Source organism: Shewanella sp. cp20, assembly GCF_000832025.1.
Taxonomy (GTDB): domain Bacteria; phylum Pseudomonadota; class Gammaproteobacteria; order Enterobacterales; family Shewanellaceae; genus Shewanella.
In genome coordinates, this window is record NZ_JPII01000016.1 from 1 (window position 1) to 198485 (window position 198485).

The 198485-nt window shown below is 53.2% G+C and carries 163 protein-coding genes, 11 tRNA genes, 1 rRNA gene and 6 pseudogenes; 114 read left to right on the forward strand and 67 right to left on the reverse strand.

All coding sequences use genetic code 11. The features are described 5' to 3' along the window. The 4 genes from rrf to rimI all read left to right on the forward strand — a co-directional run. Positions 1-90 (forward strand): 5S ribosomal RNA (gene rrf / locus DB48_RS19635); the annotation flags it as partial. 1124 nt (positions 91-1214) lie between these two features. Beyond that, positions 1215-1291: transfer RNA gene (locus DB48_RS03865), tRNA-Trp, on the forward strand. Positions 1292-1452: 161 nt separating this feature from the next. After that, positions 1453-1803: a hypothetical protein gene (locus tag DB48_RS03870; RefSeq protein ID WP_152619088.1), complete on the forward strand. Its 351-nt coding sequence runs from the start codon at positions 1453-1455 to the stop codon at positions 1801-1803. Further along, a complete protein-coding gene (gene rimI / locus DB48_RS03875; protein ID WP_041509019.1) occupies positions 1781-2230 on the forward strand; it encodes a ribosomal protein S18-alanine N-acetyltransferase in 450 nt (149 codons plus the stop codon). The genes DB48_RS03870 and rimI overlap by 23 nt, the downstream gene beginning before the upstream one ends. Before the next feature lie 346 nt (positions 2231-2576). Here rimI and lipA read toward each other — a convergent pair whose 3' ends face one another. From lipA to leuS, 14 genes are all read right to left on the reverse strand, one after another. Beyond that, positions 2577-3542, reverse strand: a complete 966-nt coding sequence (lipA, locus tag DB48_RS03880; RefSeq protein WP_041509020.1) for a lipoyl synthase — start codon at positions 3540-3542, stop codon at positions 2577-2579. 1 nt (position 3543) lies between these two features. Beyond that, on the reverse strand, positions 3544-4194 hold the full coding sequence (lipB, locus tag DB48_RS03885; RefSeq protein ID WP_041509021.1) for a lipoyl(octanoyl) transferase LipB: 651 nt from the start codon (positions 4192-4194) through the stop codon (positions 3544-3546). Between the two features lie 95 nt (positions 4195-4289). Further along, positions 4290-4556: a DUF493 family protein YbeD gene (ybeD, locus tag DB48_RS03890; RefSeq protein WP_041509022.1), complete on the reverse strand. Its 267-nt coding sequence runs from the start codon at positions 4554-4556 to the stop codon at positions 4290-4292. A gap of 134 nt (positions 4557-4690) precedes the next feature. After that, positions 4691-5863 (reverse strand): serine hydrolase, encoded by a 1173-nt coding sequence (locus tag DB48_RS03895; RefSeq protein ID WP_041509023.1) that lies wholly within the window; start codon positions 5861-5863, stop codon positions 4691-4693. A 135-nt stretch (positions 5864-5998) separates the two neighbouring features. Beyond that, a complete protein-coding gene (locus DB48_RS03900) occupies positions 5999-6796 on the reverse strand; it encodes a septal ring lytic transglycosylase RlpA family protein (protein WP_200890537.1) in 798 nt (265 codons plus the stop codon). After that, positions 6777-7733: a lytic murein transglycosylase B gene (gene mltB, locus DB48_RS03905; protein WP_235375337.1), complete on the reverse strand. Its 957-nt coding sequence runs from the start codon at positions 7731-7733 to the stop codon at positions 6777-6779. Before mltB ends, DB48_RS03900 begins: the two co-directional genes overlap by 20 nt. Positions 7734-7795: 62 nt before the next feature. Further along, positions 7796-8902, reverse strand: coding sequence for a rod shape-determining protein RodA (gene rodA / locus DB48_RS03910; RefSeq protein ID WP_041509026.1), 1107 nt, complete (start codon positions 8900-8902; stop codon positions 7796-7798). Then, positions 8889-10772 carry a penicillin-binding protein 2 gene (mrdA, locus tag DB48_RS03915; protein WP_041509027.1) on the reverse strand — a complete coding sequence of 628 codons (1884 nt, stop codon included), beginning with the start codon at positions 10770-10772 and terminating at the stop codon, positions 8889-8891. Before mrdA ends, rodA begins: the two co-directional genes overlap by 14 nt. A gap of 77 nt (positions 10773-10849) precedes the next feature. After that, complete coding sequence (rlmH, locus tag DB48_RS03920; protein WP_041509028.1) at positions 10850-11320, reverse strand: 23S rRNA (pseudouridine(1915)-N(3))-methyltransferase RlmH; 471 nt, start codon at positions 11318-11320, stop codon at positions 10850-10852. Beyond that, on the reverse strand, positions 11320-11649 hold the full coding sequence (rsfS, locus tag DB48_RS03925; protein ID WP_041509155.1) for a ribosome silencing factor: 330 nt from the start codon (positions 11647-11649) through the stop codon (positions 11320-11322). The genes rlmH and rsfS overlap by 1 nt, the downstream gene beginning before the upstream one ends. 145 nt (positions 11650-11794) lie before the next feature. After that, complete coding sequence (nadD, locus tag DB48_RS03930) at positions 11795-12436, reverse strand: nicotinate-nucleotide adenylyltransferase (protein WP_041509029.1); 642 nt, start codon at positions 12434-12436, stop codon at positions 11795-11797. Between the two features lie 10 nt (positions 12437-12446). Further along, on the reverse strand, positions 12447-13478 hold the full coding sequence (gene holA / locus DB48_RS03935; protein ID WP_041509030.1) for a DNA polymerase III subunit delta: 1032 nt from the start codon (positions 13476-13478) through the stop codon (positions 12447-12449). Then, positions 13478-13972: an LPS-assembly lipoprotein LptE gene (locus DB48_RS03940; RefSeq protein ID WP_041509031.1), complete on the reverse strand. Its 495-nt coding sequence runs from the start codon at positions 13970-13972 to the stop codon at positions 13478-13480. The genes holA and DB48_RS03940 overlap by 1 nt, the downstream gene beginning before the upstream one ends. Positions 13973-14040: 68 nt before the next feature. Next, complete coding sequence (gene leuS, locus DB48_RS03945; RefSeq protein ID WP_041509032.1) at positions 14041-16632, reverse strand: leucine--tRNA ligase; 2592 nt, start codon at positions 16630-16632, stop codon at positions 14041-14043. 121 nt (positions 16633-16753) lie between these two features. On the opposite strand from leuS, the gene DB48_RS03950 reads away from it, so the two are divergent. Continuing rightward, on the forward strand, positions 16754-17254 hold the full coding sequence (locus DB48_RS03950) for a zinc ribbon-containing protein (RefSeq protein ID WP_041509033.1): 501 nt from the start codon (positions 16754-16756) through the stop codon (positions 17252-17254). Positions 17255-17516: 262 nt separating this feature from the next. Here DB48_RS03950 and lnt read toward each other — a convergent pair whose 3' ends face one another. The 6 genes from lnt to DB48_RS03980 all read right to left on the reverse strand — a co-directional run bounded on the left by lnt (position 17517) and on the right by DB48_RS03980 (position 23577). Next, on the reverse strand, positions 17517-19085 hold the full coding sequence (gene lnt, locus DB48_RS03955; protein ID WP_041509034.1) for an apolipoprotein N-acyltransferase: 1569 nt from the start codon (positions 19083-19085) through the stop codon (positions 17517-17519). 26 nt (positions 19086-19111) lie between these two features. Continuing rightward, entirely contained in the window at positions 19112-19987 is an 876-nt protein-coding gene (gene corC / locus DB48_RS03960; RefSeq protein ID WP_041509035.1) for a CNNM family magnesium/cobalt transport protein CorC, read from the reverse strand. Between the two features lie 27 nt (positions 19988-20014). After that, positions 20015-20488, reverse strand: a complete 474-nt coding sequence (ybeY, locus tag DB48_RS03965) for an rRNA maturation RNase YbeY (RefSeq protein WP_041509036.1) — start codon at positions 20486-20488, stop codon at positions 20015-20017. Beyond that, a complete protein-coding gene (locus DB48_RS03970) occupies positions 20478-21521 on the reverse strand; it encodes a PhoH family protein (RefSeq protein ID WP_041509037.1) in 1044 nt (347 codons plus the stop codon). The genes ybeY and DB48_RS03970 overlap by 11 nt, the downstream gene beginning before the upstream one ends. A 230-nt stretch (positions 21522-21751) precedes the next feature. Then, the gene (gene miaB, locus DB48_RS03975; protein WP_041509038.1) at positions 21752-23176 is read right to left on the reverse strand and encodes a tRNA (N6-isopentenyl adenosine(37)-C2)-methylthiotransferase MiaB; all 1425 of its coding nucleotides are present in this window, start codon (positions 23174-23176) and stop codon (positions 21752-21754) included. Between the two features lie 98 nt (positions 23177-23274). Further along, on the reverse strand, positions 23275-23577 hold the full coding sequence (locus DB48_RS03980; RefSeq protein WP_052813650.1) for a hypothetical protein: 303 nt from the start codon (positions 23575-23577) through the stop codon (positions 23275-23277). Positions 23578-23851: 274 nt separating this feature from the next. Between DB48_RS03980 and DB48_RS03985 the strand changes: the two genes are divergently transcribed. The 13 genes from DB48_RS03985 (at position 23852) to DB48_RS04045 (ending at position 29380) form a co-directional block, all read left to right on the forward strand. After that, the gene (locus DB48_RS03985) at positions 23852-24988 is read left to right on the forward strand and encodes an FAD-dependent monooxygenase (protein ID WP_235375338.1); all 1137 of its coding nucleotides are present in this window, start codon (positions 23852-23854) and stop codon (positions 24986-24988) included. A 104-nt stretch (positions 24989-25092) separates the two neighbouring features. Continuing rightward, positions 25093-25680, forward strand: a complete 588-nt coding sequence (pth, locus tag DB48_RS03990) for an aminoacyl-tRNA hydrolase (RefSeq protein ID WP_041509040.1) — start codon at positions 25093-25095, stop codon at positions 25678-25680. A gap of 70 nt (positions 25681-25750) precedes the next feature. Beyond that, positions 25751-26842, forward strand: a complete 1092-nt coding sequence (gene ychF / locus DB48_RS03995; RefSeq protein WP_041509041.1) for a redox-regulated ATPase YchF — start codon at positions 25751-25753, stop codon at positions 26840-26842. A gap of 266 nt (positions 26843-27108) precedes the next feature. Further along, positions 27109-27185: transfer RNA gene (locus DB48_RS04000), tRNA-Met, on the forward strand. A gap of 91 nt (positions 27186-27276) precedes the next feature. Beyond that, positions 27277-27361 (forward strand) — tRNA-Leu (locus DB48_RS04005). A 48-nt stretch (positions 27362-27409) separates the two neighbouring features. Next, a tRNA-Gln gene (locus tag DB48_RS04010) sits at positions 27410-27484 on the forward strand. Between the two features lie 24 nt (positions 27485-27508). Further along, positions 27509-27583: transfer RNA gene (locus DB48_RS04015), tRNA-Gln, on the forward strand. A gap of 20 nt (positions 27584-27603) precedes the next feature. Continuing rightward, positions 27604-27680, forward strand: a tRNA-Met gene (locus DB48_RS04020). 233 nt (positions 27681-27913) lie between these two features. After that, positions 27914-27998 (forward strand) — tRNA-Leu (locus DB48_RS04025). A gap of 44 nt (positions 27999-28042) precedes the next feature. Next, positions 28043-28117 (forward strand) — tRNA-Gln (locus tag DB48_RS04030). A gap of 54 nt (positions 28118-28171) precedes the next feature. Beyond that, positions 28172-28256, forward strand: a tRNA-Leu gene (locus DB48_RS04035). Positions 28257-28492: 236 nt separating this feature from the next. Then, positions 28493-28960: a hypothetical protein gene (locus tag DB48_RS04040; protein ID WP_235375339.1), complete on the forward strand. Its 468-nt coding sequence runs from the start codon at positions 28493-28495 to the stop codon at positions 28958-28960. 12 nt (positions 28961-28972) lie between these two features. Continuing rightward, positions 28973-29380, forward strand: a complete 408-nt coding sequence (locus tag DB48_RS04045) for a hypothetical protein (RefSeq protein WP_041509043.1) — start codon at positions 28973-28975, stop codon at positions 29378-29380. 99 nt (positions 29381-29479) lie between these two features. Here DB48_RS04045 and DB48_RS04050 read toward each other — a convergent pair whose 3' ends face one another. The 3 genes from DB48_RS04050 to lolB all read right to left on the reverse strand — a co-directional run bounded on the left by DB48_RS04050 (position 29480) and on the right by lolB (position 31991). Then, entirely contained in the window at positions 29480-30427 is a 948-nt protein-coding gene (locus DB48_RS04050) for a ribose-phosphate pyrophosphokinase (RefSeq protein ID WP_041509157.1), read from the reverse strand. 66 nt (positions 30428-30493) lie between these two features. After that, the gene (ispE, locus tag DB48_RS04055) at positions 30494-31348 is read right to left on the reverse strand and encodes a 4-(cytidine 5'-diphospho)-2-C-methyl-D-erythritol kinase (RefSeq protein ID WP_041509044.1); all 855 of its coding nucleotides are present in this window, start codon (positions 31346-31348) and stop codon (positions 30494-30496) included. A 4-nt stretch (positions 31349-31352) separates the two neighbouring features. Then, a complete protein-coding gene (lolB, locus tag DB48_RS04060; RefSeq protein ID WP_041509045.1) occupies positions 31353-31991 on the reverse strand; it encodes a lipoprotein insertase outer membrane protein LolB in 639 nt (212 codons plus the stop codon). 320 nt (positions 31992-32311) lie between these two features. Here lolB and hemA point away from each other — a divergent pair. The 3 genes and pseudogenes from hemA (at position 32312) to prmC (ending at position 35541) form a co-directional block, all read left to right on the forward strand. Beyond that, positions 32312-33561: pseudogene (hemA, locus tag DB48_RS04065) on the forward strand (glutamyl-tRNA reductase). Between the two features lie 13 nt (positions 33562-33574). Further along, entirely contained in the window at positions 33575-34660 is a 1086-nt protein-coding gene (prfA, locus tag DB48_RS04070) for a peptide chain release factor 1 (RefSeq protein ID WP_041509046.1), read from the forward strand. A 38-nt stretch (positions 34661-34698) separates the two neighbouring features. Beyond that, positions 34699-35541 (forward strand): peptide chain release factor N(5)-glutamine methyltransferase, encoded by an 843-nt coding sequence (gene prmC / locus DB48_RS04075; RefSeq protein WP_041509047.1) that lies wholly within the window; start codon positions 34699-34701, stop codon positions 35539-35541. A 187-nt stretch (positions 35542-35728) separates the two neighbouring features. Here prmC and DB48_RS20490 read toward each other — a convergent pair whose 3' ends face one another. After that, the gene (locus DB48_RS20490) at positions 35729-35863 is read right to left on the reverse strand and encodes a hypothetical protein (protein ID WP_268747950.1); all 135 of its coding nucleotides are present in this window, start codon (positions 35861-35863) and stop codon (positions 35729-35731) included. 383 nt (positions 35864-36246) lie between these two features. Here DB48_RS20490 and DB48_RS04080 point away from each other — a divergent pair, with 383 nt between their 5' ends. Then, a complete protein-coding gene (locus DB48_RS04080; protein ID WP_041509158.1) occupies positions 36247-39078 on the forward strand; it encodes a TonB-dependent receptor domain-containing protein in 2832 nt (943 codons plus the stop codon). Positions 39079-39212: 134 nt separating this feature from the next. Here DB48_RS04080 and DB48_RS04085 read toward each other — a convergent pair whose 3' ends face one another. Beyond that, positions 39213-39644 carry a GNAT family N-acetyltransferase gene (locus DB48_RS04085; RefSeq protein ID WP_041509048.1) on the reverse strand — a complete coding sequence of 144 codons (432 nt, stop codon included), beginning with the start codon at positions 39642-39644 and terminating at the stop codon, positions 39213-39215. 122 nt (positions 39645-39766) lie between these two features. Here DB48_RS04085 and DB48_RS04090 point away from each other — a divergent pair, with 122 nt between their 5' ends. The 5 genes from DB48_RS04090 to DB48_RS04110 all read left to right on the forward strand — a co-directional run bounded on the left by DB48_RS04090 (position 39767) and on the right by DB48_RS04110 (position 44319). Then, entirely contained in the window at positions 39767-40153 is a 387-nt protein-coding gene (locus DB48_RS04090; RefSeq protein ID WP_041509049.1) for a SirB2 family protein, read from the forward strand. Next, positions 40153-40941 carry a transglutaminase family protein gene (locus DB48_RS04095; RefSeq protein ID WP_041509050.1) on the forward strand — a complete coding sequence of 263 codons (789 nt, stop codon included), beginning with the start codon at positions 40153-40155 and terminating at the stop codon, positions 40939-40941. Before DB48_RS04090 ends, DB48_RS04095 begins: the two co-directional genes overlap by 1 nt. A gap of 126 nt (positions 40942-41067) precedes the next feature. Beyond that, positions 41068-42345, forward strand: coding sequence for a DUF819 family protein (locus DB48_RS04100; RefSeq protein ID WP_041509051.1), 1278 nt, complete (start codon positions 41068-41070; stop codon positions 42343-42345). Positions 42346-42416: 71 nt separating this feature from the next. After that, a complete protein-coding gene (gene kdsA, locus DB48_RS04105) occupies positions 42417-43265 on the forward strand; it encodes a 3-deoxy-8-phosphooctulonate synthase (RefSeq protein WP_041509052.1) in 849 nt (282 codons plus the stop codon). Positions 43266-43434: 169 nt separating this feature from the next. Further along, positions 43435-44319 carry a DMT family transporter gene (locus tag DB48_RS04110; RefSeq protein ID WP_041509053.1) on the forward strand — a complete coding sequence of 295 codons (885 nt, stop codon included), beginning with the start codon at positions 43435-43437 and terminating at the stop codon, positions 44317-44319. A 6-nt stretch (positions 44320-44325) separates the two neighbouring features. Here the strand turns inward: DB48_RS04110 and DB48_RS04115 are convergent, their stop codons facing one another. From DB48_RS04115 to DB48_RS04135, 5 genes are all read right to left on the reverse strand, one after another. Next, positions 44326-45765, reverse strand: coding sequence for a methyl-accepting chemotaxis protein (locus DB48_RS04115; RefSeq protein ID WP_041509054.1), 1440 nt, complete (start codon positions 45763-45765; stop codon positions 44326-44328). 132 nt (positions 45766-45897) lie between these two features. Next, entirely contained in the window at positions 45898-46560 is a 663-nt protein-coding gene (locus tag DB48_RS04120; protein ID WP_041509055.1) for a phosphatase PAP2 family protein, read from the reverse strand. A gap of 271 nt (positions 46561-46831) precedes the next feature. After that, a complete protein-coding gene (locus tag DB48_RS04125) occupies positions 46832-48823 on the reverse strand; it encodes a flavohemoglobin expression-modulating QEGLA motif protein (RefSeq protein ID WP_041509056.1) in 1992 nt (663 codons plus the stop codon). Beyond that, positions 48810-49844, reverse strand: a complete 1035-nt coding sequence (gene gshB / locus DB48_RS04130; protein ID WP_041509057.1) for a glutathione synthase — start codon at positions 49842-49844, stop codon at positions 48810-48812. Before gshB ends, DB48_RS04125 begins: the two co-directional genes overlap by 14 nt. Positions 49845-49847: 3 nt before the next feature. After that, positions 49848-50207 (reverse strand): DUF413 domain-containing protein, encoded by a 360-nt coding sequence (locus tag DB48_RS04135; protein WP_041509058.1) that lies wholly within the window; start codon positions 50205-50207, stop codon positions 49848-49850. A 152-nt stretch (positions 50208-50359) separates the two neighbouring features. Between DB48_RS04135 and DB48_RS04140 the strand changes: the two genes are divergently transcribed. Next, entirely contained in the window at positions 50360-51244 is an 885-nt protein-coding gene (locus tag DB48_RS04140) for a LysR family transcriptional regulator (RefSeq protein WP_041509059.1), read from the forward strand. Between the two features lie 21 nt (positions 51245-51265). Here DB48_RS04140 and DB48_RS20050 read toward each other — a convergent pair whose 3' ends face one another. The 4 genes from DB48_RS20050 to DB48_RS04155 all read right to left on the reverse strand — a co-directional run bounded on the left by DB48_RS20050 (position 51266) and on the right by DB48_RS04155 (position 54431). Then, on the reverse strand, positions 51266-51382 hold the full coding sequence (locus DB48_RS20050; RefSeq protein ID WP_152619090.1) for a MetS family NSS transporter small subunit: 117 nt from the start codon (positions 51380-51382) through the stop codon (positions 51266-51268). Next, positions 51379-52890, reverse strand: a complete 1512-nt coding sequence (locus DB48_RS04145; RefSeq protein ID WP_041509060.1) for a sodium-dependent transporter — start codon at positions 52888-52890, stop codon at positions 51379-51381. The genes DB48_RS20050 and DB48_RS04145 overlap by 4 nt, the downstream gene beginning before the upstream one ends. A gap of 117 nt (positions 52891-53007) precedes the next feature. Then, the gene (locus DB48_RS04150; RefSeq protein ID WP_235375333.1) at positions 53008-54009 is read right to left on the reverse strand and encodes a ketopantoate reductase family protein; all 1002 of its coding nucleotides are present in this window, start codon (positions 54007-54009) and stop codon (positions 53008-53010) included. Further along, on the reverse strand, positions 54006-54431 hold the full coding sequence (locus DB48_RS04155; protein ID WP_052813651.1) for a VanZ family protein: 426 nt from the start codon (positions 54429-54431) through the stop codon (positions 54006-54008). The genes DB48_RS04150 and DB48_RS04155 overlap by 4 nt, the downstream gene beginning before the upstream one ends. Positions 54432-54780: 349 nt before the next feature. Between DB48_RS04155 and DB48_RS04160 the strand changes: the two genes are divergently transcribed. Continuing rightward, positions 54781-55266, forward strand: a complete 486-nt coding sequence (locus tag DB48_RS04160; protein WP_041509061.1) for a YajQ family cyclic di-GMP-binding protein — start codon at positions 54781-54783, stop codon at positions 55264-55266. Positions 55267-55350: 84 nt separating this feature from the next. Here DB48_RS04160 and DB48_RS04165 read toward each other — a convergent pair whose 3' ends face one another. The 4 genes from DB48_RS04165 to DB48_RS04180 all read right to left on the reverse strand — a co-directional run bounded on the left by DB48_RS04165 (position 55351) and on the right by DB48_RS04180 (position 58576). Next, positions 55351-56769 carry an AmpG family muropeptide MFS transporter gene (locus DB48_RS04165; RefSeq protein ID WP_041509062.1) on the reverse strand — a complete coding sequence of 473 codons (1419 nt, stop codon included), beginning with the start codon at positions 56767-56769 and terminating at the stop codon, positions 55351-55353. A gap of 138 nt (positions 56770-56907) precedes the next feature. Continuing rightward, positions 56908-57240, reverse strand: a complete 333-nt coding sequence (locus DB48_RS04170; protein ID WP_041509063.1) for a hypothetical protein — start codon at positions 57238-57240, stop codon at positions 56908-56910. A 165-nt stretch (positions 57241-57405) separates the two neighbouring features. Continuing rightward, entirely contained in the window at positions 57406-57990 is a 585-nt protein-coding gene (locus tag DB48_RS04175; protein WP_041509064.1) for a peptidylprolyl isomerase, read from the reverse strand. 19 nt (positions 57991-58009) lie between these two features. Next, the gene (locus tag DB48_RS04180; RefSeq protein WP_041509065.1) at positions 58010-58576 is read right to left on the reverse strand and encodes a YajG family lipoprotein; all 567 of its coding nucleotides are present in this window, start codon (positions 58574-58576) and stop codon (positions 58010-58012) included. A gap of 209 nt (positions 58577-58785) precedes the next feature. On the opposite strand from DB48_RS04180, the gene DB48_RS04185 reads away from it, so the two are divergent. Beyond that, positions 58786-59838, forward strand: a complete 1053-nt coding sequence (locus DB48_RS04185) for a DUF2804 domain-containing protein (RefSeq protein WP_041509066.1) — start codon at positions 58786-58788, stop codon at positions 59836-59838. A 41-nt stretch (positions 59839-59879) separates the two neighbouring features. Next, positions 59880-60782 (forward strand): sterol desaturase family protein, encoded by a 903-nt coding sequence (locus tag DB48_RS04190; RefSeq protein WP_041509067.1) that lies wholly within the window; start codon positions 59880-59882, stop codon positions 60780-60782. Positions 60783-60983: 201 nt separating this feature from the next. On the opposite strand, the gene DB48_RS04195 is transcribed toward DB48_RS04190, so the two are convergent. After that, positions 60984-62153 (reverse strand): methyltransferase, encoded by a 1170-nt coding sequence (locus DB48_RS04195; RefSeq protein WP_041509068.1) that lies wholly within the window; start codon positions 62151-62153, stop codon positions 60984-60986. 131 nt (positions 62154-62284) lie between these two features. Here DB48_RS04195 and DB48_RS04200 point away from each other — a divergent pair, with 131 nt between their 5' ends. From DB48_RS04200 to DB48_RS04300, 20 genes and pseudogenes are all read left to right on the forward strand, one after another. Then, positions 62285-62938: an alpha-ketoglutarate-dependent dioxygenase AlkB family protein gene (locus DB48_RS04200; RefSeq protein WP_041509069.1), complete on the forward strand. Its 654-nt coding sequence runs from the start codon at positions 62285-62287 to the stop codon at positions 62936-62938. 129 nt (positions 62939-63067) lie between these two features. Continuing rightward, positions 63068-63571, forward strand: coding sequence for an ACT domain-containing protein (locus DB48_RS04205; RefSeq protein ID WP_041509070.1), 504 nt, complete (start codon positions 63068-63070; stop codon positions 63569-63571). Positions 63572-63695: 124 nt separating this feature from the next. Next, the gene (locus DB48_RS04210; protein WP_041509071.1) at positions 63696-63995 is read left to right on the forward strand and encodes a BolA family protein; all 300 of its coding nucleotides are present in this window, start codon (positions 63696-63698) and stop codon (positions 63993-63995) included. 221 nt (positions 63996-64216) lie between these two features. Next, entirely contained in the window at positions 64217-64726 is a 510-nt protein-coding gene (luxS, locus tag DB48_RS04215; RefSeq protein WP_041509072.1) for an S-ribosylhomocysteine lyase, read from the forward strand. Between the two features lie 567 nt (positions 64727-65293). Then, a pseudogene (locus DB48_RS04220) lies at positions 65294-66627 on the forward strand (Na(+)-translocating NADH-quinone reductase subunit A). Continuing rightward, positions 66627-67826, forward strand: a complete 1200-nt coding sequence (locus DB48_RS04225; protein ID WP_041509073.1) for an NADH:ubiquinone reductase (Na(+)-transporting) subunit B — start codon at positions 66627-66629, stop codon at positions 67824-67826. Before DB48_RS04220 ends, DB48_RS04225 begins: the two are co-directional and overlap by 1 nt. Next, positions 67819-68613, forward strand: coding sequence for a Na(+)-translocating NADH-quinone reductase subunit C (locus DB48_RS04230; RefSeq protein WP_041509161.1), 795 nt, complete (start codon positions 67819-67821; stop codon positions 68611-68613). Before DB48_RS04225 ends, DB48_RS04230 begins: the two co-directional genes overlap by 8 nt. After that, complete coding sequence (locus tag DB48_RS04235) at positions 68613-69245, forward strand: NADH:ubiquinone reductase (Na(+)-transporting) subunit D (RefSeq protein WP_041509074.1); 633 nt, start codon at positions 68613-68615, stop codon at positions 69243-69245. Before DB48_RS04230 ends, DB48_RS04235 begins: the two co-directional genes overlap by 1 nt. Before the next feature lie 5 nt (positions 69246-69250). Next, on the forward strand, positions 69251-69859 hold the full coding sequence (gene nqrE, locus DB48_RS04240; RefSeq protein WP_011866674.1) for an NADH:ubiquinone reductase (Na(+)-transporting) subunit E: 609 nt from the start codon (positions 69251-69253) through the stop codon (positions 69857-69859). Between the two features lie 48 nt (positions 69860-69907). Beyond that, on the forward strand, positions 69908-71155 hold the full coding sequence (gene nqrF, locus DB48_RS04245; RefSeq protein WP_041509075.1) for an NADH:ubiquinone reductase (Na(+)-transporting) subunit F: 1248 nt from the start codon (positions 69908-69910) through the stop codon (positions 71153-71155). A gap of 104 nt (positions 71156-71259) precedes the next feature. Next, the gene (locus DB48_RS04250; protein ID WP_041509076.1) at positions 71260-72276 is read left to right on the forward strand and encodes an FAD:protein FMN transferase; all 1017 of its coding nucleotides are present in this window, start codon (positions 71260-71262) and stop codon (positions 72274-72276) included. Positions 72277-72410: 134 nt separating this feature from the next. Continuing rightward, positions 72411-72635 (forward strand): (Na+)-NQR maturation NqrM, encoded by a 225-nt coding sequence (gene nqrM, locus DB48_RS04255; RefSeq protein ID WP_011866671.1) that lies wholly within the window; start codon positions 72411-72413, stop codon positions 72633-72635. A gap of 270 nt (positions 72636-72905) precedes the next feature. Beyond that, positions 72906-73379: a bacterioferritin gene (gene bfr, locus DB48_RS04260; RefSeq protein ID WP_041509077.1), complete on the forward strand. Its 474-nt coding sequence runs from the start codon at positions 72906-72908 to the stop codon at positions 73377-73379. 10 nt (positions 73380-73389) lie between these two features. After that, on the forward strand, positions 73390-73857 hold the full coding sequence (gene bfr, locus DB48_RS04265; RefSeq protein WP_041509078.1) for a bacterioferritin: 468 nt from the start codon (positions 73390-73392) through the stop codon (positions 73855-73857). A gap of 190 nt (positions 73858-74047) precedes the next feature. After that, a complete protein-coding gene (dinB, locus tag DB48_RS04270; RefSeq protein WP_041509162.1) occupies positions 74048-75127 on the forward strand; it encodes a DNA polymerase IV in 1080 nt (359 codons plus the stop codon). A gap of 699 nt (positions 75128-75826) precedes the next feature. Then, on the forward strand, positions 75827-76771 hold the full coding sequence (locus DB48_RS04275) for a carbon-nitrogen hydrolase family protein (protein ID WP_041509079.1): 945 nt from the start codon (positions 75827-75829) through the stop codon (positions 76769-76771). Positions 76772-77847: 1076 nt separating this feature from the next. Continuing rightward, positions 77848-78177 carry a hypothetical protein gene (locus DB48_RS04280; protein WP_041509080.1) on the forward strand — a complete coding sequence of 110 codons (330 nt, stop codon included), beginning with the start codon at positions 77848-77850 and terminating at the stop codon, positions 78175-78177. Positions 78178-78438: 261 nt separating this feature from the next. After that, on the forward strand, positions 78439-79191 hold the full coding sequence (locus tag DB48_RS04290) for a hypothetical protein (RefSeq protein ID WP_041509081.1): 753 nt from the start codon (positions 78439-78441) through the stop codon (positions 79189-79191). Between the two features lie 434 nt (positions 79192-79625). Then, on the forward strand, positions 79626-80204 hold the full coding sequence (locus DB48_RS04295; protein ID WP_152619092.1) for a hypothetical protein: 579 nt from the start codon (positions 79626-79628) through the stop codon (positions 80202-80204). A 118-nt stretch (positions 80205-80322) separates the two neighbouring features. Then, positions 80323-80730, forward strand: a complete 408-nt coding sequence (locus tag DB48_RS04300) for a GFA family protein (RefSeq protein WP_041509083.1) — start codon at positions 80323-80325, stop codon at positions 80728-80730. 208 nt (positions 80731-80938) lie between these two features. Here the strand turns inward: DB48_RS04300 and DB48_RS04305 are convergent, their stop codons facing one another. Beyond that, positions 80939-82399, reverse strand: a complete 1461-nt coding sequence (locus DB48_RS04305) for an aminoacyl-histidine dipeptidase (RefSeq protein WP_041509084.1) — start codon at positions 82397-82399, stop codon at positions 80939-80941. A gap of 426 nt (positions 82400-82825) precedes the next feature. Between DB48_RS04305 and DB48_RS04310 the strand changes: the two genes are divergently transcribed. The 5 genes from DB48_RS04310 (at position 82826) to DB48_RS04330 (ending at position 90162) form a co-directional block, all read left to right on the forward strand. Further along, positions 82826-84358, forward strand: a complete 1533-nt coding sequence (locus DB48_RS04310; RefSeq protein ID WP_041509085.1) for a M17 family metallopeptidase — start codon at positions 82826-82828, stop codon at positions 84356-84358. 874 nt (positions 84359-85232) lie between these two features. Next, complete coding sequence (locus tag DB48_RS04315; RefSeq protein WP_041509086.1) at positions 85233-86522, forward strand: NCS2 family permease; 1290 nt, start codon at positions 85233-85235, stop codon at positions 86520-86522. Between the two features lie 214 nt (positions 86523-86736). Continuing rightward, positions 86737-87855, forward strand: coding sequence for a glutamate 5-kinase (gene proB, locus DB48_RS04320; RefSeq protein WP_041509087.1), 1119 nt, complete (start codon positions 86737-86739; stop codon positions 87853-87855). Positions 87856-87897: 42 nt separating this feature from the next. Then, positions 87898-89169 (forward strand): glutamate-5-semialdehyde dehydrogenase, encoded by a 1272-nt coding sequence (locus DB48_RS04325; protein ID WP_041509088.1) that lies wholly within the window; start codon positions 87898-87900, stop codon positions 89167-89169. A gap of 351 nt (positions 89170-89520) precedes the next feature. Continuing rightward, entirely contained in the window at positions 89521-90162 is a 642-nt protein-coding gene (locus tag DB48_RS04330; RefSeq protein WP_041509089.1) for a hypothetical protein, read from the forward strand. Positions 90163-90326: 164 nt separating this feature from the next. Here DB48_RS04330 and DB48_RS04335 read toward each other — a convergent pair whose 3' ends face one another. Continuing rightward, entirely contained in the window at positions 90327-91253 is a 927-nt protein-coding gene (locus DB48_RS04335) for a DMT family transporter (protein ID WP_041509090.1), read from the reverse strand. A gap of 305 nt (positions 91254-91558) precedes the next feature. Between DB48_RS04335 and dnaK the strand changes: the two genes are divergently transcribed. The 8 genes and pseudogenes from dnaK to greA all read left to right on the forward strand — a co-directional run bounded on the left by dnaK (position 91559) and on the right by greA (position 102809). Then, on the forward strand, positions 91559-93472 hold the full coding sequence (dnaK, locus tag DB48_RS04340; RefSeq protein WP_041509091.1) for a molecular chaperone DnaK: 1914 nt from the start codon (positions 91559-91561) through the stop codon (positions 93470-93472). Between the two features lie 355 nt (positions 93473-93827). Continuing rightward, positions 93828-94958, forward strand: a complete 1131-nt coding sequence (dnaJ, locus tag DB48_RS04345) for a molecular chaperone DnaJ (protein ID WP_041509092.1) — start codon at positions 93828-93830, stop codon at positions 94956-94958. Between the two features lie 106 nt (positions 94959-95064). Continuing rightward, the gene (locus tag DB48_RS04350; RefSeq protein ID WP_041509093.1) at positions 95065-95853 is read left to right on the forward strand and encodes a M48 family metallopeptidase; all 789 of its coding nucleotides are present in this window, start codon (positions 95065-95067) and stop codon (positions 95851-95853) included. Between the two features lie 80 nt (positions 95854-95933). Then, complete coding sequence (locus DB48_RS04355; protein WP_041509094.1) at positions 95934-96551, forward strand: FKBP-type peptidyl-prolyl cis-trans isomerase; 618 nt, start codon at positions 95934-95936, stop codon at positions 96549-96551. Positions 96552-96647: 96 nt separating this feature from the next. After that, positions 96648-97463, forward strand: coding sequence for a 4-hydroxy-tetrahydrodipicolinate reductase (gene dapB / locus DB48_RS04360; protein ID WP_011866637.1), 816 nt, complete (start codon positions 96648-96650; stop codon positions 97461-97463). A 160-nt stretch (positions 97464-97623) separates the two neighbouring features. Continuing rightward, positions 97624-98795, forward strand: a pseudogene (gene carA, locus DB48_RS04365) (glutamine-hydrolyzing carbamoyl-phosphate synthase small subunit). Positions 98796-98815: 20 nt separating this feature from the next. Then, positions 98816-102037: a carbamoyl-phosphate synthase large subunit gene (carB, locus tag DB48_RS04370; RefSeq protein ID WP_041509095.1), complete on the forward strand. Its 3222-nt coding sequence runs from the start codon at positions 98816-98818 to the stop codon at positions 102035-102037. 295 nt (positions 102038-102332) lie between these two features. Continuing rightward, on the forward strand, positions 102333-102809 hold the full coding sequence (gene greA / locus DB48_RS04375) for a transcription elongation factor GreA (protein WP_041509096.1): 477 nt from the start codon (positions 102333-102335) through the stop codon (positions 102807-102809). A 363-nt stretch (positions 102810-103172) separates the two neighbouring features. Here greA and yhbY read toward each other — a convergent pair whose 3' ends face one another. Further along, on the reverse strand, positions 103173-103472 hold the full coding sequence (gene yhbY, locus DB48_RS04380) for a ribosome assembly RNA-binding protein YhbY (RefSeq protein WP_033537396.1): 300 nt from the start codon (positions 103470-103472) through the stop codon (positions 103173-103175). A 91-nt stretch (positions 103473-103563) separates the two neighbouring features. On the opposite strand from yhbY, the gene rlmE reads away from it, so the two are divergent. The 14 genes from rlmE (at position 103564) to rpsO (ending at position 117087) form a co-directional block, all read left to right on the forward strand. Next, a complete protein-coding gene (rlmE, locus tag DB48_RS04385; protein ID WP_041509097.1) occupies positions 103564-104193 on the forward strand; it encodes a 23S rRNA (uridine(2552)-2'-O)-methyltransferase RlmE in 630 nt (209 codons plus the stop codon). A 45-nt stretch (positions 104194-104238) separates the two neighbouring features. After that, complete coding sequence (gene ftsH, locus DB48_RS04390) at positions 104239-106203, forward strand: ATP-dependent zinc metalloprotease FtsH (protein ID WP_152619093.1); 1965 nt, start codon at positions 104239-104241, stop codon at positions 106201-106203. A 156-nt stretch (positions 106204-106359) separates the two neighbouring features. Next, a complete protein-coding gene (folP, locus tag DB48_RS04395; RefSeq protein ID WP_052813658.1) occupies positions 106360-107145 on the forward strand; it encodes a dihydropteroate synthase in 786 nt (261 codons plus the stop codon). Between the two features lie 77 nt (positions 107146-107222). After that, positions 107223-108554, forward strand: coding sequence for a phosphoglucosamine mutase (gene glmM / locus DB48_RS04400; RefSeq protein WP_041509100.1), 1332 nt, complete (start codon positions 107223-107225; stop codon positions 108552-108554). Positions 108555-108722: 168 nt separating this feature from the next. After that, the gene (gene tpiA / locus DB48_RS04405) at positions 108723-109505 is read left to right on the forward strand and encodes a triose-phosphate isomerase (protein WP_011866628.1); all 783 of its coding nucleotides are present in this window, start codon (positions 108723-108725) and stop codon (positions 109503-109505) included. Between the two features lies 1 nt (position 109506). Beyond that, positions 109507-109851, forward strand: coding sequence for a preprotein translocase subunit SecG (secG, locus tag DB48_RS04410; RefSeq protein WP_041509101.1), 345 nt, complete (start codon positions 109507-109509; stop codon positions 109849-109851). A 123-nt stretch (positions 109852-109974) separates the two neighbouring features. Beyond that, positions 109975-110060: transfer RNA gene (locus tag DB48_RS04415), tRNA-Leu, on the forward strand. Positions 110061-110163: 103 nt separating this feature from the next. Further along, positions 110164-110240: transfer RNA gene (locus DB48_RS04420), tRNA-Met, on the forward strand. Between the two features lie 159 nt (positions 110241-110399). Beyond that, on the forward strand, positions 110400-110855 hold the full coding sequence (rimP, locus tag DB48_RS04425; protein WP_041407366.1) for a ribosome maturation factor RimP: 456 nt from the start codon (positions 110400-110402) through the stop codon (positions 110853-110855). Positions 110856-110882: 27 nt separating this feature from the next. Further along, positions 110883-112382, forward strand: a complete 1500-nt coding sequence (gene nusA, locus DB48_RS04430; protein WP_041509102.1) for a transcription termination factor NusA — start codon at positions 110883-110885, stop codon at positions 112380-112382. A 26-nt stretch (positions 112383-112408) separates the two neighbouring features. Next, complete coding sequence (infB, locus tag DB48_RS04435; protein ID WP_041509103.1) at positions 112409-115066, forward strand: translation initiation factor IF-2; 2658 nt, start codon at positions 112409-112411, stop codon at positions 115064-115066. Positions 115067-115352: 286 nt separating this feature from the next. Beyond that, positions 115353-115775 carry a 30S ribosome-binding factor RbfA gene (gene rbfA / locus DB48_RS04440; RefSeq protein ID WP_041509104.1) on the forward strand — a complete coding sequence of 141 codons (423 nt, stop codon included), beginning with the start codon at positions 115353-115355 and terminating at the stop codon, positions 115773-115775. Next, on the forward strand, positions 115775-116722 hold the full coding sequence (gene truB / locus DB48_RS04445) for a tRNA pseudouridine(55) synthase TruB (protein WP_041509105.1): 948 nt from the start codon (positions 115775-115777) through the stop codon (positions 116720-116722). The genes rbfA and truB overlap by 1 nt, the downstream gene beginning before the upstream one ends. A gap of 95 nt (positions 116723-116817) precedes the next feature. Further along, positions 116818-117087, forward strand: coding sequence for a 30S ribosomal protein S15 (rpsO, locus tag DB48_RS04450; RefSeq protein ID WP_033537407.1), 270 nt, complete (start codon positions 116818-116820; stop codon positions 117085-117087). A gap of 120 nt (positions 117088-117207) precedes the next feature. Here rpsO and DB48_RS04455 read toward each other — a convergent pair whose 3' ends face one another. Continuing rightward, positions 117208-119241: a putative bifunctional diguanylate cyclase/phosphodiesterase gene (locus DB48_RS04455; RefSeq protein WP_041509106.1), complete on the reverse strand. Its 2034-nt coding sequence runs from the start codon at positions 119239-119241 to the stop codon at positions 117208-117210. A gap of 196 nt (positions 119242-119437) precedes the next feature. Between DB48_RS04455 and pnp the strand changes: the two genes are divergently transcribed. The 11 genes and pseudogenes from pnp (at position 119438) to deoD (ending at position 132905) form a co-directional block, all read left to right on the forward strand. Then, complete coding sequence (gene pnp, locus DB48_RS04460; protein WP_041509107.1) at positions 119438-121540, forward strand: polyribonucleotide nucleotidyltransferase; 2103 nt, start codon at positions 119438-119440, stop codon at positions 121538-121540. A 137-nt stretch (positions 121541-121677) separates the two neighbouring features. After that, positions 121678-122568 carry a lipoprotein NlpI gene (nlpI, locus tag DB48_RS04465; RefSeq protein WP_041509108.1) on the forward strand — a complete coding sequence of 297 codons (891 nt, stop codon included), beginning with the start codon at positions 121678-121680 and terminating at the stop codon, positions 122566-122568. Positions 122569-122742: 174 nt separating this feature from the next. Further along, positions 122743-124323 carry a peptide chain release factor 3 gene (prfC, locus tag DB48_RS04470; RefSeq protein ID WP_041509109.1) on the forward strand — a complete coding sequence of 527 codons (1581 nt, stop codon included), beginning with the start codon at positions 122743-122745 and terminating at the stop codon, positions 124321-124323. 138 nt (positions 124324-124461) lie between these two features. Next, complete coding sequence (locus tag DB48_RS20360) at positions 124462-124716, forward strand: hypothetical protein (RefSeq protein ID WP_041509110.1); 255 nt, start codon at positions 124462-124464, stop codon at positions 124714-124716. After that, positions 124703-125530, forward strand: a complete 828-nt coding sequence (locus DB48_RS04480; RefSeq protein ID WP_052813652.1) for a TatD family hydrolase — start codon at positions 124703-124705, stop codon at positions 125528-125530. The genes DB48_RS20360 and DB48_RS04480 overlap by 14 nt, the downstream gene beginning before the upstream one ends. Positions 125531-125707: 177 nt before the next feature. Then, positions 125708-126967, forward strand: coding sequence for a NupC/NupG family nucleoside CNT transporter (locus tag DB48_RS04485; protein ID WP_041509111.1), 1260 nt, complete (start codon positions 125708-125710; stop codon positions 126965-126967). A gap of 341 nt (positions 126968-127308) precedes the next feature. Further along, on the forward strand, positions 127309-128142 hold the full coding sequence (locus tag DB48_RS04490) for a nucleoside-specific channel-forming Tsx family protein (protein WP_041509164.1): 834 nt from the start codon (positions 127309-127311) through the stop codon (positions 128140-128142). Between the two features lie 451 nt (positions 128143-128593). Beyond that, positions 128594-129367, forward strand: a complete 774-nt coding sequence (deoC, locus tag DB48_RS04495) for a deoxyribose-phosphate aldolase (RefSeq protein ID WP_041509112.1) — start codon at positions 128594-128596, stop codon at positions 129365-129367. A 157-nt stretch (positions 129368-129524) separates the two neighbouring features. After that, on the forward strand, positions 129525-130856 hold the full coding sequence (gene deoA / locus DB48_RS04500; RefSeq protein ID WP_041509113.1) for a thymidine phosphorylase: 1332 nt from the start codon (positions 129525-129527) through the stop codon (positions 130854-130856). A gap of 11 nt (positions 130857-130867) precedes the next feature. After that, positions 130868-132084 (forward strand): annotated as a pseudogene (locus DB48_RS04505) (phosphopentomutase). Between the two features lie 110 nt (positions 132085-132194). After that, a complete protein-coding gene (gene deoD, locus DB48_RS04510; RefSeq protein ID WP_041509114.1) occupies positions 132195-132905 on the forward strand; it encodes a purine-nucleoside phosphorylase in 711 nt (236 codons plus the stop codon). A 144-nt stretch (positions 132906-133049) separates the two neighbouring features. Here deoD and DB48_RS04515 read toward each other — a convergent pair whose 3' ends face one another. After that, positions 133050-133841: a YtjB family periplasmic protein gene (locus DB48_RS04515; RefSeq protein ID WP_235375334.1), complete on the reverse strand. Its 792-nt coding sequence runs from the start codon at positions 133839-133841 to the stop codon at positions 133050-133052. A gap of 42 nt (positions 133842-133883) precedes the next feature. Here DB48_RS04515 and serB point away from each other — a divergent pair, with 42 nt between their 5' ends. Beyond that, entirely contained in the window at positions 133884-134867 is a 984-nt protein-coding gene (serB, locus tag DB48_RS04520) for a phosphoserine phosphatase SerB (RefSeq protein ID WP_041509115.1), read from the forward strand. Between the two features lie 248 nt (positions 134868-135115). Continuing rightward, positions 135116-136042 carry an alpha/beta fold hydrolase gene (locus tag DB48_RS04525; RefSeq protein ID WP_052813653.1) on the forward strand — a complete coding sequence of 309 codons (927 nt, stop codon included), beginning with the start codon at positions 135116-135118 and terminating at the stop codon, positions 136040-136042. A 6-nt stretch (positions 136043-136048) separates the two neighbouring features. On the opposite strand, the gene DB48_RS04530 is transcribed toward DB48_RS04525, so the two are convergent. Beyond that, positions 136049-138442, reverse strand: a complete 2394-nt coding sequence (locus DB48_RS04530; protein WP_041509117.1) for a PilZ domain-containing protein — start codon at positions 138440-138442, stop codon at positions 136049-136051. Positions 138443-138787: 345 nt separating this feature from the next. On the opposite strand from DB48_RS04530, the gene radA reads away from it, so the two are divergent. Together radA and DB48_RS04540 are read left to right on the forward strand one after the other, a co-directional pair. Continuing rightward, on the forward strand, positions 138788-140161 hold the full coding sequence (gene radA / locus DB48_RS04535; RefSeq protein ID WP_041509118.1) for a DNA repair protein RadA: 1374 nt from the start codon (positions 138788-138790) through the stop codon (positions 140159-140161). Between the two features lie 288 nt (positions 140162-140449). Continuing rightward, complete coding sequence (locus tag DB48_RS04540) at positions 140450-140959, forward strand: GNAT family N-acetyltransferase (protein ID WP_041509119.1); 510 nt, start codon at positions 140450-140452, stop codon at positions 140957-140959. A 157-nt stretch (positions 140960-141116) separates the two neighbouring features. Here DB48_RS04540 and DB48_RS04545 read toward each other — a convergent pair whose 3' ends face one another. Continuing rightward, positions 141117-141485 carry a PilZ domain-containing protein gene (locus DB48_RS04545; RefSeq protein WP_041509120.1) on the reverse strand — a complete coding sequence of 123 codons (369 nt, stop codon included), beginning with the start codon at positions 141483-141485 and terminating at the stop codon, positions 141117-141119. Between the two features lie 550 nt (positions 141486-142035). Here DB48_RS04545 and torR point away from each other — a divergent pair. Beyond that, positions 142036-142761: a two-component system response regulator TorR gene (gene torR, locus DB48_RS04550; protein WP_041509121.1), complete on the forward strand. Its 726-nt coding sequence runs from the start codon at positions 142036-142038 to the stop codon at positions 142759-142761. Here the strand turns inward: torR and torT are convergent. Further along, positions 142745-143848, reverse strand: coding sequence for a TMAO reductase system periplasmic protein TorT (gene torT, locus DB48_RS04555; RefSeq protein WP_082035578.1), 1104 nt, complete (start codon positions 143846-143848; stop codon positions 142745-142747). The genes torR and torT overlap by 17 nt on opposite strands. Positions 143849-143915: 67 nt before the next feature. Here torT and torS point away from each other — a divergent pair, with 67 nt between their 5' ends. Further along, positions 143916-146996 (forward strand): TMAO reductase system sensor histidine kinase/response regulator TorS, encoded by a 3081-nt coding sequence (gene torS / locus DB48_RS04560; RefSeq protein WP_041509122.1) that lies wholly within the window; start codon positions 143916-143918, stop codon positions 146994-146996. 144 nt (positions 146997-147140) lie between these two features. Next, positions 147141-148367 carry a DEAD/DEAH box helicase gene (locus DB48_RS04565; RefSeq protein ID WP_041509123.1) on the forward strand — a complete coding sequence of 409 codons (1227 nt, stop codon included), beginning with the start codon at positions 147141-147143 and terminating at the stop codon, positions 148365-148367. Positions 148368-148396: 29 nt separating this feature from the next. Here the strand turns inward: DB48_RS04565 and torD are convergent, their stop codons facing one another. From torD to torE, 4 genes are read right to left on the reverse strand one after another with little or no spacing between them, the layout of a single operon-like run. Then, a complete protein-coding gene (gene torD / locus DB48_RS04570; RefSeq protein WP_041509124.1) occupies positions 148397-149032 on the reverse strand; it encodes a molecular chaperone TorD in 636 nt (211 codons plus the stop codon). 26 nt (positions 149033-149058) lie between these two features. Next, on the reverse strand, positions 149059-151545 hold the full coding sequence (gene torA, locus DB48_RS04575) for a trimethylamine-N-oxide reductase TorA (protein ID WP_041509125.1): 2487 nt from the start codon (positions 151543-151545) through the stop codon (positions 149059-149061). Between the two features lie 12 nt (positions 151546-151557). Next, a complete protein-coding gene (gene torC / locus DB48_RS04580) occupies positions 151558-152736 on the reverse strand; it encodes a pentaheme c-type cytochrome TorC (protein WP_041509126.1) in 1179 nt (392 codons plus the stop codon). A gap of 31 nt (positions 152737-152767) precedes the next feature. Next, positions 152768-152938 carry a trimethylamine N-oxide reductase system protein TorE gene (gene torE / locus DB48_RS19815; protein ID WP_082035579.1) on the reverse strand — a complete coding sequence of 57 codons (171 nt, stop codon included), beginning with the start codon at positions 152936-152938 and terminating at the stop codon, positions 152768-152770. Between the two features lie 509 nt (positions 152939-153447). Here torE and DB48_RS04585 point away from each other — a divergent pair. Then, positions 153448-154806 carry an NCS2 family permease gene (locus tag DB48_RS04585; RefSeq protein WP_041509127.1) on the forward strand — a complete coding sequence of 453 codons (1359 nt, stop codon included), beginning with the start codon at positions 153448-153450 and terminating at the stop codon, positions 154804-154806. Between the two features lie 129 nt (positions 154807-154935). On the opposite strand, the gene DB48_RS04590 is transcribed toward DB48_RS04585, so the two are convergent. Continuing rightward, a complete protein-coding gene (locus DB48_RS04590; RefSeq protein WP_041509128.1) occupies positions 154936-155364 on the reverse strand; it encodes a CBS domain-containing protein in 429 nt (142 codons plus the stop codon). Between the two features lie 184 nt (positions 155365-155548). Between DB48_RS04590 and dapE the strand changes: the two genes are divergently transcribed. Beyond that, positions 155549-156823, forward strand: coding sequence for a succinyl-diaminopimelate desuccinylase (gene dapE / locus DB48_RS04595; protein WP_082035580.1), 1275 nt, complete (start codon positions 155549-155551; stop codon positions 156821-156823). 101 nt (positions 156824-156924) lie between these two features. Here dapE and DB48_RS04600 read toward each other — a convergent pair whose 3' ends face one another. The 3 genes and pseudogenes from DB48_RS04600 to DB48_RS04610 form a co-directional block, all read right to left on the reverse strand. Continuing rightward, a complete protein-coding gene (locus DB48_RS04600; RefSeq protein ID WP_235375335.1) occupies positions 156925-158688 on the reverse strand; it encodes a GNAT family N-acyltransferase in 1764 nt (587 codons plus the stop codon). Between the two features lie 116 nt (positions 158689-158804). Then, positions 158805-162476, reverse strand: a complete 3672-nt coding sequence (locus DB48_RS04605; RefSeq protein ID WP_041509129.1) for a two-component regulator propeller domain-containing protein — start codon at positions 162474-162476, stop codon at positions 158805-158807. Positions 162477-162727: 251 nt separating this feature from the next. Then, positions 162728-164082: pseudogene (locus DB48_RS04610) on the reverse strand (YjiH family protein). A gap of 470 nt (positions 164083-164552) precedes the next feature. Here DB48_RS04610 and DB48_RS04615 point away from each other — a divergent pair. Continuing rightward, positions 164553-165251 carry a DUF998 domain-containing protein gene (locus DB48_RS04615; protein WP_041509130.1) on the forward strand — a complete coding sequence of 233 codons (699 nt, stop codon included), beginning with the start codon at positions 164553-164555 and terminating at the stop codon, positions 165249-165251. 87 nt (positions 165252-165338) lie between these two features. On the opposite strand, the gene DB48_RS04620 is transcribed toward DB48_RS04615, so the two are convergent. Then, positions 165339-166184, reverse strand: a complete 846-nt coding sequence (locus DB48_RS04620; protein WP_041509131.1) for a U32 family peptidase — start codon at positions 166182-166184, stop codon at positions 165339-165341. A gap of 43 nt (positions 166185-166227) precedes the next feature. Continuing rightward, the gene (gene ubiU, locus DB48_RS04625; RefSeq protein ID WP_041509132.1) at positions 166228-167229 is read right to left on the reverse strand and encodes a ubiquinone anaerobic biosynthesis protein UbiU; all 1002 of its coding nucleotides are present in this window, start codon (positions 167227-167229) and stop codon (positions 166228-166230) included. A gap of 196 nt (positions 167230-167425) precedes the next feature. On the opposite strand from ubiU, the gene ubiT reads away from it, so the two are divergent. After that, a complete protein-coding gene (gene ubiT / locus DB48_RS04630) occupies positions 167426-167938 on the forward strand; it encodes a ubiquinone anaerobic biosynthesis accessory factor UbiT (RefSeq protein WP_041509133.1) in 513 nt (170 codons plus the stop codon). A gap of 103 nt (positions 167939-168041) precedes the next feature. Here the strand turns inward: ubiT and DB48_RS04635 are convergent, their stop codons facing one another. Beyond that, on the reverse strand, positions 168042-168299 hold the full coding sequence (locus DB48_RS04635; protein ID WP_011866582.1) for a YfhL family 4Fe-4S dicluster ferredoxin: 258 nt from the start codon (positions 168297-168299) through the stop codon (positions 168042-168044). 683 nt (positions 168300-168982) lie between these two features. Continuing rightward, entirely contained in the window at positions 168983-169822 is an 840-nt protein-coding gene (locus DB48_RS04640; protein ID WP_041509134.1) for an AraC family transcriptional regulator, read from the reverse strand. A gap of 241 nt (positions 169823-170063) precedes the next feature. On the opposite strand from DB48_RS04640, the gene DB48_RS04645 reads away from it, so the two are divergent. Further along, the gene (locus tag DB48_RS04645) at positions 170064-171137 is read left to right on the forward strand and encodes a redoxin domain-containing protein (RefSeq protein WP_041509135.1); all 1074 of its coding nucleotides are present in this window, start codon (positions 170064-170066) and stop codon (positions 171135-171137) included. Positions 171138-171188: 51 nt separating this feature from the next. Next, positions 171189-173276 carry a protein-disulfide reductase DsbD family protein gene (locus tag DB48_RS04650; protein WP_235375336.1) on the forward strand — a complete coding sequence of 696 codons (2088 nt, stop codon included), beginning with the start codon at positions 171189-171191 and terminating at the stop codon, positions 173274-173276. Positions 173277-173390: 114 nt separating this feature from the next. Here DB48_RS04650 and trhP read toward each other — a convergent pair whose 3' ends face one another. After that, on the reverse strand, positions 173391-174749 hold the full coding sequence (gene trhP, locus DB48_RS04655; RefSeq protein WP_041509137.1) for a prephenate-dependent tRNA uridine(34) hydroxylase TrhP: 1359 nt from the start codon (positions 174747-174749) through the stop codon (positions 173391-173393). A 291-nt stretch (positions 174750-175040) separates the two neighbouring features. On the opposite strand from trhP, the gene DB48_RS04660 reads away from it, so the two are divergent. Together DB48_RS04660 and DB48_RS04665 are read left to right on the forward strand one after the other, a co-directional pair. Beyond that, on the forward strand, positions 175041-175883 hold the full coding sequence (locus DB48_RS04660) for an HDOD domain-containing protein (RefSeq protein ID WP_041509138.1): 843 nt from the start codon (positions 175041-175043) through the stop codon (positions 175881-175883). A 71-nt stretch (positions 175884-175954) separates the two neighbouring features. Further along, the gene (locus tag DB48_RS04665) at positions 175955-177451 is read left to right on the forward strand and encodes a putative bifunctional diguanylate cyclase/phosphodiesterase (protein WP_041509139.1); all 1497 of its coding nucleotides are present in this window, start codon (positions 175955-175957) and stop codon (positions 177449-177451) included. A 93-nt stretch (positions 177452-177544) separates the two neighbouring features. Here DB48_RS04665 and DB48_RS04670 read toward each other — a convergent pair whose 3' ends face one another. Continuing rightward, a complete protein-coding gene (locus tag DB48_RS04670) occupies positions 177545-177985 on the reverse strand; it encodes a thioesterase family protein (protein ID WP_041509140.1) in 441 nt (146 codons plus the stop codon). A 101-nt stretch (positions 177986-178086) separates the two neighbouring features. Next, positions 178087-178896 carry a substrate-binding periplasmic protein gene (locus tag DB48_RS04675; protein ID WP_052813656.1) on the reverse strand — a complete coding sequence of 270 codons (810 nt, stop codon included), beginning with the start codon at positions 178894-178896 and terminating at the stop codon, positions 178087-178089. 325 nt (positions 178897-179221) lie between these two features. Between DB48_RS04675 and DB48_RS04680 the strand changes: the two genes are divergently transcribed. From DB48_RS04680 to DB48_RS04700, 5 genes are all read left to right on the forward strand, one after another. Next, complete coding sequence (locus tag DB48_RS04680) at positions 179222-182254, forward strand: EAL domain-containing protein (protein WP_041509141.1); 3033 nt, start codon at positions 179222-179224, stop codon at positions 182252-182254. An 84-nt stretch (positions 182255-182338) separates the two neighbouring features. Beyond that, positions 182339-183634 carry a DEAD/DEAH box helicase gene (locus tag DB48_RS04685; RefSeq protein WP_041509142.1) on the forward strand — a complete coding sequence of 432 codons (1296 nt, stop codon included), beginning with the start codon at positions 182339-182341 and terminating at the stop codon, positions 183632-183634. A gap of 437 nt (positions 183635-184071) precedes the next feature. Beyond that, a complete protein-coding gene (locus DB48_RS04690) occupies positions 184072-185139 on the forward strand; it encodes a CobW family GTP-binding protein (protein ID WP_041509143.1) in 1068 nt (355 codons plus the stop codon). Positions 185140-185198: 59 nt separating this feature from the next. After that, positions 185199-186557, forward strand: coding sequence for an MATE family efflux transporter (locus DB48_RS04695; RefSeq protein ID WP_041509144.1), 1359 nt, complete (start codon positions 185199-185201; stop codon positions 186555-186557). 220 nt (positions 186558-186777) lie between these two features. Beyond that, complete coding sequence (locus tag DB48_RS04700; RefSeq protein ID WP_041509145.1) at positions 186778-187842, forward strand: TonB family protein; 1065 nt, start codon at positions 186778-186780, stop codon at positions 187840-187842. Positions 187843-188050: 208 nt separating this feature from the next. On the opposite strand, the gene nadK is transcribed toward DB48_RS04700, so the two are convergent. Continuing rightward, positions 188051-188929, reverse strand: a complete 879-nt coding sequence (gene nadK / locus DB48_RS04705) for an NAD(+) kinase (protein WP_041509146.1) — start codon at positions 188927-188929, stop codon at positions 188051-188053. Between the two features lie 100 nt (positions 188930-189029). On the opposite strand from nadK, the gene grpE reads away from it, so the two are divergent. Beyond that, complete coding sequence (grpE, locus tag DB48_RS04710) at positions 189030-189647, forward strand: nucleotide exchange factor GrpE (protein WP_041509147.1); 618 nt, start codon at positions 189030-189032, stop codon at positions 189645-189647. 109 nt (positions 189648-189756) lie between these two features. Here the strand turns inward: grpE and dxs are convergent, their stop codons facing one another. From dxs to xseB, 3 genes are read right to left on the reverse strand one after another with little or no spacing between them, the layout of a single operon-like run. Next, complete coding sequence (gene dxs, locus DB48_RS04715) at positions 189757-191625, reverse strand: 1-deoxy-D-xylulose-5-phosphate synthase (RefSeq protein ID WP_041509148.1); 1869 nt, start codon at positions 191623-191625, stop codon at positions 189757-189759. 22 nt (positions 191626-191647) lie between these two features. After that, the gene (ispA, locus tag DB48_RS04720) at positions 191648-192529 is read right to left on the reverse strand and encodes a (2E,6E)-farnesyl diphosphate synthase (RefSeq protein ID WP_041509149.1); all 882 of its coding nucleotides are present in this window, start codon (positions 192527-192529) and stop codon (positions 191648-191650) included. Beyond that, positions 192530-192769: an exodeoxyribonuclease VII small subunit gene (gene xseB, locus DB48_RS04725; protein ID WP_011866566.1), complete on the reverse strand. Its 240-nt coding sequence runs from the start codon at positions 192767-192769 to the stop codon at positions 192530-192532. Between the two features lie 395 nt (positions 192770-193164). Here xseB and pomA point away from each other — a divergent pair, with 395 nt between their 5' ends. The 3 genes and pseudogenes from pomA (at position 193165) to thiI (ending at position 196577) form a co-directional block, all read left to right on the forward strand. Further along, positions 193165-193932: a flagellar motor protein PomA gene (gene pomA, locus DB48_RS04730; protein ID WP_041509150.1), complete on the forward strand. Its 768-nt coding sequence runs from the start codon at positions 193165-193167 to the stop codon at positions 193930-193932. A gap of 4 nt (positions 193933-193936) precedes the next feature. Beyond that, positions 193937-194881, forward strand: a complete 945-nt coding sequence (locus tag DB48_RS04735) for a flagellar motor protein MotB (RefSeq protein WP_041509151.1) — start codon at positions 193937-193939, stop codon at positions 194879-194881. Between the two features lie 239 nt (positions 194882-195120). After that, positions 195121-196577 (forward strand): annotated as a pseudogene (thiI, locus tag DB48_RS04740) (tRNA uracil 4-sulfurtransferase ThiI). Between the two features lie 391 nt (positions 196578-196968). Here thiI and DB48_RS04745 read toward each other — a convergent pair. Continuing rightward, positions 196969-197199, reverse strand: a complete 231-nt coding sequence (locus tag DB48_RS04745) for a hypothetical protein (RefSeq protein WP_041509153.1) — start codon at positions 197197-197199, stop codon at positions 196969-196971. Between the two features lie 182 nt (positions 197200-197381). Here DB48_RS04745 and DB48_RS04750 point away from each other — a divergent pair, with 182 nt between their 5' ends. Next, entirely contained in the window at positions 197382-198293 is a 912-nt protein-coding gene (locus DB48_RS04750; protein WP_011866561.1) for a transcriptional regulator GcvA, read from the forward strand. Positions 198294-198485: the final 192 nt, after the last annotated feature.

Sequence of the window (198485 nt, forward strand, 5' to 3'; positions counted from 1 at the left end):
ACCTGATCCCATCCCGAACTCAGAAGTGAAACGCAATCGCGCCGATGGTAGTGTGGGGTCTCCCCATGTGAGAGTAGGTCATTTCCAGGCGCCTAATTAACGAGAAATCCCCAGCACTACGTGCTGGGGATTTTTTCGTTTAACGGCTTTTGAAAAATCGACTCGAACATGGGGAATATAAAGAGCCCGAACGCAGTGAGGTGCATTTCTATGTGGAGTAGGGCGAATATCGCGATAGCGATGTGCTTATGGCTAAAAGATATTCCCGACACTTTCAGCATTCCCTACATCCATGTAGGTCAGCGCGAAGCTTTAGCGTAGCTGGCCATGACAGTCGCCTAATTAAGTGAAGAAGCCACCTGAATAAGGTGGCTTTTTTGCGTTTAGGCTTTATGAAATTATCGACGCTTTCTCTCAAAAGTGCCTTAATTTAAGTCAGCTGGCTTATTCACTTATGTAGGCATGAATGCCTACTCCCGACGTCGGTCGATAAATGCTCCTTCAATATCGACACTTCCGCCATCCTTGGTGCTCCCACTGAGCAGATCCTGAACTCGTAGTTTAGCTGCTTCGTACTGGGGCTATCATTCAGATGGTCAGCGATTGTTATTACTCGATAATCCCAGCTCTTCCTTTTCCTTCGACATTCACTTCTTCTTTCTATACCGATACCTTTACGGTCTAAGGGTAGCGCTTATCATTGAAGCGCCTAGCTTTAAAGTTTCGCCTGTTAGATGGGCTATGCTCATCAGTGGTCTTATCGAGCTATTATGGCCCTATTGGAGTGCAGGAGAGGTTTCTTCAAGCAGTCAGACGTGGCTTAGCAAGGGATTATGGGCTTTGTAAGTGAGTCTTAGGTAAGAGAGTCTTAGATAAGAGAAGGGATTTCGAGATGCAAATGTTGAGATGGCGCTTTGCTGTATTGAGCGACTTACGCTAGCAGGGCTGCAATCATTAGGTTGTTATTAGCCTCTGAAGGCAATTATTAATCTCGTTTCCTTGTGTAGCCCTGGGGCTAACCTTGCGATAATCGTGGTTGTTTAGAGCAGGTTGCTGTTGGCTGAACGTCGGCGTTGATGGCCTTACTTTTGTTAGAAATGCGGGGATATGACTGAATATTCGCTATCTTGCATGAAAAAGCCGCAATTGAGCGAGTTAGCCTTAAAAAGTCCTTTACCTTTGGGAGGGGTTTTAGCATAATGCCCCACGTCAACAGGGGTGTAGTTCCAATTGGTAGAACAGCGGTCTCCAAAACCGATGGTTGCGGGTTCGAGTCCTGCCACCCCTGCCACATACTAGAGAAGCCGTTCAGAAATGAACGGCTTTTTGCTTTTCTGAATTTCAGTATTTCTCTCACCTTCATATCTGTGAGCATGGTGTGGTCTCTGGTCGTCGTGACACTCGCGTGGGCAGAGGTTATCCTTAATGGGTTAGCATTTGTCTGGAGGCGATTTGGAACCGAGTGCATATTTAGATGCTATGGGCATTACCCGCTGGGTAGAGAAGGGAGCCGAGCTTCCCTTGTATCATATTCTGGTGGATAAGGGGGCGAGCGTATCGGCCGAACATCCGCTTATTCGTCAGGTGTTGGCGCTGTTTCCACAGCAGGACAAGCAGATCGTCGTCAGCGATTCGTTAAGCAGTAGTACACAAGTGTTCTGGGATATGCGCCGCGTCAGGCTGCCTAAGATGAATTGTATCATTAGCTCTGCTCCTATCGCGGTGCTTGAGCAGGAATCTACGGCCAAGCGCGAGCTGTGGCAGCATATTTGGGAGAGCGATGCTTATGACATTGGCGCTTAAGAAGCTCACTAAAGAGGATGCGCCTGGCTTGCATGAGCTTGAATCAGCCTGTCATCGTTTCCCCATGTCATTGAGTAATCTCGAGACCTGTTTCGGACGTTTTTACCATGTTATCGGGCTCTTTGATGATGAGGAGCTGTTAGGTTTTGGTATTTTGCATCAACTCTTCGAAGATGCCACCCTGATGGATATTTGTGTCAGGCCCGCTATGCAAGGCCAGGGGCTGGGTAAGCGTCTTACCGAAGCGTTAATCGAGCTGGCAGCGACTCAGGGCGCCGAACGTATGATGTTAGAGGTGAGGGCCTCTAATGAAAGGGCTATCGCCTTATATCGCCAAATGGGCTTTGAACAGACGGGGATGCGGGCCAATTACTATCAGCTAGAGCAGGGGAAAGAGGACGCTATCCTGATGGAGCGTTTGTTTTAGCGGATGGAGAATATAAAAATAGCGCACAAGGGGCGCTATTTTTGTTTCTGAGCGTTTAAAGTTAACGCTTAATGTCCTAGGGCCTGTTGAACTTACAAGTTTAATTTTTGTTCAATCTAAACGCGTTTTGCGCGAGGCGAGAGCCATGAAGCATAGTTACTCTATGTGAATGGCGAACAACAAAGTGCAGCGCGCGTTTAGATGAACCCGTTGGGCAGCGTTTGTAGGCCATTTCTACGGCGTTATCGCCAGTTTGTGTAGAAGACTACACGACACAGGCTCTGCCTTGCATAAATCACCTTCAAACTGCTGCAAAAACAAACGGCAAAGATCAACAGCCCCTAGCCTATTTAACCTCTTTACCTTGAGCTTGCAGATCCGCATGGTAGCTTGAACGCACCATAGGGCCACAGGCTGCATGGGTAAAGCCTATCTCTTCGGCATAGTCTTTAAGCTCGTCAAACTCTGCGGGCGGTACGTAACGCTCTACCGGTAGGTGGAATTTAGACGGCTGTAGATATTGGCCAAGTGTCAGCATCTCTACGTTGTGCGCGCGCAGATCGCGCAGTACTTCGGCGATCTCTTCGTTGGTCTCACCTAGGCCCATCATCAAACCCGACTTAGTCGGAATGTTTGGGTGTTGCTCTTTGAATTTCTTCAATAGATCCAGTGACCACTGGTAGTTTGCCCCTGGACGCGCCTTACGATAGTGCTTAGGTGCCGTCTCCAGGTTATGGTTGAAGACATCGGGTGGCTCGGTGGCTAGGATCTCCAGGGCGGCGTCGATACGGCCTCTGAAATCGGGCACTAAGATCTCAATCTTGATCTCAGGATTGAACTTACGGATCTCACGGATACAGTCGGCAAAGTGTTGCGCGCCACCATCACGTAGATCGTCACGATCCACAGAGGTGATCACCACATATTTCAGCTTCATGTCTTTGATCGTCTGGGCCAGTTTTACCGGCTCTTCGGCGTCAGGCTTAAGGGGACGGCCATGGGCCACATCGCAGAAGGGACAGCGACGGGTACAGATGGCACCCAAGATCATGAAGGTGGCGGTACCATGGTTAAAACACTCGGCAAGGTTAGGGCACGAAGCCTCTTCACATACAGAGTGCAGACCGTTTTTACGCAGCGCCTGCTTGATGTCGACGATACGCTGGTTCGACGCCGGGAGCTTGACTCTCAACCAATCGGGTTTGCGTAGCATGGTTTCGCGCTCGGAAGGCACGACCTTGACCGGAATACGGGAGACCTTGTCGGCATCGCGTAACTTGACTCCGGGTTGTAATCTTTCAGGCCTACTCATATCAGTCTGTTAACCCTTGATGATGTTCTAGATGTTGATAGCCCAATTCTTGGCTAAAGGTTTGTATCAGTTTCTCGCCGGCTTCTTCGACGCTTTGCGGTCCCTTGAGTGGCTTACATTGCGCCATCTCTAATCCGGCATAACCGCAGGGGTTGATGCGTTGAAAGGGGGACATATCCATATCGACGTTTAGGGCCAGGCCGTGGAAGGAGCAGCCCTTGCGGATCCTCAGACCCAGCGAGGCTATCTTTCGTTCGTCGACATAGACTCCCGGGGCATCGGCCTTGGGATAGGCCTCGATATCGTAGAGGGCGAGCATCTTGACGATACTCTGCTCGATATCGGTGACCAGTTGGCGAACGCCGATTTTGAGGCGTTTGATGTCCAGCAGCGGATAGGCGACTAGCTGGCCTGGGCCGTGATAGGTGACTTGGCCACCGCGGTCGACCTGAATGACGGGGATATCGCCGGGGTTGAGAATATGTTCACTCTTGCCTGCCTGGCCCTGAGTGAAAACTGGAGGGTGCTCGACGATCCATAGCTCATCTTGGCTATTTTCATCGCGATTATCGGTATATTCCTGCATGGCGTGCCATACCGACTCGTAATCCTGGCGTCCAAGATGACGAACATGTAAAACCGTATCTTTCAAGGGCAACCTCTCCCCTCTGCATTTAAGTGCGCCTATTATACGCGCGAAATCAGGAAATGTAAGGTAGATCACATTTCCTAGTTTGCGGGCGCGCTTTAGAGGACGCGCTTAACCCCTTCGATGGCCGCTAACTCTATGTAAAGCAACTCAATTTGTTCTTTACTGTTTACCGTCACCTTGATGGTGATTGAGTGGTAGCTGCCTTTGCTCGAGGCTTTAGAGGTTGGCATATAGTCGCCTGGCACATGACGCTGTACGACGGAAACGACGTCATCGGCGAGTGTGTCTCTGGCATCACCCACGACTTTAAAAGGGAAGGCCGCGGGGAAGTCTAGGAGTTCATGAAACTTGGTGTCTAACATAGCTGTCTATCTCTTGCCTAACTTAATGGCTTTAAAATGGGGGTTATTATACCTAATTCAAGCCTGAGAGGCTAAAAACAAAAAAGTCACCCTTAGGTGACTTTTTACTATGCGATGCATAAAGGCCGGTCGAATTAGCTAAACCAGCTGGCAAACATCTGCTTAAAGTAGTCCATTAGCTTGCTGAACCAGCTGCCTTCGTTCACTTCTTGCAGGGTGACCAATGGGAACTGGGCAATGTCTTTGCCGTTTAGCTGGAAGTAGATGCGTCCCACGGTTTCGCCTTTGGCGATAGGGGCGGTCAGCTCTTTGTTCAGCTCGTAGTTGGCTTCAAGGTTCTTGGCCTGGCCACGGCTGATGGTGATAGGGGTATCTGTCATTACGCCCAGATCGACAGACTCTCTGTCACCGTACCAGATCTTCTGGGTAACGAAGCTATCGCCTGCCTTGTAGGGCGTGATGGATTCGAAGAAGCGGAATCCATAGTTAAGTAGCTTTTTGCTTTCAGCCTTACGGGCCGATTCGCTGGCGGTGCCCATGACAACGGATACCAGGCGCATGCCATCTTTCGTCGCAGAAGTCACCAGGTTGTAACCGGCGCCCGAGGTGTGGCCTGTCTTGATGCCGTCGACGTTTAGGCTCTTGTCCCACAAGAGGCCGTTGCGGTTGTACTGCTTGATGCCGTTATAGGTGAAAGATTTTTCTGAGTAGACGCGGTACTCCTCCGGCACATCGCGGATCAGCGCGGCACCCAGCAGTGCCATGTCGTAGGCTGTGGTCTTGTGGTTTTCTGAATCCAGGCCGTGAGAGTTTTCGAAATAACTGTCGCGCATGCCCAGCTGTTTAGCCCAGGAGTTCATCAGATCCACGAAGCCATCTTCGGTGCCGGCAATGTGCTCGGCCATGGCGACACAGGCATCGTTACCCGACTGAATGATGATGCCGCGGTTAAGATCTTCGACCGATACCTGCTTACCCACCTCGATAAACATTTTCGAAGAGTCGGGGAAATTCTTCGACCAGGCATTCTTACTGATGGTTACCTTGTCTTGTGGCGAGATGTTGCCCACCTTGATCTCATGGCCTATCACATAGCTGGTCATCATCTTGGTAAGACTGGCTGGGTTCAGGCTCTCATAGGCGTTCTCTTCGGCGATGATCTGACCCGAGTTGTAATCCATCAGGATAAAGGCTTTGGCTGCAACCTTAGGTGCATCAGGCGTAACAACGGGTGCCGCGTTGGCTGCCGTGAAGGAGAGAGAGGAAGCAAGGAGAAGTGTTTTAAAGCTGTGATTCAGTAATTTCATATTATCAAGGCACGTCTTTTGGTTGAATGCAAAAATTTGGGCGCTATGTCGGGCGAGTATAACATTAGTCGACCATCGAAATCAGTGAAGGTTCCTTAATCTTAAGGAAAAGCACACCGATTTCTGGCGCTTAAGTTATTCGGTCACCAGATAGCTCTGCGGGTAGCCGTTTTGCTGCAGAGTCTGATTGAGTTGGGCGGCGATCTGCTGGCGACCTATGGGACCGAGCTGCAGACGATAGAGGTTGCCGCTCTGCTGGATACGGGTCTTCACCTGGTACTGATTGGCCAGAGTTTGTGCCAGATGATCGATGCGTCCCTTATCGGAGGAGGCGACCACCTGCACATAATGAAGCTTGGTTTCCTGTAGCGCTGCCAGGGCCGCCGACTCTGGGTTCTCTATGTAGATCACCTCGAGTTTCACCTTGGCCGTGCCCGTCTTGAGCATATCCAAGCGGTGCGCCGCGGCGTAGGAGAGATCTATGATGCGGTTATCGTGAAAGGGGCCGCGATCATTGACTCTCACCACGACCGTCTTGTCGTTGGCTAGGTTAGTGACCTTCACATAGCTGGGCAGTGGCAGCGTCTTGTGGGCCGCCGACATGGAATACATGTCATAGGTTTCCCCATTGGAGGTGAGGTGACCGTGAAACTTGGCGCCGTACCAGGAGGCGATGCCAGTCTTCTGATAGCCCTTGCCTGTGTCGAGCACCCGATAGTTCTTGCCCAGCACGGTATATTCCTTGCTGTTACCGCCGCGGCTGTAGGGTTCAAACTTGGGATGAGCGTCTTCTACCTTGGAGACATCGGGCGCGTCTGTGGGCGCCAGATCGTCGGCAATCTTATAGCGACCGCTCTGCGACGAGCAGCCCGCTATAGCCAATAGCAGGATGAAAGTGAGCAGTGACAGGGCGTTACTGTTTCGCATAAGCATCTTTAAGTTGTTGGCTAAATTGATAAACCGCCATGGCGTACAGCGGACTACGGTTATAGCGGGTGATCACGTAAAAGTTGTTGAGTCCCAGCCAGTAATCTTTACTGTCTGGCTGTTCAAGCTCGACCAATAGCGCGGGTTGCTGCACATCCAGGTCGACATTGCGCGCCAGGGATATCGTTGGCGAGAGGATGTCGGCGACCTTGTAGGAGAGCTTCTCACCGGACCAGGTCTTGAGATGCGCGGGCAGATGATGAGTGGTTAAAGGTAGTGTGACCAGGGCGCCTTTCTGCCAGCCATGCTGATGGAAATAGTTAGCGACGCTGCCGATGGCATCGACAGGATTACCCACCAGATCCCGGCGGCCATCGCCGCTAAAATCTACCGCGAAATGACGATAGCTAGAGGGGATGAATTGACCATAACCCATGGCGCCGGCGTAGGAGCCCTTGAGTGAATCTAGATCCAGTCCTTCCTCTTTGGCCAGGGTCTGTAACTGTGCCAGCTCTTTGCGAAAGAAGTCGGCCCGCGGCGTGTAGTGAAAGCCTAAGGTATAGAGGGCATCGATCACCGGATAGGTGCCCATATAGCCACCGTAGAAGGTCTCGATACCGATAATGGCCACGATGATCTCTGGGTCGACCTGGTAGGTTTTTGCCGCCTTGGCGATGGTCTCATCGTGCTTGTTCCAGAAAGCCAGCCCCTTTTCCAGACGCTTATCGGTCAGGAAGATAGGGTGATACTGATACCAGGGCTTGGCCTCCCAAGGCGTGGTGATGGCGTCGATCACCTTCTGGTTGTAATGGGCACTGGCCAGAAAGCTGTCTATCTCTGTTTGGGTGAAGCCGGCGCTTAGCTGACGCTCGGTGAAGTCTGTTTTCAACTCACTGATGTCACCCTCTTGGGGGATCACTGCATCATCGGCTTGGGCTAGCATGCTGGTACCGCCCAGCAGCAGGGCGAAAATTAGCTGCGAAACTGGTTTCAAATTGTCTTCCTTTAACGGTCAATGAATCGTCTATGGGTATGTATGCTCATCAGGATACCGAAGCCCGTCATCAGGGTCAGCATTGAGGTGCCGCCGTAACTGATGAGAGGCAGAGGTACGCCGACTACGGGGAGTAGTCCCGATACCATGCCAATATTCACAAAGACATATACAAAGAAGGTTAAAGTAATACTGCCAGCGAGTAAACGGGCAAAGCTGGTTTGCGCCCGCGAGGCGATCACTAGGCCGCGGCCGATCACATACAGATAGAGACAGAGCAAGATAAGGCTGCCGATCAGGCCAAATTCCTCGCCGATAACGGCGAAGATGAAGTCCGTGTGGCGCTCGGGCAGGAATTCCAGCTGAGACTGGGTACCATCGAGCCAGCCCTTGCCCCAGATGCCGCCGGAGCCAATGGCTATCTTGGATTGAATAATATGGTAGCCGGCGCCCAGGGGATCCTTTTCAGGGTCCAGCAGGGTCAATACCCGGGTGCGTTGGTAGTCATGCATCAGGAAGAACCAGAGTACGGGCAGCATGGCCAGCACACCGCCGATGAAACTGCCGACGATGGCCCAGCTCATGCCGGAGAGAAACAGCACGAAGATCCCCGAGGCGGCCACCAAGATGGAGGTGCCCAGATCCGGCTGTTTGGCGATGAGCAGTGTGGGGACCAGCAGAATCACCCCGGCGCCCGCCAGGTAACGCTTCTTCGGCGGCAGGGGAAACTTACTGATATACCAGGCCATGGTGATAGGGAAGGCCAGCTTAATCAGCTCAGAAGGCTGAAACTCCATGAAGCCCAGGTTGAGCCAGCGTTGGGCGCCCTTGTTGATCTCACCAAAGAAATGCACCCCGAGCAGTAAAATCACCCCGGCGATATAGATGGGGAAGGCCCAGCGTCTGAGCACCTCGGGATTGATCTGGGCGACAAACAGCATGATCCCCAGCGACAGCCCCATACGGATCAGCTGACGCTCCATCAGCGCCATATCTTCGCCGCCGGCAGAATAGATGACGAACAGGCCATAGCACATGAGTGCCAGCAGCCCAAGAAGCAGTGGCAGATCGATATGCATACGCTGCCAGATGTTGGGTCTATGGCTATGGGCGTTCATTGTGAGGGCTCCCGGCGGTTTCTAAGGGCAGGTTGTCGCGTAGCATATACTCATCGAGCAGGGCGCGGGCCACAGGGCCGGCGTTGGCGCCACCCCAGCCGGCGTTTTCCAGTACCACGGCCAGCACGATGCGCGGCGCCTCATAGGGGGCGTAGGCGACGATTAAGGCGTTATCCCTCAGGTGTTCATCGATATTCTCGGCGTCATACTTTTCATCCTCGGCCACACTGAAGACCTGCGCCGTACCCGTCTTCATCGCCGCGGTATAGCCGGCGTCGACAAAGCGCGACTTGTGGGCGGTATCTCGCATCGCCTCGTTGATAATCTGCCAGTTGTGGGGATTCTTCAGCACTACTGGCGCCATCTTGTCCACCGGCGTGTCTACCTTGACGGTGTCATTCTTGATCGACTTCAGCAAATGAGGCACGAAACGCTCGCCCTTGTTGGCCATGATGGCGGTGGCGTTGGCCAGCTGCAGCGGTGTGGTGGTCCAGTAACCCTGGCCGATACCGACCGAGATGGTATCGCCCACATACCAGGGCTGATTGTATTTGAGGCGCTTCCAGTCCTTGGATGGCATGTTACCGGCCGATTCCTCGAAGATATCGACGCCGGTACGCTCGCCAAAGCCGAACTGCTGCATGAAGTTGCTGATCTTATCTATGCCTGTCTTGTAGGCCATGTCATAGAAATAGGTGTCGCAGGAGTGCACCAGGGCGCCGTTGACATCGACCCAGCCGTGGCCCCAACGTTTCCAGTCGCGGTATTTACGCTCGACGCCGGGGATCTGCCAAAAGCCAGGATCCCATACTCGGGTCTTTGGCGTAACAGTTTTCTCTTCCAGACCCAGTAGCGCCATATGGGGTTTAACCGTCGATGCCGGGGCGTACTGGCCTTGGGTCGCGCGGTTAATCAAGGGGCGAGAGCGGGCGTTGAGCAGCTCGCTGTAGGCCTTAGAGCTGATGCCGTGAACGAACTGGTTGGGGTCGTAGCTGGGGCTGGAGACCATGGCGAGAATGCCACCATCGCGAGGATCGATGGCGACGATGGAGCCGCGGCGTCCGGCGAGGAGTTTCATCGCCTTCTTCTGCAGCTGAAGATCCAGTGTCAGGTAGATATCCTGACCCGGCTCTGGCGCGACAGATTTAAGGGTGCGAATGGTGCGGCCGCGGTTGTTGACCTCTTCCTCAAGGTGCCCCGGCATGCCATGTAACAAGGATTCATAAAACTTTTCGATCCCCTGCTTACCTATGTCCTTGGTGGCGGCGTAGTTTTGCCACTGATCGTTACGCTGCAGCGCCGCCTGATCGCGGTTGTTGATACGGCCCACATAGCCCAGCACATGGGTCAGCAGCCCATTGTAGGGGTAGTGACGTTTCAGGCCCGCGTCGATGGAGAAGCCGGGAAACCTGTGTTGGTTGACGCTAAAGATGGCCACTTCCTCTTCCGACAGGCGGTTTTTGACCGTTATCGGCTTGAAGCGGCGATGGTATTTTAGAGAGGCGAGAAGATTTTCTCTGTCGTCCTTGCTTAGGGCGACAACCTTGGCAAGTTCGTCCAGGGTCGCGGGGATGTCTTTCACCTTCTCCGGGATCAACTCCAGCGAGTAGAAGGGCTGGTTTTCCGCCAGCAGCTGACCGTGTCGGTCGTAGATCAGGCCGCGGCTAGGCGCCACTGGTACTACGCGAATGCGGTTATCGTTGGAGCGGGTCTCGTAGTCTTTGTAAGACAAGACTTGCAGATGATAGAGGTTGCCCAGCAGTATGCTCAGCAAGACCACCACGCAAGCGAAAGTAAAGATGGCGCGGCGTTTGAACAGCGAGGCTTCGGCGGCATGATCATGCATGGCCATCCGTTTACGTGGCGCCAATTATACTCTCTCCGGTAGTATGTTGGTTGTCACTATCATCGTCTATCCCTCGATTGACTCGAGTGCCGTGGGGCGCACTACTCTCTGTGATACGGGTGGTTGTTGTTGATGCTCCAGGCACGGTAAAGGCTCTCGGCGACCAAGACGCGTACCAAGGGGTGGGGCAGGGTCAAGGCCGATAGGCACCAGCTCTGATTCGCCGCCTGTTTACAGGCGGGGGCCAGTCCCTCGGGGCCGCCGATAAGCAGGCTAACATCGCGGCCGTCGAGTTGCCAGCGGTTGAGCTGGGTGGCAAGCTCGGGCGTGGTCCAGTTCTTGCCGGGCAGATCCAGGCTGACGATATGGTTTCCCTTAGGGATAGCCGCCAGCATCTGTTCGCCTTCTTTGTGCAAGATGCGGGCGATGTCGGCATTCTTACCGCGCTTTCCGGCAGGGATCTCGATTAATTCGAAGGCCATGTCCCGGGGGAAACGGCGCTGATATTCTTCGAAACCTGTGGTGACCCAGGCGGGCATACGAGTGCCCACGGCAACGAGTTGTAACTTCATTAAGCTGGCTTTTCAGACCACAGCTTTTCAAGCTGATAGAAGTCGCGAGTCTTGTCTTGCATTACGTGAACAATCACGTCGCCCAGGTCAACCAGCACCCATTCGCTGCTGTCACGGCCTTCGACGCCATGGATATGTAGGTTGGCACGTTTGGCTTCGAGTACCACGTTCTCGGCGATAGCCTTGACGTGGGTCTTAGAAGTACCCGAACAGACGACCATATAGTCGGTGACATTTGACTTGTCGGTGACTTCGAGTACGACAACATCTTTTGCTTTTAAATCTTCGACTTTGTCGATGACAAACTGTTTAAGCTCGGCGCTTTGCACGCTAAATTCCTCATTCATTTTTAACAGCGAGGCAGTATAACAGGTTATGCCCCTAAAGTAATTGCTAATAGCGGTGAGCTGCGTGCCTGTCTGCGCCCGAAATGGCGCGAGTTTGGCTAAAGGTTGAAGCCTTGTTATCTCGCTGTTAGCGGTAGAGGTGATGGTCGGCGATATAGTCGGCGATTGCCTGCGGCATCGCGTCTGGCGCCAGCTGGTTTTGGGCGAGCTGCCGACGAATTTCGGTAGAGGAGTAGGGCTGCGGCGTGATGGTGATCGGGAAGATGAGGCCAGCGGTACGGCCCGTGTCGACGGCCTTATCCAGCTCAGCCTTGCCTGCGCGGCGCGCACTCAGTAGCGCCGCCATCTCGCTGTCGCCACAAAGCGTCCAGCCAGGGCGTTGACAGACGGCGATATGACACAGGTCAAACAGCTCTTGCCAGCGATACCAGGTCGGCAGACCGACGAAGGAGTCCATCCCCATGATAAACACCAGCTGATCCTGGCCATGGGTCTGACGTAGTTGCTTGAGGGTCTCTACCGAATAGGAGGGCTGGTCGCGCTTGGCCTCGATATCGCACAGCTTGAGCTGCGGGTATTGCCGACAGACCCGTTGGGCCATGGCCAGGCGATGTACGGTTGAGGTGTTGGTGCCCGCCTTATGGGGCGGAATATGGTTGGGCATCAGCCAGACTTCATCGAGACCAAGGGCGGCTTGCACCTCGAGCAGTGGCTTGATATGACCATAATGAATGGGATCGAAGGTGCCGCCCAGTATGCCAATTTTCATCTAAACCTGCCTAGCCCAGTTCGATATGGCTAAGGTGAGCGTGGGCCTTGGGATCGTACAGCAGGCAGAGGTGGCTCATGGCAGTCCAATCTTCGGCCCCTTGCTGTTTGAGTTTAAGCTCGATCTTGGAGGCGCTGGCGAGGGCCGTCTCAATCTGATTTAGGCTCAGGCGAGACAGTGCCCCCTGATAGAGCCCCTTGCGCTTGTCCCAGATCCTGAACTGACTCCACAGGCTCTGCAATGGCGTGCCTGCTTCCTGGGCCTGCTTGAGTTGCAACAGGGTCGTCAGCTCCTTAAATTGCCCCCACAGCAAGATAGGAAGCGCCGTGCCTTCGGCCTGTAGCTGCGCCAGGATGTGCTGCGCCTTTTCCTGCTGATTGGCCAGCAGGCAATCGGCCAGCTGGAACACGCTGAAACGGGACTGATCTTCGAAGTAGCTTTGCAGTTGCTCGCTGGTGATCTGGCTGCCGGGACTGAGGAGCTGTAATAGCTGTATCGCCTGATCGGCCGCCAGCAGGTTGCCTTCGTATAGGCTTAGCAAGAGTTGCTGGGCATCTTGGGTGAGGTTTAATTTCGCCTCGCGAATGCGGGTCTGCAACCAGCGCTGAAACTGCGGCCCTTCGGGCGTGGCACAGGGGATGTAAATCCCCCTTTCATCGAGCTGCTTAAACCATTTCGACTTGGTCTGTTCGCTGGCAAGCTTAGGCCCAGTGATGATCAGCAGGATATCTGGATTATCCTGCTGCATCAGGCTCTGTAGCTGGCTGCTGCCTTCGCTGCCAGGTTTGGCCTGGGGCAGGTGAAGCTCTATGATGCGGCGACTGGCGAACAGGCTCATGGTGTTCCATTCATCCTGCAGTTCGCGCCAGTTAAAGCCCGTCTCTTGAGTGAGTTGAATGCGCTCCTCGAAGCCTTCTCGTCTTGCCTGCTCCAATATCGCTTGCTTGCTGGTTTCGCATAGCCAGGGATCGTCGCCAAAGATGAGGTAACAGGGCTTTAGCGGCGAGCGCTGCTTGGTGAGCTGGTCCGGGTAGACGCGCATCAGTTGGTCTCGATAGAGGCCAAGATCTGGATGATCTGGTCGGCGGCCTGGATACGCATCTCTTTCACCAAGAGTTCCATCTCGCGGCTCTTTGCCAGTGCGGTACGGGGATCGTCCAGGTAGTCACGATGTATGTCGACATCGAAGGCCTTGGCTTCACGCTCGGGATATTGCACCGCGAAGCGGACATGATAGTTGAGCTCATATTCGGCCACATTGCCGGTGGGGTAAAGGGAGAGGGTACTTCTGTCGAGAGAATCGTTGAGGATCCGCACCCTTGGCACGCTGGCGTCATCTTCCACTACAGTGATGCTGTTGAGGCGCAGGCGCTCGCGCACCAGGCGGGTCAGCTCGCTGTATTCGTCCTGACTGCTCAGGGTGAGCGTCTTAAGAGAATCAGGGATCGAGTAGCTGCGCTGAAGTTTAAAACCACAACCGGCGCTAAGCAGCACCGAGAGGGTTAAGATTGCAAAACATAAGCGTTTAATAAGCATAGGCTAAGCCATCTATTTCCATGTTTGATAAGACTCGGCCACCAGAGGTGGCCGAGTAGAGCGGGCAATTAGTTAGCTACGATATTGAGTAGCTTACCTGGTACATAAATGACCTTACGTACCGTCTTGCCTTCGGTGTGCTTGATAACACCTTCTTCTGCCATACCGGCGGCTTCCACCGTCTCTTTGTCGGCATCGGCGGCCACAGTTATCTTGGCGCGCAGCTTACCGTTTACCTGAACGATGATCAGCTTGCTGTCTTCTACCAGTGCGGACTCATCGACTTCAGGCCAAAGCACGTTTTCGATAGTCTCTTCGTGACCCAGTGCCTGCCACAGCTCGAAGCTGGTGTGCGGGATGATAGGGTAGAGTAGACGTACCACGGCGCACAGCGCTTCCTGCATCAGGGCTCTGTCTTGCTCGCTGTCCATCGGTGCCTTTTGCAGACGGTTCATCAGCTCCATTACAGAGGCGATGGCGGTGTTGAACATCTGACGACGCTCGATATCGTCACCTACCTTGGCGATGGTCTTGTGCAGCTCGCGGCGCAGTTCCTTCTGGGCACCATTGAGTGAGGCGACATCCAGTGCAACCGTTGGGCCTTGTGACACATGGTCGTGAGCCAGTTTCCACAGACGCTTGATGAAGCGGTGAGCCCCTTCTACGCTCGACTCTTGCCACTCTAGGGTGAGCTCTGGTGGCGAGGCAAACATCATGAACAGACGTACGGTATCGGCGCCGTACTTGTCTACCATCTCTTGTGGATCGATACCATTGTTTTTCGACTTAGACATCTTGCTCATGCCAGTGTAAACCAGTTCATGACCTTGGCTGTCGACGGCCTTAACGATACGGCCCTTGTCGTCTGTCTCGGTGACCTTGGCATCGTTTGGCGATACCCAGACGCGGGCACCCTTCTCATCTGTGTAGTAGAAGGCATCGGCCAGTACCATGCCCTGAGTCAGCAGGCGCTTGGCCGGCTCGTCGCTGTTGACCAGGCCGATGTCGCGCAGCAGCTTGTGGAAGAAGCGGAAGTAGAGCAGGTGCATACAGGCGTGCTCGATGCCGCCGATATATTGGTCGACCGGTAGCCAGTAGTTGGCCTTGGCTGGGTCCAGCATCTGGTCGGCCTTAGGGCTACAGTAGCGAGCGTAGTACCAAGAAGACTCCATGAAGGTGTCGAAGGTATCAGTTTCCCTGAAGGCTTCCTGACCGTTAACCTGGGTCTTGGCCCACTCTTTGTCGGCCTTGATTGGGCTCTGGATACCATCCATGACCACATCTTCCGGCAGGATCACCGGCAGTTGATCTTCTGGGGTTGGCATCACAGTGCCGTCGGCCAGGGTCACCATAGGGATAGGTGCGCCCCAGTAGCGCTGACGGGAAACACCCCAGTCGCGCAGACGATAGTTGACCTGACGCTTACCCTTGCCTTCGGCAGAGAGTCTTGCGTCGATGGCATCGAACGCCGCCTGGAAGTCCAAACCATCCAGCTCTGGGAATGAGTCGCCAGAGTTAAACAGTATGCCCTTCTCTGTGTAGGCTTCTTCGCTGATATCCAGCTCGCCGTCTACAGGTTTGATCACGCCTTCGATAGGTAGACCATACTTGGTGGCAAATTCGTAGTCGCGCTGGTCGTGGCCTGGTACTGACATCACGGCGCCCGTACCATAGTTCATCAGCACGAAGTTAGCGGCCCACACTGGCACTAGCTTGCCTGTCAGTGGGTGAATAGCCTTGAGGCCCGTGTCGACACCCTTCTTCTCCATGACGGCCATGGCGGCTTCCGAGGTATCGGCGTTCTTGCACTCCTCGATAAACTCGGCCAGCACTGGGTTGTTCTCGGCGGCCTGCAACGCCAGAGGATGACCCGCGGCGATCGCCACATAGGTCACGCCCATCACAGTGTCGGGACGAGTGGTGTAGATGTCGAAGCTCTGCTCGCCACCCTCGACCTGGAAGGTCATCTCGATACCTTCGCTGCGACCTATCCAGTTGCGCTGCATGGTCTTCACCTGCTCCGGCCATTCGTCCAGCTGGTCGATGTCGTTTAGCAGCTCTTCGGCGTACTCGGTGATCTTGATAAACCACTGGGGGATCTCTTTCTGCACCACAGGGGTGTCACAGCGCCAGCAGCAACCGTCTTGTACCTGCTCGTTGGCCAGTACGGTCTCATCGTTTGGACACCAGTTGACCGAGGCTGTCTTCTTGTAGACTAACCCTTTGTCATATAGCTTGGTGAAGAACCACTGTTCCCAACGGTAGTATTCCGGGGTACAGGTGGCGATCTCACGGCTCCAGTCGTAGCCGAAACCCAGCATCTTCAGCTGGTTCTTCATGTAGTCGATATTTTCATAGGTCCAAGGGGCCGGCGCCGTCTTGTTGTTGATGGCGGCATTTTCAGCAGGCAGACCAAAAGAGTCCCAACCTATGGGTTGTAATACGTTTTTTCCTTGCAGACGCTGGTAACGCGCAACGACATCGCCTATGGTGTAGTTGCGGACATGGCCCATATGCAGTCGGCCTGAAGGGTATGGAAACATAGAGAGGCAGTAAAACTTCTCTTTGCTTTCGTCCTCGGTTACTTCAAATGTTTTAGTGTCTTGCCAGTGCTGCTGCACCTTAGCTTCAATCTCTGAAGGTAGATATTGCTCTTGCATTGATGATTCCCGGCCATGCCGCCTATTTATTTGATCTTGCGCATCTTGCGCGCGAGTTAGATCTGCATAGAATAAACTAGAAGTGAGTCATTAAAAAGGTTCGCATGAAGGAGTATTGAACATGAGTGAAAGAAGTACCGAGTTGCTATCGCTTTACCAGGCCCTATTCGAGCAGGTGAAATCGGATTTCTCTGAAGATAACTCAATGACTGCAAAGGAATTATATAAGACTGTCACGGCGAGTAAGGAGTTCTTGTTGCTTAAGGAGCAGGCCAAGGAGGAGGAGCTTGCCCTAGTGGAAGATTTTTTAAAGCGTGATATCGGCAGCTACCTGGCCGAAAAGAACGCCACGGATCTCAGCCATAGTCCCACAGTCATCGCCGCCGAGAATACCCTGTGGCACTGGCTGAGTGAGATAACCGACAGAAGCCAGATTGAGTGGCATGAGGTGACCCAGGACTTCAAGCATCACGGCTATTATCAGAGTGGTGAGATAGTGGGTCAGGGAGTCATGGTCTGTACCGGCTGTGGTCACGAGATGCGTATCGAATTCCCCGGCGTGATCCCAGATTGCCCAGAGTGCGACGGCGATCAGTTTACCCGCGAGGCTCTTGCACCTTAAGCCGTTGAGCATTTTCCGCCGATACCAGGTGGGTTAACGAAAAAATCCCCGCATCATGCGGGGATTTTTGTATGTGCTCTAAACGCCTAGAGAAAAAGGTTATACCAATCACAGTAAATATGTGATCAGAAATAGCGCAGGAAAAACGCTTGAGAACAAAGCAGGATTTTTAGATAAGTAGTTATTCTACAATTAAAAATACTAATACAGTTATCGAGCGTTTTAACAAGCTAGAATGATCAATTATTTATTACGATTGGTATTAGAGGCGCAGGCGGCGGGTCACTGCGCCTATCAAGACTATGGTGCACAGCAGCAAGAGCGGCGTCTGGCCCCAGCGGGCAAACCCCGTACTGCCAGTAACCAGAGGAACCTCGGCCTTGAGCACGCCAGTCTCAAATTGCGGCAGGCTATGGGTTATCTTGCCGCTTGGGTTAACCACGGCTGTGACCCCATTGTTGGTGGCCCTCAGTAGCGGGCGACCCAACTCGATGGCGCGCATCTGGGCTATTTCCATGTGTTGTAATGGCCCGTTTGAGCGGCCGAACCAGGCGTCGTTGGAGACGGTGAGCAGCAGCTCTGTGCCCCCATTGACGTTGGCCCTTAACTGTTCGGGGAAGGCAATTTCATAACAGATGGCCGGTGCCACCTGATGACCGACGACATCTAAATTGGGCTGCTTAAAATCGCCCCTGGCGAAGGAGGACATGGGCAGGTTAAAGAAGGGCGCCAGCGGCCTGAGGAGATCTTCCAGGGGCACAAACTCACCTATGGGCAGCAGATGATGCTTACGAAACTCGTTGCTGCCATCGCCGCGATAATCAGGGCTCTCTTGCTGTAACTGCTGGTGGTTACCCAGGACAATCAGCGAGTTATAGAAGCGATTCTGTTGCTTGCTGATGATGCCTGTGATGATGGCGCTGTTATTCAGGCTGGCGACCTTGTTGGCGTTATCGAGAAACTCTTCCACCATATACTCGGGCGCGGGGATCGCCGCCTCCGGCCAGATAAACAGGTCGGTATCGGCCAGCGATGGTCTGGAGAGATCCATGTACTTGAGCATGGTGGGCCAGAGCGCCTCGGGCTGCCACTTCATGCTCTGGGCGATATTGCCCTGCACCAGTGCCACCCTGACGGACTTACCTGTTGGCGAAATGGGCGACAGCTGTGCGCTGGCGAATGCCCCCAGGCCCGCAAGGCTAGTGATAAGTAGTATTGGCACGGCTCTTAACCCTATTTCCCTCCCTCCCTTGCCGCTATGTGTGACGGCAAAGGCCAAGGCGCCGGCGATTATAGTCAGGACAAGGCTGAGCCCCAGGGCGCCAATGTTGCTGGCTAAAGGTGCCAGAGGCCCATTGGTCTGGCTGTAGCCGGCCCAGAGCCAGGGAAATCCTGTCAATACCCAGCCTCTGGCCCACTCGGTGAGCACCCAGGCGGCAGGGAAGACGGCGAGATAGCGCAGCATTAGCGACTTTGGCACCAGTCTGATACTGAGGTAGGCCGCCAGTGCCGGGTAGAGCGCCAGGTAGAGAGCCAGGATGGCCATGAGTCCCAGTGAGGCGATAAGCGGCAGGCCACCGAAGGTGTCCATGCTGACGTGCACCCAGCTGATCCCTACCGAGAAACAGCCGAAGCCGAAGCTTAGCCAGTAGAGAAAGGTCTGTCTCGGGGGCAGCGCGCGGCTGTGACCCAGGGCGAATGCCATGGCAAGCGGGTAGATGGGCCAGAGGCCATAGGGGGCGAAAGCCAGTGCGGTACTGGCACCCGCCAGATAGGCGAGTACCAGCCGTATTACAGCATGATGGGCAATTGCCCTAAGTCGTAGCAGCATTATAGCCTCATCAGGGGACCAAAGGTTTAGGCGCTTTCTTCTTCGGTCTGGGGATCGGGAAGTTTAACCCTAAGCTGAACCAGCCTGCGGGTATCGGCGCTAATCACCTTAAATTCAATCTCATCTATGGTGATCTTCTCGTTGCGCTCGGGCAGATGGCCGAAGGCGTGGGAGACCAGGCCGCCGACGGTATCGAACTCTTCGTCACTAAATTGGGTGCCGAAGGTCTCGTTAAAGTCGTCGATGGGGGTCAGTGCCTTGACCATGTAGATCTGTTTACCCACCTTGCGGATCTCTGTCTCTTCGGCGGAGTCGTGATCGAACTCGTCTTCGATCTCGCCGACGATCTCTTCGAGGATGTCCTCGATGGTCACCAGGCCAGATACCCCGCCATATTCATCGACGACGATCGCCATGTGGTAGCGCTGAGAACGGAATTCCTTCAGTAGCACGTCGACACGTTTGCTCTCTGGTACCACCACGGCCGGGCGGATCACCTGATCGAGAGAAAAGGGTTCTTCATTGTTCTTAAAGCCGTACTGCAGCAGATCTTTGGCCAGCAGTATGCCTTCGATATGATCTTTATCTTCGTTGACCACGGGGAAGCGGGAATGGGCCGAGCCGATGACGGTCGACAGTAGCTCCTCTACCGTGTTGTCGATTTTTAGCGCCACAATTTGTGCCCGTGGGATCATGATGTCACGCACGCGCAGATCGGAGACTTCTAAAACACCTTTAATCATTTCGCGCGTGTCTTCGCTGATCACTTCTCTCTGTTCAGCGTCGTGGATCACCTCCACTAACTCGTCGCGACTCTGTGGTTCGCCCTGGAATAACTGACTTACTTTTTCAAACCAGCCCTTCTTATGGGCGTTGCTACTCGGTGGGTTATCGTCACTCATAGTAATTTCCTGACCAGAATTGGTCGGCTATTGCTCCTTGTAAGGATTGGGAAATCCCAAACTTTCAATAAGTTGAGTCTCTAAAGACTCCATCTCTTCTGCTTCGCTATCGATAATATGATCATACCCTAGCAGATGCAGACAACCATGTACAACCATGTGGGCCCAGTGGGCTTCGAGGCTTTTTCCTTGGATTTCAGCCTCCTGTTCGACCACAGGCACACAGATCACTAAGTCGCCCAGCAGCGGCAGTTCTACCTCCGGGGGCGACTCGAACGGGAATGATAGCACATTTGTCGGCTTGTCTTTGCCTCTATAGGTATGATTTAACTGCTGGCTTTCCGCTTCATCGACCAGGCGTATGGTCATCTCCGCCTCGGGCATGACGTTGCCCAGGGCCAGACGCACCCAAGACTCAAACTGTGCCTGGCTCGGCACCTGGTCGGCCTGGGTCGCGAGTTGCAGATCCAGGTGCAGTGCGATTGGGTTATCAGGCGTCATGATGCTTAGGCTCCTCTGCCTTAAACTGGCTCTCGCGCTTGGCCTTCTCGCTGGCCACCTTCTGATCGTGTGCCTCATAGGCCTCGACGATACGGGCAACCACGGGGTGGCGCACCACATCCTTGGCCTGGAAGAAGTTAAAGCTCACCTCGTCGACTTCGCTCAGTACCTCGATAGCATGGCGCAGGCCAGACTTCTGATGCTTGGGTAGGTCGATCTGGGTGATATCGCCGGTGATCACCGCGCGGGAGTTGAAGCCGATACGAGTGAGGAACATCTTCATCTGCTCCACCGTGGTATTTTGGCTCTCATCCAAGATGATAAAGGCATCATTTAGGGTGCGACCACGCATATATGCCAGCGGCGCGACTTCGATGACGCTGCGCTCAATCAGGCGCTCGACCTTCTCGAAACCCATCATCTCAAACAGGGCGTCATACAGGGGACGCAAATAGGGGTCGACCTTCTGGCTGAGATCGCCCGGGAGGAAGCCGAGCTTCTCACCGGCCTCGACCGCTGGACGGGTCAACAGGATGCGTCTGACTTCCTGGCGTTCCAGGGCGTCGACCGCCGCGGCAACCGCCAGATAAGTTTTCCCCGTACCGGCAGGGCCGATACCAAAGCTGATGTCGTGACGCACGATATTGGCCACATAATCGCTCTGGTTGGGATTGCGGGGCTTGACCACGCCACGCTTGGTTTTGATATAGAGCTCTTTGTCGTCGCGAGGGGCCTCGGCTTCCAGGGCGATCGCCTCTTGAATCGCCATGTGCACCTTATCGGGCTCCAGGTCTGGCGTGCTGCCACGTACCGGTTGGGTCTCGACATAGAGTTCTTTGAGCAGATTATTGACCGTCAGGCAGTTACGGGCCTGACCGACAATTTGGAAATGGTTGTTGCGATAGTTGATCTCGACGCCGATGCGACGCTCGAGTTGTTTGATATTGTCATCAAAGGGCCCGCAGAGTGATGCTAGTCGACGGGTATCAGACGGCTCGAGATACAGATTGAGCGTTGTGAGTTTGTTTGACAAAAATAGCTCCAGTTGCGTTTGTCGTTAAAGCGTGTCCTGTAGGGGATAATTCCCAACAGACTATAGTGACAGTTTACGAGGCATTAAGTTTAATTGCTAATGCTATTTGATTGCACTATTTGATTGAAAATCCGCCGCCGCTAATAGGGTTTACCGATTCGACGTCCAATAAAAAAGCGACCCCTAGGGTCGCTCTTCAATTAGGCCTTAAGTGAGGCCTTAAGTGAGACCTAAGGGATAAACTGAGTCACCCCAAGATCGTCATCTTTCTTATGCTTGGCCAGGATGTCAGACGGGCGCAGGTCGCGGCGCAGGTCCATCTCATCTTCGCCGCGGATAAACTTACCGCGCAGCGAGTTGGTGAACACGTCGACGATCTCGACGTCGACGAAGCTACCTATATGCTTAGGAGCGGCTTCGAAGTTCACGACACGGTTGTTTTCGGTGCGACCGCGCAGCTCCATCGGGTTCTTGACCGAAGGCCCCTCAACCAGAATACGCTGCACTGTGCCTAGCATCTGACGGCTGTAGCGCATTGCCTGCTGGGTGATCCTGTCTTGCAGAATCGCCAGGCGTTCCTTCTTCTCATCGAGAGACACATCGTCAGGCAGATCCGAGGCGGGCGTGCCTGGGCGCGCGCTGTAGATAAAGCTGAAGCTGTGGTCGAACTGCACATCTTCAATCAGCTTCATGGTGTCGGCGAAATCCTGCTTAGACTCGCCAGGGAAGCCAACGATGAAGTCAGAGCTGATCTGGATATCGGGTCTTGCCTTACGCAGGCGGCGGATGATCGACTTATATTCGATGGCCATGTGACCACGCTTCATCTGGGTGAGGATCAGATCCGAACCAGACTGTACCGGCAAATGCAGGAAGCTCACCAACTCTGGAGTGTCTTCATACACATCTATGATGTCCTGAGTAAACTCGATCGGGTGGCTGGTGGTGAAACGAATACGATCGATACCGTCTATGGCGGCCACATAACGCAGCAGCTCGGCGAAGGTACAGATATCGTCATCGTGGGTCGCACCGCGATAGGCGTTCACGTTCTGGCCTAGCAGGTTAACCTCACGCACGCCTTGCTCGGCGAGCTGAGCGATTTCCAGGATCACATCGTCCAGCGGACGGCTGACTTCTTCACCACGGGTGTATGGCACCACGCAGAAAGAGCAATACTTGCTGCAGCCTTCCATGATGGAGACGAAGGCGCTTGGGCCTTCCGCGCGCGGCTCTGGCAGGCGATCGAACTTTTCGATTTCAGGGAAGCTGACGTCGATGACGGCCTTGCCGCCCTGCTGGATCTGGTCGATCATCTCTGGCAGACGATGCAGTGTCTGTGGGCCGAAGATCAGGTCGACACACTGGGCTCTGTCTTTGATCGCCTTACCTTCTTGAGACGCCACGCAGCCACCTACACCTATGATTAGGTTAGGGTTCTTGTCTTTTAGCGTCTTCCAGCGACCCAGCTGGTGGAATACTTTTTCCTGTGCTTTTTCGCGAATCGAGCAGGTGTTGAGTAGCAGTACATCTGCTTCTTCTGCCTCTTCGGTCAAGGTATAGCCTTGATATTCGTCGAGTAGGTCGGCCATCTTTGATGAGTCATACTCATTCATCTGACAGCCCCAGGTTTTAATGTGGAGTTTCTTACTCATCAGTTTTGCGCCGTTGTTGCAACTACTGGGAAAAATAGCGCGACATTTTACCCTCTGAGTGCTCCGCTGGCTAGCTTTTGCACGTCATAAGCGCGAATTTACTCGGTGCGGGCGGTTGCTTTGGCCGGGAAATCCACCAGGGCGACCTGCCGTTGAGCAGTCTGGGTAAAGAAGGCATCGGCCATCGCCTGACTATTGTTTTTGGCCTGGCGCTGTATGCTAGTTCGGATCTCCGCCCTATAATGGCTCATTAATTCAATCGTATATTGATATAGGGCATAATCTAGCGGGTTGCGATAAGTTACAGTCATCTTCTCCATCAGAGGAGCACTCGTCGCAGGGGCCGAGGCCGACATTAGACTGGCGGCGGTGAATAGGCTGGCTATCAGTAACTTTTTCATAGGACACTCCATGACACTCAGCATTGTTGGTTTAGCTGTTTTGCAAGTTAGCTGTGAATTGAGAGTTAGCTGTGAATTGAGAGTGTAAAGGCCGCATTTGAGTTACGCGCCGTGCCTTTGTAACTGAGTGTGAGCAGTTGCCAGCCTGGTAACATTTATATACGCAATCCGCCGATGTGACATATTTGGTAATAAGAAGTAGGGAGTCGAACTCAAGGTGAGTCAGAACCAGCGCAAGACCTTAGTAAAAGATGTTGTCGTGTTAGGCGGCGGTATGGTGGGGGCGGCGACCGTCCTCGGGTTAGCGCAGCTTGGCCTGTCGGTGGCGGTGGTTGAGGCCTATACGCCTAAAGCCTACGACGGTGAGCAGGCATTGGATCTTAGGGTGTCGGCCATCAGCGTGGCCTCGGAGCAGTTGCTCGAGCGCCTGGGTGCCTTGTCGGCCCTCGGTGAGATGCGCCAGGTGGCCTACAAGGGGCTGGAAACCTGGGAAATCGATGGCTGTATCACCCAGTTTCACAGCGACCAGATAGGTGCCACTCACCTTGGGCATATCGTCGAGAACCGCCTGGTGCAGCTAGCGCTATGGCAGCAATTTGAGCACCATGACAACCTTAGCTTGCTCTGTCCGGCCAAGGTGAGTCAGTTTACCCGTATCGACGATGGCATTCGCCTAACCCTGGACGATGGCAGCGAGATAGAGACACGTCTGTTGGTCGGCGCCGATGGCGCTAATTCTCAGGTGCGCCAGTGGGCAGGCATCGGGGTGACGGGCTGGGACTACGCCCAGTCGGCCATGCTGATCAATATTGCCACCGAGCAGGAAGAGCAGGATGTCACCTGGCAGCAGTTTACCCCTAAGGGGCCGCGGTCCCTGTTGCCCCTACCGGGTAAGCACGCCTCCCTGGTGTGGTATGACGATGCCAGCCGTATCGCCCAGCTACAAAGCCTGAGTCCTCAGGCCCTGTATGAACAGATAGATGCGCATTTCCCCAAGCGCCTGGCCCGTGAGTTTAAGGTGCTCTCTAAGGGAAGTTTTAAGCTGACCCGCCGCCACGCGCAGCGCTATTTTGACGATCACCTGGTGATCCTGGGCGATGCCGCTCATACCATCAACCCGCTGGCCGGCCAGGGCGTTAACCTGGGCTTTAAGGATGTCAGCGCCCTGATAGACACCTTTGCCGATGCCATCGCTAACCATAAATGCTGGTGGGACAATGATGTGCTCAAGCAATACCAGAGCAAGCGTTATGCCGACAATCAGTTGATGATGACCACCATGGATCTCTTCTACGCCGGCTTTAGTAACGATCTCCTGCCGCTGAAGCTACTACGAAACGGCGCCCTCAAGCTGGCTAATATCGATGGGCCCATCAAGCAGAAGGTACTCAAATACGCCATGGGGCTCTAAGCATCATGGCGTAAACCTCCCGCCCCGGATAAATTTGTTGCCGACTCGATTGAGTGCTAAAATGCCGCGTTTTTTATTGGCACTTGCGAACGGACAAGGGTGAAATGAGCAATATAAAGCTTATCGTAGGCTTGGCTAATCCAGGCGACAAATATGAGCGGACTCGGCACAACGCAGGTGCATGGTATGTCAACGAGCTGGCACGGGTTTGTGGTGTCAGCCTGGTGGCCGATAGCAAATACTTTGGCCTGACCGCCAGGGCGACCCTGTATGGTAAAGATGTACGCCTGTTGATCCCAACGACCTTTATGAACCTCAGTGGTAAGTCGGTGGGAGCCTTGGCAAACTTCTTTCGTATCGCCCCCGATGAGATCTTAGTGGCTCACGACGAGCTGGATATGCCGCCAGGCGTGGCTAAGTTTAAGTTGGGCGGGGGGCATGGTGGCCATAATGGCCTGAAAGATATCATCGCCAAGCTCGGTAACGACAAAGGTTTCTATCGCCTGCGTATCGGCATAGGGCATCCTGGCGACAAGAGCATGGTCAGCAACTATGTGCTGGGCAAGGCGCCGCAGACAGAGCAAGGCCTCATCGAAGAGGTGATTGACGAGGCGGTGCGTGCCACCGAGGTGCTTTTTAAGGAAGATATGAGTAAGGCGATGCACAGGTTGCACTCTTACAAGGCCGGCTAAGCCGATAACTCGGCAGTGAACAGCTTCATTATCGCTTAGGCGATAAGATTAATTGAATAAAGGTAATAATATGGGTTTTAAATGTGGCATCGTCGGCCTACCAAACGTAGGTAAATCGACTCTGTTCAACGCCTTGACCAAGGCGGGTATCGAAGCGTCAAACTTCCCGTTTTGTACGATCGAGCCTAACACGGGTGTAGTACCTGTGCCGGATCCACGTTTGGAGGCCCTGGCGGAAATCGTTAAGCCTGAACGTGTACTGCCAACCACCATGGAGTTCGTCGACATCGCCGGTCTAGTGGCGGGCGCCTCGAAAGGTGAAGGCCTGGGCAACAAGTTCCTGGCAAACATCCGTGAAACCGATGCTATCGGTCATGTGGTGCGCTGCTTCGAAGATGACAATATCGTACACGTGGCCAACAAGGTATCGCCTGCAAGCGACATCGAGGTGATCAACACAGAACTCGCGCTGGCCGACCTGGACTCTTGTGAGCGCGCCATCGTGCGTCAGCAAAAGCGTGCCAAGGGTGGCGATAAGGACGCTAAGTTCGAGGTGAGCGTACTTGAGAAGATGCGCCCCGTGCTGGATGAAGGTCACATGCTGCGTTCTATGGATCTCAGCAAAGAGGAGCTGGCGGCGGTTAACTACCTTAACTTCCTGACCCTCAAGCCGACCATGTATATCGCTAATGTTGCCGAAGATGGTTTCGAGAATAACCCGCATCTGGACGCGGTACGTGAGATCGCCACCAGAGAAAATGCGGTTGTGGTTGCTGTTTGTGCGGCGATCGAATCTGAGCTGGCCGAGATGGATGCCGAAGATCGTGACGAGTTCATGGCCGACCTGGGTCTGGAAGAGCCTGGCCTCGACCGCGTGATCCGCGCCGGTTACCAGCTGCTGGATCTACACACCTACTTTACCGCTGGCGTGAAAGAGGTTCGTGCCTGGACTGTACCTGTGGGAGCCTGTGCGCCGCAAGCCGCTGGCGTGATCCACACCGACTTCGAACGTGGCTTCATTCGTGCCCAGGTGATGTCTTATGATGACTTCATCGCCTATAAGGGTGAGGCGGGTGCCAAAGAAGCGGGTAAACTGCGCGTCGAAGGTAAGACCTATGTGGTTAAAGATGGCGATGTGATGCATTTCCTCTTCAACGTATAGGGTTAGCGCCGCGCTTAGCGGCGAAAACCGACAAGCGTTAAGCGGCTCGATACTCATTATCGGGCCGTTTTGCTTTCTCCGGCGGCTGAAAAAAGGCGTTAATTGCGGCTTTTTAGGGGCGAATTGCATAAGGCCTGTTCACTTTGGTGAGTTTATAGGCGAACGGCTAAGATAGTTTAAATTAGCGAAAAAAAGCTGTTGACCTGCCTACGCTGAATAAGCATAATACGCCCCGTTCCTCAGCAAGAGGGGCGCAAAATTACGATGGCTATGTAGCTCAGCTGGTTAGAGCACAGCACTCATAATGCTGGGGTCGCAGGTTCAAGTCCCGCCATAGCTACCATCTTTTCAAGATGCAAAACTGAACGAGTAGCAGGGCAGTGTCCCGACTTTAAAGGCTACCATCTCTTCAAGATGTAAAAATAGAAGCAAGTGCGGGAGTGGTGGAATTGGTAGACACGCCAGATTTAGGTTCTGGTGCCGCAAGGTGTGAGAGTTCAAGTCTCTCCTCCCGTACCATTTATTTTTGATTAGAGGTTGTCTACCTTTAGTCTTAAGCAAGAAAATTGGGGTATCGCCAAGCGGTAAGGCACCGGGTTTTGATCTCGGCATTCCTAGGTTCGAATCCTAGTACCCCAGCCATTTTCTCTTGCTTACTTTGATTCTTGGGGTATCGCCAAGCGGTAAGGCACCGGGTTTTGATCTCGGCATTCCTAGGTTCGAATCCTAGTACCCCAGCCATTTATCAGTAAGATAAATGTGGCTATGTAGCTCAGCTGGTTAGAGCACAGCACTCATAATGCTGGGGTCGCAGGTTCAAGTCCCGCCATAGCTACCATCTTATTCAAGGTAAATCCGCCGTTATCGGCGCCATCTGCTCGAGATGTTAAATTAGAGATTTGCTAGTTAGTTGAATGCTGAGTTGTTAAGACTTAACGTTCAGACATATGACTAGAACTATCCTTGTCAGGATATAAAACATAGATGCAGTGGATAAGTGGTGGCGTTGCCGATAGACACGCCAGATTTAACGCTGATTATCCTTGTCAGGATATAAAACATAGATGCAGTGCGGGAGTGGTGGAATTGGTAGACACGCCAGATTTAGGTTCTGGTGCCGCAAGGTGTGAGAGTTCAAGTCTCTCCTCCCGTACCATTATTTAGGCTTGCAGGTATCGCCTGTAACCCGAAAAAGCTTGTTGGGGTATCGCCAAGCGGTAAGGCACCGGGTTTTGATCTCGGCATTCCTAGGTTCGAATCCTAGTACCCCAGCCATTTTTATCTAGCTTAAGATTTAAAACTAAGCCATCTGATCAGATGTAAAGCGATGCGGGAGTGGTGGAATTGGTAGACACGCCAGATTTAGGTTCTGGTGCCGCAAGGTGTGAGAGTTCAAGTCTCTCCTCCCGTACCATTATTAAATACGAAGAGCCTGTCCAAGTGACAGGCTTTTTTGTATCTAGGATTTGAGCAATACTCTCTCTAAGCTTTTATCTAGCAAGCCTCTATGTAGTAATCCTCTGCCTAATCGACCTCTGCCTAGTTAGCCTTTACAAAGTTTCATATCTCATCAGGCCCTTTTAACGCTGTGAACCAGGTGGCTAGTCGCTGCTATGGCACTGTGATAGCATGAGTTTTTTATCACAGGGAGTGACTACCTTGAGCATTAAAACATTACTCAGCGGCCTGAGCCTGCTGGCGCTGAGCCCTCTGGTGCTGGCACAGCCCAGTACCTTAACCATAAAGCAAAATACCCAGCCTAAGTCTTCAGACCGCTATATTAGTGCGGTACACAAAGAGATAGAGACAAACAACATAGGGCTAGAAAAGACGCGCTATGCGATCCTGATGGGCATGTTGAACACTAAGGGATTTGCCTGGGTGTATGATGGCGAGGGAGAAGGCTATATCCTGGCGCGCTTCGATTATCGCGGTGATACCAATGTGATGCGCATCGAATACGATGAGTCGCTGGTACAGCTCAAGTATCAGGACGCCCTGGGTGATTATCAGTGTGCAAATCTCATCGAGGGGATCTGCTACAAGAATGGTCGGGGCTATTACAACTATATCAAGAACCTCAGAGCCAGCATCGCCAGACAGCTGAAGATGCGTTAAGGAAGGGTGAAGATGAATAAGATTATGCTAGGAATGCTCATTGGTCTGAGCCTTGCGGGCCCATTACAGGCCGAGGGGCTGCACATCTATCAAGATCCCATTCCGTTGGGGAGCTATGTGGCCGATTATGATGACATGCTAGATAAAGCCGTGTCGCGTAATCATTGGCGCTTCGAGCGCGAGGGCGATAAACGCTTCGCCAGGCTGAGTTATAAGACCTATGAGATCAATGTCGAGTTGGTCGAGAGTGATAGAGGGATCGCCATTATCCTGATCGATGCCAAGCGAGAAGGCTGCACTAAGAACTGTGACGTCGATATGAGGAAGGTGACAGGCTGGTTGGTTAAACTGCGCCGCGCCATCGCCTATGATCTCACCCTAGCGGTGCGTGATGACGCCTTGAGGCGCACGGTCAGATAAGAGTAGGCATAGATAAGCATTCGCTGAAACTAAGTCATGCTAGATACAAAAAAGCCACTCGATTGAGTGGCTTTTTTCTTTACCCTTGAAAGCGGGTGATTAGTGCTTAAACATCGCAGAGATAGACTCTTCGTTGCTTACGCGGCGAATAGCTTCTGCCATTACGCTAGACATGGTCAGCTGAGTCACCTTGTCCAGTGCCGCCATCTCTTCGCTTAGCGGGATGGTGTCGGTCACGATTACTTCATCGATCACTGACTCGGCGATGTTCTTAGGCGCATTGCCAGAGAATACAGGGTGAGTCGCATAGGCGAATACGCGGTTAGCACCGTGCTCTTTCAGGGCTTCGGCAGCCTTACACAGAGTACCACCGGTATCGATCATGTCGTCGACTATGATGCAGTCACGGCCTTGAACGTCACCAATGATGTGCATGACCTGGGCAACGTTTGCCTGTGGGCGACGCTTGTCGATGATAGCCAGATCTGAGTCGTCCAGTAGCTTGGCTACGGCGCGGGCACGTACAACACCACCGATATCGGGTGAAACCACGACAGGGTTGTCCAGTTCCTTACCCAGCATGTCTTCCAGCAGCACTGGGCTACCGAATACGTTGTCTACAGGTACATCGAAGAAGCCCTGGATCTGCTCGGCGTGCAGGTCACAGGTAAGTACGCGGTCAACACCTACGCTTGACAGGAAGTCGGCGACAACCTTAGCGGTAATAGGCACACGGGCACTGCGTACACGACGGTCTTGGCGAGCGTAACCGAAGTAAGGAATAACCGCAGTAATACGGCCAGCAGATGCGCGACGCAACGCGTCTACCATAACGATAAGTTCCATCAGGTTATCGTTAGTAGGTGCACAAGTAGATTGAATGATAAATACATCCGCCCCACGTACATTTTCGTTAATCTGGACACTGATTTCACCGTCACTGAAAACGCCAACCTCAGCGTCTCCGAGTTTACAAAATAGGCGATCTGCTATCTTCTTGGCGAGACTGGGGGTTGCGTTACCAGCAAATAGTTTAATGTCAGGCACTGTATGGACCTCAGGCGTATGCTTCATTGTAATGGTCGGGATAATAACCGCTTATCCCGCATGAACTTAGCGCTGCGCTAACCGCAACGCCAATGGTGATTTATTTGTCCCCTTGGCGATGAAACCGCACAAATCTGCCGGCAATTGGGCAAAAACTTGTTCTGCCTGCTGGCGCGTGTCGAAGATACCGAATACACATGCTCCGGTTCCCGTCATTCTGGACGGCGCATATTCTATCAGCCACGCCAATGCTTTGGCAACTTGGGGGTATTGCTGGGCGACACGAGCCTGGCAGTCGTTATGCCAGTCACTGCTCATTAAATCATCCATCGACAGCTTAGGAGTGTCCCGTGGCAGGAGAGGATCGTTAAACACCTCTGCGGTGGAAACGTGTACATCTGGTGTCAGGATGAGGTACCAGTCTTCCGGTGCCTCGACCGGAATCAACTTCTCGCCGACCCCTTCGGCAAATGCCGATAAACCATTAATAAAAACAGGGACATCAGCGCCGAGAGCTAGACCAATTTTAGCCAGTTCATCCTGCGACAGTTGAGTATTCCAAAGATGATTCAATGCGACCAGTGTGGTCGCCGCATCGGATGAGCCGCCGCCTATGCCGCCGCCCATTGGTAGTTTTTTATCCAACCAGATCTCGGCGCCCTGGTGGGTGCCGGTATAGTCCTGCAAGGATTTTGCAGCTTTTAGAATTAAGTTATCGCTATTTGCAACAACAGCTTCCATCTCTGAGTGCAGGGTTAGGGTGCCGCTGTTATTGATGGCAAAATCCAGGTGATCACAGTAGTCGATGAACTGGAACAGGGTCTGCAGCTCATGGTAGCCATCGGCGCGGCGGCCGTTGACGTGGAGAAACAGGTTGAGCTTAGCCGGTGCCGGCCAGGCGGTGGATCTATTGCTTGTCATTTCTCTATTCCGGTTGTGATGCTTTGATGGGCGTCGGTGTCAGCGCCTGCCATTGGCTTACCTGCAACTTTAAGCGTATCTCATTACGTTGCAGCTGTAGCTGTCTCGGTAGCTCGGCGCCGCTTTGGGTTTGCCAACTGCTGAAGCTAACGTGCCAGGGACTCTTGCCTGTGTGATTGAGTACTTCCATGGGACGCCCTAGCTGATCGACCGCGACCACTTCATCCTGGGGGGAGATTTGCCCTGTGATCCACAGGGGCAGGGTGTCGACCGGAATCGACCAGCCGGTGAGGCGCCTAAGCAGCTCTTCGGCATCTGTGTCCCGATACACCTTGTCTTCGATCTCCAGGCTTGCCTGGCTGGGGGTCTTGTTGAGGCTCATCACTGTGGTGCCCAGCATAGTGGTTAGGGTCAGCTCGTCATTGGTTTGGGTGTGGAACCAGTAGAGGTTAGTGCTGAATTTGTCGTCGGGGGTGCGCACCGCCAACTTGCCCTGGAGTTCCCAAGCCTTTGCCTGGCTAGCGCTTTTTACCTGCATGGGGGCATAGTCGATCGGTTTATGGGAGGCACAGCCGGTGAGGGTTATTAGGAGTAAGGCTGTAATGCTTGCCGATATTTTTGTGAAGTAGTTCAAATTATTCATCTATGACTAAAAGACCTGCGCATATCATACGAGGGCTGCCTACAAATACCAATGGCTAAGGGGCAAAATTCCTGCCAGCCTAGGCTAGGGTTAGCAATGGCTAATTTTATCCCGGGAGTAAGGGCTTGATTTTAAGCCTTAGGTTTAATAGAAAAAAGTTGTGACAAGCCAGATTATTATTCGGTTTTGTTAAGCGTATTCTGTTTTTAGTCGACTCAATTGCGTAGAATGACTGCCATTAAGTGAGATGATTCGGGCCAGCGTGCCGGTAGTCAATGAACTCGCAAGATTAACAGACCCTAGAGACCAGAAAGAGTCAGATGAGCCTTGTAGCAATCGGTATTAATCATAAAACAGCCACTGTAGACCTACGAGAAAAGGTAGCGTTTGCGCCTGATAAAATTCATGAAGCGATGAAGAGTCTTGCCAGTCGGACCAAGACGGGGGAGGCGGTGATCGTCTCAACCTGTAACCGCACCGAGCTCTATTGCAACACGGGTGACGAGGCGGATGTGATCAGCTGGCTGGAGTCTTATCATCAGTTATCCCACGAAGATGTATTGCCTTGCCTGTACAAGTATCAGGGACAGCAGGTAGTACAGCATCTGATGCGTGTCTCATCGGGACTCGACTCGCTAATTCTGGGTGAGCCGCAGATCTTAGGTCAGGTGAAGCAATCTTTTGTGAAGGCCAAAGAGGCTGGTACGGTTGCGGTGACCATGGACAGGCTGTTCCAAAATACCTTCTCGGTGGCCAAGAAGGTGCGCACGAGACAGAGATCGGCGCCGCCGCCGTGTCGGTTGCCTTCGCCGCCGTGAGCATGGCCAAACATATTTTCTCGGCGCTGAGCGCCACTAAGGTGCTGCTGATCGGCGCCGGTGAGACCATTGAGCTAGTGGCCCGCCACCTGAAAGACAATGGTGTCGACTCCATGATAGTCGCCAACCGTACCATTTCTCGCGCCGAAGCCATGTGCGAAGAGTTCGGTGCCACAGCAATTACGCTCGAACAGATACCAGATTTTCTCCCTAAGGCCGATATCGTGATATCCTCTACCGCCAGCCCATTACCTATACTGGGTAAAGGCATGGTAGAAAAAGCGCTTAAGCAGCGTCGTCATCAACCTATGTTATTGGTTGATATAGCAGTTCCTAGAGATATCGAGGCCGAGGTTGCCGATCTGGACGATGCCTTCTTATACACGGTTGACGATCTGCAAAGCATTATTGAACAGAATATGGCCTCCCGACGTGAGGCGGCCGAGAAAGCTGAATTAATTGTTGAAGAGGAATCTCATCAATTCATGGAATGGATTCGATCGTTAGAGTCGGTCGATAGCATTCGTGAATACCGAAGCCAGAGTATGGCGATCAAAGATGAGTTGGTGGAGCGAGCCATCAATAAGTTGGCCCAGGGGGGGGATAGCGAGCAGCTAATACTGGAACTGGCGAACAAGTTGACCAATAAGTTGATCCACGCCCCGACCCAGGCACTCACCCAGGCGAGCCGCCGCGGTGACCTCAACAGCCTAGGACAATTAAGATCAGCGCTCGGACTAGATAAAGACTAAGGTTAGCGTTGTAATGAAGGACAGTGTTATTCGCAAGCTCGAAGGCTTGCTGGAGCGTAATGAAGAGGTTTTGGCGCTGCTGAGTGATGCGGAAATCATCGCCGATCAGGAGCGTTTTCGCGCTCTGTCCAAAGAGTATTCCCAGCTCGAAGAGGTGGTAAAGAGCTTCAAGGCCTACCGCCAGGCGGAAGACGACCTTGCCTCGGCGCAAGAGATGCTGAGTGAGGATGACGCCGATCTGAAAGAGATGGCGCAAGAAGAGATTAAGGAAGCCAAGGCTACCCTCGAAGCCTTAGAAGGTGAGCTGCAGATCCTGCTGCTGCCTAAAGATCCAAAAGATGACAACAACGCCTTCATCGAGATCCGTGCCGGTGCCGGTGGCGACGAGGCGGCTATCTTTGCCGGTGACTTGTTCCGCATGTACAGCCGCTACTGCGAGGCTAACCGCTGGCAGATGGAGATCATGAACGCCAACGAAGGCGAACACGGTGGCTTCAAAGAGATCATCGTTAAAGTCTCTGGTGATGGCGTCTATGGCAAGCTCAAGTTTGAGTCTGGCGGCCACCGCGTGCAGCGTGTGCCTGAAACCGAGTCTCAAGGGCGAGTGCACACCTCGGCCTGTACCGTGGTGGTGATGCCTGAGATCCCAGAAGCCGAAGCGATTGAGATCAATCCTGCCGACCTTAAGGTCGATACCTTCCGCGCCTCGGGCGCCGGTGGTCAGCACGTTAACAAGACAGATTCTGCTATCCGTATTACCCATATTCCTTCAGGCATAGTGGTGGAGTGTCAGGATCAACGCTCGCAGCATAAAAACCGCGCCCAGGCCATGAGCGTCTTGGCCGCCCGTATTCAGGCGGTGGAAGATGAGAAGCGTCGCAGCGAAGAGGAATCGACACGTCGCAACCTGGTGGCCAGTGGTGATCGCTCGGAGCGTGTGCGTACCTATAACTTCCCGCAGGGACGTGTGAGCGAGCACAGAATCAACCTGACCCTCTATCGTCTCAACGAGGTGATGGAAGGTGATCTCGATGCCATCCTCGGCCCCTTGATGCAGGAAAACCAAGCCGACATGTTAGCAGCCCTTTCCGAAGGTTAATCTTGCTATCATTGCCGCTAGGTGATTAAGGATAAGCTTTGTTTCAGACGTTAGCACAGGCCCTCGATTGGGCAACTACTCAACTTTTTGAGGTTTCCGACAGCGCTAAGCTCGATGCCGAGGTGATGCTGCTGCATATCATTCATAAGCAGCGCAGTTACCTCTACACCTGGCCTGATGAGCGTTTGACCAGTGAGCAGGTGACCGAATACAAACAGATGGTGTCTCGGCGTAAGATAGGCACACCCATCGCCCATATTGTGGGCGAGCGGGAGTTCTGGTCGCTGCCCTTCATGGTCAATCCCACCACCTTGATTCCGCGTCCTGATACCGAGATATTGGTTGAAACCGCGCTCAACCTACCTCTGGCAGATAATGCCAAGGTGTTGGACTTAGGTACGGGCACAGGTGCTATCGCCTTGTCGCTGGCCTTCGAGCGTAACACCTGGCAGATCACCGCGGTCGATAAGGTCTCTGAAGCGGTAGCTCTGGCTAAGGCTAACCGGGACAATCTCAAGCTACCCCAGGTAGAAGTGTTGCAGAGCGACTGGTTCGATGCCATCAACCGCTATGACTTTAACCTGATCGTCTCCAATCCGCCTTATATCGATGAGGAAGATGAGCATCTGTCTCAGGGCGATGTGCGCTTCGAGCCCCACAGCGCCCTCACCGCGGGTGAACACGGCTATGCGGATCTCTTCCATATTGCCGAGGCCGCCCGCGATTATCTGGCGCCCGGTGGCTACCTGCTGCTGGAGCATGGCTTCGGCCAGGCACTCACTGTGCGCGACAAGATGATCGAGCTGGGTTATGAGGCCGTGGCGACGGTACGTGACTTTGGCAGCAACGACAGATGTACCTTAGGCCGCTGGCCAAGATAGCCGCCTTAGTTTCTATCTGATAAAAACAAAAAACGCCATGGGCCCGAGCCTGTGGCGTTTTTTTTAACTGCTGAATGAACATTACTCAATAAGTTAATACTTAATCAACAAGCTAATCCTTAATCAACAAGCTAGTAGGAGAGGTGCAAGGAGCACAGCGTGAAAATGATGGCAATGTGACTGACATTTACAGACGCTTGGTCATGAAGTATTTACAGCCCGTCGCGGGATACTGCTCCTGGGTCCACTCCAGTCGATAGCCTCTGGCCTCATAGAAGGAGAAGTGTGAATATACTTTCAGCCAAAGGGTCGTGTTAATCACTATAGGTATTACTAATGTCTAGGCCATCTAATGACTGCTTACGGTATCGAAGCTGCTCCTATCTATACGAAAATCACATTGTGACCAAATAATCGACAGCTGTAGGGGGCGTTGAACGTGGTATATACCCCTATTTTGATTGTCTTGAATCTAGACCGATTAACCGTCCATTATCGGCTTTATGATTTGAGCACAATTTAAGAAGTAAAGTGAGGAGGGCTGTGTTTTTGGAAGAACAATGTTTTTTATTTGTGTTTATTGTTGACTATTTGTTTTAACTGGGTAGTTTTGTTGTTGTCAGGTTAACTCCTTGATGTATTTAAGTTTGAGAACTCGATGTGATTAAGGAAATCGAGTGATAATAATCTAATGGAATGAAGAATATGACAGCAATAAGTAATATATCAAACGCGGTAAGAGTGGCTTTATTTGCTACTACTGGCGTGGCTTTGTTGGCAAGTTCCAGTGTTTATGCTGAAGAAGAACAACAAATAGAACGTATCGAAGTTACTGGTTCAAAAATTAAGCGTATTGGTGAGCTATCTCCAACGCCAATTACAGTGATTACGGGTGCACAAATGATGGAGATGGGTATCACTAACGTTGCTGATATCTTAAATAAGCTTCCGTCTTCAACTGTTGGCATTTCGCCAGAAACTTCTAATAATACTATTTTTGCCAGCGGGTTAAATAAGACTAACCTGCGTGGTCTAGGTAGTGACCGTACACTTGTTTTGGTTAATGGCCGTCGCTTTGTGGCAGGCTCAAGTGGTGACTCAGCGGTGGATTTGAATACCATTCCTACCGCGATGGTTGCTCGTATGGAGGTCATTACTGGAGGTGCTTCTGCGGTTTACGGTTCTGATGCAATCGCAGGTGTGATTAATATTATTACTCGTGACGATGTTCAAGGTGTGGAGCTTGATGCTTCTTATACGCAACCAGAACAGAGTGGTGGGGAAGAGAGCCAATTTTCTGTAACCGCTGGCGGCGAATTTCTTGATGACAAACTTTCAACAGTTTTCAACTTTACCTATGCAAAGCAGAAAGAGTTACGTCCTACCGACAGAGACTTTTTAAACAACCCTGTTAATAGTATTTATAATCCTGATATGTCGGAAGGTGCTCCTGCACGAATTCCATACTATGGACGTAAACCGCTTTCTTGGATTAATGAAGCTGGTACATTCTTTGCCAATGATGGTGAGCAGTATACTTTTGATAAAGACGGAAACATGAAAATCTTCGATTATGGAGAAGGTTTGATTGAGGGGCCGGGTAACAATGGTAACTACTGTGGACCAAGCTGTGAAGGCTATGATCCTGTCGATTATGGACAAATCCGTACGCCGCTGGAGCGTAAGGTGTTCACATTAAATACCGATTATGAGATTAATGATAATCATAAGTTATTTTCTGAAATTACTTATGTAGATTATCAGTCCAATGGTGAGAGTACACCTGTTTTCCATACAAGCAATAGATTATACGCGGATAACGCTTTCCTTACTGATGAAGCTCGTCAGTTGATGACAGATACAGGTATGTCAAGCCTAAACCTTTATCGTATAGATAGAGAATTTGGCAATCGTACTTATAATCAAGATCGTGAAACACTGCGTGTCCTTGTTGGTATCGAAGGTGTTATCAGTGAAAATTGGGATTACTCTTTCCACGCTCAACGAGGTCAGCTAGATGAGACGACTGTTTGGGAAGGTGAAATTTGGGCTGATCGTTACAATCAAGCTAAAGATGCTGTTTTTGCTGCAGACGGCAGCATAGTTTGTCGTGATGCTGATGCTCAAGCTGCTGGATGTGTTCCGCTAAATCTATTTGGTGAGAACCAGGCAAGCCAAGAAGCAATTGATTGGGTTAGCACGAGCGCTGGTCGTACAGCGAAGACAACACAAACTACAGCAGGTTTAGTGATTAATGGTACAATGTTTGAGCTGCCTGCAGGATATGTCAGTGCTGCATTTAGTGCCGATTATCGTAAAGAAGAGTCGGAAACTACACCAGATCAGGCTCTTATCGATGGTACTATTTTTGGCAACACAGCTAACCCAATGAAAGGTGAGTATGATGTCACTGAGCTTGCCGTTGAATTTAGTATTCCATTATTGTCAGATACCTTCCTTGCGTATGATTTAGGTCTAGATCTAGCTTATCGCTGGATGGATTACAGCACTGCTGGTCAAGATGATGCGTGGAAAGTCGGCTTAAACTGGGCACCTATCGAAGATCTTCGTATTCGTGCTACTAAGTCAAAATCGGTTCGAGCTCCTAACATTAGTGAACTGTTTGACCCAGCAGGGCAAACATTCTCTAGCTTCACAGACGTGTGTGACAAAATTAACGTCGAGTTAGGACCCAATGAGAATCGTAAGAAAAACTGTCAAGCCGCTGGTTTACCTGCAGGCTGGAACCCAAGTGATGAGTGGTATTTAAGTAATCACCCGGGTAGCAATGCTGGTAACCCAGATCTAAAAGCTGAAACTTCTAACGATTACACAATTGGTGCTATCTATACCCCAAGCTATGTTGAAGGTTTGTCTTTAACCGTCGATTACTGGGCTTTTGAGATCACTGATGCGATTGAGTATATTGACGTAGCTACTGCAGTTCGTTATTGCTACGACTCTGAATCATTGGATAATGTTTACTGTAGCCGCTTTACCCGTGACGCCTCCACTGGTGACATCATCGACTTTGTACAATCGCCAGTTAACTCAGCGTCATTTGACGTTAAGGGTGTAGATATTGAAGCCGTATACGATATTCCAACGGATAATTTTGGTGACTTCAAGGTTCATGTTATCGCAACATATCTAGAGAAGTGGGAAACGAATCCAACAGGATTTGATGCAGATCTTCAGGTCGATGTTGGTGAGTATACTGATCCACGTTGGAAGGCGATGTTTAGTCTTGGATGGGAATATGATGCGCTAAGCCTAGAGGCTAGAAGCAACTACCGTCATTCAGCAGTCGCCTCTAATGATTGGAAGCCTGAGAACAACAACTATAACGACATTCCGTCGCATACAGTTTGGGACTTCACAGGCGCATATGATTTCACCGAATCGTTTTCTCTTCGTTTCGGTGTGAAGAATGTGTTCGATATCGCGCCGCCACGTAATCCATATGTTTATGATGGAGACGGTTATTATGACACTAACGGGCGTGCATTCTTCCTAGGTGCAAACTATAAGCTATAACCTAATTTTTAGGATGTAAGTTATAGAAACAGAAAAACCAGTTGTTCAAAGCAACTGGTTTTTTTATTGCAAATCAGAAAGTAAATACTATCGATGCGCCTTAGTTTTTAGCTGTAGTCAGAAATTAAAAAGCACTACTTTGATAAAAGCTTGGTCATGAAGTATTTACAGCCCGTCGCAGGGTACTGCTCTTGGGTCCACTCCAGTCGATAGCCTCTGGCCTCGTAGAAGGGCCGCGCCTGAAAGTTTAAGGTATCCAGGATGGCATAGATACAGCCTCGCTCCCTGGCAATACGTTCGGCTGCTGCCAGCATCTTGCTGCCGATATGCTGGCCTCTGAGAGACTCGCTCACCCAGAAGTTATCTATCATCAGCCAGTTGCCGAAGGTGCGAGCCGACAGGCCGGCGATCAGCTCGCCCGCCTCATTCTCAAGCTTTAGGCCCAGGGGTAAGCGCTCGCTCACTTCCCAACGTTGCCAGTTAAATTCGGCGATTTTCTGTTTGACGGTATCGGCAAATTCGCTGGAATCGTCATGGGTAAAGTTGATTTTGCTATCTGTGTTCAAGTGACATTTCCTTTATGAAAAATATCTAGAGGCATTATCGCTAAGAATCAAGAGTATGATATTGGTGCCCCGGCCTTTGATCGGGTACACTAGCGCCTTTGTGAGCCACGAAAGAAGATATAATGGACAGTTTATACCCAGCTATTAAGCATATACACCTCACCCTGATTAGCGTGAGTGTGCTGTTTTTTATCGTACGATTTGTGCTGCATCTTAAACAATCTGCCATCATGGACAAGAAGTTTGTTAAGATTGCGCCCCATGTGATCGATACCTTCCTGCTGCTCTCCGGTCTAACCCTGTGCTTCATCATCAAGCAGTATCCGTTGCAGGATGCCTGGCTGACCGAGAAGATAGGCGCAGTGATCGCTTACATCTTCCTGGCGGCTATCTCGCTCAAGGCTAACCGTAACAAACTATTCAAGACTTTCGCGGCTTTGGGCGCGCTGGCTTGGGTGATGTACGCCGCTAAGTTAGCCATGTTCAAACAAGCAATATTAATGAGCTAATGACAAACCTGATCTTAAATGAGGCGCTCTCTCTGCCAGAGAGCGCCTTTGATATTTCCGAGCACCTGGGATTTTCCGATAAGGAAGCGGCAAAGTGGGCCTGGTATGAGCTGGCCGGCTCGGTACTTAGCCACTATCTGGTGGACCGAGAGGCCCGTCTGGACGCCTTGCTCAAATGGTTTTACCAGGATCTTGGTTTCTGCGCACGCGAGTCCTATTTCAGCACCGAGGCGGCAGATCTGGCCAGCTGTATCACCACGCGTCAGGGTAACAGTACCACGCTGGCGACTGTGCTTATGCTGCTGGGTAAGCAGTTGGATCTGGTGTTGCAGCCTCTGCTGTTGCCGGGGACCACAGTGCTCAGTTGCCGCATCGACGACAATGTGCGCTATATCGACCCGCTGACCGGGCAACCTCTGACTCGTCACCAGCTACACGTGTTGGTGCGCGGCGAGTTAGGTAACGGCGCCCCATTTAAGCCGCGTTACCTTAAGCCCGCTAGCCTCAAGCGTCTATTGTCACGCATGCTACACGAACTCAAGGCCGGCGCCATCTTGGCGAGCCAGTTTGAGAGCGCCATGGAGTGTTGTAACTTACTGCTGCAGTGGCATGAAGATGACCTGAATCTCAACCGAGAACGGGCCTTTATCGCCCAACAGCTTGGCTGTATCAGTGTCGCGGCGGCGGATCTGAGACACTTTGTCGATAACAGCCCCCATGACCCAGTGACCGAGCTGGTGAAATTACAGCTAAAAGAGCTCAACGACGAGGTTGAGGTCTATCATTAACCCTCAGGGGCCAGGCCGGGAAGGCCTGACCCGGGGCAAAATTTACCATGGGCGCCACAAGGTGCCTGCGGCCATCGCTATAACTACAACAATAAATAACGAATAGAAAAATAAAAGGGAGATGAGATGAGCAGTACCGCATTAGTCAGTAATGACGCCACAGCCTTAGTCACCAATGACGCCACTGGCCTGGGCCTGCTGGCGGTGATCTTAGGATTCGTGTTTTACACCAACAGCAGCCAACACCCATTCTGGGTGAAGTTCTACCGTTTTATTCCTGCGCTGCTGCTCTGCTACTTCTTGCCTTCACTGCTTAACTCTTTCCATATTCTGGATGGCGATACGTCAAACCTCTACTTTGTCGCCTCCCGCTATCTATTGCCTGCCTGTCTGGTGCTGCTGATCTTAAGTGTCGACCTCAAGGCGATCCTTAGCCTGGGCCCCAAGGCGATTGTGATGTTTTTAACCGGCACAGTCGGCATAGTGATAGGTGGCCCCATCGCCTTACTTATTGTATCGACCCTCAACCCAGAGATTCTCGGGGTGAGCGGCCCGGACGCGGTCTGGCGCGGCATGACCACTCTGGCCGGTAGCTGGATCGGCGGCGGCGCCAACCAGGCGGCGATGAAGGAGATCTACGAGGCCGGTGGCAACATCTTCTCTATCATGGTGACGGTCGATGTGATCGTGGCCAACATCTGGATGGCCGTGCTGCTGTTTATGGCCTCTAAGGCCAAGGAGATAGATGCTAAGACTGGCGCCGATACCCGCGCCATCGAGACGCTTAAGTTGAAGGTGGAGAAGTATCATGCCGAAAATGCCCGTATCGCCAGCCTACGAGATCTGATGATGATCGTCGCCGTGGGCTTTGGTATAACGGGTCTTGCCCATGTGATCGCCGATTTCCTGGGGCCCTTCTTCGAGGCGAACTATCCCTGGACCCGCGACTACAGCCTAACCTCTAAGTTCTTCTGGCTGATCGTGACAGTGACCACCATAGGTCTGGCCATGTCGTTCACCCCAGTGCGCCATCTCGAGGCGGCTGGCGCCTCTAAGGTCGCCTCGGCCTTCCTCTATATTCTGGTGGCGACTATCGGCCTGCATATGGATGTGTTGAAACTGTTCGACCCGGCCAACCTCTGGTATTTCGCCATCGGCATCATTTGGATGGTCGTCCATGCCGGTTTCATGTTGCTGGTGGCCAAGCTGATTCGTGCACCGCTGTTTTATATGGCGGTGGGCAGTCAGGCTAACGTGGGCGGCGCCGCCTCTGCGCCCGTGGTGGCCGCAGCTTTCCATCCGGCCCTGGCACCTGTCGGTGTACTCCTGGCCGTATTAGGCTATGCTGTAGGCACCTATATGGCCTGGGTGTGTGGTCAGATTTTGCAGGTCGTAGCCCAGTAATAGGGCTCGAAATGCACTAACGTATTTGATTCCTGCCGGGGTTGCCCCGGCTTCTTAAGAGAGAAGTAGCGATGAGTAATAAAACCATAAAGTTAGGTAGCATTGAAATTGCAAACGACAAGCCTTTTGTCCTGTTTGGTGGCATGAATGTGCTCGAGTCGCGAGACCTGGCCATGCAGATCGCCGAGACCTATGCGGAAGTTACTCAGAAGCTGGGGATCCCTTATGTGTTTAAGGCGTCATTTGACAAGGCGAACCGCTCATCGGTTAACTCATATCGCGGCCCAGGCATGGAAGAGGGACTGAAGATCTTCCAGGAGATCAAAGACACCTTTAATCTGCCACTGATCACCGATGTGCACGAGCCGTACCAGTGTCAGCCCGTAGCAGAGGTGGTGGATATCATTCAGCTACCGGCCTTCCTGGCGCGTCAGACAGATCTTGTGGTGGCCATGGCCAAGACAGGTGCCATCATCAACGTGAAGAAGCCACAGTTCCTGGCGCCCCATGAGATGCGCCACATCATCACCAAGTTTAACGAGGCGGGTAACGACGAGATCATCCTGTGTGAGCGCGGCTCTTGCTTCGGCTACAACAACCTAGTGGTCGACATGCTGGGCATGGATGAGATGAAGCAGTCAGGCTACCCTGTGATCTTCGATGCTACCCACGCCCTGCAGCGCCCAGGTGGACGCAGTGACAGCGCGGGCGGTCGTCGTGCTCAGGCCACAGAGCTGGCTCGTAGCGGCATGGCGTTGGGCTTAGCGGGTCTGTTTATCGAGGCTCATCCTGATCCAGACAATGCCAAGTGCGACGGTCCATGTGCCTTGCCACTGCATCAGCTGGAAAACTACTTGACCCAGATGAAGGCCATAGACGATCTGGTGAAGTCTTTCGACCCAATCGACACCAGCAAGTAAGTCTCTTTACGCTGCCCTTAGTTATTAAAGCCCCGCCTGTGCGGGGCTTTTTGTTGGCCGGTCAAATAGTTGTAGATTGGGTTCTGCGCCTACCTTTCATGAGCCATTTTCACTCGCGCCAAGGCAGCTTAAGCGCTAGGCTAATACCCCCTTTATCAGAGTAGCGCCTATGTGGATCGTCTTTACCTTTCTCGCCGCCTTCATGCAGTCCTGGCGTAACGCCTTGCAGAGCCAGCTTAGCCGTGACGTGAAGGTCGCGGGGGTGACACTGGCGCGCTTTATTTGGGCGGGGCCCATCGCCGCCTGTTATCTCATGGCCCTCTATCTCTGGCTGCCGCCTGAACAGGCCATTGGCGCCTCGCCGTTTCCCGCCCCATTCTGGGGCTTTGTGAGCGGCGCAGCCCTGATGCAGATTGTGGCCACCGGCCTGATGGTCAAGCTGTTTCAGCTAAGAGACTTCGCCATAGGGGCGGGTCTGGCCAAGAGTGAGGCGATTGTCGCCGCGGTGTTTGGCGCGCTGTTTTTTGGTACTCAGTTGAGCCTGCTTGGCTGGCTCGGTGTGGTGATTGGCGCAGTGGCCGTACTTTTGATGAGCAAGGGGGCGGGCGTCGCCAGATTATCCCCTCAGGTGTTACTGCTGGGGCTTGCCTGTGGCAGCGCCTTCGCGCTCACCTCACTCTGGGTCAGAGAGGCGAGCCTGGTGCTGGGTTTGCCCTTTCCTCACAGCGCCGCCTGGGTGCTGTTTTGGGTGATAAGCCTGCAGACCGCCATCTTGTTGCTATTTCTCTGGTGGCGGGACCGGCAGACCCTGGCCGCCCTGTGGCGCAGGCCTAAGTTGACCCTGGCCATCAGCGTCACCAGCTGCCTGGGGTCTATCGGTTGGTTCAGTGCCATGGCCTTAGAGGACGTGCCTTATGTGAAGACCTTAGGGCAAGTTGAGGTGTTCTTCACCCTACTAGTGGCGGGGGGCTATCTTAAGCAGAGGGTCAAGCCGAAGGAGATGACCGCCTTGCTGCTGATTGCAGTGGCGGCCATCTTGGTGATCTGGGGATGATTTAGCTTAGGCGGTCTGGTAGCGGGCCAGGATGGTGCCCAGGCTCTCAGAGGCCTGCGATAGCTGACTGACACCGATTGAAGACTGGTTGGCCAGCTCCTTGATCACGTTAGCCTGCTGCCTAATCTCACTCAGTTCCGAGGCGATATCGTTGGCCACGGCGCTCTGCTCCTCCGAGGACGCCGCTATCTGGAAGCTCATGTCGATCACCGATTGTGACGATTCGTTGATGGCGCTGACGTCTGTGCCTATCTCGGTGATCAACGACTGGCTGGATTGGGCCTGCTTAACCGTGCGCTGGGTGATGTGGTCGATATTGTTGGTTTCCTGCTGCAGGTTCTCGATCATCGCCTGGATCTCTACCGTGGCCGACTGAGTACGGCTGGCCAGGGTTCTTACCTCATCGGCAACCACGGCGAAGCCGCGGCCCATCTCACCGGCGCGGGCGGCCTCGATGGCGGCGTTGAGCGCCAGCAGGTTGGTCTGCTCCGAGATGGCGTTGATGGTGGTGATCACCTCGTTGATCTTGGTGGCGTTGACCTTGAGGGTGCTGACCGAGTCCGAGGTCTGCTCGATGAAGCCCGAGAGCTGCTGAATATCCTTGATCGCCTTCTGCACCCGCTCGTAACTCTGACGCACAGATTGCGAGTTTTGCTCTACCTTTTCCACCGAGCTATTGGAGATGTTAGAGACCTCTCCGGCGGAAGCCGTCATCTCTTCCATGGCGGTGGCCACAGAGTCGAGAGAAAGATACTGCTGCTCTATCTGGCGCTCACTCTCCTGGTTTTCTGAGGCAAATGAACTGGCGGTGCTATGCAAGGTCTCGGCGCTATCCTTGACCGTCACCACGAGTTCGGTGAGTGTGTCCATGGCGTTATCCAGGGCGCAGCCTATGGTACCAAACTCATCGCGGCCCGGGTGGAAGCCCAGGCGTGAGGTGAGGTCGCCCTTGGCGATATTCTTGGTGGTGGTCCACAGCACCCAGAGGGCGCCGCCGATGAAGGTGGCGTTCCAGTAGAGCAGGACGGAGAAGGGCAGCAACCAGAGATAGGTCAGCAGCAGGCTGTAGAGGGCCGATTGTCTGGCGTCTCGCTCACGGCTGGCGACATTCTGCGTCAGGGATAGATTCTGCCCCGAGGCGCTGCGTACCACGGCGGTAATGCTGTCTTGGGTGCGGCTGGAGCTGGCCTGACCGCTGTGCTGGATATTAAGGCTGGCAAACTTGTCGGTTTGGCCGCTGGCCTCCAAGGCGCGAACCATGCCCGATAGTTCGCCCTCCAGTGCCATCATGGAGCCTTGCTCTATGGTGTCTATGCTCTCCTGGTAGCGGCTGACGCCGAGACAGGTGATGGCGATGAAAAATAGCACCCCGATGACCCAGAATTTATCGTTAATAGACATCTTGATGAAGAGTTTGTCTATGGTGCGAAAATTAACTTCTCTCATAGTTTTTTCCGTCTCAATTTAAGGCTGAGGCCTTAGACAATAGTAGAATAAAATGCGGCGACACCCTTAAAATTACGCCTTTTTTACTAATAAATACAGGATGGTTTAACGTTTTTTTTACATAGATCTAGGCTAGGTCGAGATTCCCATGCGTCCCTTGAACCAAGGGGGCAGCGTCAGCGCCAATTGGCTGGCGAGCAGGCCAAAGCTGGCCCCGGCGAGCAGATCCCCAAGATAGTGATAGTTCAGGCTCAATTGCCCGGCGACGACGGCCAGCATACAGCCTATCCAGAGGAGCATCAGCTTGGGCATATGGCGCCAGAAGGTGAAGGCGAGGGCGAAGGTCAGCAGGGCATGACCCGAGGGGAAGGAGTCGTAGGCAAGTCCCTGGGCAAAGGGATGAAAGGCCTCGATGCGATCGGCGACCCAGGAGGGATTATGGCCATCGCTCAGGGTTATCCAGCTCTCAGGCCAGGTGCGACCGAAACTCCATTTGGCGACCCAGCGAATGGAGAAGGCAAATATTAGGGTGAGCACCAGTTCCAGTGCCAGGGCCTGAAACCTGGTGCGAAATCGCTCGCTAATGCAGGCGAAGATAGTCAGCCCCGCGAGAAACTCCAGCAGCAGCGGCATTTTACTCAAGAGTTTTAACCCTGGGTGAGAGAGCTCTTGTGCATGCATCAGGTCGGCCAGCTGGCGGTCGATAAAATGAACCGAGATCAGCACCAGGGTAAGTAGCAGGCCGTAGAGTAGCAGGGCGCCTTTGGGGCTACTGGGAAAGAGGTGTTTTAGCATGGATTTGGGTATCTATGGGAGAAGAAAGCTCTAGCCTAAGGGAAATCTGAGGGCTTGCAAAGCTTGTTGCCTCACACTCTGCATAACTCTTGGCTTAACCCTCAGCTTAAGTTTCTGCTGAGCCGAGCTGGGCAAGGCCATAGCTAAGCGAGTGGTGATTTTCAGGGTATTGGCTTGGTAAAACCTGCTTGCAGGCTAGCGAGGTGAGCAGAGGATGTGAGAAGGTGAGCGTCATGGTGGCTGGGCGATGCCTAGCCACCATGACGAAGGGTCAAGTGCGCAGGCTCTCGATCAGGTAGTTGAGGCTAGGGCTCTCTTCTAAGTTACTGGTTGGGAAGACGTTGTACTTAGGTGGAATCAGCCAGTCACGCTGCACTAGCTCATCGAGCAGATCCAGGTATTGCACGCTGGTCTTACCCACAAGCAGGTTGTCCAGGCTGCGGGTTTTAGACAGGTGCAACATGTCGAGGAAGCCACTCAGGTAGAGGTGATCCTTGGTGAAGCCACCACCGCGATAGACACGGGCCGTGGTCGAGAAGGCATCGTCCTTGTCCATCTCAAGCTCATCGATCAGATAGCTGTAGGTGAGGTAGAAGTCCTGCTCCTTGAGCATGGAATCAACCGCCAGCACACGCGCGGCCAGGGTATTGAGACGAGAATGTGCCATGAAACCTGCCTTCAACTCGGCCAGAATTGCCAGGCCTTCCTGGGTATAGGTCGAGCCGGGCAGTCCCAGACGCAACACCTTGAGCGATTGCTGCTTGGCGTTGAGCGTGGTGGCCATATGCACCCCCAGCTCATGCTGGATCAGGCGCTGTACCTCGCTCTCGTGAAACTGGGCATGGCTGCTGATTGCCAGCTGCGCCGGGTTTGAGCTGACCATGGCGCGGGCGACGATGGCGCCGCTGAGGCCTATCTTACAGCGCATCTGCCACTGCTCGGCACTCTGCTTCATCAGCTCACATACCTGTTGGGCGTTAAGGCTTTCCCCTCTATCTTCTGGGATCTCCTTGGCGTACAGCAGGAACTTGGCGTTGGCAATCGCGCTCTTATCCGGGCGGCCATGGTAACGCAGCGAGTTGTAAACGAAGCCTTCCTGGCCGACACTGGTCAAGAGGTCTATCTGTTCGCCCAGCTTGTTGACGATATCCTTGTAGAGCTGCTTGAGCGCGGGATCGGCAATATTGTCTATGGGCAGACGATAGAGGCGATATTTAAACTCGTTGGCATCTATGGGGAGCTGGCGATAGGCGAAGTTTGGCTTGAAGCGGCTCGGCGCCTTCATGAAGCGTCGACGCTCTGCCGTCAAATTGGTCGGGTTGACATATTTTAGGGTGTCGACCTTCTGCGCCAGGCGGAACAGCGCGGCGTCAATCTCCAGTACCTCGGGCTCGATGGCGCTGCTGAGCATGTCGGCGCGGCGGGTCTTGCTTTGACGATTGAGCTTACGCTGGAAATAGGCGCTGGTGGCACTAAAGGCGTTTTTCAGCCCCAGCTTAAGATCGTCCAGCACTATGGGGTAGACCTCTCCGGTTAGCTCGTCCATAAACACCTTCTTGATCTCCGTCGGCAACACTAAGGTGCGGTCGAAGCGGGCGTTGGTGTGGGCGATCAGGTAGCCGCGGCCCTCGAAGGCCACGTCCAGTTCGGCATCCAGCTCTATGTTGGGCAGTGTGATGGTCTTAAGCTCTCGCTTGAACTTGTGGACCACGCTGCCCCAGCGCTCCATATCGATCTGCGAGGTGCCTATGTTAAACACGGGCGTGGGCTTCTCGATGCGCTTGTAGTTGTAGGAATGCAGGTCGAAGACGATCACCATGCCAAACATGCTCTCAAGCTTGGCGATCAGCGCCTCGTACAGGCGATAGAAATCCTGGTGCTTGGCATGGCTGATGGCGCGCTGCTTGGCGCTGAGGGGCTTGCGCCAGACCTGTTTCATCCAGGCGGACTTGTAATAGGTACTCAGGCTCTTGGGGCGGTTGAGATCGTACTCGAAGCGCGAATCGCTGCCCGCCAGGGTGATCGGCTGCGAGGCGATCACCTCGTCGGTGAAGGGATCTTCTTCGAAGTAACGCTCCTCGGCGCTGAGCTGGCACTGCTTGACCAGCTCTGGGCGCAGGTTGTGCCCCGCATGGATAGCGGTACACACGACGGGCAGATACTCTTGGATGGTGATCACACAGCCGGAGGAGGCCAGCTGGCCTGAGAATGTCTCCCCGCGTTTAATCAGGGAGAGCATCTGGTCGAGACTATAGGTTTGCATTTTCTACCGCTTGACGATATGCACTCTTACGTTGCATCAATAGCTCTTTGGAGTTGATGATGTTCTCGGCGAAATCGATCACCTGTTTTTGCAGACGTACGCGGTTGAGTTTGTTGATACGCGTGATGCCGCCCGGACTGAGGACGTTTACCTCGACCAGCTTATTGCCGATCACATCCAGACCGGTGAAGTAGAGGCCGTCGCGCACCAGTTTTGGGCCGATTGCGGCGCACAGCTCGCGCTCTTCACGTGTAATAGTGTGTCTGACCACGCTGCCGCCGGCATGGACGTTAGATCTAAACTCGCCCGAGGCCGGTACGCGGCGCATGGCGCCAATGGGCTCACCGTTGAGCATCAATATACGCTTATCGCCTTCCTCGGCACCTTCGATGTAATCTTGCAGGATCACATAGTTGCTCTGTTCATCCGTGCCGATGTAGAAGTCCAGCAGTGAGCTGAAGTTTTGGCGTGCGCTCTTTTCGATCACGATAACGCCATGACCGCCGAAGCCGTTCAGCGGCTTGAGGATCATCTTATCGCTGTCGCTCTCTTCCAGTACCCTTTGTAGGTAGTCGCGGTTCTTCGACACGTGAGTGGTAGGAATATACTGGCTCGCCGCACCGCTCATGCTGGCGGTGTAGAGTTTGTTGTTGGCGACCCTGAGTCCCTCGAGATCGTTGATGATCAGTGTGTCGCCTTTGACCGAATCCAAGAAGTTAAGCGCCAGGTTATCCAGTGGTGGATTAGCGCGCATAAAGATGCAGTCGAAGCCGGCCATGGGCAGGCGCGCCTTATGAAATTCGGCGGTGCGATAAAAGCGGGGAATGTTGTCCGATATCTTCATCCCTTTCTTGATGATTTGACAAAACCCGTAGACGCTACTGTCACGAATGGTCAGCCCACTGGTAGTGGTGATGGCAACGGTATGACCACGCTGCGCGCACTCATGAACTAATCTCAGGGTGGTATCTGATTCAGGATCGATACGCTCCCACGGGTACATCAAAAAACAGATGTGCATTCTTTAAGCAACCTCATCTTCTGGGGGAGATTCCACATATTCATACTGCTCAACACGCTTATTACTCGTGCTGTTTAGGGTGTGGAACTTTTTGGGTTCGCGGGTAAGCTTGATGTACTTCAGCCATACATGCTCAAGCTTGGTATTTGCCTTGTTGGGGTGTTTCAGTACCTTAACAAAGTGTTTTTCCTCTGCAGTTTCAGGCTCAAGATCGCCTGCCTCAAAGGCTTGCATAGTGTCGCCATATAGGCTTAACAATTCAGCTTCAGACAAGGTAAACTCTCCGGACTTACTGAAGCCGCGGGGAAAGTTTTTGTCATCAAAAAAACGCTTTTGACCAAAACGAAATGACTCTTCTGACATAACAACCTCTCACTGTGATAGCAACGCTGTAACTACAGGGTTTTTCGATCGCGAAATTATGATTTTTGTCGTTAAAAGAGAAACAAAACTTTTTTATCGTCACCATTAGGATTAGTTGTTATTCTCTCGGTGAAATTGACCGAGAGACCAAAATGGACGTCAAAGTATTTAAGACCTTTCTAGAGGTGGCCAGAACAAGGCATTTCGGCCGTGCGGCAGAGAATCTCTATATTACTCAGGCGGCGGTGAGCGCCCGGATTAAGCAGCTGGAGTCCTTCTTCGATTCCGCCCTGTTTGTGCGTAATCGCAACAGCATTCAACTCACCACCTCGGGCGAGCGCCTGGTGCCCTATGCCGAGGTGATGGTGAGTACCCTGGAGCAGGCGAAGAACGAGCTGGCGTTGACCAGTCACAAGGCGTTGCAACTGACCATGGCGGGCACGCCCAATATTTGGGATGCCTATTTGCAGCACTGCCTGAGCAAGGTGACTGACGCCTTCGGCGGCTATGGCTTCCTGGCCGAGGCGCTCAGTCGCGAGCAGCTAAACCGTAACTTGCTTGAGCGCACCTTGGACATGGCCTTTGCCTTTGACCCGCTTAAGTCGGAGGAGTTGGTGTGCAAACAGGTCGCGGATCTTATCTTGGTGTTGGTCTCGACCCGTCCCTGCGATCAGTCAGAAGCTCTGAGCGAAAAGTATGTCTATGTGGATTGGGGGACACGATTCGCCTCGGAGCATGCGGAGAGACACTATCGTATGCCACCACCTTATCTGCGTACCTCTACCGGACGTATCGCTCTGGACTTTATTCTCGACAAGGCGGGGTCGGCTTATCTGCCGCTGTCGATCGTGGAGCCATTTCTACAGTCCGGTCAGCTTTATCGCGTCGAAGGGGTAGAACCCTGGAATCGTCCCATCTATCTCTCCTACCGTAAAGACAGCGGCTCGCTGGAGGCGATTATCAAGATTGAGGAGCTGGTTAAGGAGATCGATCCCCTGACCGCCTTCAGTCTGCAACAGATTGGCCAGCTTGGCTGACAATCGAATAGAGGAGGCAGACTAATCGTCGGCCTCGTCCCTCTGCTTGCGCCTGATGGCGATGCCGATACAGAAGGCGGCGCCGCCCCAGGTCAGGCTTAAGGCAAGCAGCATCATGATAAGGGCACTTTGACTCATGACTTGTCTCCCGGGTGTTTATCTGGATAGCCTGGCGATTTGCTGGTGAAGTTAATCAGTACGGCGAAGAAGAGCATGGTGCCCACTAAGCCCCAACCTAAGAAAAGTTGATCGGCAATGGGATAATCGCCATAGCCGTTGACTAGGGTGTTGTAGAGATTCTTTATCAGTATGGTGGCTAAGATAGCCGGGCTGATGAAGCGCAGGCAGACGACAAACCAAGCGCCTACCCTGAACTCGGAGTTTTCATTGGCATGCTCATGAATCACTGTTACCTTCAGTAGCCAGGTGATGATCAGCAGCTCCAGCAGGCAGCTTAGTAGCAGGGCGATGTTGTTGATAAAGTAGTCCACCAGATCCAGCAGCAGTAGGCCACCATTGGTGGCAAAGGCCATGGAAACCAGATAGCCAATGCTGCACACCAGTACCGCGGCGGGCCTGCGACGCGCATGGAACTTGTCGATGACCGCGCTGGTGACCGCTTCTATGATGGAGATGTGCGAGCTTAATCCGGCGATCACCAGGGCGATGAAGAAGAGTGGCCCCAGAATGTAGGGGGCCGGCATCAGGTTGATCGCCGTGGGTATGGTGACAAACGCTAGGCCTATACCCGAGCTGACCACCTCGGTCAGGGGCTTCATCTGTTCCTCGGCCATGTAGCCCAGCACACCGAAGATCAGTATGCCCGCCAGAATCGAGAAGCCACAGTTGATCAACACCGTCATGAAGGCGTTGTTATTGATGTCGGCCTTGCTGGGCAGGTAGCTGGAATAGGCGAGCATGATGGCGAAGCCGACGCTGAGGGTGAAGAAGATCTGTCCATAGGCGGCGGACCATACCTGGGTGTCCAGCAGCCGGCTAAAGTCTGGCTCAAACAGATAGTTGAGCCCAGATAGCGCCCCAGGCAGAAACAGGATGCGACCTATCAGCACCAATACCATGATAAACAACACGGGCATCATGATCTTGTTGGCGCGCTCAATTCCCCCCTTCACCCCGGTAAAGACTGCCATGAAGGTCATCAGCCAGGCGATGCTCATGGCGATGGCTATGCCGACTTGAAATTCACCCAGATGGGAAGGTGAGTTGTTTCCTAGTTTAAGATATTGATTAAAAAAGAAGTCATTGGGATTGTCTCCCCAGGCCAGGCTGAAGGAGAAGCCGAGATAGGAGAGGGTCCAGCCGATGACGGCTACATAGTAGACGGCGATCACCGCGGCGATGAACACCTGGAACCAGCCGAGCCATTCGAGCCTGAAACCGAGGGTATGACCGAGCTGGGCGAAGATGCGTGGCGAGGTCTTCTTTAGCTTATGGCCCAGGCTAAATTCCATGATCATAAAGGGGATACCGGCGGTGAGCATGGCGAACAGATAGGGAATAAAGAAGGCGCCGCCGCCGTTGTCATAGGCCATATAGGGGAAGCGCCAGATGTTACCCAGTCCTATGGCCGAACCGACCGCCGCCAATATAAAACCTACCCTAGAGTTCCACTGCTCTCGTTTCATCTATCACCTCGAGCCTCGCGCCTTTTAAGAATAATTCTAGACGCTTATGTCGAGGTCAGAGCAGAAAATCTCCTGCCTTATATATGACTTATGTGTGGCTTCATGTGCAGACGTATTTCAGGCCTTGTCGTCGCACTCGAGAGACTTAAGCTGCCGGTAGATGGCCTCATTGGTTGGTGTGGCGAGGCCGTGGACGGCGGCGCGGCTCAGCAAGTAGCCGGTGATCGCCTCAATCTCGGTCTGGCGGCCGTGGTGGATATCCTGATGCATGGAGGAGTAGTTGCCGGCGGTCAGCTCGATCACCCGATAGACGCGCTCGGTCAGCTGCTGTCGCTCCAGCGCAATCCCCTCGGCGTTTGCCACGGCGATCACCTCCCCAATCAGAGCCAGTATGGTCGGCCTGAACTGCTCATCGGCCAGTTTACCGTTAGGACAGTCATTGATGGCGGTTAGCGGGTTGATGGCGATATTGATGGCGAGTTTCTGCCACAGCATGGGCAGGATGGGCTCGCACCACTCGCTGTTGCTGATAGCCGCGAGCAGAGCCTGGCGTAGATTCGCCGCAAGGGGGGCACCCTGGGCATGGCCAAGCTGTGTCAGGCCGGCACCCGTCTGTTTAATCTGCCACCTGCCGAGTTTCAGGGCGCCCTGGGAGGTGGTGCCCAGGCTAAGACCGCGGCCTGCCAGATGTGGTGCCACACTCAGGTGGGGCCCCAGACCGTTGTGCAGCAACAATATGTGTGTGTCGGTAGAGAGAGTCTTTAACAGGGGCAGTAGCGCCGCCTCGACCTGATAGGCCTTGACGCAGACGATTAGTAGCTCACAGCTTGCCAGCCCTGTTTGGTCGATGAACTGCGCTTGACGCTTTAGCGTCTTGCCATCGAGGTCGGTCAGTGCCAGCTCCTGGCTGCCGGCCTGTGCGTCTCTGGCCATGAGCACAGGCGCGAGCCCGTGAATGGATAGCTGGTGGAAAATAAGTTGACCTATGGCGCCGGCGCCGAGGATTACTATTTTTCCTAGCTGAGTTTCACCGGAGTGAGCTTCACCGGGCTGGGTTTCAATGGGTTGAGTCTTGCCTGGTCGCATCTCGTTTTGCTTAGCCTTATCTAAAGTGGTCATGGTTGGGTCTTGGCTCTGGTTTTATTGACCTCGGCTTTATTGGTCCCGGCTTTATTGGCCCCGGCTTTATTGAACATGCTGGCCTTGATATAGCGGCGGTAGAGCCAGAGGCCGAAGTAAAACAAGAGCACGCCCACCATGTCGGCGATGAAGTCGGCGGTGGAGGCGCTGCGATAGGGCAGGCGAGACTGTACCAGTTCGATAAAGAGGGCATAGCCGGCCAGGATGCCCGCCAGGCTGTACCACTTAGGTTCGAAGGCGAGATGGGTCAATAGCGCCAGAGCGAAGAAGCTGCCTAGATGACCAAGCTTATCCATGTGTGGGATCACTTGTGGGTAGTTAGGGCGGGAGAATACCAGGTAACTGATCACTATGATGGAAAGAAGAAGCGCTATCTTAAAAAAGGTTTTTCGAGAATTCACGGGTCGCTTAGGTTAAGTGGCTTTGCCCAATCATAGGAAAATGTCATCTTAAAGTCATTAAGAAACGCCTGTTAGAACATTAAGAAATTTTGGCGCTCTCTGGCCCGAGCGGGTAAACTAGCGGGCAGATAAAGTGGTTCGGGCCTGTTGAACTTTTAAGTTTCATTTTTGTTCAATCTAAACGCGTTTAGATGAACCCCTTGGGCAGCGTTTGTAGGCAATTTCTACGGCGTTATCGCCAGTTTGTGTAGAATGCTACACGACACAGGCCCTACCTTATATAAATCACCTGCAGCTGCTGTAAAACCAACAGCAAAGATCTACAGGCCCTAAACAGAGGATGATAAATATGCCTTCGATGGATATCGTATCGGAAGTAAACGAAGTTGAACTTCGCAACGCCGTAGACAATACGCGCCGTGAACTGGATAGCCGTTTCGATTTTCGTGGTGTCGAGTGCGAAGTCACCTATAAAGATCATCAGGTGACCCTGTCATCTGAGTCCGATTTCCAGTGCCAGCAGATGGTGGATATGCTGCGTAACCAACTGAGTAAGCGTAACGTCGACCCGGCTTCCATGGACGTTGCAGAGAAGGCGATTCACAGCGGTAAGACCTTCTCGCTTAAGGTGACCTTTAAAGAGGGGATCGACAGCCTGGTAGCCAAGAAGCTGGTGAAGCTGATCAAAGACAGCAAACTTAAGGTGCAGGCAGCCATTCAGGGCGACTCGATTCGAGTGACCGGTAAGAAGCGTGATGATCTGCAGGCGGTGATGGCCATTGCCCGCGAATCGGATCTGGGTCAGCCGTTCCAGTTCAACAACTTCAGAGACTAATCATAGTCAATGATGTCAAAAGCCCCGCCGATTGAGCGGGGCTTTTTATTGCCTGTTTTTAGCGGCCTACTCGGTAAATGATGGCTAGTCGCTTGCCTGTCGCTCCTCGGACGGATTTAAGGGGGCGGCTTGCTCGTCACCGTTGGGATGCGGCGCATGTTTCTGCACCAGCAAGATGAGTCCCAGCACAGGGAAACCTATGATGCTGGCGGCGACGAAGAAGTTCACATAGCCGAAGGCATCGATATATTGGCCCGAGAAGCCCGCCACAAACTTGGGGAACAGCAGCATGATGGAGGAGAGCAGGGCATACTGGGTGGCGCTATAACCACTGCTGGTCAGGCTGGAGAGATAGGCGATGAAGGCCGCGGTGGCGATGCCGGCGCTGAAGTTATCGATGGAGATCACCGCAGTCAACAGCTCGAGGTTATAGCCCACCATGGCCTGATAGGCGAAGAGTAGGTTGGTGACCGCCACCATGAAGGCGCCGAGGAAGAGGATCTTCATGGTGCCGTAACGGGCCAGTAGCATGCCGCCGGCACCGGCGCCCACCAGGGTCATGATCAGGCCATAGACCTTACTCAGGGTGGCGATCTCCGTCTTAGAGAAGCCCATGTCGACATAGAAGACATTGGCCATGATCCCCATGACGATATCCGAGATACGGTAGCAGGAGATCAGCAGCAGGATCAGCAGGGCGCTGCGGCCGTAACGCTTAAAGAAATCGACGAAGGGCAATATGCTGGCGGTATAGAGCCAGGAGGCGGCGGCCGCCACAGGTTTGGGGTAGCGGGCGGACAGACTCTGCTGCATGGCCGATTCAATCGCGTCAGCCTCCTTGGCCTCTACCTTAGGCTCGCTGCTCATCAGTGTGGTGAAGATGCCGATGAACATGAGTCCGGCCATCACCAGGTAGGCGGTCTGCCAAGAGGCCAGATCATAGGCCTCGCTGTTGGGGTCGACCCAGGCGGCTATGGTCAGAGCCCCTGCCGTAGCGACAATCATGGCGCTACGATAGCCCACCTGATAGGCGGCGGCGAGGGCCGCCTGCATCTTCTGCGGCGCGGACTCGATACGAAAGGCGTCGATAACAATATCCTGGGTGGCCGAGGCAAAGGCGACCATGAGGGCGAACAGCGCCAGGCGCTCCAGGTCGGCCAAGGGGTCACTCTGGCTCATGCCTAAGATGGCGAGCACCAGCAGGGTCTGGGCAAATAGCATCCAGCCGCGGCGCCGTCCCAATATTTGGGTGAAGAAGGGCAGCGACATGCGATCGACCAGAGGTGACCAGGCCCACTTGAAGCCATAGGCCAGGGCTATCCAGCTGAAGTAGCCGATGGCGGTGCGATCTATGCCGGCCTCTCTGAGCCAGAAGGAGAGGGTCGAAAATACCAGCATCAAGGGCAGGCCGGCGGAAAAGCCGAGAAACAGCAGGATCAATACCCGCTTGTGGAAATAGATGGTGAGGGCGTCTCGCAATCGGGAAACTCGGGATGCAATCAAAATAGCAGTCGGCTTTGTCAGGCTAGGTGGGGTTAGCTTAAACGCTGACGCGGCAAATAAAAAGTGAAAATTCGGTCATGAAAAAAGCCCAGTCCCGAGAGACTGAGCTTGGCTTTTTTACGACTAGTAAAGCATTGGTTATGACATTGAGCTTGGCCTGGTACCGACACAACAACTTGGGCAGGTGCCGCCGAGACTGAGAAAATCGCAGCAATCGTCGATCTGCTTTCGCAAGAACTGATTGCCCCGTATGGTCCAGTCGGGCCACCTGTCAAAGGCGTGTATCAAGTGCCAAAACACTCGCTCTATATCGGTTTGCGCGTCACCCTGATGATTGAACTGAGCCCACTCTTCTAGGGTGTCCCATAAGTAAAGCTGGATCTCATTGGAATCGAGTTGATTATTTAAAAACGCTTTTCCATATTGAGCCAGCTGGGGCGCTTTATTATCGATGAACTCATTTGCTGTCATCGTTCGCCTCCTTGCTACTACAGGCCTAAGTATAGCCAGTGGATTTGTCGCCAGTTGTCTGAGATAAAAAACTGTGCGTTCTGTTTTTATGGCACTTAGATGAAAGTGCCATTAATTTTGAATGAATGCAAAGCCTTATGTTTATCTTAGGCCACTAACCTTTACTTACTGTCTAGGTAGCAGGGTTGCCTTCTTGAGGATGATCGGCTGCACCGGGAAGTCGGGCCAGCCAAGCTTGGTATTAATCTGCGTCTCTACCTCGGCCATGGCCTCGAGTACTTCCATGCCTTCCATCACTTCACCGAAGACGGCGTAACCCCAGCGGCGTTTAGAGGGATCCAGGCGCTTGTTGTCGCCCACGTTAAAGTAGAACTGTGCGGTGGCCGAGTGGGGATCGTCTTCGCGGGCCATGGCGATGGTGCCTAGGCTATTGCTAAGGCCGTTGCCTGACTCGTTGACGATGGGCTTGCCATAGGGCTTCTCTTCCAGCTTAGGATTGAGGCCGCCGCCCTGTACTACGAAACCTGGGATGATGCGATGGAACAGGGTGTTGTCGTAGTGACCCTTGACCACATAGGTGAGAAAGTTATCGACCGTGATGGGGGCGCGTTTACGATCCAGCTCGATCACTATGTTGCCCATGGTGGTTTCCAGTTTGACCTTGGGATAGATGGTATCGCTTTGAATGTCCAATGCCTGCGCCAGGCCGGAAAATGCGAGTAACAGTAGGGCGCCAAGCCAGATTCTCATGTGAACTTCCTTATCTTAGTTATTGTTGGATGAACTGGTTGAGTTCGGGGTCGTTGATGATCTTCGCCGTCAGGTCGCTGAGCAGATCGTTGACCGACAGCTCCAAGGTGGCGAAGTCGGCGCTAAAGGGACCGGAAACTAGGTTACGGGCCGTGTAGCGCTTGGTAAAGGTCTTGCTGGTATTACTGGCGATGACATTGATGATGATGTCGTTGGTCGCCTGATAACCAAAGGTGGTGTCGCTGACGTCGGTCAGCAGTTTTTCCAGCTGCAGCTGCATATGATTGACTGAGCTTGGATCGATACGATATCCCGCCTTGGTAAATCCTTCACGAAACACCTGTTCCAGCTGACGACGAGGTGACTCTGACGGGCTGACCAGCCTGGCGGCATCCCCTTCATTATTAAAGCGGGCAACAAAGTTTGCCGAGCGGGTATCTATCATCTCGATGGCGATGGGCTTAGTCGGGATCCCCTGAGATTCCACCACAGGCAGCTGTGGATTGAGCGCCATATGGGTCGGGGTATGGGTGGCGCAGCCAAAGAGCAGGCCGGCACAGGCGATGATGGGAATAATTCGTTTCATAGCGGAAAATCATGCTGTAAAAAGGTGGCATCAGCATACCAGAATCCTCATTGGATGCCAGCGTGAGGCGAGTTTGTTAAGGCTTTGTTGTTCGCTGGGGTTTTAACTTAAACCAGAAAGCGTTAGAGTAAAAATTCCACTAAAAAGGCGCGGCCAACAGGCTGTCAGCCCGATAAGAAAGATAACAAAGAGAAGAAAGATAACAAGCAATGAAGATGGATATTCAACCCGGCGCGGTGCAGACCTTGGGGGCGCCGGATAGCCTGATCTTAAGTTCGGGCCAGGTACAGTATGGTCACTTCGACGGCCCGGTCAAATCCTTTGGCCTGGAGCACTTTCGCTATACCAATGTAATGGACAAGCCTGCCAGTCATCTCGCCCGGCATTTTCATTTTAAGCAGTTTCAGTTTGTCGCCATCAATACCCCGAGATACGTGATCGGGGTGGCCATCGCCGATATCCGCTACGCCGGCACAGGTTTTTGCTACCTCTATGACATCAAGGCCAATCGGCTGGTGGAGACCACCTGGCTCAAGCCGCTCGCCATCGGCTGTCAACTGGCAGACTCGCCCTGGTCCGGTCGGGCACAGCTTGCCAGCGGCAAGGGTAAGGTGACCATAGAGATAGTCGAGGGAATTTGGCAGCTCAATATCGACACGGCGCAGATAAAGGCCGACTTGCAGCTCACGCCTATGCCGCTGAGTCTGCCGATGGCCATGTGCAACCCGACCGGTTATAGCGGCTGGACCTATACCCAGAAACACAATGGCCTCAAGGTGGGCGGCAAACTAACGATTCACCACGAGCCCCAGCCGCTCAATCGCGCCCTGGCGGGCTATGACTTTTCGGCTGGCTATATGCGCCGGGAGACCAGTTGGCGCTGGGCCAGTATCAATGGCTATCAGGGGGATGCGCTGGTAGGCCTCAATCTGGCGGCCGGGGTGAACGAGACCGGCTGTAACGAGAACGTGTTTTGGATCAACGGCGAGCGTCATCTACTGGGGCCTGTGCATTTTGCGTTTCGTCGCACGCCCAAGGGGGACGACGATGCCAGCTGGCAGATCAGTTCGCAGGACGGCCGAGTCGCGCTGAACTTCCGACCGCTCAATCGTCGCCAGGAGAAGCTCAATCTCTGGTTACTCAAGAGTAACTTCAGGCAGTATCTGGGCTACTTCGACGGTGAGATCCGCGACGGCCGGGGACGTACTCACCACATCGATAATCTGCTTGGCTTAACCGAAGATCATTTTGCCCGCTGGTAGGCCGGTAGCGTCACACTCAGGGAATATAAAGGAATAACTAGATGGATTTTAATTCACTCATCGCGCACCCCGAGGTGCTCTTACTGGTGCTCGCGCCGCTGTTTTTTGTCTGTATCCTGGCCGAATGGTATCTGGGGGACCGTCGCGGCCGCCTGCCGGATAATGCCCGTTATCATCTGCCCGAGGTGCTGTGTAACTTCACCCTGGCGGGCCTGCATCAGGGGGCGGATATTCTCACCGGGTTGCTGATCGCCAAGCTCTATCTGTGGGCATTCGGCTGGCGCCTCTTCGATATTCAGATGGGGCTGGGCAGCTTTATCGCACTGATTATTGCCCAGGACTTCTGTTATTACTGGTTCCACCGCGCCAGCCACAGGGTGCGCTGGATGTGGGCGGCGCACGTGGCGCACCACAGCTCAGAGCGAATGAACTTCAGCACCGCCTTCAGGCAGAGTCTGATGTATCCCCTTGCCGGCATGTGGATCTTCTGGCTGCCGCTGGTCGTGGTCGGCTTCGATCCTAACTGGGTGGTGTTTGCCGTGCTGCTTAACTTGGGACTGCAGTTTTTTGTCCATACCCAGGCGGTTAAGACGCTGGGGCCGCTGGAGTGGGTGTTTAACACGCCATCTCATCACAGGGTGCACCATGGGCGCAACCCGCAATATATAGATAGGAACTACGCCGGGGTGTTGATCATCTGGGATCGCCTGTTTGGCACCTATGTTAAGGAAGAAGAGACGGTGGAGTACGGCATCACCAAGCCGGTAAATAGTTTTAACCCGCTGGTGGTGACCTTCAGTGAGTGGCGCGACATGTTTCGTGAGGCCTTTGCGCCCGGACTCAGTATGAAGCAGAGGTTAGCGCTGCTGTTTGCACCGCCTGCGGCCGCCGAGGCGGGTGAAGAGGTGGACGATGCCGGGCCTGAGCACAAGCTGGTCTCTTAGTATGTTTGCTTAGTATGTTGGTTTAGGATGTTGGTTTAGGCTGTTGGTTTAAGAGGAGAGGGATTTAGCGAAAACTATCGCTAGGTCGAGGTCGTCAGTCTAAGCGTCACTCAGCTTTATCCAGCAAATAAAAAACAGGGCTAAGGCCCTGTTTTTTTTGTGTTCGCTTCGATGGCTAGAGACTCGGGCGTGTTCGCCGCGTTACTTGTCTGCCCCCTGAGGAGACTTGATGGCTCTTAAAATGACAAACTTGCCGTTAGCTGCCGCGGTTGTGCAGTTCTTAAAGATCCGCTTGAGCTTGACGTGGTACCCCAGATGGCGATTGCCGACCACCTGCAACATGCCGCCCGGCCTGAGCCTATGGTAGGCGTCTAAAAACATCTGCCAGGCGATATGGTCTGTGATCGCTTCCCCCTGATGAAAAGGCGGGTTACAGAGTACCAGATCCGGTTTCACCTCATCGCCCAGGTGCGTCAGGCAGTCGTCCCAGTGAAAGTGTCCCTGAGGTTGCGGCAGCTCAGGGTTGTCGAGCTTATTGGCCTGCCAGTTTTGTTTCGCCGAGGTGATGGCCATCTCAGAGTCATCGACAAAATGCACCTGTGCATTTGGGTAGCACTGCTTGGCCCTCAGCCCCAGGATGCCGTTGCCGCAGCCAAGATCCACTATGGTGTCGAACTGTCCCTCAGGCAGGTTGTCCAGCATGATGCGGGCGCCGATATCCAGCTTGTTGGCGGCGAAGACATTGCTGAGATTGCTGATGTTGAGGTTAAACTCCTGCACCGGCCAGCTGACCTCTTTCGCTAGCGCTCTGGGCTTGCCGTCGGCGATACAGGTGATCACCCGGGTCTTCTTCCAGGCCAGGCTGGCGGTGGCGGGGCCCAGGTGCTTGGTGATGGTCTCCAGCAGCGCCTTGTTGATCGCCTTGGCCTTGGCACCGATATAGACAGGCGTATCGGGTGCCAGGCTTTGTGACAGGCGTTGTAGCTGGTGGACAAAGTAGTTGAGGTTTTTAGGCAGCTTCATCAGCACCAGGGCTATGCCTTTAGGCGGCAGTTCACGACTGTTGAGCCAGTTGAGATTGGTATCGCTTAATCCATTGGCGCTGAAGTTTTGCAGCGTACCTAGCTGGCTCGTCTTGGCATCTGTCTCGACCCAGATGGGCCAGTCGGCCTCTATGGAAGTAAGGGCGGTGCACAGGGCGCCAAAGCTGTCGTTGACAACGGCCGTGTTGGCTTTGGGCTGCTCAATCTCCTTTAGGTGTTTTATCAAGTGCTCGTCGGCCGCATCCCAGGCTTGCAGGTTAGAGACCTGATTGGCGGGATAACGGGAGAGACTCAGCTCGATATCGGCAACGGAGAATTGAGTTGTCATGGCTAGGCTGCTACTTTGAAAATTGGGGCCGCGATTATCGCAGATTTGCCCCGACAGGTATATGCCTGGCGAGATGTGATTGAGTGAGAAGTGATTGGGCGAGGTATGAGCGCGTAAGCAGGAAAAGACAGATGCAACAGCGACAGAAAGGGTTTGAGTTTGGCGATATGGAGAACCAAGCCACAGACGAAGGCGGCGAGGCGGAGCCAGCCCCTAAGCCGCCTATTAGCGTGATCCAAGGCTATCTCAATCCGGCGCAGCAGCAGGCGCTGATCCATGAGGCTGAACACTACCCCTTCACTCGCCCCGAGATCAGGATTTTCGGCCGCACTCATCCTATCCCCAGACGCCAGGTTTGGTTTGGCGATAATGGCTGCGACTATCTTTATTCAGGCCTCTTTATTCGCGCCGAGCCCTGGCCCAAGTATGCCCTGCGGTTGAGGGAGAAACTGGCGCGAGACTTTGGGCTGATAAGCAACGGCGTCTTGGTCAATCACTATCGTGACGGCAGCGATACCATGGGCTGGCACAGCGACGATGAGGCAGAGATAGTGCCAGGTTCGGATATCGCCTCTGTGACCCTGGGGGCCAGCCGCCCTTTCTTTTTGCGCCACAAGGAGAGCAAGACTAAGGTTGAGTTGATGCTCAATAGCGGCGATCTGTTGATCATGCATTGGCCCATGCAATCGAGCTGGCAGCATGCGCTACCCAAACGAGCCAAGGTGACTCGGCCTAGGCTAAACTTGACCTATCGGCATTTAATTCCACACTTTCATCAGGGGTAAAGTGAATAATGCCGAGACGGAAGTGTAAGCTAGCTCTCACCTTTGAGTCGGTGAAAGTTTTATTCTCATCGTGAGCAGGTGTGTCGCACAACGTTTGTGTGACGCGATAACCACCAGAAGGAGTTGCTTATGAATAAGATGTTCGTGACCACGGTAACGGGTGTCGTCACCCCTGGGGTGGTGAAGGCGATGGCTAATCTAACCCGAGAAGCGGGAGGGGAGTGGTTAAGCAGCAAGGTGATTAAGATGGATGCCTGGTTTGCGGCCATGATGAAGGTGGCGATCGTTCAGGATAAAGTCGCTGCCCTGCAGGCGGATTTTGTGCAGCAATTTCCCGAGCTGACTTTTAGCTTTAGCGACATGGCCGAGGTACATAGCGACCACACCCGTAGCCTGAGATTCAATGTCGACTGCTTGGACAGGCCAGGCCTGACCCGAGAGATCGTCGATATTCTCTCTAACTTGGATCTCGAGGTTGAGCAGATGGAGTGCAATAGGATGCATGTGTCTACCCTGGGGCAGACGGTGTTCTCCGCCAAGCTGGCCGTGTCAGTGCCCGAAGAGATCAGTGGTGATAGCATCATCGAGCTGTTGGAAAATGTCTCGCAAGATGCCAGAGTCAGCCTGACCTGAGGTAATGGGTCACTCTTGGGGTTAAGTGATCGCCCACTGAGTGTGGCGACAGAGAGTTGATCTTTGCCGCCACTCAAAGTACTCTGCGGCCACTTAAGTTTTCTACTCGATAGAGACGATAGCCATGTCAGTAAAACAGCAGATTATCGATACGCTCACCCAAGTATTGACCCCGGTTCATCTTGAGGTGATCAACGAGAGCGACAACCACCATGTGCCGCCAAACTCGGAGACCCATTTTAAGGTGATCGTCGCCAGCGCCGCATTTGAAGGCCAGCGCCTTATCGGACGTCACCGAGCGGTTAACGAGGCGCTGAAGGCGCAGTTTGACGCCGGGCTGCACGCCCTGTCGATGCATACCTTTACGCCCGAAGAGTGGGACCAAGAAGTACAGGTACCCAACTCACCTAAATGCAAAGGCTAATGCCTAAATCTGGGCGATAATTGAAGACCACAAGGGCTATCACTCTTGTGGTTTTTGTCTTTATGGCCTTGAGCTAAGTTCACTTTACTTTCCCCGGCACCTACCGCATATTGTGTAGGTCTATCGTGGCGCAAGGGAGCACCTTGCCGCCACACGCCATACTGGTGCTCGGCATGTCAGCCAATCGATAGTTTGAGCATCACTATTTTGGGAGAATAATAATGCCGTTACTCGACAGCTTCACCGTAGATCATACCCGCATGAACGCACCTGCCGTGCGCGTTGCCAAGACGATGACTACGCCTAAGGGCGATACCATTACCGTCTTCGATCTGCGTTTTTGTGTACCCAATAAAGAGATCCTGAGCGAGCGCGGCATTCATACTCTGGAGCATCTCTTTGCCGGTTTTATGCGTGACCATCTCAACAGCGATCGCGTCGAGATCATCGACATCTCACCCATGGGATGTCGTACCGGCTTCTATATGAGCCTCATCGGCACGCCAAAAGAGGCTGAGGTGGCCGAGTGTTGGCTGGCGGCCATGGAAGATGTGCTCAAGGTAAAACAGCAGTCGGAGATCCCTGAACTAAACGAATACCAGTGTGGTACCTATCAGATGCACTCGTTAGAGCAGGCCAAGGAGATAGCCAGAAACATCATCGCCGCCGGGGTGAATGTGAATCTCAACGATGACCTTAAGCTCAGCGATGAGATCCTAAAAGGCTTGTAATTCCGTTTGGGGAATTGGCTTCATCTGGATGGTTAAACGTCATAAAAAGCAGCTTAGGCTGCTTTTTATCTCTCAGTATCTTCTTTTGGGTGGTTAGAGGTCGCTGCGCCAAGCGGCATTATTGCTCAAGTTAACACCGACTTCTGGATGAATTTGGCTTGTGGGGTGGTTAAACTTTAGTCGAACAGTCCGGCTTTTTGTCGGTTTTTTATGCGGTAAAAATGGGCGGAAAAAGATGTCCTCGGCGGCGCCATTTTGCTTCGTAAATCCATATAACCCTGCTAGGACAGGGGGCTAAATTAATTTCCGTTTACCTAAATCATAAAAATCTCTGTAACTGTGATCTATTCCTCACTGTAAAAATCCCCGCATCCCTTTTAAAACACCCGTATTTTTCATGGCGATAAGCATTTATTTACGGTAAAATGCGCCCGACCAGCGTGATTGCGATCGCATTTCTGTAATAAATCTGCGCTAGCTCAATGCGATAGCTGATGTTTGAAATCTATCTCATTTAGCAGGAACGCGACGCATTATCTTTCCTTCATAAACGTAGTGCTTGTGGATATGATTACAATAAAGAAAGGATTGGACCTGCCTATAACAGGCGGACCAGAGCAAGTTATCCATAATGGCCCAGCCATTAAACACGTAGCTACTTTGGGTGAAGAGTATATTGGCCTGCGCCCCACGATGAAGATCAAAGTGGGTGATAAAGTGCAGAAGGGTCAGGTGATTTTTGAAGACAAAAAGAATCCTGGCGTTAAATATACTGCTTTAGCCAGTGGCACCTCTCAGAAATTAACCGGGGCGCCCAGCGTGTTCTTCAGTCTGTCGTGATCGACGTAGAGGGAGACGACAGCGTTTCCTTCGCTAAGTACGATGCCGCAGCGTTAGACACCCTAGAGCCGCAACTTGTACGCGACAACCTGATCGAGTCAGGTATGTGGCCTGCATTGCGTACGCGTCCTTTCAGCAAAGCACCAGCAGTTGACTCAACGCCTGCCGGTATTTTTGTGACCGCTATCGATACCCAACCGCTTGCTGCCGATCCTGCCGTTATCATTAACGAGCACAAGGAAGACTTTGCCAATGGCTTAAGAGTCCTTGCACGATTGACAGAAGGTAAGGTGTATCTGTGTAAGGCACCAGGAGCCGATATTCCTGCGGCCAACGCACAAGTCGAAGAGTTTGCCGGTCCGCACCCTGCGGGTCTAGCTGGCACTCATATCCATTTTGTTCTGCCTGCATCGGCTAAGCGTACCGTTTGGCATGTTGGCTACCAAGATGTGATCGCAATCGGTCAACTATTTACTACTGGTGAGCTAAACACTCAGCGCGTGGTAGCGGTTGCGGGTCCTAAGGCGCTTAAGCCTAGACTCGTTCGTACTCAGAGCGGTGCTTCTATTACCGAGCTTACTGCCGGTGAGGCTGCCGACGGTGATGTACGCGTTATCGCAGGTTCTGTGCTTTCTGGTAAGACAGCGACCGGCCCACACGCCTACTTGGGACGTTTCTTTAACCAGGTTTCTCTGCTTGAAGAAGGCCGCGATCAAGAATTTATTGGCTGGGCAATGCCTGGTGCTAACAAGTTCTCTATCACGCGCGCTTTCCTGGGGCACCTGTCACCGTCTCGTCTGTTTAACATGACGACCAGTACAGGGGGCTCTGATCGTGCCATGGTGCCTATCGGCAACTATGAGCGCGTTATGCCTCTCGACATTCTTCCTACCATGCTATTGCGTGACCTAGTGTCAGGCGATACCGACGGCGCAGCTGCCTTAGGCGCGTTAGAGTTAGACGAAGAAGATTTGGCACTATGTACTTTCGTATGTCCTGGTAAGTATGACTACGCGTCGTACCTACGCGACTGCCTAGATACGATTGTGAGGGAAGGCTAATGGGCTTGAAACAGTTTTTCAAAAGTATTGAACCCCAGTTTGAAAAGGGCGGGAAATACGAGAAATGGTATGCGCTGTTCGAAGCGGCATACACGGTATTTTATACCCCAGGTCACGTAAACAAGGGTCGTACCCATGTGCGTGATAACTTAGACCTGAAGCGTATGATGATTACGGTTTGGGCCTGTGCATTCCCTGCGATGTTCGTGGGTATGTACAACGTAGGTCTTCAGGCACAAGAAGCCCTGATGGCTGGCTTTGCCACGCCTGATACCTGGCAGGTGGCTCTGTTTGGCCTGTTCGGTACCGAACTGACGGCTGACTCTGGTGTGGCTGCCCTGATGTGGTATGGCGCCTGTTGGTTCCTGCCTATCTACGCGGTGACCTTCGCCGTGGGTGGTATCTGGGAAGTCCTGTTCGCCACAGTGCGTGGTCACGAAGTTAACGAAGGTTTCTTCGTTACCTCTATCTTGTTTGCCCTGACGCTACCGGCAACCATTCCGCTATGGATGGTCGCACTAGGTATCACCTTCGGTGTGGTCGTGGCGAAAGAGATCTTCGGTGGTACCGGACGTAACTTCCTTAACCCAGCATTGGCCGGTCGTGCCTTCCTGTTCTTCGCTTACCCGCTGAACATGTCTGGCGACACCACTTGGGTAGTTGCAGACGGTTTCTCTGGTGCGACGGCGCTGAGCCAAGCGGCACAGGGCACACTGGAATATGGCTTTAACCAAGCTTGGTGGGATGCCTTCCTAGGCTTCATTCCTGGTTCTGTTGGTGAAGTTTCTACTCTGGCGATTCTGCTGGGTGGTCTGGTGATCATCTACACCCGTATCGCATCATGGCGCATCGTTGGTGGTGTGATGGTCGGTATGATTGCCGTATCACTGCTGCTTAACGCGATCGGTAGCGACACTAACCCAATGTTTGCAATGCCTTGGTATTGGCACATGGTGCTGGGTGGCTTTGCCTTCGGTATGATGTTTATGGCGACTGACCCAGTTTCTGCGTCTTTCACCAACCAAGCGAAGTGGGCGTACGGTATTTTGATTGGTGCTATGGCCGTATTCATCCGTGTCATTAACCCTGCTTTCCCAGAAGGTATGATGTTGGCCATCCTGTTTGCCAACCTATTTGCGCCGCTATTCGACCACTTCGTGGTTCAAGCGAATATCAAGCGGAGGATTGCTCGTGGCTAGTAATAAAGATTCGTTCGGTAGAACGCTGTTTGTTGTTGTTGGATTATGTTTTATCTGTTCGGTATTCGTTTCTACTGCGGCCGTACTGCTTAAGCCAACTCAGCAAGAAAACAAATTGCTTGATAAGCAAAAGTACATTCTTGAAGCCGCTGGCCTGGTAGACACTAAGTCTGGTGAAGTCAGCAAGGCTGAGATCCTCAAGACTTATGACAAGTATGTAGAAGCTAAGCTGGTTGACCTTAAGTCTGGCGACTGGGTTGAAGGCGATGCCAACACATTCGACACCGAAAAGGCGGCTCGTACTGTAGAGACCTCTTTCAAGCCTGAGAACGATATCGCTTCTGTTAAGCGTGTGGCGAACAAGGGCGTGATTTACCTGGTACGCGATGACGCTGGCGCACTGCAGACGGTGATCATTCCTGTTAAGGGTTATGGTCTGTGGTCAACCATGTATGCCTTCCTGGCGGTTGAGTCTGATCTGAACACGGTTCGCAGCTTGGTTTACTACGACTTTACCGGTTCGGGTGAAACACCTGGTCTGGGTGGTGAAGTACAGAATCCTAAGTGGATAGCCAAGTGGAAGGGTAAGAAGCTTTATGATGACCAAGGCAACCTGGCTATCAAAGTCACTAAGAACCCTGCCGTTGCAGAGACAGTTCACGGTGTTGACGCACTATCTGGTGCAACACTGACCAGTAACGGTGTACAGCACTCACTGGATTTCTGGTTGGGTAAAGAAGGTTTTGCACGTTTTCTTGAAAAGGCGCGCAACGGAGGGCTTAGCTAATGGCTGACGCAAAAGAACTTAAACAGGTTCTGACTGGACCTATCATTAGTAACAACCCGATTGCGTTGCAGATCCTGGGTGTATGTAGTGCCCTGGCGGTAACCAGTAAGATGGAAACCGCGTTGGTAATGACCATCGCTCTGACTGCCGTAACGGCCTTGTCTAACTTGTTCATCTCAATGATACGTAACCACATTCCAAGCAGTGTGCGTATTATCGTTCAGATGACCATTATCGCTTCACTGGTGATCGTGGTTGACCAGGTACTGCAAGCTTACGCCTATGACGTGGCTAAGCAGCTGTCGGTATTCGTGGGTCTGATCATCACCAACTGTATCGTAATGGGTCGCGCCGAAGCTTACGCTATGAAGACGCCACCTATGATGAGCTTCATGGACGGTATCGGTAACGGTCTGGGTTATGGTGCCATCTTGTTGTCAGTTGGCTTCGTGCGTGAATTGTTTGGTAACGGTTCGCTATTTGGTGTCGAGATCCTAAGCAAGATCTCTGACGGTGGCTGGTATCAGCCAAACGGTCTGCTCCTGCTGCCACCAAGTGCGTTCTTCCTGATTGCATCGTTGATCTGGATTATCCGTACCATCAAGCCAGAGCAAGTTGAAGCAAAAGGATAAGCGTAATGGAACATTATATTAGTCTATTAATCCGTTCTGTTTTCATTGAAAACATGGCGTTATCCTTCTTCCTTGGTATGTGTACCTTCTTGGCTGTGTCTAAGAAAGTCACCACGGCCATGGGCTTAGGTGTTGCCGTAATCGTGGTATTGGCAATTTCAGTACCTGTTAACCAAATCATCTATCAGGGTATTTTGGCACCGGGCGCCTTGGCCTGGGCTGGCGTACCCGATGCAGACCTGAGCTTCCTTAAGTTCATCACCTTCATCGGTGTGATCGCGGCGCTGGTTCAAATCCTTGAGATGGCATTGGATAAGTATTTCCCACCGCTATACAACGCGCTGGGGATCTTCCTACCGCTGATCACAGTAAACTGTGCGATTTTCGGTGCGGTTTCTTTCATGGTTGAGCGTGACTACAACCTGGGTGAAAGTTTAGTGTTCGGCATAGGTTCAGGTATCGGTTGGGCACTTGCGATTGTGCTGCTGGCCGGTATCCGTGAGAAGTTAAAATATGCTGATGTCCCTAATGGTCTGCGTGGTCTAGGTATTACCTTCGTGACTGCGGGTTTGATGGCGCTAGGTTTCATGTCGTTCTCAGGTGTGTCTCTGTAATAGAGACACCTTAACGGCTTCTGATTTTGAACCTTTAAGGATAAGTTAATGGGTATTATTGAATCTACTCCAATCGATGTATACCTCGGTGTGAGTATGTTTACAGCCATCGTACTGGTCTTGGTATTGGTGATTCTGTTCGCCAAATCAAAACTGGTTCCGAGTGGCGATATTACTATCGGCATCAACGAAGATGCAGATAAAGCAATTAAAACACCTGCGGGCGGCAAATTACTGGGCGCACTGGCTGATAACGGTATCTTCGTATCGTCGGCTTGTGGTGGCGGTGGTTCTTGTGGCCAGTGTAAGGTAATCGTTAAGTCTGGTGGCGGTGATATTCTGCCAACAGAACTCGACCATATCTCTAAGGGCGATGCCCGTAACGGTTGTCGTCTGTCTTGTCAGGTCAACGTTAAGTCAGATATGGAGATCGAACTGGAAGAAGAGATCTTCGGTATCAAGAAGTGGGAATGTGAAGTTATCTCTAACGATAACAAGGCAACCTTCATTAAAGAGCTTAAGCTGGCTATCCCTGATGGCGAGTCTGTGCCTTTCCGTGCCGGTGGTTACATTCAGATCGAGGCGCCTGCGCACCATGTTAAGTACGCCGATTTCGACGTACCAGCAGAATACCGTGGTGACTGGGAGCACTTTGGCTTCTTCAAGCTGGAGTCTAAGGTAGACGAAGAGACAATCCGTGCGTACTCAATGGCGAACTATCCTGAAGAGGAAGGTATCATCATGCTGAACGTACGTATCGCGACACCGCCTCCACGTAACCTGTCTCTGCCTTGCGGTAAGATGTCTTCATACATCTGGAGCCTGAAGGCTGGTGACAAGGTGACTATCTCTGGTCCATTCGGTGAGTTCTTCGCGAAAGACACCGATGCCGAGATGGTATTCATCGGTGGTGGTGCAGGTATGGCACCAATGCGTTCACACATCTTCGACCAGCTCAAGCGTCTTAAGTCTAAGCGTAAGATGAGCTTCTGGTACGGTGCGCGTTCTAAGCGTGAGATGTTCTACGTTGAAGATTTCGATGGCCTGGCGGCCGAGAATGATAACTTCGTATGGCACGTGGCCCTGTCTGACCCACAACCTGAAGATAACTGGGATGGTTACACAGGCTTCATCCATAATGTACTGTATGAAAACTACCTACGTGACCACGAAGCGCCAGAAGATTGTGAGTTCTACATGTGTGGACCTCCAATGATGAACGCGGCGGTTATCGGCATGCTTAAAGATCTTGGCGTTGAAGATGAAAACATCCTGCTGGATGACTTCGGCGGCTAAGCAATCATTCTTGTGATATTATTGCCGTGATTATCGTGCTCCCTAAGGCGCCAATGGCCCTTAGGGAGTGTGTTACCGGGTTATCATTAAGGACAATGGTCAATATGTATAAGACCTTTATCAAGGGGTTAGTCCTGGCGGGACTAGCCTTTTTTATTTCGGCCTGTAGCCAACCTGTCAAGATGATTGCTATGTCTGGACAGACCATGGGCACCACCTATCACATCAAATTTGTCGGCGATAAACAGATGCCCGACGAGCAGCTCCTCCAGGCGGAGATCGACCTGGCGCTGGAGCAGGTGAACGATCAGATGTCTACCTACCGTAAAGACTCTGAGCTATCGCGCTTCAATCAGATGACCCTCGAATCTAGCCTGGTGGTATCCCCCGATACGGCCAAGGTGGTGCAGGCGGGTATCAACCTCTATCGTAAGACAGATGGCGCGCTGGACATCACCCTAGGCCCGCTGGTGAACCTCTGGGGCTTCGGACCCGATAAGCGCCCGACTCGCGTGCCGAGCGCCGAGCTGATTGCCGCGACCAAGGCCAAGACGGGTATCCAATACCTAGAGGTCGATGGCCTCAAGCTGAGCAAGACTAATCCGGCACTTTACGTTGACCTTTCCTCCATCGCCAAGGGCTTTGGGGTCGACAAGGTGGCCAGCCTGCTTAGCAAGTATCACCCCAAAGGCTATCTGGTGGAGATAGGCGGCGAGATCAGCCTCTATGGCGTCAAGGCCGATGACAGCCCCTGGGTGATCGCCGTCGAGCAGCCAGATGAAGATGAGCGCGTGGTGCAGCAGGTGATTGAGCCGGGCAATATGGCCATGGCAACCTCTGGCGACTATCGCAACTATTACGAGGAAGAGGGGCAGCGCTTTACCCATATTATCGATCCCCGTAATGGCTATCCTATCGACCATAAGCTGGCCTCAGTTACCGTGCTGGCCAAGGAGAGCATGATAGCCGACGGTTATGCCACCGCCATGATGGTGCTGGGTACCCAGGCTTCGCTGACTCTGGCCGAGCGTGAGCATCTGGCCGTCATGTTGATCGAGAAGCAAGCGCAAGGCTTCAAGGTCTACTATAGCGATGCCTTTAAGCCCTACGTGGGTTTGTGATAGAATAGGCGCCACTGGTGCGCGGGCCCGTTTAAACATGGTGGCCGGGCGCATTCTAAAATGTTAGTTGAATAGCTAGTCAAATAGTTAGACACATAAGCGCAGCAGTGACTTATGTGTATCTGGAGTCAGTGATGAGCACTTTTTTAGCGGCTTTTGTGGTATTGCTACTGTTTTTTGTTCTTATGTCTATCGGCTACTTGGTGAAGCAGAAGGCGGTCGCCGGCAGCTGTGGTGGTCTGGGTGCCCTCGGTATCGAGAAGGCCTGTGACTGTGACGACCCATGCGATAAGCGTAAGGCGAAGATGGCCGAAGAAGAGGCTCGTCGCGAGAAGCTGGCCAAAGATCGTATTATCTAGCGAACGCCAGTGAGCGTCTGAACTAAAGGTCCCATTTGGGGCCTTTTTTGTTACCCCGTTTTTCTGCTCACGCCTACCTCAAGCCCCATCTTTTTCGGCTATCGTCCTTAACACTCTGGATTCATTGTCTTTAATCATCTTGCTAATCAAAGCGCGAATGAGAATGATTTTCTTTGGTAACTGATTGAAACTTAATGTTTATTTGTAATTGGGTGAAAATTGCTCTAGGCTTAAATATTGATTTAGATCAAATCTTACTAAGGAGATCAAATGAAGGGTCATCCGAACGTCATTCGTCAGTTAAACAAGATACTGACCTTCGAATTGACGGCCATTAACCAGTACTTTTTGCACGCACGCATGTACAAGAATTGGGGTCTGGAAGAGCTCAACGAGAAGTGCTACAAGAAGTCGATCAAAGATATGAAGCATGCCGACAAGTTGATCGAGCGGGTGCTGTTTCTCGAGGGGCTCCCTAACCTGCAACAACTTGAGAAGTTGCGTATAGGCGAGAATCCCGAGGAGATGTTGCAGTGTGACAAGACCATGCTCGAAGAGCAGCTGGTTGAGCTGCGCAGTGTGATCGCCCTGTGTGAGCAGGAGCGGGATTATGTGAGCCGTGAGATCCTCGAAGACCTGCTCGAAGATGAGGAGGAGTATCTGGACTGGATCGAGGCCCAGCAAGATCTCATTAAGATGACAGGAATTCAGAATTACCTGCAGTCGCAGATAGAGTCGGAATAGGGAGAGAAGAATGAAAGGCAATCAGGAAGTGATCGACACCCTCAATAAGCTGCTCACCGGTGAGTTGTCGGCGATGGATCAATATTTCGTCCACGGCTTGATGTATGAAGACTGGGGCCTTGACGAGCTGCACGAGCGTATCTCCCATGAGTCTGACGACGAACGTGAACACGCCAAGAAGCTGGTACAGCGCATCCTGTTCCTCGAGGGCAAGCCGGATGTCGCCAGTCGCGAGGCGCTGAACATAGGTAAAGATCCCCAGGAGATGTTGCAGAACGACCTCAACTACGAGTATCAGGTGGCGGCTAACCTGCGTGAAGCCATCGCCCTGTGCGAGGAGAAACAAGATTACGTCTCACGTGAGCTGCTAGAGGTGTTACTGGAAGAGACCGAATCTGACCATATGTACTGGCTAGAGAAACAGCTAGGCCTCATCGACAAGATTGGCCTGCAGAATTACCTTCAGTCTAAGATGTAAGCGGCCCAAGGCGCGCCGCGTCATCTTAGCCATCCAAGATGAAATCGAGACAAAGCCACCTTAGGGTGGCTTTTTGCTGTCTGTCATTCAATGCCTTATTGGCTGCTATTCGAGCTTAGGCTATCAACCGCTCGGGAAGTGATTGAATACTGTTTAAATGTACAGTATTCTTGGCGATGGAGGTATTAAGGTGAAAAAGATTATTCATGTAGACATGGACTGCTTCTTTGCGGCGGTCGAGATGCGTGATTTTCCCGAGCTTAGGGGCAAGCCCATCGCCGTGGGCGGACGCAGCGATCGCCGCGGCGTCATCAGCACCTGTAACTACGAGGCGCGCAAGTTTGGTGTGCGCTCGGCCATGGCCTCCGCCTATGCCCTCAAGCTTTGCCCGGATCTCATTCTGGTACCCGGGCGCATGTCAGTCTACAAGGAGGTATCGGCGCAGATCCGTGAGGTGTTTGCCCGCTACACAGAATTAATCGAGCCGCTGTCGCTGGATGAAGCCTATCTGGATGTCAGCGATTGTACCCGGCATCAGGGCTCGGCCACATTAATTGCCGAGGCGATTCGTCGGGAGATCTTCGAGGCTACCGGACTCACCGCCTCCGCCGGTATCGCACCGGTGAAGTTTCTGGCCAAGATCGCCTCGGATCTCAACAAGCCTAACGGCCAGTATGTGATCACTCCACAGATGATCCCCGAATTTGTGAAGACCCTGCTGCTGATTAAGATACCCGGCGTCGGCAAGGTGACGGCCGCTAAGCTGGAAGCCATGGGGCTCAACACCTGCGCCGACGTGCAGGCCTGCAGCCGTCAGAGTCTGGCGGAGCGCTTCGGCAAGTTTGGTGGCGTACTTTACGACAGGGCGCAGGGAATAGACCCCCGCGGCATCTCCCCGCATAGGGAGCGCAAATCGGTAGGGGTAGAGACCACGCTCGCCAAAGATATCTATACCTATGAGCAGTGCCAGGCGGTGATGCCCCAGCTTATCCAAGAGCTGTCTGGGCGCATCGGTCGCAGCGCCAAGTCGCGGCGCATTCATAAGCAGGTGGTTAAGCTTAAGTTTGATGATTTCAAACAGACCACCATAGAGCAGCGTAGCGACGAGGTATCGGTGAAGCTGTTTTACGACCTGCTCAGCCAGGCACTGGAGCGCCGTGCCGGCCGCGGTATTCGCCTGCTGGGGGTCTCCGTCGGGCTCGAGAGTGAGCTTGCTCATGCCGGGCTGGATGAGGCCGAGCATGGTGCGCAGATGGATCTCGGGTTTTAGCGCACCTTGAAATGAAGGCTAGACATTTCTTTTTTGAAGTAGCCGCTGGCTGCATTGTAACTTTTTGGCGAATTTAAAGGGTTAACCTTAATGGTTATCTATCACCTGCGGTGGGCTTATGTGCAAACACTATTTTGGCTAGCCACGAGCACTTCCATGTGGGCTCTGCGAAATCTAACTGATTTTTGTCCCAAAGTGGGTTGGCCTTGGAATGAAGGTTTGACATTCCCTTAGTTTGCTTGATTGTCATTTGGCGATATCCTCATCTGTTAAATGAGTTGAGGGTCATGCCTTCACTCCTATCTAACGCCTGCCCGGCGAGGGTTGTGCAGATACGCCTGTGAGACGGTGAGTGAAGCGCAGCTTCGTGCTCACGAACGAGAGGCATGGATGCCGAACTGGCATTTAAATACGGATGTTATTTGAATAAGTCCCTTTAGACTCTGCCGAAACATCTGATGTTAATGGACTCACGAATGCCGCGGTGACATGGATGTCAAAGAGTGGTCCTGTTTCGGAAGCTCACCGACGTATCTACACCGGGTTATCTATCTCTTCGATTAGACCTTTTTTATTTCCAACAGTTTGGCATAGATTGCTTTTGGGGCTTGGGTCATCTGAGGGGGGGATTTTACGAAACTTGGGGGTGGGCAAACTATACTGAGGGTTACCTCCATTCCTGATGAAAAGGATTGATCTATGAAGAAGGTAGCTATCATTCAAGAGGCGCCTTGTGTGCTGGACAAGCAGGGCACTATTGCCAAGGCGGTGGCCCTGATAGACTCGGCATCGGCTCAGGGATCTGAGTTGATTGTTTTTCCCGAAGCCTTCATTCCCGGCTACCCGGCATGGATCTGGCGCCTCAGGCCGGGCGGCGACTGGGGGATCTGTGAAGAGTTACATGCCAGGTTACTGCAAAATGCCGTCGACCTATCGTCGGATGATCTTGAGTCGCTGCAAGCGGCGGCTAAACGAAACGCCGTCACCCTCGTCTGCGGCATTAACGAGAGAGACAATGCCAACAGCCGTGCCACCCTCTACAACTCCCTCGTCACCATAGATCCCCAAGGTCAGATTGTTAATCATCACCGTAAACTCATGCCGACCAATCCCGAGCGTATGGTCTGGGGGATGGGGGACGGCCATGGATTGAATGTGGTCGATACCCCTGTGGGCAGAATCGGCAGCCTAATCTGTTGGGAGAACTATATGCCCCTTGCCAGGTACGCGCTCTACTCCCAAGGCGTAGAGATCTATATCGCGCCGACCTACGATAGCGGCGCGGCTTGGATAGGCACAATGCAGCACATCGCCAGAGAGGGTAAGTGCTGGGTGATATCCTGTGGCGTCGCCCTAGAACGGCAGGACCTCCCGGATGATTTTCCCGACGTCGACCGGCTCTATCCGGCCGATGAAGCCTGGATCAATCCTGGGGACTCTGCGCTGATTTCGCCAAGCGGTGAGATAGTCTCCGGGCCGCTGTCGAAAGAGAAAGGCTGCTTGATAGTGGAGATCGATGCGCAGCAGGCGGTGGCCGCCAAACGCGCTCTGGATGTGGCCGGGCACTATTCACGGCCTGATGTGTTTGAGCTGAGTGTAGATAGGACCCGGCGCGCCCCGACGGTTTTTAAGGAAAAGAACTAGCCGTTTCTTGTGGGTTTAGTTTTGTGAGGTCTAGCTTTTAAAGGGATTAGCTTTTATGGCGATTAGGTTTTAGCGTCGCACTAACGCTTAATTGTAATCCTAGTGGGCTTGAATGCGTTTATCTGGTGGATTGCACGACTTTCCTCATTGCTGCTAGGTTGAGGGCTTATCTTACTCATCACCTTTGGTGGACGTCGTTTGCCAGTTGAAGCTTGTATCGCAATGCTTGTTGGAAAGATGCTTGAACCCCACCGCTTCATTGCAACCTAACGCCTGCCCGGCGGGTGCTGTATATGGAAGTAAGAATGTCGTGATCACAGGGTCAGTGATGCTCCCGATATCAGGCCGACATTTCCCATATCCCTATGGGTCTGATGTGAAAGAACGACGTATGTACAGATACGCCCGTGACACGCTGCGCGTCTTTTGATCTGCAGGGATGTTGGAGAGGTAATTGAAAGTTGTACCTTCATGGTTATCTATCACCTGCGGTGGGCTTATGTGCAAACACGTTTTTGGCACGCTGTGAATATATCCCTATACGCTTCATGGCGGCGTCCATGCCGCCGAGAGCCAAAAACGTGTTTACACTGGATATCCAACGTCTCTTCGATTTAGCGGTATTTTGGTACGAGTAGCAAACCTAAAGGCTGGGTTATTTGTGCCCAAAATGAGTTAACAAGTTGTCGGTGGGCCAGTAACAAATCGAATTTCTGGCTTAGAAGTTTTCATCGCTAAACCCGCGTGATGCAATCCACTCCTCCCTATCAAAAAACTGGATCAGTATACAGTCATATTAAAATCATTCGGATTTTGAACGATTTTCGTTCTATGCTCGTGCGCATTTTCTCATTTAAGGTAAAATTTATATCTTTAAAATCAATTGCTTAGGCTATTTATTGAATAGATAATAGGTTTGGAAAACGCGCATGCGCGTTTTCCCAGATGGATTACTTATATGAAAAGCGGCAATATGCTGATAAGTTCATTACATACAGATAGTTAACTGTGCTCGTTTTCACTGGCCCAACGAGGTAAACGCGCATGCGCACTAATAAAATGTTATGTAGCTAGATATGAATCGAACAGAAGCATTAGAACAAATAGTAACTTTCGGGACCGATAGAGAAAATGCATATTCTGCATTAGCAAAGTATGGCTTCGACTCAGAAGTCGAATATTTTGTTGTATCTAAATCCGTTTTAGAGAGCGTACTTACTATGTATCTCACGGACCAAATTACTGCTGATGAACTAGAGCAATGGGCAAATTTTGTGGAGTGCAGAGCTGACTTAAACTACGAAGCAATTGAGGATTATATTTATGCCATTGCTAACCCGTACTTAGTTGGTGAAATTAATAAAGACAAAATGCGTAAAATGGTTCAAGTATTAAACGCTACATAACAAGCGCATCAAGTGATGGGACTGCTAACGCTTGGCTTAGTTCCGCTTCGCTTCACAAGTATAGCCAAGCATTATCAGCCCCTTATTGCGGGCGTTATGCCTCAATCATGAGTTGACACATTTGGCGGAACAATTGAAAATGCAAGTGGACCTGTCGTCTAATTTGGAAAGGCACCACTCTTTGAGTGGGATCCCGGTTCGATTCCGGGTAGGTAAAGAGCATTTTCAGCAAGTGTTTTTTACCTACCTTGGATTGGATGAATGCTAGAACAAGATAGACTTGATGTCTTTGCTGCCCAAACAGAGAACGTTAGAGCTTTGGAGCAGGCATGGAAGCACATTAACAAAACCATCAATGCTGCTTACTCTAGCGGCGATAATTCTACAGCTGAAATTCACACCAAATTGCTAGCTCAAGTCTACTGTGCATTCGCTGAAGCTGTATTCTCGAAAGTAATCCACACACCTGATGGACTGACCCTCGATGAGATTTCACAAGTAAAATATCGAGGAAAGAAAAATATCGTGGATGCTTGGAAAAAGTGTGTCGAGCTATCTCTTCAAAAAGTTCAAGGTAAAAGTAGTGGTCATGTCGCTAACACGCGTCAAAAAATCGAGTCATTGATAGACCATTATATTTATGATCCTAGCCTTCTGAGAAACAAGATCGCCCACGGTCAGTGGAAGGTCGCACTTAATTCAAATAACACTAAGGTCAACTCAGCTTTAACCACAAAGGTTCAGGCAATTTCTGTTGTTGACCTTTACCGACATAAAGAAGCTTTTCAAAGCCTATTTCGCATCGTTGAAGACATTATCGAATCTCCTAATAAAGCACACCATAGGGATTATTGGTCTCATATAACTGAGTTTGAAGAATCTCAGCGCAAGATGGCTAGTTGGACTATCGAAAAAAAGATTGCCTCATTAAAAGCAAAGAAGGAACATTTTAAACACGCCAAAGGCATAACAAGTCAAAGTAGCCAGACGCAGCAGAGCTGCGCCGCTGTTTGAAGCGTTATACATTTACAAGGAGGTAGCACATGAAGTGTCCACATTGTTTCGAATCAGTAAGCGTATTTTCAAAAGAAATGAACAAATTTGGCAAATCTAAAGTTTGCCCAAAATGCACTAAACCCATCCAGTTATATGTAAGCCTAAAATGGGTGGCAATATTATTCATTCCGGCTGTAGTCAGTGCTCTTTTGATCAAACCGCTTTTCATAAATGTAGGCCTAAGCGGTTCTTTAGCTACTGGTTTAATGTGCGGTTTAATGGTTCTATTGTGTATGCGACTTAAGGTGCCAAAGGTTAAAGTAAATGCATAACAAGTTGCTTAGTTTCGTTTCGGCCACAAAACGCGTGGCCTCCACTGGACAGCCTACATTGCGTTTCGGCTGCCCATTAGCAAAGCGTTAGCTGCCATGTTTAACAGCAAGGATGTTTTTATGAAAAAGCTTATTTTAATTTTTTGTTTGATTGCCCACACAGCGAGTGCTCAAACTCTTTTTCCAAGCGAACATGACACACCTGCCGGTAAAGCTGAATTAAACTCATTTTTAGTGCACTGTGGTGATGATTGTTATTTCACTATGTTCTTAAAAGTCCAAAGACTAGATTTTGAATCGTCAAATGAATCAGGGGCTATGTATCGGGTTTGGAACGAGAATAGAGACCAATATATTCTATTTGGTATTGACGCAAATAAAGATAAAAAAGAACCTCAAATTACCATCGTATCTTCTAAGGATGGTAAAAAGCACATTCTAGGAACATCAGAATTGGGGGCATTCGAGGGATTTAGGTTTGAATGGAAAGATGGATTTTACGAGTTAAAAAACCTAAGAAGTGTTCCTTATGAAGGCTATTCAAAAATAGAAGAGAGTGGATTAGGATTCAAAGGGGATTTGGACTTTAAACCACATTCTATCGAATATCTATTTTTAGGGGCTAAGCTTACCCAGTTTGTGGATGCTACTTCGCAAAATATTAATCCTGAATGGAAAAAGGCTGGTAGTGGCAGCTAACAAGTGACTGTGGTGTTTAGTCAAGATAATCTGCCTTTGCGCAGCATGGCTCCTTGTTTTTAAATGCGCTATTGAGGAGTAGAATGGCGCTAGCGTTTTACAACCAATGGAGATGGAAATGGAGTATCCGGTGAAAGGGGCGTGTCAGTGTGGCGGTGTAACTTATGAGCTGCATTCGGCGCCTTTGATGGTGGTGGCATGTCATTGTAAGGAGTGTCAGAAGCTCTCAACCAGCGCCTTTAGCATCACGGCGATGGTGAATAGCGATAGCATAGTGTTTCAGGGAGAGATGGCCGAGTGGAGCCGTGTGGCCGATAGCGGCAACATCAGTGGCGCTAAGTTTTGTCCCACCTGCGGCAACCGCATCTATCATTTCGACCCTAAAGATCCCAGTAAGATTAAACTCAAGCCGTCGAATCTGTCTGATACCAGCCTTATTGCGCCTACCGCTCATGTCTGGGTCAGCGAGAAGCAAAGCTGGTTTACCATCCCCGAAGGCGTTGCCGTTTACGATAAGCAGCCTTAACCCAATTTAACCAATAGGATTTCTCGGCATTTGCTGCTCCCACGCACTGTACCTGCCGTAGACTATTCATAACATTGTGAGTTAATGCTGGCGTTCGTTACGTAAGGCCTTGATCGTCTAATGCGGCATCGACGCAATATTCATTTGCCAACAAAAAAGGCGTCTCGTTAGACGCCTTTCTCATCGATAACCTAGTTACGCTATCTATTTATGCTTTTTCTGGAATGCGTTCCAGCACGGCGAGGAGCAGCTTCCAGTATTGCTCGACGGTCTCGATTAACACCATCTCGTCTGGGCTGTGTGGGAAGCGGATGGTGGGGCCAATAGAGACCATATCCATCTCTGGGTAGGGCTTCTTGAACAGGCCACACTCCAGACCCGCGTGGATAACCATGATAACCGGTTCCTTGTTGTAGATAGACTCGTAGGTGTCTTTCACAATCGCCATCACAGGAGAGCTGCTGTCTGGCTTCCAGCCTGGGTATGCGCCGCTGAACTCCACCTCGGCACCGGCCAGGTTACTCAGGGCGGTCAGGTAGCCTTCAACTTCTTCGCGGCCCGAGTCGATCAACGAGCGGATGAGGCAGAGAATACTTACCGATTCGCCTTCAGTGGTGATCACGCCAACGTTAAGCGAGGTCTCGGTTACGCCTTGGATCTCATCACTCATACGCATCACGCCGTTAGGGCAGGCGTGTAGCAGGTCGATAAGGGTCTGCTGAGTGGCTTCGCTCATCACCTGAGTGGCGGCCGGGATCTCGCTAAGGGTCAGCAGCATGTCAGGGTCGGCGATGGCCAGTTCCTGACGAATCAGCGCCGTGTACTCCTGCATCAGGGCCTCGAGGCGTGGCAGGTTTTCGCTTGGCAGCATGAAGCTGACGCTCGCCTCACGTGGGATGGCGTTACGCAGTGAACCGCCGCTGAAGTTGGTGAGCTCCAGGGCCAACTCGTCGGCATGGTTAAACAGGAAGCGCGCTAACAGCTTGTTGGCATTACCACGGCCCAGGTGAATGTTCACCCCTGAGTGACCGCCCTTAAGCCCCGATAGGGTGAGGGTGTAGGTCGATAGGCTCGGCTCGGCCGCCTGCCATACCATAGGCACAGTGATCTGAGCATCGACGCCACCGGCGCAGCCCATGTAGATCTCGCCTTCCTGCTCTGAGTCTGTGTTGATCAGGATCTCGGCATCTAGGTAACCGGCTTCCAGGCCAAAGGCGCCTGTCATGCCTGCTTCTTCATCTATGGTCAGTAAGACTTCCAGTGGACCGTGAGGGATGTCGTCGCTGCCGAGAATCGCCAGGGCCGACGCCATGCCGATGCCGTTGTCAGAGCCGAGCGTGGTGCCCTTGGCCTTGACCCAGTCGCCGTCTACATAGGCTTCAATGGGATCTTTCTCAAAGTCGTGCACCTTGTCGGCGTTTTTCTGCGGCACCATGTCGATATGGGCCTGCAGGGCGACGACCTTACGGTTTTCCATGCCAGGAGTCGCCGGCTTCTTGATGATCAGGTTACCGACCTTGTCTTCGACAACGCTGAGTTGTTTGTCTTTGGCCCAGTTTTGGATGTATTGGCTTAGCGCCTGCTCATGCTTAGAAGGGTGGGGAATGGCGCAGATCTGTTCAAACCACTGCCAAAGTGCCTGAGGTTGCAATTGACTTAATGTGCTCACGGACAACTCCTCTGTAATAAAGGTCTTTGAGGTCTAATTTGGCGATAGTCTATCATAGACTCTAGGCAGGCGGGGGCATTTGCCGTGAGGAGTGACAACCAGGAGACAAGGCATCCTGATGCTTGAGTGTCATATTTAGTTGCCACCTTGAGGCTCGGCATCAATATTTTCATTTGGCATTGGCGTCAGATAGGAGAATAATGCCAACTCTCACGACGATTAAGCCTTGCCTGACATGGCCTTAGCCCAGCCCTCAACATATGGGTGACCGGCCACAGAATTTGCAACCGGCTATCGTATTCGTGGGTAAGGTTGATCATTACGATAGACAGGCAAAGATCTGTCATAGGTAGGGGCACTACATGATTTATGGGTGCCAATCGATTCGGCTAAGACCGAAAAACTGCTAGATGAAAAGGATGAGGCATGACTGGGGTTCAATTTATAGATGTAACAGATTCAGAAGCCATTTTTGACGATAACGCGTGGGATGCCGTGGTCTTGGTGACCCATGGCATAGAGGCCATTGCCCAGGAGGAGCTGGCCATGCTGGCCAGCCATGGTGCCCAGGTGGATGCCAGGGTAGGGCGCTCGACCACATTATTATTTGCTCCCGGGCTGGCCGGTGGCCGCCTGATTGTGGCGCCAGTCGCCGACAGCGACAGTGATATACAGGATGTTCGCGGATATAGTGATGCCGCCCGTCAGGGGATAAAGGTGGCCTTCGATGCAGGCGCCAGACGTCCACTGCTGATCGTCACGCCATCGACTCAGGCAAGGTATCAGCAATCTATGGGCGTCGCCGCGCTGGGCTGTGCCCAGGCGTTGTGGCAGTCGCTGGAGCGCCGTGAGGCCCTTGGCGAGATGGACAACATCTCACAGATCGGTCTGCTGGTAGACGAGAAGGCGGCCGAGCTGCTTAGTGCCATCGAGGCGGGCAAGCATTTGGCGCGTGACCTTTGCGGCACCGAGCCCGAGCGTATGTCGGCCCCTGCCTTCGCCCAATACTGTGTCGATGGGCTGCAAGGGCTTGGCCTAACTATGTCAGTGGTGGAAGACAGAGACGTGCTCGAGCGCGACTATCCGCTGCTGAGCGCCGTGGGGCGCGCCTCCTTTGCCGTCTCAAGACATCAGCCTAGAGTGGTTAAGCTAGAGTACAAAGCCGAGGGGCCTATCGAGCGCAGCTACTTCTTTGCCGGTAAGGGCGTGGTATATGACACGGGAGGAGCCGACCTTAAGGTGGGCGGTGCCATGGCCGGAATGAGCCGGGACAAGGGCGGTGCGGCCGCAGTTGCCGGTCTGATGAAGACGCTGGCGATGCTAAAACCCAAGGGGGTGCGTGTGGTCGCCGAGCTCGGGCTGGTGCGCAACAGCATAGGCAGCGAGGCCTTCGTGACCGATGAGATCATCACCAGCCACGCCGGTGTGCGGGTGCGTATAGGCAACACTGACGCCGAGGGGCGCCTGGTGCTGGCCGATCTCCTGTCGCACCTCAGGCTCAAGGCCCAGGAGGCGGTGGCGCCTCAGTTGTTCTCGGTGGCTACCCTCACCGGCCATGTGGTGCGCGCCTACGGTGGTTATACCGCCGTGGTCGAAAATGCCGTGGCGCGGCAGCAGCAGGTAGGCGACAGCCTGCAAGGGATCAGTGAGGCCTGGGGCGAGCCGATAGAGGTGTCACGCCTGCGCCGCGACGACTATCAGAAGATTGTCGATCCCTCTGGCGCGGCGGATCTGTTGTCATCTAATAACGCGCCTTCGTCGGTGACGGCAAGGGGACACCAGTATCCGGCGGCCTTCCTGTTGAAGGCTTCTGGCCTAGAGGCCCACGGCCTGTCGAGTGACAAGCCGATGGCCTATACCCATGTGGATATTGCCGGTAGCGCCACCGAGGGCGATCCGCTTTATGGCACGCCGACGGCGGCGCCACTTGTCAGTTTGTGTCAGATGATCCGCGGCTGATCAGCCACTCGCAGGGTTAAAATTTGACGAGGGCAACCATGGGGTTGCCCTTTTTTTGTTGCAGGATCACAATAGGGTTTAAAAGCGTGATCTTGACCGGGTCGGGAATCGGTGTTTGATGTAGTAAAATTACATTTTGAAGGGTTTTTTAAAAAATATAGAAAAAAAGCTTGTAATAAAACTACATTTATCTATAATGGCTCTCGTTGGTTAGACACAGTGTCTTCCACCTCAAAGTCTATCCAGGATGGATAACTCTCCAAGGAACCGAGCGACAAGTTGACTGCGGCACCAGCCTGAAGATGAAGGCCTGCCAAGTTTCACTAGAGATTAATTTTTCAACTTTGTTAGGAGTTATTGACTATGTCTTATACAGGAATTCAGCACGTTTATTGGCAGAATACTTGGTTTTGTACCGATTCACTACGCGGTGGTCTGTACGCTATGACTTTCAAGGGCTAACTACCCCTAAAGTCGTTTGAACCTGGTTCACTCGATTAAAGTAGTTGCATCATCCATCAACCTTACCCCATTTGGGGATTTTTAGACTCAAGTTGTCTATTGCTCTTTGAGTGGTAGGCCAGTGTAACCCGCTAGCGCGGTAACTCTTTCCTTTCGGAACACTTGAAACATGTCTCGCCTGCTCCTTGAGCAGGCTTTTTTTTACCTGAAATTTGCCATTGGCGCCTCGTCATTCGGGCGATAAATCTGGCGTAGATCACCTTTATGCCATCCTCTCGAGTCATGGCTCTAAACTGGCTCGCGTTTGCGCGATTATTGCGTATATAATCGTCGCTTGTTATCAAGTCGTTAACTTGGTTTCAACCCTTACCCTACCTAAATAAACCATAATTAAATCAAGGAACCTCGTTCCATGTTAGAAAAAGTATTTAAGTTAACCGAGCACCAGACAACGCTAAAACAAGAAGTGGTGGCCGGGATGACCACCTTTTTAACCATGGCCTATATCATCTTCGTCAACCCCATGATGTTGGCCGATGCCGGCATGGACCATGGCGCCGTTTTTGTCGCGACCTGCCTGGCCGCCGCCGTGGGCTGCCTGGTGATGGGCATAGTGGCGAATTACCCTATCGCCCTGGCGCCGGGCATGGGGCTTAATGCCTTCTTCACCTATACGGTGGTTGGCGAGATGGGCTATAGCTGGGAGACGGCCCTGGGCGCGGTATTCCTTTCCGGGATCTGCTTTTTGATATTGTCGCTGGTGAAGATCCGTGAATGGATTGTCAACAGCATTCCTATGTCGCTGCGCCTGGGGATCGCCGCCGGTATCGGCTTGTTTCTGGCGCTGATCGGCCTCAAGAGCGCCGGCATAGTGGTGGCCAGCCCCGCGACCCTGGTGACCATGGGCGATGTGACCGCCTTGCCGGCCGTGATGTCTGTGTTGGGCTTCTTTATCATTATCGCCCTGGTACACAGAGGCTATCAGTCGGCGGTGATCATCAGCATTTTGGGGATCACCGCGTTGGGGCTTTTGTTGGGGGATGTGCAGTATAACGGCATGATCTCGACGCCACCTTCGATTGCGCCCACCTTCATGAAGATGGATCTCGCCAACGTGCTCGAGATCAGCATGCTTTCGGTGGTGTTTGCCTTTCTGTTTGTGGATCTGTTCGATACCTCGGGTACCCTGGTGGCCGTGGCGCAGCGAGGCGGTTTCCTCGATGACAGAGGCAGGTTGCCGCGTCTCGGCCGCGCCCTGACTGCCGACAGCACAGCAACCATAGCCGGTGCCATGTTGGGCACCTCAACCACCACGAGTTATATCGAGAGCACCGCCGGGGTAAGCGCCGGTGGCCGCACCGGACTGACCGCCGTGGTGGTGGGAGTCATGTTCCTGCTGTCGCTGTTTATCTCGCCACTGGCGGGCATGGTGCCGGCCTACGCTACCGCGGGAACCCTCTTCTATGTCGCCATCTTGATGATGTCTGGCCTGGTGCATGTGGACTGGGAAGATCTGACCGAGGCCGCGCCCGTGGTGGTGGTCTGTATCCTGATGCCATTGACCTTTTCTATTGCCACGGGGATCGCCATGGGCTTTATCGCCTATGCGGCCATAAAACTGTTCAGCGGCCGCTATAAAGATCTCTCTGTCGGCGTGGTGGTACTGGCGGCACTCTTTCTGGCCAAGTTCATCTATGGCTAAGTGCTTTAAGGTTTCATGGGAGCTGGGCTTGACGTAAGTTGAGTTTCGCTCGGCTGTGATTAAAGGTCATACAATGTATGGCCTTTTTTGTGGGCTTTTTTTAAAGGAAATTTGAAGGAAGGTAGACTGGCTCTAATCTTTTATCTTCCCCGCTACCATTTGCCCTGGGGATTGGGTATAACTTGGGGTTCGGTTTTTTTCTGTCAATATGTCAATGAACTTAAGTGAGATAGGCTACCGCCGCGTGGTGGTAAAGTTGGGCACCAGTGTGCTCACCTCAGGCTCGCGCCAGCTGGATAAGGCGCATATGGTTGAGCTGGCCAGACAAATGGCTAAGCTGATGAAGTCGGGTGTCGAAGTGGTGCTGTGCACCTCGGGCGCCATTGCCGCGGGGCGCGAACACTTAGGTTATCCCACACTGCCGGACACGGTCGCCAACAAGCAGCTGCTTGCTGCAGTGGGCCAGAGCCAGCTGATCCTCGCCTGGTCACAGCTGTTTAGCATCTATGGGCTGCATGTAGGCCAGCTGCTGCTGACCCGCGCCGACTTGCACGACAGGGAGCGTTATCTCAATGCCAGAGACTCGCTCAATGCCCTGCTGGCCAATGGCATCATTCCTATTATCAACGAGAACGATGCGGTGGCGACCAATGAGATCAAGGTTGGCGACAACGACAACCTGTCGGCAAGGGCGGCGCTGCTGTGTGATGCCGACCTCCTGATCCTGCTGACGGATCAGAAGGGGCTGTTCGATGCCGATCCTAGGGCCAACCCAGACGCCAAGCTGATCAAGCAGGTGGTGAATATCGATGATAGCCTGCGTAGCCTGGCGGGCGGCGCAGTTTCCGGCCTGGGCACGGGCGGTATGGCGACTAAGCTGCAGGCGGCGGACATTGCCAGGCGCGCCGGGGTCGAGGTGGTGATCGCCTCGGGTCATCATCCTAAGGTGATCTTAGATGCCGTGGTTAAGCTGCCGGTGGGGACCCATTTTACCGCGCTGGAGAATCCGCTGGAGAGTCGTAAACAGTGGATCTTGGCGGGCCCGGCGACGAAAGGGCGCCTGGTGTTGGATAGCGGCGCCATCAATGCCGTGACCCTTAAGGGGCGCAGCCTGTTATCTAAGGGAATCTTGTCGGTGAGCGGCGTCTTTGATCGCGGTGCCACCCTGCAGCTGGTGGACGAGCTGGGGCGTGAACATGCCAGAGGCATGAGCCGTTACAGCGCCAAAGATCTACAAAAGATCGCCGGTAAACATTCCGATGAAATTGAGTCGCTGCTGGGCTACGACTACGGCGATGCCATAGTGCATCGTAACGACATGGTGGTCTTGTAAGGCTAGGGGATTTGCAGATTAAAGATGAGTGGAACAGAAACGATGGACGATAAACAGCAGTATTTAAACACTCTCGGAGAGCAGGCCAAGGCCGCCAGTTACGCCATGGCGAGCCTCTCGGGACAACAGAAGCGCGACCTGCTTAGGGCGATTGCCCAGAAGCTTAGCGATAAGAGTGCGCAGATTGTCGCGGCTAACCAGCAGGATGTGGCCAAGGCGCGAGAAAATGGCCTGAATGACGCCATGATCGACAGGTTATTGCTGGACGATGTGCGTCTCTCTGGGGTTATCGCCGATATCGAAAATGTGGTGGCGCTGGCCGACCCTATCGGTAGCGAGCTTGAGAGCCAGCTGCTGGACAATGGCCTGCGTCTGTCCCGCCGCCGGGTGCCACTGGGTGTGCTGGGGGTTATTTATGAGGCGCGCCCCAACGTGACCGTGGATATCGCCGTGCTGGCGCTGAAGACGGGCAATGCCGTGATATTACGCGGTGGCAAGGAGACCCTGGCGTCTAACCTGGCATTAAGTGAGGCCATCCGGGAGGCCATTGGCGAACAGGGACTACCTTGTGATGCGGTGCAGCTGATCCAAGACCCTGACCGCGCCCTGGTCTCGGGTCTGTTGAAGCTCGATAAGTATGTGGACATGATAGTGCCTCGCGGCGGTCAAAATCTGCAGCGTCTGTGCGCCGAACAGGCGACCATTCCGGTGATCTTAGGCGGCATAGGGATCTGCCATCTGTATGTCGACAGTGAGGTGGAGCAGCTAAAAGCCATTGAGGTGATCGCCAATGCCAAGGTGCAGCGTCCTACCGTGTGTAACGCCCTGGATACTGTGCTTATCCATAGAGACCTTGCCAAGGCCTTCTTGCCGCAACTCTACGCCCGCCTAAGTGCCCTGGGCGTCAGTTTCTATGCCTGTGAGCAGGCCAAGGCGATAGGTGAGGATGCCGGTGTAGCCACACACGAGGCGAGCGATGAGACCTTTGGTAACGAGTGGCTGTCTCTTAATCTTGGGGTTAAGGTGGTCGAGAATATCGATGAGGCGATCGCCCATATCCGTCGTTTCTCCAGTGGTCACTCCGAGGGGATCTTGAGCGATAACATACATGCCACGGCACACTTTATTAATGAGGTGGATGCGGCGGCCGTTTATGTCAACGCCAGTACCCGTTTTACCGACGGTGGCCAGTTTGGTTTGGGCGCCGAGGTAGCGGTATCGACCCAGAAGCTGCACGCGAGGGGACCTATGGGGCTTGAGGCGCTCACCACCTATAAGTGGATCGGTGTCGGCGACTATACCGCCCGCGGCTAAGTTAAGAGCCATACATTTCGTAAAAAGGAGCCATCAGGCTCCTTTCTTATTTTTAAACCTTCTTCCAGTTAAACTGCCTTTGCGCTAATGAATCGGCACCTTCATTCGACGTCCTTATGTGGAACATATCAGGCTCTCTTACCAGGCATTTTTATCTAGCTCTCTTGTCTTGCTTAGCCAGTGAGCAAATTAACTAATCCCCTTGGTGAATTTCACAACTTGTTTGGGAAAGCCATCAAGGTTGAAAAGTGAATCTTAGTTAAAATCCTTTAACTACAATATCTTATGGTTTTGGCATCTTGTTTGCTTTGTCTTAATCAATCTCACAGGGAATCGGTTACGGAGCATAAGATGAAAAACAACATGGTTAACAAGACATTGGTCGGTTTAAGTCTGGTCGTAGGTTTGATGAGTGCGGGAGCCCAGGCGGCCTCGAGCATCACGCTAAATGATGAATTTGATTATCACGGCCAGAAGGTGACTCTGGACATGGACGTGGGTCAGGCGGAGTTGATTGCTGGCGATCAAGACAAGGTGCGGGTCGAGGTGTTGGTGAAGGCCAACGACTCTAAGTGGTTTGGTTTCTGGCAGAACAGTGATGTGAGTTCGGCCAAGTTCGATATCCTCGACGATGGTAACAAGCTGGTATTAAGACTGGCGGATCAGGATGATGTGAACCAGAAGTGGCGTGTCTATCTGCCCAGTAATGCGGCGTTAAAGGTCGATGCCGGTGTCGGTGAGGTATCTGTCGAAGGGCTCAGTGCCAGCATAGAGGTAGAGCTGGGTGTGGGACGCGCCGAAATTAATCATCAGGCGACCTTTGGAGAGGTGTCACTCAAGTCTGGTGTGGGCGAGGTGAGCATTCGTGAGGGCGGTCAGCGCCTGGAGGTGAATCAAAACCTAGTGAGCCAGAGCTATCATCAGCAAGGCGCGGCAAGCGATGATCACCTGTATGTCTCCGTGGGCGTCGGTGAAATCGACGTGCGCAACTAATCATTGCACTAGAATTCAGATAAAAAAACCGACCTCAGGTCGGTTTTTTTATGTCTGCTTTTTTATGTCTGCTTTTTTATGTCTGCTTTTTTATGTCTGCTTTTTTATGTCTGCTTTTTTATGTCGGTTTATCTATCTCTGGCGGCTTAGGTTAGCCTTTGGCATCAGTTTTCCGGCGTCACCGCGGGATAGGCCTTGGCGCGCAGGCGCTTAAGGTGAGGCAATAGCTGTTGCAGCGCCAGCGCGGTGAGGATCAGTCCCAGGCCGATGAAGGTCGATGGGGTGATGGTCTCTTGCAAGATCCAGGCGATGAAGCCTACCGATAGCACAGGTGTGATGAACACCAGAGTGCTCATGCTGGCGGTGCGATCCGCCTTCTTGAGGGCGACCAGCCAGAGCACGAAGGTGACCCCCATCTCAAACAGGCCGACATAGATGCCGGCGCCCAGGGCCTTGAGATCCCAGCTCGGCAGCGATTGGGTCAGCAGCAGGGTGACCACGATAAAAGGCAGTCCCACCATGAAGCTCAGCAGTAGGCTCACCACTGGGTCACCCTCATCCTTAGTGTTCACTATCCAGTAGAGCGACCACAGCAGGGTGCTGGTCAGTGCCAATAGCACGCCGGTGGCACTCTCGAAGCGCACGCTGGCTACCTCACCATTGGTGGCGATGACAAAGACCCCCAGATAGGCGATAAGTGCCGCGGTGAGATCGCTCTTGCGCAGCTTTTGCTTGAGTAGCGGCACCGCTAACAATGGCAGCAATATGGCCCAGGTGTAGTTGAGCGATAGCGCCTGCTGGGCGGGCAGCAGGGCATAGGCCTTAAACAACACCAGATAATAGAGAAACGGGTTCAGCAGCCCGGTCTGTAGGTAAAACCAGGGGCGATTGACGAATTGGCGCTTAATGAGATGCAGCTTACCCGTGGCGGCCAGGATAACCCCTAAGGCGACGATAGAGGTCGAGACGGCGACAAACACCAGCTGCAGCGGCGTGAAATGGCTCAGCGCCAGCTTGAAGGCGGTGGCAACGGTCGACCAGAGTAAGATGGCCGCTAAGGCATAGAGATAAGCTTGGTTGGATGATTTCACTGAACCTTCTCACTAAACGAGACAACTAAAAAATCCCACTAGCCAGGGGCTCAGAGGGATATCTTCTTCGATTGCATGCATTATACGCTTCTTGTTTGCGGTTCGGCAGCTTTTAAGATCAAAAAAATACTCAATTAAGTTAATTTTTATCTTTGTTGCCCTTGTATTCCCATTTGGAGGCCCAATATAGGGTGTTAAGGAAAGATATTGGCTTGGAAAATTAGGCTTGAAAACGATTTCGCCTATCCCCATATCTGAATCAGATAACAAAGTTAGCGTTAGTTAAAAGTTTTTTGGAGGACTCCATGGGTAAAATTATTGGTATCGATTTAGGTACAACTAACTCTTGTGTAGCTGTACTTGATGGCGATAAAGCACGCGTAATTGAGAACGCGGAAGGCGATCGCACTACCCCGTCGATCATCGCATATACAGGCGAAGAAGTATTAGTTGGTCAGCCTGCGAAACGCCAAGCTGTAACAAACCCAAAGAATACCTTCTTTGCTATTAAGCGTCTTATCGGTCGTCGTTTCAAAGATGACGAAGTACAGCGTGACGTAGACATCATGCCATTTAAGATCATCGGTGCAGACAACGGTGATGCATGGGTTGAAGCGCACGATAAGAAGATGGCACCGCCACAAGTTTCTGCAGAGATTCTGAAGAAGATGAAGAAGACTGCCGAAGACTACCTGGGCGAGCCAGTAACCGAAGCGGTAATTACCGTACCGGCTTACTTTAACGATTCACAACGTCAGGCGACAAAAGACGCCGGTCGTATCGCTGGCCTTGAAGTTAAGCGTATCATCAACGAGCCTACTGCTGCGGCACTGGCTTATGGTATCGACAAGAAGCAAGGCGACAACATCGTTGCGGTATATGACTTAGGTGGTGGTACCTTCGATATCTCTATCATCGAGATCGATAGTGTCGATGGCGAGCAGACCTTCGAAGTATTGGCTACCAACGGTGACACTCACCTAGGTGGTGAAGACTTCGATAACCGTCTGATCAACTACCTGGCCGACGAGTTCAAGAAAGAGCAATCTTTAGACCTGCGTAACGACCCATTGGCGATGCAGCGTCTGAAGGAAGCTGCCGAGAAGGCGAAGATCGAGCTGTCTAGCACCACTCAGACTGAAGTTAACCTGCCATACATCACGGCAGATGCGACAGGTCCTAAGCACTTAGTGGTTAAGATCACTCGCGCCAAGCTTGAGTCTCTGGTTGAAGACCTGATCCAACGTTCACTCGAGCCGCTAAAAGTGGCACTGGCTGACGCAGACCTGTCTGTATCAGACATCAACGAAGTGATTCTGGTGGGTGGTCAAACCCGTATGCCTAAAGTACGTGAAGAAGTTTCTAGCTTCTTCGGTAAAGAGCTGCGTCAAGACGTTAACCCAGACGAAGCGGTTGCTATCGGTGCTGCGGTTCAGGCGGGTGTACTTGCAGGTGACGTGAAAGACGTTCTGCTACTAGACGTAACGCCTCTGTCTCTGGGTATCGAAACCATGGGCAGCGTGATGACCAAGCTTATCGAGAAGAACACTACTATCCCGACTAAGGCTAGCCAGATCTTCTCAACAGCCGATGACAACCAAAGCGCGGTAACCATCCACGTGTTACAGGGTGAGCGTAAGCAATCTAGCGCCAACAAGTCGCTAGGTCAGTTCAACCTGGAAGGTATCGAGCCAGCTCCACGCGGCATGCCACAAATTGAAGTGGCCTTCGATATCGACGCCGATGGTATTCTGCACGTGTCTGCGACTGACAAGAAGACAGGCAAGGCACAAAACATCACCATCAAGGCCTCTTCTGGTCTGAGCGATGAAGAAGTTGAAGCTATGGTACGTGACGCCGAGGCGCACGCCGATGAAGACGCTAAGTTCGAAGAGCTAGTGACTGCACGCAACCAGGCTGACGGCATGGTTCACGCGACCAAGAAGCAGATCGAAGAAGCGGGCGATGAACTGCCAGGCGAAGACAAAGAGAAGATCGAAGCGGCGATGGCTGAAGTTGAAACTGCCACTAAGGGTAAGGACAAAGAAGCTATCGAGAAAGCGACGCAAGCCCTGATGGAAGCGTCTGCCAAGCTGATGGAGATCGCTCAGGCTAAGGCGCAAGCAGGCCAAGGCGAGCAGGCTCAGCAGTCTAACGAAGCTCCTGCTGACGATGTTGTCGATGCCGAGTTTGAAGAAGTTAAAGACGACAAAAAATAATTCAGGCCCAGCCTAAATTATTTCCAGCGGGCGTTATGGGGTAACTCTAACGCCCGTTCGTACAACTTAAGGGTCAGTTGACCTTTGCTGTTTGTTTTTGCAGTTATTTGTTGGTCAGTTATACAAGGCAGAGCCTGTGCGGTGTAGTTATTCTACATAAGCAGGCGATAATGCCGTAGAAATGGCCAACAAACACTGTCCAAAGGATTCATCTAAACGCGCCTTGCCCTGCGTTACGTGCGACTTACATAGAATAACTATGCTGCGCAGCGCGAGCCTTGGGCACAACGCGTTTAGATTGAACAAAAAGTAAACCTAAAAGGTCAACAGACCCTAGCGCAGAAAGTATGAGACTATGTCAAAGCGAGATTATTACGAAGTATTAGGCGTAGGTCGCGACGCCAGCGAGCGTGAGATTAAGAAGGCCTATAAGCGCCTCGCCATGAAATTTCACCCGGATCGCAACCCAGGTGACAAGGCGGCCGAAGCCAGCTTCAAAGAGGTAAAAGAAGCCTACGAGATCCTCACCGACAGCGACAAGAAGGCGGCCTATGATCAGTTTGGTCATGCGGGTGTCGATCCTAACCGCGGCGGTGGTGGATTTGGCGGCGGTGCCGACTTCGGTGATGTATTCGGTGACGTATTTGGTGACATCTTCGGCGGTGGACGCCGTGGTGGCCAGCGCCAGGCGGCGCGTGGCTCAGATTTGCGTTACAACCTGGAACTGTCGCTGGAAGAAGCGGTACGTGGACTGACCAAAGAGCTACGTATTCCAACCTTAGCCACCTGTGATCTGTGTGACGGTAGCGGCGCCAAGAAAGGCACTTCGCCAACCACATGTGGTACCTGTCACGGCCAGGGCCAGGTGCAGATGCGCCAAGGTTTCTTCGCGGTGCAGCAAGCCTGTCCTACCTGTCATGGCCGCGGTAAGATCATCAAAGATCCTTGCAGCAAGTGTCATGGCGAAGGCCGCGTAGAGAAGAGCAAGACGCTGTCGGTGAAAATTCCTGCGGGTGTGGATACCGGCGATCGCATTCGTCTGTCGGGCGAAGGGGAAGCGGGCGAGTTTGGTGCGCCTCCAGGGGATCTCTACGTACAGGTGACGGTACGCGAGCACGCCATCTTCGTGCGTGACGGTAACAACCTCTACTGTGAAGTGCCTATCTCTTTCAGCACGGCAGCACTGGGCGGCGAGATCGAAGTCCCGACACTCGATGGCAAGGTGAACCTGAAGATCCCATCGGAAACTCAGACGGGTCGTATGTTCCGTCTGCGTGGCAAGGGCGTCAAGTCGGTGCGCAGTCATGCGGTCGGCGACCTGCTGTGTAAGGTGGTGATGGAAACGCCGGTGAATCTGAGCGATAAGCAGAAAGAGCTGTTACGTGAATTTGATAACACCCTGACGGGGTCATCAAAAAAGCACAGCCCTAAGGCCGAAGGCTTCTTCGACGGTGTGAAGAAGTTCTTTCAGGACTTGAACAGCTAAGGTGTGCTGATACACAATAAAAACCTCGCGATGCGAGGTTTTTTTATTGCTATTTTTTACCGCTATTCTTAATAGTCTAAGTTTCATGGTAGATAAGGGATGAGAGATGAAACAGTTAACCGCGGCGCTGGTAATACTTTTATTAGCCGGCTGCGCCACCACACAATCGCCCACCGGGCGTAAACAGACCCTGCTGTTTTCTTCGCAGCAGATGGATCAGATGGGGGCCGAATCTTTTGCCGAGATGAAGAAACAGCAGAAGGTGAGTCAGGATAAGCAGGTCAACCAGTATGTGACCTGTGTGGCCAACCGCATCACCTCGGTGCTGCCCGGCCGTCAGCCCAGCTGGGAGGTGGTGGTGTTTGAATCGGATCAGGTTAACGCCTTTGCCCTACCTGGCGGACATATAGGTGTCTATACCGGCCTATTGAAGGTAGCGAAAAATCAGGATCAGCTGGCGACGGTTATCGGTCATGAGGTGGCTCATGTGCTGGCCAACCACAGCAACGAGCAGGTATCTCGGGCGCAGATGACGGGGGTGGGGATGCAGATTGCCGGCGCCGCCATCGACGTCAGCGGCCTGAGCAACAAAGATCTTTATATGTCGGCGCTGGGGCTAGGTGCCCAGTATGGCTTTATTCTTCCCTATGGCCGCGCCCAGGAGAGCGAAGCCGATGTTATGGGCGTCGAGCTGATGGCCAGAGCCGGGTTCGACCCTAGCCAGAGCATCAGCCTGTGGCAGAACATGGCCAAGGCGGGCGGTAGTCAGGGCCCCGAGCTGTTATCGACCCATCCATCACACGACCATCGCATCGCCGATCTGCAGCAGATGCTGCCGCAGGTGACGCCTCTGTATCGCACCGCAAGCGCCAGTGGAAAAAATCGCTGCAACTAGGGGCAATTTTTGGGTTTTTTATCACAGTTTGTGATAAAATCCGCCGCGAAATTAATTGAATAAATGAGAGTACAATCATTATGTCTGATAAGTTCACCACAATTGAACAGCACGCCAGCTATGGTGTTGGCCGCCAATTAGGCGAGCAACTCGCAGCTAACTCATTCGAAGGTATCGATATTTCAGCTGTTCAAGTTGGTCTGTCAGATGCGTTTGAAGGTAAAGAGAGCGCCGTCTCTATGCAAGATCTTCAAACTGCATTCACTGAGATTAGTCAGCGTATTCAAAAGGTTCAGGAAGAAGCTGCCGCGGCTGCATCGGCCGAAGGCGAAGCTTTCCTTGCTGAAAACCAACAGCGTGACGGTGTTGTGACCCTGGAATCAGGTCTGCAATACGAGATCATCACCGAAGGTTCAGGCGACAAGCCAAGCTATGATTCAACTGTACGTACTCACTACCATGGTACTTTCATCAGCGGTGACGTATTCGACAGTTCAGTACTGCGCGACCAGCCTGCCGAGTTCCCAGTATCTGGCGTTATCGCCGGTTGGACCGAGGCACTGCAGCTGATGCCTGTAGGTTCTAAGTGGAAGCTATATGTACCGCATCACCTGGCCTATGGCGAGCGTGGCGCAGGTGCCTCAATTCCTCCGTATTCGGCCCTAGTGTTCGAAGTGGAATTGCTCGACATTCTCTAATCGAAAAAGCCTAAGCGTTTGCTTAGGCTTTTTTTTGAAATGATTTGGCGTTAGCCTTGTGCTCAATTAACAGTAGCAAATGTGTAGGAGAGTTAGATGACAGAGCAAGTAAGAGTGGCGATAACCGGTGGCAGTGGTCGCATGGGCCGAACTCTTATTGAATCGGCAAAACTCAGCAGCAATATCTATCTAGGTGCGGCGGTTGAGCGTGCGGGTTCGACTTTGATTGGTGTCGATGCGGGCGAACTCGCCGGTGTGGGTGCCATGAATGTTGCCATCACTGATTCACTGGACAATGCCGTAGACGATTTCGATATCCTGATCGACTTTACCTCGCCCGAGGCCAGTGTGGTGCATACCGACTGGTGTTCGCGTAACGGTAAGGCGATTGTCATCGGCACAACCGGCTTCAATCATGCCCAGAAAGAGCAGATTGCCGCCTACGCTGAGAACACGCCGATTGTGATGGCGCCTAATATGTCTGTGGGCGTTAACCTGATGTGGCGCCTGCTGGAGCTGGCCGCCGAGGTGATGGGTGACTATACCGATATCGAGATTATCGAAGGTCACCACAGACACAAGAAGGATGCGCCTTCGGGCACCGCACTTAAGATGGGCGAGGTGATCGCCGAGGTCTTGGGTCGCGATCTGGAAAAATGTGCCGTCTATGGCCGTGAGGGGATCACCGAAGAGCGTAGCCGTGAGACCATAGGTTTCTCTACCATTCGCGCCGGTGATCTGGTGGGCGAGCATACCGCCATGTTTGCCGACATTGGCGAGCGCCTGGAGATCACCCATAAGGCATCGAGTCGTATGACCTTTGCCAACGGTGCCATGCGCGCCGCATTTTGGCTGGGCGATCAGGGCCCGGGATTATACGACATGCAACAGGTCTTAGGCCTGAAGGATTAGTATTTAAAAAAAACGCCTATTTGGCGTTTTTTTTTGAAAGAAAGTACCGCTTATCTATAGACGAGTTGCACTATTACCTATAAAATAGTCGGAATTTGTCAAAATTTCGTATTTAAGCGGAAGTTGGTATTTTAAACACAAAATAAAACCTTATTATTCAATGGCTTGGCTCTTTTCGGAGGTCGCGTTGACAAAGTCTGCCTTACTCGTACTCGAAGATGGAACCGTATTCTCTGGCACTGCAATTGGTGCTGATGGACTCGCAGTTGGTGAAGTGGTATTTAACACTTCCATGACGGGTTACCAAGAGATCCTCACGGATCCTTCCTATTCTCGTCAAATTGTTACTCTAACCTACCCGCACATTGGTAACACTGGTACCAATAGTGAAGATACCGAATCTGATGCCGTACATGCTTGTGGTTTGATCATCCGTGATCTACCGCTACTGGCGAGCAACTTCAGAAATCAGCAATCTCTCAGCGATTACCTAAAAAGCAACAATGTTGTAGGCATTGCCGATATCGACACGCGTAAACTGACACGTATCCTCAGGGAAAAAGGGGCACAAGCGGGTGCCATCTTAGTGGGTGACATGGATGAAGCTAAGGCGCTGGCGGCTGCCAAAGCCTTCCCTGGCTTGAAAGGCATGGACTTGGCCAAAGAGGTGACCACACAGCAGCAATACCAATGGCGCAGCGGTAGCTGGCGTCTGGTGGGCGGCTTGCCGAGCGACACCCCTGAGTCAGAACTGAAATACAAGGTCGTGGCCTATGACTACGGCGTTAAGCGCAACATTCTGCGTATGCTGGTTACCGCGGCTGTGATGTGACCGTGGTACCGGCGCAAACCCCAGCCTCAGAAGTGCTGGCGATGAATCCCGATGGTATCTTCCTGTCAAACGGCCCTGGTGACCCAGAGCCATGTGACTACGCCATCGAAGCGATTCAGACTTTCCTTGAGACAGACATTCCACTCTTCGGTATCTGCCTTGGCCATCAGCTGTTGGCACTGGCCTCAGGCGCGAAGACACTGAAGATGAAGTTTGGTCACCATGGTGCCAACCACCCGGTCAGCAACCTGGAGAAGGGCAACGTGATGATCACCAGCCAGAACCATGGTTTTGCCGCCGATGAAGCCAGCCTGCCGGCCAACGTCAAGGTGACTCACAAGTCGCTGTTCGACGGTTCGCTACAGGGTATCCACCTGACCGACAAGCCAGCGTTTAGCTTCCAGGGTCACCCTGAGGCAAGCCCGGGTCCTCACGACGCCGCGCCGCTGTTCGATCACTTTATCGAGTTGATCGAAGAATATCGTCATAACGCTAAGTAGTCCGGGAGAAAGTTTCAGCAATGCCAAAACGTACAGACATAAAAAGTATTCTTATCCTGGGTGCTGGCCCGATTGTTATCGGTCAGGCATGTGAGTTTGACTACTCGGGTGCCCAGGCGTGTAAGGCGCTTCGTGAAGAGGGCTACCGGGTTATTCTGGTGAACTCTAACCCTGCGACCATCATGACAGACCCAGAGATGGCCGATGCCACCTATATCGAGCCGATTCATTGGGAAGTGGTACGCAACATCATCGCCAAGGAACGTCCCGATGCGATTCTGCCGACCATGGGTGGACAGACGGCACTGAACTGTGCCCTGCGCCTCGAGGCCGAAGGGGTATTGGCCGAGTTTAACGTCGACATGATTGGTGCAACCGCCGATGCCATCGACAAGGCCGAAGACCGTAGCCGTTTCGATGCGGCGATGAAGAAGATTGGTCTTGAGTGTCCACGCGCCGGTATCGCCCGCAGCATGGAAGATGCCTACGAGGTGCTCGAGCAGGTTGGTTTCCCTTGTATTATCCGTCCCTCTTTCACCATGGGTGGCTCGGGCGGTGGTATCGCCTACAACAAGGAGGAGTTCGAGGAGATCTGTTCTCAGGGTCTCGAGCTTTCACCAACCAACGAACTGCTGATCGATGAGTCGCTTATCGGTTGGAAAGAATATGAGATGGAAGTGGTTCGTGACCGCAACGATAACAGCATTATCGTCTGCTCTATCGAAAACTTCGATCCTATGGGCGTGCACACCGGCGACTCTATCACAGTTGCCCCGGCGCAGACCCTGACAGACAAAGAATATCAGCTGATGCGTAACGCCTCTCTGGCGGTACTGCGCGAGATCGGCGTCGAAACCGGTGGTTCAAACGTTCAGTTTGGTATCAACCCGAAAGATGGTCGCATGGTGATCATCGAGATGAACCCACGTGTATCACGTTCATCGGCACTGGCCTCTAAGGCGACAGGTTTCCCTATCGCCAAGATCGCCGCTAAGCTGGCTGTGGGCTTTACCCTGGATGAGCTGAGCAACGACATCACTGGCGGTGCGACACCAGCCTCATTCGAGCCTGCTATCGACTATGTGGTCACTAAGGTTCCACGCTTCAACTTCGAGAAGTTTGCCGGTTCAAATGACCGTCTGACCACTCAGATGAAGTCAGTGGGCGAGGTGATGGCTATCGGTCGTACCTTCCAGGAGTCGCTGCAAAAGGCACTGCGCGGTCTTGAGGTTGGCGTTAATGGCTTAGATCCTATCGTCGATGTCGAAGATAACGATGCCCTGTCACGCATTCGCCACGAGCTGAAAGAGCCGGGCGCCGAGCGTATCTGGTATATCGCCGATGCCTTCCGCGCCGGTCTGAGCATGGATGCCATCTTCAAGCTGACCAATATCGACCCTTGGTTCCTGGTTCAGATTGAAGAGCTGCTATCACTTGAAAACCAGGTGAAAGAAGCTGGCATGGCTAGCATGGACAAGGACTTCCTTTACAAGCTTAAGCGTAAAGGTTTCTCCGATGCGCGTCTGGCGGCCCTGATGGGGGTCAGCGAGTCTGAGATGCGTAAGCTGCGTTACCGTCACGAAGTGTACCCAGTGTACAAGCGTGTCGATACCTGCGCCGCCGAGTTCTCGACCGATACCGCCTATATGTACTCTACCTATGAGGAAGAGTGTGAGGCTAACCCATCTAATCGCGACAAGATCATGGTATTGGGTGGTGGTCCTAACCGTATCGGCCAAGGCATCGAATTCGATTACTGCTGTGTGCACGCGGCGCTTGCCTTGCGTGAAGATGGTTACGAGACCATCATGGTCAACTGTAACCCAGAGACTGTATCTACCGACTACGATACCTCAGACAGACTCTATTTCGAATCTGTAACCCTGGAAGATGTGCTGGAGATTGTTCGCATCGAGCAGCCTAAAGGGGTTATCGTGCAGTACGGTGGCCAGACGCCACTGAAACTGGCCCGTGATCTGGAAGCCGCCGGCGTGCCTATCATCGGCACCAGCCCGGATGCGATCGACCGCGCCGAAGACCGTGAGCGTTTCCAGCAGGCGATTCAACGCCTAGAGATGAAGCAGCCAGAAAATGATACCGTCACCACGGTAGAAGGTGCCGTGATCGCCGCCGAGCGTATCGGTTACCCTCTGGTGGTGCGTCCATCTTACGTACTGGGTGGCCGCGCGATGGAGATTGTTTACGACGAACAAGACCTGCGCCGTTACTTCAACGAAGCGGTTAGCGTCTCTAACGCCTCGCCAGTATTGCTGGACCGCTTCCTCGACAACGCCACCGAGGTGGATATCGATGCGGTATGTGACGGCACAACCGTAGTGGTTGGCGCCATCATGGAGCATATCGAGCAGGCGGGTGTTCACTCGGGTGACTCAGGATGTTCTCTGCCTCCTTACACCTTGAGCCAGGAGATCCAGGATCAGATGCGCGAACAGGTGCGCAAGCTGGCGATGGAACTTGGGGTTGTAGGTCTGATGAACGTGCAGTTCGCTGTGCAGGACAACACCATCTACATGATCGAGGTTAACCCGCGTGCGGCCCGTACCGTACCATTCGTCTCTAAGGCGACGGGTGTACCGCTGGCTAAGATAGCGGCGCGCGTCATGGCTGGTCAGACACTTGAGCAGCAGGGCTTTACCAAAGAGGTTATTCCACCTTTCTACTCGGTGAAGGAAGTGGTGCTGCCATTTAACAAGTTCCCGGGTGTTGACCCGTTACTTGGCCCTGAAATGCGCTCGACCGGTGAGGTGATGGGCGTAGGTGCTACCTTCGCCGAGGCTTATGCCAAGGCAGAGCTGGGGGCAACCTCTGAGGTGCCTAAGTCTGGCCGCGCGCTACTCTCTGTGCGTAACAGCGATAAGAAGCGTGTTGCCGACCTGGCCGCCAAGCTGATTGAGCTAGGCTATGAGATCGATGCGACTCACGGTACGGCTGTGGTGCTTGGTGAAGCGGGTATCAATCCGCGTCTGGTAAACAAGGTACACGAAGGTCGTCCGCACATTCTTGACCGTATCAAGAACGATGAGTACACCTATATCGTGAACACTACCGAGGGCCGCCAGGCGATCGAAGACTCGCGTCAGCTGCGTCGTGGGGCCCTGCGTTACAAGGTGAACTACACCACGACTCTGAATGCCGCCTTTGCGACCTGTATGGCACACTCTGCCGACAGCCGCACCAATGTGACGTCTGTGCAGGAACTGCATCAGCGCATTAAAGGCTAAGGGTTAACCCTTGATAAAAGGCCGCGCAAGCGGCCTTTTTTATGGGCGCTTTATGGTGTGAGAGAAACAATGGGGCAATCAACAAGCCGGTTATATGGTGCGAGTTTGTTTTGCCTCGGGCGCGCTAAGGAACACACAGTTCTGTGGGCGTACTAACAAACTCTTGGGGAACCGATAGCTTATCCCGTCATCAGGGTATAGAATAGATGGATTCCAAGCGTTCTTTATTCCTAGTCGGTGGCCCAAGTGGTCAGGCTGACTAGGTTGCTTTTGTTTTGAGGAGACGAGTGTTCCTATGAATAAGGTTCCAATGACAGTTGTTGGTGCAAATCAACTGCGTGAAGAGTTAGATTTTTTGAAGTTTGAGAAGCGTCCAAAAATTGCCGAAGCCATTGGGGTGGCGCGTGAGCTGGGCGATCTGAAAGAGAACGCCGAATACCACGCCGCCCGCGAAGAGCAGGGACTGTGCGAGGCTCGTGTACGTGATATCGAAGGTAAGCTGTCTAACGCACAGATCATCGATGTGACTAAGATGGAAAATACGGGCCGAGTGATCTTCGGTACCACAGTTACTATTTTGAACCTGGATACCGAAGAGGAATTTACCTATCGTATCGTGGGTGAAGACGAGGCCGACATCAAGGCTAACCTGCTCTCTGTTTCTTCACCAATTGCTCGCGGTCTGGTGGGGAAATCGGAAGGGGATGAAGTCTCTATTCAGACTCCAGGTGGCTTGACAGATTATGAGATCACTGCGGTCGAATATATCTAACTTGCGCTAGGGCCTGTTGACCTTTTGAGAACAAATTTTGTTCTAATTGAGCTCGTTCAAATCGCGGCATGAGGCTTGAAGTATAGTTATTCTATATAAAAGCCGAGTAACAAAGCGTTGAACGTGCTCAAGACGAACCCTGCGGGCAGCTTCTGTATCATTTTTCTATTGCGTTATCGCTCATTGATGTAGCACACCACATTACAATCGCTCTGCCTTGTATAATAGCGATACAGAATGCTGCAAAAATGAACGCGAAAGATAAACAGGCCCTAGGGTCGGTCGACGACCGCTTCATACTTAGTATGAAAGTAGCAACAAAAAAGCCGCTATCGATAGCGGCTTTTTTGTTGAGTCCAGGAGCTATTTGGCTCTTGGTACGGCAATCTTCATCTCTGGAGATTGACGGAATAGGACCAATACGTGACCGATAAGCTGAACCTTTTCAGCTTGAGTTTCGCGTACGATGGCGTCAACGACTGCATTTTTTAGCTCTCTGTCTCCAGAGGCAACTTTCACTTTGATTAATTCATGATGAGAGAGTGCATTATCAATTTCAGCCAGTACACCTTCAGTCAGGCCATTGGCACCAAGCTGCACAACAGGCTTGAGGTTATGTGCTAAGCCTTTTAGATGCTGTTTTTGTTTGGTTGTTAAGTTCATTTCTACCAACTTTATGCTGAGTTACTGTTGAAAAACCGCTATTCTACCCTCATATAGCCTTTGTGTAACTCATATTTGTTGCGGATTTTAAATGTCAGGTAAAAAACGAACGGCCAGTTCCGCCCGATGGATGCAGGAACATTTCGATGATCATTATGTTAAGTTGTCGCAGAAACGGGGGTTGCGTTCGCGCGCTGCGTTTAAAATAGAAGAGATACAACAAAAGGATAAGCTGATTCGCCCAGGCATGACAGTGGTGGATCTCGGTGCAGCCCCGGGTGGCTGGTCACAGATCGCCGTTAAGCTGGCGGGAGAGACTGGCAAGGTTATCGCCTGCGATATTCTACCCATGGATCCCATCGTCGGTGTCGATTTTCTGCAAGGCGATTTTCGTGAAGAAAAGGTACTCGATGCCTTACTCGAACGAGTTGGCGATGCTAAAGTCGATGTTGTGTTGTCGGACATGGCACCTAACATGAGCGGCACAGGTGGTGTGGATCAGCCTCGCGCCATGTATTTGGTGGAGCTGGCACTGGATATGTGTCACCAGGTGTTGGCACCAAATGGTAGTTTTGCTGTCAAAGTCTTTCAGGGGGAGGGCTTTGATGAGTATATGAAGGCGGTGAGACAGGCATTTACCACCGTTAAAACACGTAAGCCAGACTCGTCGCGACCGCGTTCGCGCGAAGTCTATCTTGTGGCGACGGGTTACAAGTTGTAGTAACCTAACGTCAGTAACCGCAAGACTGTATGAGGTCTAGTAATTTTGAGTGATATGGCAAAAAATTTAATTCTCTGGGTTGTCATCGCCGTCGTGCTGATGTCAGTGTTTCAGGGCTACTCCCCCTCTTCATCGAACTCCATGAAGATGGATTATTCTACTTTCTTGGACGACGTACGCTCCGGGCAGATTAATACTGTCGAGGTGAAGAGCGACCAGCGCACCATCGAGGGTACCAAAAGAACCGGGGAAAAATTTATCACTATCATGCCTATGTATGATCAGGATCTGATCAACGATCTTGACCGCAAGGGTGTGACCATGAAAGGTCAGGAAGCCGAAGAGTCAGGTTTCCTCACGCAGATTTTCATCTCTTGGTTCCCTATGCTGTTACTCATCGGGGTGTGGATCTTCTTCATGCGCCAGATGCAGGGCGGTGGCGGTAAAGGCGCCATGTCTTTCGGTAAGAGTAAAGCCAAGCTGATGAGTGAAGATCAGATCAAGACCACCTTCGGTGACGTTGCCGGTTGCGACGAGGCCAAGGAAGATGTCAAAGAGCTGGTCGATTACCTCAAAGAGCCGACTAAGTTCCAAAAACTGGGTGGTCGTATTCCGACAGGCGTACTGCTTGTTGGCCCTCCAGGTACAGGTAAAACCCTGCTTGCTAAGGCGATAGCCGGTGAAGCTAAGGTACCTTTCTTCACGATTTCAGGTTCTGACTTCGTCGAGATGTTTGTCGGTGTTGGTGCCTCCCGTGTGCGTGACATGTTTGAGCAGGCGAAGAAGTCAGCCCCTTGTATCATCTTTATCGATGAGATCGACGCCGTTGGTCGCCAGCGTGGTGCCGGTGTCGGTGGCGGTCACGACGAGCGTGAACAGACCCTTAACCAGATGCTGGTTGAGATGGATGGTTTCGAGGGTAACGAAGGTATTATCGTTATCGCCGCGACCAACCGTCCTGACGTACTGGATGCCGCCTTGCTGCGTCCGGGTCGTTTCGACCGTCAAGTGGTAGTAGGCCTGCCAGACGTGCGTGGTCGTGAGCAGATCCTTAAGGTGCACATGCGCAAGGTACCTCTGGCCGATGACGTTAAGGCGAGCGTGATTGCTCGTGGTACGCCTGGCTTCTCGGGTGCCGACCTGGCTAACCTGGTGAACGAGGCGGCGTTGTTTGCTGCCCGTGGTAATCGCCGTGTGGTGGGCATGGAAGAGTTTGAGAGTGCCAAAGACAAGATCATGATGGGCGCCGAGCGTCGCACCATGGTGATGTCTGAAGAAGAGAAAGAGATGACCGCTTATCACGAAGCGGGTCACGCCATCGTCGGTTGTCTGGTGCCTGAGCACGACCCTGTGCATAAGGTCACCATCATTCCCCGTGGCCGTGCCTTAGGGGTAACCTTCTTCTTGCCTGAGGCAGATGCCATCAGTCAGAGCCGTCGTAAGCTGGAGAGTCAGATCTCTGTGGCCTATGGCGGACGTATCGCCGAGGAGCTGATCTACGGCAGCGAGCGCGTCTCTACCGGTGCCTCTCAGGATATTAAGTATGCGACTACCATTGCGCGTAACATGGTCACCCAATGGGGCTTCTCGGAAAAACTCGGCCCGGTATTGTATGCCGAAGATGAAGGCGAAGTATTCCTAGGTCGTAGCATGGCTAAGGCGCAGCATATGTCGGATGAGACGGCTGCCATTATCGATGTCGAAGTGAAACAGCTAATCGACAACAACTATGGCCGTGCCCATCAGTTCCTGACAGATAACATGGATATTCTTCATGCGATGAAAGATGCGCTGATGAAATACGAGACTATCGATGCGACTCAGATTGACGATCTGATGGCCCGTCGTGAGGTACGTGCGCCGGCCGATTGGAACATGGATGAAAATGGTTCTAATGGTAACGGTCAGGGCGGTCGTGGCGAGGCAGTGAAATCGCCTGAGCCGAGCGAGACCGAAGCCGAGCCTGCGAGTGAGCCAAAAGAAGGTGATGAATCACCTGTAGTTAAGTAATCATCTTTGCGATAGATTAAGTGCATTGTCTAAGAAAACCCCTTAACGGGGTTTTCTTGTTTACGTCTTTAGCGTGTGATCGAGGAGCCTCTCTTGCAGCAAGGGTTTCAACTTGTCTGTGGCGATAAACGCCTGGACCTTTCTCAGCCCAGAGTGATGGGCATTCTTAACGTGACACCGGACTCCTTCTCCGATGGGGGGCGTTTCGCAAATATTGAGCCTGCCTGTCGCCATGCCGATAGTTTGGTTAGCGAAGGCGCCAGCATTATCGATATCGGTGGCGAGTCGACTCGCCCCGGCGCAGCCGAGGTCAGTGTGCAGCATGAGCTGGACAGGGTGATTCCCCTGGTGGAATATGTCAGTAAGCATCACGATGTGTGGATCTCGGTCGACACCAGCAAGCCTGAGGTGATGAGTGAGGCGGTTGCCGCCGGCGCGCATCTGATCAACGACGTGCGAGCGCTTCAGGAGCCTGGCGCGTTAGCCGTCGCTGCTAAACTGAATGTGCCCGTCTGCCTGATGCATATGCAGGGACAGCCGAGAACCATGCAGGATGCGCCCGAGTATCAAGATATCATATCGGACATCAGCGACTTCTTTGAGAAGCGCATCCAGGCTTGTCTGGCGGCGGGCATCGACAGAGACAACTTGCTGCTTGACCCGGGTTACGGCTTTGGAAAGACACTGTCACACAACTATGAATTATTAAATCGTCAGGCCGAACTCAACGCATTCGGCTTGCCGCTGCTTATCGGGTTGTCGCGTAAGAGTATGATAGGTAACCTGCTTAACGTACCGACCAGCGATCGCCTCGCGGGCAGCCTGAGCGCGGCGCTATTGAGTATTCAGCAGGGCGCACATATTATTCGTGTCCATGACGTAAAACCGACCATGGATATGATCAAGGTCATGCAGGCTTGCGCCAACTATCAGGCATTATAGGCCTAATGCGCCACTTGTTGGCGATTGCAAACGGATCAAATAGGAAAGACCCCTGGATGGGGCAGAGGTAATCACAAGTGAGAAAATTCTTCGGAACCGATGGTATTAGAGGCAAGGTGGGCGCGGGTAAGATGACCCCGGAATTGGCGCTCAAACTAGGCTGGGCGGCTGGGCGAGTATTGTCCCGCGCCGGCACCAAGAAGGTGATCATAGGCAAGGACACGCGGATTTCAGGTTATCTGTTCGAATCGGCGATGGAAGCTGGTCTGTCGGCGGCAGGTTTAAATGTGATGCTGATGGGACCAATGCCGACACCGGCGGTGGCCTACCTGACCCGTACCTTCAGGGCGGAGGCCGGTGTGGTGATTAGCGCCTCTCATAACCCATACTATGATAACGGCATCAAGTTCTTCTCGACCGACGGAAGCAAGCTCGATGACGAGGTTGAACTTGAGATCGAGCGTGAGCTGGAAAAGCCGCTGGTGTGCGTCGAGTCTCATCTGCTGGGTAAGGTATCGCGCATCGACGATGCAGCTGGTCGTTATATTGAATACTGTAAGGGCAATTTCCCCGCCGAACACACCCTCAACGGGCTCAAGATAGTGGTGGACTGTGCCCATGGGGCAACCTATCACATCGCGCCGAGCGTGTTTCGCGAGCTAGGCGCCGAGGTGATCACTATCGGCGACAAGCCTGATGGCATCAATATCAACCATGAGGTAGGCGCTACCTCAATGGGTAAGATCCGCGAGACCGTCATTGCCGAGCAGGCAGATCTGGGTATCGCGCTGGATGGCGACGGTGATCGCATCATGATGGTGAATCGTCACGGTAAGGTGATCGACGGTGATGAGATCCTCTATATCCTGGCCTGTGACGCGCAAGATCGCGGCGTATTAAAGGGTGGTGTCGTTGGTACCCTGATGTCGAACTTAGGCCTAGACCTGGCACTTAAGGCTCGTGATATCCCGTTCGCTCGCTCGAAAGTGGGTGACCGCTATGTGATGGAGCTGCTGAAAGAGAAAGATTGGCGCATCGGCGGCGAGAACTCGGGCCATATCCTGAATTTGGATCACGGCACCACGGGCGACGGTATCGTAGCCGGTATTCTGGTGCTGGCGGCCATGTGTCGTAAGCAGGCGACCCTGGAGGAGCTGACCGAAAGCATTAAGATGTTGCCACAGGTGCTGGTTAACGTGCGATTCGAAGGCAGCCATAATCCGTTAGAGGCCGACAGCGTGTTAAGCGCCCAGGCGGAAGTGGAAGCCAAGCTTGGCGAACGTGGCCGCGTGTTGCTGCGTAAATCGGGTACCGAGCCGCTGATCCGTGTCATGGTAGAGGGCGATGTGGCCAGCGATGTAAAAGCGCATGCTAACTATATTGCCGAGGCCATCAAGGCGCTGGTTTAAGGCCGCTGAACAGGATTTAGCCTTGCTAGGTTAAATCCTGTGCTATTTATCCCGCGCGAGGATAAAAAGTAATCGCTTCGACACTTTATCGCAAAAATTCGAGATTTAGGTATTGTAACTTAACAAGTGGTTCGCTATTATTCAGCCCGCTTTCAGAAGGAGACAGTGATGGCACTAAGACGCCCAATGGTCGCTGGTAACTGGAAAATGAACGGTACTGCGCAGTTAGCGCAAGAGTTGTTTACCAAGTTTGCTACCAAGCTTCAAAATGATTCTGCGGAAGTGGTCTTGTGTCCACCGAGTATTTTTCTTGAAAGTGTTCGTCAGCAGCTCGATGCTAACAAAGAAGCCCTGAATGGCTGCTTGGTTAGAATGGGGGCCCAAAACCTGAGTCAACACGACTTCGGTGCCTACACCGGCGAAGTATCTGGGCAGATGCTGAAAGATTCTGGATGTCGCTATGTGATTATCGGTCACTCCGAACGCCGTAGAATGTATGGCGAGACAAGCGACATCGTGGCGGAAAAATTTGCCGCCGCACAGAAGCATGGTTTGACCCCTATCTTATGTGTAGGTGAGTCGGGTCCCGCTCGTGAAGCAAGACGCACCTTTGAGGTGATTGCCGAAGAGCTGGATGTGGTCATCGAGAAGAATGGCACCATGGCTTTTGATAATGCGATTATCGCCTATGAGCCACTTTGGGCAGTAGGGACAGGTAAGAGCGCTACGCCAGAGCAGGCGCAGGAAGTACACGCGTTTATTCGCAAGCGTCTCTCTGAAGTGTCTCCGTATATCGGAGAGAATATCAGGATTTTGTACGGTGGTAGCGTAACGCCGAGTAATGCAGCAGATCTATTTGCTCAGCCTGATGTAGATGGTGGACTGATAGGCGGTGCTAGCTTAAACTCTACCGAGTTTTTAAGTTTATGTTCGATAGCGATGAGCGCATAATATGTACGAAGTTCTAATGGTTATTTACTTGTTGGTTGCATTGGGTCTGATTGGCTTGATCCTTATCCAGCAAGGTAAGGGAGCTGACATGGGGGCCTCTTTTGGCGCCGGTGCATCAGCAACTCTGTTCGGTTCTTCTGGTTCGGGTAACTTTCTGACTCGTTCCACTGCGATACTGGCGATTGCCTTCTTTGCCCTGAGTCTGACGATTGGCAACTTGAGCGCAAACCATGCCAAGAGCGAAGAATCTTGGAAAGATTTAGGTGCCGATGCCGCCGCAGTAACTGAACAAGTCACTGACGCTGCAAAAGACGCACAAAAGTCAGAAGATAAGATCCCTGACTAATCGCTCGAAAGAGCAAGGCGCAGTTTAAATTTGACCCTGGTTTGATTTAAACGGCGCGACTGGAAAAGATGAGTCTCCTCAATACTCATAAAAAGTCTTAGCTAGTCGAAGTAACGATCACATGCGGATGTGGTGGAATTGGTAGACACGCCATCTTGAGGGGGTGGTGAGCCTAGCTCGTGAGGGTTCAAGTCCCTCCATCCGCACCAAATTTAGATTGAGCCTAGCTTAATCTGAATCGATAAAGTGGCAGAGGTTTCTGCCTTTATCATTGCAAATATTGTTCTCAATCAATATAATTGCAGCAGTTGACGCGGGGTGGAGCAGTTTGGTAGCTCGTCGGGCTCATAACCCGAAGGTCGTCGGTTCAAATCCGGCCCCCGCAACCAGCTTCCCAGTGATGAAGCAAGGCTTCATTTCTGTTACAGGTTCTGAATGATATGACCTCGTGATTACGGGGTTTTTTGTTATCTGGACTTTTGAAATATCGTCATTTGATGATGTCGTACTGGGGCTTTATGCCCTTTTTTGTTTTTCGGGGGGTAACCTTGGCAACTCTAGAAAGTAAGCTGGAACAGATGCTTATCGCACCAGTTGAAGCATTGGGCCATAGTCTGTGGGGATTGGAATATGTACAGGCAGGCAAGCATTCAGTGCTGCGTGTATATATAGATAATGAAAACGGCATTTTTATCGATGATTGTGCCGATGTCAGTCGCCAGATCAGTGCCGTGCTCGATGTCGAGGACCCGATTTCGACCGAATATACGCTAGAAGTTTCCTCACCGGGTGTCGATAGACCATTATTTACTGCAGAGCAGTATGCACGATACCTAGGTGAAACCGTAAAGGTACAACTGACTATGCCTGTCGCTGGTAGTCGTAATTTAAAAGGGACCGTCGCGGGCGTTGAGGGGCAGATGCTGACCCTTACCGTAGATGGCAACGAACTGATTATTGCCTTGGATAACATCCGCAAGGGCAACTTAATCGCTAAGTTTTGATGGATTCGAGCTGAACGAGGCAAGAGAATGAACAAAGAGATTCTGCTAGTCGCTGAGGCGGTTTCAAATGAGAAGGCCGTGCCACGCGAAAAGATTTTTGAAGCGTTGGAAATAGCGTTAGCGACGGCTACCAAGAAAAAATATGAAGGCGATATCGAAGTTCGTGTCGCTATCGACCGTAAGACAGGCGAATACGAAACCTTCCGTCGTTGGATGGTGGTTGAGGATGACGGTCAGGCGCTGGAAAATCCTTTCCGCGAGATCACCCTGGAAGCGGCCCGTTACGAAAACCCAGAGATTCAAGTGGGCGAGTATATCGAAGATGAGATCGAGTCTGTCGTCTTCGACCGTATCACTACTCAGACAGCTAAGCAGGTAATCGTACAAAAAGTACGTGAAGCCGAGCGCGCTCAGATTGTCGACCAGTTCCTGGAGAAAGAAGGCGAGCTGATCACGGGTGTGGTGAAGAAGAGTAACCGCGAGAGCGTAGTTGTCGACTTGGGTAACAATGCCGACGCCGTGCTGTTCAAAGAAGATCTTATCTCACGTGAAAGCTTCCGTCCTGGTGACCGTGTTCGTGCGCTGCTCTACGCCGTGCGTCCAGAGGCCCGCGGTGCACAGCTGTTCCTGACCCGTACTAAGCCAGACATGCTGATCGAGCTGTTCCGTGTGGAAGTACCGGAGATTGCCGACGAGATGATTGAGATCATGGGCGCGGCACGTGACCCAGGTTCTCGCGCTAAGATTGCGGTCAAGTCAAATGACCGTCGCATCGATCCTATCGGTGCTTGTGTGGGCATGCGCGGCGCGCGTGTTCAGGCCGTGTCTAATGAGTTAGGCGGTGAGCGTGTTGATATCGTGCTTTGGGATGATAACCCGGCGCAATTTGTGATCAACGCCATGGCGCCGGCCGATGTGGCTTCTATCATAGTCGACGAAGATAACCATTCTATGGATATCGCCGTTGAAGCCGACTCATTGGCACAAGCTATTGGCCGTAACGGTCAAAACGTACGTTTGGCGACTCAGTTATCGGGCTGGGAACTAAACGTGATGACAGTGGAAGATATGCAGGCTAAGCATCAGGCGGAAAGTGCCAAGATCGTTAACCTGTTTGTGACGTCACTGGATGTCGATGAAGAGTTTGCTCAGGTTCTGGCAGATGAAGGTTTTACCTCACTTGAAGAAGTTGCCTATGTGCCTGAGTCAGAACTGCTAGAAATCGACGGCTTCGACGAGGAGATCGTTGAGGCACTCAGAGAACGCGCCAAGGCGGCGATCTCTACACGGGCTTTGGCATCCGAGGAAGCACTTGACGGTGCTGAGCCAAGCGAAGATTTACTTGCCCTAGAAGGTTTAGAGCGTCACTTGGCGTATGTGTTGGCAAGTAAAGGCGTGATTACGCTTGAAGATTTAGCCGAACAAGGCATTGATGATTTGATCGAGATTGAAGAATTAACAGAAGAAAAAGCTGGTGAGCTCATCATGGCGGCCCGCAACATCTGTTGGTTTGGCGAAGAAGCTTAAGTCGATCAACAGAGGGGAGTTTACAGATGGCAGATACCACAGTAGCAAAACTGGCCGAGGAAGTAGGGAAGAGTGCTGATCGATTAGTTGAGCAGTTTTCTGAGGCCGGCATTAAGAAGAGTAAAACCGACACTGTTTCAGAAGAAGAAAAGCAGAAGTTGCTTGAGTTTTTGAAGAAGCAACACGGCGGCGATGCCGCGCCAACCAAGATGACACTGCAACGCAAGTCTATCTCGACGCTGAGTGTGTCGGGAAGCGGCGGACAGTCGAAAGACATCAAGGTTGAAGTACGTAAGAAGCGTACTTTCGTTAAGCGTGACCCAGCGGCAGAAGCAGAGGCGGAAGCTAAGGCCAAGGCAGAAGCCGAAGCTAAAGCAGCGGCAGAAGCAGAAGCCAAGGCTAAGGCTAAGGCCGAAGCAGAAGCTAAGGCAAAGGCCGAGGCAGAAGCCAAGGCGAAGGCGAAAGCCGATGCAGAAGCTAAGGCCAAGAAGGCTGCTGAGAGCAAGCCTGCTGTTGAGGAGACAGCCGAAGAAAAAGCGGCTCGTGCCGAAGAGGCCCGTCTGTTGGCGGCTAAAGAGGCTGCTGCTAAGGCTAAGGCCGACGAAGAAGCTAAAGCTGCGGCCGAAGAAGCTCGTCGTCTTGCCGAAGAGAACGAGAAGCGTTGGGCGGAAGAAGAGCGTCTGCGTAAAGAATCTGAAAACAGTGCCGATCACCATGTGACCACATCGAGTGAAGCGCGCGCCGCAGAAGATACGGCCGACAGAGATGCCGAGCGTCGTGGTCGTCGTGCGCGTAAGCCTGCCGGTGGCAAGAAAGAAGCTGCGAATAAGAAGCGTGGCGGAAGAGATGCCCGCGGCGGTCGTAACAACCGTAATCAGCGCAACGCGCCTGAGGCGATGGACCATGGCTTCAACAAGCCTGCTGCGGCCGTTACCCGTGACGTGACCATTGGCGAAACCGTAACGGTTGCCGAGCTGGCACAGAAGATGGCGGTTAAGGCGACCGAGATCATCAAGCAGATGATGAAGATGGGCTCTATGGTTACCATCAACCAGGTACTCGATCAGGAAACTGCTCAGCTGGTTGCCGAGGAGATGGGCCACAAGGTGGTACTGACTCGCGAAAACGAGCTAGAGCATCAAGTCCTTGCTGACCGTGACGGTAACGTTAAGGTTGAGCCACGTGCGCCGGTTGTGACCATCATGGGTCACGTTGACCATGGTAAGACATCGCTACTTGACTATATTCGTCGCGCTAAAGTGGCTTCTGGCGAAGCGGGTGGTATTACCCAGCATATCGGTGCATACCATGTCGAAACCGGCAATGGCATGATTACCTTCTTAGATACCCCTGGTCACGCCGCGTTTACCGCTATGCGTGCTCGTGGTGCTAAGGCGACCGATATCGTTGTGCTAGTGGTTGCGGCCGATGACGGCGTGATGCCACAGACCATCGAGGCTATCCAGCACGCGAAGGCGGGCGGTGTACCGCTTATCGTTGCGGTGAACAAGATAGATAAGCCTGAGGCCGATCCTGATCGCGTTAAGTCTGAGCTTTCTCAGCACGGCGTGATGTCAGAAGATTGGGGCGGCAGCAACATGTTCGTCCATGTATCGGCTAAGTCTGGTGAAGGTATCGACGAGTTGCTGGAAGGCATCTTGCTTGAGGCAGAGGTACTGGAACTTAAGGCGGTACGCGAAGGTATGGCGGCCGGTGTCGTGGTCGAGTCTAAGCTAGATAAGGGCCGTGGTCCTGTTGCGACCGTTCTGGTACAAGAAGGTACCCTGAAGCAGGGTGATATCGTTCTGTGTGGTCTAGAGTACGGTAAAGTTCGTGCGATGAAAGATGAGAATGGTAAGTCGATCACCGAAGCCGGTCCATCGATTCCAGTTGAGATCTTAGGTCTTTCTGGCGTGCCATCTGCCGGTGACGAAGCGACCGTTGTTCGTGACGAGCGTAAGGCGCGCGAAGTGGCACTCTACCGTCAAGGTAAGTTCCGTGACGTTAAGCTGGCACGTCAGCAGAAGTCTAAGCTTGAGAACATGTTCGCTAACATGACCGAAGGCGAAGTCCAAGAGCTGAACATCGTACTGAAGGCAGACGTACAAGGCTCGCTGGAAGCGATCTCTGACTCGCTCAACAAGCTGTCTACCGACGAAGTTAAGGTGAACATCATCGCTAGCGGTGTAGGTGGATTAACCGAGACCGATGCGACCCTGGCGGCTGCGTCAAACGCTATCATGGTTGGTTTCAACGTTCGTGCCGATGCTCAGGCCCGTAAGACGATTGAAAGCGAAAGCGTTGACCTGCGCTACTACAGCGTTATCTATCATCTGATCGATGAAGTTAAGGCTGCTATGGGCGGCATGTTGGCACCAGAATTCAAGCAAGAGATCATCGGTCTTGCCGAGGTGCGTGACGTGTTCAAGTCACCTAAGATTGGTGCTATCGCTGGTTGTATGGTTACCGAGGGCACCATCAAGCGTAGCGCGCCTATCCGCGTACTGCGTGACAACGTGGTGATCTTCGAAGGTGAGCTGGAATCTCTGCGCCGCTTTAAGGATGACGTTAACGAAGTCCGTAACGGTATGGAGTGTGGTATCGGCGTGAAGAACTATAATGACGTTAAAGTTGGCGATCAGATTGAGGTCTTCGAAACGGTCGAAATCGCTCGAACCTTATAATACCAATCACAGTAAGTTAGTGATTAGGAGTAGCGTAAGAAAAACGTTTGAGAACAAGGCAGGATTTTTCGATAAGTAGTTAGTCTACAATCAAAAATGCTAATGCAGTTATCGAACGTTTTAACAAGCTAGGATGATCAGCTATTTACTACGATTGGTATCAGTATCCAAGGGGCGGCGTAAGCCGCCCTTTTTGTTCAGGCATGACCCAAGGCAAGGCTTACCGACATAGCGTTGGTTGCAGCTTTACCAAAACGGTCACCTGTTTTTGAGATGGCAAAATATTATGGCAAGAGAATTTAGTCGTACTCGTCGCATCGCCCAGCAGCTACAGCAAGAGCTGGCTCAGGTGTTGCAACGTGACATCAAAGATCCGCGTATCGGTATGGTGACGGTTAACGACGTCGATGTATCTCGCGATCTTAACTACGCCAAGGTCTATGTCACCTTCTTCGAGGAAGACAAGGCGGTGGTAGAAGAGAAGCTGGCGGCACTAGAGGCGGCAGCGGGTTATGTACGCTCACTGGTAGCGGGTCGCATGAAGCTTAGGGTTATGCCTGAGATTCGCTTTATCTACGACGCCTCACTGATCGAAGGTATGCGTATGTCTAACCTGGTGAGTCAAGTGATCACCAAGGATAAGGCCAAGGCGCGCGAACACGGTCGTGAAGACGAAGAGCAGGACAGCACCGAGCAGGATGATAACTAATGGCGCGTAAACCTAGAGGTCGCTTGGTCGACGGCATAGTGCTGCTGGACAAAGACACGGGAATGAGCTCCAATTTCGCCTTGCAGAGAGTCAAGCGTATCTATAACGCCGCCAAGGCGGGCCATACCGGCGCGCTGGACCCCTTAGCGACCGGCATGCTGCCGATCTGCCTGGGGGAGGCTACCAAGTTTTCTCAGCATCTGCTCGATGCCGACAAGCGTTACCTGGTGACCGCCAAGCTAGGTGTGCGCACCGATACCAGTGATTCAGACGGTGAAGTGGTGCAGACGCGCCCGATTAACTTTACCGAGCAGCAGCTCGAAGAGGCACTGGAACATTTTCGTGGCGAGACCATGCAGGTGCCCTCTATGTACTCGGCGCTCAAGTATCAGGGCCAGCCCCTATACAAGTACGCCAGAGAAGGCAAAGAGGTGCCTCGTGAGGCGCGCCCTATCAATGTCTTCGAGCTCAATTTTATCAAGCTCGAGGGTGATGAGCTGACCCTGGACATTCACTGCTCTAAGGGCACCTATATTCGCACCATCACCGACGATCTCGGTGAGATGCTGGGATGTGGCGCCCACGTCATCATGCTGCGCCGCACAGGCGTCGCCGGTTATCCTTACGATAAGATGGTGACCCTGGAACAGCTCGAGGCATTACTCGCCCAGGCACAGGCCGAGGAGCGCCCTCCCAAGGAGCTGCTGGATCCTTTGTTGTTGCCTATGGACACAGCGGTAGGCGGCCTCAAGGAGATCAATGTTTCCGATGAGCTGGCCCACTATCTGATGAACGGTAATCCGGTTCAGGTGGCGAATCTGCCGGTCGATGAGCTGGTACGCATTACGCTCGGTGAGGCGAAACAATTTGTCGGCATCGGCCAGATGAACGACGATGGGTTGTTGGCGCCTAAGCGCCTGGTGGTATTGCACGACGAGCAGGCCTGAGGCTTGCTTAATGGCGCTAAAATCGGTACTATAGCGCGCTCTCTTTGGCTGAGTTAGTGATCGGCTGAAGTTTCTATCTATTTTTGGAGAAAAAAATGTCACTAAGTAAAGAAGTAAAAGCACAAATCCTGGCTGATTTCGGCCGTGGTGAAAATGATTCAGGTTCTACTGAAGTTCAGGTTGCCCTGCTAACTGCACAGATCAACCACCTACAAGGTCACTTCAAAGAGCACATCCATGATCATCACTCACGTCGTGGTTTGCTTCGCATGGTTAACTCTCGTCGTAAGCTTCTAGCTTACCTGAAGCGCACTGAAAACGAGCGCTATCAAGAGCTTATCAAGAAGTTAGGTCTACGTCGCTAATCTATCGATTAGTACTGTAGTGAAAAAAGGAGGCTTAGCCTCCTTTTTTTATGCCTGATTTTCGGTGATGGCTTTAGTTAATCGCACTGGCTAATCGCTTTGGTGACATTAAAGCGGCGATTAAATCTGGCTGATGCTGGCGTTGTTGGGGGCGATATAGCGTTCCTCAAACTCGCTAATATCCAGCGGCTGACTGTAATAGAAGCCCTGACCTATCTGGCAGTCCATCTGCTTGAGCCAGTTCAGCTGCTGCTCATTCTCAATGCCTTCAGCCACGATATGCAGGTTTAACTGTTTGCCGAGCATCAAGATGGTCGAGGCGATGGCGCTCTCATTGGGGAGGTCCGTCACGAAGCAACGGTCGATCTTCATGGTGGTGATCGGCAGGTGACGCAGGTAAGAGAGCGAGGAGTAGCCGGTGCCGAAGTCATCGACCGCGATACCAAATCCGGCGCCCTTGAGCTGTTCCAGTTTATGGATGGCGAGCTCGATATCATTCATCAGCGAGGTCTCGGTGATCTCTATCTCAAGCAGGTTGGGATCTATCTGGTAGCGCAGTGCCAGTTGCTTGATATCCGGCACCAGGCTGGCATCGGCAAACTGCTGTGAGGCGACGTTGACCGCGATGGGGATGGCGTAGTTATAGCGTTTACGCCAATGCTTCAGGGTGCGGCAGGCCTCTTCAATAACCCAGCGCCCGAGCGGGATGATGATGCCTGTCTCCTCGGCCACGGGGATGAAAGACATAGGGCTGATGAGCCGACCATCTTTCTTCCAGCGTATCAGCGCCTCACAGGCGATCACCTTACCCGTCTTAATATTAAACTTGGGCTGAAAGTGCAGCAGAAATTCGTTGTTCTTCAATGCGTCATGCAGGGAGGCCTCGGTTCTGAGGCGCACGGCGGCACGCTCAGTCATCTGCTGCTTGAAGAAGGCCCATTGATTGGAGCCTGCCGCCTTGGCGCTGTACATGGCGATGTCTGCATGGCGGATCAGATCTTCGGCGCTCAGGCCATCATCGGGATAGATGGAGATCCCCACGGACGCCGCCGGGTGTATGGTGTGTTCGTTAAGCTGCAGCGGCACGTTGAGTTGCATCAGTAGCTTGTCGACAAAATCCGCCGCTTGATCCGGCGTTCTGGCATCTTCGGCCAAGATGACAAATTCATCGCCGCCCAGGCGGGCCACTGTGCCGCGATCGCCGACGACACGCTCCAGCACCCTTGCGATACGGGCGAGGAATTGATCCCCTAGCGCATGCCCCAGGGAGTCGTTGACGTTCTTGAAACGGTCGAGATCGATAAACAGCATGGTAAATTGATGCTTATGCACCCTGGCGCGCTGAATCGATACGGCGATGGTTTCCAATAGCAGGGTGCGGTTGGGCAGGCCGGTGAGGGGATCGCGGGTGGCCATGCGGCGCAGTTTGCTCTGGGTCTGGCCAAATTGAATTAAGATTTGATTAAATTTCGATGTCACCAGGCCCAATTCGTCGTCCTGATGGGCAGGAGACATGGGCAGCAGATTCTCGTCCGGTAGCTCTGGGTCTATCTTATCTATCGCCTCGCTGATCTGGGCGATAGGTTTGGTCAGGAAGCGGTGGAAGATGATGGACAGCGCCATGGTGACCAAGAGTGCCCGGGCCAGGGTGGCCAGGAAGCTGAAACGTAACTGGGAAAACAGGGAGTCGGTCAGCTCCTGGGTGTTATAGAAGATGGTCAGGGTGCCGATGATCTGTTGTTTCTCCGTACCTTCGAAGAAGGAGGGACGGTAGAGGGTGCGGCTGATTTGTTTCAGGTCGCCAAACAGTTTTTCACTGAGCTTACGCACCAGTGGGTTGTCGGTGAAGGGGTTGTTCATGGAGACAAACATGCTGCCGTCATCGAGTTCGATCACCGCCTCGCCCACATGTTCGACCTTAAGCACCCCTTCGAGGGTCTGAGTGGCCAGGTTGTCGTCTAAGGCCCAGACGGCATTGGCGGCGGGCTGCTCGATAGAGTTGAGGAGCTCTTCCTGGGCGACCATGAGCTGTTGGCGGGCCGAGACCCCGACCAGGGCAACCTCGACAATAAAGATGGCAACGGCAAAAAATAACGCTGAAAAAACGACCAGAGTCGTTTGTTTCCATGTTAAGGATTTAAACCGAGCGCTCATTTGCCACCCCTTGTTACCAGTGACCAATCACATTCTAAATTTCAGAAAAAGCAGCGATAGACAGAAATTTATCTTTATCTAACCACTTTAGAGAAAAGATTCAGCTTTGTCATCTACATGTGCTCTTTATCTATTGATTAGACTTGCAGTATACTTAGCCGCGAAATTAAGGTTATTAAATTAAGGAAAGGTTCACGTGAATCCAATCGTAAAGAGTTTTGAATATGGTCAGCACACAGTCACGCTAGAGACTGGGGTTATTGCACGTCAAGCAGACGCAGCTGTTTTGGCAAGTATGGGCGATACAACGGTATTGGTTACTGTTGTAGGCAAGAAAGCTGAAGAGCCAGGTCGTGACTTTTTCCCGTTAACCGTTAATTACCAGGAAAAAACTTACGCTGCGGGTAAAATCCCTGGTGGATTCTTCAAGCGCGAAGGCCGTCCATCTGAAGGCGAGACCCTCACTGCGCGTCTGATTGACCGTCCTATTCGTCCTCTATTCCCTAATGGTTTTAAGAACGAAGTTCAGGTGATCATCACTGTGGTTTCTGTTGACCCAGAAATCAGCCCTGAAGTGATCTCTATGATAGGTACTTCTGCGGCACTGTCTATTTCAGGCATCCCATTCAACGGTCCACTGGGTTCTGCTCGCGTGGGTTATGTCGATGGCGAATATATCCTCAACCCAACGGTTTCTCAGCTTGCAGACAGCCAGCTAGAACTTTCTGTGGCCGGTACTGAAAATGCAGTACTTATGGTTGAGTCTGAAGCCGATGCACTGCCAGAAGAAGTGATGCTTGGTGCCGTGGTTTACGGTCATGAGCAGCAACAAGTCGTTATCCAGGCGATTAAAGAGCTTAAAGCAGAAGTTAACAAGCCTGAATGGGACTGGACCGCACCAGTACAAAATGAAGAGCTGGTTGCCAAGATCAAAGAATTGGCTGAAGCGGGTCTAACCGAAGCTTACCAAATTCAAGTTAAGCAAGATCGTTACGCTCAAGTGGGTGTAGTGAAGACTGCAGCCATCGAAGCATTGCTGGCAGAAAACCCAGATGCAGATGTACGTGAAATCGAAGGCCTACTAGGTAGTCTGGAGAAGAAGGTGGTTCGTAGCCGCATCATCGCAGGCAACCCACGTATCGACGGTCGTGAACCAGATATGATCCGTGCCCTGAACGTCATGGCGGGTGTACTGCCACGTACTCACGGTAGTGCACTGTTCACCCGTGGTGAGACTCAGGCGCTGGTTACCTGTACCCTAGGTACCGAGCGTGACGCACAGAAGATCGACAGCATCATGGGCGAGCAGACCAGCCGCTTTATGCTGCACTACAACTTCCCTCCATACTCTGTGGGTGAAACCGGTATGGTTGGTTCGCCTAAGCGTCGTGAAATTGGTCACGGTAAGCTGGCATGGCGTGGTATCAACGCGGTAATGCCATCTGCAGAAGAGTTCCCATACAGCATCCGTGTGGTATCTGAGATCACCGAATCTAACGGTTCAAGCTCTATGGCGTCAGTTTGTGGTACTTCACTGGCACTGATGGACGCAGGTGTACCGATCAAGACGTCGGTTGCTGGTATCGCCATGGGTCTAGTGAAAGAAGGCGACGACTTCGTCGTACTGTCTGACATTCTGGGTGACGAAGACCACCTGGGTGACATGGACTTCAAAGTGGCCGGTACCCGTGACGGTGTGACTGCGCTGCAGATGGATATCAAGATCGAAGGTATCACCAAAGAGATCATGCAGATCGCACTGCAACAAGCCTATGGTGCTCGTGTACATATCTTGAACGTCATGGACCAGGCTATTTCTGGCCACCGTGCTGATATTTCTGATCACGCTCCACGTATCACTACTCTGAAGATCAACCCAGAGAAGATCCGTGACGTGATCGGTAAAGGTGGCGCGACTATCCGTGCATTGACCGAAGAGACTGGCACCACCATCGAGCTGGAAGATGACGGTACCGTGAAGATTGCTTCTGCCAACGGCGAAGCGACCAAGGAAGCTATCCGTCGTATCCAGGAGATCACTGCCGAGGTTGAAGTGGGTAGTGTCTACAACGGTAAGGTTGTTCGTATCGTCGATTTCGGCGCCTTCGTGACTATCCTACCGGGTAAAGACGGTCTGGTGCATATCTCGCAAATTGCCGAGGAGCGTGTAGCCAACGTCTCTGATTACCTAGAAGTGGGTCAGGAAGTGAAGGTTAAGGTGATGGAAGTCGATCGCCAAGGCCGCGTACGTCTGTCGATGAAAGAAGCTCAGCCAAAAGAAGAAGCGGCAAGCGAATAATCGATAGCGAAAACGAGTGAAATTTGAAAGGAGACCATTAGGTCTCCTTTTTTATTGGTTTTTTCTCATAGAAGATAGCCGTCACAATTTGGTATTGCTATGATTGAGGCTATTGCAGCGCTGAAAAGGTTAAATGGATGACTCATAAATTACGCTCGGTCTCTTTGGCTGTGATGACCGGCCTAAGTTTGTTACTGACAGGATGTGTATCGACTCAATCGGCGGCGACGGCAGAGCAGGGTAAGCTGATGGTGGCTCCCGTGATGCCTGACTATAAGCTCGAGGTTACCTTAGCCAGATTAAACGATATCCTGGCCTCGGCTGAACTGACCCCAGAGCAGCGTGCGCGTTTTCATTATGACCGTGGGGTGATCTACGACAGTGTCGGTCTACGCATCCTGAGTCGCATCGATTTTCACCAGTCGTTGAAATTGCAGCCTAATCTGGCCGATGCCTATAACTTTATCGGCATCTATTACACCCAGGAAGGGGAATATGAGAGTGCCTATGAGGCTTTCGATGCCGTGCTCGAGCTCTCCCCCGATTATGACTATGCCTATCTCAATCGCGGCATCGCCCTCTATTATGGTCAGCGAGACGAGCTGGCCGTGGCCGACATGCAATCTTTCTATCGGGCCAACGAGCAGGACGGTTACCGCGCCCTCTGGCTCTATATCACAGAGTCGAAACTGGGCGCCGAGCAGGCTAAGCAGCATTTAGCCGAGAATAGAGCTAAGCTGGACGACTCGCAATGGTCTACCACATTAGTGGATTTTTATCTTGGCAAGGTGAGTCGTGAGCAGGTCTTTGAGGTGGCTAAGCAGGGGCTGAGTCACCCCAATGAGTATGCCGAGCGCCTGTGCGAGGCCTATTTCTATATCGCTAAGATAGCCGAGAGGCAGGGCAACTATAGCGATGCCGCCAATTACTTCCGCCTGGCCTTGGCGACCAACATCTATGATTTCGTCGAACATAGGTATGCCAGGGTCGAGCTAGCCAAGATAGATGAACTCATCGCTCAGCCTTAATGCCGAACGTAAGTTATATTATCGTTTGTTGAGGCTCGCCCCATTGGCGGGCCTTTTCGTTTTTATCTGTCGGCGCCACACAAGCGCCCAGTTCCGGGTCGCCAAACTAGCCATAGGATAAGCTTGGCGCTATAATTGCCCGCTTTTAACACTCCATCAAATTCGCAGGTAATCATGTCAGGCTATACAGTTGAAGTCGACAAGCGTCGTACTTTCGCCATCATCTCGCACCCGGATGCGGGTAAAACCACTATCACCGAGAAGGTCTTGTTGTTCGGACAGGCGCTGCAGAAGGCGGGCACGGTAAAGGGCAAGAAGTCGGGACAACATGCCAAGTCTGACTGGATGGAGATGGAGAAGGATCGTGGTATCTCTATTACCACCTCTGTGATGCAGTTTCCCTACCGTGAGGCGCTGGTAAACCTGCTGGATACTCCGGGTCACGAAGACTTCTCGGAAGATACCTATCGTACGCTGACAGCGGTTGACTCCTGCCTCATGGTGATCGACTCGGCTAAGGGTGTTGAGCAGCGCACCATCAAGTTGATGGAAGTTACCCGTCTACGTGATACGCCGATCGTGACCTTCATGAACAAACTTGATCGTGACATTCGTGATCCTATCGAGCTGATGGACGAGGTAGAGAACGTACTTAATATCGCCTGTGCCCCAATTACCTGGCCTATCGGCGCCGGTAAAGAGTTCAAGGGTGTCTATCATCTGCTCCGCGATGAGGTGATCCTGTATCAAAACGGTATGGGTCACACCATCCAAGACTCGCGTATCATCAAGGGGCTGGATAATCCCGAGCTGGATGAGGCGATTGGCAGCTATGCACAGGATCTGCGTGACGAGATGGAGCTGGTGCTGGGCGCCTCCCATGAATTCGATCTAGACGCCTTCCTCAAGGGCGAGCTGACCCCTGTGTTCTTTGGTACCGCATTGGGTAACTTTGGTGTCGACCATATTCTCGATGGCATAGTCGAGTGGGCGCCGCGTCCCCAGGCCCGTGAATCGGATCTGCGTAATGTCGAGCCCGACGAGCCTAAGTTCAGCGGCTTCGTGTTTAAGATCCAGGCGAACATGGATCCTAAGCACAGGGACCGTGTCGCCTTCATGCGTATCTGCTCAGGTCGTTATGAGCAAGGCATGAAGATGCACCATGTGCGTATCGGTAAAGATGTGAACGTCAGTGACGCCCTAACTTTTATGGCCGGCGATCGTAACCGTGCCGAGGCGGCTTATCCTGGCGATATTATCGGCTTGCATAACCATGGCACCATACGTATCGGCGATACCTTTACTCAAGGTGAGAAGCTTCGCTTTACCGGTGTACCAAACTTCGCACCCGAGATGTTTCGCCGTATCAGGCTCAAGGACCCGCTGAAGCAGAAACAGCTGCTCAAAGGTCTGGTACAGCTGTCTGAAGAAGGTGCGGTGCAGGTGTTCCGTCCGCTGGACTCCAACGATCTCATCGTGGGCGCCGTGGGTGTGCTGCAGTTTGAAGTGGTTGTGCAGCGTCTTAAGAGCGAATACAAGGTCGAGGCTATCTACGAGGCGATCAGCGTGGCGACGGCGCGCTGGGTCTACTGCGAAGATGCCAAGAAGCTTGAAGAGTTTAAGCGCAAGTGCAGCAACAACCTGGCGCTTGATGGCGGCGACAACCTCACCTATGTGGCGCCGACCATGGTGAACCTCAATCTGTCGATAGAACGTTATCCCGACATAGAGTTCGCCAAGACTCGCGAGAACTAATCGATTGAAAAAGCAGCCTAGGCTGCTTTTTTTATGCACATTTTTTGAGCCCTTCAGTATAGTGAAACTAAGCGATTGAAGTAGGAGCCATTGAAGTGGGGCCAGAGAAGTGAAGAGCCATAGAATTGAGGAGCCAAGATGATAGTGAAATGGTGGCGCGCCTACATCGCCTGGTGTGATCGTATGGGCCTAACGCCGGAGAATCAGCGCTGCTGCGCGCCCAAATTAAGTGATCCTGAATTGAGAGGCTCTGAATTAAGTGAGCCTGAATTAAATGAGCATGAGTTGAATGAGCATGAGTTGAATGAGCCAGCATTAACCGCTCACCAGGCAGAAATACCTCAGCAAGCACCACAAGGTGCCAAGGCGAGAGTTGAAGATGCGCGCCGCTGATTCCCAGGATAGCAAGGCATTCGATAGCAGGCTTGCGGTTATAGACAGCCATGTGCATCTGGATTTTGACGAATTCGACGCAGAGCGTGAGCAGCTAGTCCTCAGGCTCAGGGCCGCGGGCCTTCGAGATGCGGTGATCCCAGGAGTCAGTGCCAGTCAATGGCCTAAGCTTCAGGCGATCGCGGCGCGCCATGGCTTTCATTATGGACTCGGGATACATCCCTGGTATTGCACTGAAGATTGGCAGCAAGATATTGAAAACTTGTCTAAACTTCTTGAGGAGCGAGGCGACGACCCCAAGCTGGTTGCCATCGGTGAGTGTGGGTTAGATGCCTTACATAAAGCTTCCTGGGAGGCTCAGCTTCCCTGTTTCGAGGCGCAATTGCAGTTGGCCCAGCAACACGAATTGCCGGTGATTCTGCATAGCGTCAAGGCCCACAACGAGGTGCTGGCGTTACTCAAACGCTACCCTTTGGCAAGAGGAGGTGTGATACATGGCTTTTATGGCTCGATGCAGTTGGCTCAGCGCTATGTGGATGCGGGGTGTTACCTAGGAATTGGTCATCTGTTGCTGGAGGAAAAGGCGAAAAAATTGCAAGAAACGCTTGTCAAGTTACCGTTAGAACATCTGGTGATCGAGACTGATTTGGCCCTGGTTTACCAGCTGAAAAAGTCGCAATTTGCCGATAAAACCGGCGGATCTGGCTTAATTTTGCATTTGCTAATTGAGAAAATCGCAAATTTGCAAAAAAAATCTAACGTTCTGGTATCAGAACAAGTGTTTCGAAATACGCTGCAACTCTTTGACCTCTAGTTTATTTTTGAAAAAACAGATGTAAATCGCACCAAGTTTTTTTTGTAACACCTTGAAATAAAACTTCAAAAACTTGATCAAAACGACGATTTTAACCATCCGGTCGGGTATAATCTGTCGGTGAAAAAGGTTGGTTAACAACATAATTAAAAAGTATTAACAATAGGGTGATGGTTAATGGATATTTTAATGAGTTTAGTAGGGGTGGTCGTCCTACTCGCGATAGGTTTTTTGCTTTCTAACAACAGAAAAGCTATCAACATGCGTACCGTATTTGGTGCACTTGCGATTCAGGCATTCTTTGCTGGTTTCGTATTGTACGTACCTATCGGTAAAGACATTCTAAAAAGTGTTTCAGATGGCGTATCTAGCGTTATCGGTTACGCACAAAACGGTATTGGCTTCTTGTTCGGCGATTTGGCTAACTTCAAAGTTGGTTTCATCTTCGCCATCAACGTACTGCCTGTAATCGTCTTCTTCTCATCGCTGATCGCGGTACTGTACTACCTAGGCATCATGCAGTGGATCATCCGTATCATCGGTGGTGGCCTGCAGAAAGCACTGGGTACTAGCCGTACTGAGTCTATGTCAGCTACTGCTAACATCTTCGTTGGTCAAACTGAAGCACCACTGGTTGTTCGTCCATTTATCGCGACTATGACTCAATCTGAGCTGTTCGCTATCATGGTGGGTGGTCTAGCCTCTATCGCTGGTTCAGTATTGGCTGGTTACGCGCAGATGGGTGTACCTATTGAGTACCTAGTTGCTGCATCATTCATGGCTGCACCAGGTGGTCTATTGATGGCTAAGCTAATGCATCCTGAAACAGAGAAAACTGTTAATGAAATGGATGAGCTGCCAGAAGATCCTGACAAGCCAGCTAACGTACTTGACGCTGCGGCTGCCGGTGCTTCATCTGGTATGCACCTAGCCCTAAACGTTGGTGCTATGCTACTAGCCTTCGTTGGTCTGATTGCGATGATCAACGGTATTATCGGTGGTGTAACTGGCCTGTTCGGCGCTGAAGGTATCACGCTTGAGCTGATCCTTGGTTACATCTTCATGCCTCTAGCATTCCTAATCGGTGTGCCTTGGAACGAAGCCCTTATCGCAGGTTCTTTCATCGGTCAGAAGATCGTTGTTAACGAATTCGTTGCTTACCTGAACTTCGCTCCATACCTGAAAGATGTTGCTGATGGTGGTCTGCTGGTTGAAGCGACTAACGCTGTAATGTCTGACAGAACTAAGGCAATCATTTCATTCGCTCTGTGTGGTTTCGCGAACTTGTCTTCTATCGCGATTCTACTGGGTGGTCTAGGTGCAATGGCTCCTACCCGTCGTCACGACCTAGCTAAGCTTGGTATCCGTGCGGTAGTAGCTGGTTCTCTAGCTAACCTAATGAGTGCAACGCTAGCGGGTCTGTTCCTAGCGTTATAAGTCTCAGGAAATTCCTTGGGGGGATGCCCCTGAACGACGACTCTGCCCAGCAGGGCAGAGTCAGCGTTAACTCAACCATTTTTCAACGTATTAGTAACAAGATGGCTATTTATCACTGCTGTTGATGGGTAGCTGTGTGTAAACAAACTTCAGCCTGTTAGGTGATTAGACGCCAATATCAGTGATAAATCAGAAGTTTGTTTTAGTGTTAGAATATTGTGTTCGCATTTTTACATTAATTATATTGTGATTTAATACAATTTGAGTAAAATGCGGCGCCAACAAAGAAAGAAACGCTGACTCGTAAAGAGCAGTAAAACCATAAAATAATGGGGTTGATGATGAAAAACGTTAAAACTTTAGCTTTAGCCGCTACTACCGTAGCAGCAATGTCTACCAGCGCTTTCGCAGCAGATCGTTCAGATCTATACGCTACCGACTACAAGTGGATGCAGTTCAACGCTATGTACTCTGTAGACGAGCTACCAAGTGCTGGTGAGAGCGGACACAACTACCTAGAGATGGAATTCGGTGGCCGTAAGGGTATCGTTGATCTATACGGTTATGTTGACGTGTTCAACCTGGGCAACGAAAGCTCTGGCGACAAAGCTTCTGGCTCTGGCTCTAGCAAAATGTTCATGAAGTTTAACCCACGCTTCTCTCTAGATGCGATCACTGGTAAAGACCTGTCTTTCGGCCCAGTTCAAGAAGTTTACTTCTCAACTCTGTTCAACTGGGGTGGCGGAGCTATCGGTGAAGACGTAAACGCGACTTTCTGGGGTATCGGTGCTGACGTAAACGTGCCTTGGTTAGGTAAGACTGGCATGAACCTATATGCTCACTACGACCTGAACGCTAAAGAGTGGAACGGTTACCAGTTCTCTGCTAACTGGTTCAAGCCTTTCTACTTCTTCGAGAACAAGAGCTTCCTATCTTTCCAAGGTTATGTTGATTGGCAGTTCGGTGGTGACGAAGATATGGGTAACGAGTTCGTTCCTATGTCTGACAACGGTGGTGCAGCCTTCTTCGGTCTGTACTGGCACTCTGACAAGTATGCACTTGGCTATGGTCTGAAAGGCTACAAAGACGTTTACCTGCTAAAAGATGGCGCTGGTATCGTTGGCCTAGAAACCACTGGTTGGGGTCACTACTTCACCGCTACTTACAAGTTCTAATTTAGAAATTGTAGGTTTGGGAGCCGCTATCCGGCGGCTCCTAATCTCTCGCTCAGGTTTGTCATCATTGTTTAACCTAAGTGAGTAATCTTTATCTAAGCATGAACTATATTGAATAGAGCTTGTTTACATAAAGGTTAGTAGTTTTACGCGCTAAAAAGGATTTTTCGCGGAAAGGCTGGAACACTACTCTACAAAGTATAATTACTTAGTTCCCCCTTCCCGGTCTTCAAGGATTCAAGTCGTGACCCTTGTGTCAGGATCGCCGCTGGTTATCACCAGGGCATTGAATACCTGAATTAGTAAACTTGTTGTGTCGTACCGATAAAACAATTTTACGGCAACGCCTGAAGGCCCGGCCATAAATATAATCAAAAGATGCCAACTCTAGGTGCTGTCATACGTCAATTTCTTATTTCTGAATTAATAATTTACGTTTCGGAGAGCTAATATGAGTGATTTAAAAAAAGCAGCACAGAAAGCCATTGAGTTGATGGATCTGACGACCCTGAACGATGACGATACCGATCAAAAAGTGATTGAGTTATGTCATAAGGCTAAGACTCCTGCAGGTAACACTGCTGCCATCTGTATCTATCCTCGTTTTATTCCTATCGCTCGTAAGACCCTGAATGAGATGGGTTGTGAAGAGATCAAAATCGCTACAGTCACTAACTTCCCCCATGGTAACGATGACATCGCGATCGCCGTGCTAGAGACGCGTGCCGCCGTTGCCTATGGCGCCGATGAGGTTGACGTAGTATTCCCATACCGTGCCCTGATGGCTGGTAACGAAACCGTAGGTTATGAGCTGGTTAAGGCCTGTAAAGAAGCCTGTGGTGACGATGTATTGCTGAAGGTGATCATCGAGTCTGGCGTACTGCAAGACCCTGCGCTTATCCGTAAGGCCTCTGAACTGTCTATCGACGCCGGCGCCGACTTTATCAAGACCTCTACCGGTAAAGTGGAAGTTAACGCTACCTTAGAAGCTGCCGAGATCATGATGACTGTCATCGCCGAGAAGAATCCTAAGGTTGGTTTTAAGCCAGCCGGCGGTGTGCGTGATGCAGCGGCCGCAGAAGAGTTCTTAGGCGTCGCCGAGCGTCTGCTTGGTAAGGGCTGGGCAACACCACGTACCTTCCGTTTCGGTGCGTCTAGCCTGCTAAACAACCTGTTACATACCCTGGGATTGGCCGAAGCGCCTAAGGGTCCTCAAGGTTACTAAGCGACGCGGTTAGCTTTATTAGTTAAGTGTGATCTAAATCTATTTGATAACGCCAAAACTTGTATATATTGTTCGTAATTAAATTACGGTTTTGGCGTTAAACAAGAGAATTTGTCACTCGAATACGAATTTTTGTGACAAATTTGGAGGCAGTACCATGTTTCTAGCACAAGAGATTATTCGTAAAAAACGTAATGGCGAAGTGTTGTCGACTCAAGAGATCCAGTTTTTCGTTCAAGGGATCACTAACAACACAGTTTCTGAAGGCCAAATCGCTGCATTGGGTATGGCGGTCTATTTCAAAGACATGAACATGGATGAACGTATTGCGCTGACGACAGCCATGCGTGACTCTGGTACCGTTCTTAACTGGAAAAACCTTGGCTTAGATGGCCCTATCATCGACAAGCACAGCACGGGCGGTGTGGGCGATGTGATCAGCCTGATGCTTGGCCCCATGGCTGCCGCCTGTGGCGGATATGTGCCCATGATCTCCGGCCGTGGCCTTGGCCATACCGGTGGCACCCTGGATAAGTTTGATGCGATTCCAGGCTACCAGACAGAGCCAGACAGCGAACTGTTCAGAAAAGTCGTTAAAGAAGCCGGTGTCGCCATCATAGGTCAAACTGGTGACCTGGTCCCCGCCGATAAGCGCTTCTATTCAATTCGCGATAATACCGCAACCGTCGAATCCATCTCTCTCATTACAGCTTCTATTCTTTCTAAGAAACTTGCCGCCGGTCTCGATGCATTAGCCATGGACGTTAAGGTGGGTAGCGGTGCCTTTATGCCGACCTATGAAGCCTCTGAAGAGCTGGCTCGCAGTATCACCGCCGTGGCAAATGGTGCAGGTACCAAGACAACTGCGCTGCTGACCGACATGAACCAGGTGCTGGCCTCATGTGCGGGTAACGCGGTGGAAGTGAAGGAAGCGGTTGATTTCCTCACGGGTGCCTACCGTAACCCACGTCTGTATGAAGTGACCATGGGTCTGTGTGCCGAGATGCTACAGTTAGGTGGCTTGGCCGCTAACGAAGCCGAGGCGCGTGACAAGCTCAATCGTGTGCTGGATAACGGTAAGGCTGCCGATATCTTTGGCCGCATGATTTCTGGCCTAGGTGGCCCAGCAGACTTTATCGAAAACTATGCTAAGTATCTGCCACAGTCGCAGATCATTCGTCCTGTCTACGCCGACCGTAGTGGTTTTGCAACCTCTATGGATACCCGTGAGCTTGGTCTTGCGGTGGTGACCCTAGGCGGTGGACGTCGTAAGCCAGGTGATGCCCTAGACTACAGCGTGGGTCTGACCCAGGTCTGTGCACTGGGCGATGAGATCACCTCAGATAAGCCGATTGCCATGGTACATGCGCAATCTGAAAGCGCCTTCGAAGAAGCGGCGGCAGCCGTGAAGAAAGCGATTCACATTGGCGATGAAGCGCCAGAGAAAACACCAGAGATCTATCGTTACATTCGTCAGTCAGATCTCTAGGAGAGTAAAAGATGAAAAGAACTGTCATTATGATGCTCGACTCCTTCGGGGTCGGTGCAGCAAAAGATGCTGAAGCCTTTGGCGACACAGGTTCAAACACCTTCGGTCATATTGCTAAGGCGTGTGCCGAAGGCAAGGCAAACGAAGGTCGCGAAGGCCCGCTTAAGCTACCTAACCTGGCAAACTCGGCCTGGCAATGGCTGCTAAAGAGAGCACAGGCAGCTTTGCTGAAGGCTTCGGTGACGATGTCGAAGTGATCGGTGCCTACGGTCATGCCGATGAGCTCAGCTCGGGTAAAGATACGCCGAGTGGTCACTGGGAAATGGCGGGCGTGCCCGTACTGTACGAGTGGGGTTACTTTAGCGACCTGAAGAACTCTTTCCCTAAAGAGTTGACAGATAAGATCCTCGATCGCGCTGGTTTGTCTGGCTTCCTGGGTAACTGCCATGCCTCAGGCACGGCGATTCTCGAAGAGCTGGGTGAAGAGCATATGCGTTCTGGTCTGCCTATCTTCTATACCTCGGCCGACTCTGTATTCCAGATCGCCTGTCATGAAGAGACATTTGGTTTGGATAACCTCTACACCTTGTGTCAGATCGCCCGTGAAGAGCTTGAGCCTTACAACATCGGCCGGGTTATCGCCCGTCCATTCGTTGGCACAGGCCCAAGCGATTTCGCCCGTACCGGTAACCGCAAAGACTACGCGGTCGAGCCACCATCAAAGACAGTGCTGGACAAGCTGAAAGAAGCCGGCGGTGAAGTGGTGAGTGTGGGTAAGATTGCCGACATCTATGCTCACTGCGGTATCACCAAGAAGGTGAAGGCCACAGGTTTGGAAGCCCTGTTCGATGCTACGCTTGAGCAGGTGAAACAGGCTGGCGACCGTACGATAGTCTTCACTAACTTCGTTGATTTCGACTCTCACTATGGCCATCGCCGTGACATCGCTGGTTATGCCCGTGCACTGGAGTATTTCGACAGCCGCTTGCCAGAGATGTTGGCACTGCTAGGTGAAGACGATCTTCTGCTGCTGACCGCAGACCATGGTTGTGACCCAACCTGGCAGGGTACAGACCATACCCGTGAGCGCGTGCCCGTATTGGCCTATGGCGCAGGTTTAGCACCTGGTTCACTGGGTCGTCGCAATAGCTTCGCCGATATCGGTCAGAGCATTGCCAGCTACTTCGGCCTTGAGCCTATGGAGTACGGCGAGTCATTCGTCGCCTAGGCAAATAAGGATGACTTAAGGTCATCCTGCTACAATATTATGATTTGGTGGCTTAAATTGGGCCACCGCTACTAGAAAAAGACTTAAGTCTAAAAATAGGGGTTATATAGATGGCTACACCACACATTAATGCTGTTGACGGTGCATTCGCTGATACAGTGCTTTTCCCAGGCGATCCACTGCGTGCTAAGTACATTGCTGAAACTTTCCTAGAGAACGTTGAGCAGGTCACTGACGTACGTAACATGCTAGGCTTCACAGGTACTTACAAAGGCGTTCGTATCTCTGTAATGGGCTCTGGTATGGGTATCCCTTCTTGCTCTATCTATGCGACTGAACTGATCAAAGACTACGGCGTGAAAAACCTGATCCGCGTAGGTACTTGTGGTGCGATCAGCACAGACGTTAAAGTACGTGACGTGATCATCGGTATGGGTGCTTGCACCGATTCACAAGTTAACCGTCTACGTTTCAAGGGCCAAGACTTCGCTGCTATCTGTGACTACGGTCTGCTGAGCGCGGTAGTTAAGGCTGCCGAAGAGAAGGGCACTAAGTACCGCGTAGGTAACGTGTTCTCTGCCGACCTGTTCTACACGCCAGATCCAGAAATGTTCGACGTGATGGAAAAGATGGACGTGCTAGGCGTCGAGATGGAAGCCGCCGGTCTATACGGCGTTGCTAAAGAGTTCGGTGCTAAGGCGCTATGTGTGGTAACAGTATCTGACCATATCCGTACCGGTGAAAAGACCTCTTCTGACGAGCGTCAAACCACCTTCAACGAGATGATCGAAATGACACTGGAAGCGGCAATTACTCTGTAATTATCACGCTAGTGTTGAATAAAAACGGGCCAATCGGCCCGTTTTTTTATATCTGTGTTCTACTTGCCTAATGACGCTTGTACCTCGCTGGAGTTTGCTCAGGCTCGCCTTCTTCTTCTCTTTTATTGGTTTTCGGGCATTCGTTTATCTGGCATTTGCTTCGCCGTCATCTTTCTCGCCGTTTTGAGATGCGCCTTTTTTGGCGTGGTCGGTATCATCGGCTGTGTCTGAGGAGCGCTCGGCATCATCGTATTCCTGTTCCTTATCTGTGCCTAGGGTGGCGGCTATCTTCTTACCGAGTCTGCTCTTGGTCTTGCGACGCTCGAAGTCGGCTCGCTTAAAGGAGAGGGCACGGGAGAGCAGCATGCCAATGAGCCCGGCGATGATCAACATCATCTGCTGCTGTTCCATGTTGAGCTGGTGCGCCTCCTTGATCTCGTTGAAGAAGCGCTGCGGCACTAACCTGACCTCGATATAGCCAAGGTTTTTATCATCCTGGAGCACGGCCTCGACATAGGGGGGGTAAGGTGCCAGTAGGGCCCTTAGCTCTTCCGATTCAGGCTCGAGCGGCTCGTCGGTGACGCTCTGGGCGAAGGCTAGGCGTTGCCCCTTCTCGCTGAAGATGGTGGCCGACATCACCTTGGGGTCCAGTACCAATGCACTGGTGAGCCACTGCAGTTGTTCATCATTTTGCAACTGCAAGGCCGGCGCGGCGCCATAGGCGGTCTGCTGCACCAATAAACGAGCCATCTTTTGGGTTTGGGACTTTAGAAGCTGTTGACCTTGTAGTAGGCTAGTTTCCCATAATTGGAACAAGCCCACCATGAGGGCGACAGCGACACTGATCTGCAGCAGTCGTGTCAGCCTTTGGGTCTTTTTGAGTCCTTTAAGAAAAAACACTTTGTACCTGAAGATGATAAGGGTTTTATTAATCATAATGGATTATCTTCTAACCCGATACCCGGAGACGCACGACTAATGGCAAATCAGCAACAAAATCCTCTGTTTTCATGGCTCTATGATGAGGTTAGCGCGAGTATTACCCTGAATGGCTGTCTCTTTTCGCGCCATGAGGAAGCAAGCGCCCCCGAAGCTGATTTGCGCCTGCGTCTGGTCTATCAGGATGCTCAGTGCCAGGGTGACATCGCCGAGGCGGTTTTGTCCTGTGCAAAGCCGATGAGCCTTGCGGTGATCACACGCCAAAACGACCTATCTTGTATCGAGCTCTGTCTCGATAAACAGGCAGGGCAGAAGCTGGCCGACGCCCTGGCGGCGAGGGACGATATTGAGCTCTTGTATATTGGTGGCCAGCAGCCAAGGCTGGACCAACCGGGACTGCTGGTAATGGACATGGACTCGACGGCGATTCAGATTGAGTGTATCGACGAGTTGGCGGCCATGGCCGGGGTTGGCGAGGCGGTGGCCGAGGTCACCGAGCGTGCCATGCAGGGCGAGCTTGATTTCGAGCAGAGCCTGCGACAGCGAGTGGCTAAGCTGGCGGGCGCCGATGCCGGCATCATAGATACCCTGTGCGGCCAACTACCGCTAATGCCGGGCCTCGAGGTGATGGTGGCAGAGCTGCAGGCCCATGGTTGGCGTATGGTGCTGGCGTCGGGAGGCTTCACCCCCTTTGTGGGCCATCTAAAGCAGCAACTTAACTTAGATGCGGCCTATGCCAACGAACTTGTGATCGTCGAGGGCAAGCTAAAAGGCGAGGTGATAGGCACAGTGGTGGATGCTCAGTTTAAGGCCGATACCGTGCTACGCAGCGCCGAGACCTGGCAGATCCCCGTGGGCCAACGCTTAGCCATAGGCGATGGCGCCAACGATATCCCCATGGTGCAGGCGGCCGATTTTGGCATCGCCTACCATGCCAAGCCTAAGTTGCAGGCGGCCGCCGATGCGGCGATTGCCAAGCTGGATCTGCGGGTGCTGCCCTTTATGTTAGTTAACCTGGCTTAGACAGATTTTTGTTTCCAGCCAAGGATGAATCGATAGGCTCGCATGATGCGGGCCTTTTATTTTGGCTATTTATGAATAAGCCTCAATAAGACTCGCGTTTAAAATCAATCTTTTATCTTTGATCTACAAGTCATTATTTTTAAACGCATGTTTAAGACAGTTTTGCGCTTGTTTTTTGCTTGCTTTTTGCTTGTTTTGTACTTGAGTTACCCCTTTAAAGTCAGTACCTTAAATCAAATTTTATTCGGATATCTTCTGTGTCGACTCTGATCCAAGAATCACGTTTTATTCCCTATCATCAGGGGCAACTACACCTGCGTCTGCTTAAGCGGCCCGATGCAGATATGAGCCAACCGCCTATTTTGATGCTCCACGGCGCCATGTCTAACGGCCGGGTCTTCTATAGCGACAAAGGCAGGGGACTGGGTTGTTACCTGGCCGAGGCGGGGTTTGTGGTTTACGTGCTCGACACCCTGGGACGGGGGCTGAGTACCCCTAAGCTGAGCACAGGCGCCAGTCATGGGCAGGGCGAGGTGATCCGCGAGCAGCTTCCACTGGTGCAGCACTATATCCTGTCGCAACATCCACAGGCACACAGGGTGCACTGGTGTGCCCACTCCTGGGGAGGCGTGCTGATGGCCAGCGCCATCGCGCGTTTCGAATTCTTTCAGACCAGTGTCGCCTCGCTGTTGACCTTCGGCAGCAAGCGGGCGATCAAGGTACGCTCATTCAAGAAGTGGCTGATGGTGGATCTGGTCTGGAACAGGCTGGCTCCTGCGATTGCTGCTGGCCATGGGTACCTGGCCGCCGATCGCTGGCGCATGGGAATGGACAATGAGAGTAAGGCCTCTCTGTCCCAGAGTATCGACTGGGTCAGAGGAGACTGGATAGATCACGACGACGGGTTTGATTATGCGAAGGCGGCTAGTGAGTTGGGGGCGAAACAGGGCTGGCCTAAGGCCTGGTTTATAGCCGGCAAGGGGGACCAAGTGCTGGGCAATCCTGCCGATGTGCAGCGCATGATAAAGGAGTGCCATCTTAAGCAGGTGACCTATAGTCTACTCAGTAAGGCAAACGGCAACTTGCATGACTATGGTCATGCCGAGATGCTCACCCATAAAGATGCCATACGGGACCATTTTCCCCAGGTGCTGAGCTGGTACCGCGCGCTCTAGTGCTGATTAAGCCCCTAGATTTTCATTGTGTAACTGGGGATAGCGCAGCATCACCTCGTCGGTAATATCCAGCAGTTCACCCACGCCTATGATGTGCCACATCAAGTGTTCCAGCTTCTTGGCCTTGTGCTGGGCGTGCAGGCCTATGTATTCAAGCTCGCGCCTGATGTAGTTGATATCCGGCTTGCCGGCGGCGCCGCGGTAGATGCGAAGCGCCATGAAGCGGCCCAGATTTTGACTCTGTCTGATGAAGTGCAGCTGGGCCTGTTCATCGCCTATCTCCTTAGGCGGCAAGCACTTTATCTTGATTCGTCCCTGAGACTGACGGGAGATCTGCACATAGGTCTCGAAAAACTCTAATCCATGTTGCGGCTTCATCTGGCGGATAGGCGTGATGAAGTCCTCTTTGAGGCGTCCCTTGTCCAGCAGGGCGCTGAGGTCGTATTTCAGTGTCTCCTGGGTCGTCGCCGCAAATAGGTCGGCGATGGCGTTGGAGTGCTTGCTCACGCCCAATACGCTCAGCTTGGCCGATTTTGCCGTCTTCTCGATGAAGTAGGGCACAGAGGCCAACTCCCTCATCAGCAGGTTTTTCAGCCCGTCTGAGAGCTCCTTCATGTCGCTATTGGCCTCGGTCAGCTTCCTGAGCTTGTCACGGTTAGCCTCGATGAGACGGCTGAGGAAGGCCACGCCGACATGGGGCGTATGACCAACCATTGCGGCCAGGTGTATGGTGACGCCATTCTTGCGGGTGCGGATAAGCCTATAGGGCAGCTGCGCCAGACGAGTCTTACCCGCCAGATGTTGCAGCTTGGGAAAGGCGACCATGACCGGAGCCGTGGTATCAAAGTCGGCTGGTTCATCCAAGGTGACCTGCAGTCCCTTGCCCGAGATATCTAAGGTAAAGCCGTGGTGACTCTGCTTGCCCTGGCTGACGGTGACCAGGGTCTTGAAGGAGAAGCGCGCCTCATTACGCCGCTCGGTAAATTGCAGCGACAGCAGCTTGATCTGATCTTCCTGCAGCTTCTCCTGTCCGAAACGCTTCAGCTCATTGGCCTGATGGCCTTTGGCATCCCAGGCCTCATACTGAGGCAGAATATCTTCGTTGGTGAGATCGATAAGCTGCAGCACATGGGTGAAGCACTTGAGCTGGGCCTCTGTCAGCGAGGCGTAATAGCTCGAATCACCGGGCAAGACGCTGGATTTATAGGAGATCTCATGGTCTATCTCATGACAGGCCAGCTTGAAGATGCGCCAACTGGCCTTGGTCGCGCCAAAGCGCAGGAAGAGGCCAAGCAGATCGCTCTGTTTTAGCTCGGCGAGACTGGCAGAATAGAAGAAGATCGCCCCCTGGGCCTGAAAGGTAAAGCAGAAAAACAGGTTGTGGTCAGGGTCTTGCGGCGCATTGAATAGTGCCTGTAGCCGCTCGTGGGTCAACATGCCGCCGAGCTGACTGACCGACTTCTCATCGACAAAATATTGCTGTAGCTTCTGGTTGTCGCGGCTCAGTAACTTATGGGTCACACGGGACTGACCATCAATCTGCTCTACATATAGGGGCAGATGAGGCAGATGGGGCAGATAGTGGCGCTCGAAGCCCAGCCCCGTGGCGGTCACCAGTATGTCGTTGATATCCACCTTGTAGCGAAACTTATAGCCTTGGATCAGGTTGGCCAACATATCGGCAAGGGCATCGCTGCCACCCGTGCGTTTCAGGCGCATCCAACAGTATTCATGGTTGCTCTCGACGTCGACCACCTGATACTCGACCCCTTTCTGCAGATCATCGAAATAGTACTCGGCGCTCAGCTCCAGCAGTTTGACGATGAGCGGCTGCTCTGGGTTGAGGCCATGGTCGACAGGTAAGCGAATACGGGCGCCGCCGACCGAGAGATCGACTGTGATTCCCTTAATCTCGCTGCGACCCGGCTGCAACACGCCGATGCGGATCGCATAGTTCATCCGCTCTTCGGCGCGATTAAAATAGCTGCCTAAGATGGCGCCGCTGGCCACATAGGGAGTGAGGGCGCTATCGCCCTGAGCTTCGCCTTCACGCGTGCGTTGTCGCCGCAGTTTATGTCCCTCGATGACCTGCTCATACACCCCTAGCGTGTATTGCCCCTGATACAGTGCCAGTGCCTGCATAAAGTTCTCTTTAGCCGGGGCGTCGATAAAGTGGGTCTGGGCGCCGCTGTTAAAGGGCGCGCAGGGCAGTTCGGATCTGTCCCTGAGGTCGATCACCCGGGTACAGGGAGAGGAGAGACGGTTGAGTTCCATCTTGAGCAGAAAACGGGTCGAATTGGACTCGCTGGCGGTTAGATGATCAAACAGCTCCTGGAAATTGGTTTCCATCAGGAGGGGTTTTAGCTGTTCGATCAATGCCTTATGTTGCTCTAGACTCATGGATTATATCTTTTCGACTCAAAGTTGACGGCGCGGCTTATCTGTTAGTGTCGGCGGCTCGGGAAAAAACTTGATAGCCTTTTGTTTATTCAACACAATTTGCCCTCTCTGTGAGAGACAAATTCCGGGGTAAGTCCTAGGAGCAGTGTAAGGCATTTTGACTTCCTTGTGGGAATCATTTTCCTCCCCAGAGGGATGGGAGATAGGGGCAAGTAGACTACAGCCCCTTAAGATACTCATGTAGAATGCCCCCATGGAAGCGTGCGACCCTTAGATTCGTGAGTCGAGAAGGCAGATGTAGATGAGGGCGCGGCGAGATTAATGAGAAGACAAAACAGTTAAGCTATGGCGAAGAATAAAACAGCATATGTGTGCAGCGAATGTGGTCAGGACTTTCCCCGCTGGCAGGGACAGTGTAACGCCTGCGGCGAGTGGAACACCATCTCAGAGGTGAGGCTGGCGCCGGCCAAGTCGAGCGCTGGCGCCGTGGCTGGCTATGCAGGCGCCGTCGGTGGAGGCTCGAAGAAACTCAGCGAGGTGGAGGAGTTCGAGGCCAAGAAGCTGCTTACCGGCATAGGTGAGCTGGATCGCGTGTTATGTGGCGGTCTCACCACAGGTTCGGTCAACATCATCTCGGGGGATCCTGGTGCGGGTAAGACGACCATATTGTCGGATCTGGTGTCACGCATGTCACAGCTGATGCCCTCGCTCTACTGTACCGCCGAGGAGTCGCTGTCACAGTTTAAGAACCGAGTTAACCGCCTCAGGCTCGATTGCAATGAGGAAAACCTCTACCTGATGGCAGAGACCAATGTGGAGGCGATTATCGCCGAGCTTGAGGCTAAACAGGTCAAGTTTGCGGTGATCGACTCGATTCAGGCGGTGGTGACAGATTTGGCCAACGGCAGCCCTGGCTCGCCTTCTCAGGTCAAGGGCAGTGCCCAGGCGCTGACCCAATATTGTAAGCAAAACAATGTCACCATGTTCCTGGTGGCCCATGTGAACAAGAATAACGAGACCGCGGGGCCGCAGACGCTGATACATATCGTCGACTGCCTGACCCACCTGGAATGTAATGACGGACAGGTACGCACCCTGAGGGCCAACAAGAACCGTTTCGGCGACGTGGATACCGTCGGTATCTTCAGGATGACAGAGCGGGGCATGATAAGTGTCGATAACCCCAGCGAGATCTTCCTCTCGGGTTCCAGCACCGAATCGCCCGGTGCGGCCATCACCTGTATCCGTAAGGGCAATCGTAACCTGCTGCTGGAGATCCAATGTTTAACGACTGAGGCGGAGGGGGAGTTTCCCCAGCGGGTCTGTGTCGGGCTCAACATGAACCGTATCAAGATGCTAACGGGGATTTTGCGCAAGCACACCCGTACCAAGATTTACCACGATACCTATTTCAACCTGGTGGGCGGGCTTAAGATAGACGAGTCTGAGACCTGCATCGACCTGGCTCTGGTCACCGCACTGCTGAGCAGCCTCAACGAGTTTGTGGTACCGCGCACCACCTGCATCATGGGGGAGCTGAGCCTCAACGGCGACGTGCGCCCCATCGACAGCGGCGTGCCCAGGGTGAAAGAGGCGGTGCAGCACGGTTTTACCGAGATCTTTATTCCCTATCGCAACTATCATAAATCGATGGAAGGCCTGGGGGCCAAGATCAATCCGATCAAGACGATTCACGAGCTGCTAGAGCTGATTAGCTAGGGCCTGTTTATCTTTCGCGTTCATTTTTGCAGCATTCTGTATCGCTTTTATACAAGGCAGAGCGATTGTAATGTGGTGTGCTACATCAATGAGCGAAAACGCAGTAGAAAAATGATACAGAGGCTGCCCGCAGGGTTCGTCTTGAGCACGTTCAACTCTTTGTTACTCGGCTTTTATATAGAGTAACTATACTTCAAGCCTCATGCCGCGATTTGAACGTGCTCAATTAGAACAAAAATTGTTCTCAAAAGGTCAACAGGCCCTAGCACACATTTAATGAGGGTAGAGATGCAGATCAAAATACGTAGCGAAGCACCGGGCGATATTGCCGAAATTTACGCGCTGACTGAGGCGGCCTTTCTCGATGCGCCTCACACAGAGCATACCGAGCAGTATATAGTGAATGCCTTGCGTGAAGCCGGTGCGCTGGCAATATCCTTGGTGGCCGAATATGAGGGACGCTTGGTGGGGCATCTGGCGCTATCAAAGGTGACCATCTCGGAGAACAGCCCTAACTGGTATGGACTCGGCCCCATCTCGGTGTTGCCCGAGATGCAGGGAAAAGGGATTGGCAGCCAGTTGATGCAAGCCGGCATCGAAGCGCTAAAAAAGGCGCAGGCCAACGGATGCGTCCTGCTGGGTGAGCCTAAGTTTTACCAGCGTTTTGGCTTTGCGCCTATTGCGGGACTGGTGTTGCCGGGCGTTCCCGAGGAGTATTTTCTTGCCCTTAAGCTTGCCGGTAAGACGCCACAGGGAGAGGTGAGCTATCACCTTGCCTTTCTGGCGAAAGGAGAATAGCCGCAAGGCTCTAGCTAGGACTTTGCGCTTGGGGTTAATCTTCTTTGTTTGGCTATCCCACTGCCGTTGCCAAAGGGTTGATACTGCGCAGAGACTAAAAAGGGGACGCTATGTCCCCTGTTATTGATATTGACCGCAAAGCCGCTAGATGCTGGATTTACCCTTGGTCGTGGACCTCGATAAACATCTTGAGTTCGCGGTCAAGCAGGGACGCGTCGCCTATGTTGAGTTCGAGCATGCGTCTCAGGTGGCTGATGCTGTCGATATCGATATGCAGGCATTCGAGTCCAAGCTGGCCATCTTTTTGGTGGATGACCTGGGTCTCCATGGTGACCTCTACGTCAGAGCCCTCTAGGGTGAAGCTCAGGAGTATCGGTTCCTGGCTTGGTGCGAAGGCTGGGGGCAGCTCGACCAGAGCACCATTTAGGCTAAGATCATGGAGTGTGGTCGACCATACCTTATCGTCTTGGGTGAGCGTCGCATTGACATCGAAGAAGATGCGCGAAAATTGCCGCCTTTCATCCATAAGCTGTCTTAGCCTCTAATGTGAGCGTGATGTTAATAAGGTAAGCATAAGCTAACATGACCCGAGTGTAAAAATCTTGATTTATATTTAGCTTTAGTGACTTGAGGCAAAATCTCTTTGCCTAGGGCCTGTTTATCTTTCGCGTTCATTTTTGCAGCATTCTGTATCGATTTTATACAAGGCAGAGCGATTGTAATCTAGTGTGCTACATCAATGAACGATAACGCAGTAGAAAAATGATACAGACGCTGCCCGCAGGGTTCGTCTTGAGCACGTTCAACTCTTTGTTACTCGGCTTTTATATAGAATAACTATACTCCAAGCCTCCTGTCGCGATTTGAACGTGCTCAATTAGAACAAAATTTGTTCTCAAAAGGTCAACAGGCCCTAGGGCGATGAATCTGGTAGGCGACGCAGCTGGTGATTTTTTAGGGGCAATGGCGGCTAAAAATCGCGCCAGATCCCATAATTGAGATAAAGCTTATATGCAATTATGAAAAATTGTGAATAATAGCCTTAACCTTTATTTAACGCGTTTGGGAGCTGGGTCATGGCCCTAACTTCATTACAACCTTGTGTGCTTGTGGTCGACGATGAGGCGGTGATCCGTGCTCGTCTGAAGGGCTATTTCGAGAAAGAGGGTTATCGGGTGCTCGAGGCCGCCGATGGTGAAGAGATGTGGCAGCAATTCAGTAAGCAACATGTCGATCTCGTGATGTTGGATATCAATCTGCCCGGTGTCGATGGCCTTAGCCTGACGCGAGAACTGCGCAGTCGCTCAGATGTTGGGATCATCCTGGTGACGGGACGTGACGAAGCGATCGACAAGATCATCGGCCTGGAGATGGGCGCGGACGATTATGTGACTAAGCCCTTTGAGCTGCGCGAACTCCTGGTGCGGGTGAAAAATCTGCTCTGGCGTATCTCTCTGGTGAAGAAGGCGCAGCAGCAGACCATCGCCGAACTCGAACGCGGAGACGATCTCATCGAATTTGAAGATTACTGTCTGGCGCTTAACAGTCGTAAGCTTTCCCTGGGCGATGAGGTGATTAAGCTGACCAAGGCCGAATTTGAACTGCTGAGCGCCTTTGTGCTGCATCCACAGCAGGTGCTAAGCCGTGAGCGTCTGATGCAGCTCACCAGCCATCGCAATCAGGATGTGAATGACAGAACCATAGACGTGATCATTCGCCGTTTGCGTAACAAGCTAAATGCCGAGCTCTTCGTGACCGTCCACGGCGAGGGCTATCTGTTTGCCGCTAAGGTTGAGGATTAGCCCCGGGCGCCTCGACCCGGTAGATGGGGTAAAAATCTGCCGGCGCCAAGCTGTCTGTCAGCTGCTTCACCTGGCTATTTTTAGGCGTGAGTCCCTTTATCCTGGGGCCGATATCACCAAAAGGGGCGGCGCCCTCGAGTTCTCGCACCACCACATCTATTGCCAGCTTACCCTGTAATACCACCTGATCATCACTGCTGAATGATACCCTGTGGCGATACAGGCCGCGCAGGGTGGCGGGAGAGAGATAGCTGCTCACCAGCGCGACGTCTTGAGCTGTCTCCTGTTGTGCCAGGGCGCCGATGGCGGCCTCGATGGCCACTGCGCTGCCGAGAATATAGTCGGGGGTGTGATCTTTGAGCAGGTGATGCAGCTGATCCCGATAGAGCGCGCGATTGTTATCGGCATGGCGATTGGAGGAGATAGTTACCCGACTGCCCTCGAGTGCCGCCATGATCCCTTGTTCCACCCAGGTGCTGCCTCCCAGCTTCTCTGGGCCGAGCAGCAGTGCCAGCTTAGCGGGCTTATTTTTGGTGGTGCGGCGAATATAGTCGCCGGCATGCCATCCCATCTGATACCAGTTGACGCCGATGCGTGTGTTTACCAGCGGGCTGTCGAGTCGGTTTACCAAGGCCAGCATGGGCTTGCTGATCTGCCCCTGATAGTGCTTGAGTAGCTCAGGGTCCACTGTGCCCAGCAAGATGGCGTCAAAATTGCCGGCCATGCAGTGCTCGAGCTGCTCGAGTTGTTTGGCCTTACCATAGTAGCTGCCGGCCTCAAACAGCTCCAGGGCCACGCCAAGCTTACTGGCCTGGGTGACCAGACCATAGTCTATGCCTATCCAATAGGCATCTTTGAGGTGGGGAACCAGGGCGCAGAGTCGCCAGGGCTGTTTGGTCGTATCCAGGGGGCGATAGGTGAGCGTTTCGACCTGCTGAAGCTTGGCGTTATAGGGGCTGCGCTGCTGCAGTGACCAGGTATCTGCGGCGTAGGCGTGTGCCGATATTGCCAAACTGTCGGAGATCGTCAGGCCATAGAGGCAAAGACAAAAGGCGCTGAAAAAGGGAGATTTATTATGCTTCACCACGGGGCACTCAGTATAATGTAACCAGACGCATGTTATTGATTCATTGTAACAGTTAAACGGGAGCCATGTGGGCGCTTTATCACTCTCAGGAAAAAGTTTAGTCGGCCGATTGATGCTGGCCTTCAGCCTACTGGCCCTGCTCTTACTTCTGCTGGTGAGCCTGGGCAGCATTTCCCTCTATTGGGTGAAGATTGCCGACCAATATCTCTATGAAGAGGCGCTACCTGCCTCTGAAGCCGCGCGCCAATTGATGCAGTCGGCCAATGTGCTGCAGGACAATGCCCAGGCGCTGGAGCGCGTCGAGGAGGAGGCGGAGCGCGCCTTTATCGGCCGCAAGTTATCCATCGAGAGCGGTAACCTGCTCGGCGCCATCGCTCGTCTCAAGTCGCTGAATCTGCAAGGCGATAGTCACCTGGGGCCCAGGGCGGCGGAGATCATCCATGATCTCACTCAACTCGGGCATCAGGTGGGAGAGCGTCTGGCGCTCGCCAAGCAGTTGAGGGGGGATGGCGAGGCCCTAGTGGACGCATCCGGGCGGGCAATCGAACTGCTGGAGGCGGAACTGGCCGTAGTCGATTCGGCGGTACTGGCCAAGTTGAGCTTGGCCTATCCCGAGGTTGCCGGCGCGACACAAAGCGGCTATCTGCTCGATACCATCATAGAGAAAGATCTCGATATACAGGCGCGTCTCAATCGCGCCCTGGCCCTCATTCATCATCTGGCGCTGGTGGGTCAGCTGCTGCAGTCGCCCGAGCAACATCTGGGCCTGACTAAGGTGCTGGTCAGCATGTCGCGGGTGGTGACTCAGCAGCCCGGCGGCGAATATCGATTGCAGCCGAGTGAGGCCCAGGGCGGTGCCCCAGGTAATGATGCCGTTAACGCGTCAACCAGGGAGCAAAGAGGCGATCTGCTAGCCACTCAACCCGATCTGATGCCGCTCGAGCTGCTCAAGGGGGTGGTGCGCGATCCGGTGCGGGCGGCCGAGCTGGCCCACGAGTTAGATATCTTGCGCGGCGTCGGCGACAAGCTCATGCTGCAGCGCCGTTATGCCAAGGTGCTCGCCTCCCAGACGGCCCAGCTACAGCGACTGAGCGATAAGCTGGGCCAGCTCAATACCCTGGTGGACTCGGCCATGAAGGCTCAGCAAACCCAGGCGGAGCAGGCGAGAGGCGATTTTTTACGTCAGCTCTTCTGGGCCAAGGCCGGGCTCTGGGGCACGGGCCTTGTGATGTTGGTACTGATCCTGCTGGTGGTCTACCGGGTGATCTACAAGGGGATCGCGCTGAGGCTGCATGAGGCGACCGATGCCCTGGCACGCCTTAGCAAGGGCGATACTCAGGTGGCGCTCGATCCCCATGGGGATGACGAGCTGACCGCCATGGCCTCCGCCATCGATGCCTTTAAACAGAAGACAGATCATAATCAGCGTCTGCAGTCGGCGCTGCAGGAGACGGCCGATGAGCTATCGGCTCACAAGGCGTCGCTGGAGACCACGGTACAGGAGCGAACCCAGGAATTAGCCCAGGCCAATTGCCGCCTCGATGCCGAGGTCAAGGGCCATGCTCAGGCGAGACAGTTGGCCGAGTCGGCGGACAAGGCCAAGTCCCTCTTCTTGGCCACCATGAGCCATGAGATCCGCACGCCCCTCAACGGCCTGCTCGGCACCTTGACCCTGCTGGCCGAGTCACCCCTGCCGACGGCGCAGAAACAGATGCTCGCCCTGTCGCAGTACAGCGGCGCGCTGCTGCAGACGGTACTGAACGATATCCTCGATTTCTCCCGTCTGGAGCAGGGTAAACTGACTAACGAGCTGCGACCCGTGGCCATCAACGAGCTGCTGGATGAGGTGGTGGCCATAATGCTTGCCGGTGCGGGCAACGCCGGCCTGTCGCTGCGTCTCGAGCGAGACCGCCTGCCCGAGTGGGTAAGCCTGGATGGCCCCAAGCTGCGGCAGGTGTTATTTAATCTGTTAGGCAACGCCATCAAGTTTACTCCGGAAGGGGAGATCCGTCTCAGGGTACACCGCCAGGGGGAGCGCATCCATTTCGCGGTGAGCGATACCGGCCTAGGGATCCCCGAGGAGGTTATGCCGCGCCTGTTTACCGCCTATAGCGCCCAGCCCAACCAGGGGCGTAGCCGGGGCACCGGCCTGGGACTGGCCATCAGCAAGGAGCTGGTCACCCTGATGGGGGCGAGCGATGAGGGACTCTGGGTAGAGACGGAGGTCAATAAGGGCAGTATCTTCGGATTTAGCCTGCCGCTGATCGCCTGTGAGGCGCCGGCGCAGAGCACGACAGATATCGTCCCTCAGGTCGCGCCTAAGCGGGTGCTGGTGGTGGAAGATAATCAGGTCAATGCCATGGTGGCTCAGGGTTTCCTGGCTCATCTTGGTCATGAGGGGATATTGGCACCGAGCTGCGCCGAGGCGATGACGGTTTTCGAGGATAAAGAAGCGGGTTTTGATGCCGTGATGCTGGATATTCAGCTTGCCGACGGTTCAGGTATAGAGCTGCTGAGCGGATTGCGCGCCAAGGCTGCCCCGGGTGTGCCCTTTGCCGCCTTTACCGCTCAGCTACAGCCTCAGGATCTTGAGCGTTATCGCGAGGTAGGCTTCGATGAGATCCTGGCTAAGCCATTGAACATGCAGGCCTTGATGCGCTGGCTGGGACGGGCCTCGCAATCATCAAGCCCGCTATCTACAGCAACCAAAGCCACAGAAGTAATAGAAGCAACAGAAGCCACCGAAGTCACTAACGTCGCGGCGCAAGTCACTGAGGATGAAACGCCTAAGGCGTCGCAGCATGAGCATCCTCTGCTGGATAGCAATCAGTTCCAGGCGGATCTCGATTGCCTCGGCAAGGCGGCGATGACCGAGATGCTTAGCCTCTACCTTAGCTCTAGCGAGGCGCAGCTGACTCAACTTGAGGCATTAGTGGACGCTGTGGGAGCAGATAGCAAGAGTGAGACCAGTGGCAAGCTACTGCACGGCCTCAAGGGCAGCAGCGCCAACATGGGCATGCTCAGGATGACACGGCGCTGCCAACAACTGGAACATCAGGCGCTGAAGGCATCTGATATTGCGGCGCTTAAACAGCTTTGGCATGAGTCGGTTACCGCCTTCGAGAAGCGGCTAGCCCAGGCGGTTTAATCTACTCTGCAGTGCCCCGCCGGGCGGGAAAATCTACTAGAGACCTGGATGAAATCTGCTACACTGCGCGCCTAATAGCGAGTCTAAGACCAAACCAATAGCAAACCATTAGCAACTATAGTCAACCTAAGCGGGATCCTCACCATGTTATTTTCTCAATTGTCTCTGCCGGCCCCCCTGCAACAGGCGCTAGAAGCGCTGGCGTTTCGCGAGGCGACTCAGATCCAGGCCGAGGCGATCCCCTTGGTGCTCGGCGGCGGGGATCTTATGGCATCGGCCCAGACGGGCACTGGCAAGACGGCGGCCTTCGCCTTACCTATCTTGGCGCACCTGCTTGAACAAGCAGGCGAGGGGATTTCCCCTGTTTCGCCAAAGGCGTTGGTGCTGGTGCCCACCCGTGAGCTGGCAGTGCAGGTGCATCAGGGCATAGTGGATCTCGCGCGCTTCACCTCGCTGTCGGCGGGACTGGTTTATGGCGGTGTCAGCATAGATGCTCAGTGTCAGCAGCTCGCCAATGGGGTGGAGCTGATAGTGGCTACCCCTGGTCGCCTACTGGATCTGCACAGACGCGGCGCGGTTAAGCTGGATGCGATAGCGCATCTGGTGTTCGATGAGGCCGACCGCATGTTGGACATGGGCTTTGCCGATGAGATAGCCCAGCTGATGGCCCTCTTGCCGAGCGAGCGTCAGACCCTGCTGTTTTCCGCCACCTTAGATGACAAGGTACTCGAGCTGAGTCATCGCTGGCTTAAGCAACCTAAACGCGTAGCGGTCAGTGCGCAAAACAGTGCCAGCAAGGACGTCGAGCAGAGGGTCTATGCGGTGGACAGCGAGCGTAAGTTTGTCCTCTTGTCGCACCTGATCAACAAGGGCGATTGGCAGCGGGTGTTGGTGTTTAGTCGCAAGAAGGTCGCCGCCGATAAGCTGGCTGCGCGCCTGAGTGAACAAGGCATAGCCGCCAAGGCGTTTCATGGGGATCTGGGCCAGGGTGCCCGCGAGCAGGTGCTAGGTGATTTCCGCAAAGGGGACGTCAAGGTGCTGGTGGCCACAGATGTGGCGGCGCGGGGGATAGATATCGAGTCTCTCGACTATGTGGTCAACTATGAGCTGCCCTATGTGGCGCAGGACTATGTGCATCGTATCGGCCGTACCGGCCGGGCGGGTAAACAGGGGGTTGCAGTCACCCTCTATTGCGAGGAGGATGCTTTGCTGCTGGAGGAGATTGAGGCGCTGCTGGATAAGCGTCTGCCTCAGCAATGGCTACCCGGTTTCGAGCCGGATCTGACCAAGGCGGACCCCAATCCCCGTCGCCATGGCAAGGCGGCGCAGAAACGCCGCGCCAAGCGGCGCGGTCAGGGTGGTAGACGCTAGTTGCCAGCCGTTAACGTTAATATCAGGGGTTAGGCCGAGAGCCCCTCACAGTCCTGGCGTACCCAGGTTTGGGTAAGCCGGGCGAGGGCCTGATAGAAGCGGCCGCTGTCTCTGTCACTCACCCGCATGGCAAACTCAGGTAACCAGGCATCTAGGTACTGGGCGATAAAGGCCAGTTGGTCTTTATCATTCAGGCGAGTGGCCTGCTGGGCGACATAGGCCAAGATCACCGCAACATGGTCGGCGGGCTCGGGAAAGTCGCTCTGCACCTGCAGCTGGCTCTGATTAAGCAGCGCCATCATTTCCTGATGTTGGTCGCCGAAGAGCAAAGGCTGCTCCTCGTCTTCCTTAGACGTCAGATAGAGGCTGGCATAGGGATTGGCGCTCTGCTTGCCGCCCACCAGAAACAGGCCGCAATAGTCGGCGGCAAGGTTGAGCAGGGCCGGCTCATCATCGAGGCCTGCCAATACCTCCTGCAGGGTGTTAACCTCAGGTGCCAGCTCGGGATCGGTGGCGAGCAGGTCAAAGAAGGCCTGCGCCTCGCTGCTTTGCAGGCAGGTCAGGCGCTGATGATCTATCTCTTTGGCAAACAGATCCGACAGCAGGCGGTAGACCCTGGCTCGCGCCTGGTTTTGCGCTGTTTGGTTAATCGATGTTTGGTTCATCTTGTTTCTCCTTTGACCCGGCCCGCTTAGCGGCCGATCTCGATTGGACCGCTAAAGGCGCTGACTTCAGGCACCTTGCCGCTGAACTTCTCAAACTCCACCAGACAAGTGTAGGCGGCGCAGGCCTGTGCCAGCTTGGAACTGCCGATATCCTGAGTCAGGGTGTTGGGATCGCCATAACTACACAGGGCGCCGATCTCGTTGCCGCCTTGTTTGCTGCCATCCTTGCCGACCGGACCATACCAGGCGCCTTCGTGGATACGGATCACCCCCTGAGGGAAGCGGTTCGATACCCGGGCGCCCGCCAGTAGCTGACCCCTGTCGTTGAAGACGCGCACCAGGTCGCCATCTTTGATGCCGCGAGCCTTGGCATCCAGCGGGTTGAGATAGACAGGCTCACGCCCCTGAACCGTATAGGTTTCACGGTACTCCTGGGACTCACACATCTGCGAGTGCAGACGTTGATCCGGGTGGCATGACTGCATCCAGATGGGGTACTTGTCTGAGCCAGGGCCGCCGTGGCTGCGCTCGCTCTTCTCCATCCAGGTGGGGTGGCCAGGACAATCATCGTAGTTAAACTGGGCGATTTTACGGCTAAAGATCTCGATAAGGCCCGAGGGTGTGCCCAGCGGGTTGATCTCGGGATCCTCTCTAAAATCGCTGTGACGTGTCCAGGGCTGGCCTTCACCGAAGTGCACATAGCCTTGCTGCCAGAAGGTGTCGAAGTCAGGCATTTCGAACTTACCTGCGTTGGCCGCCTTACATTCGTCGTAGAGCTTTCTCAGCCAATCCATCTCGGTCAGGCCACGGGTATACTGCTTCTCTTTACCCATGATCGCTGCGAAGCGGGTGAAGATCTCAAAGTCCGACAGGCTCTCGTACAGAGGCTCGACCATCTTCTGCATCGCCAGGACGCCGCGGTTGGCATAGCTGCCGTACACGTCGATGTCGTTGCGCTCGAAGGTGGTACAGGCCGGTAGCACTATGTCAGAGAAGCGACAGGTAGCCGTCCAGTTCACGTCTATGGTGACCACACATTCCAGCTTGTGGAAGGCACGCTTCATCTTGTTTCTGTCCTGATGGTGGTTCCAGGGGTTGTTGCCCGAGAACACCATCATCTTGATGTCCGGGTAGGTGACCTTGTTACCGTTGGCATCTATCGTCTTGCCCGGCTCCAAGATGGCGTCGATCCAGCGTGCGACAGGGATAGTGCTGCTGGCACCCTTGAAGTCACTGCTGTCAAACAGGGGCTTTTGGCCCTCATCCAGGTTACGTGGGAAGGCGCCAGGCGCCGCCGCACCCGACGAAGGTACGCCTATGCTGGAGTAGTGGTGGCCGTAGCTGATGCCACCGCCGGGCAGGCCGATTTGGCCTATCATGGTGGCCAGTACCGCCGCCATCCAGTATGGCTGCTCGCCGTGTTGTTGGCGCTGAATACACCAGCCCATCATGATTTGGGTGCGGCCCTTAGTCATCACCTTGGCCAGATCTTTGATGATCTCGACGCTGACGCCGGTGATCTTGCTGGCCCACTCAGGCGTCTTGGCGATGCCATCTTTCTCACCCATTAGGTATGGCAGGAACTCATCGAAGCCCAGGCTGTAGCCGTCGATGAAGGCCTTGTCGTGTAGCTCTTGAGTCACCATCTCGTGGGCGATACCCAGCATCAGGGCCACGTCTGTCTGTGGGTTGATGTAGAGCTGTTCACAGCCAAGGTACTTCTGGGTCTTGGTGACCACGGGATCTATGCTGATCACCCTGATCTTCCCCTGGGCTACCTTCTCCTTGAGCTGCGCCAGATAGGCGTACGACTCGTGGGTCTCGGCGTTCCAGCCCACCTGCAGGTTCTTATAGGGGTCGTTCGACCAGAGGATGATGGTGTTGCTGTGCTCGAGGATCAGCGGCCAGGAGGTGCCCTGGGCGTAGACCTCGGTCGAGCCGAGCACGTAGGGCAGAATCGTCTGACCGGCGCCGGTGGAGTAGTCGCCGACCTTCTTGACGAAGTTACCGTGCATTCCTACCGCGCGCTGCATATGGCTGGTGGAGGAGTGCAGCTGACCCGTGGCGCGCCAGCCGGTCTGGCCCGCGTGTAGCCCGGATGGACCATACTTGGTCTGGACCTCATCTAATGAGTCTTTAAACAGCGACAGCGCCTTGTCCCAGGTGACACGCACGAAACGATAGTCGCCGCGCTCCTGGGTATTGCTCTTGTGACCCTTGAGCAGGAAGTCGAGGCGTACCATAGGGTAGCGCACCCGCGACGGATTGTAGACCAGGCCCTTTACCCCGTTAATCATGTCGGTTGGGTATTTATCCAGGTCGAAAGGAATCACCTGATCGATGACGCCGTTCTTGCGGGTCATCTTAAAGGCGCCGAAATGGGAGCCGGTAGTTTTCCACACCTCATCGGTTCTGGTGCTAGCCAGGGCGTTGAGCGGTGCCAACAGCGACGAGCCGCTTAGGGTGACATAGGAGCTGGCGGCGAGGCCTTTTAGAAAATCTCTTCTGTTCATGATGCTATCCTGTTAGTGCGCTGACTTGTCGAAAGTAGATGAATGTTCTTGCAGGTACTTCTGCACCAATGCCTGGGTGTCCTGATCCATGTTGACGAAGGCGATCATTCCCTGAAACATGCCAGGCCAGGTGTTGGCGTCAAAGTGCGCCTCGTCGGGCTGGGTGTGACACACGCTACAGCTGCTGGAATAGGTGTCGCGGGCGTAGTCCCATAGCGGCTGCAGGTCTTTCACCAGATAGTCGCCATCCACCCAGATCTTGGCTTCGACACGCTGCCAGGTCAGGCCGGTGAGGGGATCTTGCTGCTCTTCGAACACTTCCATGACGCCTGGCTCTAAGGCGGCATCTTTCGAGAGCTGCGCCGAGAGGATGTTCATGCCGAAATCGAAGTAGATCACTCGGCCCGCGCCTATCTTCTTGCGCCAGCCGTCGATGCCCACCTTGGCACGTTGGCCCTTGAGCTCAAGCACCTTTACCTTAGTGGCAATGTTGAGGGTGCCAGCCTCGACATCGGTCTTCTCATTGAAGAACAGTGGCTTGGTCAGGGCGCTGAAGTAGTTCTCACCGATAGCCAGGCTGCTCTCGCCTGAACCCACCTGGGCGATAAGCTCAGGGGCGCGTGAGGTACCCATGTCGGGCAGCTTGTGGGCGATACCCTTGTGGCAGTCGATGCAGCTCTGATCCAGCTCGGCCGCACGCTTCATCTGTTTCTGGGCCAGCTTGGACATCTCGTCCCACTTCATCGAGTTGTAGTTGTGGCAGTTCTTACAGGCCAGTGAGTTGTCGCGATCGAAACGTTTCCATTCGCGGCTCGCCATCTCCAGACGCTTGGCCTCGAACTTCTCTTCTGTGTTCACAGTCTGTAGCAGCCAACCCCACATGTCGTGAGAGGCCTCTATCTTGCGGCCAATCTTGCGGCTCCAGTTGTGGGGCACGTGGCAGTCGGGGCAGGTGGCACGCACGCCTGAGTGATTAGACCAATGCACAGTCTCTTGCAGCTCCTTGTAGGGCGTGCTCTCCATGCTGTGACAGCTGATACAGAAGGCTTCGGTATTGGTCGCCTCGAGGGCAGTGTTAAAGCCGCCCCAAAAGATGATGCCCATCAGGAAGGCTGACAGGCTAATGGCGCCCAGGGTAAGGGTCTTGGCGGGTTTGTTGAGGGTACGCCAAAGGGTGATAAACCACTTCATAGCAACATCCTTTCTCGAGTTTAGTAATGGGTTAATGGGCGACGACGCCGCCGAAGGCCTGGATCATCCAGATGATGAAGCCATAGGCGCTGATGCCGGTGACGGTCAGGATCGGAAAGAGCAGCAATATGATGAAGCCAAGGGCTTTGAGCTCTCTGGACTTATCCTGATCTCGCGTTGCGTTTATTGGGTGTGATGGCATGACAGACTCTCTTAGTTGATCTTTGTCTATGCCTGCATGGTAGAGAAGGGATGTGAATGGGGGTGATGCCTGGCATGAACCAAGAGTGACAAGTTATGAAAAAATATGAATGAAATGAGGTTGGATGAATTGCCTGGGTTTTTGTTGGTGTTAACTAATTGATAATGAACAAGATAACTCAATGCCCTAGGTGACGGATGATAGATTGAACTAGGACCTTGGATTCGAAAAAGGAAGCCTTGGCGAAACTTGTACAAAAGTTTGGCGAATTGTTAGCTTGCTCTGGTTTATGCCACTCTCTTTGCTGTAGAATGCGCCGCCAACAAAGGCTGTGTTATGGGTAAGTGTTTGCTTACCTTAAAAGGTCGGTATCTCCTGGGTTACCGATTTGCAGGTCACGTTAGGGTACACCAATAAGTACTCAGTGGATCTCTCACCCACAGACATATGTCGTGGGGCTCTAACTTGCCACAGCCTTCCAAATTAAGAGATCAAAAAAGGTAACTACTATGAAGTCTGAACAGACTCTCGCTGCACCCGCTGTACCTGCAAGCTCCCTGCTTGACCGTTATTTTTCCATTACCGCCCGTGGTAGTACGCTGCGCCAAGAGGTGATAGCCGGCCTTACCACCTTCCTCGCCATGGTCTACTCGGTGATCGTGGTGCCTAATATGTTGGGCGCCGCAGGTTTCGACCCTGGCGCCGTCTTCGTGGCCACCTGTCTCATCGCCGCCTTTGGCTCGCTCTTGATGGGACTCTGGGCCAACCTGCCGATGGCGATTGGCTGTGCTATCTCGCTCACCGCCTTTACCGCCTTTAGCATGGTGCTGGGCCAAGGCATCTCTATTCCTGTGACCCTGGGGGCCATCTTCCTCATGGGCGTGGTCTTTACCCTGGTGAGTGTGACCGGCATACGTCAGTGGGTACTGACCAACCTGCCTAAGGGGATCGCCCACGGTACCGGCATAGGTATCGGCCTGTTCCTGCTGCTGATCGCCACCAACAGCGTGCACCTGATCGTCGCCAACGACACTGGCTTGCCGGTGAAGCTTGGCGATATCCATAGCCTGCCTGTGCTGGCGACCGTTATCGGCCTGGCGGCCACCATTGGCCTTGAGCGCCGCGGTGTGCCTGGTGGTATCTTGCTGGTGATCATCGCGCTTTCCGTGTTTGGCCTGGCGTTTGATCCAAGCGTGACCTATCAGGGGTTATTCGCCCTGCCGGATTTGATGTCTGACAAGTCGCTCATCGGGCAGCTGGATATCATGGGCGCGCTTAATCCTGTGGTGCTGCCTATCGTTCTGGCCTTGGTGATGACGGCGATTTTCGATGCCACGGGCACCATACGTGCGGTAGCCGGTCAGGCCGAACTGCTGGATGAGAAAGACAATATCGTCGGCGGCGGTAAGGCGCTGACCTCAGATTCGGTGAGCAGCATCTTCGCAGGCACTGTCGGCGGCGCGCCGGCGGCCGTGTATATCGAGTCGGCGGCGGGCACCGCGGCCGGTGGTAAGACAGGTCTGACTGCCACTATAGTCGGTGTCCTCTTCCTGTTGATGGTGTTTCTTGCGCCGCTGAGCTACCTGGTGCCGGCCTATGCTACCGCGCCTGCGCTCATGTATGTGGGTCTCTTGATGCTGAGCAATGTGACCAAGCTGAACTTCGACGACAAGGTCGATGCCATGGCAGGCCTGACCTGCGCCGTGTTCATCATCTTAAGCTGTAATATCGTTACCGGTATCATGTTGGGCTTCGTCACCCTAGTGATTGGTCGTCTGGCCAGCGGTGAGTGGCGCGCGCTGAAACCCGGTGTGTTAGCCATCACTATCGGTCTGGTGGTCTTCTACATGGGCGGCTGGGCTATCTAGAAAGTACCGACTCAGTAGATTTGAGCTGCCGCTCAAATAACACAAATCCAGGTCATTTGACCTGGGTTTGTCGTTTTAAGGTTGTCGTTCGAGGTCGTTAAGCAAGGCATTTTACAAAACTGGCGAGCACTATTCCTGTTGGGGAACCAGCTCATCATGGCAGAAGGCCCGCAGCAGATCTTTCCAGGTGATGATGCCCACTATCTTGCTAAATGTCATTACAGGCAGGCAGCCGATGTCGTGGGCCAGCATGAGTTGCCCGGCGGTCTTGATGTCGGCCTCGGGGGCTATGGTGATGGGATCACGGCTCATTACCTGATGGGCGCGGCGGTGCAGGGTGTCGCTGTCGCGCTCGGTCTCGCCTATGCTGCCGATGTGTGGGCTGAGGGTGCGCAGATAGTCGCGCTCGGACAGCACTCCCTGCAAGCTGTCGTTTTCGACCACCAGCAGGTGATGAAAGGGGGCGCTGTCAAAGATCTCTTTGACTATGGTGAGCCTGTCATCCATATCTATGGTGACGACCCTGGTACTCATGATCTCCGATACCCGAATTTCCATGGCGACTCCTGAGACTTAGGGGAATGCTGAGTTTTGTATGTTTCTCAGTAACTTTGGTGAATTATCACCTGTTTCCAGTTATAACAGATAAATGAATGTTCAACAAATGACCATCTAAATTTCACATAAATGTCATGGGCTTGCCTTTTAATGGCAGGGTTTATCTTCGCATCAGGGCAAAAAGATGAAATCCATGCCATTGGCTTATCGGGCCGAACCTCTTTACTCAGATTCCAATCTATCGGCGCTTGGCTATTCTGAGCCGAGCCATACTGATTCGAGTCAGGCTAGTTTAAACCAGGCTGATCTGAGTCAGCATAAGGCGGTGCGTTACTGTCGTGAGCTGATGCGCCGCCCCTCCATTACCCCAGAAGATGCCGGGTGTCAGCGGTGGCTAGGGGCAAAGCTTGAGGCCATGGGGTTTGTGGTGAGCCACTATCAGGATTGTGGGGTAAGCAATCTGCTGGCATCCTTGGACGAGCGTCCTGCGTTGCTGGCACTGGCCGGCCACACGGATGTGGTCCCGCCTGGCGATCTGAGTCGCTGGCAGACGCCGCCCTTTGCCGCCACCTTGCTGGGCGAAACCTTGATAGGTCGCGGCGCGGTCGATATGAAATCCGGGCTGGCGGTGATGCTGGCGGCGGTTGAGGATCATATCGCTTGTCATGGCCTGCCCAAGGCCAATTGGCAGTTTATCGTCACCAGCGATGAAGAGGGTGAAGCCGAGTTTGGTACCCGCGCCCTGGTAGAGCGCCTGGCGGCCGCGCAGCGTCTACCTAAATACTGTGTGGTGGCCGAGCCGACCGCCGATAAACAGGCGGGGGATGTGATTAAGATTGGCCGTCGCGGCGCCATCTCGGCCCGGCTGCAACTCAAAGGGAAACAGGGTCATGTGGCCTATCCTAAGAATGCCGTCAACGCACTGCATATGGCGGCGCGGGTGATGCAGGCATTGGAGGCCCTTAGCTGGGATGAGGGCAGCGATGACTTTCCCGGCACCAGTTTACAGGTCACCCATGTGGATTCGGGCAGCTTTACCGACAATATCGTGCCGGGCAGCTGTGAGATCTGTTTTAATATCCGCTACAGCTATCGTTACAGCGAGGCGGGGATTATCGAGCGGATCCAAAGCTGTCTCGATGGATTGGCTTTAGGCAAGGATGCCATTAAGTTGCGCTGGGAGCGCGGCTGTACCCCCTATCATACCCAGGAAAATGACCAGCAGAGCCTGATCGCCCAAGTGGAGGCGGCGATCTTCGAGGTGACCGCCAGCTTTCCCCGCCTTTCCACTTCGGGCGGCACCTCGGATGGACGCTTCCTGTCATCCCCCCAGACTCAGGTGATCGAACTTGGGTTACCTAACCACAGCATACATCAGGTCAACGAGCGGGTGGAGCTGGCGCAGATAGTACGCCTGTATCAGATCTATCGCGCCCTGCTGATGCGCTTTCATCGCTAATCACTAATCATTAAGCACTCAAATTAAGGCGGCAAAAAAGACGCCTCAGGGCGTCTTTTTGTTTATGCAATCTGTACCAGCTATTGGGTTACTTTAATCAGCTACTTCAATTGGCTATCTTCGCCGCCGGTGTTGAGCTCGGGCAGGTGGCAGTCGATGTAGCGGGCGCGCTTCTTCGCCTTGAGCTTGTGGGTGTCGACCAAGACCAGGCCGTCGATGCAGTCGCCAAATTCGGCGTCTATGCCAAAGTCGAGGAAGCTTACGCCTAGGCCATCGCACAGCTCGCCATATTGCTTATACAGGGCGGGAACCGCCGCGCCCATGCTGGCGAGCGCCTGCTTGAGCTGCTTAAACTCCGCTTGATAGTCTTCGCCGGGGAACAGGGCTTCGAGCCGCTCGTGCTGCTCCGGCGTGAAGCTGTAGCGGCTGTTGGCGTGGGCCAGCTCCTGAACTGGGCAGAAGTGGGTCTGATAGAAGTAGACCAGCATCGCCTTGGCCTGCTCGGGCAGGGCGTCGCTGATGGAAACTGGGCCGAACAGGTAGCGATATTGTGGGTGTCTGGCGAGGAAGGCGCCTATGCCGAACCAGAGATAGTCCAGGCTGCGCTTGCCCCAATATTTAGGCTGCACGAAGCTGCGTCCCAGCTCCAGCCCCTGCTCGAAATAGGGAGCGAACTCGTCGCGGTACTGAAACAAGGACTGGCTGTAGAGGCCTTTAGCCTCATCCTGGTAGAGGTGCTTGGCACTGGCGAAGCGGTAGGCGCCGACAATCTCCAGCGCCTTGTGATCCCAGAGCACCAGATGTAGATAATTGGCGTCGTACTTGTCTGTGTCGCGGCGCTTGCCGCTGCCTTCGCCCACGGCGCGAAAGGCGATCTCCCTCAGCCTGCCAATCTCGCGCATGATGGGGTTGCTCTGCTTGTGGCGATAGAGATAGATAAGCTTCTCGTCGTGGGTCTGACCGAGCAACTCGCACTGGGACAGCGCCTCGATCAGGTCGCTGCGGGACTCGGGGTGGGCGATGGCATTCTGGGTCTTAAACAGGGGGCTGCGATTCTTGCCGATGCGGTACAGGTGGTTCTTGAGCAGCTTTACCTGGGTCTTGAGTGGGAAATCGCTGCTGGCCACCACCTCCTTGGGGATCAGCTGACCTATGCGCAGGGGCATGGTGCGCTTGGCCTGCTTAAACATCTCCTTGACCAGCAGCAGGCTGGCCAGGGGCTTGTAGATCATCGAGGCGCCGTAGAAGGTGGCGGAGTTTTTGGCGTCGGCAAACATGGGCAGTAGCGGCGCCTGACAGGCCTTGGCGATCTTCAAAAAGCCGCTGTGCCAGTGCAGATCCCGTACGCCATTGGGGCGCAGACGCGACACCTCGCCAGAGGGGAAGATCAGCACGGCGCCTTCGCTCTTGAGGTGCTGGTGGATCTTCTCAAGGTGCTGTTTGGGGGTGCCGCCTGTCATGTTGCGTACGGGCAGCAGGATGGAGTGCAGCGGCTCAAGGGCCATCAACAGCTCGTTAGCCACCACCTTAATGTCCGGGCGCACCTTGCTGATAAGCTTGATCATCGCCAGGGCATCGAGGGAGCCGATGGGATGATTGGCGTAGATCACCACCCGTCCCTCGCTGGGGATATTCTCGACCTCGGTGCTGGGCACGCTATAGGTGAAGTTGAAACTGGCCAGTACCTGTTCGATAAAGTCTACACCCTCGAGGTAATCGAACTCCTGAGTGATGGCATGGCACTCTTTCTCCATCAGGAAATAGCGCAGCAGCGCCTTGGTGGGGGTCGCCAGCCAGGGGCTCTGATTGAGCTTGGGCAGGTTGTTGGCAACCACATCGTCTACGGTAAAAATCATCTTTTGCATGGGCTCTGCTCGCTGTGTAGGGGTTGGTGCCCGTTATGGAGACACCCTAGCCATAGCGTCAGAGTAAGAGGGGAGTTTGACTAGTAGATGAACAAATTATTGCAGCCAGATGACGCCTACTGCACGATGAGGCTGTCGGGCAGACGTATGATGAAGGTGCTGCCGCGCCCCTCCTGAGAGTCTATGCTGATCTCTCCCTTCAACACCTGAGTGACTATATTAGAGACGATATTCATCCCCAGGCCACTGCCGCCTTTGCCTCGTTTGGTGGTGAAGAAGGGCTGGAATACCTGGGCCTGGATATCCTCTGGCATGCCGCAGCCATCGTCTTGGTAGGTGATGCAGATGCCGTCATCTGTGCGTGTCACCTCCAGGCTCAGCTGGCCCGACCTACCATCTGGGTAAGCGTGGATCACCGAGTTGTTAAACAGATTGCTGACGATCTGGTAGAAGGCCCCCGGGGTACTCCTGATGATCAGCTTCTCGGGGCAGTGATAGCTGTACTCATGGGGGGTGCGTGACAGCATGGGGTTGAGGGAGATGAAGATCTCCTCCAGATAGGCGTGTAGGTCGAACTCACGCACATCCTCGTGGGATTGATCCACAGAGACCTGTTTGAAGCTGGCAATTAGCTTAGAAGCGCGCTCCAGGTTAGCCAGAACCAGGCGGCAGCACTCGGCCACCTCGGTTTGGTACTCTTCGAAATCCTCTTCGGTGATCTCGCCCCGGCGATAGAGCTGGTCGAAATGTTTGACGCTCTCCTGCAGGTGGGAGGCGGCGGTGACGCTGATGCCGATGGGGGTATTGACCTCGTGGGTGATACTGGCCACCAGACCGCCGAGTGCCGCCATCTTCTCCTTGTCCATCAGCTCGCCCTGGGTATGTTCCAGCTCATCCAGGGTGTGCTTTAGTTCGTCGTTACGCTGCTGCAGCTCCAGGGTGCGTTCGGCTACGCGCTGCTCCAGGCGCTGATTGAGCTCGCGCAGGGCATGCTCTGTCTCTTTTTGCTGCTGAATGTTCTTGATGGTACCGGCGATACGCACCGCCCTGCCCATCTCGTCACGCTCCACCACCTGGCCGCGATTGAGTACCCAGAGCCATTCGCCGTCGGGCGCCAGGCCGCGATAGGTGAGGGAGAATTTGTCTATTTGATCGTTGATGCACTCCTTGGCGACCCGAGAAACCTTGGGGATGTCGTCTGGGTGGACGCAGCTGGCGATGGTCTTCTTAAGCTCCTCTTCCTGCTCGGGATACTTGAGGAAGGTATTGGTGCGGGTCGCGTTGCCATGAACAATGTTCCAGTCCCAGAACTCGTCGCCACTGCCCCACAGCGCCAGCTGTAGGCGCTGTTCGCTCTCGGCCACCTCATGCAGCAGTGCTGCCTGCTGCTGATACTGAGACCACTTGCGATAGAAGATCAGGCTCACCAGCATCAGGGTCAGGGTGAAATAGAAGGTGTAGGCGAAGGGCGACTGCCAGGGGGCCGGTTCTAGCATGATCTGCAGGCGCCTGATGGGGCTGTATTGCTGATTTATATCCTTGGCGCGGATCTCAAACAGATAGCTGCCTGGATTGAGCCCGGTGAAGTAGGCGACCTGCTCCGGCGAGCCGGCGATCCAGGTGTCGTTGAGCCCAAGCAGACGGTACTGGTAGCTGAGTCGGGTGGCGTTGTGCAGATCTGGGCTGTGATAATGCAGCGAGAAGATGTCGGCCGTATGGGATAGGGTCAAGGCCGGTGGCAGCCTGGGGGTGCCCTTGTCCATATCCGGCAGCCCCTGAGCCTGACCCAAGACAAAGAGATCTGTGATCACTGGCAGGGTTGGCGGTTGACGCCTGGGGAGCTGTGACGGGTTAAAGTGGTTGAAGCCGTTGACGCCCCCCAGGTAGAGGCTGTTATCGCGGCCCAGTGTCGCCGCACCGAAGTTAAACTCGTTGTCCTGTATACCATCGAGGTCGGTGTAGTTGGTGATCTTTAGGCTGTCGGGGTCTAGGTGGGTCAGCCCCTTGGTGGTGCCAAGCCACAGGTGACGGCGCTGGTCGGCGAACAGCAGATAGATGGTATCGTCGATCAGGCCATCTGCCGTGGTAAGCAGTTGGCTGCTGAAATCCCGGGTGTTGAAATGCAGCAATCCCTCGTTGCTGGCAATCCACAGGCTGTGGTTGTCACCAGGGATAATGGAGAACAGGTGCTTGGGCAAGGCATTGGGGGTATGCGTGGAAAAGTGGGTGATCTCGCCGTCGACCGCAAGCCTGAGCAGGCCGTCGCTGGAGGAGGTGAGCCAATAGTTGCCGTCGCTGTCCTGCAGCATATCTGTGACCGTCTTGATGGGGAGCGGCACACTAATAAAGCCTGTTGCTATGCCGGCATATCTGGCGACTCCGCCATCTCTGCTGGTGATCCAGGGGGTCCCCTTATGGTCGAAATAGAGTGAATACAGCTGATTGCTGGGCAGGCTGTTTGGGCTCTTGGCATCGGTTAGATAGTGAATATAGCTCTGCTTGTCGGCGGTATAGATGAAGAGGCCATCGCCCCGGGTGCCTATCCACAGCTGGCCGCTGGCATCCTCCTTGATGAAACTGACGAAGGCCTGAGCCAGCCTGGGGTTTTGCACATGGAAGGGGGCAAAGCCTGCCAGTTCGCCCCTGGTGTTTTTTAGCCCCCGATAGACCCCGCTGGCGGTGCCGACCCAGAGGGTACCCTGGCTGTCCTCCAGCAGGCTACGAATGTCCACATTAAGCAGGTTGTTGTCGATGAAGCTAAAGCCATGCACGTGGCCGAAATATTGGGCGTCGAGAAAGGTCTTGCTCAGGCCGCCGCCCTTGCTGCCGATCCATAGCTGCTGTTCGTTATCAACCCATAGCGAGGTGATGACAGGGCTGTTGATGCTGTAACGGTTCTCGGCGGATGCGTTGAGCCTGTGGAGCTCGTCACTGCTTGGCTCATATCTGGCTAAGCCCTGGGCGCGAAAACCAATCCAGAGGCTGCCGAACTTGTCTCGCTTGAGGGCGGAAATGGAGAAGGCGGCGCTGGCGGGCACGGAGTCGATAGCCATGGCCTGGTCGTTGGTGATATCCAGCAGGAACAGGCCGCGGGTCTGGGTGCCTACCCAGAGGGTGTTACTCTTACCCGCCTCGATGGCGGAGACGCCGCGAAGCTCGGCCTGGGCATATTGGGTCAGGCTAACCTTGTCCTGCGTCTGTTTAAGACTAGCGAGGCCGTTGAGGGTGCCAATCCAGAGCCTCTCCTGTCTATCGCGATATAGGGTGTTGATACGCCCGCCGGGCAGGCCAGGGGTGTTGCTGCTGTCCAGGGTGGCCAGCAGCTTATTGCTGGCGGGGGAGAAGTAGAGCAGGCGGTTGTCTGCGGTGGCGAGCCAGAGGTTGCCCTCGGCGTCTTCGTCCAGGTCGACGATATCGTCGGGTAGCGGACTGTTACTGGCGTTGAAGGGCTCGAAGCGCCCACTGTCGGCGTGATAGCGGTTGATCCCTTCGTTACGGGTGATAAGCCATAGGGTATTGCGGCTGAAATGCAGTTTCTTGATAAATTTGGCCGAGGGGCCGCGTTCATCATCCCGGGTGTCGAAGATCTTGAAACGCTTACCATCGTAGCGGTTGAGCCCGGCTTGGGTGGCGACCCACAGATGGCCATCCTTGTCGTTGACGATATCTGTGACCGTATTCATCGACAGCCCCTCCTTGGCGCCGAATGAATCGAATTGCGGCTGATAGTTGAAGGCCTGGCTGTGCTGGCTCACCAAGAGCAGGAGTAAGAGGATGAAAGCTCTCATCTAGGCGCGCCAACTCGTGTATTTGCAAGTCATAACTTGGCCCTTGTGATCTAGGGGGCTGTTTGGCACTCAGTTTTTGGGGAATTGGGAGAGATAAATATCCTCATGGCCCCCCATAAAACGAGCACTTCTTGAGTGTTTAAGTTTAGAAGTCTTTGGGGAAATAGCGAGTTGAATGAATAAGATAATGTGCCGTTTTGGCCATAAGAAAGGGCAGCCTGAGCTGCCCTTTTACGTTTAACGTCTCTGCCCTAGAAGATGAGGTGGGCGACACCGGCGATCACCGGCAGGGTGACCAGGGTTCTGAGGATAAAGATGACAAACAGCTCGACGATATTGACCGGGATCTTGCTGCCGATCAGCAGGGCGCCGACTTCACTCATGTAGATCAGCTGGGTCACCGACATGGCGGCGATGATGAAGCGGGTCATGTCTGACTCGATGGAGCTGGCCAGGATAGAGGGAATGAACATGTCGGCAAAGCCCACCACTATGGTCTTAGAGGCTTCGGCGGCTTCCGGCACCTGCAGCAGTTCCAGCAGTGGAATAAAGGGCATGCCCAGATAGTTAAAGATAGGCGTGTATTCGGCGATCATCAGCGCCACAGTACCTATGGCCATCACCACGGGGATGACGCCGAAAATCATATCGATGACATTCTTCAGACCATCTTTGACCGTGTGACCCACACCGTCAGCCTTGGCTGCCTTGGCCAGTGCCTGCTCTAAGCCCCAGGCGAATACGCCGCGGCCATGGGGGATCACTTCATCGTCAGGGTGACGCGGCGTCTCATCTATGTAGTGGTCTTTCTTCCAAGAGAGTGGGGGCAGTTTTGGTACGACAATCGCCGCCACGACACCGGCCAGACAGACGGTGAGATAGAAGGGCACGAACAGGTGTTCCAGTTTGACCTGGGAGATCACCACCAGTGAGAAGGTAATAGAGACCGCCGAGAAGGTGGTGCCTATCACCGCCGCCTCTCTCTGGGTATAGAAACGGGATTCATACTGCTTGCTGGTCATCAGAATGCCGACGCTGCCATCACCCAGCCAGGAGGCCATACAGTCGATGGCGCTGCGGCCGGGCAGGTTGAACACGGGGCGCATCACCTTGGTCAGCAGGGTGCCGAAAAGCTCCAGCAGGCCGAAGTTGAGCAGCAGTGGTAGCAACATGCCGGCAAAGATAAACACGCAAAATAGCACGGGCAGCAGGTCGTTGAGTACGAGTGCGCCGGTATTACCCGAGTGAATCGCCTCAGGCCCTGTGCCGGTAAAGGTCAGCACGATAAAGATGGCGCCCAGGACACGCACTAGGGTCCAATGGGGCTGACATCGAGCAAGGCACCAAAGAAGGGATAGCGCTTGAGTATCGCTGGTTTTGCCAGCTTACAAATCAGCGTCGCGATAGCGGTGAGCACCACAATGGCGGTGACGATGGCGACAATGCTATCGCCCAATAGGTTTTGCAGCCCCTTAGATACGATGGCGATGGGGATCGTGATGGCATCTTGATAGCTAATGGGGGTCATGAAGAGTAACAGTCCGATAATGGAGGGGACTAGAAACGTCAGCACTGTTTTTATGTTATGGGTTTGTTTTTCAGCCACTTTATTTAGCCTTTATTCTTAGCTTCCCAAGTAAGGGTCGCCATCTACTCAAAGATCCGTTAATCAATACACTCTGAATATCCATTCATGAGATAAGCGGGGAAGGTTACCCCCTAAGTCCAGTGATGTAAAACGATTATAATGCTTGGTGAACGGTTTCACCGTCGCAGCATAGTTATTAGCACTTTATGACTATTTATATTGTACCCAAATTGCCAAGCGCTAGGCTAGGTAAATATTGGTTAAACCCCTTTGAAAACAAGGTTGTGTAATTGTTGCTGAGCCGTTGCGTGGTGGCGGGCTGCTGGGGCAGGGAGGTCTCATTACTGGGATGGTGCGCTATTATTCTCAAGGTATGATTTCTGCCGAGATCTTATGCAGTTCGTGTCAGAAATATGCGCTAGACCTCTGCAAAAATTTCTGATTCCATATATGGTTAACCGATGAGTGTGTTAAATGATAAAGGACCTATGACTTCAAAAGAGCAGAAACTGTCTAAATTAGCATTTAGGTTTGGCTTGCTTGGACTCTTAGGACATCTTATCGGCCTGCTGGCGGCTAGCTTAGGATTTAGCGATTACAGCGGCCAGGGCTTTAGCTTCTTTAATTTTTCCCTGAGTGAGCTGGGTCAGTATGGCCACTCCGAGCTTGCCGTCGTGTTTAACGGTGGTCTCTTCTTTGGCAGCCTGAGCCTGGTGTTGTTTGCCCTGTTTGCCCTGCAAAACAGCGATGGCCCCTGGGTGCTGACCAGTTTCTCTGTGTTGGTGTCGTCGTTGCTGGCGCTGGCCTGTGTCGGCCTGTTTCCGGTTAACGTCTACCACTTGCATATCTTAGGCATAGAATATTTCTTCTACTTCGCGGCGATGAGCGTGGCGGCCTATCTTATCTATCTGCTAAGACGCAGAGGCAGACCCAAGCGATTTGCCCTGCGCGGCAGCCTGTTGCTCTCTGGCCTGACGCTGGGGTTGCTCTTGGTGTTTATCCTGATGGCCCATACGGATGATGGTATGGTGGCTAACGGGACCTGGTTTTACCATGATCTCGTGATGGTCGAGCCAAGACCCGAGATCCGTTTTCCGGTGATCATGGAGTGGGCGGCCCTGTTTAGCTTCATGGGGTGGTTGCTCTCGCTGGTGTGGACCCAGCGAGAGATGCGTCGACTCGATTAACCTTAGGCGGTGGGTTACGCCGAGCTTTCATTTCCTTAATCTGGTTGAATCCCGATTAAGCCCTATCTTTCATTTAGCTTTGAGTCTTTAGCTTTGAGTCAGACCGGGCAGCTGGTGCCAGTAGCCGTTACACTGCCTGTCGTGGCTGGCCGATTTGGCCGGGAGTGCACCGGCCAAGTCGATGGATGCCAGCGACGAGGGGGAGATGCGGAAATAGTCGACCCCCAGCGCCTGCATCTGAGTCTGCTGGTCGCACAGATCCATATAGTTGGCCGACTGTGTCTGAATACCGTTGAGACGCAGCAGCGGCTGATCTTCCTGGGTCTGCACCAATAGGCCCTCGGGGTTTTCGATACATATGGTTTGACACTTATCCTTGGTCAGCCCCTTGTGACGGGCGGTAAAGCAGCGAGCCGAGTGGGCCAGTGGCATATAGCCATGGCCGAACACCTCGACTTCGACCTGGCGCGGGGCGAGATCGTCGAGCACCTGGGTGAGCCAGGCCTTGGACAGTTCAAGTGGCATTACGAAACGCTGCATGCCCCAGCTGGCAAACTTTTTCAGCGTCGCGGCGTTATAGCTGTTGACGCTGGGGCCACAGACGAAGGGGATGCCTTGTTCCTTGGCCAGGTAGATGGCACCCACATCGTTGGCTTCTATGGCGAATTCGCCATTCTCCACCTGCTTCTTAAGCTCGGTAAATTCCGATTGTGCCTCGATGAGTGTCAGGGTCGAGAGCACTACTTCCTTGCCAGCCGCCTTTAGCATGTGTGCTAGGTCGAGATAGTCGCTAAACTTGAGCTCCCGGCGACGACTGCATACTGTCTCGCCCAGATAGACTAATGGCACGCTGCTCTGTGCCGCTGTTTCATAAAACTCGATCACCTTCTCTTTGGGCCAGCAATATTGGATCGGTCCTAATGAGGTTTTCATCTTGTTATCCTTTTGTCTTTTTGCTCGCGGTTTTTGTCCGCAGTTATTGCCAGGTACGCTCATAGGCGCCGAGTGTGGTGACCTGTCCTTCGGAGACCTTGGCCAGGGCCTGGTCCCATTGGGCCTGAGTGCTGTAGGCCTGTGGGTCGTTCAGGTAGGTGTCTATCGCCTGACGCCACACCCGGGTGACCTGCTCCACGTAGGCCGGGCTGCGCTGACGCCCCTCGATCTTGAGAGACACCACACGGGCCTTGGCGAGCTCAGGTAGCAGGCTGAGTGTATTGAGGCTGGTGGGAGACTCCAGCAGGTGTGAGGCTTCCTGACTGTCGCTGGTGGTGTAGCGTCCCTTGCAGACCACGGGATAGCCCATCTGCTCATCCTTACCGGACTGGTCGATCAACACATCATTGAGCCGGGTCTGTTGGCTGTCGCCCACATCCTGCCAGCGTACGTGTTTCGCCGGTGAGCAGGAGCCGCCCGTGTTGGGGGATTGGCCCGTCACATAGGAGGAGAGGTGGCAGCGGCCCTCAGCCATGATGCACAAGCTGCCGAAGGCAAACACCTCGAGATCTACCGGGGTCACCTTGGCAAGGTCTCTGACCTGTTTCATCGACAGTACCCGTGGCAGCACCACGCGGTCGATATTGAACTCCTGCTTATAGAGGCTAAGGGCGCCCAGGTTGGTGGCACTAGCCTGCACCGACAGATGCAAGGGCAGGTGGGGATAGCGGCTGTGGGCATAGTCCAGCAGGGAGAGATCGGCCATGATCAAGGCATCGACGCCCGTATCGGCCGCCAGATCGATCGCCTGGTACCAGCGCTGCTCCTCGCCCGGTTTAGGGAAGGTGTTGATGGTGAGAAAAATCTTCTTACCGGCCCTTTGGGTCAGCCTGGCCGCCTCGGCCAATTTTTCCGGTGTAAAGTTAAGCCCGGCGAAGGAGCGGGCATTGGTATCGTTTTTTAGCCCAAGGTAGACGGCGTCGGCACCGGCGTTTAAGGCGACCTTGAGGGAGGCGAGGTTACCCGCCGGACAAAGAAGTTCCATGTGCTGTTCTCCCTTAAAAAGTGTGCAGTGTAAAAGGGATTGGCTGAACAATTCTTGATGTAAAACAGGTTTGTGATCATAAAATCTGGTTAAAATTGATTTCCTTATCACTCTCGACAGCAGTTGTCGGGAACCTGACTAAACATTGATCGAGGTCACGATTTCGGTCCGCAAATTTGGTAGGAGAACGTCAGTCATGCAGCGAAGTGTGTTGGCAAATATGGCCAAACATCTATTGCAATATGGCCCTAAGGTCATAGCTAAGCCTTTAAACTTAGTGCCTTTTTCGATTAAGGCTCAGCTTCTTGAGCGCATCTTAAACCTGCTGATGTCGGCGCAGGTCCAAGATGGTGAACTGGATTTTTTGCAGGGGCGCTGGGTGAAGATCTCTGTGACCGATCTCGAGTTAAGCTTCGAGGTGAGCTTCGATGAGCGCCTCATCGTTCGCGAAAGTGGCGAGGCGGAGGTGAGCTTCAGCGCCTGTAGTCAGGCGCTACTGCTGATTGCCGCCGCGAAGGAAGACCCTGACACCTTGTTTTTCCAGCGCCGTCTGGCCATCGAAGGAGATACCGAGCTGGGTCTCGAGGTCAAGAACCTGCTGCTCAGCATAGAGTTCGATTCCATGCCGCTGATTATGCGCCAGAGCATCACTCAGGCGGCGAGCATGCTGACCCAGTTGCAGCGCCAGGCCGATATGTCTTGGGCTTGATAGCCTTCTGAAGACGAGCGGCAATAAAAAAGCGAAGCCTGAGCTTCGCTTTTTTATTTGTTCATATTTGACCATCTGATGATAGCTAACTGTGCTTGGCCCGTTAGTCGATCGGCTTGCCGGTGATCAGGTGATACTTGACCAGGAGTTCATCCTGGGACTCCACATGGGCTGGGTCCGGATCGATACAGTCGATGGGGCAAACGGAGACGCAGGTAGGCTTGTCGTAGTGGCCGACGCATTCGGTGCACAGGTTAGGATCTATCTCATAGATCTCTTCCCCCATGGTGATCGCCTGGTTGGGACACTCAGGTTCACACATGTCACAGTTGATACAGCTGTCGTCGATCAGTAATGCCATCTATTTGTAATACCTTGTTTCTACTCTAAATAACAATCAAATACCCATGGTTATGATTGTTGTCGATATTCTAATCAGGGCCGAAAAAGGGCCTTTGCTTTACTCTGATTTTCTCGTGCCAGTTATATAAGACAGTCGCACAAACAGTCACGCAAACAGTCACGCAAACAGTCACACAAGTAGTCACACAAACAGCCACTCAGATTTGGCCGAGTGTGTTGTGGTGCTACTCGTTCAAATGAGGCCGAGTGCGCGCTTATTTACGGCAGAAAATCCCTTAAGGCCCATTGTATCACAGGGCTCGGCTATCTGATGACAAATTAGCTTTGGTGAGATGTGCGTCGATTTGCTTTTATTTTTACTTTAGTTTGCAGATCGCACATATCTGCTTGCGTGACCGGGTAATAGATACAGGCCTTAGGGCCTGTTTATCTTTCGCGTTCATTTTTGCAGCACTCTGTATTGATTTTATACAAGGCAGAGCGATTGTAATCTAGTGCACTACATCAATGCGCGATAACGCAGTAGAAAAATGATACAGACGTTGCCCGCAGGGTTCGTCTTGATCACGTTCAACGCTTTGTTACTCGGCTTTTATATAGAATAACTATACTCCAAGCCTCATGCCGCGATTTGAACGTGCTCAATTAGAACAAAATTTGTTCTCAAAAGGTCAACAGGCCCTAGCGTTTTTGATTGTGCAAGGCCTTGTTCCTGTAACTTCCAGGCGTAATACCTATCACCTTCTTAAATTCTCGAATGAAGTGTGCCTGGTCATAGAAGCCAGCGTGATAGCCTATGTCTGTAAGCGATTGGGCTGTGTCTTGCCTGAGCAAGTCTTTGGCGAAGCCGGTGCGCTGTAAGATGCTGAAGTATTTGGGCGATAAGCCTAGGTTTTGCTGAAACAAGCGTTCGAGTTGTCGTTGACTGATGTCTATCTCAGTCAGTAATTGGTGCAGCTCTCCCTGGCCTTTCTGCTTGGTTATCCAGCTTAATGCGTATCGCATGCTGGGCTCGTTTTTTTCGGCCAATGGCGCTTTGCCAGCCAGATATTGCATCAGCCTGGTTTCCAGAAGGGTGATACGCTCCTGTAGCGTCGGCTGTATGGCCAGGCGCTCAACCAATTCATGGCTAAGCAGCGTCAGGGACAGGTCCTCTGGCGTCAGATTTTGCCCCAGCATCTCAGAAAGAGGCGAGCTTAAAAACGCGCGTCCTGTGCCGGGCCAGAAGCGGATCCCCAATGCGTCCACCTGACCAAACAACTCCAATTTTGTGCTTTGCCTCGTAGGGCCAGTTACCAGACACGACGACCTATGGGGCACGCCGTCAAGGTGGATGGGCGCACCAAAATTGAAGATGATGCCACTGCCGCCCTCTGGATGCATAAATTCCGTCGATGAGTACTCAGATCCCGCCGCTCTATATATGTGCCAGTAGCACTTGATATATGGCTGCAGCGCGACGCTGGGTTGAAGGCGCTGAAAGCCAAGGTGTGGCAAGGGGGGCATGTTAATCTGCTCCATTAACCTCTCTGTCCAGTTTATCTGTGTCCGAATGGCGCTAAAAGCTCGTCGTTCTCTTTCGAATCTTAATCAAATGTCGAAATTTTACAATTCGCATTTCCAAACTTTACATAAGATTCCTATCGCCGTGATACCCGCTATTTCATTGCTTTGCCAACGCCAGACGATGCAGTTATTCAGCTGGCATGGCCATTAGGCACGCGGCTTTTATTTGTTCATTACCTAACTATGGGAATACAGCATGACACATCTAACCCTTAAACGATCCAAGTTGCTGATTGTGAGTTTTTCTGCCTTGTTTCTGTCCAGCGTGTTTGTGGGGCAGGCCTTAGCAGAAGATGATTTTGCCGCAGAAGGGGAGAGAAGGGCCAAGCTCGCCGGCAGTGAACTGCTTGGCACGCCGGCGCCGCAGCGAGAGCTGACGACACTGGCCGGAGATACGCTCAATCTGGGCGAGCTTTATGGTAACAAACCGGTTTACATCAAGTTTTGGGCAACCTGGTGTGTACCATGTCGCCAGCAAATGCCCGGATTTGAAGAGATTTATCAGCAGTATGGCGACAAGCTACAGGTGATTTCCGTTAATACGGGGATCAGCGACGACATCGATTCTGTCAGTGCCTTTATAAAGAAGGAGGGGCTGACCATGCCGGTGACCATAGACGACGGCAGCTTGGCACGGGCCTTTAAGTTGAGGGTGACTCCACAGCACTTCTTGATCGATAAGAGTGGCCGTATCGCATACGTGGGGCATCAGGATGACGAAGCCTTTCATCAGGCATTGAAAGAGGTTGCCAGCGGCAGTGTTGCCGACGCGGCGCCGCCTAGCGGCGTTGTGGCCGAGAGAGCCTCGGGCTACCAGCTCGGCGATAAGCTGGCCTCTTTGGCATTGAGATCGATTGATGATACCTATCACCCGCTGCCGTCCGCCGATCAACAGGGTAAAGCGACGGGGTTGGTGTTCTTCTCGCCATGGTGTGAGTGGTACCTGGTCGACTCAGAGCCGGAAACGGCCAAATCGTGTCAGTTGGTGCGGGAAATGGTTGAGCAGTCAGCCTCTAACAGCAAAGCCCAGTGGCTGCATGTTTCCACCAACCTCTGGGCATCCCAGGCCGAGCTGGTCCAATACCAGACCAACTACCACACGCGTTTGCCGATCGTCTTTGACGAGGAGGGCACTCTTTTCGGACTGTTTGGCGTGACTCAGTTGCCAACCATAGTCTATATCGATGAGTCGGGCAGGATAACCGAAAAGGTCAGTGCCAAAGCAGCTGATTTTACCGAGCGCCTCCAATCCTTGCTCAACGAACAATAAACGGCTTGGAGTGCAAAGCATACGATGAGAACAACCTCGTTATGGATGAAAATGATTGCCAGCTGCCTGCTCATGGTGTGCTTTGCAATATCGGTACAGGCTAGTGAAGAAGATGGCCAAAAGATAGCGGCGTCGCTTTTACTCGAATCTCGCTCGCCTGCGGCTGGCACTGAGACCAGCTTGGCCATACGTATGGCGCCGCAAGCGGGCTGGCATGGCTACTGGTTAAACCCAGGGGACGCCGGATTCCCCATGCAACTAGAGTGGCACCTGCCGGAGGGGGTGACGGTAAGCGAGCTGCAATACCCGGCGCCGGAGCCGATGGTGTTAAGTGACCTGATGAACTACATCTATCATGGTGATTATGCCCTCTTGGCACAGCTTAAGCTTGCTGACGATCTGCCCGAGGGCACTCCCATTAGCCTTGCCGTGGATATTCGCTATCTGGTGTGCAGCCCCAAGCTCTGCGTTCCCGAGCAGCAAAGCTTGCAAGCTCAGTTTAACGTGGGGGAGCCCGGCGCCCCCAAGGCCGCCCAGGAGCGCTTCGATACCTGGCGCAGGCAAATCCCTAAGCCCTTGGAGGCCAGTGCAGCGTTTTCCGTTAACGACGGGCAATTTGTGTTGTCGTTGCCACTACCCGAATCCGTCGAGCTGGCCGAGGATATTCACCTCTACCCGGAAATTAACGGGGTGATATCCAACACGGCGCCACAAAGCTTTGTTCGGCAGGGGGAGCACCTCTTCATGACAACCACGGCGGCCGAGGGGAGCGCCAGTCACTTTCATGGCGTGATAGCCCTCAATGAGTCGATGGCTGTCAGGGTGAATGCCATCCGCCAGGCTGAGGGGCTCGTCTTTCCGACTCAGGCCAGCTTGCCACCCAAGGAGGACGATAATCTGATAATCGTCTCTACGGTGGCCGTGCTCGGGGCGATATTGGGCGGGCTGTTACTCAATCTGATGCCCTGCGTATTTCCGATCCTCAGTTTGAAGGTATTAAGCCTCGCCAACCTGGGGGATGAACGTGTGGCAAGGTCCGGTGCGCTGGCCTACACCCTGGGAGCCGTGTTGGTGTGTCTGCTTCTCGGCGGCCTCATTCTGATTCTGCGGCAATTCGGTCTTCAGGTGGGGTGGGCGTTTCAGTTGCAGCGCCCGGAAATTATCGTGGCACTTATCCTATTGATGATGGCCATTGGGCTTAATCTCGCCGGTTTGTTTGAACTCGGCACCCTGAGTTCGGGCAGCAAGTTGCAACATAAGCAAGGGCCGGCGGGAGATTTCTGGACCGGCGTGCTGGCCGCATTTGTGGCGACCCCCTGCACCGGCCCCTTCATGGCCACCGCCTTAGGAGCCGCCCTGGTACTGCCGACGGGTGTCGGGCTCATGGTGTTTGCCGGACTTGGGTTGGGGATGGCCTTGCCCTTTTTGCTGGTGGGCTTTATACCTGCGCTGCGTCGACGCATGCCAAGGCCCGGCGCCTGGATGGTGACGGCAAAACGTTTCTTCGCCGTGCCCATGTTTTTGACTGCCCTAGGCCTGGTCTGGGTATTGATGCAGCAGTCTGACAATCAATACGTGCTTGTTGCGCTGCTGCTGGTCTTGCTGCTGAGTCTGGGATTATGGCTCACCGGACTATTCCAACAGACGGGGCGTCAAAGGCAGTGGTGGCCTATGGTGTTGGTGTTGATCATCGCAGGCGGGACCCTGATGACTGTGTCTCCCGGCATGAGCGCCAAGGGGGCTAATTCGGCGAACGTGGCTAATGCGGCTAATGCGGTTGAGGCGGATGCCGAGACCTCAGGGGTTATGGCGTTCGATGAACAGGCTCTCTCGGCCCTGGTCAAAAAGCAGGATGTCTTTGTCTATTTCAGTGCCGACTGGTGCTTAACCTGCAAGGTGAATGAGAAGACGGCCATAGAGCGGCAGGCGACTCAGGCCGCTTTCGCCCGCAGCAACACGGCGGTGATGTTAGGCGACTGGACAGATGGCGATCCTGAGATCACCCGTTTTCTGGCAAAACATCAACGCTCTGGTGTGCCCTTATATCTCTGGTATCAAAAGGGAAATCTTGAGCCAAGGGTACTACCACAAGTATTAACCTCTTCGCTCTTGATTGAGCAAGCCACGGGAGCTGGGTGAGTTGTTGCTGTGGCAGGCAGAGGGCGCGGCAATGAGCTAGACGCTTTTTCGTGAGTAAAAAAATAGCCCGAGATTCTCGGGCTATTTATTAGGTGTGTTTACGCTAGCTGGCTCTTATGGGTGCGGCTGACGTGTGCTCTGCTCACCGGTGAGGTTACGCATCAAAATGGCGCGCTCAACCTCAACCTCGGCCGGTACCGGCAGATAAACGAAGTGCCCCGAACCTAGCCCCGCCTCGACGCTCTCGCCTTTGCGGTTTTCCAGGTGTTCTATGGTCAGGTTGATGTTGCCCTGAGGGGTCATCAGCTCGACGCTGTCACCGACGGAGAACTTGTTTTTTACGTCGATCTCGGCCATTCCCTTAGCGTTACGCTTACCGGTAAATTCGCCGACAAACTGCTGAGTATCGCTGATGGAGTAGCCGTAATCATAGTTCTGGTATTCGTCGTGTACGTGACGACGCAGGAAGCCCTCGGTGTAACCGCGATGCGCCAGTCCTTCGAGTTGGTACATGAGCGCCGGATTAAACTCGCGGCCGGCCGCGGCATCTTCGATTGCCTGGCGATAGAGCTGGGCGGTACGGGCCACATAGTAGAAGGACTTGGTACGGCCTTCGATCTTCAGTGAGTCTACGCCCATCTTGGTCAGACGTTCCACGTGCTGGATGGCGCGCAGATCCTTGGAGTTCATGATGTAGGTACCATGCTCATCTTCAAACGCCGGCATGTATTCGCCTGGGCGTCCCGCCTCTTGCAGCAGGACGATTTCGTTGCTTGGCGCACCTTCACCCAGAGTTGGGTTGTGCATCTGCACCTCAGGATTAACCGCCACAATGTCGCCGGTTTCTGTCTGCACCGCCTCGTGGGCGTCGTACTTCCAGCGGCAGGCGTTGGTGCAGGTCCCCTGGTTAGGGTCGCGCTTGTTGATATAACCCGATAGCAGGCAGCGACCCGAGTAGGCCATGCAGAGCGCGCCGTGGACGAAGACCTCGAGTTCGATGTCTGGACAGCGCTGGCGTATCTCTTCGATCTCATCCAGTGACAGTTCGCGGGAGAGGATCACGCGCTTGATCCCCTGCTGTTGCCAGAACTTGACCGAGGCCCAGTTGATGGCGTTGGCCTGCACCGACAGATGCACCGTCTGATCCGGGAAGGCCTCGCGCACCATCATGATAAGACCCGGGTCTGACATGATCAGCGCGTCGGGCTGCATGGCCACCACAGGCTCCATATCCTTGATATAGGTCTTGAGCTTAGTGTTGTGGGGGGCGATGTTGCTCACCACATAGAGTTTCTTGCCCAGGCTGTGGGCCTCTTGGATACCCGTTGCGAGGTTTTCCATCTTGAAATCGTTGTTTCTGACACGCAGGCTATATCTCGGTTGGCCCGCGTAGACCGCATCGGCGCCATATGCGAAGGCATAACGCATATTTTTTAGGGTCCCGGCAGGAGACAGCAGCTCAGGTTTAAACATCATTTCTCTCAATTAACAGGTATCGAACAAACTTGGGGCGGGCATTTTACTCAATGGGACAAGGCTTATGCAAATTAGAAGTTGTTTATTTTATCGACAGCGCGCCATGGCCTAAGATAAAACGGGAGATGAAGGATAAAATTAAGCCAATTAATAACCAATAATCTGAAACTTAGCTAAAATTACACAAATTCTTAACTGGATGGACGATTTTTACCATCACGGTTAGCAAGAGTGCTGATATACTCTCTGGCAATATCAATATGGGCATAGGTTTATTAAGGAGTTTGCATGTCTAGCGAGCATCAACTACTGGTGGGGTTACTTAAAAAGTTAAAGGCAGATGCGCTGATCTTGCCAACTTTGCCCGAGGTAGCAATGCGCGTTCAGGAGGTGGTATCCCGCCCCGACTCCAGCCCTAAGCAGGTGGCCGAAATTATCGGTCAGGATGCTGCCATCTCGGCCCGTATGATTAAGGTGGCCAACAGTGCCATGTATAGCCGTGGTATCAAGGCGGAAAACATCAATGCCGCGGTGACCCGTATCGGCCTGACACAGATCAAGGCGATCGCGACCTCTGTGGCCATGGAGCAGCTGTTCATCTCTACCAATGAGATGGTCTGGGAGGTGATGGACGAGGTGTGGCGTGCCTCTATCGAGGTGACCTCGGCGGCCTGTGCCCTGCTACTCAAGTATTCCAAGACCCACAAGGCTTGTGGGCTCAACTACGATACCCTGACCCTGGCGAGCCTGGTGCATAATATCGGTGCCTTGCCGGTATTGACCGAGGCCGAGGCCAATCCCCATCTGTTTACCAGCATAGAGCAACTCAGGGCGCTGGTGAGAAAGATGCAGGGACCACTCGGACGCGCGGTGCTGAAGAGCTGGGACTTCTCCCCCGAGGTGATGGAAGTGGTCGAGCGCTGGGCGGATCTTCCCTATCTGCCTGAGCAGGTGACCTACCTGGACTTCGTGCGTGCGGCGGCCTTCTATACGGGCGAACTGCGCGCCGGTCATGAGCTGGAAGAACGCCTGGATGTGTTCGTTAAGCGTGGTCTACCCGTGAGCCCAGAATATCTGGGATCGGATGAGTTTCTCGACAACTACCATTCGATTAAATTAAGTTATGAATAGATAAGGCCCGGTCGGCAGCGTCTGCCGATCCGTCTTGTCGTTTCTTTATCTATCAAAACATTAGGGATAGTGTGACGGCAACTGAGCTGATTTGGTTAATTGTTTATCTGATAGCAATCGGCATCGCTGGTATCATCTACTGGTACTGGCATAGGCGCACTGAGCTCAAGTTTCTTAAACGTCTGGTGACTCAGCTGAGCCAGCAACATAAGGTGCGTCAGCCCCTCAATATTGCCAGCATTCCTTACCGTTATATCCCGCTATATGTGCAGCTGCAACACCTGCTGAAACAGCTGCCGCCGCCCAAGGGTCGCGACAAGCTGACCGGACTGCTCAATCGCGTCGGCCTCAAGGCCAAGCTGACCCGTAAGATGCCCCTCACTCAGGGGATGTTTGTGCTTATCGATATCCACCGCTTTCGCTATGTGAATGATCTCTTTGGTTTCTCCCTGGGAGACAAGTTGCTGCAGGCCCTGGCCGAGCGGCTGGCGCGGCGCATCGGCGACAAGGATATTCTGGCGCGGATGAATGAAGATGAGTTTCTGATCTATTTCCATACCCCCATGAGCGAAGCCGAGCTTATCGTCTTTCAGCAGGGGCTGGCGCAGCCCATCAGCATCAAGGGCACAGTGATCAATTTACAGCTGCAACTTGGCTATCTCGACTTGTCCATGCACCACGCCGACGTCAGCCAGATGCTGCGCCGTCTGGACTTGGCATTGGTGCGGGCCAAGTCTGCCAGCAACTATATTGCCGCCTATCAGGAGGGAGACGATCGCAGTCAACACAGGCAGTTGACCATAGTCAGTTGTTTTCCCAAGGCGTTGGAGCAGAACGAGCTCTACCTGGTATTTCAGCCCAAATATAATCTGGCCACGGGAGATTGTACCCATGCCGAGGCCCTGATCCGCTGGGACAGCTCTGTGCTTGGTCCCATCTCTCCGGGCGAATTTATCCCGCTGCTGGAATACGCTGGGATGATCAGCTTGCTCAGTCAGTGGGTGATCGATCAGGTGTTGTTGCAACAGGTGCGCTGGCAGGAGAGTGATATTCGCCTGCAGCTGGCGATTAACCTGGCGATTGATGATCTGAGCGAGAAGCAATTGAGCGAGCGGATCATTAGCCGTCTAAAACAGCATGGGCTCAGCGCCCAGGTGTTGTCGATCGAGATCACCGAGAGCCAGCTGATGACAGACATGGTGCGCACAGTGGCCGTGTTGAATCGCCTCAAGCGCGCCGGGGTCAAGGTGGCCATAGATGACTTTGGTACCGGCCACTCTTCGCTGGCCTACCTCAAGCATCTGCCGGTGGACGAAGTTAAGATAGACAGGGCCTTTCTCACCGGGATTGAGTCCGATCCTCGGGCGCAGCATATCGTTCGCAGCGCCGTCGAGCTGGCCAAGGGGCTGGATTTTTCGGTGACCGTCGAGGGCGTCGAGCAGATGCCTGTGTTTGACCTGCTGCAAGAGATGGGGGTCGATAAGGTGCAAGGGGAGATCTATGCCAAGCCGATGCGAGCGCCAGAGCTTGAGATGCACTGGCGTAAGTTGAATCGACCGCTGAGCTAAGGTGGTTCAAAAGGCCTAGGTTTTAATAAAGGCGCTTGGATTTAATAAAGCGCTAGATTTAATAAAGCGCTAGATTGAATACAGGCCCAGATTTCAGAGATTGACGGTCTGGCTGAAGTGGCGACTGAGCTCCTCGATGAGGGGTGGCGTCATGGGGCAGAGCTGCCTCGCCTTATTCATACAGACCATTTCGATATGGGCGGTGACCGCTGGCTTGACGCCATTAGGTCGCCAGATCTCCTGCTGCCAGACGGTGCGATACTTGCTCTCGAAGTAGAAGCGGGTGCGTACATCCACTACGTCGGCAAACTCCACCCCTTCATGGCAGAGCATGTCGCTGCGATAGACGGCGAAGCCCAGGCCGTGTTGCTGCCAAAGCGCCGCCAATCGTTCGGCGCCAATCACATGTTCGCGGGCGCGCTCGAAGTATTTCAAAAAGTTGGGATGGTACACCACGCCGGAGAAGTCGGTATCTTCGTAGTAGATCTGCACCGGAAAGTGAAAGGTTGGGCTGAATTTATCGTCTGGCTTCATCTGGAGTCTGGGCTAAATAACGCTATATTAGGAGAGGCGCCAGCATAGCATATTCTGAGTCTGGCGCGGCACTTCTTGCTTGTGGGCGATTAGCTGGCGATCTACTTGCTGGCGATCGCCTGTAGGCTGTTCATGATCGACTGATAGCTGCCGTCTTGCTTGAGGGCCTTGAGGCCCTGATCCAGTTTGTCGGCAAATAGCTGAGCGTTGGGGCGCTGCTTGGAGAAGGCCACGTAGAGATCGCCGGTATGGTTGTGTACGCTGCGGCTAATCACCTTGGCGACGCCCATCTGACCAAGGTATTGATTGGCCACCTCGTCGTACATGATGGCGGCATCGATGCGGTTGAGCAGCAAGAGGTTAATCAGCTGATTGTGGTTATCTACTTCGACTAGCCTGAGCTGCTTAAGCTGCGACAGCTCATCGCCATATTCATAGCCCTTGATGATGCCGACCAGCAGCCCCTGGGGCAGGTGCCATTTGTCTTCTGCCTTTAGCGGATGGGCGTTATTTTGGTAGAAGGAGGCTGAGGTGGTAAACAGTGGCTCCTTGCCGAAGACAAAGGCCTCCTGAGTTTTGCGTTCCTTATGCAGATTAAAGACGCCATCGACTATGCCCTGTTTGGTCATCACGACACCGCGGGCATAGGAGACAACCAGACTATCGACGTCGACATTGCTCCGGGCAAAGGCCTGTTTGACCAGGCGGTGGGATAACCCCTTGCCATAGGGATCGGCAAAAGGGGCCCAGTTATCTTCGGCGGCCAGCTTGACCTTAAGCGGGGTCGACGGGCCATCGATAGGGGCCATATTTAGCTCTTTGCTGGTGGCGGTGAGGCTAAAAAGCGCCAGCATGAATATCAGGCCAGAGATGAGGTAATTGAATTGCCGAGATAAGATGGGGTGCAACATCAGATTCCTTGCAGCGGTCGCGTCCTTATTTTGCTCATAATAAGGGGTTTTCGAGGGAGATCAACCGCATTACTGCGGCAATCGGCGGGAATTTTGTAGCATGCTGGCTACATCTGTTCGCTCCCTAGGCGATTTGGACTGCAAGATGGGTGTTAGACGGTGATTTGTATTGTAGGGCAAAGGCTTAGAGGGAAGCGCGAGAGGCTTTCAAAATCATTGGCTTATTAAGATTTAGTGGGTATTTTTTTCGAGGCTTCTGCTACACTCTGAATGATGTTATCAGGTTGATAATAAAAAACTTAGCACCGAGAAAATTAAAACTTGTATGAATCAAGATACGTTATTTTCGCTCTCTCAAAATGCCGCGCTCTTGCTGATTATGGTATTTATCTATGACGCGATACCGCGTCAGCAGCGTCGTGAGCATTTTCTGTTGTGGCGTCTCATCATCGGGATGGTCATCGGCAGTGTGACCGTGCTGACCATGATGACCTCTTGGGAATATCAGCCTGGGGTATTTATCGACACCCGCTCTGTGGTGTTGGCCATCAGTGGCCTCTTTTTTGGTGGCCTTCCCACCTTCGTCGCCGCATCTGTAGCCTGTGCCTATCGCATGTTTCAGGGGGGAGAGGGCATGTTGGTGGGGGTGACAGTGATTGTGGTGTCGGCCCTGTTTGGTAGCCTGTGGCGTTACTATCGAAAGACCACCATCGCCGATCTCAATTTTCTCGAGCTGTATCTGTTTGGTTTCCTGCTGCACTTCTCGACCCTGTCGCTGCTGTTTATTCTTCCCTTCTCCATGTTTGTCGATCTCCTGCTGCAGATCGCCGCGCCTGTGATGCTGCTCTTCCCCATAGTGACCGCCTTATTGGGGATGCTATTGGCCAGGCGATTGGAGGTTGAGAGAGATGCCAAGATCCAGCTGCAGGACGATTTCATTTTTCGTTCCCAATTCAATGTCGGCAACATGGGGATCGCCATCACCTCGGTGGATCAGCATTGGGTCAAGGTTAATCCCCGCCTGTGCAAGATGCTCAAATACTCTGAGACCGAGCTGCTTAACCGTACCTGGAGCGAGCTGACCTATTTTGAAGATCTTAAGGCGGATATGGCCGAGTTTCAGCGCATGCTGAAGGGGGAGATTGATGCCTACGAGATGGACAAGCGCTTCGTCGCCAAGGACGGTGAGATAGTCTACACCCATCTCACGGTGGCCTGTCGTCGTAACCATAACGTGGTGGACATGGTGATTGCCGGGCTTATCGATATCACAGAGCACAAGCGGGCGGAGATGGCGATGCGTACCAGCCAGGAGCGTTTGACGCTGGTGCTGGAGAGTAGCGATCTCGGCATGTGGGACTGGGATATCAAGAGTAATGAGACCAGGCGTAACCCTTGGTGCGCCAAGGTGCTGGGGTGCGATCTCGATAAGCTTAACAGCGACAGCCGCATCTGGGTCGATGCCATCCATCCCCAGGATAGGATGGCGGTGCTTAATTCCATCGACCGTCACCTCAAGGGGGAGACCCAGAAGCATTACATCGAATACCGGCTGATCAGCCTCAGCGGCGAAGAGCACTGGATGTTGGATACGGGTAAGGTGGTGAGTCGCGACCGCAATGGCCTGCCGACCCGTATGTGCGGCGTCCACTCGGACATTACCGAGCAGAAGAAGGTGCAGGAATCGCTGGAGCTGGCGGCCTCCGTGTATAACAACTCCAGTGAAGCCATGAGCGTGCAGGACCATAAGGGCAATATCATTACCATCAATGCCGCCTTTACCGCGATCACAGGTTATAACGAGGCAGAGGCCCTGGTCAAGAATATCCGGATATTGCAAAGCTCTCGCACCCCGAGGAGCCAGTACGATGAGATGAACCGCTCTATTCGCGACACCGGCTACTGGCAGGGAGAGCTGTGGATTAAGAGCAAGAACGGCGAAGAGTATATGGTCTGGTTGACCATCAACACCATCTTCGACCAACACGGTGGTGTGTATCGCCGGGTGGCACTGTTTTCTGATATTACCGAGAAGAAAGAGGCGGAACATATCATCTGGAAACAGGCCAACTACGATCCCCTGACCGGCCTGCCAAACCGGCGCATGTTGCTGGAGTACCTCAATACTGAGATATTGCGTATCGACCGTAACCGAAGCCATTTTGCGCTGATGTTTCTCGATCTGGATTTCTTCAAGGAGGTCAACGACACCCTGGGCCACGACATGGGCGATCTGCTTTTGCAGGAGACGGCCAAACGCCTCAAGGGCTGTATCCGTGAGTCGGATGTGGTGGCGCGCCTGGGGGGCGATGAGTTTACCGTGGTGCTCTCGGGTATCGATTCACCCAGCGGCGTCGAGCGGGTGGCCCAGAGCATACTCGAGCGCATCGCCGAGCCTTATAGCCTGGAGGATGAGACCGCCTACATCAGCGCCAGCATAGGCATTACCATCTACCCAGATGATGCCACTAGTATCGAGGGGCTGCTCAAGCATGCGGATCAGGCGATGTACGCCGCCAAGGAGCAGGGACGCAACCGTTTTCATTACTTTACTCCTTCGATGCAGGAATATGCCCGTTATCGTATGGCGCTGATCAAAGATCTCCGCAATGCCATCAATCGTAAAGAGTTTGAGCTCTTCTACCAACCTATCGTCGATATGGAGAAACAGCAGGTCTATAAGGCGGAGGCCCTGATCCGCTGGGCGCACCCCCAACGTGGTCTGGTCTCGCCCGGCGAGTTTATTCCGGTGGCGGAAGAGACAGGGCTGATCAACGACATAGGTAACTGGGTATTTGAGAAGGCTGCCCAGCAGAGCGCCCGCTGGCGAACCCAGTATGGGGTTGAGATCCAGATAAGCATCAACAAGTCGCCGATTCAGTTTAGGGACGAGGGAGACAGTTTCAGCGACTGGCTGGCACTGCTGCGGCATCTCGAGCTTTCCAGCAATGCCATCTGTGTCGAGATCACCGAAGGCCTGCTGCTGGACGCCTCGATGGGAGTGACCGACAAGTTGCTCTCCTATCGCGATGCAGGTATTCAGGTGTCTCTGGATGACTTTGGTACCGGCTATTCATCGCTGGCCTACCTGAAGAAATTCGATATAGATTATCTCAAAATCGATCAGTCATTTACCCGTAACCTCGAGTCCGATAGCGATGGCGTGGCCCTGTGTGAGGCGATCATCGTCATGGCCCACAAGCTAGGGATCAAGGTGATAGCCGAAGGCGTCGAGACTCAGTTCCAGCACGATATTCTGGCCAAAGCGGGGTGTGATTTTGCCCAGGGCTACCTCTACTCCAAGCCGGTCTCGCTGCCCGAGTTTGAGCGCCGCTATGTTAATCCGCCGGCGCACTAACCCTTGATGTGAAGATAGCGTTACCTTTATGGGGCGCTTTTTGCTAGACTCCGCGCTCACTTTTTGTCAGCTTGCAGGTTGCCCATGAATTTCGATGCCCTCCCGTTAGATCCTACCCTAGCCCAGGCGGCTGAGGCCTGCGGCTACACCAGCCTGACTCAGGTTCAGGCCAAGGTGATCCCCTGCGCCCTTGGCGGGCGGGATCTGATGGCCTGCGCCCAGACGGGAACCGGCAAGACGGCGGCCTTTAGCTTCGTGTTGTTGCAGCGCCTGCTGAATCAACCCAGACGGCTTGGACAGCTCAGCGCCCTGGTGCTGACTCCAACACGGGAGCTGGCGATACAGGTGGCTGAGAGCATAGTTCGCTATAGCCAATTCACCGAGCTCACCACCCTGGCCGTCTATGGCGGCGCCAACATCAATCCCCAGCGTAAGGCTTTGGCGAAAGGGGTCGATATCCTGGTGGCCACACCGGGGCGGTTATTCGACTTATTAGGGCAACATGGGCTGAGCCTGGAGACGGTGGAACAGCTCATTGTCGATGAGGCGGATCGCATGCTCGACATGGGCTTCGTGAGAGATATCGAGCGAACCAAGCGACTGCTCTGCGACACTCACTCGACCATGCTGTTCTCGGCAACCTTTACGCCGGAGGTGAAGGCGCTGGCTACTAAGATGCTGAATGAGCCTGAGTGGTTTAATGTGGCCAGCACAAGTGGCGGCCCGCAGATTGAGCAGAAGGTCTATCCCATAGATGGCCGGCGTAAGGCAGAGCTGCTGGCGGAGCTTATCGGTCGCAATAATTGGCAGCAGGTGTTGGTTTTCGTCAACACCAAGGAGAGCGCCGAGCGGCTGCATCGCGAGTTGAAACTCGATGGCATTAAGAACGCCGTGTTTCATGGGGATAAGACCCAGGGCGCGCGCAATAGGGCGCTGGAGCAGTTTAAGGCGGGCGAGCTGCGGGTTCTGGTGGCGACCGATGTCGCCGCCCGAGGCCTGGATATTACCGCCTTGCCCCTAGTGATCAATCTGGAACTGCCGGACGAGCCCCAGGACTATGTGCATCGTATCGGCCGCACCGGCCGCGCCGGTCTCAGCGGGGTCAGCATCTCCTTCGTCGCCAAGCAAGATGAGGCCGCATTGGCAGAGGTCGAGGCCCTCATTGGCAAGACCTTGCCCCGCGAGGTCCAACCTGGATATGAACTGGGGGCGCCGCTACCGGCCAGGTATCGCGAGCTCGACGCCGCCGTACAGCCTAAGGCCAATCAGTTTAAGAAAGGCAAGGGGCAGAAGTTTGGCGGACGGCATAGCAGTAAAGGGCAGAGTCGCGATAAAGCGAGGCGGCCATCAAATGGAAAGTCCTTCAAGGGCAAGCGCTAGAGCCTGTTGACCTTTCAAGTTTAATTTTTGTTCGATCTAAACGCGTTTTGCGCGAGGCGAGAGCCATGAAGCATAGTTACTCTATGTGAATGGCGAACAACAAAGAAATCGTCTGGAACGATTTCTAACAGCCTAGCTGACCGCCTGCGGTGAAAGGCAGGAAGCCTTTCATAAAGTGCAGCGCGCGTTTAGATGAACCCTTCGGGCAGCTTTTGTGGGCCATTTCTACGGCGTTATCTCCCGTTCATGTAGATTAACTACACTACACAGGCTCTGCCTTGTATAAATCCCCTACAAAATGCTGCAAAAACAAACAGCAAAGGTCAACAGACCCTAGGCTGTTAGCTGGCTGCACTCAACTTGGTTTGAATTAAAACCCTTTGCAATCTCAGGCGCGCACTCTACACTGGGGGCGATTTTTCAGTGTGGTGCCGCCAATGATCCTAAAGCCTATTCCTACCCATGTCGTCACTGGTTTTCTCGGTGTGGGCAAAACCAGTTTTATCCAGTATTTGCTCGCCCATAAGCCGGTGGGGGAAACCTGGGCCGTGCTGGTCAATGAATTTGGCGAGATAGGCATAGATGGCGAACTGCTCAGGGGCGAGGGCGGTGATGTGGCCATCAAGGAGGTGGCGGGTGGCTGTCTCTGCTGCGCCGCCGGGGTGCCTACTCAGGTGGCGGTCAATCAACTGATTGCCAAGGCCAAGCCGGATCGTCTGTTTATCGAGCCCACAGGCTTGGGCCATCCCAAGGCGATCGTTGAGACCCTGAGTCAGGGACATTTTCAGCAGGTGCTGTCGATGCGTGCCAGTCTCTGCCTGGTAGACCCCAGAAAACTCAACGACCCGCGTTATCTTGAGAGTGAACTGTTTACCCAGCAGCTTCACATCGCCGACCTTATCCTGGCCAATAAGATGGATCTGGCGAGTGACGATGACGTTAAGCGGCTAGAGGCTTACCTGACGCAGCAAGCAATCAAAGCCGAGGTCATGCCAGTGCAGGTATCAAAGCTGCTCTTGGAAAATGACGCCGCCTTATATCAATCTCTTAATCAGCACTATTTTCAGCGGCCCACAGCCTGGCGTGCCCAGATGTCCGCACGGCAAACATTAGGATCTGGTCCGACTGGCGCGCTGCAACGACCCACTTTGCCCTTCGATGAGGCGCCCGAGGCACAAACTCTGCAATTCGACGAGCAGGGGATCTACCGCGCCAGTAATCAACATGAAGGGCGATATACTCTGGGCTGGGTGTTCGACTATCGCTACGAGTTTGATTTTGAGGCGCTGATAACCTGGGTAAAACAACAGGGGTATTTGCGCCTCAAGGCGGTGATGATCACAGATGAAGGGATTGCCGCCTTAAACTTTGTCGATGGACAGCTTAGCGTGCAAGAGCTGGACGATAGCCTGGACTCGCGTCTGGAGATGATTGCATCTGAACCCCTGTCACAGACTGAGGTTGAGATGGTGCTGCTCAGTCTATCTAAACGCCTGGCTATCTAAACGCCTAGCTATCTGATATCTTCGCTCTCCAATAGTCGTTTCTGTGTCGATTCAATACCATGTCTGAGAGTCATGTCGTCTCCGGGAGTGATGCGCACTCCGATCTAGCCACAGCCCCCATTCCTAAATTGGTGTGGCGCTACGCCATTCCCACCATACTCTCCATGGTGGTGACCGGCGTCTATGTGGCCATCGACGGCATGTTTGTCGGCCACTATCTTGGCGAGGTGGGCCTGGCCGGTATGATGCTGGCCTATCCCGTCGGCGCGATACTCTACGCGGTAGGTGCGCTAATTGGCATGGGCGCCGCCTCGCTGGTATCGATCAACCTAGGGCTAAAAGATGTGGCCCGGGCGCGGCACCTGCTGGGCAATGCCTTCACCCTGTGTCTCTTGGCTGGGACTGGCCTGGCCTTGCTCGGCACCCATTGGAGCCAGACGGTACTCATTTGGCTCGGCGCCGAGGGAGAGGTGCTGGCCAGCGCCGAGCAGTATCTGTTCTGGTATTTTGCGCTCGGGGTCTTTCCCGTGTTGGCAATCGCCTTTACCGCCTTGCTGCGTAATGATGGCCGTCCCGGTTTCGTTACCTTTGTCCTCATCCTCTCCGGTTGTCTGAATGTCCTGCTGGATTGGTTGCTGATCGTGGTCTTCCCATACGGTCTCGCGGGCGCCGCCATCGCCACCATGATATGTCAGGCCTTTACGGCGCTCGCCTGTCTGCAGCATTTCTTCACCAAGCGGACCCGCCTGGGGATCGACTGGCAGCAGATGCGCCTGAATCTGGATCATTGCAGCAATATCCTCAGGGTCGGTGTGCCGAGCTTCTTGATGAACCTCTATCTGTCTATCGTCCTGACCCTGCACAACATGGCGTTTCTCTGGGTCGGCGGTCCCATCCATGTGGCGGCCTATGGGGTCGTCAGTTACGCAGAGGCCTTGTTTTATCTGATCTTCGAGGGGATCGCCTTCGGCACCCAGCCCCTGTTTAGTTTCAATACCGGGGCCAAGAGGTTCGACCGGGTGTTCGAGACCCTGAGGCTGGTGATCATCATGACCCTGGTGACTGCACTGGCGGGCGTCGCCTTCATCTACTGGGCGCCTGAATATCTGGTCTACATCTTCGCCGGTGACAATCCCGAGCTGACGCCGGTGGCGACAGAGGGGATGCGTCTCTACTTCTGGGGACTGCCGTTTGAGGGGCTGATTCTGGTCGGGGCAGCCTTCTTCCAGGCCATCAATCGCTCCAGGGAGGCCTCGATATTGACAGGTAGCAAGCTGGTGTTGATCGCCATGGTGCTCTATCTATTTGCCTGGCTCTTCGGCGTCACGGGTGTGTGGATCTCCCTCGCCAGCTGCTCCTTACTCCTGACTGTCTGGATGATTTATGCTTTAACTAGGCTTTCCAAGGATTTAAACTAGGTTTTCCAAGGGATTAAGTTAAGCAAGTAATTTAAGTTGGCGTAGATTCCTGTTACCCTAGAGGGGATTTTAGTTGGCCAGCCACGAGTCGATACACTGGGTGTGCCAAGGCGGGCGTATCCTAACTGTGTTAGGCAAGGCTATTTCTGGCAGCTAATTTTTCTAAGCCACTCTCGGTAAGAGAAGGCCTCAGTATCACAAATAAGGATATTTGTTCACTATGAAGAAGTCATTATCAGGCCTTGCCCTGATGTTGTGCGCGCAGTTTGCCGCGCCTCTTTGCGTCGCCTCTCCCTTTAGCGAAAGCTACGCCGCCTATCAGCAGGCGCTGGCGGGACATGACAAAGCTCAGGTGGCGCTTACCGCCGCCAAAGCCTATGAATTGGGCCAGGGCTATTTCGAGTCCGACAGTATCGATCTGGTTAATCTCGAGCTTAATCTGGCCACCGCGCTACAGGAAAACGGCGATACCAAGGCCGCGCACAAGCATTTCGATAATGTCATTCAGGTCTACCGAAAACACTTCGGCCGCGATGCCATCGAGCTTGTCGATCCGTTAATTGGCGCCGCCCAGACCATGGAGGCGTCAAAAGAGAAGGTGGATCTGTTTAAACAGGCGATCTCCATCGCACAGGATGCAGACAAGCCTTTGCTGCTGGCCGAGGTGAAGATGTTGACCTTCCATGGATTAGCCTCGACCCATTTTTATACCCGGGATATACGTGACGAGGCGCTGGAAGCCTATGAGATCTATCGTCATGAGATGCCGGCCGATGCGATGGCCAGGCTCAAGGCCACCTATTATGTGGGCATGATTAAGGCGGCAGAGAAGAAGTACGATAGGGCCATCCCCCTGCTGGAGGAGGTGATCAAGCAATTCTCGGTGCTCGATTTTAGCCACCCCTACAAACTGGCCGCCCATGCCCGTCTGGTGGAGATTTTTGAGGCCGAAGGCGAGAGTGATAAGTCGACCCAGCATTGTGTGGCGATTGGCAGCATGAAGCCCTGGTCCGATGAACAGGAACAGTCCCCTCTCTATCGGGAAGCGCCAAAGTATCCTATCTCCTATGCCAGAGATCGCCGGGAGGGCTGGACCCAGATGTCCTTTACCGTGGATGAGCAGGGATTCGTGCGGGATCCTGTGGTGTTGGCCTCGGAGGGCGGGCAGCAGTTTACCCGCGAGTCGCTAAAGGCCATTAAGCGCTGGCGCTACGCGCCTAAATTTGTCGACGGCAAACCTGTACCGGCTGAGGTCAGTGTGCAGCTGGACTATAGAGTTAAATAACAAAAAGCCCGCGAATATGCGGGCTTTTTAATGCAACATTGACCTTATACCAATCGTAATAAACAATTGATCATTCTAGCTTGTTAAAACGCTCGATAACGGTATTAGTATTTTTAATTGTAGAATAACTACTTATCTAAAAATCCTGCTTTGTTCTCAAGCGTTTTTCCCTGCGCTATTTCTGAGCACATATTTACTGTGATTGGTATTAAAACAGTTTGCTGCCCCAGCCTAGTTTATTTCTCAACACGTGGAAGTAGTTGTAGCCCTTGGGGTGGATCAGTCTTAGTCGCTCCTTGCTGCGCCTCACTATGATCTCATCTCCCGGTAAGACGGGGAGGGTGACGTGACCATCACAGCTGACCTCTAGCGCATCGCCATTGTCTGGCGACACCACCAGCTTGATGATGCTGCAGGCATCGACCACGATAGGGCGGCAGGAGAGGGTATGGGGAAACATGGGCACTAGGATCAAGGCTTCCAGATTTGGCGTCAGGATGGCCCCCCCGGCCGACAGCGAGTAGGCGGTCGACCCTGTTGGGGTGGAGACTATCATGCCGTCGGCGCGTTGGCTGTACATGAACTTGTCATCGATATAGACCTCAAACTCGATCATGTGGGCAATCTTGCCAGGGTGGAGCACCGCCTCGTTGACCGCGGTATTGCTCGACTTCATCTCGCCGTGTCTGTGGACCTCTGATTCCAGCAGGAACCTGTGCTCCGTTTCATACTCGCCCTGGAGTACCTTGCCCAGCGCTTCTTCGAAGGTGTCAGGGGGCAGGTCGGTGAGAAAGCCCAGATTGCCGCGGTTAACGCCTATTACCCCAACGTCGAAGCGGGCTAGCACACGTGCGGCGCCCAGCATATTACCGTCACCCCCTACGACTATGGCCAGATCGCAATGTTCGCCAATCTGCAGCAGATCCACCGATTTCACCTGTGGCCCTATCTCGCCGGCAACGCGCTCTTCGACATAAACCTCATAGGACTGCATGGTCAACCAGTGGTGCAGACGTTTTAGGGTCTTATGGGTCCCAGAGTGATGGGGTTTGCCGATTAAGCCGATTGTGTGAAACGCTTTGGTCATATTTCTGTTTGATCCATGCCTTAGGGCTTGAAACCTCAAATTTGATCCCCATAATATGCCCAGAGCATGCAGAAACAAAGCATTTTTAGCTGGAGTAACAATGAGCAAAGAGTCAAACAAAGCCCAAGAACCACAGATTGAAGAAACCGAAGCTGTAGAAGTTGAAACCGAGGTGGTTGAAGATGCAGCCAGTTTGATGGACGAACTTACCCAAGCTAATTTCCGTGTTGAAGAGCTGGAGCAAGCCCTGGCCGCCGCCGAGGCTAAGGTGGAAGAGCAGAAAGATTCTGTTGTCCGTGCCGCAGCCGAGGTAGAGAACGTGCGTCGCCGTGCGGCGCTCGATGTCGAGAAGGCGCACAAGTTTGCCCTGGAAAAGTTTGCCAACGAGCTGCTACCCGTTATCGACAACATGGAACGTGCCCTGCAAGGCACCAGCAGTGAAGATGAGGCCACCAAGGCTATCTACGAAGGGGTTGAGTTGACACTGAAGAGCTTCACCAGCGCGGTTGAAAAGTTTGGTCTGACGCAGGTCGATCCTCAGGGTGAAGCCTTTAACCCGGATCATCACCAGGCGATCGGTATGCAGCCTAGCGAAGAGTTCCCGGCCAATACCGTGATGATGGTGATGCAAAAAGGTTATATGCTCAACGAGCGTCTGTTGCGTCCAGCCATGGTGATGGTGTCTCAGGGTGGCGCCAGCGTCGATACTCAGGCGTAAGCTCGTCAACGCAAGCTAGTTCAAGTTAGTTAACGCTAGCCCTCCTTAGCCAGCCTATTAGCTAATAAAAAGGCCTCAATATGAGGCCTTTTTTATTAGCAGTTTTCGTTTAGTCCGCCAGATAGGCGCGTATCTGCGCCTCGATACCAGGGCCATCCAGTTGTAGCTCGGCCAGGATCTCGCCGCACTCACCGTGCTTGATAAACTCATCGGGCAGGCCGATATTGAGCACAGGCATAGGCAGCTTAAGTTGCTGTAGCAGTTCTAGCACGCCTGAGCCGGCGCCGCCCATGATGGCATTCTCTTCTACCGTCACCAGCAGATCATGGCTGGCGGCCAGTTGTTTCACCAACTCCACATCCAGCGGCTTAACGAAGCGCATGTCAGCCAGGGTGGCATCGAGTGCCTCGGCTGCCTGACTCGCCGAAGCCAGCGTGGTACCGAAGTTAAGGATGGCAATCTTCTTGCCTTCACGCTTGATGAGGCCCTTGCCTATCTCATAGGCGGTCATGGTCTCGACCTGAGGCTCGCCGGTGGCGCTGCCACGTGGGTAACGAATGGCCGTCGGTCCCTCGTTGTAGCAGTAACCTGTGTAGAGCATCTGGCGACACTCGTTCTCATCCGATGGCGCCATGATCACCATGTTGGGAATGGCGCGCATATAGCTGAGATCGAAGGCGCCCTGGTGGGTCGGGCCGTCTGGACCGACGATGCCGCCACGGTCGATGGCGAAGATCACCGGCAGTTTCTGCAAGGCCACGTCGTGGATCAGCTGATCATAGCCGCGCTGCAGGAAGGTAGAGTAGATCGCCAGTACCGGCTTATAACCCTCACAGGCGAAGCCTGCCGCGAGTGTCACCGCATGTTGTTCGGCGATGGCCGCATCGAAATACTGTTTCGGGAAGCGCTGTGAGAACTCCACCATGCCTGACCCTTCACGCATGGCCGGGGTGATCCCGAGCACCTTCTCATCCTTCTCTGCCATGTCGCACAGCCAGCGACCGAACACCTGAGAGAAGGTGGGGTTAGCCGGTTTGGCGGCGGGCTTGGCGAAGGTCGACGGATCGAACTTAGGCACGGCGTGCCAGCCGATGGGGTCTTTCTCCGCCGGCTCGTAACCGCGTCCCTTCTTGGTCATGATGTGCAATATCTGCGGGCCTGAGAGGTTACGCATGTTGCGCAGGGTCTCAACCAGGGCATCCACATCGTGGCCGTCTATAGGGCCGATATAGTTAAAGCCCAGCTCCTCAAACATGGTGCCGGGGACGACCATGCCTTTGAGATGCTCCTCGGTGCGCTTGGCCATCTCTTTGATGACAGGCATCCCCTTGAGCACCTTCTTGCTGTTCTCGCGGATCGTGGTGTAGAGACGACCCGACATCAGCTGTGCCAGGTGATTGTTCAGCGCGCCGACGTTCTCGGAGATCGACATCTCGTTGTCGTTAAGTACCACCAACATGTCGTTATGCAGATCGCCGGCGTGGTTCATGGCTTCAAATACCATGCCGCCTGTCATGGCGCCGTCGCCTATAACGGCCACCACCTTGCGCCCCGCCTGTTCCTTCTCGGCGGCAACGGCCATGGCCAGCGCCGCGCTGACGGAGGTACCAGAGTGGCCGACACTGAAGGTGTCATATTTGCTCTCTTCGCGCCAAGGGAAGGGGTGAATACCGCCTTTCTGACGTATGGTCGGCATCTTGTCCCGACGACCCGTGAGGATCTTATGGGGATAGGCCTGGTGGCCCACGTCCCAGATCAGGCGATCGAATGGGGTGTTGTAGACATAGTGCAGGGCAACCGTCAGCTCGACCGTGCCCAGGCCAGAGGCGAAGTGGCCACTGGAGATGCCTACCGATTGTAGGAGATAACTTCTGAGTTCGTCAGCAAGTTTTGGTAGCACACCCTGGGGAAGCTGTCTTAATTCATCTGGGGTGTCGGCCTGTGCCAGCACAGGGTATTTCGTAATATCCAAACTCATAGCGAGATTCTTTGGCTCTTTATTATACTCTTCGCTCTATGATGAAACGGGCGAATTCGGCAATTAACTGGCTATTGTATGGTAATTTAGCCAGCGCTGATAGGGCGTCTTCGATCAAACTTTTCGCGGTCGCTTGGGCCCCGGATAAACCGAGTAGTTTCGGATAGGTACTCTTGTTCGATTCACAGTCAGAGCCCTGGGGTTTCCCCAGCTCTTCGGTGCTGGCGATAATGTCCAGCACGTCGTCTTGTACCTGGAAGGCGAGACCGATGGCTTCGGCAAAGGTTATCAGATGGCTTGCCTGCTCATCTGTGACCTCGGCAGCAATGATAGGTAATTCCACTGCACAGCGGATCAAGGCGCCGGTCTTTAATCTGTGTAACCGCTTTAGGGTCTCGAGATCTATCTGTTTGTCGGTGGCGTTAAGGTCCATCGCCTGACCACCGCACATGCCGCCGTAACCAGATGCCTTAGCAAGGGCACGTACCATGGCCAGTTGTTGCTTGGCGGTCAGCTCGCTGCCCTCCTGACTGATGATCTCGAAGGCCAAGGTCTGCAACGCATCGCCGGCCAGTATGGCGGTCGCCTCATCGAAGGCGATATGCACGGTCGGCTGGCCGCGGCGCAGCGCATCATCGTCCATGGCCGGTAGATCGTCATGGATCAGCGAGTAGGCATGGATACACTCGATGGCGGCGGCGCAGGCATCTAGCCTTTCAAGGGGCACCCCCAACATCTCACCGACGGCATAGACCAGAAAGGGGCGGATACGCTTGCCGCCAATCAGGGCGCCGTGTGTCATGGCGGCCTTGAGTTGTGGCTCGGTATCGTCTTGTGCATTGATAAAATGGCGCAGCTGGCCGTCGACGCGCTGCTGGTATCGCGTTATCGCTTCATTTAGCAATTATTCGCCCTCTGGCAGATAGGGTTGCAAGCTGGGTTGATCTTGTTCCTGGGTCAAGATAGAGACTTTCTGTTGGGCCTGTTCGAGTTTGCCTTGGCTGTTTCTGACCAGATTGATGCCGCGCTCAAATTGTTTGAGGGCGTCATCCAGAGAGACATCGCCCTGTTCCAGGCTGGTGACGATGTTTTCTAATTCTGTGAGTGACTCTTCGAAGGTCAGGTTTTCAGGTTTTTTGGCCACGGTGATTTTCCCAAGAATTTAGCGACAGACAAAGTATCTCAGTCAACCCTAGGGGTCAAATTGCGCTGTCGTATATTTGTGCAATAGCACGCTTTAAGGAGGTTTTTTTATAAAAAATTGAATTTGTAGCTAAACTTGCGTGTAAGCTGTCCGATAATTGAATTAGAACAATACTCAATTTTGTCAGATATTATATCGTAAACTCCTGCCCGCGGTTAGGCGAAATACCGTCTAATTGACGACTTTTGTGTCGTCGCGCTGGGGCGAGGAGATGCCTTTCATTGCAAGAATGAGTAGAGTAGAGACCTGTCTCGAGATGATTATGGTGTTGACTGAGAGCTTGATCCCTAGGTCAAGGTATTAGCAACGGCCGATACTGTATATGAGGAAGAGTTGTGGATTTAGCGACCCTGATAGGCCTGATTGGTGCATTTGGTTTTATTATCGGAGCTATGGTCAGCAGTGGTGGTATCGCCATCTTTGTTGATGTGCCCTCTGTGCTTATCGTAATGATAGGCTCTTTGTTTGTGGTGATGATGAAATTTAACCTCAAGCAGTTCCTCGGTGCGGTCAAGATCGCCGCCAAAGCCTTCATGTTCAAGATAGATAAGCCCGACGAGTTGATCGAGCAATCGGTCACCATGGCCGATGCGGCGCGTAAGGGGGGCTTTCTGGCGCTGGAAGAGGCGGAGATCAGCAACAGCTTCATGCAGAAAGCGGTCGATATGTTGGTGGACGGCCATGACGGCGATGTGGTGCGCGAAGCCCTAGAGAAAGATATCGCCCTGACCGAAGAGCGCCACAAGACCGGCATCAGCATCTTCAAGGCGCTGGGTGATGTAGCCCCCGCCATGGGGATGATAGGTACCCTGATTGGTTTGGTGGCCATGCTGTCGAACATGGACGACCCTAAATCTATCGGCCCGGCGATGGCGGTGGCCTTGTTAACCACTCTCTATGGCGCCATTATCGCCAACATGATTGCTTTGCCGATCGCCGATAAACTCTCGCTACGCATGGGGGAGGAGATGCTCAATCGCAACCTGATCATGGATGCGGTGCTCGCTATTCAAGACGGACAAAACCCCAGGGTCATCGAGGGTTTCTTGAAGAATTATCTCTCGGAGAAACTGCGGAATATAGACACGACGGACGGGGAATAGCCAGATGGCTAAGAAGGTCAAATGCGATTGTCCGCCCGCCGGGGCGCCTATGTGGTTGGCTACCTTTGCCGACCTCATGTCGCTATTGATGTGTTTCTTCGTTCTGCTGCTGGCCTTCTCCGAGATGGACGTGATGAAGTTCAAGCAGATCGCCGGTTCGATGAAGTATGCCTTCGGCGTACAAAATAAGGTTGAAGTCAAAGATATCCCCAAGGGCACCTCGGTGATCGCCCTGGAGTTTCGTCCGGGTAAACCCGAGCCAACACCCATTGAGATCATCAATCAGCAGACCAATGAGATGACCGAGCCCACCATCGAGGTGCAGGCCGGTGATGATGACAGCGCCGGCGGCGTGCAGCAACAACGTGGCGAGCAGCGCGGCGGCGAGGCTTCCTCTACCGCGCAGGAAGAGGCGGATGCCGAGGCTCAGGCCAAGCAGGAGAAACAGGATGCGGCGTCACAGGATCAGATCAACGATCAGGTGAAGAAGATGGCTCAGGAGCTCAATAAGGAGATCATCGACGGCGCGATCGAGATCGAGTCTCTGGGGCAGCAGATCATCATTCGCATCCGTGAAAAGGGCGCCTTCTCATCCGGTTCTGGCTTCCTACAGCCCAGGTTTAAGCCGGTGATCCGCCGCGTAGGAGAGCTATTAAAAGATGTGCCGGGGATCATTACCGTCTCGGGCCACACGGATGATATGAATATCAGTAACGAGCTCTACAGCTCGAACTGGGATCTCTCCAGCAAACGCGCCGTGGCCGTGGCCCATGAGCTGGTGCGTGTGCCAGGATTTGATCAGCAGCGCATGAAGGTGGTTGGCATGGCCAATACCGCCCCCCTGGTCGCCAATGATTCCGCCGCCAACCGGGCCCGTAACCGCAGGGTTGAGATCGCCATCGAGCAGGGTAAGGCCAAGGAGTCAGATGAGATCTTGGTCGGCCAATAGCCGCATTTAATGGTTAAGCTCCATCCATCAATAAAAGTCCACTTAGGTGGACTTTTTTGCTTCTAGCGGTGCAGGCGTGTGACCTGTGCTATGGGGATAATCTCAATTTGGACAAATTATGCTCATCTTTGGGCTTGGTGGTATAAAATCCTTGCCGAGTCGCTGATTTATGGGCATTTGTGGACCGGCCTTGGTATAATGGCTAAATTGCTGTTTAAAATTATTCCCGCGGAACGCCCATGAAATTTATCGTAAAACTCTTTCCTGAAATCATGATGAAAAGCAAACCGGTAAGAATGCGTTTTACCAAGATGCTTGAAACCAATATCCGTAACGTGCTGCGCAAGGTCGATGAAGAGGCCAGGGTACAGCGCCAGTGGGATAAGATCATGGTCAGGGTGCCAGAAGACAAGCCAGAGATGATAGCGCGTTACGCCGAGCGTCTCGCCTGTATTCCGGGTATCGCCCATGTGCTGCAGGTGCGTGAGAGCACCTTCGAGTCGGTGGACGATATTTACCAGCAGACGCTGGCACTCTATAAAGAGGAGCTCGCCGGTAAGACCTTCTGCGTGCGCGTTAAGCGTAGCGGAAAGCATGAGTTTAACTCTATCGAGGTGGAGCGTTACGTGGGCGGCGGACTCAACCAGTTTACCGAGGCGGCTGGCGTCAGGCTAAAGAACCCAGACATGACGGTCAACCTGGAGATAGATAACGAGCATCTCTATCTGGTGGAGAAGCGCATCGATGGTCTGGGCGGTTTCCCTATGGCGACCCAGGAAGATGTGCTGTCGCTGATCTCTGGTGGCTTCGACTCTGGCGTCTCCAGCTTCCAGTTTATCAAGCGCGGCTCTCGCACCCATTACTGTTTCTTTAACCTGGGCGGCGATCAGCACGAGATAGGCGTTAAACAGGTTGCCTTTCATTTGTGGCAGAAATACGGCGAGTCGCACAAGGTGAAGTTTATCTCGGTGCCGTTCGACCCCGTGGTGCAGGAGATCCTAGAGAAGATAGATAACGGCCAGATGGGCGTTATTCTCAAGCGCATGATGATGCGCGCCGCCAGCCGTATTGCCGAGAAGATGGGGATCCAGGCGCTGGTAACCGGTGAGGCCATGGGCCAGGTCTCCAGCCAGACTCTGACCAACCTGAATGTGATCGACCGCAGCACAGACATGCTGATTCTGCGTCCACTGATCGTGATGGACAAGCAAGATATCATCAATATGAGCCGTGAGATCGGTACCGAAGACTTTGCCAAGTCGATCCCCGAATATTGCGGCGTGATCTCGCAGAAGCCGACGGTGAAGGCGGTGATGGGTAAGATCCTTGCCGAGGAGGAGAAGTTCTCCGAAGACTTGATCGACCGCGTGGTCGAGACGGCCGAGGTGATCGACATTCGCGACATCGCCGTTAGCATGGATACCAAGATCACCGAGACTGAGACGGTCGATGCGGTCACGGGTGGTGAAGTGGTGGTGGACATCCGCTCACCAGAAGAGGAGGAGCAGAGCCCGCTTGACCTTAATGGTATCGAGGTGAAGTGTATTCCTTTCTTTAAGTTGGCCACCCAGTTTGCCGATCTCGATAAAGAGAAGACCTATCTGCTTTATTGCGACAGAGGCGTCATGAGCAAGCTACAGGCGCTTTATCTGCAAGAGCAGGGTTATCACAATTGAAGGTCTATCGTCCCGCATAAGCGCCTCGAAGCGGTTTTCTCGAAAAGAGAGTCAAGGATTTAGATAAAGGCTGCCATAAGGCGGCCTTTTTTATTGGCCGTTTTATCCAGAGCAGGGTTCATCGTTGTTTTGGCCTTAAGGAGATAAAACCTTGGATTTGCATGGGTTCTCGCGTAACTTATTTGATAAATTTATCTATAGTCGACTGCCAAGCAGACTGTGTGGGTCAGGTGGAGAGCTGGGTGATGAGCTGGCTGGCGAGTTAGATGATGAGTTAGATGATGAGTTGGGTGGTGTGCTAGCTGGCGTGAGTCTTCGGCGGACATAAAAAAGCCGCATCTTAGACGCGGCTTATTGCTTTGTTTGTAGCGACGGCTTTGTAGTGAGTCGTTAGCTCAGGTGAGCTAGCGATTACTCGGCGCGTTGGGCGCTAACGCTGGTGTCCGTCTGCTCATCTTTCTGAGCCACTAAGATGGCGTTGAGGTCTTCATTCAGATCTTGCTGCATCAGCTCCAGGCCTTCGGCCAGTTGTGCGCTGATGGTGGCGTGCAGATCTGTGGTATCGATAACGATTTCATCGGCAGTGGCAGCACTTGAGGCTGAGAGCAGTGCGATGGCAAATACAGTTTTAAAGTTAATCATAGTGGTCGCCTCCGGGCGGCATATCTTGGGGTGTCAGACACTCCCCAAACACGTCGTAGAGGCTGTCTAACTTCAATCATTTCGTTGGCGCAAAATTTAACCAAAACCCCTTCCCTTTACAAACGATAAAATGTAACAATACGGATTAGAAAAACTAATTAAAATGTGAGACAAGGATCACTATGTCGAGACGTTTACCTCCATTGAATGCGGTGAAGGCTTTTGAGGCCGCAGCCCGTCACCTAAGCTTTACGCGCGCCGCGGAAGAACTTTTTGTGACACAGGCCGCGGTAAGTCATCAGATTAAGGCATTAGAAGAATATTTAGGGCTAAAACTTTTTCGTCGTAAGAACCGATCCTTGCTGCTGACCGAAGAGGGGCAGGGTTACTTTCTCGATATAAAAGATATCTTTGTGCAACTGGCCGACGCCACCGACAGATTGTTGGCCCGAAGTGCCATAGGCTCACTGACGGTAAGCACTTCGCCCAGTTTCGCCATTCAGTGGCTGGTGCCTCGTCTGGCGAATTTCAGCGAAAATAATCCCGACATCGACGTGCGGATCAAGGCGGTGGACGATGAGACCAGCAGCCTGACCGACGATGTTGATGTTGCCATCTATTACGGCATGGGTAACTGGCCTGGGCTTCGCGCCGATAAGCTGAGAAACGAGGTGTTGATCCCTGTCTGTTCGCCCATGTTACTCAGTGGACCTAAGCCCTTGTCGCAGCCGAGCGACCTTAAACATCACACCCTGCTGCACGATTCTAGCCGCCATGATTGGCAGGCTTGGTTTAGACAATGTGGAATTAATGATATTAATGTGAACCAGGGGCCGATCTTCAGTCACTCTTCACTGGTTTTGCAGGCGGCGGCTCACGGTCAAGGGGTAGCGCTGGGTTACAGCGTATTGGCCCGTCCCGACATCAAGGCCGGGCGTCTGGTGTGTCCCTTCCCCGAGGTCTTGGTGAGCAAGAATGCCTATTATCTGGTGTGCCAGCAAAATCATGCCGAGATAGGCAAGATTGTTGCCTTCAGGAAATGGATGCTCGACATGTTCGAAGAGGAGTCTCGCAGCGAGCTGTTGCCGGGCTAACCCTCTAGGGCTTGTTTATCTTTCGCATTCATTTTTGCAGCATTCTGTATCGATTTTATACAAGGCAGAGCGATTGTAATCTAGTGTGCTACATCAATGAGCGATAACGCAGTAGAAAAATGATACAGACGCTGCCCGTAGGGTTCGTCTTGAGCACGTTCAACTCTTTGTTACTCGGCTTTTATATAGAAT

Bases quoted from the DNA above. Each gene is read 5' to 3' on its own strand.
- rimI (WP_041509019.1), top strand. From the start codon at position 1,781: ATGCTTATGACATTGGCGCTTAAGAAGCTCACTAAAGAGGATGCGCCT.
- lipA (WP_041509020.1), bottom strand. From the start codon at position 3,542: ATGAGTAGGCCTGAAAGATTACAACCCGGAGTCAAGTTACGCGATGCC.
- ybeD (WP_041509022.1), bottom strand. From the start codon at position 4,556: ATGTTAGACACCAAGTTTCATGAACTCCTAGACTTCCCCGCGGCCTTC.
- DB48_RS03895 (WP_041509023.1), bottom strand. From the start codon at position 5,863: ATGAAATTACTGAATCACAGCTTTAAAACACTTCTCCTTGCTTCCTCT.
- DB48_RS03900 (WP_200890537.1), bottom strand. From the start codon at position 6,796: ATGCTTATGCGAAACAGTAACGCCCTGTCACTGCTCACTTTCATCCTG.
- mltB (WP_235375337.1), bottom strand. From the start codon at position 7,733: ATGCTAGCCCAAGCCGATGATGCAGTGATCCCCCAAGAGGGTGACATC.
- rodA (WP_041509026.1), bottom strand. From the start codon at position 8,902: ATGAACGCCCATAGCCATAGACCCAACATCTGGCAGCGTATGCATATC.
- rlmH (WP_041509028.1), bottom strand. From the start codon at position 11,320: ATGAAGTTACAACTCGTTGCCGTGGGCACTCGTATGCCCGCCTGGGTC.
- nadD (WP_041509029.1), bottom strand. From the start codon at position 12,436: ATGAAAATTGGCATACTGGGCGGCACCTTCGATCCCATTCATTATGGT.
- holA (WP_041509030.1), bottom strand. From the start codon at position 13,478: ATGCGCGTCTACCCGGACCAGCTCACCAAGCAGCGCTCGCCGCTAAAG.
- DB48_RS03940 (WP_041509031.1), bottom strand. From the start codon at position 13,972: ATGCTTATTAAACGCTTATGTTTTGCAATCTTAACCCTCTCGGTGCTG.
- leuS (WP_041509032.1), bottom strand. From the start codon at position 16,632: ATGCAAGAGCAATATCTACCTTCAGAGATTGAAGCTAAGGTGCAGCAG.
- DB48_RS03950 (WP_041509033.1), top strand. From the start codon at position 16,754: ATGAGTGAAAGAAGTACCGAGTTGCTATCGCTTTACCAGGCCCTATTC.
- lnt (WP_041509034.1), bottom strand. From the start codon at position 19,085: ATGCTGCTACGACTTAGGGCAATTGCCCATCATGCTGTAATACGGCTG.
- corC (WP_041509035.1), bottom strand. From the start codon at position 19,987: ATGAGTGACGATAACCCACCGAGTAGCAACGCCCATAAGAAGGGCTGG.
- ybeY (WP_041509036.1), bottom strand. From the start codon at position 20,488: ATGACGCCTGATAACCCAATCGCACTGCACCTGGATCTGCAACTCGCG.
- miaB (WP_041509038.1), bottom strand. From the start codon at position 23,176: ATGAGTAAGAAACTCCACATTAAAACCTGGGGCTGTCAGATGAATGAG.
- DB48_RS03980 (WP_052813650.1), bottom strand. From the start codon at position 23,577: ATGAAAAAGTTACTGATAGCCAGCCTATTCACCGCCGCCAGTCTAATG.
- DB48_RS03985 (WP_235375338.1), top strand. From the start codon at position 23,852: ATGGTGGGGGCGGCGACCGTCCTCGGGTTAGCGCAGCTTGGCCTGTCG.
- pth (WP_041509040.1), top strand. From the start codon at position 25,093: ATGAGCAATATAAAGCTTATCGTAGGCTTGGCTAATCCAGGCGACAAA.
- ychF (WP_041509041.1), top strand. From the start codon at position 25,751: ATGGGTTTTAAATGTGGCATCGTCGGCCTACCAAACGTAGGTAAATCG.
- DB48_RS04045 (WP_041509043.1), top strand. From the start codon at position 28,973: ATGAATAAGATTATGCTAGGAATGCTCATTGGTCTGAGCCTTGCGGGC.
- ispE (WP_041509044.1), bottom strand. From the start codon at position 31,348: ATGACAAGCAATAGATCCACCGCCTGGCCGGCACCGGCTAAGCTCAAC.
- lolB (WP_041509045.1), bottom strand. From the start codon at position 31,991: ATGAATAATTTGAACTACTTCACAAAAATATCGGCAAGCATTACAGCC.
- prfA (WP_041509046.1), top strand. From the start codon at position 33,575: ATGAAGGACAGTGTTATTCGCAAGCTCGAAGGCTTGCTGGAGCGTAAT.
- DB48_RS04080 (WP_041509158.1), top strand. From the start codon at position 36,247: ATGACAGCAATAAGTAATATATCAAACGCGGTAAGAGTGGCTTTATTT.
- DB48_RS04090 (WP_041509049.1), top strand. From the start codon at position 39,767: ATGGACAGTTTATACCCAGCTATTAAGCATATACACCTCACCCTGATT.
- DB48_RS04095 (WP_041509050.1), top strand. From the start codon at position 40,153: ATGACAAACCTGATCTTAAATGAGGCGCTCTCTCTGCCAGAGAGCGCC.
- DB48_RS04100 (WP_041509051.1), top strand. From the start codon at position 41,068: ATGAGCAGTACCGCATTAGTCAGTAATGACGCCACAGCCTTAGTCACC.
- kdsA (WP_041509052.1), top strand. From the start codon at position 42,417: ATGAGTAATAAAACCATAAAGTTAGGTAGCATTGAAATTGCAAACGAC.
- DB48_RS04110 (WP_041509053.1), top strand. From the start codon at position 43,435: ATGTGGATCGTCTTTACCTTTCTCGCCGCCTTCATGCAGTCCTGGCGT.
- DB48_RS04115 (WP_041509054.1), bottom strand. From the start codon at position 45,765: ATGAGAGAAGTTAATTTTCGCACCATAGACAAACTCTTCATCAAGATG.
- DB48_RS04120 (WP_041509055.1), bottom strand. From the start codon at position 46,560: ATGCTAAAACACCTCTTTCCCAGTAGCCCCAAAGGCGCCCTGCTACTC.
- DB48_RS04125 (WP_041509056.1), bottom strand. From the start codon at position 48,823: ATGCAAACCTATAGTCTCGACCAGATGCTCTCCCTGATTAAACGCGGG.
- gshB (WP_041509057.1), bottom strand. From the start codon at position 49,844: ATGCACATCTGTTTTTTGATGTACCCGTGGGAGCGTATCGATCCTGAA.
- DB48_RS04135 (WP_041509058.1), bottom strand. From the start codon at position 50,207: ATGTCAGAAGAGTCATTTCGTTTTGGTCAAAAGCGTTTTTTTGATGAC.
- DB48_RS04140 (WP_041509059.1), top strand. From the start codon at position 50,360: ATGGACGTCAAAGTATTTAAGACCTTTCTAGAGGTGGCCAGAACAAGG.
- DB48_RS20050 (WP_152619090.1), bottom strand. From the start codon at position 51,382: ATGAGTCAAAGTGCCCTTATCATGATGCTGCTTGCCTTAAGCCTGACC.
- DB48_RS04145 (WP_041509060.1), bottom strand. From the start codon at position 52,890: ATGAAACGAGAGCAGTGGAACTCTAGGGTAGGTTTTATATTGGCGGCG.
- DB48_RS04150 (WP_235375333.1), bottom strand. From the start codon at position 54,009: ATGACCACTTTAGATAAGGCTAAGCAAAACGAGATGCGACCAGGCAAG.
- DB48_RS04160 (WP_041509061.1), top strand. From the start codon at position 54,781: ATGCCTTCGATGGATATCGTATCGGAAGTAAACGAAGTTGAACTTCGC.
- DB48_RS04170 (WP_041509063.1), bottom strand. From the start codon at position 57,240: ATGACAGCAAATGAGTTCATCGATAATAAAGCGCCCCAGCTGGCTCAA.
- DB48_RS04175 (WP_041509064.1), bottom strand. From the start codon at position 57,990: ATGAGAATCTGGCTTGGCGCCCTACTGTTACTCGCATTTTCCGGCCTG.
- DB48_RS04180 (WP_041509065.1), bottom strand. From the start codon at position 58,576: ATGAAACGAATTATTCCCATCATCGCCTGTGCCGGCCTGCTCTTTGGC.
- DB48_RS04185 (WP_041509066.1), top strand. From the start codon at position 58,786: ATGAAGATGGATATTCAACCCGGCGCGGTGCAGACCTTGGGGGCGCCG.
- DB48_RS04190 (WP_041509067.1), top strand. From the start codon at position 59,880: ATGGATTTTAATTCACTCATCGCGCACCCCGAGGTGCTCTTACTGGTG.
- DB48_RS04195 (WP_041509068.1), bottom strand. From the start codon at position 62,153: ATGACAACTCAATTCTCCGTTGCCGATATCGAGCTGAGTCTCTCCCGT.
- DB48_RS04200 (WP_041509069.1), top strand. From the start codon at position 62,285: ATGCAACAGCGACAGAAAGGGTTTGAGTTTGGCGATATGGAGAACCAA.
- DB48_RS04205 (WP_041509070.1), top strand. From the start codon at position 63,068: ATGAATAAGATGTTCGTGACCACGGTAACGGGTGTCGTCACCCCTGGG.
- DB48_RS04210 (WP_041509071.1), top strand. From the start codon at position 63,696: ATGTCAGTAAAACAGCAGATTATCGATACGCTCACCCAAGTATTGACC.
- luxS (WP_041509072.1), top strand. From the start codon at position 64,217: ATGCCGTTACTCGACAGCTTCACCGTAGATCATACCCGCATGAACGCA.
- DB48_RS04225 (WP_041509073.1), top strand. From the start codon at position 66,627: ATGGGCTTGAAACAGTTTTTCAAAAGTATTGAACCCCAGTTTGAAAAG.
- DB48_RS04235 (WP_041509074.1), top strand. From the start codon at position 68,613: ATGGCTGACGCAAAAGAACTTAAACAGGTTCTGACTGGACCTATCATT.
- nqrE (WP_011866674.1), top strand. From the start codon at position 69,251: ATGGAACATTATATTAGTCTATTAATCCGTTCTGTTTTCATTGAAAAC.
- nqrF (WP_041509075.1), top strand. From the start codon at position 69,908: ATGGGTATTATTGAATCTACTCCAATCGATGTATACCTCGGTGTGAGT.
- DB48_RS04250 (WP_041509076.1), top strand. From the start codon at position 71,260: ATGTATAAGACCTTTATCAAGGGGTTAGTCCTGGCGGGACTAGCCTTT.
- nqrM (WP_011866671.1), top strand. From the start codon at position 72,411: ATGAGCACTTTTTTAGCGGCTTTTGTGGTATTGCTACTGTTTTTTGTT.
- bfr (WP_041509077.1), top strand. From the start codon at position 72,906: ATGAAGGGTCATCCGAACGTCATTCGTCAGTTAAACAAGATACTGACC.
- bfr (WP_041509078.1), top strand. From the start codon at position 73,390: ATGAAAGGCAATCAGGAAGTGATCGACACCCTCAATAAGCTGCTCACC.
- DB48_RS04275 (WP_041509079.1), top strand. From the start codon at position 75,827: ATGAAGAAGGTAGCTATCATTCAAGAGGCGCCTTGTGTGCTGGACAAG.
- DB48_RS04280 (WP_041509080.1), top strand. From the start codon at position 77,848: ATGAATCGAACAGAAGCATTAGAACAAATAGTAACTTTCGGGACCGAT.
- DB48_RS04290 (WP_041509081.1), top strand. From the start codon at position 78,439: ATGCTAGAACAAGATAGACTTGATGTCTTTGCTGCCCAAACAGAGAAC.
- DB48_RS04295 (WP_152619092.1), top strand. From the start codon at position 79,626: ATGAAAAAGCTTATTTTAATTTTTTGTTTGATTGCCCACACAGCGAGT.
- DB48_RS04300 (WP_041509083.1), top strand. From the start codon at position 80,323: ATGGAGTATCCGGTGAAAGGGGCGTGTCAGTGTGGCGGTGTAACTTAT.
- DB48_RS04310 (WP_041509085.1), top strand. From the start codon at position 82,826: ATGACTGGGGTTCAATTTATAGATGTAACAGATTCAGAAGCCATTTTT.
- DB48_RS04315 (WP_041509086.1), top strand. From the start codon at position 85,233: ATGTTAGAAAAAGTATTTAAGTTAACCGAGCACCAGACAACGCTAAAA.
- proB (WP_041509087.1), top strand. From the start codon at position 86,737: ATGAACTTAAGTGAGATAGGCTACCGCCGCGTGGTGGTAAAGTTGGGC.
- DB48_RS04325 (WP_041509088.1), top strand. From the start codon at position 87,898: ATGGACGATAAACAGCAGTATTTAAACACTCTCGGAGAGCAGGCCAAG.
- DB48_RS04330 (WP_041509089.1), top strand. From the start codon at position 89,521: ATGAAAAACAACATGGTTAACAAGACATTGGTCGGTTTAAGTCTGGTC.
- dnaK (WP_041509091.1), top strand. From the start codon at position 91,559: ATGGGTAAAATTATTGGTATCGATTTAGGTACAACTAACTCTTGTGTA.
- dnaJ (WP_041509092.1), top strand. From the start codon at position 93,828: ATGTCAAAGCGAGATTATTACGAAGTATTAGGCGTAGGTCGCGACGCC.
- DB48_RS04350 (WP_041509093.1), top strand. From the start codon at position 95,065: ATGAAACAGTTAACCGCGGCGCTGGTAATACTTTTATTAGCCGGCTGC.
- DB48_RS04355 (WP_041509094.1), top strand. From the start codon at position 95,934: ATGTCTGATAAGTTCACCACAATTGAACAGCACGCCAGCTATGGTGTT.
- dapB (WP_011866637.1), top strand. From the start codon at position 96,648: ATGACAGAGCAAGTAAGAGTGGCGATAACCGGTGGCAGTGGTCGCATG.
- carB (WP_041509095.1), top strand. From the start codon at position 98,816: ATGCCAAAACGTACAGACATAAAAAGTATTCTTATCCTGGGTGCTGGC.
- greA (WP_041509096.1), top strand. From the start codon at position 102,333: ATGAATAAGGTTCCAATGACAGTTGTTGGTGCAAATCAACTGCGTGAA.
- yhbY (WP_033537396.1), bottom strand. From the start codon at position 103,472: ATGAACTTAACAACCAAACAAAAACAGCATCTAAAAGGCTTAGCACAT.
- rlmE (WP_041509097.1), top strand. From the start codon at position 103,564: ATGTCAGGTAAAAAACGAACGGCCAGTTCCGCCCGATGGATGCAGGAA.
- folP (WP_052813658.1), top strand. From the start codon at position 106,360: ATGGGCATTCTTAACGTGACACCGGACTCCTTCTCCGATGGGGGGCGT.
- tpiA (WP_011866628.1), top strand. From the start codon at position 108,723: ATGGCACTAAGACGCCCAATGGTCGCTGGTAACTGGAAAATGAACGGT.
- secG (WP_041509101.1), top strand. From the start codon at position 109,507: ATGTACGAAGTTCTAATGGTTATTTACTTGTTGGTTGCATTGGGTCTG.
- nusA (WP_041509102.1), top strand. From the start codon at position 110,883: ATGAACAAAGAGATTCTGCTAGTCGCTGAGGCGGTTTCAAATGAGAAG.
- infB (WP_041509103.1), top strand. From the start codon at position 112,409: ATGGCAGATACCACAGTAGCAAAACTGGCCGAGGAAGTAGGGAAGAGT.
- rbfA (WP_041509104.1), top strand. From the start codon at position 115,353: ATGGCAAGAGAATTTAGTCGTACTCGTCGCATCGCCCAGCAGCTACAG.
- truB (WP_041509105.1), top strand. From the start codon at position 115,775: ATGGCGCGTAAACCTAGAGGTCGCTTGGTCGACGGCATAGTGCTGCTG.
- rpsO (WP_033537407.1), top strand. From the start codon at position 116,818: ATGTCACTAAGTAAAGAAGTAAAAGCACAAATCCTGGCTGATTTCGGC.
- DB48_RS04455 (WP_041509106.1), bottom strand. From the start codon at position 119,241: ATGAGCGCTCGGTTTAAATCCTTAACATGGAAACAAACGACTCTGGTC.
- nlpI (WP_041509108.1), top strand. From the start codon at position 121,678: ATGACTCATAAATTACGCTCGGTCTCTTTGGCTGTGATGACCGGCCTA.
- prfC (WP_041509109.1), top strand. From the start codon at position 122,743: ATGTCAGGCTATACAGTTGAAGTCGACAAGCGTCGTACTTTCGCCATC.
- DB48_RS20360 (WP_041509110.1), top strand. From the start codon at position 124,462: ATGATAGTGAAATGGTGGCGCGCCTACATCGCCTGGTGTGATCGTATG.
- DB48_RS04480 (WP_052813652.1), top strand. From the start codon at position 124,703: ATGCGCGCCGCTGATTCCCAGGATAGCAAGGCATTCGATAGCAGGCTT.
- DB48_RS04485 (WP_041509111.1), top strand. From the start codon at position 125,708: ATGGATATTTTAATGAGTTTAGTAGGGGTGGTCGTCCTACTCGCGATA.
- DB48_RS04490 (WP_041509164.1), top strand. From the start codon at position 127,309: ATGAAAAACGTTAAAACTTTAGCTTTAGCCGCTACTACCGTAGCAGCA.
- deoC (WP_041509112.1), top strand. From the start codon at position 128,594: ATGAGTGATTTAAAAAAAGCAGCACAGAAAGCCATTGAGTTGATGGAT.
- deoA (WP_041509113.1), top strand. From the start codon at position 129,525: ATGTTTCTAGCACAAGAGATTATTCGTAAAAAACGTAATGGCGAAGTG.
- deoD (WP_041509114.1), top strand. From the start codon at position 132,195: ATGGCTACACCACACATTAATGCTGTTGACGGTGCATTCGCTGATACA.
- DB48_RS04515 (WP_235375334.1), bottom strand. From the start codon at position 133,841: ATGATTAATAAAACCCTTATCATCTTCAGGTACAAAGTGTTTTTTCTT.
- serB (WP_041509115.1), top strand. From the start codon at position 133,884: ATGGCAAATCAGCAACAAAATCCTCTGTTTTCATGGCTCTATGATGAG.
- DB48_RS04530 (WP_041509117.1), bottom strand. From the start codon at position 138,442: ATGAGTCTAGAGCAACATAAGGCATTGATCGAACAGCTAAAACCCCTC.
- radA (WP_041509118.1), top strand. From the start codon at position 138,788: ATGGCGAAGAATAAAACAGCATATGTGTGCAGCGAATGTGGTCAGGAC.
- DB48_RS04540 (WP_041509119.1), top strand. From the start codon at position 140,450: ATGCAGATCAAAATACGTAGCGAAGCACCGGGCGATATTGCCGAAATT.
- DB48_RS04545 (WP_041509120.1), bottom strand. From the start codon at position 141,485: ATGGATGAAAGGCGGCAATTTTCGCGCATCTTCTTCGATGTCAATGCG.
- torR (WP_041509121.1), top strand. From the start codon at position 142,036: ATGGCCCTAACTTCATTACAACCTTGTGTGCTTGTGGTCGACGATGAG.
- DB48_RS04565 (WP_041509123.1), top strand. From the start codon at position 147,141: ATGTTATTTTCTCAATTGTCTCTGCCGGCCCCCCTGCAACAGGCGCTA.
- torD (WP_041509124.1), bottom strand. From the start codon at position 149,032: ATGAACCAAACATCGATTAACCAAACAGCGCAAAACCAGGCGCGAGCC.
- torA (WP_041509125.1), bottom strand. From the start codon at position 151,545: ATGAACAGAAGAGATTTTCTAAAAGGCCTCGCCGCCAGCTCCTATGTC.
- torC (WP_041509126.1), bottom strand. From the start codon at position 152,736: ATGAAGTGGTTTATCACCCTTTGGCGTACCCTCAACAAACCCGCCAAG.
- torE (WP_082035579.1), bottom strand. From the start codon at position 152,938: ATGCCATCACACCCAATAAACGCAACGCGAGATCAGGATAAGTCCAGA.
- DB48_RS04585 (WP_041509127.1), top strand. From the start codon at position 153,448: ATGAAGTCTGAACAGACTCTCGCTGCACCCGCTGTACCTGCAAGCTCC.
- DB48_RS04590 (WP_041509128.1), bottom strand. From the start codon at position 155,364: ATGGAAATTCGGGTATCGGAGATCATGAGTACCAGGGTCGTCACCATA.
- dapE (WP_082035580.1), top strand. From the start codon at position 155,549: ATGAAATCCATGCCATTGGCTTATCGGGCCGAACCTCTTTACTCAGAT.
- DB48_RS04600 (WP_235375335.1), bottom strand. From the start codon at position 158,688: ATGCAAAAGATGATTTTTACCGTAGACGATGTGGTTGCCAACAACCTG.
- DB48_RS04605 (WP_041509129.1), bottom strand. From the start codon at position 162,476: ATGAGAGCTTTCATCCTCTTACTCCTGCTCTTGGTGAGCCAGCACAGC.
- DB48_RS04615 (WP_041509130.1), top strand. From the start codon at position 164,553: ATGACTTCAAAAGAGCAGAAACTGTCTAAATTAGCATTTAGGTTTGGC.
- DB48_RS04620 (WP_041509131.1), bottom strand. From the start codon at position 166,184: ATGAAAACCTCATTAGGACCGATCCAATATTGCTGGCCCAAAGAGAAG.
- ubiU (WP_041509132.1), bottom strand. From the start codon at position 167,229: ATGGAACTTCTTTGTCCGGCGGGTAACCTCGCCTCCCTCAAGGTCGCC.
- ubiT (WP_041509133.1), top strand. From the start codon at position 167,426: ATGCAGCGAAGTGTGTTGGCAAATATGGCCAAACATCTATTGCAATAT.
- DB48_RS04635 (WP_011866582.1), bottom strand. From the start codon at position 168,299: ATGGCATTACTGATCGACGACAGCTGTATCAACTGTGACATGTGTGAA.
- DB48_RS04640 (WP_041509134.1), bottom strand. From the start codon at position 169,822: ATGGAGCAGATTAACATGCCCCCCTTGCCACACCTTGGCTTTCAGCGC.
- DB48_RS04645 (WP_041509135.1), top strand. From the start codon at position 170,064: ATGACACATCTAACCCTTAAACGATCCAAGTTGCTGATTGTGAGTTTT.
- DB48_RS04650 (WP_235375336.1), top strand. From the start codon at position 171,189: ATGATTGCCAGCTGCCTGCTCATGGTGTGCTTTGCAATATCGGTACAG.
- trhP (WP_041509137.1), bottom strand. From the start codon at position 174,749: ATGTTTAAACCTGAGCTGCTGTCTCCTGCCGGGACCCTAAAAAATATG.
- DB48_RS04660 (WP_041509138.1), top strand. From the start codon at position 175,041: ATGTCTAGCGAGCATCAACTACTGGTGGGGTTACTTAAAAAGTTAAAG.
- DB48_RS04670 (WP_041509140.1), bottom strand. From the start codon at position 177,985: ATGAAGCCAGACGATAAATTCAGCCCAACCTTTCACTTTCCGGTGCAG.
- DB48_RS04675 (WP_052813656.1), bottom strand. From the start codon at position 178,896: ATGTTGCACCCCATCTTATCTCGGCAATTCAATTACCTCATCTCTGGC.
- DB48_RS04680 (WP_041509141.1), top strand. From the start codon at position 179,222: ATGAATCAAGATACGTTATTTTCGCTCTCTCAAAATGCCGCGCTCTTG.
- DB48_RS04685 (WP_041509142.1), top strand. From the start codon at position 182,339: ATGAATTTCGATGCCCTCCCGTTAGATCCTACCCTAGCCCAGGCGGCT.
- DB48_RS04690 (WP_041509143.1), top strand. From the start codon at position 184,072: ATGATCCTAAAGCCTATTCCTACCCATGTCGTCACTGGTTTTCTCGGT.
- DB48_RS04695 (WP_041509144.1), top strand. From the start codon at position 185,199: ATGTCTGAGAGTCATGTCGTCTCCGGGAGTGATGCGCACTCCGATCTA.
- DB48_RS04700 (WP_041509145.1), top strand. From the start codon at position 186,778: ATGAAGAAGTCATTATCAGGCCTTGCCCTGATGTTGTGCGCGCAGTTT.
- nadK (WP_041509146.1), bottom strand. From the start codon at position 188,929: ATGACCAAAGCGTTTCACACAATCGGCTTAATCGGCAAACCCCATCAC.
- grpE (WP_041509147.1), top strand. From the start codon at position 189,030: ATGAGCAAAGAGTCAAACAAAGCCCAAGAACCACAGATTGAAGAAACC.
- dxs (WP_041509148.1), bottom strand. From the start codon at position 191,625: ATGAGTTTGGATATTACGAAATACCCTGTGCTGGCACAGGCCGACACC.
- DB48_RS04735 (WP_041509151.1), top strand. From the start codon at position 193,937: ATGGCTAAGAAGGTCAAATGCGATTGTCCGCCCGCCGGGGCGCCTATG.
- DB48_RS04745 (WP_041509153.1), bottom strand. From the start codon at position 197,199: ATGATTAACTTTAAAACTGTATTTGCCATCGCACTGCTCTCAGCCTCA.
- DB48_RS04750 (WP_011866561.1), top strand. From the start codon at position 197,382: ATGTCGAGACGTTTACCTCCATTGAATGCGGTGAAGGCTTTTGAGGCC.